General features: G+C 28.6%; 148 protein-coding genes, 4 pseudogenes, 1 riboswitch and 1 other annotated feature (1 of these 154 cut by a window edge). Of the genes and pseudogenes, 37 read left to right on the forward strand and 115 right to left on the reverse strand.

Annotated features, from left to right (window positions below; genetic code table 11):
- Both GXK56_RS03720 and GXK56_RS03725 read left to right on the forward strand, forming a co-directional pair.
- Nucleotides 1-476, forward strand: partial view of a branched-chain amino acid aminotransferase gene (locus GXK56_RS03720; RefSeq protein ID WP_160685204.1) — the 3' end only. 556 nt of this gene lie to the left of the window's left edge; 476 of the gene's 1032 nt are visible here — the last part of the coding sequence; its start codon lies off the left edge, out of view; its stop codon occupies nt 474-476.
- A gap of 390 nt (nt 477-866) precedes the next feature.
- Nucleotides 867-1298 (forward strand): hypothetical protein, encoded by a 432-nt coding sequence (locus GXK56_RS03725; protein WP_160685207.1) that lies wholly within the window; start codon nt 867-869, stop codon nt 1296-1298.
- 92 nt (nt 1299-1390) lie between these two features.
- On the opposite strand, the gene GXK56_RS03730 is transcribed toward GXK56_RS03725, so the two are convergent.
- Nucleotides 1391-3097: an ABC transporter ATP-binding protein gene (locus GXK56_RS03730; RefSeq protein WP_160685210.1), complete on the reverse strand. Its 1707-nt coding sequence runs from the start codon at nt 3095-3097 to the stop codon at nt 1391-1393.
- Nucleotides 3098-3247: 150 nt separating this feature from the next.
- Here GXK56_RS03730 and GXK56_RS03735 point away from each other — a divergent pair, with 150 nt between their 5' ends.
- Nucleotides 3248-3499, forward strand: coding sequence for a hypothetical protein (locus GXK56_RS03735; protein WP_243156004.1), 252 nt, complete (start codon nt 3248-3250; stop codon nt 3497-3499).
- On the opposite strand, the gene GXK56_RS03740 is transcribed toward GXK56_RS03735, so the two are convergent.
- From GXK56_RS03740 to GXK56_RS03760, 5 genes are all read right to left on the reverse strand, one after another.
- Complete coding sequence (locus tag GXK56_RS03740; RefSeq protein ID WP_160685213.1) at nt 3500-4168, reverse strand: ABC transporter ATP-binding protein; 669 nt, start codon at nt 4166-4168, stop codon at nt 3500-3502.
- Nucleotides 4165-4920 carry an ABC transporter permease subunit gene (locus GXK56_RS03745; protein ID WP_160685216.1) on the reverse strand — a complete coding sequence of 252 codons (756 nt, stop codon included), beginning with the start codon at nt 4918-4920 and terminating at the stop codon, nt 4165-4167. The genes GXK56_RS03740 and GXK56_RS03745 overlap by 4 nt, the downstream gene beginning before the upstream one ends.
- Complete coding sequence (locus tag GXK56_RS03750) at nt 4895-5896, reverse strand: ABC transporter substrate-binding protein (protein ID WP_160685219.1); 1002 nt, start codon at nt 5894-5896, stop codon at nt 4895-4897. The genes GXK56_RS03745 and GXK56_RS03750 overlap by 26 nt, the downstream gene beginning before the upstream one ends.
- Nucleotides 5897-6110: 214 nt before the next feature.
- Nucleotides 6111-6509: a zinc-ribbon domain-containing protein gene (locus GXK56_RS03755; protein WP_160685223.1), complete on the reverse strand. Its 399-nt coding sequence runs from the start codon at nt 6507-6509 to the stop codon at nt 6111-6113.
- 17 nt (nt 6510-6526) lie between these two features.
- Nucleotides 6527-6946 (reverse strand): YaaR family protein, encoded by a 420-nt coding sequence (locus GXK56_RS03760; protein ID WP_160685226.1) that lies wholly within the window; start codon nt 6944-6946, stop codon nt 6527-6529.
- 319 nt (nt 6947-7265) lie between these two features.
- Between GXK56_RS03760 and GXK56_RS03765 the strand changes: the two genes are divergently transcribed.
- Nucleotides 7266-7568, forward strand: a complete 303-nt coding sequence (locus GXK56_RS03765; RefSeq protein WP_160685229.1) for a hypothetical protein — start codon at nt 7266-7268, stop codon at nt 7566-7568.
- Between the two features lie 50 nt (nt 7569-7618).
- Here GXK56_RS03765 and asnB read toward each other — a convergent pair whose 3' ends face one another.
- Entirely contained in the window at nt 7619-9466 is a 1848-nt protein-coding gene (asnB, locus tag GXK56_RS03770) for an asparagine synthase (glutamine-hydrolyzing) (RefSeq protein ID WP_160685232.1), read from the reverse strand.
- A 617-nt stretch (nt 9467-10083) separates the two neighbouring features.
- Here asnB and GXK56_RS03775 point away from each other — a divergent pair.
- Entirely contained in the window at nt 10084-11499 is a 1416-nt protein-coding gene (locus tag GXK56_RS03775; protein WP_160685235.1) for a spore germination protein, read from the forward strand.
- 178 nt (nt 11500-11677) lie between these two features.
- Here the strand turns inward: GXK56_RS03775 and GXK56_RS03780 are convergent, their stop codons facing one another.
- Together GXK56_RS03780 and GXK56_RS03785 are read right to left on the reverse strand one after the other, a co-directional pair.
- The gene (locus GXK56_RS03780; protein WP_160685238.1) at nt 11678-12514 is read right to left on the reverse strand and encodes a S1-like domain-containing RNA-binding protein; all 837 of its coding nucleotides are present in this window, start codon (nt 12512-12514) and stop codon (nt 11678-11680) included.
- A gap of 20 nt (nt 12515-12534) precedes the next feature.
- Complete coding sequence (locus tag GXK56_RS03785; RefSeq protein WP_160685241.1) at nt 12535-13059, reverse strand: gamma carbonic anhydrase family protein; 525 nt, start codon at nt 13057-13059, stop codon at nt 12535-12537.
- Between the two features lie 115 nt (nt 13060-13174).
- On the opposite strand from GXK56_RS03785, the gene GXK56_RS03790 reads away from it, so the two are divergent.
- Nucleotides 13175-14188 carry a histidinol phosphatase gene (locus tag GXK56_RS03790; protein ID WP_160685244.1) on the forward strand — a complete coding sequence of 338 codons (1014 nt, stop codon included), beginning with the start codon at nt 13175-13177 and terminating at the stop codon, nt 14186-14188.
- A 76-nt stretch (nt 14189-14264) separates the two neighbouring features.
- On the opposite strand, the gene GXK56_RS03795 is transcribed toward GXK56_RS03790, so the two are convergent.
- A complete protein-coding gene (locus GXK56_RS03795) occupies nt 14265-14603 on the reverse strand; it encodes a hypothetical protein (protein ID WP_160685247.1) in 339 nt (112 codons plus the stop codon).
- A 252-nt stretch (nt 14604-14855) separates the two neighbouring features.
- Here GXK56_RS03795 and GXK56_RS03800 point away from each other — a divergent pair, with 252 nt between their 5' ends.
- Both GXK56_RS03800 and GXK56_RS03805 read left to right on the forward strand, forming a co-directional pair.
- Nucleotides 14856-15323: an Lrp/AsnC ligand binding domain-containing protein gene (locus GXK56_RS03800; protein WP_160685250.1), complete on the forward strand. Its 468-nt coding sequence runs from the start codon at nt 14856-14858 to the stop codon at nt 15321-15323.
- A 122-nt stretch (nt 15324-15445) separates the two neighbouring features.
- Nucleotides 15446-16198 (forward strand): putative ABC transporter permease, encoded by a 753-nt coding sequence (locus tag GXK56_RS03805; RefSeq protein ID WP_160685253.1) that lies wholly within the window; start codon nt 15446-15448, stop codon nt 16196-16198.
- A 38-nt stretch (nt 16199-16236) separates the two neighbouring features.
- Here GXK56_RS03805 and GXK56_RS03810 read toward each other — a convergent pair whose 3' ends face one another.
- Nucleotides 16237-17988 carry a phosphoenolpyruvate carboxykinase gene (locus GXK56_RS03810; RefSeq protein ID WP_160685256.1) on the reverse strand — a complete coding sequence of 584 codons (1752 nt, stop codon included), beginning with the start codon at nt 17986-17988 and terminating at the stop codon, nt 16237-16239.
- 402 nt (nt 17989-18390) lie between these two features.
- On the opposite strand from GXK56_RS03810, the gene GXK56_RS03815 reads away from it, so the two are divergent.
- Nucleotides 18391-19251, forward strand: coding sequence for a ComEC/Rec2 family competence protein (locus GXK56_RS03815; RefSeq protein WP_160685578.1), 861 nt, complete (start codon nt 18391-18393; stop codon nt 19249-19251).
- Nucleotides 19252-19318: 67 nt separating this feature from the next.
- On the opposite strand, the gene GXK56_RS03820 is transcribed toward GXK56_RS03815, so the two are convergent.
- From GXK56_RS03820 to argS, 7 genes are all read right to left on the reverse strand, one after another.
- Entirely contained in the window at nt 19319-19498 is a 180-nt protein-coding gene (locus tag GXK56_RS03820) for a YjfB family protein (RefSeq protein WP_160685259.1), read from the reverse strand.
- Between the two features lie 162 nt (nt 19499-19660).
- Complete coding sequence (locus GXK56_RS03825) at nt 19661-20389, reverse strand: ribonuclease H-like domain-containing protein (RefSeq protein ID WP_160685262.1); 729 nt, start codon at nt 20387-20389, stop codon at nt 19661-19663.
- A gap of 14 nt (nt 20390-20403) precedes the next feature.
- Nucleotides 20404-21132 (reverse strand): HAD-IB family hydrolase, encoded by a 729-nt coding sequence (locus GXK56_RS03830; RefSeq protein ID WP_160685265.1) that lies wholly within the window; start codon nt 21130-21132, stop codon nt 20404-20406.
- 67 nt (nt 21133-21199) lie between these two features.
- Nucleotides 21200-21736, reverse strand: coding sequence for a nitroreductase family protein (locus tag GXK56_RS03835; protein WP_160685268.1), 537 nt, complete (start codon nt 21734-21736; stop codon nt 21200-21202).
- 6 nt (nt 21737-21742) lie between these two features.
- On the reverse strand, nt 21743-22837 hold the full coding sequence (locus GXK56_RS03840) for an acyltransferase family protein (protein WP_160685271.1): 1095 nt from the start codon (nt 22835-22837) through the stop codon (nt 21743-21745).
- 85 nt (nt 22838-22922) lie between these two features.
- Nucleotides 22923-24053: an AI-2E family transporter gene (locus GXK56_RS03845; protein WP_160685273.1), complete on the reverse strand. Its 1131-nt coding sequence runs from the start codon at nt 24051-24053 to the stop codon at nt 22923-22925.
- Between the two features lie 392 nt (nt 24054-24445).
- Nucleotides 24446-26137, reverse strand: coding sequence for an arginine--tRNA ligase (gene argS, locus GXK56_RS03850; protein ID WP_160685276.1), 1692 nt, complete (start codon nt 26135-26137; stop codon nt 24446-24448).
- A gap of 93 nt (nt 26138-26230) precedes the next feature.
- Nucleotides 26231-26489 (reverse strand) — a binding site (T-box leader).
- A 245-nt stretch (nt 26490-26734) separates the two neighbouring features.
- Here argS and GXK56_RS03855 point away from each other — a divergent pair.
- Nucleotides 26735-28240, forward strand: a complete 1506-nt coding sequence (locus tag GXK56_RS03855) for a Ppx/GppA phosphatase family protein (protein ID WP_160685279.1) — start codon at nt 26735-26737, stop codon at nt 28238-28240.
- Between the two features lie 69 nt (nt 28241-28309).
- On the opposite strand, the gene GXK56_RS03860 is transcribed toward GXK56_RS03855, so the two are convergent.
- The 3 genes from GXK56_RS03860 to GXK56_RS03870 all read right to left on the reverse strand — a co-directional run bounded on the left by GXK56_RS03860 (nt 28310) and on the right by GXK56_RS03870 (nt 31287).
- A complete protein-coding gene (locus GXK56_RS03860) occupies nt 28310-28960 on the reverse strand; it encodes a site-2 protease family protein (protein WP_160685283.1) in 651 nt (216 codons plus the stop codon).
- 228 nt (nt 28961-29188) lie between these two features.
- On the reverse strand, nt 29189-30223 hold the full coding sequence (locus GXK56_RS03865) for a dipeptidyl-peptidase IV (RefSeq protein ID WP_160685286.1): 1035 nt from the start codon (nt 30221-30223) through the stop codon (nt 29189-29191).
- 20 nt (nt 30224-30243) lie between these two features.
- A complete protein-coding gene (locus GXK56_RS03870) occupies nt 30244-31287 on the reverse strand; it encodes a phosphodiester glycosidase family protein (protein ID WP_160685288.1) in 1044 nt (347 codons plus the stop codon).
- A gap of 412 nt (nt 31288-31699) precedes the next feature.
- Here GXK56_RS03870 and GXK56_RS03875 point away from each other — a divergent pair, with 412 nt between their 5' ends.
- Nucleotides 31700-32674 carry a biotin--[acetyl-CoA-carboxylase] ligase gene (locus GXK56_RS03875; RefSeq protein ID WP_160685291.1) on the forward strand — a complete coding sequence of 325 codons (975 nt, stop codon included), beginning with the start codon at nt 31700-31702 and terminating at the stop codon, nt 32672-32674.
- A gap of 74 nt (nt 32675-32748) precedes the next feature.
- On the opposite strand, the gene asnA is transcribed toward GXK56_RS03875, so the two are convergent.
- Nucleotides 32749-33762 (reverse strand): aspartate--ammonia ligase, encoded by a 1014-nt coding sequence (gene asnA / locus GXK56_RS03880; RefSeq protein WP_160685294.1) that lies wholly within the window; start codon nt 33760-33762, stop codon nt 32749-32751.
- 91 nt (nt 33763-33853) lie between these two features.
- Nucleotides 33854-34807, reverse strand: coding sequence for an L-lactate dehydrogenase (locus tag GXK56_RS03885; protein ID WP_160685297.1), 954 nt, complete (start codon nt 34805-34807; stop codon nt 33854-33856).
- A gap of 272 nt (nt 34808-35079) precedes the next feature.
- Between GXK56_RS03885 and GXK56_RS03890 the strand changes: the two genes are divergently transcribed.
- Nucleotides 35080-35697, forward strand: coding sequence for a 3'-5' exonuclease (locus GXK56_RS03890; protein ID WP_160685300.1), 618 nt, complete (start codon nt 35080-35082; stop codon nt 35695-35697).
- Between the two features lie 132 nt (nt 35698-35829).
- A complete protein-coding gene (locus tag GXK56_RS03895) occupies nt 35830-35991 on the forward strand; it encodes a rubredoxin (RefSeq protein WP_160685303.1) in 162 nt (53 codons plus the stop codon).
- An 82-nt stretch (nt 35992-36073) separates the two neighbouring features.
- On the opposite strand, the gene pflA is transcribed toward GXK56_RS03895, so the two are convergent.
- The 4 genes from pflA to GXK56_RS03915 all read right to left on the reverse strand — a co-directional run bounded on the left by pflA (nt 36074) and on the right by GXK56_RS03915 (nt 43098).
- Entirely contained in the window at nt 36074-36796 is a 723-nt protein-coding gene (gene pflA, locus GXK56_RS03900) for a pyruvate formate-lyase-activating protein (RefSeq protein ID WP_160685306.1), read from the reverse strand.
- Between the two features lie 185 nt (nt 36797-36981).
- The gene (pflB, locus tag GXK56_RS03905) at nt 36982-39213 is read right to left on the reverse strand and encodes a formate C-acetyltransferase (RefSeq protein ID WP_160685309.1); all 2232 of its coding nucleotides are present in this window, start codon (nt 39211-39213) and stop codon (nt 36982-36984) included.
- Nucleotides 39214-39402: 189 nt separating this feature from the next.
- Nucleotides 39403-39482: riboswitch (ZMP/ZTP riboswitch) on the reverse strand.
- A gap of 216 nt (nt 39483-39698) precedes the next feature.
- Entirely contained in the window at nt 39699-41132 is a 1434-nt protein-coding gene (locus GXK56_RS03910; RefSeq protein ID WP_160685311.1) for a 6-phospho-beta-glucosidase, read from the reverse strand.
- Nucleotides 41133-41199: 67 nt separating this feature from the next.
- Nucleotides 41200-43098 (reverse strand): beta-glucoside-specific PTS transporter subunit IIABC, encoded by a 1899-nt coding sequence (locus tag GXK56_RS03915; RefSeq protein ID WP_160685314.1) that lies wholly within the window; start codon nt 43096-43098, stop codon nt 41200-41202.
- A gap of 139 nt (nt 43099-43237) precedes the next feature.
- Between GXK56_RS03915 and GXK56_RS03920 the strand changes: the two genes are divergently transcribed.
- Nucleotides 43238-44125 (forward strand): LysR family transcriptional regulator, encoded by an 888-nt coding sequence (locus tag GXK56_RS03920; RefSeq protein WP_160685317.1) that lies wholly within the window; start codon nt 43238-43240, stop codon nt 44123-44125.
- Nucleotides 44126-44229: 104 nt separating this feature from the next.
- On the opposite strand, the gene GXK56_RS03925 is transcribed toward GXK56_RS03920, so the two are convergent.
- Nucleotides 44230-46230 (reverse strand): methyl-accepting chemotaxis protein, encoded by a 2001-nt coding sequence (locus tag GXK56_RS03925; RefSeq protein WP_243156005.1) that lies wholly within the window; start codon nt 46228-46230, stop codon nt 44230-44232.
- A gap of 480 nt (nt 46231-46710) precedes the next feature.
- Nucleotides 46711-48990, reverse strand: a complete 2280-nt coding sequence (locus GXK56_RS03930; RefSeq protein WP_160685320.1) for a glycoside hydrolase family 127 protein — start codon at nt 48988-48990, stop codon at nt 46711-46713.
- 140 nt (nt 48991-49130) lie between these two features.
- Here GXK56_RS03930 and GXK56_RS03935 point away from each other — a divergent pair, with 140 nt between their 5' ends.
- Nucleotides 49131-50024 (forward strand): AraC family transcriptional regulator, encoded by an 894-nt coding sequence (locus GXK56_RS03935; RefSeq protein ID WP_160685323.1) that lies wholly within the window; start codon nt 49131-49133, stop codon nt 50022-50024.
- 123 nt (nt 50025-50147) lie between these two features.
- Here GXK56_RS03935 and GXK56_RS03940 read toward each other — a convergent pair whose 3' ends face one another.
- The 20 genes from GXK56_RS03940 to ychF all read right to left on the reverse strand — a co-directional run bounded on the left by GXK56_RS03940 (nt 50148) and on the right by ychF (nt 76089).
- Nucleotides 50148-51194 carry an SH3 domain-containing protein gene (locus GXK56_RS03940; RefSeq protein WP_160685326.1) on the reverse strand — a complete coding sequence of 349 codons (1047 nt, stop codon included), beginning with the start codon at nt 51192-51194 and terminating at the stop codon, nt 50148-50150.
- 235 nt (nt 51195-51429) lie between these two features.
- Nucleotides 51430-52368, reverse strand: a complete 939-nt coding sequence (locus tag GXK56_RS03945; RefSeq protein WP_160685329.1) for a polysaccharide deacetylase family protein — start codon at nt 52366-52368, stop codon at nt 51430-51432.
- A gap of 57 nt (nt 52369-52425) precedes the next feature.
- Nucleotides 52426-54165, reverse strand: a complete 1740-nt coding sequence (locus GXK56_RS03950; protein ID WP_160685332.1) for an ABC transporter ATP-binding protein — start codon at nt 54163-54165, stop codon at nt 52426-52428.
- The gene (locus tag GXK56_RS03955) at nt 54166-55899 is read right to left on the reverse strand and encodes an ABC transporter ATP-binding protein (RefSeq protein ID WP_160685335.1); all 1734 of its coding nucleotides are present in this window, start codon (nt 55897-55899) and stop codon (nt 54166-54168) included.
- Between the two features lie 292 nt (nt 55900-56191).
- Nucleotides 56192-58369 (reverse strand): PAS domain S-box protein, encoded by a 2178-nt coding sequence (locus tag GXK56_RS03960; RefSeq protein WP_160685338.1) that lies wholly within the window; start codon nt 58367-58369, stop codon nt 56192-56194.
- 255 nt (nt 58370-58624) lie between these two features.
- On the reverse strand, nt 58625-59299 hold the full coding sequence (pyrE, locus tag GXK56_RS03965; protein WP_160685341.1) for an orotate phosphoribosyltransferase: 675 nt from the start codon (nt 59297-59299) through the stop codon (nt 58625-58627).
- A 109-nt stretch (nt 59300-59408) separates the two neighbouring features.
- On the reverse strand, nt 59409-60305 hold the full coding sequence (locus GXK56_RS03970; protein WP_160685344.1) for a dihydroorotate dehydrogenase: 897 nt from the start codon (nt 60303-60305) through the stop codon (nt 59409-59411).
- A 21-nt stretch (nt 60306-60326) separates the two neighbouring features.
- Nucleotides 60327-61070: a dihydroorotate dehydrogenase electron transfer subunit gene (locus GXK56_RS03975; protein WP_160685347.1), complete on the reverse strand. Its 744-nt coding sequence runs from the start codon at nt 61068-61070 to the stop codon at nt 60327-60329.
- A 135-nt stretch (nt 61071-61205) separates the two neighbouring features.
- The gene (gene pyrF, locus GXK56_RS03980; RefSeq protein WP_160685349.1) at nt 61206-62075 is read right to left on the reverse strand and encodes an orotidine-5'-phosphate decarboxylase; all 870 of its coding nucleotides are present in this window, start codon (nt 62073-62075) and stop codon (nt 61206-61208) included.
- Nucleotides 62076-62149: 74 nt separating this feature from the next.
- Nucleotides 62150-63346, reverse strand: coding sequence for a dihydroorotase (locus GXK56_RS03985; RefSeq protein ID WP_160685352.1), 1197 nt, complete (start codon nt 63344-63346; stop codon nt 62150-62152).
- A gap of 51 nt (nt 63347-63397) precedes the next feature.
- A complete protein-coding gene (locus GXK56_RS03990; protein WP_160685354.1) occupies nt 63398-63829 on the reverse strand; it encodes an aspartate carbamoyltransferase regulatory subunit in 432 nt (143 codons plus the stop codon).
- The gene (gene pyrB, locus GXK56_RS03995; RefSeq protein WP_160685357.1) at nt 63830-64756 is read right to left on the reverse strand and encodes an aspartate carbamoyltransferase; all 927 of its coding nucleotides are present in this window, start codon (nt 64754-64756) and stop codon (nt 63830-63832) included.
- Between the two features lie 360 nt (nt 64757-65116).
- Complete coding sequence (gene helD, locus GXK56_RS04000; RefSeq protein ID WP_160685582.1) at nt 65117-67381, reverse strand: RNA polymerase recycling motor HelD; 2265 nt, start codon at nt 67379-67381, stop codon at nt 65117-65119.
- Nucleotides 67382-67857: 476 nt separating this feature from the next.
- Nucleotides 67858-68634: a serine hydrolase gene (locus GXK56_RS04005; RefSeq protein ID WP_160685360.1), complete on the reverse strand. Its 777-nt coding sequence runs from the start codon at nt 68632-68634 to the stop codon at nt 67858-67860.
- Nucleotides 68635-68723: 89 nt separating this feature from the next.
- Nucleotides 68724-69821: a 6-phosphofructokinase gene (locus GXK56_RS04010; RefSeq protein WP_160685363.1), complete on the reverse strand. Its 1098-nt coding sequence runs from the start codon at nt 69819-69821 to the stop codon at nt 68724-68726.
- Between the two features lie 351 nt (nt 69822-70172).
- On the reverse strand, nt 70173-71027 hold the full coding sequence (locus tag GXK56_RS04015) for an undecaprenyl-diphosphate phosphatase (protein ID WP_160685366.1): 855 nt from the start codon (nt 71025-71027) through the stop codon (nt 70173-70175).
- Between the two features lie 272 nt (nt 71028-71299).
- Nucleotides 71300-72277: a type I phosphomannose isomerase catalytic subunit gene (locus GXK56_RS04020; protein WP_160685369.1), complete on the reverse strand. Its 978-nt coding sequence runs from the start codon at nt 72275-72277 to the stop codon at nt 71300-71302.
- Nucleotides 72278-72301: 24 nt separating this feature from the next.
- A complete protein-coding gene (locus tag GXK56_RS04025; protein ID WP_160685372.1) occupies nt 72302-74128 on the reverse strand; it encodes a tetratricopeptide repeat protein in 1827 nt (608 codons plus the stop codon).
- A 260-nt stretch (nt 74129-74388) separates the two neighbouring features.
- Nucleotides 74389-74844, reverse strand: a complete 456-nt coding sequence (locus GXK56_RS04030; RefSeq protein ID WP_160685375.1) for a YdeI/OmpD-associated family protein — start codon at nt 74842-74844, stop codon at nt 74389-74391.
- A gap of 147 nt (nt 74845-74991) precedes the next feature.
- A complete protein-coding gene (ychF, locus tag GXK56_RS04035; RefSeq protein WP_160685378.1) occupies nt 74992-76089 on the reverse strand; it encodes a redox-regulated ATPase YchF in 1098 nt (365 codons plus the stop codon).
- A gap of 330 nt (nt 76090-76419) precedes the next feature.
- Here ychF and pdaA point away from each other — a divergent pair, with 330 nt between their 5' ends.
- Nucleotides 76420-77307 (forward strand): delta-lactam-biosynthetic de-N-acetylase, encoded by an 888-nt coding sequence (pdaA, locus tag GXK56_RS04040; RefSeq protein WP_160685380.1) that lies wholly within the window; start codon nt 76420-76422, stop codon nt 77305-77307.
- A gap of 82 nt (nt 77308-77389) precedes the next feature.
- On the opposite strand, the gene GXK56_RS04045 is transcribed toward pdaA, so the two are convergent.
- Nucleotides 77390-77899 carry a hypothetical protein gene (locus GXK56_RS04045; protein WP_160685383.1) on the reverse strand — a complete coding sequence of 170 codons (510 nt, stop codon included), beginning with the start codon at nt 77897-77899 and terminating at the stop codon, nt 77390-77392.
- A 353-nt stretch (nt 77900-78252) separates the two neighbouring features.
- Between GXK56_RS04045 and GXK56_RS27680 the strand changes: the two genes are divergently transcribed.
- Nucleotides 78253-78405 carry a clostri-philic family protein gene (locus GXK56_RS27680; RefSeq protein WP_202127821.1) on the forward strand — a complete coding sequence of 51 codons (153 nt, stop codon included), beginning with the start codon at nt 78253-78255 and terminating at the stop codon, nt 78403-78405.
- A 132-nt stretch (nt 78406-78537) separates the two neighbouring features.
- On the opposite strand, the gene GXK56_RS04050 is transcribed toward GXK56_RS27680, so the two are convergent.
- From GXK56_RS04050 to GXK56_RS04115, 14 genes are all read right to left on the reverse strand, one after another.
- A complete protein-coding gene (locus tag GXK56_RS04050; RefSeq protein WP_160685386.1) occupies nt 78538-79188 on the reverse strand; it encodes a cyclodeaminase/cyclohydrolase family protein in 651 nt (216 codons plus the stop codon).
- Between the two features lie 125 nt (nt 79189-79313).
- The gene (locus GXK56_RS04055; RefSeq protein ID WP_160685389.1) at nt 79314-80537 is read right to left on the reverse strand and encodes an O-antigen ligase family protein; all 1224 of its coding nucleotides are present in this window, start codon (nt 80535-80537) and stop codon (nt 79314-79316) included.
- Nucleotides 80521-81687 (reverse strand): glycosyltransferase, encoded by a 1167-nt coding sequence (locus GXK56_RS04060; RefSeq protein ID WP_160685391.1) that lies wholly within the window; start codon nt 81685-81687, stop codon nt 80521-80523. Before GXK56_RS04060 ends, GXK56_RS04055 begins: the two co-directional genes overlap by 17 nt.
- Nucleotides 81688-82992, reverse strand: a complete 1305-nt coding sequence (locus tag GXK56_RS04065) for a glycosyltransferase family 4 protein (protein WP_160685394.1) — start codon at nt 82990-82992, stop codon at nt 81688-81690. It abuts the gene before it with no gap.
- An 8-nt stretch (nt 82993-83000) separates the two neighbouring features.
- Nucleotides 83001-84545, reverse strand: coding sequence for a murein biosynthesis integral membrane protein MurJ (murJ, locus tag GXK56_RS04070; RefSeq protein WP_160685397.1), 1545 nt, complete (start codon nt 84543-84545; stop codon nt 83001-83003).
- A 65-nt stretch (nt 84546-84610) separates the two neighbouring features.
- Complete coding sequence (locus GXK56_RS04075) at nt 84611-85327, reverse strand: WecB/TagA/CpsF family glycosyltransferase (protein WP_160685400.1); 717 nt, start codon at nt 85325-85327, stop codon at nt 84611-84613.
- Nucleotides 85328-85340: 13 nt separating this feature from the next.
- On the reverse strand, nt 85341-86441 hold the full coding sequence (locus tag GXK56_RS04080) for a tetratricopeptide repeat protein (protein ID WP_160685403.1): 1101 nt from the start codon (nt 86439-86441) through the stop codon (nt 85341-85343).
- A 371-nt stretch (nt 86442-86812) separates the two neighbouring features.
- Nucleotides 86813-88540, reverse strand: coding sequence for a phospho-sugar mutase (locus tag GXK56_RS04085; RefSeq protein ID WP_160685405.1), 1728 nt, complete (start codon nt 88538-88540; stop codon nt 86813-86815).
- A 396-nt stretch (nt 88541-88936) separates the two neighbouring features.
- Nucleotides 88937-89509, reverse strand: coding sequence for a 50S ribosomal protein L25 (locus GXK56_RS04090; protein WP_160685408.1), 573 nt, complete (start codon nt 89507-89509; stop codon nt 88937-88939).
- Nucleotides 89510-89719: 210 nt separating this feature from the next.
- Nucleotides 89720-90301 (reverse strand): 50S ribosomal protein L25, encoded by a 582-nt coding sequence (locus GXK56_RS04095; RefSeq protein ID WP_160685411.1) that lies wholly within the window; start codon nt 90299-90301, stop codon nt 89720-89722.
- Between the two features lie 291 nt (nt 90302-90592).
- Nucleotides 90593-94081 (reverse strand): AAA family ATPase, encoded by a 3489-nt coding sequence (locus tag GXK56_RS04100; protein WP_160685414.1) that lies wholly within the window; start codon nt 94079-94081, stop codon nt 90593-90595.
- Nucleotides 94068-95285, reverse strand: coding sequence for an exonuclease SbcCD subunit D (locus GXK56_RS04105; protein ID WP_160685416.1), 1218 nt, complete (start codon nt 95283-95285; stop codon nt 94068-94070). Before GXK56_RS04105 ends, GXK56_RS04100 begins: the two co-directional genes overlap by 14 nt.
- 99 nt (nt 95286-95384) lie before the next feature.
- Nucleotides 95385-96212, reverse strand: coding sequence for an NAD(+) diphosphatase (gene nudC, locus GXK56_RS04110; RefSeq protein WP_160685419.1), 828 nt, complete (start codon nt 96210-96212; stop codon nt 95385-95387).
- 293 nt (nt 96213-96505) lie between these two features.
- Nucleotides 96506-96844 carry a zinc ribbon domain-containing protein YjdM gene (locus GXK56_RS04115; protein WP_160685421.1) on the reverse strand — a complete coding sequence of 113 codons (339 nt, stop codon included), beginning with the start codon at nt 96842-96844 and terminating at the stop codon, nt 96506-96508.
- A gap of 410 nt (nt 96845-97254) precedes the next feature.
- Here GXK56_RS04115 and GXK56_RS04120 point away from each other — a divergent pair, with 410 nt between their 5' ends.
- The 3 genes from GXK56_RS04120 (at nt 97255) to GXK56_RS04130 (ending at nt 99609) form a co-directional block, all read left to right on the forward strand.
- Nucleotides 97255-97866: a PsbP-related protein gene (locus GXK56_RS04120; protein WP_160685424.1), complete on the forward strand. Its 612-nt coding sequence runs from the start codon at nt 97255-97257 to the stop codon at nt 97864-97866.
- A gap of 171 nt (nt 97867-98037) precedes the next feature.
- Nucleotides 98038-98598 carry an NUDIX hydrolase gene (locus GXK56_RS04125; protein ID WP_160685427.1) on the forward strand — a complete coding sequence of 187 codons (561 nt, stop codon included), beginning with the start codon at nt 98038-98040 and terminating at the stop codon, nt 98596-98598.
- Nucleotides 98599-98841: 243 nt separating this feature from the next.
- The gene (locus GXK56_RS04130) at nt 98842-99609 is read left to right on the forward strand and encodes a DUF975 family protein (RefSeq protein WP_160685430.1); all 768 of its coding nucleotides are present in this window, start codon (nt 98842-98844) and stop codon (nt 99607-99609) included.
- A gap of 132 nt (nt 99610-99741) precedes the next feature.
- Here GXK56_RS04130 and GXK56_RS04135 read toward each other — a convergent pair whose 3' ends face one another.
- Both GXK56_RS04135 and GXK56_RS04140 read right to left on the reverse strand, forming a co-directional pair.
- Nucleotides 99742-100698 (reverse strand): tRNA-dihydrouridine synthase family protein, encoded by a 957-nt coding sequence (locus tag GXK56_RS04135; protein ID WP_160685433.1) that lies wholly within the window; start codon nt 100696-100698, stop codon nt 99742-99744.
- Nucleotides 100699-100903: 205 nt separating this feature from the next.
- Nucleotides 100904-101815, reverse strand: a complete 912-nt coding sequence (locus GXK56_RS04140) for a PhzF family isomerase (protein WP_160685435.1) — start codon at nt 101813-101815, stop codon at nt 100904-100906.
- A 303-nt stretch (nt 101816-102118) separates the two neighbouring features.
- On the opposite strand from GXK56_RS04140, the gene putP reads away from it, so the two are divergent.
- Complete coding sequence (gene putP / locus GXK56_RS04145) at nt 102119-103594, forward strand: sodium/proline symporter PutP (protein ID WP_160685438.1); 1476 nt, start codon at nt 102119-102121, stop codon at nt 103592-103594.
- Nucleotides 103595-103690: 96 nt separating this feature from the next.
- Here the strand turns inward: putP and GXK56_RS04150 are convergent, their stop codons facing one another.
- The 11 genes from GXK56_RS04150 to zapA all read right to left on the reverse strand — a co-directional run bounded on the left by GXK56_RS04150 (nt 103691) and on the right by zapA (nt 118610).
- Nucleotides 103691-104083, reverse strand: a complete 393-nt coding sequence (locus tag GXK56_RS04150) for a DUF3887 domain-containing protein (RefSeq protein ID WP_160685441.1) — start codon at nt 104081-104083, stop codon at nt 103691-103693.
- A 1-nt stretch (nt 104084) separates the two neighbouring features.
- Nucleotides 104085-104870 carry a YhfC family glutamic-type intramembrane protease gene (locus GXK56_RS04155; protein ID WP_160685443.1) on the reverse strand — a complete coding sequence of 262 codons (786 nt, stop codon included), beginning with the start codon at nt 104868-104870 and terminating at the stop codon, nt 104085-104087.
- A gap of 35 nt (nt 104871-104905) precedes the next feature.
- A complete protein-coding gene (locus tag GXK56_RS28050; RefSeq protein ID WP_243156006.1) occupies nt 104906-105646 on the reverse strand; it encodes an ATP-binding protein in 741 nt (246 codons plus the stop codon).
- A gap of 587 nt (nt 105647-106233) precedes the next feature.
- A complete protein-coding gene (locus GXK56_RS04165) occupies nt 106234-106935 on the reverse strand; it encodes a LytTR family DNA-binding domain-containing protein (RefSeq protein ID WP_160685446.1) in 702 nt (233 codons plus the stop codon).
- 293 nt (nt 106936-107228) lie between these two features.
- Nucleotides 107229-108926: an ABC transporter ATP-binding protein gene (locus GXK56_RS04170; protein ID WP_160685449.1), complete on the reverse strand. Its 1698-nt coding sequence runs from the start codon at nt 108924-108926 to the stop codon at nt 107229-107231.
- Between the two features lie 255 nt (nt 108927-109181).
- Nucleotides 109182-109715, reverse strand: a complete 534-nt coding sequence (locus tag GXK56_RS04175) for a GNAT family N-acetyltransferase (protein WP_160685451.1) — start codon at nt 109713-109715, stop codon at nt 109182-109184.
- A 162-nt stretch (nt 109716-109877) separates the two neighbouring features.
- On the reverse strand, nt 109878-110144 hold the full coding sequence (locus GXK56_RS04180) for a hypothetical protein (RefSeq protein ID WP_160685454.1): 267 nt from the start codon (nt 110142-110144) through the stop codon (nt 109878-109880).
- 16 nt (nt 110145-110160) lie between these two features.
- Nucleotides 110161-110898 (reverse strand): DUF523 domain-containing protein, encoded by a 738-nt coding sequence (locus tag GXK56_RS04185; RefSeq protein ID WP_160685457.1) that lies wholly within the window; start codon nt 110896-110898, stop codon nt 110161-110163.
- A 231-nt stretch (nt 110899-111129) separates the two neighbouring features.
- Entirely contained in the window at nt 111130-113490 is a 2361-nt protein-coding gene (locus GXK56_RS04190; RefSeq protein WP_160685459.1) for an endonuclease MutS2, read from the reverse strand.
- Between the two features lie 149 nt (nt 113491-113639).
- On the reverse strand, nt 113640-116000 hold the full coding sequence (locus GXK56_RS04195) for a U32 family peptidase (RefSeq protein WP_160685462.1): 2361 nt from the start codon (nt 115998-116000) through the stop codon (nt 113640-113642).
- A 96-nt stretch (nt 116001-116096) separates the two neighbouring features.
- Entirely contained in the window at nt 116097-118610 is a 2514-nt protein-coding gene (gene zapA, locus GXK56_RS04200) for a cell division protein ZapA (RefSeq protein WP_160685465.1), read from the reverse strand.
- Between the two features lie 261 nt (nt 118611-118871).
- On the opposite strand from zapA, the gene GXK56_RS04205 reads away from it, so the two are divergent.
- The 5 genes from GXK56_RS04205 to GXK56_RS04225 all read left to right on the forward strand — a co-directional run bounded on the left by GXK56_RS04205 (nt 118872) and on the right by GXK56_RS04225 (nt 123746).
- The gene (locus GXK56_RS04205) at nt 118872-120230 is read left to right on the forward strand and encodes a Mur ligase family protein (protein ID WP_160685467.1); all 1359 of its coding nucleotides are present in this window, start codon (nt 118872-118874) and stop codon (nt 120228-120230) included.
- 13 nt (nt 120231-120243) lie between these two features.
- On the forward strand, nt 120244-120969 hold the full coding sequence (locus tag GXK56_RS04210) for a type 1 glutamine amidotransferase (protein WP_160685470.1): 726 nt from the start codon (nt 120244-120246) through the stop codon (nt 120967-120969).
- A gap of 87 nt (nt 120970-121056) precedes the next feature.
- A complete protein-coding gene (locus GXK56_RS04215) occupies nt 121057-122370 on the forward strand; it encodes a D-alanyl-D-alanine carboxypeptidase (protein ID WP_160685473.1) in 1314 nt (437 codons plus the stop codon).
- Nucleotides 122371-122381: 11 nt separating this feature from the next.
- Entirely contained in the window at nt 122382-122999 is a 618-nt protein-coding gene (locus GXK56_RS04220; RefSeq protein WP_160685476.1) for a flavin reductase family protein, read from the forward strand.
- A 123-nt stretch (nt 123000-123122) separates the two neighbouring features.
- Nucleotides 123123-123746, forward strand: a complete 624-nt coding sequence (locus GXK56_RS04225; RefSeq protein WP_160685479.1) for a cytidylate kinase-like family protein — start codon at nt 123123-123125, stop codon at nt 123744-123746.
- 115 nt (nt 123747-123861) lie between these two features.
- Here GXK56_RS04225 and GXK56_RS04230 read toward each other — a convergent pair whose 3' ends face one another.
- The 7 genes and pseudogenes from GXK56_RS04230 to GXK56_RS04260 form a co-directional block, all read right to left on the reverse strand.
- Nucleotides 123862-125004 (reverse strand): hypothetical protein, encoded by a 1143-nt coding sequence (locus GXK56_RS04230; RefSeq protein WP_160685482.1) that lies wholly within the window; start codon nt 125002-125004, stop codon nt 123862-123864.
- Nucleotides 125005-125176: 172 nt separating this feature from the next.
- The gene (locus tag GXK56_RS04235; RefSeq protein WP_160685484.1) at nt 125177-126022 is read right to left on the reverse strand and encodes a YitT family protein; all 846 of its coding nucleotides are present in this window, start codon (nt 126020-126022) and stop codon (nt 125177-125179) included.
- Between the two features lie 225 nt (nt 126023-126247).
- Nucleotides 126248-126961, reverse strand: coding sequence for an LrgB family protein (locus GXK56_RS04240; protein ID WP_160685487.1), 714 nt, complete (start codon nt 126959-126961; stop codon nt 126248-126250).
- Between the two features lie 38 nt (nt 126962-126999).
- Complete coding sequence (locus GXK56_RS04245; RefSeq protein ID WP_160685490.1) at nt 127000-127356, reverse strand: CidA/LrgA family protein; 357 nt, start codon at nt 127354-127356, stop codon at nt 127000-127002.
- A 167-nt stretch (nt 127357-127523) separates the two neighbouring features.
- Complete coding sequence (locus tag GXK56_RS04250; protein WP_160685493.1) at nt 127524-128369, reverse strand: ABC transporter permease; 846 nt, start codon at nt 128367-128369, stop codon at nt 127524-127526.
- Nucleotides 128362-129129, reverse strand: a complete 768-nt coding sequence (locus GXK56_RS04255) for an ABC transporter ATP-binding protein (RefSeq protein WP_160685496.1) — start codon at nt 129127-129129, stop codon at nt 128362-128364. The genes GXK56_RS04250 and GXK56_RS04255 overlap by 8 nt, the downstream gene beginning before the upstream one ends.
- A gap of 33 nt (nt 129130-129162) precedes the next feature.
- A pseudogene (locus GXK56_RS04260) lies at nt 129163-129630 on the reverse strand (ABC transporter substrate-binding protein); the annotation flags it as partial.
- Nucleotides 129631-129666: 36 nt separating this feature from the next.
- On the opposite strand from GXK56_RS04260, the gene GXK56_RS04265 reads away from it, so the two are divergent.
- Entirely contained in the window at nt 129667-130101 is a 435-nt protein-coding gene (locus tag GXK56_RS04265) for a helix-turn-helix transcriptional regulator (protein WP_160685502.1), read from the forward strand.
- A 62-nt stretch (nt 130102-130163) separates the two neighbouring features.
- Here the strand turns inward: GXK56_RS04265 and GXK56_RS27685 are convergent, their stop codons facing one another.
- The 9 genes and pseudogenes from GXK56_RS27685 to GXK56_RS04305 form a co-directional block, all read right to left on the reverse strand.
- Nucleotides 130164-130334, reverse strand: coding sequence for a hypothetical protein (locus GXK56_RS27685; RefSeq protein ID WP_202127822.1), 171 nt, complete (start codon nt 130332-130334; stop codon nt 130164-130166).
- 248 nt (nt 130335-130582) lie between these two features.
- Nucleotides 130583-130876, reverse strand: a complete 294-nt coding sequence (locus GXK56_RS04270; RefSeq protein ID WP_243156007.1) for a zinc ribbon domain-containing protein — start codon at nt 130874-130876, stop codon at nt 130583-130585.
- 158 nt (nt 130877-131034) lie between these two features.
- Nucleotides 131035-131442, reverse strand: coding sequence for a bacteriohemerythrin (locus GXK56_RS04275; protein WP_160685586.1), 408 nt, complete (start codon nt 131440-131442; stop codon nt 131035-131037).
- A gap of 335 nt (nt 131443-131777) precedes the next feature.
- Nucleotides 131778-132146, reverse strand: a pseudogene (locus tag GXK56_RS28700) (hypothetical protein); the annotation flags it as partial.
- Nucleotides 132147-132400: 254 nt separating this feature from the next.
- Nucleotides 132401-134080, reverse strand: coding sequence for an AAA family ATPase (locus GXK56_RS04285; protein ID WP_160685505.1), 1680 nt, complete (start codon nt 134078-134080; stop codon nt 132401-132403).
- 321 nt (nt 134081-134401) lie between these two features.
- Nucleotides 134402-135343: pseudogene (locus tag GXK56_RS04290) on the reverse strand (IS982 family transposase).
- Between the two features lie 465 nt (nt 135344-135808).
- Nucleotides 135809-135973 (reverse strand): hypothetical protein, encoded by a 165-nt coding sequence (locus GXK56_RS27690; RefSeq protein ID WP_202127824.1) that lies wholly within the window; start codon nt 135971-135973, stop codon nt 135809-135811.
- 971 nt (nt 135974-136944) lie between these two features.
- Nucleotides 136945-138834 (reverse strand): ATP-binding protein, encoded by a 1890-nt coding sequence (locus tag GXK56_RS04300; RefSeq protein WP_160685510.1) that lies wholly within the window; start codon nt 138832-138834, stop codon nt 136945-136947.
- Nucleotides 138824-140479, reverse strand: coding sequence for an ATP-binding protein (locus tag GXK56_RS04305; RefSeq protein ID WP_160685513.1), 1656 nt, complete (start codon nt 140477-140479; stop codon nt 138824-138826). Before GXK56_RS04305 ends, GXK56_RS04300 begins: the two co-directional genes overlap by 11 nt.
- Before the next feature lie 380 nt (nt 140480-140859).
- Here GXK56_RS04305 and GXK56_RS04310 point away from each other — a divergent pair, with 380 nt between their 5' ends.
- The gene (locus GXK56_RS04310) at nt 140860-142461 is read left to right on the forward strand and encodes a recombinase family protein (RefSeq protein WP_160685516.1); all 1602 of its coding nucleotides are present in this window, start codon (nt 140860-140862) and stop codon (nt 142459-142461) included.
- Nucleotides 142462-142483: 22 nt separating this feature from the next.
- Here GXK56_RS04310 and GXK56_RS04315 read toward each other — a convergent pair.
- Nucleotides 142484-142822 (reverse strand): annotated as a pseudogene (locus tag GXK56_RS04315) (ABC transporter substrate-binding protein); the annotation flags it as partial.
- 360 nt (nt 142823-143182) lie between these two features.
- On the opposite strand from GXK56_RS04315, the gene GXK56_RS04320 reads away from it, so the two are divergent.
- Both GXK56_RS04320 and GXK56_RS04325 read left to right on the forward strand, forming a co-directional pair.
- The gene (locus GXK56_RS04320; RefSeq protein ID WP_160685518.1) at nt 143183-143911 is read left to right on the forward strand and encodes a DUF421 domain-containing protein; all 729 of its coding nucleotides are present in this window, start codon (nt 143183-143185) and stop codon (nt 143909-143911) included.
- Between the two features lie 13 nt (nt 143912-143924).
- The gene (locus GXK56_RS04325) at nt 143925-144290 is read left to right on the forward strand and encodes a DUF4363 family protein (protein WP_160685520.1); all 366 of its coding nucleotides are present in this window, start codon (nt 143925-143927) and stop codon (nt 144288-144290) included.
- A 246-nt stretch (nt 144291-144536) separates the two neighbouring features.
- On the opposite strand, the gene GXK56_RS04330 is transcribed toward GXK56_RS04325, so the two are convergent.
- Complete coding sequence (locus GXK56_RS04330) at nt 144537-144740, reverse strand: DUF1657 domain-containing protein (RefSeq protein ID WP_160685522.1); 204 nt, start codon at nt 144738-144740, stop codon at nt 144537-144539.
- A gap of 247 nt (nt 144741-144987) precedes the next feature.
- Between GXK56_RS04330 and GXK56_RS04335 the strand changes: the two genes are divergently transcribed.
- The 5 genes from GXK56_RS04335 to spoVAE are packed head-to-tail and all read left to right on the forward strand — an operon-like array spanning nt 144988 to nt 147936.
- Nucleotides 144988-145194 (forward strand): DUF1657 domain-containing protein, encoded by a 207-nt coding sequence (locus GXK56_RS04335; protein ID WP_160685524.1) that lies wholly within the window; start codon nt 144988-144990, stop codon nt 145192-145194.
- A 12-nt stretch (nt 145195-145206) separates the two neighbouring features.
- Complete coding sequence (locus GXK56_RS04340) at nt 145207-146067, forward strand: DUF421 domain-containing protein (RefSeq protein ID WP_160685526.1); 861 nt, start codon at nt 145207-145209, stop codon at nt 146065-146067.
- A 12-nt stretch (nt 146068-146079) separates the two neighbouring features.
- Nucleotides 146080-146559: a stage V sporulation protein AC gene (gene spoVAC, locus GXK56_RS04345; protein ID WP_160685587.1), complete on the forward strand. Its 480-nt coding sequence runs from the start codon at nt 146080-146082 to the stop codon at nt 146557-146559.
- Nucleotides 146560-147561: a stage V sporulation protein AD gene (spoVAD, locus tag GXK56_RS04350; protein WP_160685528.1), complete on the forward strand. Its 1002-nt coding sequence runs from the start codon at nt 146560-146562 to the stop codon at nt 147559-147561.
- 21 nt (nt 147562-147582) lie between these two features.
- Nucleotides 147583-147936: a stage V sporulation protein AE gene (gene spoVAE / locus GXK56_RS04355; protein WP_160685530.1), complete on the forward strand. Its 354-nt coding sequence runs from the start codon at nt 147583-147585 to the stop codon at nt 147934-147936.
- A gap of 228 nt (nt 147937-148164) precedes the next feature.
- Here spoVAE and GXK56_RS04360 read toward each other — a convergent pair whose 3' ends face one another.
- Nucleotides 148165-148326, reverse strand: a complete 162-nt coding sequence (locus GXK56_RS04360) for a hypothetical protein (protein WP_160685532.1) — start codon at nt 148324-148326, stop codon at nt 148165-148167.
- A 184-nt stretch (nt 148327-148510) separates the two neighbouring features.
- Here GXK56_RS04360 and GXK56_RS04365 point away from each other — a divergent pair, with 184 nt between their 5' ends.
- On the forward strand, nt 148511-150133 hold the full coding sequence (locus GXK56_RS04365) for a recombinase family protein (RefSeq protein ID WP_160685534.1): 1623 nt from the start codon (nt 148511-148513) through the stop codon (nt 150131-150133).
- Between the two features lie 61 nt (nt 150134-150194).
- Here GXK56_RS04365 and GXK56_RS04370 read toward each other — a convergent pair whose 3' ends face one another.
- The 8 genes from GXK56_RS04370 to glnA all read right to left on the reverse strand — a co-directional run bounded on the left by GXK56_RS04370 (nt 150195) and on the right by glnA (nt 162972).
- On the reverse strand, nt 150195-150422 hold the full coding sequence (locus GXK56_RS04370; RefSeq protein ID WP_160685536.1) for an ABC transporter substrate-binding protein: 228 nt from the start codon (nt 150420-150422) through the stop codon (nt 150195-150197).
- 201 nt (nt 150423-150623) lie between these two features.
- Complete coding sequence (locus GXK56_RS04375) at nt 150624-152633, reverse strand: methyl-accepting chemotaxis protein (protein WP_160685538.1); 2010 nt, start codon at nt 152631-152633, stop codon at nt 150624-150626.
- Between the two features lie 496 nt (nt 152634-153129).
- Entirely contained in the window at nt 153130-153423 is a 294-nt protein-coding gene (locus GXK56_RS04380) for a hypothetical protein (protein ID WP_243156008.1), read from the reverse strand.
- A gap of 144 nt (nt 153424-153567) precedes the next feature.
- Nucleotides 153568-154503: a type II CAAX endopeptidase family protein gene (locus GXK56_RS04385; protein ID WP_160685540.1), complete on the reverse strand. Its 936-nt coding sequence runs from the start codon at nt 154501-154503 to the stop codon at nt 153568-153570.
- Between the two features lie 301 nt (nt 154504-154804).
- Nucleotides 154805-156277, reverse strand: coding sequence for a glutamate synthase subunit beta (locus GXK56_RS04390; RefSeq protein ID WP_160685542.1), 1473 nt, complete (start codon nt 156275-156277; stop codon nt 154805-154807).
- A 13-nt stretch (nt 156278-156290) separates the two neighbouring features.
- Entirely contained in the window at nt 156291-160868 is a 4578-nt protein-coding gene (gltB, locus tag GXK56_RS04395) for a glutamate synthase large subunit (RefSeq protein WP_160685544.1), read from the reverse strand.
- A gap of 170 nt (nt 160869-161038) precedes the next feature.
- Nucleotides 161039-161599, reverse strand: coding sequence for an ANTAR domain-containing protein (locus GXK56_RS04400; protein ID WP_160685546.1), 561 nt, complete (start codon nt 161597-161599; stop codon nt 161039-161041).
- A 41-nt stretch (nt 161600-161640) separates the two neighbouring features.
- A complete protein-coding gene (gene glnA, locus GXK56_RS04405; protein ID WP_160685548.1) occupies nt 161641-162972 on the reverse strand; it encodes a type I glutamate--ammonia ligase in 1332 nt (443 codons plus the stop codon).
- A 623-nt stretch (nt 162973-163595) separates the two neighbouring features.
- Here glnA and GXK56_RS04410 point away from each other — a divergent pair.
- A complete protein-coding gene (locus GXK56_RS04410; RefSeq protein WP_160685550.1) occupies nt 163596-164909 on the forward strand; it encodes an aspartate kinase in 1314 nt (437 codons plus the stop codon).
- A gap of 69 nt (nt 164910-164978) precedes the next feature.
- On the opposite strand, the gene GXK56_RS04415 is transcribed toward GXK56_RS04410, so the two are convergent.
- From GXK56_RS04415 to GXK56_RS28500, 11 genes are all read right to left on the reverse strand, one after another.
- A complete protein-coding gene (locus GXK56_RS04415; RefSeq protein WP_160685552.1) occupies nt 164979-165632 on the reverse strand; it encodes a DedA family protein in 654 nt (217 codons plus the stop codon).
- 428 nt (nt 165633-166060) lie between these two features.
- Nucleotides 166061-166555 (reverse strand): cell wall-binding protein, encoded by a 495-nt coding sequence (locus tag GXK56_RS04420; RefSeq protein ID WP_160685554.1) that lies wholly within the window; start codon nt 166553-166555, stop codon nt 166061-166063.
- 89 nt (nt 166556-166644) lie between these two features.
- A complete protein-coding gene (locus GXK56_RS04425; protein WP_160685556.1) occupies nt 166645-166884 on the reverse strand; it encodes a hypothetical protein in 240 nt (79 codons plus the stop codon).
- Entirely contained in the window at nt 166881-167258 is a 378-nt protein-coding gene (locus GXK56_RS04430; protein WP_160685558.1) for a sigma factor-like helix-turn-helix DNA-binding protein, read from the reverse strand. Before GXK56_RS04430 ends, GXK56_RS04425 begins: the two co-directional genes overlap by 4 nt.
- Before the next feature lie 43 nt (nt 167259-167301).
- Entirely contained in the window at nt 167302-168003 is a 702-nt protein-coding gene (locus GXK56_RS04435) for a sigma-70 family RNA polymerase sigma factor (protein ID WP_160685560.1), read from the reverse strand.
- A 413-nt stretch (nt 168004-168416) separates the two neighbouring features.
- On the reverse strand, nt 168417-169433 hold the full coding sequence (locus GXK56_RS28060; protein WP_243156009.1) for a hypothetical protein: 1017 nt from the start codon (nt 169431-169433) through the stop codon (nt 168417-168419).
- A complete protein-coding gene (locus tag GXK56_RS28065; RefSeq protein ID WP_243156010.1) occupies nt 169430-170509 on the reverse strand; it encodes a hypothetical protein in 1080 nt (359 codons plus the stop codon). Before GXK56_RS28065 ends, GXK56_RS28060 begins: the two co-directional genes overlap by 4 nt.
- A 4-nt stretch (nt 170510-170513) precedes the next feature.
- Nucleotides 170514-170837, reverse strand: coding sequence for a hypothetical protein (locus GXK56_RS04445; protein WP_160685562.1), 324 nt, complete (start codon nt 170835-170837; stop codon nt 170514-170516).
- A 70-nt stretch (nt 170838-170907) separates the two neighbouring features.
- Complete coding sequence (locus GXK56_RS04450) at nt 170908-171744, reverse strand: hypothetical protein (protein ID WP_160685564.1); 837 nt, start codon at nt 171742-171744, stop codon at nt 170908-170910.
- Between the two features lie 17 nt (nt 171745-171761).
- Nucleotides 171762-172370: a DUF4355 domain-containing protein gene (locus GXK56_RS04455; RefSeq protein ID WP_160685566.1), complete on the reverse strand. Its 609-nt coding sequence runs from the start codon at nt 172368-172370 to the stop codon at nt 171762-171764.
- Between the two features lie 369 nt (nt 172371-172739).
- Nucleotides 172740-172865 carry a hypothetical protein gene (locus GXK56_RS28500; protein ID WP_279283049.1) on the reverse strand — a complete coding sequence of 42 codons (126 nt, stop codon included), beginning with the start codon at nt 172863-172865 and terminating at the stop codon, nt 172740-172742.
- Between the last annotated feature and the right edge of the window lie 76 nt (nt 172866-172941).

Here is a 172941-nt window from a genome sequence, read left to right on the forward strand (position 1 = left end):
AAGTTGGTGGAAATTATGCTGCATCGTTACAAGCTCATGCAGTAGCTGCAAAAAAAGGTTTTGCTGATTGTATTTACCTAGATCCTGCTACTCATACTAAAATTGAAGAAATAGGAGCGGCAAACTTCTTTGGTATAACTAAAAATGATGAATTTGTTACACCTAAATCTCCATCTATTTTACCAAGTATAACTAAGCGTTCTCTTCTTCATATAGCAGAACATTACTTAAAAATGCCTGTTTATGAAAGAGAAGTACCAATTGATACTATAGATGAATTTAAAGAAGCTGGCGCTTGTGGAACAGCAGCTGTAATCACTCCTATTGGCGGAATTCACTACAATGGGAAATTACATGTATTCCATAGTGAAACTGAAGTTGGTCCTATAACTCAAAAATTATACGATTTACTTTTAGGAATTCAACTTGGTGATGTTGAAGCTCCTGAAGGTTGGATATACGAAGTTGAAATATAACTATCCACATGGAAAAAGCAGGTAGAGGTATTACTAAAATACCCTACCTGCTTTTTTATCCCAAAATCATTAACCAGCTTTTATTCATCTAAATCTACAAAATCATAATTTGCTATCATATTGTAAATTAATTTCTAATATAAATATATTATGCTCAAACTATATTTCTATCTTCTAAACTTTTCTATTTACACTCCGAATATATAAATAACAAATGAAATATAAGGATTTATGATTTTGAATATAGTTAACTCATATTTAGATTTAACTAATTTTCAATAATCATATACTTCTATAAACAAATGAACGAAATGCATAATATGATTAAGTTTAAGTAACCAAATTATAAATTGGTAACTTTGCTTATATACTTAAAAAGGAGGAATGTATATGTTTGATAATCGAGTAATTTCTAGAAGTAAATATGTTGTAAATGGTGTAACTCGTATCACTGCTGAAAATAGCATAACTAAAAGACCTTATAGTAAAACTGATGTTTCTTCAGATAAAAAGCATGATGATTCACATTCCTTTAATGAAACCTTACATTCAAAAGCTAAAAGGAAAGGTGAAAATGAAGATTTAAATAGTTTTGAAAATGAATTAGATAATATGTCAAGATTAAGAAGTGAAGAAAATTCTAGGCTAGTTCAAGCTAGATTTAACCATAATAACATTGATAAATATAAACCTATAAATAATCCTGCTGAAACTCAATTGCATAATAAAATAGGTCAAGCTATGTCAGAGGGAAAAATTGATGTTTCCGAGTTAGCTAGAAAAGTTGAACTTCTCAATGCATTAAAAAATGAATCAAAATAGTATAATCTTATCTTGTTCTAATAGAAATTAAAAGGAGTTTTAATTAGATATATTTTTCTATCTAATTAAACTCCTTTTACATATTTACTTTATTATACTGCAGCTAATTTATGAAGTCTGCTGTATTCACCTTCTCTTCTCATCAATTCTTCATGAGATCCTTGTTCTATTATCCCCGTATTACCTAATACAATAATTTCATCTGCATTTTTAATTGTTGATAATCTATGAGCTACCACTATTGTTGTCCTTCCAACACATAGCTTTTCCAAAGATTCCTGTATTATACGTTCAGTTGCATTATCTAAAGCAGATGTTGCTTCGTCTAATATCAATATTGGCGGGTTTTTAAGAAAAACTCTAGCAATAGATATACGCTGTTTTTGACCGCCTGATAATTTTACGCCTCTTTCACCAATATAAGTATCATAACCTTCAGGCAAAGTATTTATAAATTCATGTATATTAGCCATTTTTGCTGCTCTAAGCAATTCTTCTTCTGTTGCATCTGCCTTTCCATATAAGATATTATCTCTTATGGTTCCAGTAAATAAAAATACTTCTTGCTGTACTATTCCAATATTTTCTCTAAGCGAATCTAATTTCACATTATATATACTTTTATTATCAATTAAAATATCTCCGCTTTCTGGCTCATAAAATCTCGGAATAAGATTACAGAAGGTAGTTTTTCCTCCACCTGAAGCTCCAACTAAAGCTAACATTTTTCCTTTATTAATCTTTGCTGAAACATCTTTTAAGACTTCTTTTCCTTCGTAACTAAAGCTGACATTTTTAAATTCAATTTCACCTTCTACATTTTCTAGTTCAATTGCATCTTTTTTATCCTTTTCTCTATCTTCATCCATGATTTCCATGTACCTTTGAAATCCAGTAATTCCATTTTGGAACTGTTCCATAAAGTTTATAAGCTTCTTTATTGGTTCTGTAAATAACTTTATAAACAACATATAAGCCATAAAATCACCTATAGTTATGTAACCTGTTAATGTAAATATGCCTCCGCCTATTAGCCCTACATAATTTAATATATCTATACCAAAACTTGAACCTGAAGAATACTCAGCCATTACTTTATAGGCTTTTTCTCTAGCTTTTATAAATTTTTTATTGCCCTTTTCAAATTTTTCTTCTTCAGATTTATGACTTACAAAAGCTTTTGATATTTTTATCCCTGAAATACTATTTTCAAGGCTTGCATTTACAGCTCCTGTTTCAACTTTAGTTTCAAGAAATGCTTTGTTCATCTTTTTTCTTTGAAAAAGAGTAAACCATACTATAAAAGGAATGAATGCAAATATTAATATTGTCAGAGGTACATTTATTGTACATAATAATATAAATGAACCTATAAGCATGACAATTGATATGAATAAATCTTCTGGCCCATGATGAGCAAGCTCAGATATATCCATTAAGTCATTAATAATTCTAGACATTATGTCACCTGTCTTATTGTTATCAAAAAAGCTATTAGGCAATTTTTGAAGATGCCTAAAAATATGTCTTCTCATATCTCCCTGCATTCTTACACCTACAACATGTCCCCAATACTGCATAAAGTATCCACAGCCAGCTTTAATGATAAAAATTATTAATAAAGCTGCTGCAAATACAAAAATCAATCTTAAATCTCTATTAGGAATTGATTCATTAACAAGCTGTCTTGTCATCATAGGATATACCAAATCACATAATGATGCTATGAATGCTACAACTAAATCTAATGTAAATAATAATTTATATGGTTTGTAAAAGGAAATAAATTTTTTAATCACTTACCTTCCACCATCCTTTCTATTCTAATTTTATATATTTTAAATAGGGTTAACCAAAGTAATTCAAATATTTATGAATATTATTCAAAAAGCTTGTATATAATCAAATATAAACATAATTTTCCAATTGTAAGGTGGTGAACAATTATTATGAAAAAATTATTTTATGTCATTAATTTTAGTTTAGTGATATTTCTGCCTATACTTTCAATAAACATAATAATTAACAAGTCAGATCCAAACAAATTATTTCCATTGATTTTTGCCTGCTTAGGCTTTTGTGATACTTTGCTTGGAATTAATTTATTAAATGCTCAGAAAAAATTTCTTAGCATTTCTAGTTTTATACTTGCAGGTTTCTTATTTATTTTAGTTGGAAGTAAAATTTTACTTTATAGTTAATTATATTTGACTTAAAATTTCATTTTTACATTTATCTAAATTTTTATTAAATACACCTTTAATTTCAACTGGTTTATTACTGAATACAATTATATTTCCTTGGAAATATATCGCCTCATCTAAATCATGTGTAACTAAGATAACCATTCTCTTTTCTTTACTTAATAAAGCTTTAAATTCATCTATTATTGTGTATTTCAATTTGTAGTCTAAGGATTTAAAAGGCTCATCCATCAATATTACCTTTGATGGCTTTCCAAAGGCTCTTGCTATATTTACTCTTTGCTTCATTCCACCACTTAAAGATTTTGGATATTTATCTTTAATATCATTAATTCCAACTAATTTTAAAAGTTCATTAATCTTTTCGTCTATAACAGAATTATCATAATATTTTTTTAATGCAAGTTCTAGATTTTCCTTAACTGTAAGCCATTCTATTAACCTGTCTTCTTGGAATATGTAACTTATATCTTTAAGTGAAACTCCTTGAATATCTCCACCCTGAATTTCTATTAATCCTGCTACGATATTTAAAAAAGTACTTTTTCCACAACCAGACTTTCCTATTATGCAATTCACTTTATCATCATATAAATCTAAATTAAAATTTTTAAATATGTCTTCATCTCCATAAGCTTTATTTAAATTTTTAACACTTATATTCATTTATTCCACCTATATATTTTTTTATTTAATAACTTATTTATTACTTCTAAAATTATCGATATAAATAATATAATAACAATCCATGCAAATATTCCCGACACATTAAAATTCACTTTTTCTAATTGTATTTGAGAACCAATTCCAAACTTAGGCTGCCCATATACTTCTCCCGTGATTACAACCTTAAAAGCAAGGGAAAAAGTAGAAACAAAAATGCTCATAAAATAAAATTTCATAACTGGAATATATATTTTCTTAATTTTATCTCCTAGACTTACTTCATATATTTTAGTCATATCAATTAATTTTTTATCTATCTGCATAAGACTATTTCTTACACCTTCATATAGAACTGGAAATATTATTGCAAAGCCAACTGCAAAAGGTGTTATATCCTTATCAAACCATACTAATAAAAGAACAACTAGTACCATAGTCGGAACCGTCTTAGCAAAAGAATTTAAAGGCTGCATTAAATATCTGAAAAAGGGATACACAGCTCCGAGTATCCCTAAAATCATAGAAAAAGTTAAAGCTAAAACATAGCTAATTATAGTTCTATAAAAACTACTAAAAATAGCCTTCCAAAAATTTTGTTCCATGTATATACTCTTAAAAGCTTCACCCACCTGTTGAAGCTTTGGAATATATATATCATTATTTGTTATTATAGCAACTACCTGCCATAATATTATGAAAAATAAACATGATATTAAAGTATAGCTTTTACTTTTCCATGAATATTTCATCATTTGGTATGCTTCCCCCTATTGTCTTTGGATCAAATTGATTTAATTTTTCAAAATAAGTTTTATATTCTTTAGACGAATCTTTAATATCTACATATTTAATATTTGATTTATCCAAAGCTTTTACTATTATTGGTTTCTTAGCTGAAATACCTATTTCTTCGCAATAGGTACCTAAAGTTTCTTTATCTGTATATGCCCATTCAATCCCAGCTTTTACTTTGTCTAAGAAAGCTTTTACAAATTCTTTATTGTTTTCATATAAATCCTTTTTAACTATGATAGTCGATTGAGGATATCCGAACTTGGAATTATTTATCTTTTTCCATTCTTCATTTAAATCTAACATTATCTTAAATTTATCATTTTTCATTTGCACAGTAGATAATGCTGGCTCTGGTATTACTGCATATTGAGTTTTCCCAGATAAAATTATAGGTGCAAGTTCATTTACTCCATCTACATAACTAAAATTAATATCTTTATCTACATCAATCCCTTTATCCTTAAGAATTGTTCTTGTAATTATATCAGGCGTTAATCCCTTACCTATGTTATATACTTCTTTTCCTTTTAAGTTATCAATAGTTTGATTTTCATTAGTTGATCCTATATAAAAAGACCCAAATCCTACAGTTCCTGCTATCTTATATTGTTTGTTCTTATTAAATGCAATTGCTGCTAAGTTTGAAGGCACTACTGCTATGTCAGGTTCTCCCTTCATAACACTTGTGCTTAAGCTTTCAGAATTTTTCTCAACAGTATAATTAACGTTATATCCAGCTTTAATTTCAGGCTTTTCTTTTATAAGCTTTGCCACTGCAATTGATGGAAGTCCATCTGGAGCTACAAAATTAATTTCTTTAACTTCTATAGTTTCCTTCTTTGTTTCATTTTGAGCTACATTATTATTTCCACATCCTATAAATGTTAACATAGATAATATCATAGCCAAAAATAATGATACTTTCTTTTTCATTTTTTTATTCCCCCTTTAAGTTAGCTAACGACCTAAAGAGTTAGCTTCCTTTAAAAATACCTTAATAATACTATTAATTAATATTCACTCTTAATTATAATATCATATTAAAATAAAAATACCAAATTTAACTCAATCCTTTTTAAAACAAAGCAAAAAACACTGATATAATTTTTTAAATCACCAGTGTTTTTTACAAACAAATTTATTTTACTCAAATTTCTTTTCCACAATATGGGCAATACTTAAAATCACGCTTGACTTGCTCACCACAACTTGAACATCTTTTCATATCATAACTATTGTTATTAAAATTAATATTATTATCAGAATACACCTCTTGTAAATCCCAATAAGTAATATTAATATCCTCTCCACTTTCGATTGCTTTTCCTTTTTCCTTGGTGATACTATATAAGCATTTACATCTATTACATACTACATAATATTTTTCATTCCACTTAAAAAGAGGAATAAAAAAGAAATGAAAAAAATCGAAATTTTTAATTAATTTACCTTGAATTGTATTATTACATTTTTTACAATTCAAATTATTCAATTCTCTAATTTCTTTATCCTTATTTTCTATACCAAATATACCTATAAAAAACATATATCTTTAACCTCATATTATCTGTATATATCGACAATCATTCCTTGTATTTCATCTATAGTTGCTGCAATATTTATATTATCCTTTTCATCGGTCAACAATGCTTGTGTCAATTCTTCTAACTTAAGATCAACTGTATCAACTGTTATGAAATATTGAGTTTGCCAAAAGCTTATATCTTTTTTTGTTTCATACATAAACTTCAATATTGATTCTAAATATTCTTTTATCATCTTTTTATACATTATTACATCAACATAGGTCTTTGTGGTTATAAGCCTTGTTCCTCTTTTTTTAATATCCTCTATCATTTTATTAAGCTGTTCTTCAGATTGCTTATGTCTTTCTCTGCTAAAACTTTGAGAAAAGTCCTTTTTTTCAGAAACAACTTTTCTCTCAGCCGATACTGTTCCCCTTCTAACTCTTCCTATTTCCATATATAATCAATCCTTTCTTACCTTAAGAAAACACTTTAACCGTTAACAGTTAAATGATAACAATTAAGAGTTTATGGTAAAAGCCAATAATATCTTTACAATATACTACTTCTAAATTAATTATATCAAAGTTCTGCTTTCTTCTCTACTTATATTTTTATTAAACCTTTTCATTGGCTTGTTATAACATTTCCCTATTTTATTTCTTCTTTTTTATGAATATTGACAAAGTTTTATTATATTGTCAAATCGTAGTTGAAACAAAGAAATATCTATACTAAAATCTATCTTATAAAAGGGATTTAGGAGGGAAAAAAATATGATAATAAAATGTATAGATAATAATCTTTGTTCAACATTAACTTTAAATAAGGAATATATAGTTATAGAAGAAGCAGCTGAATATTATGTAATTCTTGATGACAAGAATGAAGAAACAACTTGCAGAAAATCAAGATTTGAAATTGTTGAAGATGGTGGCTTAACTAAAAAAGCTAAAGCTACAATTACAGAATTAAATTATCAATTAGAAAATGACTGTAAGGATGTTAAACAATTTACAATTAGAAAAAATTCTAAAGGTGAAATTAAAGAAATATCTGTTAAATTCAAATATAACTAGAATAACTTAAATGAATGATGAAGGTGCCACTTTCATCATTCATTTTTTTATTAATTGTCAATTATATTAACCTTATATTCCTCAAGCCATATATTCATTTGAATCAAATACGCAATCAACTGTGGTCCTGTCATCAATTGTCCATACCATGGAGTTTTATAGGATTCGCCCTTACTTTCTATAATTTCTCTAACTGCCTTTCCATCAATAATTTCATGAATTGGCGAGGATTTATCATCTAATATCTTCATCATAGTACTGCATACTATGTCTGTATACACTGGGTTATGTGTCTTTGGATAAGGACTCTTTTTTCTATATATAATTTCTTTAGGAAGTATTCCTTCAAGTGCCACCCTCAGCAATCCTTTTTCCCTGCCTTTATATAATTTTATATCTGCTGGCATATTAAAAGCATATTCAACAAGTCTAATATCTGCAAAAGGTACTCTCACCTCTAAACTATTATACATACTTGTCCTATCCTTCCTGTTAAGGAGGTTTACCATGAACCATTTTAAGTTCAAATAAGATATTTCCTTCATTCTATAATCTCTTTTACTTTCATTCTCTAAATGTGGTACTTTCCTTAAAGATTTCTCATATTGAGCTTTTACCATTTCCTCAATTGGCATATCCTTCAGCTTATCATTAACTATAATCTTTCTGCTATTAACAAATCTTGCCCATGGGAAAGTATCCAAATAAAACATCTCGTCTCTTGTAAACCAAGGATATCCTCCAAAGATTTCATCAGCACATTCTCCTGAAAGTCCAACTACAAAATCTTTGCGAATTTCTTTGCAAAATAGAAGTAATGATGAATCAATATCAGCCATTCCTGGCAAATCACGTGCAATTACTGCTTCTTTTAAAGCTGCTGCTAAACTTGGATGATCTAAAACCACTTTCTTATGATTACTTTTAATGAATTTTGACATCATTTCAGCAAAATACTCATCAGAAGTAGGTTGAAATAATGATGCTTGAAAATATTTTTCATTATCTTCATATTCAATAGAATATGTGGTAAGCTTCTTTCCCTTATTTTTAAAATTTTCGGCAGCAATAGCTGAAATAGCTGAAGAATCAAGACCTCCTGATAAAAATGTGCATAGTGGTACATCTCCTACTAACTGTCTGTTTATGGCATCTATTAGCAGTTCTCTTGTATGAACTATTGCTTCTTTTGCTGTATCCTTAAATTCTGTTGCCTTTACTGTCCAATATTCCCATTTCTTTATTGTATTATCTCTAGAAATTAAAAGACAATTTCCTGGTGCAATTTCTTTTATATCTTTAAAAATTGCACTTCCTGGGGATACAGCTGGTCCAAGACCAAATAATTCTGTTAATCCTTCTCTATTAACTTCTCTTTTAATTTTAGGGTTAGCAAAAATAGTTTTTATTTCAGAGCCAAAAACAAGAGTATCATTCATTATAGTATAAAATAAAGGTTTAACGCCCATTTGATCTCTAACCAAAAATACTTCCTTTTCATGTTCATCATATACTGCAAATGCAAAAATTCCTATTAATTTATTAACACATTCTTTTCCCCAGCAAATATATGCTGTAAGTAGTACTTCTGTATCTGAATAGGATTCAAAAGTAAATCCTTCTTTTATTAATTCTTTTCTTAAATCTTCTGTATTATAAAGTTCTCCATTATAAACCAAAGTGTATTTTTTTCCTTCGATTATTTTAGTCATTGGTTGTATTCCACCTTTAGGATCAACAACAATAAGTCTTCTATGACCTAATAAAACGTTAGGTGAAATATAACACCCTTTAGCATCTGGACCTCTTCTCTCCAAAGTCTTAATCATTTTTTCCAATATATCTTTTTCTTTTACTATATTTTCTTTAAAATTCACCAAACCTGCAATACCACACATTTTTCCACCTTCTTATAGTATTTAAGCATATAAAAAACATAAATTCATTATAACTTTCATCTTTCTAATATGCCTTTAATATTAAAATATGCACATAAAAAAAAAGTGCGACAGCACAATCAAGATCTTTTCACATAAAAAAAGTGCGACAGAACAATTAAGATCTATTTCACATAAAAAAAGTGCGATAATACAATCAAGATCTTGTCACTTTTTAAAAACTGCCATAGTGCAACTAAAATCTTTTCACCTCTAGGAAAAGTGAGACATAACAACCAATATCTTTTTCATCTATAAAAAATACGCACCTAAAAAATGAGCAGCTATGCACTTCTGAAGAGCGTAGCTATGCCACAATTCGGAACTTCTCTGCAATACGAAACTTATTATGCACAGTTAATATCTTTACGCCAGCAAAATGTAAAACTATTATTTTTTATTCACCTTCATACTAATGGTTTAACTCATGAATTTCTATTCAATTTAATTTTAAAAGTATTTAAAGTCAACCTAAATACATATATAGGCATAATATTAATATTAAAAATGAATACATTATTAATATCTATCACATACTACTCATATGATATTAAACTATAGAAAGAAGGTTGCATAATTTGGATGTCACAACTAATATTCAAGAAAATATAAATTTGATTCACTCACATTTAGCTATAGATAAAAGTTATGATATTGTAGAAAGAAAAATAGTAGTCGCTAATCGCAATGCAGTCATATACTTTTTAAACGGATTTATTAAAGATGCTATTATGGAGGATATAATAAACACTTGTTTTCATATAGATGTAGTAACCATGAATTCATATGCTACAGCAGAAGACTTTGCTAACCATAAAATTCACCATGTATCTGTAGAAACACAGAAGGACTTAGATAAAATTATTTCAGGTTTGCTAAAAGGTCAAACCATAATGTATGTTGATGGTTATGATTCTTTTATAATTTTAGATTTACGTACCTACCCTGGCTCAGATTCTTCAAAGCCTGAAAAGGAAAAGACACTAAGAGGTGGAAGAGATGGCTTTATAGAAAAATTAGTATTTAATTCTGCTTTTATTAGACGAAGAATAAGAGATCCTAGACTTGTCTTTGAAATTCATCCTGTTGGTGATGTTTCAAAGACAGATGTCTGTCTAGCATATTTAGATGGAGTTGCTGATAGTAAAGTACATGATTTAATAGTTGATAGTTTATCAAAATTAGATATAAAAGCATTAACACTTGGAGATCAAAGTTTAATCGATATTATGTGCAAAAAAAATTGGCTCAACCCGTTTCCAAAGGTGAGATATACTGAAAGACCTGACGTAGCAGCTGCTCATATAGTTGAAGGAAAAATAATAGTAATTGTTGACAATTCTCCAAATGTCATGATCCTTCCAACTGGTATCTTTGACTTTTCTCAAGATGTAAATGATTATTACTTCCCTCTATTTACAGGTAATTATTTAAGAATTATTAGGAATTTAGTAATGCTTGCAACTATACTAATAACTCCACTTTACTTACTTTTTATTAATGGCAACATATTTCTTCCACCTTTTTTTGATTTTTTAAAACCCAAAGAGTATTTTGCTATTCCTATGTTGTTTCAATTTATCCTCTTAGAATTTGCTGTGGATGTATTAAAACTCGCTGGTTTAAATACGCCAAGTCCACTTGGAAGCGCAATGTCTTTGATCGGAGGTTTAATTCTTGGTGAATATGCTATAAAAACCGGATGGTTTACTCCTCAAGCTATATTATATATGTCAATAGTAACAATAGGTGATTTTACACAGCCGAGTATAGAAATGAACTTTGCTTTAAAATTTGTAAGAATGACTTTACTGATACTTTGTGGAATTTTTGGATTTTGGGGCTTTGTTGGAGGAATTATATTTACACTTATAGTCATGGGCTCAACAAAAACAATTGCAGGAGATAAATACTTCTATCCATTAATCCCATTCAATTGGAAAGCCCTTAAAAACTTATTATTTAGAACAAGAATATCAAATGATGTCCAATAATCCTTTTGCTGTTCTAATAAACGCCTTTAAATAAATTAATAACTGACTTAATAAAAACCATGCATATAAGAGAATCCCTATCTCTATTTATGCATGGTTTTTTAATTAACATATTACTGTACTTCCTTTTTGAAGAACCTCTATTTATTTCAAGCTACAAATTATAAAAGAAATATTTTTATAAAAGTCTTGTTCCCTCTTTATCTTGTGTAATTAATTTTTCTTTCATTAATCCTCCAAGAGTCATCTTAAAGTAATTTTTGCTTGTATTAAATTCTCTCTTGATATCTTCTGGTGAAGACTTATCATTAAATGGCATAAAACCACCATTTTCTTTTAAATATTTTAGTATTTTTTCTGCTAATACTTCTCTTTCATCTAATCTTTTCTTTCTTGTTGATACTCCAATTGTACCATCTTCGTAAACTATTTTAACTCTTGCCTTTATTTCTTCACCTGGGTGGATATACTCAAAATGTTCATTAGCTAATATTAAGCCTCTATATTTTCCATCTATCATCACATTTAAAGTACCATTTTCACAGGTATCATAAACTATTGCATTAACTTCGTCAGAAGTTTTATAAACTCCTTCTTCTGCAACATCAATATATGAATCTATTCTTGTTGTTCCAGCTAATCTATCAGTTTTATCTACATACATGTAAAACAAATATTTTTTTCCATCTTTAAGCTTAAATCTTTGTTCTTTTAATGGAATGAATAAATCTCTTTCAAGTCCAATATTTACAAAAGCACCAATTTTATTTTGGCTTACAACTTCCAGGTATGCTATTTGTCCTACTGTTATAAGAGGCTTCTTTAAAGTTGAAATCAATCTATCCTTAGAATCTCTGTAAATAAATACTTCAAGTATATCCCCTTCCTTTATTTCATGACCTTTTGCAGCACTATTTGGTAATAAGACTTCATCTCCAAAATTATCTTCTAAATAATATCCGAACTCTACCTTTTTACTTACTTTTAATTTATTATATTCACCTATTAACATCATAATTTTTATTCCTCCATTAACTACTTAATATCAAGTAATTTGCTACGCTTTATTTCTTTGCTTAGTTTTATATATTCTAAGCTAGATCTTTTATTATTTTCAATTTCTTCCTCTGTTAAATTCCTCACTACTTTTGCAGGATTTCCGATGATCAAAACTCCATCTTCAAATTTTTTATTTTGAGTTACTAAACTTCCTGCGCCCACAATAGAATTATTACCTATTTCTACTCCATTTAGTATTATTGCGCCCATTCCTATTAATGTATTATTCCCAATTTTGCAACCATGAATTATAGCTCCGTGTCCAATTGTACATCCATTCCCAACTTTCACACATTTATTTTCGTCTACATGTACAACTGTATTTTCTTGAATATTTGTATTCTCACCTATGACTATACTGTCTGCATCACCTCTCAGAACAGCACCAAACCATATATTTGCGTTCTTTTTCAATGTAACCTCTCCAATAATTACGGAAGTTTCCGAAATATATATATCTTCTTCAAAAACAGGCTTCTTATTCATAAAACTCATTATCATATTTTATCACCTCGTTGAATACTAAGGTTATTTTAACATTACATTGAGTTATTGTCATTATTTTACCCATCTTAATAATAATATATATTATAAATAATTTTTAAGAGGTCTAATTTTGGGTAAAAAGAAATCTATGAAGCCTGACTTTAATATAGATAATTTAAATTTTTATTATGGTATTCCTCATTCTCATTGTAACTTCTCAACAGGCTCTGGATCTCCTATTGAAGCTTTTGATTATGCAAGACATTCAGGACTTGATTTCTTAATTCTAACAGATCATAATAATTACCTTATGAAAAATATTCAAATAAAGGGAAATGAAATAAGCAGGTGGGATGCATCTCAGCATTTAGCTTTACGCTATAACAAAAAACATGAAAACTTTTTAGCTGTAATAGGTTTTGAAAGCAAGACTGAACCTTTTGGTGATATTAATATAATAAATCCAAATAGGTTTTTCACTGGAACAGTAAATAATTTTCAGCTATTAATACTTTGGATGCTTAACAATCCAAATGCTTTCATTTCAATAAATCATCCACATAATATCATAAAACAATTAGAATATAATCCTTTATTAAACAAATTAATAACTTCAATAGAAGTTGGTAATGGATCTTATCCTAATAAATATACAAGATATGAAAAATATTATTATTACTTATTAGACTTAGGCTGGAAATTAGGAGCTATAAACGGACAAGACAATCATAGAATGAACTTTGGCGACACTGAAAATTTAACTTGTATGATTGCTTCAGAACTTAACACTCTAACTCTTGTTGAAGCATTTAGAAAGCGTCATACTTATTCAACAGAATCCCGATCACTAATTATGTACTTCACAATAAATGATAATTTCATGGGTGATATAATCCCTCTAAATAATAACAGACTACAATTTTCAATCTTTGCTCACGATCCACTCAATAAAATAATAGAAATTGATATTATTTCTGCTTCTGGAACCATAATAAAAAAAATATCTGATCTTAATCTCCATAAAATCAAATATTTGTATAATCATGAACCTCTTCATAATGAACTTTGGTATATAATTAAAGTTACTTTAGAAAATAATAAAATTGCTATAAGTTCTCCAATATTTAGATCAATTAATATATAAAAGAAGTAGAATGTATAATTGCACATTCTTAAAACATAAATTATACATTCCATTTCTATTATATTCTTGCTGTTGATTAATCTTTTTTCTTTACTCTGTTTGGCTTAGCCTTTGATTTAATTACTATTTGCTTTTCTTTCTTCTTTGGCCCTCCAGTTTGCATAATATCCATAAACCATAAGAAAAAAATAACTGCAAATATTGATATTACTATAGTGGCATACTTATTTATTGATTGTAGAGCTTCTATAGATCCTAAAAATATTTGAATTACAAATAATACTATTGCTATTGCTAATGGAATCCATTTATTTATACGCACTCTACTAAATACATATTTTTTGCATAATACATATACTACCATTATAACAGCAAACATTAATACAAATGAAAGAATTGTCATAAAAAAACCCATTGGTCATGTATCCTCCTAAAAAAGTCTATATCTACATTTAATAATAGTTTATCTTGACATTATTATCAAGGTTTACTGTAAATTTAATTTAATATATCTATTATTCATTTTTAACATTATAGAGTCATATTATTATTAAAATATCAATATTCTAAAATTTATTTTTACAATCTTGTAGTTTTCTCTTTAATTTCACCTATTTATTTGATAAAATAAAAAAAGTATATTAGATGAATAATATGAGGTGAGATTATGAATTTAAACGCAAATAATAATTTAGATGAATTAGATTTACAAATACTTGACTTACTTATAAAAGATTGCAGAACTCCTTATTTGGAAATTGCAAGAATATGCCATGTAAGTGGTGGTACTATCCATGTAAGAATGAAAAAAATGGAGGACATGGGTATAATAAAAGGTTCTAGAATAATATTAAATTTACCTAAATTAGGTTATGATGTATGTTGTTTTGTTGGAATATACGTTGATAAAACATCTTCCTTCAGCTCTGTATTTGAACAAATGTCAACAATAAAAGAAGTTACAGAGTTACATTTAACTACTGGTAACTACTCTATGTTTGCTAAAATAGTGTGTACAAACATCTTAGATTTACAAGATGTATTACTTAATAAAATAAATAATATTGCTGGTATTCAAAGAACAGATACTTTTGTATCCTTATCTCAACCTATAGATAGAAATATATCTTTATAAATTCTTTCTAAAATAATAAGAAAATTTTAATGTTAAATTAATGTTATTTGACAGTTTGTTGGTATATAATATAATAAAAATTATGAACAATAGAATAGTTTAGCTGGGGGGGAATTATATATTTGCGTGCAATATTAAATTTTAATTATTATAATTTAATATATTTCTTTGCAATTTATTCTTTTGCTGGTTGGTGCGTTGAAGTTTTATATTATTTCAAAAATCAACGCAGATTTGTCAACAGAGGATTTTTATTTGGTCCATTTTGCCCAATATATGGTTTTGGAGCTGTTTCTCTTGTAGTTTTTCTAGACAGCTATAAAAATAATATATTTATACTATTTTTCTTAGCAGTTATTTTGACTTCTGTCTTAGAATATATTACAGGATATGTATTAGAAAAAACATTTAAAACTAAATGGTGGGATTATACTGAAGATCCATTTAACATTCACGGAAGAGTTTGTTTACTATATTCTTTAATGTGGGGCGTTGGTGAAGTAGTTATAATCAGAATAATTCATCCTATTCTTAATGATTTAGTTATGAGTATTCCTGGAACTTTAGGAGATATAATTTTATCGGTAATCATAGTTTATTTTATTGCTGATTTCTGCTTCACGTTAATTTCATTAATGCAATTCGATAAATTATCTTATTCTCTTCAATTTGTACCAGTTAATTTCTTACTTGAAAAGCCTAGTAATTTATTAACTTTTACAAGAGGGAAAACTATAGATAAGTTAAGAACTTTTGAAACCATCTTTGGTAAGTTTAAATTAAATTTAAACATTAAAAATTCAAAACATTATTTTTCATATAACCAATTAAACCATATATTTAAATCTTTGAAAGATAAGTTAAAAAAGGATTAAGGTAATTTACTAATTTACCTTAATCCTTTTTAGTTTATCTATTTCATTTTCTTTATTTCATCAAACAATTCTATAGCTGCATTTTTCGGACCTTCTTTTTCCTGTCCTGCTACCCCTAAACAAGTTCTGATCTGACCAACTTTAACTTGTCCTTTTTCAAACATATTTTTAAAATATTTATCAATCAAAATATTTGTTTCATCTTGTTTTTGAGCTGGCCCAAATGGATTTGCAAAGAAAGATTCTACTAATCCTTTTTCAGTAGTTGTTCCTTTTGCCATTCTCGCTCCTGATTTAAACACTTTTATTGCTTCTTCTGGGTTTTTAAAGTAATTAAGATATTTTCCACCCTCTTCAACTCCTTCGTAATTATTAGCATAAAAGAAAAAGTCTATTGGATGTCCCTTTGTTATATCCTTATATGAAGCTACTGGAACTACTAGTCTTGCATTAATTTTATCTGGATTCATGAATATGCTTCTGTCCATTTCCTTAAACGCATATCCTTGATCTAAGTCATCTAATCTTACAAAAGCACCAATTTCTGTTCCATATCCTTTAATAACATCTTCTTCTATTTTAAAAGTTCCCATATCATCAAAGATAATTGTCATATCAGAAATATAGTCTTCACTCAAGCTTCTAAAAGCTTCTAAACTTTCCGATTTACCAGCGCCACTATCTCCCATAATTACAACATTTGCTTCATCCCCGCTCTTAAGAACAATATTTACCATTGATCCATGTATTGGTAAGAAGCCTCTTTTTATCATTATTAAATTATATAAAGTTAATGTCATTTTCTTAAGATATCCAAAATAATCAATCTTCTCAGAATGGCTCACATATCCTAGCATTATATCATTTTGAGAATCATCATAAAATACAGTTCTTAATTCCTCTCCATCATCTTTAGCTCCATAAACATAAATTATATCTGGTTTTCTGCCTCTTGTTTCTTCACTTCTCGCCATTTCAAACAGGTTGCATAAGCTTATTCCATGTTCCATAAAGTCTCTATGAAAATAAATAAATGTAAGTAGACCTCCTATTTTAGCTGGATAGCAAAACCAATGTTCTTTATTTATTTGAGCATATTTTAGTGGATTATAATCTATTTCTGTAAACATTCCATCTCTCGTATTCTTTTTAGGATAAGTGATAAATGGTGTTTCTAAAAGAATATGGTCTATAAAAGGAACTTCTTCTAAAGCTTCATACCCATCTGGTCTTACCCACTCCATTTCATGAATCATTATACATGCATTTCCGCCAGCAGGTATTTGTCTATAAACTTTGGGTTTAAAGCCAGCTACATGGTGCTCAATTTTTCTATATAAAGTCAAAATTAAATTAGAAAATTTAGCATTAGCTTCTGTAAAACTTACAGCTGCAAGTCCCTCTTGCACTTTATATCTATGGACTATAGTATATCTTTCAAGTCTTCTCCAAAATAAATACAAATCTTCTATAAATGCTATAAACTTGTCCCTATCCTCTAATAATTTTGAATAAGCTATATTGATTTCCACAACTTCATCTGCGCTCATGACAGTTAGATATTTTAATACTAATGTTAAATCTCTTCTAATATCTAATAAACTATCTGTTTCTAAAGCTTGATTTAAATATCTATATGCAATAGATTTTCTCTTTTTTGCTTTTTTCAAATAAACCTCTAAAATTCGTCTAAATCCATCACTTTCTAATATAGATTCAAAATTATTACAGTATTTTGCTGTAAAATTTATCATTACTTTGTCGTTGCTAATGGAAAATTCTTTTTTCATTTCTTTGCCCCCTACATGAAATTTTATCTAATATAATATTGCATTTTTTCTTCAATTTCCACACATTAAATTAATTATATCACACTTTTTGCAATATTCAACCTAGGTTTTTTGCATTTCTTTCATTTTTATAAAATAAAAAGCGAAATGATCTTTCAAAATTATTTCCATAAAAAACACCATATTTATTTTAATCCTAATTATATTAATATATTCCCTTTTATATATTTTATGAATATTAAATTAATTTTTTATTAGTTTGTTCGCACTTTTTTTAGTTTGTTTGTATATATTTTTTTTAAAAGGACTATATTTTAATTAAAGCGAATTATATTAATCGTACAATTAAATATATATGTAAAATTGAGAGGAAAATCTTAACATATGAAAAATACTTATTATATGAAAAAATATCTATGTATCATTCTTTTTAGTATTACCATTTTATTTACAATCTATATTTTTAAATTAGTAAACAAAAATTCCAATATAATTTATAGACCTGAAACAGGTAAAATGATTGTTTATTATTTAGATGTAGGGCAAGGTGACTGTATCCTTATCCAAGTAAATAAAAAAAATCTTCTAATTGACTCTGGTCCTAAATCAGATAAGAAGAAATTACTTGATTCTTTATCAAAAATAGCTATAGACAAATTAGATTATGTTATCGCAACTCATCCTCATGAAGACCATATTGGCAATATGTCTAAGATAATAGATAACTATAAGGTTTTAAACTTTTATTCACCAAAAGTTCAAACAACAACTAAAACCTTTGAAGAAATGATAGACTCTTTAAAATCTAAAAGTTTAAAAATAAATATCATAAAAAAAGGGATTGATTCTATTGATTTAGGCGAAAACACAAAAGTTACTGTATTTTCTCCAACTAAAGAATTCTATGAAGATTTAAACAATTATTCACCAGTAATAAAAATTCAATATGGAAAAACTTCTTTTCTATTTACAGGAGATGCTCAAAAGGAGGTTGAAAAAGAATTAATAACTTCCCATGAAGACATAGGTGCCGATGTTCTTAAGATTGGACATCATGGATCTTCGACTTCTTCTACAAAAGAATTTCTAAATAAAGTTAATCCCTCTCTAAGTGTTATTTCTGTCGGTTCTGATAATAGTTATAATCATCCAAACACTGATACAATTAAACGCTTAAAAGAAAATGAAATAAGAGTATATAGAACAGATATAGACAGTACTGTAATAATAACATCTGATGGTTCAAATATATCAAAAAAATAAAAATCAGCATTATTAAAATCCCTGTTTAATAATGCTGATTCTAGAATTCCTATTTTATTTATCTACGCTAAACACTAATATCTATGTGTTTTCCCAAATTAGGATCTACTGCTAAATTGCTTATCATTTCTGTCATCTGAGTAGCATTTTGTTTGCCAGCATCCATTGCCATTCCCATTACTGCTATACTTGCCGACTCTTGAACCCTTGTTTGGCTCATTGCCATTGATAATGATGCTATATCCATATTCATACCTCCTTAATTATATTTTTTTTCCGTCATTTATAGTTCTTATTTATTATCGTAAAATTAAACAATATATTAAACTCAAAATCAATATATTTTATACAATGTAAACTCCATTACTGTCCATAAACATAAAGTAGAGTACATAAAAACAATATATATTTATTTTGAAATACTTTCTTTACAATCTTCTTCTATATTTACAGAATTCTCATCTAAATCAATATCTTCATGAACTTCTACCTCATCAAAGATATACTTTTTCCAATTTACATATATATAATATAAATTTATAACATCTTGTTCATTATAAAGTAGGATTTTTTCTATTTTTTCTTCTGGCATTCTTTTAAAATAGCTCTTGTCCTTCATTACTTTATTAAAGGTTTTAGCTAAATTGGAACCACTTATAACTTCACCTTCCCTAATAATATCAAATATTTTTTCTAAGTTTTTTAAACCTATAGAAACCTTCTTATCTTTTTCATATTCCTTTTGTATATCTATAGAATCAAATTCTTCATCAAAGTTATAATATATGCTGTTTTCTTTAAAAAGATAGTTGATAACTGTAAAATCATTATTACCTGAAAAAGTGATTATAGCTTTCTTGCCATTTTTCTTCATTTTCATAAAATATTTTTTTGCAAGATAAAGTATATTTGTTGCTTCTTCTCTATCTTCAATCATATATTGTGTAACTACAAGATTACTTGTTTTTTTATCATATTCACAAGCTCCAAATACACCAATACACTTTGGTTTTTTATAAACATAATGTTCAAGATCAAAAAATATTACCTCTTCTGGACTATATTCTTTATTAGCAGACTTCATAATAAATTCATCACTATATTCTTCTATCTTCACTTTATTTTCACGAATAATCACAGTATCACTCTTTTCTATAAGAATTGTATATCTTCAATAGCTAAGTTATATATTACATCCTTTCTTTCTACTACAACATTAACCTTTTTAATTAATTCCCTGTCTTTTAAAACTTTTTGCAAGAGTTCCTTTGTTGGGTTCATGCAATAAGGATGTTTTACGTTTTTAAACATTGTATAATCCCCCGCTGTATCTCCATAGGCATAGCTTTTTTCTAAATCTATGTCATACTTCTTCACGAATTCTCCAATTGCTTTAGCCTTGCTTTTACTATCCCACATTGGAATCACATCACCAGTATAAGTTCCATAATCATCTGTTGTATATTTTGCACCTATATAATCTGTAAATCCATATTTTTTAGCCATTTCACTAACAAGTTCTGAAGGTGAACCTGATATTATTACTAATTTATGATTATTAGTTTGATGCCATTTTATTCTATCTCTCGTAAAAGTATAGACTCTATCACCTTTTTGTTGTACTACCTTTTGAGCTATATATTCCATTTGATGCTTTTTCAGTCCCTTAATAGATTCTATATATATATCTATCATCTTTAATAAATAATTATCATAATCGCCTTGTCTCTTATCCCATTTCATAAAATAGGGTCTTACATCATTATACCATCTTTCTGATCCTATAATTTCATATTTGACCATTTTTTTAAATACTTCTGTTATTAATCCTTCTCTATATAAAGTTCCATCCAAATCAAAAAACGCACCTATATTTGACATTTTCTCACATCCTTTAATTATGTATATAAATAAAATAATTCTTCGTAATCATTTTATTTATAATATTCTATTCCATGAAAGTAGAAATTTCCTCTATATTCTTTCTAACTTTCTTTCTTACCTCATTGGTTTCTGGATATCCTACAGCAACCACTAGCCTAATCCTTTTAATCTTACTTATATTTAAAAGTTTCTTAAGTTCTTTTTCATCAAACCAACCTAAGATACAAGTTCCTAAATCTTGTTCTGTTGCTTCTAAACATAAATGCTCTGTCGCAATTCCAAGATCAATGGATCTATAATCCTGCTGTTTCATCAAAGCACCTGCACGAGACGTAAGATTTCCACTTTCTTCTACCACAACTATAAAAGCTTGACACTCGTTGGTAAACTTATTCATAATTTTATCTTGAGTACACAAAGCAACCTTTTGTGCTAATTCTTTATTGTTAATAACTATAAAGTGCCAAGGCTGGCTATTGCATGCAGATGGTGCAAGCCTTGCGGCTTCAATACACTTAATTAATTTTTCTTTCTCAACTGGTTTATCTAAATATTTTCTACAGCTTTGACGCTTACTTAATAAATCAAAAAAATCCTTCATGAATATTTATTTACCTCCAATTAAATACCTAGTAATTTTTATCCTCTTAAATAATTCATATAATGCAAAGGTTGCAACAACTGAACTTGCTAAAATAATTAAAATTGATACATGTATTGGTAATTTATAATATTTAAGCAAATAGTATGAAATAACAACAACTATAGGCTGATGTAATATATATATTGGAAAGCATGCTTTATTTAAATATGTAAGCACCTTTCCTCCTTTAGTTAAATATTTTCTACCATATCCTATTATGGCTGTAATGATAGTTATCATAATACAATTTCTCATTATGGACAAAATAATCTCTAAACCTTTATTTTGTTCTGAAGTGTAATGATGTATAATCAAAAAAATATATAATGTAAATAAAATTAAAGCTATCATTAAACTTTTCATTTTATTTTTATCAATATATTCTAAATATTCTTCATCTCCATATGCAATATAACCCATTAAAAACACTATTAAAAATATTAATATATTTTTTTCTGCAATAGCAAGAGGAGTCATATCTGCTATTAATAATATCATCGTAGAAAAAATTAAAGAATACCTACTAGTCATCTTATCTTTAAACTTTAACAGAAACTTTTTCATAGCTTCTCTCTTAAAACTTCTAATAATAAAAATACTTATTATTGAAATAATAAATAAATATAAAATGAACCATAAATGAGCTGGCCCTAATCCTCCATCATAGGGTATGCTAGAAATAGTTGTCCAGAAGTGCTTATATTGCTGAAAAAAAGTTCCTACTTCCTTTCCTCTGCTTACACGTGCAAAATATCCCTGTGGTGGAACTAAAATCAACATTCCTAGTATAAATGGCACCAAAAGTCTTTCTACTCTTTCTAGTATATATTTTTTTTCACTTCTTGTATCTAAAGAAAATCTTGTAGATGCTCCAGCTAAAAAGAATAATACAGGCATATGCCATGGAATGCAGAAAATAAATATTATTGTTGCCGCCCAGCTTTTACTATAATACCAAATATACCAAGGTTCATAATATGTAAATACTGATGCAGTATGAAACACAAACAATAATAATACACCAATATTCCTAATCCAATCAATTTCATTTCTTCTCATTGTTCCTCCATACCATCCACTGATAATCACATTTTCATTTTCCCAAATCTCCTTTTAGGCAATTAATTTGCCTTGCTCATTTCTACTAATCATTTTCATCAAGATTTTCTCGTTTTACAAGCTTAGGATTACTTTCCTTAAACCTGCCCAAAAACTTTTCGTAATATATTCTAATAGTTGCTATTGTAGGAGATCCTAATAACATTCCAACAGGTCCTAGGAAACCGCCACCAATTGCTACCCCTAAAATAATGCCAAAGGGACTTACCCCTACTTTCTTTCCAATAAGCTTAGGGTCTAAATACCAAGCATCGAATAGATGGATTGACAGCAACACTAAAAACACTATTAATGCTTTCATTGGTGAAACAAAAACTGCTACTAAAGCACCAACTAGTTCCCCAATAAATGGTCCAAAATAAGGTATCATATTGGTTACTCCACTAATTAAAGCAATTAATGGCGCATACGGTTCTCCAACAATTATCATTGCAAAAAGAACTATTATTCCAATTATTGCAGAATCAATTGCTTTAATTCCAATATATACACCTATCATCTTATGATAAGTTCTTATTAGATTTATTAATTTAGTTCCGTTTTCCTCCTTAAGTATCATAAAGGTAACAGTTCTAGCACTTCTAACAAATTTTTCTTTATCTGCTAAAACGTAAATTGAAATCAAAAATCCTAAAATTACATTTAATAAATTTGATGTAAATGATAATAAATACATGGCAAGATTTTGTAACAAATCTATTGTAACGCTACCTACTTGACTCGATATTTCCTGAAATTTGCTCAAAAGCCCAGCTTGTATTATTAGCCCTTTTAATCTTTCATTTTGCAAAATAGCATTTATCCATTTTTGAACTATTTCAACATAAGTTGGCATCTCATTAGTTATATTTAATATACTATCAATGATGCTTGGTATAGTAAAAAACAATACTATAAATATTAATGCAATTATTATTGAATATGTAACTGTTATTGCAATTGGTTTTTTCAGTTTCAAACGACTTTCAAAAAAACTTACTATTGGATTTAATATATAAGCGCAAATTAAAGCATATATAAATGGAGTCATAATTGATATTATCTTTTTTACAATATCAAAAAAATATTCATAATTATCAATAAGCTTATAACCAATCACTCCTATTAAAGCAAATATTAATATATCCCTATATTTAATATTTCTATTTATAAACAATCTATACCAAATCCTTTCTTCCTATTTATCAAACGAACAAATCACTTAGAAAATAATAATTTAGCATATAGTTTATTTGTGCTATACCAAGTTATAATATATTATCCACTTCAAAATATACATACTAATATTTAATGATTTATCATTTTATTGTGAATATAATTATATCATATATTTATTTCCTAATATTGATTCTTTTAAAATATTCTAAAAGAATCCTTCAATAAAATTCAGCTTGTATGAAAAGTTATTTAATTATTGTACTCTTTAAACAAAAATATACTTCATTCATAATGACATTTATTTTTTAACGTCTATTATAAATGAAGTATATTAAATTCATAATTTAGTGTTTAGTAGCCTTTTTATTTATAAGTGAATTCTGTTATATGCTACATTTTTTCTACTACATCAATTCCAAGTAGCTCTAATCCATTTTTGATCACTTGTAAACTTGCTTTTACTAAATTTAGTCTAGTAGCTTTTAAATCTTCATCTTCTAAATTTAGCACTGAATGAGCATTATAGAATTTATTAAATCCTTTTGCAACTTCAATTACATATCTTGTTAAGATTGATGGTTCTAATTTATCTAATGCTAAAGTTATTATGTTATTAAAGTTAGCTATACTCTTAACTAATTCAAATTCTTCTTTTGAAGCTAATCTGCTATAATCAACAGTTCCATTACAATCCATTCCTTTATTCAATATACTGTTTCCTCTAGCATATGAATATTGTACATATGGTCCTGTTTCTCCATCAAAGGATAAGATTTCCTTCCAGTCAAAGACAATATCTTTTTCTCTAGAGTTTTTAAGGTAAGTGAACACTACTGCTCCAATACCTATTTTCTTTGCAACTTCTTCCTTATTTTCAAGTTCAGGATTCTTTTCATTTATAACTTCCATAGTTTTTTCAACTGCTTCTCTAAATAAATCATCAAGTAAAATGACAGTACCTTCTCTAGTTGAAAGCTTTCTATCTGCAAATTTAACTAATCCAAAACCTACGTGAACACAATCTTTTGACCATTCATGACCTGCAAGCTCTAAAACCTTAAATACTTGTTTAAAATGTAAAGCTTGAGGAGTTCCAACTACATAAACACATTTATGGAAGTCGTATGTTTTTTTTCTGTACATAGCTGCTGCTAAATCTCTTGTTGCATATATAGATGCTCCATCCCCCTTAAGAACTATACACGGAGGCATATTATATTCTTCAAGCATTACAACTTGAGCTCCGTTACTTTCTACTAGAAGTCCTTTTTCTTTTAATTCATTAACAACAACATCCATCTTGTCATTGTAAAAAGCTTCTCCAGCTAAGGAATCAAATTTAACACCTAAAAGATCATAAACTCTTTCAAATTCCTTTAAACTTAAATTTCTAAATCTAGTCCAAAGCGCTGTAGCTCTTTCATCACCAGTTTCTAATGCTTTGAAATTAGCTCTTGCTTCATCTTCTAAACTCGGATCATTTTTTGCTTCCTCATGGAATTTAACGTATATTCTAAGTAATTCATCAATAGGGGCTTTTTCTAAAGCTTCTTCATCTATCCATCTGTCATATGCTGATATAAGCTTACCAAATTGAGTTCCCCAGTCTCCTAAGTGATTTAATCCAACTGTATTATAACCTTCTTTTTTAAACATCTTATATAAAGCATTTCCTATAGCAGTTGTAAACAAATGCCCAATGTGGAATGGTTTTGCTATATTAGGTGATGAATATTCAACACATACAGTTTTACCTTCCCCAACATTTGAAGCTCCATAATTATCTCCAGCTTCTAAAACACTCTTAATTGTATTTTCAGCAAACACACCTTTATCAACAAAGAAATTTAAGTATGGTCCAAGATTTTCAATCCTTTCAAATCCATCTGTAGACATATTGCTTTTTAATTCTTCAGCTATCATATTTGGTGCTTTTCTCATAGTTTTTGATAATTGAAAACATGGGAATGCATAATCCCCCATTTCTGGCTTTGGCGGTATTTCAATTAACCCTTCTATAGTTTCTACATCTAATTCCACATGAGCTTTAATAAGTTCTGCTACTTTGTTTTTATAATTCATAAATATCCTCCTCATTTTTGTATAATATCTTCTAGTAATAAGTTCTATTCAAAATTTATAACTTAACTAAAATAAAAAATCGCCTCTTTTAAACAAAGAGACGAATTATCCGCGGTACCACTCTAATTGTATTTTATATAAATAAAATACCCCTTAACTTTTAACGCAACTTTACTTGCGATCCTCCTTACTTATAAGTCTTCATAGTTAATCTCCGTAAACATTAGCTAACTATCTTAATTTCAGGGGACTTCTCCAAGGCTCTCTTCATCATAATTTATCCACAAGGCTTACACCATCCCCTGCTCGCTAAAGGAATCAATTAAATTACTTTCCTTATCACTGAATTTTTTCAATATTAATGATAATAAATTATACAAATTCTATGAAATTTTGTCAACTTATTTTTAATCTTTCAAGTATAAAATTCCATCTTATACTTCCATTGGATAATAAATACTACTTTTATTTGCATTTCTATTTAAATAATTAATTAAAAAAGGTATAATTTTCTTATGTTTAAATGCTATTAATGGTATTTAAACATGTTAATTTATATGAATATAAAACAAAAAATCATTAATGAGGAGTTTTAAAATGAATAAAACAGGTGTTATTTATATTGGTGCTAATTCAGTTAAATTTACCTTAATGAATGTTCTTGATTCTGGCTACTACAAGATCATTGATGAAGCCAGCAGTGATATAAAGCTTGCACAAGACTTAATTCATAGTGATGAAATATCTGAGAAAAAAATTAAAGAAACCTTATCAAATTTTCGTTCCTTTAAATCATTATGCAAAATTTCTGGTGTTGAAGATATAATTGCAGTTGGTACTAGCACCTTAAATAAGGCTAATAACTATGAATATTTCCTTCACTTAATAAAAGAAGAGTTTGATATAGATGTAACTTTATTATCAGATGAAGATGAAATTAATTGCACATATTTAGGTGTAACAAAAAGTATTCCTACTTTAAATGCTTTAATAATAGATATTTGCGGTGCTTGTACTCATTTAACTTCAGTAATAAACGGACAAATTAATAATAGTATTACTATTCCTTTTGGAAGTCTAAGTCATACTTATAAATACAATTTAAACGATAGAATTCTTTATGAAGATTTAAAAAATTCGATTTCTGTTGTGCAGGATTCACTTGATAATATTGAATGGCTCAATAAAAATCAATATGATTCAATAATATGTGTTGGCGGAACCGCAAGAGCTGTATGCAAAATTGATAGAGCTAAAAAAAGATATCCTTTTGGTATACTTCATAATTACACATTAACAACTCAAGACGTACATCAAATTTATAATTCTTTAAAGTGCAACGATTACAATCAAAGATTACAAGTCCCTGGCTTATCTTCTGAAAAAGCTGATTTAATTATGGGAGGCCTAACCATCTTTGATACAATACTAAAAAACGTTAATTGTGAAGATATAATAATTTCTGGTAGAGGTCTTAGAGAAGGGTTTATATTTTCTTATATAGAAGATAATTATGGTCCTATTAAAAGCATATTAGATTACAACTTAGATGGTATAATTGATTATCTCCACATTAATAAAGAGCGTGCTTATCGTTTATACAATTTAACTTATAAACTTTTTGATGAATTAAAATCACTACATAGACTTGGTAATTCATACGACAATACTTTAAAGACAGCTGCATTATTAAATGATTCTGGTATATCTATTGATTATTATCATCATAATATACATTCTTTTTATGTAATACTTCACTCAAATATTAATGGACTTTCCCATAAAGAATTGGTAATAAGTGCAGCAATTGCAGCTACTCATAAAAATAAAACAGCAGTATCTCTACCACCTTTTTTCTCTATAATAAGCAAGCTTGACCTTAAAGCAATTGAAGCTATTGGAGTTCTTTTATCAATTTCTGAAACACTTGATAAAACACTTGAAAATCCAATTGAATCAATAAATGTGGATTTTACTGAAGATTTTGTGTTAATAACAGTATCTTGTGATGCAGATATATGCTTCGAAATCAAACAAGCTCTTAAGATGAAGGATAGGTTTAAGGAAATATATCATAGAGAACTTAAAATTGAACAAATTTAATATTATACATAAAACTTCAAAAGACGTATATCTTATTTTTATAGATATACGCCTTATTGTAATTTAATTTTAAAATAAATTAACAACTTGAGATGCAAGATTTAATAATCCTCTTAGTATAAAATTTGCAGGTATTTGGATTATTCTTCCACCAACAAATATTAAGCCTATCATTATAAGCATTTGATATTGATAAAATTTTTCTTCATATCTATGGAAAAAATTTGGTTTTAAATCTCTTAAGAGGCTAAACCCATCAAGACCTGGTATAGGAATCAAATTAAATAAACCTATATTTACATTTACGACAATAGCAAAAAATATCATTGAATATAAAACTTTTGATAGCACCTCTGGTAAAACTCCCTGAGCATATTTAGCAAAAAAGCCTAATATTATAGCCATTATTATAGCAACCAAAAAATTAGCAATTGGTCCTGCAAGACTAACTTTTAAATCATCTTTATAATAATTTTTATATGCAGAAGGATTAGTTTGTACTGGTTTTGCCCAGCCAAATCTAAATAATAACACTGCAACAAATCCTATTGGATCAATATGTGAAATTGGATTTAATGTTAATCTTCCTTGAAATCTCGGTGTTTTATCTCCTAATCTATCTGCAACCAATGCATGGGCATATTCATGAAAAGTAAATGCAAGAAGCATTCCTGGAATTATTAATATTATCTCAAGTAATGTATCGCGTATTGAATTCATATTATCCTCCTTTTTTATGTGTATGTTTTGTATTATATCATATTTGTAAGCTGTCATGCATACTTTTATATTAAAATTTTAATATACCAAATTGTTAATTTGTCGTTAATAATGCATAATTAAATTTAATTTTTCTTCCTTCTTAATTGTTTATCTTATTGCTATTTCTTATCTAAAAAAATAAGAAGTATTCAACCAGATTTGAAGATTGAATACTTCTCATTTTATTTATTTTTCTTTTAAGCTTTTATAAATCAATTTTCCCTCTGAATCCTTTAATGCAATAAAATCTTCTTTAATTTGAACTAGTTTACCTTCGTATGCAAGTTCTTTACCAGTAGTTAAGTTTTTTACACTACCTTTAAGATTATCGTTGATTAATATTTCACTTGCATTGCTGAAATATAAATTATCAACATTTACAACAGAATCAAGATTTACCTTTTTCCAGCTAGCAGTATCCTCATCAACCTTACCATAAGTTACACTTGAAATTTTATCTCCATTAAGTTCCCCCATATATATAATGTCATTCTTATCAATTCCAAGAAGCGTTAATTTCTTATTAGAATTGAATGCAAGAGACTTGTTAGGATTGGTTACATAAAATTTTCCATTTATCTTATCTTCGTATATTAATCTATCTGCATGAGGAATAACCTGAATATTTCCTAAAATTAAAGTTTTTAGCTGAACTTCTTTCATATCATTATTTCTGTCTATTCTATAAACCATATTCTTTGAACCACCAGTATCTATATCAACATAGAATACTCCTGTTAAAGTAGATGCTGTTATTTTCTTAACTTTTATATTATCTTTGTAATTACATATTTCTTTAACAACATTTTCTGATGCATTTTTAGGGTCATATGTTGCAAGTACAATTTTATTTTTCCCATCTTTTTTAACTTTTTCAGCTATTACCAATACATCTCTATCCTGAAGCCAATCATAATAAAGAATAGTTCCTTCATTATCCATAACAACTTCTTTACTTGTTCCAGTTTTCGCTTCCTGCAAGAATAAAGCATCATTTTCTTTGTAGCTTAAATATTTTCCGTTATATGATATATTTACATCTTTAGCAGTATTGGAAATAGTTGCCTTAATATCCTTAGTTGTTTCCTTTTTAACTTGCATGTCTTCGCTTTTAAACTCTGATGTTTGTTTAAATACAATATTAGTTAAAGCATATAAAACACCAATTTGCAGTATTATAGATAACATTGCCCATGCAATTATCTTTTTAAACATCTTCATAATCTGACCTCACCTTCTGTTTATTTAACAATAATTGCTGTTGCAATAGTTCTTTCTCCCATACTATTGGATGGTTTATTAATAATATCGCCTTCATAATACATAGTAGTTGATTTTCCGCCATCTAAATTAATTGCATTAAGAGCTCCCAATTGATACATGATTTCTTGTACTTCTTTCACTGTTGCTCCTAAACTTGTTATATCTCTTCCATCTATGACTAACAAGATTATTGCTCCATCTTTTCTTTGTCCTATTGCAGTTTTAGGTGCTATACCAAATCCACCATCTCCGCTTATTTGTGTCTTATTTCCACTTATAATCAATGCTGGATAAAAACTTACTGCCTCTTGAACTCCTTTTTCCTTAAGATCAGCTACAGAATAATTTCCTACAACCATAATACCATCTTTAGTGATTCCAAGAGAAGTTGTTTTTCCTCCACCTAAGTCATCATATACAACTTTACCTTCATTCATAATAACTCCAGTTGGTAAGCCTCCATTTCCAGTCCATTCAGCTGAAGATGATTGATCTACGAATCCTCCTCCGTTGATAGCTGCAACTGCACCATTTTTTTCGGCTATTTGAGATGTAGTTTCTCCTTCAACCTTTAATTTAGAAGTATAACCAATTTTAACTCTTGTTGGATCTTTAATTACCATATAATATCCATTATATTTAGAATTACCATCTATTCTCTTTATTTCTATAGTATTATCTTTAATCTTTGGAACAACAATTTGTGATAAATCTGTTGTTTCATTGCTTGTTTCAACTGTATTTTGTCCTTGAATCTTTGCTATTTTTTCATCAGACAAGAACCATTTAGCCAAATATTGATGGCTTGCTGAAGTCATTGCTGCTCCAACATATGTAGCTTTTGCCTCTTCAAAAGGTCCATATAACAGTATGAACGGAAACGTACACGCTGTGAATACAAATTCAAAAACTAAGAAGGCCAAAATTGTTTTAAAAGAAATTTTTCTTGATTTTTTCTTAGCTTTTTTAACTTTTGTTCTATTTTTTTGATTAATATTTTTACTATTCTTATTTTCTTTCATTTCTTTATCCTCTCCGGAATGTCTTAAATCGACTTGTGTTTTGGTTACACCAAATTTTATTATATAACATTTTTTTTCAAAACGCTAGAATAATTTAAATTAACTTAAGATTTGATTATTTACATTTTTTTACACCATGTTATTTAAAATTAGGAAATCTCTTCTGCCTGATTAACTGCTAATTTACATTGCCATTTTATTATTTTTAGACATATAAACTAATTATTATTCAATTAGTTTTACATATTATTCCTTAAGGCTTATTATTTTTAATATATTTTAAAATACTACTTATGATATAATACACTTTGATGATATTAAAGTAAGTTCTGAAAATAAACTTAAAATATAATACATATATTTTAGAAAAATATTTAATTATACAATTTGTTATTATAGAAGGGATATTTTTATGGAAGATAAAATATTAACAGAATTAAAAAATGCTGACGATTATATTTCTGGAGAAGCCTTGAGTTCAATCTTAAATGTTTCAAGAGCAGCCATATGGAAACATATAAAAAACTTAAAAGCAAAAGGCCACATAATAGAAGGAGTTTCAAACAAAGGTTATAAATTAATTTCTTCTCCTGATTTAATAGACAAAAATGAACTTTCATCATTGCTAAAAACCTCTATAATAGGTAGAAATATAATATATTTTGATGATATAGATTCTACAAACATAAAAGGAAAAGAGCTTGCTCAAAATGGTATTGAAGATGGAAGCTTGATAATTTCTGAAAAACAAACACTTGGAACTGGTCGATTTAATAGAAAGTGGGTTTCTCCCAAAGGTGGACTTTGGTTTTCTTTAGTTTTAAGACCAAATCTCCCTCCAACAGAAGCACCTAAAATCACTCAAATTGCAGCCGCTTCAGTATATAAAACCTTAAGGGAGTTTAATATAGAAACCACAATTAAATGGCCTAATGATATACATATAAATGATAAAAAACTTTGCGGTATCTTAGCTGAAATGAAATGCGACATGGATCAAGTTCACCATTTGATTTTAGGTATAGGCATAAATGTTAATATTGATGAAACAGATTTTGATGAGAACATAAAAACTATTGCTACTTCACTGAAAATACAATTTAACAAGCAATTTAATAGAAATGAAATACTTTCAAAGTTTTTAAGTCACTTTGAAACTTTATACAATAGTTTCTTAACAGATCTTGACTTGTCTGAAACTATTTCAATCTGTAGAAAACACTCTAACCTCTTTGGAAAAAAGGCCAAACTTATCACTTATAATAAAGAAGAAATTGTTACCTGTATTTCTTTATCTGATGCAGGAGACCTTATTGTTAAAGATAGCTTCGGAAATGAAAAAGCTGTTTTAACTGGTGAAATAAGTTTCAATGGTGTTAATAACTGATTGACAACCAGAAGCATAAAAAGGTGTTATCTAAAAGCTTAAAAACAGCTTTTAGATAACACCTTTAATTATTTTTATAATAATGTAATTCCATTTTCTTCACAAATCTTTGTATTTTTATCATCCCATACTGAGGATTGAACTTCTCCAATATGCGCTTTTCTCAAGAAATACATACAAATTCTTGATTGACCTATTCCTCCACCAATAGTATAAGGAAGTTCGCCATTTAATAACATCTTGTGGAAGGTGAAGCTTCTTCTATCATCACAGCCCGCAATAGTTAATTGCTTATCTAACGCTTCTTCATCGACTCTAACACCCATAGAAGATACTTCAAATGCTCTTTCTAAAAGTGGATAATAGAATATTATATCTCCATTTAATGACCAATCATCGTAATCTGGAGAACGTCCATCATGCTTTTCGCCTGATTTTAAAGCGCCTCCAATTTGCATTATAAATACTGCACCTTTTTCTTTTGCTATAATATCTTCTCTTTCCTTTGGAGTCTTATCTGGATATTTATCCTCTAACTCTTGTGTTGTTACAAAGAAGATTTCGTCTGGCAAGAATTTCTCTTCTTTAATTAATTCATTACATGCAAAAGCTTCCGTTTCTTTAAACGCTTCATATATCTTTGTCACAGTATTCTTTAGTGTTTCTATATTTCTTTCATTTTTATCAATTATTTTTTCCCAATCCCATTGATCTACATATATGGAATGGAGATTATCTAATTCTTCATCCCTTCTTATAGCATTCATATCAGTATATAGTCCATCACCATGCCTAAAACCATATCTGTAAAGACTATATCTCTTCCATTTAGCTAATGAATGCACTATTTGCACATCTTTCTTTGCTTCTAACAAATCGAAACTAACAGGTCTTTCCACTCCATTTAAATTATCATTAATTCCTGTATCTGGTTCAACAAATAATGGTGCCGAAACTCTAGTTAAATTTAATTTTTCAGCTAAAACTCTCTCAAAAAAGTCTTTGATTTTTTTTATATGAATTTCTGTTTCAATTAATGAATATTTTCCTTTGTAATGCTTTGGAATAATTACACCTTGAATATCCATAAGTGCCCCCTTAAATTTATATAATAAATAAGTTTATTATATAAATTATTTTTTCTTTTGTCTATTTATATGAAAAAAATTTTTCATATATTTATTTGTTTATAACCTTTTGAATATGCTCTTTTAACACACTTGCAGATTCTTGTAATTTTCTTAATTCTTCTTCATCTTTTAATTCTGGATTAACTATTCTTACAACACCTGTGCTGTTAATAATCGTCGGAACTGCCAAATAAACATCATTAATTCCATATTGGCCTTCCATCAGGCAAGATACTGTTAAAATAGTATTTTCATCTCTTAATATAGCTTCTACTATTCTAGTAACTGCTAATGCTACTGCAAAATAAGTTGCATTTTTTCTGCTGATTATTTCATATGCAGCATTTTTAACATCACTTTCTATTACAGCTTTAACTTCCTCATCCCACTCTAAATTAAACTTCTTAGCATATTCTTCAAAGCTTTCTCCTGCAATACTTGCATTGCTCCAGCTTACAACTTCACTATCTCCATGCTCTCCTAATACATATGCATGAATATTATTGTTATTTACATTAAGATATTTACCAATAACATATTTTAATCTTGAAGTATCTAAAACTGTTCCAGATGCAATAACTCTTTCCTTAGGAAATCCTGATAACTTATAAGTTATATATGCTAAAATATCACATGGATTTGATACAACTAGCAAAATTGCATTTGGACTTGCAGCTGCAATTTGTGGTACAAAACCCTTAAATATATTATAATTTTTTTCAATTAAATCTAACCTAGTTTCTCCTTCCTTTTGAGCTGCTCCTGCTGTAATAATGACAATATCTGAATCTTTAGTTTCTTCTATATTCCCAGCATATATAGTAACTGGTTTTACAAAAGAAGTACCATGAACTAAATCCATTACTTCGCCCATTGCTTTATCCATATTTATATCAAATAAGCATATTTCAGTTGCCACACCACTATTCATTAATGCATATGCAGTTGTTGCACCTACAAAGCCAGCACCTATTATAGATATTTTACGCTTTCTTTCCATCATTTTTTATTCCTCCTCTATTTCACATTACAATTATTCTTACCAAATGTTAAATCTATTATTAATTGTTAAATTTTTATCACACCTTAATTATACTCTATTTTTTATTTCATGTAAATATTATTAATTAATAATTGTTATTAATAATTATTAATTTGAAATTTTCATCAAATACTATATAATTAGATTTAGCTACATACTCGTCATTTCTCATAATATTTAAATATATTAAAAGCTAGGCTTTTATGTTTATATACAAATTGGAGGTACACTTAATGAAATTATTATTTTTTGATACAGAAACTACTAGCATAAAACCAGGAAGCATATGTCAATTAAGTTATATAACCGTCGATGCTAGTGTAAAACCTCAAATAACAACAGGTAAAAACTTTTTCTTTACTGTTGATGAAATGGACCCTTCTGCAGAAGAAATCCATGGTTTTTCTTTAGAAAAATTATATGAATTATCTAAAGGACAATATTTTGAAGACTTAGTCACTGATTTCTTTGATGACTTTGTTAATGCTGATTTTATAATTGGACATAATGTTAACTTTGATGTTAGATTTTTAAAGCATGAATTATTATCTTTAGGAGAAGACTTCAATCCTAAAAATGTTTTTTGTACAATGGCGTATTACAGAGATATTTGCAAAATAAAAAAAGCTAATGGAGAAATCAAAAATCCTAAGTTATCTGAAGTAATTGATTGGCTTAACATTTCTACTGAAAAAATAGCTGAAACATCAGAAAAACTATTTGAAGGCAGCGGAGATTATCATGATGCAAGATTTGATACAGCTGCAACCTATTTAACAGTTATTGAAGGCTTAAAAAAGGGGTATTTTCCTAAAGGATATTTTTCAAACATACTTAATTCTAAAAAATAAATTTTTATATATAGTTACACCCCAAAGAAATCAAGCATATAATATACTATGATTGAAAATTTTACAAATTAAAGTTTCATATGAATCTTTAACTTGTAATTTTCTTTCTTATTTTTTAAATGGGGTGGTAACATGAAAAAATATATTTGTGAGGTTTGTGGATATATTTATGATCCTGAAGTTGGAGATGCTGACGGAGGCATTGCCCCTGGGGTAGATTTTGATGATCTCCCAGATTATTGGGTTTGCCCTATATGCTCTTTTAATAAGGATAATTTTTCAATTGAAGAATAGTTGTACTTATAAATAATGAAATTATCTCCTTATTCAATTTTCAAATGAATAAGGAGATAATTTTTAGATATATTTTTTAATATTATTGTTCTTCTATATCTCCAAATATTTCTTTTTGATACTTCTTAGCAAGTTCTTTATCCATTGGTTCTACACCTTCGAGTGGATAATTAATGCCTAAAACTCTATATTTATTTGCTCCTAGAACATGATATGGTAGGAGTTCTACTTTTTCTACATTGGGGATTGTATCAACAAATTCCTTAAGTTTTTTCAAATGTTCTTCTCCATCAGTTAAGCCTGGTACTACAACATGTCTTATCCATATTTTAGTATTATTTTTCTTCATTGCTTCTAAAAATCTTAAGGATTCGTCAATTTCCATTGCTGTAATATTTTTATAGCCTTCTTTAGTAAAATGTTTTACATCAAACAATACTAAATCTGTATATTTCAATATTTCATCATAATTACCAAAACCATATCCTGCAGTATCAAGACAAGTGTGTATTCCCTTGTTTTTACATAATTTCAATGTTTCTAGAAGAAATTCTGGCTGCCTTAATGGGTCCCCACCTGAAAACGTTACTCCACCACCACTGCTAGCAAAATAAGTTTTAAATCTTTCTATCTTCTTAACCAATTCTTCTGGTGTATATTCTTCTCCTCCATTAGGACTCCAGGTATCTGGATTATGACAATACTTACATCTTAATGCACAACCTTGAAGAAATACCACCACTCTTATTCCAGGTCCATCTACAAGCCCCATAGTTTCAATTGAATGAACTCTACCTTTTACCATATAATCAACCACCTTTGATTCATTTAACAGTTACGAATTAACAAATGAATATAATTTTCTTTTTTATTATTCTACATTCTAATCTTTGAAATATAAACAGACGGAACCTTAGATTTGTAAGTAAATTTTACTATTTATCCAAGGTTCCGTCTATAATTTTATTATCCTAATAATCCAATATTTAATTAAATACTTTCATGGAAAGTTCTGCTTATAACTTCTAATTGTTGTTCTTTAGATAATCTGCTGAAGTTAACTGCATATCCTGAAACTCTAATTGTTAATGTTGGATATTTATCTGGATTTTCCATTGCATCAATTAATGTTTGTCTGTTAAGAACATTAACATTTAAGTGATGAGCACCTTGAACAAAATATCCGTCTAAAATCGCAACTAAGTTAGTGATTTTTTGGTTTTCATCTTTTCCTAGCGCATCTGGAACAATTGAGAATGTGTTAGAAACACCATCTTGGCATATTCCGTTGTAAGGAATCTTAGCTACTGAGTTAAGTGATGCTAATGCTCCATTTACATCTCTACCATGCATTGGGTTAGCCCCTGGTGCTAATGGTTCACCTTTCTTTCTTCCATCTGGAGTTGTTCCTGTCTTCTTACCATACATAACATTAGATGTAATTGTAAGTGCTGATAATGTATGAACAGCATCTCTGTATAATGGATGTTTCTTAAGTTCTCCAGAGAATTTAGTTACTAATTCTACACCTAAATCATCTGCTCTATCATCATCATTTCCGTATTTAGGGAAGTCACCCTCTACTTCAAAATCTATTGCAATTCCTTCTTCATTTCTGATTGGTCTAACTTTAGCAAATTTAATAGCTGATAATGAATCTATAGCTACTGAAAGTCCAGCAATACCAAATGCCATTAATCTTTCTACTTTTGTATCATGAAGTGCCATTTGACTTGCTTCATAAGCATATTTGTCATGCATGCAGTGAATTATATTCATTGTATCTACATAGATTTTAGCAACATATTCTAGAACTTTATCATAGTTTGCTTTAACTTTCTTGTAATCAAGAACTTCCTCATCTGTAAGTTTTGGAATTCCTGGTACTACTTTTATACCTTTTAATTCATCAACTCCACCATTTATAGCATATAAAAGTGATTTAGCAATATTAGCTCTAGCTCCAAAGAATTGCATTTGTTTTCCAACCTTCATAGCAGATACACAACAAGCTATTGCATAATCATCACCATAAATAGGTCTCATAACTTCATCACTTTCATATTGAATTGAATCTGTCTTAATTGATATATCTGCACAGTATTTCTTAAAGTTTTCTGGTAATTTATCTGACCATAAAACTGTTAAGTTAGGTTCTGCTGATGTTCCTAAATTTATTAATGTGTGAAGATATCTATAAGAATTCTTTGTAACAAGAGGCTTACCATTGATGCTCATACCACCAATTGATTCTGTTACCCAAGTTGGGTCTCCACCAAATAATTCATTATATTCTGGAGTTCTTAAATGTCTAACTAATCTTAATTTGATTATTAATTGATCTACAATTTCTTGAGCTTCTTTTTCAGTAATTAATCCTGCTTCTAAATCTCTTTCAATATAAATATCTAAGAATGTAGAAGTTCTTCCGAATGAAGTTGCTGCTCCATTATTTTCTTTAATTCCTGCTAAATAAGCAAAGTATAAATGTTGCGCTGCTTCTTTTGCATTTTCTGCTGGGTTAGATATGTCAATTCCATATTTTGCTGCCATTGACTTAACTTCACCTAAAGCTCTAATTTGCATAGAAACTTCTTCTCTTTTTCTTATCAATTCATCAAGCATATCTCCTTGAAGATTATCAAGATCTTTTTTCTTTTCTGCTATTAAGTAGTCAATACCATAAAGAGCAACTCTTCTATAGTCACCTATTATTCTTCCTCTTCCATAAGCATCTGGAAGACCTGTTAAAAGTCCAGCACTTCTAGCTGCTCTAATTTCCTTTGTATAAGCATCGAATACACCTTCATTGTGAGTTTTTCTATATTTAGAAAAATAATTTTCAATATTTTCATCTAATTTATATCCATATTCCTCTAATGAACTTTGAACCATTCTCATTCCACCAAATGGATTTACAATTCTCTTTAGTGGTGCATCTGTTTGAAGTCCAACTATAACTTCATTATCTTTGTCTATATAACCAGCGTCATAATTATCAATTCCAGATACTCTATCTGTAGCAACATCAATGATGCCCTTTTTAACTTCTTCAACTATTAATTCATATGCTTTCTTCCATACTTTATCTGTCTTCTCAGATTTACTTTCCAAAAAGCTTGAATCACCTTCATATAACTTGTAATTTTTTTGTATAAAGTTTCTTACGTCTATGCTATCCTGCCAAGTACCTTCTTTAAAACCTTCCCATTGTTTAAACATTTGTTATCCTCCTTAATACTTAACGATAGAATTTATTGTTATTTTTTTATCAATAATTCATACCTTTATTGTATACTTTAATTTCATTTTTGTCAATGATATCTTTTCTCATTTAAAATTATTTATCACTTTTTCCAAGTTCTTCCTCCTTTTAATTAATTTAACAAATAAAAAAGCCGACTTTCTGGGCTTTTTTGCCCAGACGGTCGGCTTTTTATAGTCATACTTCATGTGGTTTATCTCCACTTCCGTCAGTCATATGACTAATCTCTTATTTCATCCTACTATCTCATAATAAATTTGTCAACACTAACTTAGATATCAATAATATAATCTTATTTAGAATTTTATTGATATTAATCATTATTTTATTTCATATACCCACCCTTCATAGGAGAAACTGCATTATCAGAAAAGATTTTTAGTACACCAGATTCATATTTCTATATATAATTTCTACTTTTGTAATTTGAAAATATATTTTATTATAGAAGTTTCTCTCCATTAGTTGCAATTACTTCTTTATACCATTTAAAACTCTTTTTCTTACTTCTTTTTAAGGTTCCATTTCCTTCATTGTCTTTATCTACATATATAAACCCATAACGCTTTTTCATTTCACCTGTAGAAGCACTTACTAGATCTATACATCCCCAAGGAGTATATCCCATAACTTCAACACCATCAACATTTATTGCATCTCTCATTGCTTTAATATGCTCTCTTAAATATTCAATACGATAATCATCTTCTATATTCCCATTTTCATCAGGTGTATCTACTGCACCTAGCCCATTTTCAACTATAAATAACGGTTTTTGATAACGGTCGTATAGAGCATTTAATGTAATTCTAAGTCCTAGCGGGTCAATTTGCCATCCCCATTCACTTGCTTTTAAATAAGGATTTCTTAATGTAGGAAATACATTTCCTGAAGTTTTTGTATTTACTTCTGGATCCGCACTAGCTAACCTTGAAGCATAATAACTAAATGATACAAAATCTACAGTATTATTTTTTAAAAGTTCTTCATCACCTTGTTCAATTTTAAGGTCTATATTCATTCTCTCGAACATTTTCTTTGCATAATTAGGATATTCTCCACGAGATTGTACATCAATGAAGAAGTAATTATCTCTATCCCTAGTCATGGCTTTCCATACATCTTCTGGCGCACATGTATTTGCATAAGTACTTGCCCCTGCTAACATACATCCAATTTTAAAGTCTGGATTTATTTCACGTGCAATTTTAGTAGCTTTTGCACTTGCTACCAGTTGATGATGTGCTGCTTGATACTTTATAGCTTCTTCATTTTCTCCTTCTTCAAAAACTAAACCAGCTCCTACAAAAGGTAAATGTAATAACATATTAATTTCATTAAAAGTCAACCAATATTTTACTTTATTTTTATAGCGATTAAAAATAACTTCACATAATCTTTCATAGTAATCCACCATCTTACGGCTTCTCCACGAACCAATTGTTTCTACAAGATGCATAGGAACATCAAAATGAGTGATAGTTACTAATGGTTCAATGCCATGCTTAAGGCATTCATCAAATACATTATCATAAAACTTTAAGCCTTCTTCATTTGGCTTTGTATCATCCCCATTTGGAAAAATACGTGTCCATGATAGAGATAAACGAAAAGTCTTAAATCCCATTTCTGCAAATAATGCTATATCTTCTTTATAATTATGATAAAAATCAATTGCTTCATGGCTTGGATAATAATGCTCTTCATCACACTTCATCATTTTCATTTTTCCATGCATAACTGGAAAACGATCCTTACCTGCTGGAATCACATCAACTGTTGATAACCCTTTATTACCTTCTAAATATGCACCTTCACATTGATTAGCTGCAGTAGCTCCTCCCCAAAGAAATCCTTCTGGAAAATTTGTATTCATATTATTTTCTCCTCCCTTTATTTATAATTATTATTTCAACTATAATTTAAATCTACAAAGATAATATTTATCTTATTAAATTCATTAATTGCACTTTTTCTTTTACCTCTGAATTATCATTAATTGCAAAGTTAATTTCACTATATTCTGAGGTATTAGTTATTATTATCGGTGTAATAACATCATATCCTGCTTTTTTTATTTCTTCTAAATCAAATTCAACGAGTAAATCTCCTGCTTTTATTGAGTCTCCAGCTTTTACTTTTGCATTAAAGAATTTCCCACCTAATTTTACTGTATCTAAACCTATATGAATTAAAATTTCTGCACCTTCTTCTGAAATAATTCCTATAGCATGCTTTGTTTCAAATACTGCATTAACAGTTCCATTTACAGGAGAAATTACTCTTCCTTCTTTTGGCATAATGGCAATTCCATTTCCCATCATTCCTTCTGCAAACATTGGATCATTTACTTTAGTTAAAGAAACAACTTTACCTTCCATTGGCGAATAAATAAGACAATCTTTTACTCTATCAGCTTCATTTGCTGCTATTTCACCTAAATTTAATTGTTCTGTTTTACAATCTTCTTTGTTAGACTCTGGAATATCTTCAAAGCCAATAAAATATGTAACTATAAACGAAACAACAAAGGCTATTGCTGCACCAATACATGCAAACATAATATTTCTAAATCCATCAGTTCCAATATATCCTGGAAGTGCTAGAAGTCCTGGTGAACCTGAAGTATATCTTCCAACTCCAGTAAGACCTAAGAACAATCCTGAAATACCTCCACCAAGCATTACTCCTATTAATGGACGCTTTAATTTTAATGTAACACCATACATTGCTGGTTCAGTAATACCACAAACTGCAGTAATACCTGCTGAAGAAGCTAATTGTTTTAATTCACTGTTTTTTGTCTTTACTGCTACTGCAAGAGAAGCTCCACCTTGAGCAATATTTGAGCCTAACATCCCAGGACCAACTACTGTATCAAAACCAGCTGTTGCTAAATTGTTAATACCAATTGGAATTAATCCATAATGCATACCTGTCATTACTAGTAATGGCGAGAATGTACCTACAATAAGTGGAACTAACCATCTAGCATATGTATTTAAGAAAGCTATTGCTGCTGAAATTCCATTACCACAGATTATACCTATAGGTCCTAATACTATTAGTGTTACTAACCCAGTTACTAATAGAGTTAAAAGTGGTTTAGTAAAGAACTTAACTGGCTTAGGTGATACTTTATCTGCTATTGGTTCAACAAAGGACATAAACCAAACACCCAAAATAATTGGAATAACAGAAGATGAATAACTTGCTAAAGTAATAGGTAATCCAACAAAGTAAATTCCTTCTCCACTCTTTTTAGCTGCATTAACCATATTTATAAAGTTTGGATGTAAAATAACTGCAGCAATTGACATTGCCATATAAGCATTACACTTAAATTTCTTTGCTGCTGAATTTGCAATTAAGAATGGTAAAAAGTAAAAGGCTGCATCTGCCATAAAGTTCAAGATTGAATATACTTGACTATCAGTTCCGATTACTTTAAATGTAACTAATAAAGCCATAACAGCTTTTAGCATACCAGCACCCGTGATCGCTGGTATAATTGGTGTGAAGATACCTGCAATTGTATCAAGAACTTTTACTACAGGTCCTTTGTCATCCTTAACATCGTTTGAAGAATCATTATCAAAGCTTGCAATTTTATTAATTTCTGCATATACATTAGCAACATCGCTTCCAATTATTACTTGATATTGGCCTCCTTTATTTACAACTCCCATAACTCCTTTTGTATTTTTCAGAGTTTCAGTAGAAGCTTTATTATCATCTTTAAGATTAAATCTTAATCTTGTAGCACAATGTGTTAATCCTAAAACATTTTCCGCCCCACCGACATTTTTTATAATATCTGTGGATAATTGTTTATAATCCATAGTATTTTCCTCCTTAGATTGTTTTTCTTTATTGATATCATTTACAAATTCATTATATTGTCTTATGATTTATCTATCAATACTATATTTAATATGATGACCATAGTTTATATCTATGTATAGGAGGATGTATAATATTATGTTGGAAATACGCTTATTGAATTATTTCTTAGTTCTTGCTGAAGAACTTCATTATACAAAAGCTGCTGAAAGATTAAATATTTCTCAACCAACTCTAAGTAATCAAATCAAAATTTTAGAAAGCATGCTAAACGTAAAACTTTTTGATTATGTTCAAAAAAAGACTGTTTTAACGGAACCAGGTAAAATACTAAAAGAACATGCTTATAAAATATTTTTTGATATAGAACAGGCTGAAAGCGATATAAAAAATTTTACTGGAAAATCAAGAGAGCAAATTCATGTAGGTGCCTCTGGCTCCCACTTACTCCTTATTCCCTGTTCAAGATTTAATAACATTCATAATGATGTTCTAATAACAATGGAAGAGCATAGAGGCTCTACAATAGTTGAAAATGTTAAAAACGGTAAACTGGATTTAGGTGTAATTCACTACTCAGCAGAAGACTCCTTTATACATTCTGAACTTTTAAACATTGAATCTTATCTTGCTGTTGTACCATTAAGTTCTAGACTTGCAGAATATTCTTCTGTATCTTTAAAAGATTTGACAACAGAAAATATGGTTCTATTAACAAAAACCTCAAATTCAAGAATAAATATTGATAAGGCCTTTAGTATGATTAATCATATTTGCAAACCAAAAATCGAAACAATCAACTTAGATTCCTGCATTAGATTTATAGAAAATTCAAATAATATTACAATATTGCCAGATTCCTATATACGATCAGTAAAGCAAATTGGTTTTAAAGCAATTCCTATTTCTGATTATCCACCTAAGCAGACAGTTAATTTAATTTATAGAAAAGATTTATTTATTGATAATATTTTAAAATCATTTTTAAATATTATTAAGGATTTTCATCAAAATACCCATAAATAATTTTTTGTTTAATAACAAAAATATGCTACTAAAAAATAAAACTTTTATTTTTTAGTAGCATATTTATATATTTTAAGGATTTATAATTATCAAAAAATTATTAATTAATTATTTATTTTAAAATTATTTAATTCTGTTGCTAATTTTTCTGCCAATACTTGCAGTTCATCTGCATGTTTTGTAAATCTGGCCATAACAGCAGTTATCTCTTCTGTAGATGCAGTTACTTCTTCTGATACAGACGCTGTTTCCTGAGATATAGAAGAAATATTTTCAATTTCCGATACTACTACCATTTTCTTTTGATTCATATCCTTAGTAGATTCTTTTACTTCTTCAACCTTCTTTATCATTGATTCTATAGCTTTAAGAATTTCGTTAAAAATCTCTTGTGTTTTTCCTACTGCTGCTTCTTGCTCTATTACTATTTCTTCTGTTTGTTTAATAGCATTTACAGCCGTATCAGATTTTGTTTGAATATTAGCTATAATAAGCTTTATTTCCTCTGTGGAGTTTTTAGATTGTTCTGCAAGCTTTCGTATTTCTTCAGCAACCACTGCAAACCCTTTACCAGCCTCTCCAGCACGTGCAGATTCAATACTTGCGTTTAAAGCTAATAAATTTGTTTGTTCTGTAATTTCAACTATTGTTTCTGATATATTATTTATCTTTTTAGTGCTATCATTCATATCTTTCACTATATCATTAACTTCTGACGTGGATATTTTTGTTTTATTAGATTTTTCTATCAGTGCATCTATCATAGACAATCCTTTATCCCCTAAATTTTTAGCATTAACCGATAGATTGTCCATTTCACTAGAATTTTCACTGATTTTATCTAAACTATTTGATAAATCATTCATTTCTGCTGCACCATTTTGGGCATTTTGTGCTTGATTGGTTGCTCCTTCCGCAACTTCCTGTATAGCTTTTGCAACCTCACCTATAGAAGCTGTCACTTCTTCTGACATACTTGCAAGATTGGCTGATGTTTCTAATACTGTCTTAGACGAACTAAAAGAATTACTCATAAGGTTTGATATATTACCTATCATTTCATTAAAAGAATTTGCTAAATCCATAAATTCATCTTTAGTTGATGCTTTTATTTTTACAGTTAAATCGCCTTTAGCCGCTTTTTCAAATACCTCTTTAAGATTTTTAATATTATTTGAAATACCCTTACTTAGAAATAAAGATAAAATTACAGAAACTATAACTATAGCTAATATAATGATTAATGTTGTTGTTAATATTGATTTTGTATCATTTGATATTTCTTTTTCATCTAATGTAGCTACTAATTTCCATCCAGTTAATTGATTTGTTTCATATACACCAAATTTTTGCGCATTATTATATGTATATGTTAAAAAACCTTTTTCTGATGTTTTTACTTCATTCCAAAAATTTTGTTTTGATGCAACATCTGTATCAATTAAGTCTTTATTAGGATGAGCTATCATGTTTTTACCTTCTACATCAGCAGCAAATATATAACCTGAAATACCTATTTTCTTTGAGCTTATTTTCTCTGTAAGTGTATTTAAAGATACATTCATAGAACAAACGCCAACAATTTTTCCGTCTCGCTCTATAGCCTTAGCAATTGCTACAACGCTTTTTCCTGTTTGAGCATCTTTAAAAGGTAATGTTACGATTACCTTTCCCTTATTCTCAATAGCTTGTTTATACCAAGGTCTTTCCATATGATTAAATCCATCTGGCATTTTTTGATTAGGGTATATTAGAAATTTTCCATCTGCAGTACCTAAATATGTGCTAAAAATATCATTATTACTATCTTTTACGTTTTTTAATAATGATGGAATAAACGAAGATGGTTCATCTTTGTCCGCATTAACAAAGTTATAATTATTTGATAACATTGTAACTATAGTATTAAAACCTTCAAAATAATTATCAATTCCAGAATTCACTTCTGATAGCGTCTGTTGACTTGTTACCTTTAATTTTTCATTAAGAATTGATTTAGCCTGCCAATTTGCACCATAGCCTAAAATTAACAAAGGAATAATACATATTCCCATCAGGCTTAGTACCAATTTACTTCTAATGTTATTAACCTTCATTTTCTTCATACTCTTCTCCTTTTACTTTACACTTCATAATTTAAAATAAATATTTCATTTTTTTAAGCATTACATATTTTCGACTTTTTATGATATCTTCTATAAAATATCGACTTTTCTAAAAAACACTTTACAGTCTGAATATATTTAAACTTGTAATTTAATACAAATAGCTTTAGGACAAACTTAATTTTCTTAACTTTTTGATATATAATACTTAATTAAATTAAATCATACATAGATTAAAAGTAAAAATTCATAAGAGTTAGTTAATAAATAAACAAAATAACCTTTTCTATTTCAACTCTAATCACTAAATAGACCGATTTTCTATAAATTTTTTTCCACAGATTTCGCCCCTCCCCTTTATACCACTCAAAAAAGATTGTTATTATTTCTAAATAATTATGTAGAAATAATAACAATCTATTAAGTTTGGATTATGTTGAATATATACCTTGAAAATATATAAGTTCAAAGGTAATAATTCTAAATTTCATTTTTTGTTGTAGTTCTTACTCCAAATATTCTTCCAGCAATTTTTTCTTTAGCTGAAGCAAATTTAACTGTAACTTTAGATTTACCTTTAGTTATATCTTCAGGAATAGCATAAAATTTATCAAATAATGCATATGGCTTACTTTCATTTAATGACTCTTCAGCTATTAAATTGTCATCTACATAAATATTAAATTCTCTTGTATATCTTTTCCCTTCAATAAAGCATTCTTTGTCGCTCCCCCAATAAGTTACAGCTAAATATACATCCTTATTAGGCTCAATCTTCATTTCATAACTGAAATAACCTTCATCTATAACTTCACGCCAGCCTTTTCCTGCTTCACTAGAATAATCTGAATGTGAATTTTCAGATTTCATCTTATGCTCAATTTCAGGCTGTTGTTCATTTGTATTAACTAAATCTAGTGTTATTTTATCTAACTTTTCTTGGTAGTCCATACTGCTTAATTCATTTTGCTTATATTCTTCTTTTGTCATCTTAGTCCAGTAAATTGTATATCGTTGATGGTGAAGTATATAGAAAGGTATTAACGTTAATTTTACACTTCCAGGTTCACCAATAGCTTCAGTTTCAAAAGTTAATGTTGAATTTTCAACTTTCTTAATACATTGTTCAATATTCTTTTCATCTGTTACTAAAGTTGGAACTATAATTCCTGGATAATGATTTAATTTTAAATGATCCTCTAAAATATCTGTTTCCGGGAAATTTTCTCTTCCAAGAGCACCTGCTAAAACTAGAGGTCCATACATAAATGCTATTTTATGTGAATCCTCTTTTGAAGTGTAAACATGAATATTCATTGGAAGTGCTACATCAATAACATCACCTTTTTTCCACTTTCCTTCAATAGAGATATATCCTCCATCTGCCTTTGAATATTCTTCTTTTCCATTTACAACAACCTTAACTCCACCATTTGCCCAATATGGAACTCTTATATTTATAGTCATAAATTTTTCTTCTGCTTCTTCAAATACTAGTTTAGTTTTATCTTCTTCTGGAAATTTTGTCACTTGATTTAAGACTATTCCTTTGTCTTCTAATTTAATTTGTGAAGCTATAAAAAGATTAACAAATAAATTTTCTTCATCTCTATAATAAATATTTCTCACATATCTTCCTGGGTTCTCCATTCCAGTTCCTGTACAACACCAAAAAGAATTATCAGGTGAACAATAAATTTTAAAGTGACCTGGCTGAGTTGAAACAAAATAAGTTTTCATTCCTGACTCTGGATCTTGTGAAGCCAAAATATGATTATACAGTGCATTTTCATAGTAATCCATATAATCTGAATTATGTTCCCATGAATATAAATGTTCTGTAAGCTTTAGCATATTATAGGTATTACAGGTTTCTGCTGTAGTAACACCTAATTTTTCAGTATTCATCTTGCCAAAATGCTCATCTCTACTATTACCACCAATTGCATAAGAACGACTCTTAGTAACTACATTCCAGAAAAATTTAGCCGCTTCCTCATATTCCTTATTTCCTATAATCTCATAAAGTCTTGCTGCTCCAATAACCTTTGGTATTTGAGTATTGGCGTGCTTTCCTTCTAAATCATCCTCTAGTTTTGTTAATGGAATTAAAGTTTCTTTATGATAAAATCTTTTAGATAGCTCTAGGTAATCATTGTTTTTAGTTATTTCATAAAGATTTGCCATAGCTTCGCACATTCCACCATGTTCGCAATAAAGCATTTTGTCAAATTGTTCTTCTGTCAAATTATCTGTTCCTTTTTTTGCCCAATCTGAAAGCTTAATAACCACTTGAAGTGCTTGTTCATTTCCAGTAAGCACGTATGCATCTATAAGACCAGCAAAAATCTTATGAATACTATACCAAGGAACCCAGCTATCTCCAAGTTCAAATCTTGAAACATTAAACTCTCCACTAAAGACTTTATCAAAGCACTCTCTAGGGAATCCACTTACATATCCTTTATCATCTAAGCTTTGAAGATATGCAAGTTCAGCTACTGTGTAATCTAACTTTTCCTTCAGTTTTTCATCCTTTTCAGCAATATACATTGAAGCTAAAGCTGATAAAAAATGTCCAAGTGAGTGTCCACTTATTTTCATTGCTTCCCAACCGCCATAACGTGGTTTTTTAGGCGTTTTTCCTATTGCTTCATAGCAAGGTGCTAAAAGCCTGTCAGCATCTAAATACTCTAGATATTCTTTTCCTTTGTCTTGTGAAGTCTTAAATAACCCATTTAATAATTCTACTTTTTCCATACTCTAATGTATTCCTTTCCATTAAAAAGTGTAATATATTGAATTTACATATTCTCGATTACTTTGTACAATATAACTATAAAACAAATTATTATAATTGTCGGTAGACTATATTAACAAAAGGTGGCGAATATTGACCAATGCAATATATTAAAGCTAATATCAATACTCCCCTATTATTTTCTATTTGTGGTAACTTTATTTCCGATAGTAAATGGAAACATATGGAGAGAATAATAGATAATTATGAGATTATTATTATGAATAAAGGTACAATGTATATTCAACAGGAAGAGGAAAAACTTGAAATAAATGAAGGGGATATTTTGCTACTAGAACCAGGTTGTAGGCATAAAGGATATGAATATTCCCCAAAAGGCACCTCTTTTTACTGGGTTCATTTTTATTGTAATGAAGCTTCTTCAATTAATAATGTTGAAGCTTCTTCTGAAATATTAATAGCTCAAAATAATCCTTACTTTAATGGTTTAAACTCAAGTATATTAATTCCAACCTTATCCAGCAATCTGAATTTAGATAGAATTAATGTATTGTTCCGCCAGTTGCTCCACTTATCCCAATCTGCTTATTATACAAATCAAAGTGTAAATTATATTTTAACCTCTCTATTAATAGAAATTACTGAGCAGGTTATATCAAATTTTAAAACTACAATTAAGAAAAATACTCAAGATGAAGATATTCTGCCCCAAATTTTACAATGGATAAAAATTCATTTAAATAAAAATATTTCACTAAAAAATGTAGCTTATGAATTTAATTTTTCAAAAGAATATTTGGCACGTTATTTTAAAAAAAGAATGGGAATGAGTATGCAGGAATATATAAATTATCTAAGAATTTCTGACGCAAAACAGCTTTTATGTAATTCCAATTTAAATATAAAGGAAATAGCAAATGAATTAGGTTTTGTAGATGAAAAATATTTTCTTAAGTTATTTAAGAAATATGAAAATCTAACTCCTAAAAAATTTAGGAATGCTTATAATATGACCTTTTTAAATAATGTGTAAATATAACAAAAGATATTCAAATTAAAATCTGCTTTGATTTTAATTTGAATATCTTTTTACTTATAAATAACTTCTTAAATTTATAATAATTCTTTTGCTTGAATTAAAAAAATGATTTATAGATTATCTCCAGTAATTATCGCTTATCCCATAATTGGCATCTAGATTAAGTGCAATTCCATGAACGGTTCCATTTCCATTAACTATAGCCATTTTTCTTATTCTAATATCATCAGCATTACTAGTTGAAGTATCCGCTACTGCATTAGCAATAACTTTAAGACGATCTTTTTCACTCATAGAAGGTTTTTGTGCAATAGCTGCATCTATAACCTTGGCAGCCTCTGGACTTATACTTCCATTTTGTACAGCTACATCAAAAGCAAGAGCAAATCCTCTTATTGTTTTTAAATTATATTTATCACATATAAGCATAGCTTGTACAACCCTATATGCTTCAGCATCTGCTTCTATAGTCTTAAAGTGTTCATTGTTAGTTAATGCTACAAATTGAGAATACCAAGGTTCAGCAATTGTATTTGATGAATTATTAATAGACTTAGCCCATAAAAGCTGATTTTGAGGAGTATCTAATAATATATTATGAATACTGTCATAGTTACTTCCAAAAACACTTCTCATTTCAGCATTATATTGTCTATCCATTCTATTAAGTAATGGCTGTAATGTACCTTGCCCTATGCACCATTGAAGATATCCTAAAGACAAACCTTGTCCATCAAAATTTCCTGCAATTTGCTTAGAATTTGCAACTTCAAATTGTTTTGTAATATTTCTTGATATGCTAACTACATTATCTCCTGGAGAAATATAATGTTTAAGATATGCATCACTTACATATGATATTTTATTGTTGTACATTATTTTATCCCAAACAGTACCATTGGATTGTATGCTATCTATAACTTTCACATCTTCAAAATTGTATAAATACCCATCAACCTGTCCATTTAAATCTGCAGTAGTTCTAACTTTTAAGTCAATTTGAAGCTCTGGATTATATACATATGCTTTATTATTAACAATATATTGTCCACTTTTGCCTTGTTCTATAGTTGCAGCACTTGCACTAACTCCTACCACCGAAACACTACTTATACCAATGAGTGCACTTAGTACCATTGGAAATATTTTCTTCTTAGTCTTCATTTTAAATTCCACCTCATATAATTATTTAGTTATCACACATTATTTCCCTTAATTTTACTGTCGATAAAATATTGGATTGCTTTATACTAAATTTATTTAGTATTCAAAAAATAGTTGATATTACCCAAAATCATTTATGGATTCTATCAACTATATTATATAATCACTTCAAATTTAATCTTTTATTATTTTAACCAAGATCCTGACTAAGGTAAAACTCTTACTGAATTAAGTTTCAATTGATAATTTTAAAAACATAACCTTGTTTTTTTAAATATTCTATTATTCCTCGTAAAGCTTTTGCTGTTTCTTCTTTACCATAGGTATCATGCATTAATATCACAGCTTTTTCTCTATTACCTATAGTTCTTATAGCCTCTTCTGTTAATACAGTTGCATTTTTGTGTCCAGCTTCTGCATCACCAGATAATGCATTCCAATCAATTTGATGCCAATCTTTTTCATGTAATGCTTTGTCAACTGCTTCTGCACCCTGAGGATCTTTTTTAGCCCAAGTTATTTGTCCTCCAGGAAATCTAATAGCTCTTGTTGAAAAATCCTGTCCTAAAACATTTTTTAAAGCTTTATCTGTTTTTTCAAAATCAGACATACAATTTTCCAAATTTATTTTTCCATTTGGAAATAAATAATTATAATCATGAGAGTATGAGTGAATACCAATTGCATTTCCTTCTGCTAATTCTCTCTTTACCAAGTTTTTACTTGCATCATTTTTGTCTACATATTTTCCTATAAGAAAAAAGGTTGCATGTACATCTTCAGATTTAAGTATATCTAATATCTGAGGTGTAACTGTTTCTGATGGACCATCATCAAAGGTTAAATATGCAACTTTTTTACCATCAGCTCCAGCAGGTTTTTCTCCTTTAACTTGTTGTTCAATATATTTTTCTAAGTATGCAGCATTTTCAACACTCGTATTACTTTCTTCATCTACAGAACTATTAGCTTTCTCTTTATCTTTAGTATTTTCTTTATAATCTTTATTTTGTGATGAATCAACAGCTTCCATTGTTTTAACACTTAAAGAAAATCTATATGCAGCAACTACACTTCCTAAAATTATAACTAATATAACGGAAATAAATAATATATTCCTTTTCTTCTTAGCATTTATCATTTTATATTTGTTTTTCATATGCCATAATTTCATTTTTCTACCTCTTATATATTTCAACTTCCTAAAAGAGAGCTTTAGTTGTATTTGCTATTATATTTGATGCTTAAACTGGCTATTGTATAAATCCGTATAAATTCCACCTTTATTTACAAGGTTATCATGATTTCCTCTTTCAACAATTTTGCCGTTTTTCATAACAAGGATTAAATCTGCATCACGTATGGTTGAGAGTCTATGAGCTATAACAAAGCTAGTACGTCCTTTCATCATCGAAAGGAAAGCATTTTGTATTTTTAGTTCAGTTCTTGTATCTACATTACTTGTAGCTTCATCTAATATAAGCATTGGCGGGTCTATAAGCATTACTCTAGCTATAGTTAAAAGTTGCTTTTGACCTTCTGAAAGATTCCCTCCTGATTCTGTTATCATAGTATCATAGCCATCTGGAAGTCTTTTTATAAAACTGTGTATAAATGCTGCTTTAGCTGCATTTTCTACTTCTTCTAAAGAAGCATTTGGTTTACCATAGGCTATATTATCCCTTATAGTACCTTCAAAGAGCCAGGTATCTTGAAGCACCATCCCAAACTGACTTCTAAGATTGTTTCTTGTTAGGTCCTGAACACTCTTACCATCTATAGTAATTCTACCTTTGTCCAAATCATAAAATCTCATAAGCAGGTTTACCATAGTAGTTTTTCCTGCACCAGTTGGTCCTACTATTGCTATTGTGCTTCCTTTTTCTATATCTACACTAAACTCCTCTATAAGCGGCACTTTTTTATCATAAGAAAACGAAACATTTTCAAATTTTACATTTCCTTCACAGCTTTCTATATTTTCCACATCTTTAGAATCTGCTTTTTCTGGCACTTCATCTATAACAGAAAATATTCTCTCACAAGATGCTAACGCTGCTTGAAGCTGAGTAGCTACACTTGTAATATTGTTTATTGGTTGTGAAAATTGAGTTGAATAAGTTAAAAAACTTGAAATAACACCAACACTTAACCCACTTAAAATTGAAAGTATTCCTCCAACAAGACCAACTAAAATATATGTAATATTATTTACAAATCTTGTTGCAGGATTTGTAAGGGATGAATAAAATTGAGCAAGCTGACCACACTTATAAAGTCTAGTATTAATTCCAGAAAAGTTTTTTTCCGCTCTTTCTTCATATCCAAATAGTCTCACTACCTTTTGATTACCTACTATTTCTTCTATATATCCATTTAATTCTCCCAAAGTTTTTTGCTGTTCTTTAAACATTTTGTTTGATCTTCTAGAAATAAAAGAAGCTATCCGAAAACATAATGGTGTCATTAATACTATTACTATGGTTAATTTAAAACTTAAGCTTAATATTAAAATAAGTGAACTTATTATTGTTATAATACCTGGATAAAATTGTGTTATTCCTTGAAATAACCCATCCGAAACATTATCCATATCATTTGTAAGTCTACTTATAATATCTCCATGTGGATTTTTATCAAAATACTTTAAAGGAAGATTACTTATCTTTCCTAATGCCTCATTTCTAAGATCCTTTACTGTATTATATGCTACAATGTTAGCAACTATAGTAAATAACCATGTAAATAGTGCACTTATTATATATATCACGCCAAGTGTTATAATTGTTTTTATTAATCCATCAAAATCAACTTCGCCTTTAGCTACTATATGATCAATAGCTTTTCCAACTATTAATGGCATAAATGCAATAAGTATATTACTTATTAAAGCAAATATTAGTGATACAAACATATACCCTTTATATTTTGAAACGTAACCTATCAGTCTAGAAAATGTACTCTTCTTCATTTATATAGCCTCCTTTGTAATTTGAGAACTACATATCTCTTTATATACTTCTGATTCTTTAAGCAATTCTTCATGTGTTCCAACACCTGCTAAATTTCCATCATCTAAAACTATTATCAAATCTGCATCTTTTATAGTACTAATTCTTTGAGTAACCATAATGACAGTCATGTCTTCTGTATTTTCTTTAAGAGCCTTTCTAAGTGCTGCATCAGTAGCATAATCCAGAGCACTTAAACTGTCATCCATTATTAATATCTCAGGCCTCTTCACTAAAGCTCTTGCAATAGTAAGTCTTTGTTTTTGACCTCCAGAAAAATTAACTCCACCTTGAGAAATATATGTTTCATATTTCTCAGGCATGTTCTCCACAAACTCTGCAGCCAGTCCAATTTCAGCAGCCCTTTTCACTTCATTCATATCTGCAGTTTCATTTCCCCATCTTATGTTTTCTGCTACAGTACCTGAAAACAAAATTGCTTTTTGTGGAACTAGTCCAATATTTTGATCTAGCTCTTTTTTATAATACTCTCTTACATTGGTACCATTAATTAAAATTTCACCCTTTGTAGTATCATATAATCTAGGGATCAAATTAACTAAAGTAGTTTTTCCAGAACCTGTACCTCCTATTATTCCAACGGTTTGACCTTTTTTTATTTCAAAAGAAATATTACTTATAGCATCTTCTTTAGAGCCTTTGTATGAAAAGGATACATTATCAAACTTAATCACTGGAATAGTCTCATCAGTACATTTATTAAATTTGCTGCGTCCTTCATATTTAATGCTGGAATCCGTATTAAATATTTCATTGACACGAGCTGCACTAGCTGCTGCCTTAGTAAAGGTAACTATAAGGTTTGCCAAAACTATAAGTGCAGATAAAACCATGTTTATGTAATTTATATAAGCTATAACTTTTCCTGTTGTCATTCCGCCTATGTTTACCCTTATTCCTCCAAACCAAATTACAGCCATAAGCGCAAAATTCATTATTATACTTGTAACTGGATTCATAAGTGCAGATATTTTTCCCACTTCAATTGCAGTATTAACAAGTTCTTCATTGGATTCCTTAAATCTTACTTTTTCACCTTCTACTCTAGAAAAGGCTCTTATAACTCTTACTCCAGTTAAATTTTCCCTTAATATAAGTGCTAATTTATCTAGTTTCTTTTGAACCACTTTATATAGTGGAAGAGATTTGCTCATAATAAGATATATTGCAAAAGCAAAAAACGGTATTGATAAATACATTATTAGTGATAATTTAATATCAAGATACATAGCCATTACAATTCCACCAATACAAAGAAAAGGAACTCTTATGGCAAGTCTTATAACCATAGCAAGTCCAAGTTGAAGTTGATTTACATCATTTGTAACACGATTAACAAGTGATGGTGTTCCCAAATCATCAATCTCATTGTAGGAAAAAGTTCCTATCTTTTTAAACATCTCATTTCTAAGCACTGTTCCAAAGCCTTGTGATGCAATGGACGCAAAATATTGACATGTAAAAGAAGATAATACTCCTAAGATTGCCATCAAAAGCATTATTAATCCTATTTCAAATATGTAGTTGATATTTTTTGTTTCTATACCTTTGTCAGTTATAAGAATCATTATTGTAGGTATAGATATTTCAAAAACAGCCTCAAGCAGTTTAAATATTGGTCCTAAGATAACTTGCTTTTTGTAAGGCCTTGCGAATTTCAATAAATTTTCCAAAGTTTCCCCTCCTGTGTCTAATATATTATTCTAATTTCCTATGTAATTATAGCAGAAAGAAAAATATATAAAAAATACATAATACATATAAGTTCCATACTTTTTTTATATACAAGAAAAAGCTAAAATACCTTAAATTTTAACTTGCTATATATTTTTATTTTAAAAATTAACCCTACAAAATAAATATAATTTTGTAGGGTTATAACTTTATATAAATTTTCTAATGTTTCTCAAATAAAGTCACAAATATGGCTACATTTTAACTAAAAGCCGTCATATTTGTTTTTAGTTAAGATTTTATTAATTGTTTTATTGGTAATTTTATTATAAAACAAGCTCCCCCATCTTCATTATTTTTGCACTCTATACTTCCTTTATGGACATTTACAATAATATCATATGATATATTAAGCCCAAGACCAGTACCTTTTCCAATCGGCTTTGTTGTAAAAAAAGGTTCAAATACTTTATTAATGAATTCTTCTTTTATTCCTGTTCCATTATCTTTTATCTCACAAAATACAAATTCATCATTTCTATATGTCTTTATATTTATGACTCCAAACTTATCGCTTTCTTTTTCTTTAATTGCATACACAGAATTTACAATAATGTTTAATAAAACTTGATTAATTTTTTGTCCACTCGCTTCAATTAGTGGAAGTTCTTCATCATATTCTTCAATAACATCAGCTATATATTTTGTTTCATTCTTTGTAACAATTAGAGTATTTTTTATTCCTAAATTCAAATCATACATATTAAATTCATTTGATTGACCTTCATGAGCAAACCATTTAAGTCCTCTCACAATACTGATTACTCTACCTATTCCTTCTTCAGATTCATTGAATAAGTCATCTAAATCAGTTACAATATATTCAATTTCTTTATTTTTATCTAATTCTTTAAATTTTTTTAATTCACTTTCAATTAAATTTATATCCTTTATTTGGATTTTATCTATTGCTCCTCTATAATCATTTATTGAAGCCTTTAGTTTCTCTGTATATTTTTTAAGTGTTGAAAAATTACTAGATATAAATCCTAACGGATTATTAATTTCATGAGCAACTCCTGCAGCCAATTGTCCTATTCCAGCTAATTTTTCTTGTTGAATCAATTGAGATTGAGTTATTTTAAGTTTATTTATTGTATCTTTTAATTCTTCATTACTTTTTCTTAATTCTTCTTCCATGCATTTCCTTTGAGTAATATCTTCTCTTACTGAAATAAAATTTATTATATCTCCTTTGTCATTTTTCAAAGGAGCTATGCTTGTATATTCCCAGTATTTACTTCCATCTTTGCGCTTATTATAAAATTCTCCTCTCCACTCATTTCCTAAAAGAATATTCCTCCAAAGTTCTCTATAATATTCATCTTCATGATAACCTGATTTTATTACATTAACATTTTTTCCCTTTATTTCTTCTAAAGAATACCCTGTTAACTCAGAAAACTTTGGATTGGCATATTCTATTTTTCCTTTTATGTCTGTAATGAGAACACTACTTGGACTATTTTCAATAGCTAGGGATAATTGTTTAATTTTTTCATTTGCTACTTTTCTATCTGTAATTGGAGTACATGTTATACACACCAATTTTTCATCTTGAGTTTTATATGAAATAGAATTATAATACACTTCTAACCAAAGTTCTTCATCTTTATTATCAGTTAATTTTTGTTCTGATTTTATCTCATCTCCATTTAATGCTTTATTAAGATTTTTTTTCAACTTTTCATATAAATCATAATTTAAAAATTTAGATACATAATCACCTTCTTTTAATGAAATGTTATATATCTCTTTAGCTAATTTAGCAGCATTTTTATTAAAAGTCTGTATTTTAAATTCTGAATTTAAAATTACAATACATTGCGGTCCACTTTCTAATAATGCTTCCATTTTTAATTGAGTTGATTTTAATTCTTCCTCTATTTTTTTTTGTTCAGTAATATCTGTAACTATTCCTAATATGCCTAAAGCTTCATTTTTAGCCTCCAATTGAGCCTCTTTTGCTTTTATATCGACACCTTTTAGCTTATCAAAATACTTTTTTAAATTTATACATGAATTCAATAGAGTATTTTGATATTCTCTCATTTTTATAGCCGCTTTTAATCTAGATGTAAATTCAATAGGTTCAATTGGCATGTTAATATAGTCATTTGCACCCAATTCAAAACTTTTCTCCATATACTTCTTATCAGTTAATGATGTGAACATTAAAATCATTATATTTTTATTTTTTTCTCTTATTATTTCTAAAGTGTCAATACCTGAAAGTTTAGGCATAATAATATTTAGCAATAAAATATCTATTTCCTTGGAATTTATGATTTCAATTGCTTCCTCACCTGATCCAGCCTTCATAATAAAACATTCAATACCACTACTCTTAATTAGTTCTTCTACAATTGCGATGTCAAATCTTGAATCATCAGCAATTAATATATTCATGCTTCTCACCTCATAATCTATCTTATATACCAGTATTAATTTATTTATGCGCTTTTGTAAAACAATACTTATTGGAGTGCTCATTTTAATTACTATCATATCTTTCTATAATTATATCATTTCTACATTTATTTGTATCACTTTACAAAATATATTAATTTACAACTTTAAAAATTTTATTCTTTCGATTACAAAAAAATACTTGCATTAACCCAGAATTTTAAGGTTACGCAAGTATTTCTTCATATAAAACTTCTATTTTGCTCCATATTGTTTGTAATATTCATCAATTCTAACTTTTATTTCATCTGTTATAAGTATAGTTCCATTAATTTCTCTATTATATAAGTATTCTATAACTTCAGCCATAGTAACTATTGCACAAGTTTTGAATCCAAATTTTTCTCTGATTTCAACTAAGGCTGATTGTTCTCCTTGACCTCTTTCCATTCTATCTACTGATATTATAAGTCCTTTAACATTAACATCTGCTTGGCTTTTTAAGATAGGCATAGTTTCATAAATTGATGTTCCTGCTGTTGTAACATCTTCAACTATTAATACTTTATCGCCATCTTTAAGCTTACTGCCTAGTAAAATTCCTGTATCTCCATGATCTTTTACTTCTTTTCTATTTGAACAGTATTTAACATCAATATCAAACGAATTCGAAAGGGCTATTGCTGTTGTAACACCTAATGGAATTCCTTTATATGCAGGTCCAAATAACACATCATAATCATCACCAAAGTTTTCTTTTATAGCTTCTGCATAAAATTCCCCAAGTCTCTTTAATTGACTTCCAGTTTGATAATTACCTGTATTTACGAAGAAAGGAGTTTTTCTTCCGCTCTTAGTAACAAAATCACCAAATGTTAAGACTCCACATTCTATCATAAAATCAATAAACTCTTTTTTGTAAGCTTTCATATTAATTCCTCACTCTCATTTCTATTATAAAGAAATCTTCCAATAGAAGATCTCCTCTTAAACTCTAACTCATAATTATCCATATGATATCCTAAAGACCATTAAATAATTAAATTATTCCTACTATTTCATTAATGTCTTTAATGCCTTGCTCTTTTAAGAAACTTTCCATTTCTTCAATAATTTCTTTTCCTGCCATTGGATTTACAAAGTTAACAGTTCCTATTTGAATTGCACTAGCTCCTGCCATCATAAATTCAATAGCATCTTTTCCACTACAAATTCCGCCAAGACCAACTACAGGTATCTCAACAGCCTTAGCTACTTGATGAACCATTCTAATAGCTATTGGTTTTACTGCAGGGCCTGAAAGACCTGCAGTTATATTGTTGAATACCGCTTTTCTCTTATATATATCAATAGCCATTGCATTTAAAGTATTTATAAGAGAAAGTGAATCAGCTCCTGCCTCTTCACATTTTACAGCCATTTCAACTATATTTTCTGCATTTGGTGATAATTTAACCATTAATGGCTTTTTGCTTATAGCTTTTATTCTTTTCACCACATCGTATGCAACCTCTGACTTTATTCCAAAAGCCATACCTCCATGCTTAACATTAGGGCATGATATATTAAGTTCTATAATGTCAACATCTGTATAATTAATTTTATTCACAGCTGCTTCATAATCTTCAAAGCATCCTCCACCAACGTTAGCTATAACATTAGTTCCAAGCTTCCTCATCTTAGGAAGTTCATATTCTATAAATGCATCTATTCCTGGATTATTTAATCCTACAGAATTCATCATTCCAGATGGCGTTTCATATACTCTTAGTCCATCATTTCCTTCTTTAGGATTTATGGTAAGACCTTTTGAAGATATTCCTCCAAGAATTCCAACATCATAAAAATTGTTATATTCAGCTCCGAAACCAAAGGTTCCTGATGCAGCAATTACAGGATTTTTAAATTCTACTCCATTTATATTTACTTTCATCATTTTGTTATTCCCCCTCTGGTTTTATAATTCAACATAGTATCCATCAAATATTGGACCATCTTTACAAGTTCTTTTATTTCCATCCTTTGTCTTACAAGTACACACTAAACAGGCACCTACTCCACATGCCATGTGTTTTTCCATTGATACATATATATTAACTTCTTTTTCTTTGCACATTTCTACAACTTTTTTCATCATAACTTCTGGACCACAGCATAATACTGTATCATAATTTTCTGGTTTTAAGATTTCAGTGACAAAACCTTTGTGACCATACTTTCCTGTATTTGTAGATACACAAGCTTCATTTACGTATTCTTTTAATTCATCAATTAAGTAAACTTCATTTCTAAAACCTGCATATAAATCTATGATTTGATTTGGATTCTTTTCTCGTAGCTTCTTCGCAAGTTCAAGCATTGGTGCAGTTCCTATTCCTCCTGAAACTAATGCAACTCTTCCATAATCCTTTTGCAAGTCAAAGCCATTTCCAAGAGGACCTGTTAATTTTATCTCATCATTTACCTTAAGCTTTGTAAATTCTTTTGTTCCATCACCAACTACTGCATATAAAAATGTTAAAGTATTATCTTTCTTTTCACATATACTTATAGGTCTTGGAAGAAATGTTGTTCCATCAAGTTTAAGCATATAAAATTGCCCTGCTATTATTTCACTTTTGTCCTCTACTACTAATTTATATATATTCTTTGAAATTTCTTCATTTGAAATTACTTTTGCTTCTCTATAAGTTATAGCCATGCTCTTCCTCCCTATATTCAGTTAACAGTTATGAATTAACAGTTAACAATTTTGGATGAAATTCCTACAGAATTTCTTTATTTTATATTTTGATTTCAAAAAGTTTCGTAGAAACTTTTCCTTAACTTTGAACTCTTAACTCTGAACTGCTTTAGCTATTGCGTCTCTCATCTTTATTGCTTCTTCTCTAGCACATGCTGCAAATTCTTCTGGTTTGTTTTCCTTCTTATATGCAAGTAATATTCCTCTTGAAGAATTAACAACTCCGCCATTTCCATTATTTAAATATAATGCAACATCTTCTGCTTTTCCGCCTTGTGCTCCGTAACCTGGAATTAAGAAGAACATATTGCTATAGTTCGCTCTTATCTTCTTTCCTTCTTCAACATGAGTACAACCCATAACTCCACCTATTGCAGTATATCCGCATTCTCCTGTGAAGTTTTTCCCCATTTCGCTTATTTTATCAGCTACTACTTCATAAACCTTTTTGCTTTCATTAGTATCTAAATATTCAATATCTTCAGCACCTGGATTTGAAGTTCTAACTAAGCTGAATACACCTTTATTTCCTTTTTCTAAATATGGTAAATATGGTTCTATACTATCCATTCCCATATATGGACTTAAAGTGATGAAATCAGCTTCAAAATCTCCTTCAAAATGTGCTTTTGCATACATTGTTGCAGTAGCTGCAATATCTCCCCTTTTAATATCTGCTATTATTATTTCATCTTTTTCTCTTAAATAATCTAAGGTCCTCTTATAGGCAGTTAAGCCTTCAAGACCTAAGGCTTCATAATATGCAATTTGAACCTTAAAACACCCAGATACATCATAAGTAGCGTCTATTATTTGCTTATTAAATTCAAATATTGCTTCTCCTGGAGTTCTATTCTTCTTTATATGATCAGGTACATAGTCTAGTGCTGTATCTAAACCAACACAAACAACTCCTCTTTCTTCAACTCTTTTATATAATTTATCTATTATGTAGCTTGCCATATCAAATCTCCTTCCGACTAATTAACTATGCCTTTGTTTCGTTCATAGTTTTAATTAAGAATTATCTAGGTTAACTATAAACCGTACTTAACTTCTCCACCTTTTATAGTAGCAATCACTTCTCCATAAAACTCCATTCCGCTAAATGGGGTGTTTCTTCCTTTTGATGCAAACTCTTCTGGATTTATTTTTACCTTTTTATTTATGTCTACTATAGCAAAATCTCCATCTGCACCTATGCTAATTTTACCTTTGTTCATTTCTAAAAGTTTAGCTGGATTGTAAGACATAAGTTCACTTAATTTATTTAAAGAAATGCCATTTTCTTTTACTAGCTTTGTATAACAAATTGAAAATGCTGTTTCTAATCCAACCATTCCTGGTGATCCATTTTTCTTTTCTTCTGCTGTATGTGGCGCATGGTCTGTTCCTATTGTATCTACCATTCCTAATTTTATAGCCTCTATTATTGCTTCTACATCTTCTTTTTCTCTAATTGGAGGATTTACTCTATAATCATTTATGTCTCTTGTAAGTCCAATATGATGAGGTGTAATTTCCATTGTAATATTGGCTCCGCTCATTTTCCCATCAATAATGCATTTTACAGCTTCCTTTGTACTTACATGGCACATATGAAGTCTAGCTCCACTTAACTTAGCTAGCTCAACATCTCTCACTGTCATCATATTTTCAGCAATTCTCATATCAACCTTTGAAAACTCTGGACTTTCTGCATGAGACATGATAACCCAATTGTTTCTCTTTGCAACTTTCATTGCTTCAAGCATTGTGTTTGAATTAGCTACACCAACTCCATCATCCGAAATAGCTTTAATTTCCTTATCTGCTGAAAGTTCTTCCAAATGGCTTAAAGTCACTCCATCAAAGTCTTTTGTTATTGATAAACATTGGTGAATATCTATCAAATTAAGTTCTTTTGATTTATTTCTTACATATTCTAAAGTTTCTTTTGAAGAGCATATAGGCTTAGTATTTGCCATTAAGCAAACCCCTGTATACCCACCTCTAAGTGCTGCTTTAGATCCTGTTTCTATATCTTCTTTCCAAGTTAGACCTGGATCTCTGAAGTGAGCGTGTGTATCTATAAAGGCTGGCATTAATACCTTACCCATGCAATCAAGTACTTCTATGTTATCTTTGTCTATCTCTTTTCCTATTTCTTCTATTAATCCATCTTTAATATATATATCGCCTACAAAATCTTGAGTTATATCTATTATTCTCGCATTTTTAATTAATAGTTCCATACAGCACCCCTTTTAATCCGTTAACAGTTAGTAGCTAACAGTTTACGTTTTTTATAGCTCTGAAAGCTTTGTTATTTCATCACAGTATTCACATCTATATCTTCCAGTTTCTTTTTCTACTAATACGAAAGAATGTGGCACATATTCCTCTACACTTGTTATGCAGCTTGGATTTTTACACTTAATTATATTTTCTACCTTTTCAGGAAGAGTTGGTTGTACTTTATTAACAATATTTTCATCTTTAACTTCACATATTGTTATAGTTGGTGAAAGTAATCCCAGCACAGTATAATCAATATCATCACAATTTTCTATCTTTATTATATCCTTTTTCCCTAGTTTTTTACTATCTGCATTTATAATAAGTGCAACACTACAATCTTTATTATCTAATCCTAAGTAATTAAATATTTTAACGCCTACTCCAGCTTGAATATGATCTATTACTATTCCATTTTTAATACTTGTTATTTCTAGCATTTACATCACCCCTAAAAGTTTAATCATTAAGGCCATTCTTACATACATTCCGTACTCGGCTTGCTTGAAATACGAAGCTCTGCTGTCTTCATCTACTTCATATGCTATTTCATTTACCCTTGGAAGTGGATGCATTACTATCATATCTTTCTTAGCCATATCCATTTTTGCTTTGTCTAGAATATAGCTATCTCTAAGTCTTAAATACTCTTCTTCATTAAAGAATCTTTCTTTTTGAACTCTTGTCATATATAAAATGTCTAAAGTTTCAATTACATCTTCTAACTTTTCAACTTCTTTATATTCAATATTATTTCTTTGCAAAATTTCTTCTCTAATATATTGTGGCACAGCAAGTTCTTTTGGTGATATTAAAACAAACTTATTCCCTTTATATCTTGACATTGCTTTTATAAGGGAATGTACTGTTCTACCAAACTTTAAATCTCCACAAATTCCTATTGTATGATTGTTTAATCCATTTTTTAGACTTGTTATTGTAAGTAAATCTGCTAAAGTTTGTGTTGGGTGTTGATGTCCTCCATCACCTGCATTAATTATTGGAACATTTGAATAAAGACTTGCAACCTTTGCAGCACCTTCTTTGGGATGTCTCATGGTAATAATATCTGAATATATTGATACCATTTTAATTGTATCTGCTACAGTTTCACCTTTTGAAATTGATGTTGAATTTGGTTCTGAGAAACCGAGAATTTTTCCTCCAAGTCTCATCATTGCTGCTTCAAAACTTAATCTAGTCCTAGTACTTGGTTCGTAAAATAAAGTTGCTAAAATCTTTCCATCACATATGTGTGAAAATTCTTCTGGACGTGCCATTATTTGATGTGCTAATTTGAATATTTCATCTAATTCCTCTGTTGTAAAATCCATAGGTTCTATTAGATGTCTAAGATCTTTTTTCATTTTATCATCACTCCTTGTTAACCTCTCTGTGTTAATTTAAAGGGAGAACATTATATAAATAATTATATAATAAAAAAGCTTCCTTTAAATAAAGGAAGGCATAATAATCCTAAGTATAATGAGTATTATAAACTTCCTTATTGACTTCTCTGAATCAAATTAAAGGTTATTCTTTTTGTAAGGATAACATTTCTTTGATGTTGTGTCAATAAAAATAATTTACTCTCGTTCTTATTTTTTATGTATATAATTTATGTTAGTTGAACCTCTTAATATTCAGTCAGTCTATTAAATAACTTTTCCTTATAATTTGCAAAAGTCTCAACAGCAAATTATACTATTGAGACTTCTGTTTAATAATTAAATCAAACTAGTAACCTTATCCTTTTGAATTATATATTCTAAATGAAGCGCTCTTGTTAAGGAAACATATAATAATCTTTCATCCAAAGTATTTTCCCTATAACTTTCATCACTTGGATTTAATATTATAGTACAATCAAATTCCAATCCCTTAGTCAAATATGATGGAATTATTATTAACTCTTCTTTTAATTCCTTTTCTTTACCTTCAACTAATTCAAAAGTATATTTACTCTTCTTTAAAAGATTATATATTTTTCCTGCTTCTGAACTATCCTTTGTTATTACAGCTATAGTTCGTTTTCCTTCTCCCTTTACTTTAGATATAATTTCTTCTATCGAATTCTTATACTCTTCCTCTTTTGAGACCTTTATTATTTGAGGCTTTTTGCCATGTCTTAAAACTGGTTTTGCATCCTTAAGTCCTAAATTTTGAGCATTTAAGGTTTTTTGAGCAAAATCAATTATTTCAACAGTAGAACGATAACTTTGAGTTAATTGAACATAGGTAGCATTGCCTTCAAAAACCTTTTCTGTTATGTCCTCCCAAGTTTTCAAACCTTTATAATAGTAAATCCCTTGAGCTAAGTCTCCAACTAAGGTCAAAGCATTTCCCCTCGCAAATCTATTAACAAGATAAACCTGAAAAGGGCTATAATCCTGAGCTTCATCCACTACAATATACTCAAACTTCTCTTTTTCCTCAATTCCTTCAAGAAGAATTCTTAAATATGCAAGTGCTGCTAAATCATCTTCATCTACTATCTTTTTTTCATAATTACTATTAAATTCTTGTTTCATATAATCCGCTAAAACTTTAGGTATCTTATTACCAGTAGCTTCTTCAAATAAATCATCATTATAAAAATTATAATAAACATCTTTTGAATTTACATCTTTCCATTCTTTAAAGTAATTATTAAATTCTTTTTTACTATTATTCTTTACTTGAGCTTTTATATTGTCTCTTTCCTCATATAACTTTATGAGTTTTGCTCTTCTATCTTCTGAATCTTTTTCATTTCTTCTTATTTCACGTATTTTAATTTCCCATTCATTATCTATTTCAGTTAATAGATCTTCAATTCTTGTCTTTATTTTAAGATTTAAATACTTCTTTATTTCATTTTTTCTCTTATTTATCGGATATGATTTTAGATCTTTTGAGTATAATCTTTTTACTTCCTTATTATCAAACAATACCTTTCCATAAACTTTTATATCTTCTATATTTAACGTATTTCTCTCTATGAGTCCAATATATCTATCAAGCATTGTTTTAAATAACAAAGTTCCCTTAACCTTGCTAGCGTTTATAATGAGCTTTTTCTTTTGCTCATCCTTTTCTTCTATTATTTTCATTATTTTTTCGTCTTTGTTGTACACTTTTTCTTTTAATTTGAGCTTTGATAAGACAAGTTCTTCAAAAGTACTTTGATTTACTTCATCAGCGCCAAGGCTAGGTAAGATATCTGAAATGTAATTTAAAAATAATTTATTAGGAGCTAAAACTAAAATTTCATCTCCTTTCATGTTTTCTTTGTATCTGTAAATAAGATATGCTAATCTATGTAATGCTATTGTAGTTTTTCCTGATCCAGCTGAGCCTTGTACTATTATAGGTAAATTTTTAGGCCATCTGATTATTTCATTTTGTTCTTTTTGAATTGTAGCAACTACTTCCTTTAATTTTTTCCCTCTGTTTTCTTCAAGGTTAATCTTTAAAAATTCATCAACTAAATTTTGTCCTTCGCCGCCGTTTATGATAATCTCATTTAGCCCCTCATCAAACAACTGCTCTATGTTTCTATCTTTATATAAGAACTTTCTCTTTAGTTCTAAAGTACCGTCTACAATTCCTTTTGGTGCAGTATAATAAGCCTCTCCACCAGTACCACTATAATAAAGATCTGCGACTGGAGCTCTCCAATCAACAACAACTTCTTCTCCATCTTTACTATTGCTGATACCTTTTTTCCCAATGTAAATACTTTCTGTAAAGCTTCTATTTTCCCTAAAATCAACTCTTCCAAAATAAGGTTCATTTAAGGCTTCCTCATATTTTTCAATATCCTTGCTTAATCGGTTAAAAATCAATTCATTTGCGATCTTTTCTTCACTAAAAGTTGATACCTGTTTTTTGAGTCTGCTAAGTGTTTCACCTACTTCTTGAAATTTTAATTTCTTTTCCTTTAATTCCTCCTGTATGACATTCTTCTTTTCAATTAATACTTTTCGTTCTTCTGCTAAATTTACATTCATATTAATACCTTTGTGTATAATGAACATTTAAGCATATAAAAGAAAATAATAATCTAAAGCAGCAACGTATACTCATTATTATTTTTTCAATTATGCCTTAGGCACATGAAAGAAAATCTGCTCTGCAAATAATTCAGCTGGAAATTTTAAAAATTCCGAAGTTTTCACACACCAAGAAAACAATAAATTATGCATGCAAGACTCTCATATGTCTTGTAAAGTCATTATAGACCCTTTCATAAAAATTATTTACTGGAGATTTTATTATATCATAATAGAATTTTTTGTAAACATTTTTTTCCACAAATAAAGCACATAAAAATAAATAATAAATCCAATGTTACTATGAAATATTTACATATGCAGGCAAACTCCTGATTACAGTAAAGTTTCGAATTGTAGCATAGCTGCTCTTTTCTAAGGTATATATTTGTCACATAAAAATAACTCCTGGTTTCCCAGAAGTTATTGGTAAATTAGAAATTATTCATAATGCTATCCCACATCATTTTACCACATTTTGCAAGTGTTACGGTTCCATAAACACTGTTTGGAATTCCCATTGAAAGAACGGTAAATGTGAAAGATCCCTTTTGTAGATGAATTAACGCTGTATCATTTTCAACACCATTTTTATCTCCAGTTTTACTTGAGATTTCATATTTTAAATCATCTGGTATATAAAGGGCTAATTTATTTTTCATTTGCTGTCTTTGTAATATATCAATAAGCATTGTACTATTTTTTTCATTTAAAAAGCTTGAATTATATAAGTTTTTCCATATCTTTGCCAAATCTAAAGAACTAGTAATATTTTCAATTCCATTGCTAGCAGCTCTTTCATCTGAAGTCTTTCTATTTAATTTTGTATTCTTCAAACCTTGAGCTTCTATATCCTTATTTATATTATCAATTCCAACTATATCTATAAGCTTATTAGCTGCTGTATTATCACTTTGGATAAGCATTGCTACTAATAATTCAAATAAGGTATATTCTCTATTATCAAATTCATGGAGTATTCCTGTTCCATAAACTTTATCTTCTTCTTCAATCTTTATCTTATCTAGGAATGAACCTTTACCATCTTCAACATACTTTATAACTGATACTGCTATTAGGAGCTTCATGCACCCTGCAGCTGTCATCTGCACATTTTCATTGTACCCAAATGTAAAACCACTTTCTAAATCTTCAAAGAAAAATGCATATGTTCCAATTCTAGATTCTAAATACTTTTTAATTTCTTTCATAATACCCACCACTTTCTAAATTACTCTTAATGTCATTAGGTATTGTATGAGTACTTGAATATACTTATTCAGTACTCATATTAAATTAGCTAATCAGCAAATGATATACCTATTTTCTTTGCCATAGTTACTAATTCTCCGTTTGGATCTACCTGCTTATTGTTTCCAATTACATTTTCTAAACTGTCATAAGTAATTTCGTTACCTTTTAAACATACCATACTGCCAAACTTACCTTCATTTATAAGCTCTACTGCAGCAACACCATATCTTGTAGATAATATTCTATCAAATGTACATGTAGTTCCACCTCTTTGAATATGACCTAATACTGTACATCTAACTTCTCTTTCTTTAATTAATCTTTCTAAATCACTAGCTAATTTATTTCCAATTCCACCAAGTCTGATTGGATCAGGACTATCTGCTACTATTTTGGCTACAGAAACTTCACCATCTTTAGGTTTTGCTCCTTCTGCAACAACAATTATAGTAAATAATTTACCAAACTTCTTTCTCTCTTCAATTTTTTCTACTATTTTATTTATATCATAAGGAATTTCTGGTAATAAAATAACACTTGCTGAACCAGCTATTCCTGATTCAAGAGCTATAAAGCCTGCATTTCTTCCCATAACTTCAAGAATCATTATTCTGTGATGAGATTCTGCAGTTGTGTGTAATCTATCTAAAGCTTCTGTTGCTACTTCAATTGATGTATTAAATCCAAATGTTATGTCTGTTGATCCTAAGTCATTATCTATTGTCTTAGGAACACCTATTACTTTAACTCCTTTTCTAGCAAAGTCTCTTGCTGATGTTAGTGTACCATCTCCTCCAATTACTATTAAAACGTCTACACCTTCTTTTTTAAGATTCTCAACTGCTACATCTGATACATCCTTTTTAACAGTCACACCATTTTCCTCTACAGTATAATCAAATAAATTATCTTTATTTGAACTGTAAAGTATTGTTCCTCCTCTTGATAAAAGACCTGATACAGTTGATAAATTTAATGGAATAAAATCATTATTATATAAACCTCTATATCCAAATTTATATCCAATAACTTCATACCCATAGTTTAATATTGCTGATTTTGTTACAGCTCTTATAACTGCATTTAACCCTGGACAATCTCCTCCTCCAGTTAATAGCGCTATTTTTTTTATACCGTTGGTCATTTCTAAGTCCCCCTATACCATAATCTTCTTGTGAAAATAGTACGAAAGTAAATTATCATTATTTTCTGACTATTTACTTACATAATATCACAAACTTTAATTTATGAAAAGTATTTATTTACAATATATTCTTTTTCTTGATGAATAATTGAATTTATTTCCTTTGAATTTTATCCCATTTATGCATTTTTTATTCTTTATTTTCATTCTTAATTTTTTATATAATTTAACGTAAAAAATAATGGAACCTTTAAAAATATTAATCTTAATTTTAGATTACGTTTTTAAAGGTTCCATTATATAAATATGCTATCTAAAATAAACATACCTTTTTAAATTTGAAAAATTATTTTAAACTTTTAATACTCCAAATGACATTAGTATTGCAAATATTATACCTGCACCTATTCTATATACTGCAAATACTCTCATAGGTCTCTTTTTTAAATATGAAACAAACTTTTCCATAACAACTACTGATACAATGAATGCAACAATAAATCCCAATATTAATGCAATCCAAAGTGTTATATCCATAGTCTTTAAATTAAATTCAAATAAATCCTTCGCTGATGCTGCTACCATTGCAGGAATAGCTAAGAAAAATGAAAATTCAGCTGCTACTGGTGTTGAAAGCCCTGCAATCCAGCCTCCCATAATAGTAGAAGCACTTCTTGACATTCCTGGCCATGCTGAAAGTACTTGAAAAGCACCTACTTTTAATGCTTGAATTGGAGTTATACTATCTAAATTTTTTGTAGCATGCTTTTTATTTTTCCTAAACATATTTTCTACTACTATAAGTAAAACTCCTCCAACAATAAATCCTATAACAACTGCATAAGGATTAAATAAACTCTTTATTTGCTTATAAAACAGTACACCTATAATCCCCATTGGTATGCATCCAACCAAAACATTTATACCAAAATCGAATCCTTGTTTTCCTTCCTTGCCTTTTGTAAATATATATTTAAAAAATTCTATAACACTGTCTTTTATTTTCTTCCAATACAAATATACTACAGCAAGTATTGCTCCAAGTTGAATTACAACTTCGAACATTTTAGTGAAGTCACCTTCAAATTTAATTATACTTGAGGCTAATATCATATGTCCTGTAGAAGAAACTGGTATAAATTCTGTAAGCCCTTCAACTATAGCTATTATAATAGCTTTAATTATAAACAAAATGTCAATTCCCATTAAAATCCACTCTCTTTCCTTGTTGTATTTAATTTTAAAATCAAATAATTATTAAATCCCATTATTTATTTTAAACTAATTTTATATTTTTCATATTTAAATATCTTTCAACTTCCTTACAAGTTTGAAAGATTCCATTATTTTCAGTATTAATTTTATCCATAAAACTAAATTTATAAGCACTTTATATATGTTTGTCCATACTTAAAATTTTAATTTTTAAATATTATATAGCACATGATAGATTAAGGAGAAACTTTTTAGTTTCTCCTTTATTTTTCTATTATGCTAAGGACATCTTTTTCTTCATTTCCAAAATTCGGCACGTAACTCTTCAGTAGTGTAAAATCTCCTACTAGTTCATATTCTCCAAGAGTTGCAGGAATAAAAATACTGTCTCCCATAAGTATTTCTTCTTCACCACCATTGTATTTTATAACACCATTACCTTCAACGCAGGTAAACAAGTAAAATCTTTCAACATCACTTTTTTCTTTTGCTGCTGTTTTAATTTTATATTTTTGTATTGTAAAATATTCTCCTAAACAAAGATATGTTTTATCATATCCATCTTTTTGAACTAATAATCCCGTTGAATTTTCTCCTTTTAAAGAAAAATCTATTACCTCTAAAGCTTTTTCAACGTGTATTTCTCTACCTCTATTATAGTCATAAACTCTATATGTAGTATCACTGCTTTGTTGAATTTCAGCAATTAAAACGCCTTCACATATAGCGTGAACAAGCCCACTTTGAACGTAGAAAAAATCACCTTTTTTAACTGGAATCTTATTCAAAAACGGATCTAGATTTCCTTCATTGATTGCTTTCTTAAAGGTTTCTCTATCACAATCTTTTGTTCCAACTATTAGTGATGCCCCATCTTCAGCATCAACTACATACCAAGCTTCTGTTTTCCCAGAATCATTTTCAACCTTATTGGCATATTCATCATTTGGATGAACTTGAACAGAAAGTTTATCTTGTGCCGTTATTAATTTGATTAAAAGAGGAAACTCTTTAGTATCTATCTCTGTTCCTAAAAGTTCTTTACCATAAAGCTTTATTATTTCATCAAAGGATCTCTCCTTTAAATCACCATTTACAACTTTCCCAGTTCCATTTTTATGGCAGGCAATATCCCAACTTTCACCTATTATTCCTTTTGGAACATTACTTCTAAACTTCTCTAAATCTTTTCCTCCCCATATTCTTTCATAATATAGGTTTTCAAATTTAATTGGATACATATTTCTCCCCCTTAATAACATTTACTAATAGAATAATTTAAGATCAGGTACCTTTAGTGTTGCTCCATTTCTCTTGTTGTATTCTTTAGACAAATCCTTAATTCTATTATAATTTTCAGTTATTATTTCTCTATCCTCTTGGCTTGTCTCTTTATTCATTCCATCATATGCCGCTTTAAAGTTTGTCAAACCTCTGCTCAAATCACCTTCAACAGATACATAATAACAGCCTGCATTATTTAAAGTTAAAATATCATTCTTATCTATAGCATATGCTACCCTTATTTCTTTTAATGCATCTTCATTCTTTTCTTTATTTAAATAAACTGTTCCAAGTGCTCTATGATATTTAGATGATTTTCCATCAATAGAAATACTTTTATTTAATAATTTTATTGCATCATCTGGTCTTTGATTATTAATATTTATTAATGCCATATTATAATATATTTCTGCATCGTTTGGCTTCATCTTTGCTGCTAAATCATAATAATATAAAGCCTTAGACGTATCTTTTGTAGCATTTCCATAATATTCAGCTACCTTAACCATAATGTTATAGTTGAAAGGCTCTTTATATAATGCAGTTCTAAAATATGGTTCAGCACCTTCACCTTTATTCTGTTTGATTAATATTTCAGGAATCAAGAAACCATAATTATCAGGATAATTCTTATTCATAATTATGCTTTTAATACAATCCTTAAAGGCTTCATCATAACTTTTGTTATTATAAGCCTGCCATGCAGCTGCATGATATCCTATGCATGATTTAGGTTCCTCTTTTATTACCTCATCTAAAACTTCTTTTGCTTTTTCTTCTTCTTCCATATTTTGATACATGTTAGCTTTTATAAGCATTAAATTTATATTTCCAACATCCTCATTCTCTAATTTTTCAATTAAATTATCAGCTTTTTCTGCTGACTCTTTACTCATAGAATATATTTTAGCAAGCCACATCTTATAAGCTAGTTCATTTGGTTCCTTCTTTTCAAGCTTAGAAATTCTATCTAAAACATCTGTTTTATTATAATCTGTAATCTGAGCTATAACATCAAATACTTTTACTTCGTTTTTATCCTTATACCAAGCATCTTTTAACAAAGTAAAACCTTCATCAAAATCATCAACCAGCATATTAATTCTAGCTGAAATTGCTAAATCACTTGCTGATTCAGTATCCACTGGATAAAGCTCAACCATTTCTTTTGCCTTATCTTTATTTCCATTTACTAAATAAACAGTAACCATTGTTCTCAGTAAATTCTTATCTGTTGGATATTTTCTTAAGAAAACTTCTCCATATTCTAAAGCTTTTTTATATTCACCATTCATAAGTGATGTAAATGCTATATAATTCATTAATTCTCTATCTTTTGCTTCGAAATTTTCAATTGTTTCCTTATCCTTATTTTTACTATCTGCTATTTTATTTCTAGCTTCATATACTTTTTCAATTAGCTGATTTGATTTTACAAATTCACCTTGCACAGAATATATTTCAGCAATTTTCATATTCCAAATAGGCCAATTTTTTTCATTTTCCTGCATTTTAGTATATTCTGCAATTGCTATATCATACTTTTTATTATAAAAAGCTGCTTCTGCCGAATTAGATGCTAAAGATGTTTCTTCTTGTTTTTTTACAACCATAACTGATTTAATACCTGCAGTAATTCCAACTGATACACTTAAACAAAGGATAATGGATACAGATGGAACAAAATATTTATTCTTTCTTATAGGTAATATGTATTTCTTAAATTTTTCATTTTCAAAAACCTTACGAAGCAGATTATCTTTTATATCTCTTATTTTTTTTATATATTCTTTAAATGGTTCTTCCACGAATCAATCACACCTTACTCTTCTTTTGGCTTAAATACCAAACTCTATTCTAACAAAGTTTCATATAAAAATCTACATTTTACACCATATTCATCGAATTGTAATTGTATATTAATAAAATCTTAAATTAATATTTACACCCATTTTATATTTTTATAATTATAATATAAAATGGGCATTATAATTTATTGGTTAAATATTTCATCTTGCTATCTTTGGCTGAACCTCATTTATTTTTTATTATCAAATCATCTTTATCTTTACAATTTTATATTTGCTTCTAACTTTTCTATAGCTTCAATAATTCTTTTTTGTCTCGTTTCCTCTTTTTTAGCACTAATTATCCATTGACAATACTTTTTCTTTATTGAATAAGATAAACCATTATAAAACTTCAAAGCTACTTTATTCTTCTCTAACTCAATTTTAAAATCTACTGGAAGCTCAACTTCACGAACTTCTTCATCCTTTTCTAATTCAACAAATATGTTATCCCCAGCATCCTTACCCATCTCTTTTCTTATATCTTTTGTAATACCAATAACATAACATCCACCCATGCTCACAATGGATCCTCGATAATCAACATTATCAAATTTCACTTTCACCTTAACTCTTTTTGCTCCAAATTCTTTTTCAATATCGAAAGGAACTTCAATAAATGTACCATCTTTGTCTGGAACCTTTTGTATTTTTGCTTCAAATTTATAACTCATATTACCTCTCCTTTATATTTTTCTTTGTATTTCTTAAATTATTTTTAAGCACTCTTAATATAAAGCTAGTAAAATAACCTAGAGAATTAAACTACCTCTAGGTTATTATAAAATCTTACTATAATTTATAAAAGCAAAATAGTTTAATTAAACATTAAATCTAAAATTAACTACGTCTCCATCTTGCATTATATATTCTTTTCCTTCAAGTCTGAATTTACCTTTTTCCTTAGCTGCTGCTTCTGAACCGCATTCAACTAAATCATCGTATCCAACTACTTCTGCTCTGATAAACCCTCTTTCAATATCTGTATGAATCTTACCTGCTGCTGCTGGTGCTTTAGTTCCTCTTTTTATTGTCCAAGCTCTTACTTCTTGAACACCTGCTGTTAAGAAGCTCATAAGACCAAGTAGCTTATAACTAGCTTCAATTAATTTATCTAATCCAGATTCCTCTAAACCATATTCACCAAGCATTTCAGCCTTTTCTTCATCATCAAGACCTGATAATTCTTCTTCAATTTTTGCACTTACAACCATAACTTCTGAATTTTCAGCTGCTGCATATTCTTTAACGCTCTTAACATAATCATTATCGAAGTTTCCTTCCATAACATCATCTTCTGAGATGTTACAAGCATATAATACTGGTTTAGAAGTTATTAAAAATAATCCTTTTATGAATACTTCTTCTTCCTCAGCTACTTCTAAAGTTCTAACTGGTTTATTTGCTTCCAAGTGTTCTTTAATTCTTTCCATAACACCATATTCAAATTTAGCAGTTTTATCTCCTGATCTTGCTAGCTTAACTGATTTTTCCATTCTTCTTTCTAAAACTTCTAAATCAGAAAAAATCAATTCTAAATTTATAGTTTCTATGTCTCTAATAGGATCAACAGAACCTTCTACGTGAACAACATTACCATCATCAAAGCATCTAACAACATGTACTATTGCTGCAACTTCTCTAATATGTGATAAAAACTTATTTCCTAAACCTTCACCTTTTGAAGCTCCTTTAACTAATCCAGCTATGTCATAAAACTCTATTGCTGTATAAACTTTCTTCTTAGTATTATACATTTTTTCTAAAACATCTAATCTCTTATCTGGAACACTTACAACACCAACATTTGGCTCAATTGTACAGAATGGATAATTAGCTGATTCCGCTCCTGCCTTTGTTATAGCATTAAACAGTGTACTCTTTCCTACATTCGGTAAACCTACCATACCTAATTTCATCTATGTACATTCCTTTCTCACTTCGAACTTTTAATATACCTTTAAAAATTATACTCTAGAACCTTTTTTATTTCAACTTTATATTAGAATACAAAAATTCTTTTTCTCCATTATCCTGTTACTTTCTAATATATAATTTAAAAAATATCTTGGACAAAAGGTCCAAATCAAAAATTAAAGCTGGAAATGTGAATCGTATTTGGTTATAGATTAATTTTAATAAATAATTTCCCATGAGTATTATTTATTCATCTTCAAATACTATAAGTGATTAAGCCTAACATTATTGTGTCTCAAAATAAACTATTTTTAAGATTGAAGGTGAAAAAAATGAATAAGTCCATTAGATCTATTATTTCCCTTTCTTTAATTTTAAGTCTAAACATAGCTTTTCCTTCAAGGAAACCAAATGCAATAATCAATAATGAAGAAGCTGCAGATGAATGCTTTCAAGAAGATGGCGTCTTTGGAGATATTTTAGATATTGATAATATAAGAGATATTTTTTCTTCTTTCAGTGATGAAGATGAGCTAAATTGGTATTATGTAGGAAAAGGTAAAGATAATATAGCCGAAGGGCCAAAGGAATCCACTGCTTTTCTCAAAGAAAATTCAGCTTATTATTTAGGTGATACTTCTAAAAAAGTACTATATTTAACCTTTGATGAGGGATATGAAAATGGCCATACTGGGAAAATACTTGATATATTAAAAGAAAATCAAGTACCTGCTGCATTTTTTGTTGTCAAACCATACATTGTTCAACAGCCAGAATTAATCAAAAGAATGGTTAATGAGGGACATATAGTAGGCAACCACAGTGTTCATCATCCATCTATGGCCCAAATACATGATAACGAAAAATATACAGCTGAATTAAAAGGTGTAGAGGATGCCTATAAAGAAATTGTTGGTGAGGAAATGCCTAAGTTCTTCAGACCTCCTATGGGCAAATATTCAAAGGATTCTCTACAAAAAACAAAAAATTTAGGTTACAAAACTATATTTTGGAGTTTCGCTTATAAGGATTGGTTAGTTAATAGTCAACCATCAGAAAATTATGCTGTTGAAAAAATTAACAAAGGCGCACATCCTGGTTCTATAATGCTTTTACATGCTGTTTCTGAAACAAATACCAAAGTACTTGATTCTGTTATCAAAAAACTAAAAGAAGAAGGCTATGAATTTAAATCTCTAAATGATTTGCCATCTGAATAAAAATACCTAATTAATTTTAATGTTATAAACAAAGCCCCCAAAATAAAGTTGATTTTGAGGGCTTTACCTAATATAAGTTTTATTATTTTATTTTAAAGAACTCTTTAAATTCACTTGTTATATTTACGTTGGAATTCCTAGATATAATTATATCCTTCATTTTAATAAAATCACTAGCTCCATAGCTTGATGGATTCACTAAGTATTTTTCAATTTTATAATCATTATTTTTTTTATTTTTGCCTTCAATCTTTCCTATACTTATTGTGACAAAATCTTTTTTCTTAGTTTTAGGTTCATTTCCTCTATCAATAGTAATGGTTTTTATATCACTATACTTTATTGTCTTAATTAAATCTGTATTTTTGTAGAATTCCATCTTATTTTCCTTTAATATTATATCCCTGCTATATTCAACCCAAACTGATAATGCAGTTATTATTCCTGTAAATACAAATATCCATAGAAGAGGACTTGCAAATCCACCTTGAGTAATTCCAAAAACTACTCCAATCAATACTTCAGTTATTGATGCTGCTATCATTCCTCCATTTCTCTTTTTTATAGTAATAGGAAATGTTGTATTCTCCATTGTCTATTCCCCCTCTAGATTTTTAATTATATGGCTTTATTCTTAACTATTCACTATTACACCTTACTAAAATTTATTTTCCTAATTATCCAAAAGTTCAGTATTACAGATAAGTTCTGTATTGGATCGAAGTTCCGAATTGTGTCATAGCCACTCTTTTCAGAAGTGCATAGTGCTCTTTTTAAAAGTGCATATCATTATAAGTAATATTATATATCATATATGCAAACTTTTTCAATATACTAATATATTATTATTTCCAAATTTAACTATGTTACCTTAAAAAAATCAAATGCATCAAAATCCTTTATGGTGGCAAACTATATATGATTTTATTAAAGGTGGTGTTTTATATGTCAACTAAAAACGGAATACATAAACCAGGCTCAGAGAATCCAGTTCAAAAAGGAAAAAGAAGACAAAAACTTCACGACAACCAAAATAATGTTGGTAATTCTAAAAATCCCCCAGAATATGAAAACTTTAATGGTCAGCCAATTCAATAAAACTTAAGAGATACTTAAATCGTATTAACGGTAATAAGTATCTCTTATAAATAAAAGTATAACATTTTTTAACAAGCTTAATATTATAGTTATAGAAACTCATTCTGTAGTATTAATAGTATAAATCACTAATTACGAATTAGGAAAAATTACTTTATTTATTTCTTCAGTAATATATTTTTTTTCCTTAAGTGACCTTTCTATAATCTCATTTAACTCTTTACTAATTCTATAAAAAAATTCTTCACTTCTAAGACCATTTAAATTAACTTTAACATTTACTATAGAGCTTTCTATAGTTGAATGAAGTAAGATTGCTGAAATAGATAAATCTGACAGCAGCATCTTATTGCCATACTTAGCCATAACTTTTAAGTTTTCATAAAAACCTAAACTTTCTCTAGCTAATAATAAAGGCGCTTCCATAGATTTTATTGTATTTTCTTTAATAGCTGTTATTCTTTTTTGCTTATCTTCTTCCTTATCCTTAGGTAACTTATAACACTCCATAAGCTTTAAGAAATTTTCTCTATCTTCCTCCATTAGTTCCAAACATCTTGCTGTAAATTCTTTAGATTCCTTTTGAAATTTATTAATAACTTCCTTTTCTTTATGATGTAGACTTAAGTAACTTTTTTTATCTACAGTTAAAGAATAAACCATAGAATTTAAAGCTCCTGCTAAAGCTCCAACAAGACCAGCAGCACTTCCGCCTCCTGGTGCCGATAAATCTGAACCTAATTCATCTACGAACTGCTTAATACTTTCATCACAAAATTTCATAAATTATCCCCTATCTAAAATTCAAAATTTAATTTATATAAAATGCTTTTATAACTTTTTATTTTAATTATTATGCCCCAAAATTGTTGCTTACATTTAATTTTTTATCAATCATTTCTGTTTTCTTAATCAATATTTTTATTATCTAAAATCGATACTATATAACCTAGATATGTCCAAAAAACTAAAGACATGAAACTTATCATATATACAAGTGTACTTTCAAATAAGTTAACCGCTAAAAGTCCTACTATTATTGAAATTAATATTATTATTTGAATTCTTTCTTTTCTTATTAATTTATCAATATGTTGTATTATAAATACTAATATCATTGCTAAAAAAATTAAAAATAAGAATAATGCTATAACACCATTTACGGCCCCTATTTGCACATATATGTTATGCATACCTCCATATTGTATTCCTGGTACATACCATCCTATACGTGCATTTTTCACTGAATCTACAAGAGCACTATTACCTACTCCTGTCATAATGTTATTTTTAATTACTACAAGTGCCGAATCCCAAATATTGTTTCTTTCAGTTGTAAATTTTTCTAAATTGAATTTACCAAATTCCCAAAGTCCTCCACAAACTAATGTTGGGACTAATACTAAGCTAGTTCTAATATATTTATTTTTATTCCAAATAAAAATAAATGTATACACTACTGCAATTATAATTAAATATGCACTTCTTCCATTAGAACCTATCATTGTAATAGCTTGCAACAGGATATTTCCAATCCAAAACATCTTAAGTTTATGATTTTTTTCAATATAATTCAAATAAACACACATAACTATTGAAATTGAAGCTGCTATACCAAGCGCATTTTCGTTTTCAAATATGCCTCTCGAATAACCAAAAGCAATTTCATTCAGAGTTATAGTTATTCCTGTAAATCTCATAATTAGAGACGCTGTAGATGCTAATAGCATAAAAATCACATAAAAATATGTTATTATATTCATTTCTTTAATTAAAGTTTTTTTATCTCTGAAAACCTCAACTGAAAAGACTATAAGAAATAAAATCAAATTAATCAACCATATTTTAATATTTTCAGTATTTCTATATACAACTACATTAAAAATTAATGTTACAATCATAAAAATTACTAGAGGAATATCAAATTTATAGATCTTTCTTCTCTTATAATCCTCAATTATCATGAGTAAAATTAAAATTACAGCCCAAAACTGAACTACTTTAGCCAATATACTAATTCCTGGCACGTATTTTAAAATAGTTACAAATGTAAAGCTTACAAATAAATATAGCAGCTTAAAATAAAACTTGTTGTCTACAAATTCATATATATTTTTAATTTTTTCCTTCATATACTTTTTTATACACTCCTTTTAGCTTTTCAACTAATACTTTTTCAGAATAGCTAAAAATTGTTTTTTCTCTTATTTTATATTTATCATATATTTCATAATTGTCTTTTATTTTAATTAATGCTTTAGAGAGCTCCTCCACATCCTTCTTTTTAGCTATTATGCCATTGTCTTCTTTTATTATATCCTCAGCGCCGCCATTATCAGCCCCTATAATTGGCTTTCCGCATGCAAGAGCTTCAATATATACAACTCCAAAAGTTTCGTGCTCTGAAGCTAAAGCAAAAACATCACAAGCTTTCATTTCTTTTGCCACTTCTTCCCTTGATAATGCGCCTAAAAGCTTTATCTGATCATTAATACCTAACTCGTCAATGAGATTTTGTAATGATTGTTTTAGAGAGCCATCAGCTCCTATTCTTAGTGTGGCCTTCTCTCCTCTAAAAGCTTTTGTAAAAGCTTTTATTAAGCAGTCCATTCCTTTTCCTTCTTCTAAAAAACCACATGAAAAAAATTTAAATAGTTCAGTATCTCTTGATTTTTCTTTGCCACTATTTTCTTCAATGTTGAACAATCCTAAATCCACCATATTAAAAATAACTTCAATTGGCCTTTTAACATATTCCTGTAATTCCTTTTTTAATCCATTTCCAACAGCAATTAAAGCATCTGCCTTTTCATATGCTTCAAAAATATATTTCTTATAGCTTTCCTTGCAGTATTTCGCATATTTTAGAGAGGAATGTTCTGTTATTACAAGTGGAATATTATACTTTTTACTTATAAAAGCTGCTGCAATTCCTCCCCAAAAGGCTGAATGAGCATGAATAATATCAACTTTGCCTTCCTTTTTAACTATTTCTTGATATAATTTATCCATCCTTTTATTAAAGCTTCTAAACATTAAAGGATTTTTAGGAAAATAATTATAATCTTTATATCTATAAGTCCTTAATTCATCTTCTATATTAAAACTAATTCCTCGATTTTCATGAGTTTTACCAATCATTGTTATAGGCCAAATTTCATTATAAGCAACTGTAATTTTATCTCCATCACTAGCTAGAGCCTTAAATTGCTCTTTAAAGAAACTTCCGTGAACCTTATTTCTTGGTGATGAATACCAAGATGGAATGACCATTATATGCATCTAATCACTCCCTTCTAAAATATGATTTAATCTTTCAACTATGGAATTCCATTCATAATTCAAGTCTGGTGCACAGTCTATATCATTATTTTTATACATTTCAACTAATTTATAAATTCCCTTTTTTATATCCTTGACATTATTTTCAGCTGTAATACATTTTTCATTGTCTTTTACAACATTTTTAATAGGGTCGTTTCTATCTCCATAAATTACAAAAACTCTTCCCTTTGCTCCAAAATAATCATATATTTTAGCTGGAATTTGAGTTGAATTTTTATTTCCAAACAAAAGTAATCCATTCCCATTAAGCATATATTTAAGTGCTTCATCAAAAGGTATTCTAGGCGAAACAGTAGCTGCTTCTAAACTTTCTAATTTCTTTTTTCCTTCTATATCATCGATATTTCCAAAAAACAAAATATTTAATAGACCATATGCTTCTTTATCTTCTCTTCTTATTTCTTCAACAGCTTTAATAAATGGCTTTATATCTCTAAGTTTAGAAAATATCTCACCAGTATAAACCATATTAAGCTTATCTTTTTTTATTAATGTTGGTGGTTCTTCATTAAATAATCTATCATATAATTTTTTATCAAATCCTCTATTTAATACAAAAGTTTTTTTACAACCCTTTCTTAAAGCCTCATAATCTTTTAAGTATTCATTTTTATTGGCTTCTGTAACAAAAATAAATTTATCTGATAAATTAACAATCTTTCTTTCCATCTTCTGCTCAATCAGCTTCTTAATTACAAAAGATTTTTCTCTTGTAGAATCCTTAAGCCATGGGTCACTCCAATAAGTAATCCATGGTACACTTTTATATTGTTTTTTTATAAAATAAGCGCATAAATGAGATGATGGAGGCTCATGCATTGAAAATATAACATCAAATTTCTCTTTTTCCATTAACGATGTCCCATAAATTGCTGCTTTTTTTGCCCATCCATAGTACATATCTGGTATAACTAATGTATTTTTTATTTTTCTTAAAACTTTTTTTCCTTTACCACTTGTATTTTTTGTTTGTGTATTAGAATTAATATTTGATTTTTCTATCTTCTTAGGCATTAATTTTTTAAAAATAATTCCACCATCAACAACATGCACTTTTATATCAGTATCCATCATAGAGCGCAAGACTTCATCATAATATATGGAGTCCTTCGGAAAATTTACCGTCAAAAGATGAACCTCATTATTATTAATTTCATTTAATTTATTTAAATACTGCAAAGTTTCTATAGCTGCAGAATTATTTATTAACGGGGAATAGCAGGCAATAAATAATATTTTCATATTTCCTCCTATCTTTTAATCTTCTTCAAAATTAAACTTTTTATTTCAACTACCTCTTCAATTTTTAATAAGTAACATAATATAAAATATATAATAGCTCCAACACCTGTTCCAAATATTATAAGAACTAAAGAAGGAACTTTACTTCTTAAATACATAGCCATTATTTCAATAGCCACTCCCATTATTACAGAGCTTATTATTATTACAAATATTTTTCTAAGAATATCCTTTACTTCGAACTTCTTTTCCAATTTTAAAATGCTTATAAACAATAGAGTTGAAGTAACCATCATAGCTATTGCAGACGCTATAGCTATACCAATTATACCCATGTATTTTGATAAAACTATGCAAAAAATTATATTAATAGTAACACCTATTATTCCATTTATGGTTGTTGTCTTTGTCTTTCCCATTGAAAATAAGGTAGAATTTAAAATATCTCTTAATCCTGTAAAGAACACTCCAAATCCATAACCAAGCAGCGCTAAAGTTGTAAGATTTACTGCATATTCTTTAAATTCTCCTCTTTCATAAACTATTTTTACTATCTCCTTATCAAATACTACTATTCCAGCAGTAATAGGAATTAGTAAAATAGCTAAATATATTATTGACTTTTTTAATATTTCTACAAATCCCTCTTTATCATTATTGCTTCTCATATTTGCCATTAGAGGATATACTACACTTGTCACAGATGTAGTAATAATACTATTAATAAAAAATATAAGTTTTTGTGCAAAATCAAGTGCTGACACTGAGCCTACTTCTAAAGAAGATGCTATATTTTTATCCACCACCATATTTAAAGAATTAGCTCCAGCTCCAATTATTACAGGAATTATTAATATAATAATAGCCTTTAATCTTTTGTCTTTTAAGTTTATAGTAAATTCATATTTATATCCATGCTTTAATAAAGATGGTACTTGTACTGCTACCCTTAGAAAATTACCAATGACATTTGCAATTGTTAAACCAATAGTTAATCCAACAACATCATGATTTCTAAATACTAATAAATATATTATCATAGGCAGGTTAAAAAACAACCCTAAAATGCCTGGAATAACAAAATCTTCATTTACTTGTAATAAAGCTGTGAAACATGCATTAATTGACAAGAACAAGAGATTTATTAATGTTATTCTAGTAAGCTTAATTGCAAGAAATGCAGCTTCCTGTGAAAATCCATTTGCAAGTATAAAAACAATTTCCTTTGCAAAAATGCTTGTTAATATAAATAGTGCCAGTGAAATTACAAACAATATGTTAATTACATTATTTGCAAATTTATACATTTCTTTATTTCCATCTTTAGCTTTTATTTTACTTAAAGTAGGAAGAAAAGCAGTTGATATTGCAAGCCCAACTAAAGTAAAAATGGTCTCTGGCACTGATACTGCTATATTGTAAGCATCAGTGTACATTCCTGCTCCAAAGTTTTTCCCAATGAGCATATCACGGATTAACCCTAAAGCCCTGCTAATTATAGACACTATCATTATTACAAATGTAGATTTAATTAAATTACTTCCCTTTTTCATTTTAATACCATTTCTCCCTGCTCTCATCGCCTTGCTATCTTTATTATTTTTTTATACACGCTTTATTAACCTTTATTTCTATTCTTAAAAACTAGTAATAAGAACTTAGGTATTACCATTAATCTTTTTATTCTAAAAGGCTCCTGTATTACTCTATGCAGCCATTCCAATCCTAAAGCTAACATCCATTTCGGAGCTCTTGTAAGTTCTCCAGCAAAAATGTCAAAGACACCTCCGACTCCCATAAATATATGAGTATTTACTTTATCCATAATTTTATTTATAAATATTTCTTGTCTTGGAGAACCCATTGCTACAAAAATAGCCCATGGTTCATTTTTTATAATATCCTCTATTACATCTTGGCAATTATTTAAATCAAAAAATCCATTATGAAAGCCTGAAACTTTTAAATTAGGAAATTCTCTTTTTATATTTTCTACACATCTTTCAAGAATTTCTTGTTTCGCACCTAATAAATAAACAGATTTTCCTTCTGAATTTGCCTTAATTATTACTTCTCTAACAACATCAATTCCAGCTATTTTTTCTTTAACTGGAGCTTTTACAATTTTTGATGCAATAACAGTTCCAACTCCATCTGGTATAATAACTGAGGTTTCTGCATTAAAATTTTCGTTAAGCATAGTATCACCTAATCCATTATATATAATTTCTGGATTTCCTGATATTATATTTACTTTGTTAAAACCTTCTATATAATCCATTAAAGCTGCTTTATCTTTATTAAAGACATTAAATCCAAGTATTTTTGTAAACATATTATCTCCTAATCTATTTTGCAGTTCTATTTAACATTTGATCTATCTCTATTACTATTTCATCTTCAGGTGCTAATTTCTTTGCAATTTCTAAATTTAATCTAGCTTGTTCTTTATCTCCTAAATTAATATAACACATTACAATATTAGTACATATATCAACTTCCTTAGATGCTTCAAAAGCCTTTCTAAAATATTTTAACGCTTCCTCAAAATCTCCAATTGAGGCATAGTTAAGGCCTAACTCATTAACAGCTTCAAGACTTCCCGATTCAATTTTAATACTTTCTTTTAAGTAATGTATAGCTGTTTCATAATTTTCAAGTTTTCTATATCCAACCCCTAAATAATAATAAATCAATGGATTTGTACTAAATTCTTCACTTAATGGAAGTAATAATTCAATTGCTTTTCTTGGATCTTCTTTTAAGGCTTCAACTGCTTTTTCAAATCCGCTTACATTTTGTATATCGCTCATTATTTGCTCAATTTCCTTTGATTTATTTCCACCTTTATTTATATATTCATTAATTTCCACTTCAGCCCCTTTATAATCACCTTTATCTTTAAGTATTAAAGCATTATAAAGATATGGCTCTGGAGATTTTTCAAATTTTTCTTTACATTCATCAATATCTTCTAATAAAATTTCTGCAAAGCTTGAATCTTTCTCTCTTATTGTCTCCCCAACAGCTAATAGCTTAGTTAAAATTTCTTCTTCATTGGTATACCTATAAAGACCTTTTAATAATACATAAGCATCTTCTAATCTATCCTTTTTAATTCTATCTGCAATTAAACTTTTTACACATTCCTCTGAATCCGGAATATATGACAAAATCATTCCGTAATCTTCATTGTATCTAATATTTTTATCTGCTCCAAAAGCAATAAACATGCCTTCAACAAAATAATATATAGGTAAATTATTTAATTTTATTTCATTATTAGCATTTGCTGCAACATATTCAGCACTTATTGGCATATATAAATCATCATTTTTAAACTTTACACTATCAGGAATATTAATACTTCTCTTAAAGCCTTCCTTTTTAATTTCTAGAAATAATAATTTGCTTAATTTATCTTTATACATTGTTTTGTAATTACTCATTTGACACCTCGTTAATTCAGTTAAGAGTTATGAGTTAAGAGTTGTGAGTTGTGGTGTAAGATAACTTTTAAAGTTCAAATAACCAAATTAGAGCTTTGGATTATTGATTTTCACCTTAACTATTCACTTTTAGCTATTACTCATTAACATTTTTTATTTGATGATAATTTATTAAATTTTTTTGAAAAGCTACAGGATTTTCTTCCTTAATTATTAACTATTAGTTATTAATCCCTATATACTTACTCTTATAAGATTTTATACTTTTCTTTGAATATAATCAAGAAAATCAATTTGTAATTCTTCTTTATTCATTAATTATAGCGAAAAAATGCTATCACCTTAATGATGATAGCATTTTCTATGGAATCTTAATTTAATTTTCCGTTAATGATTTCCATTACTTTTTCTTTGAATTCAGCAATATCTTTATCTGCATTTTCTAGGCTGCTACTCTTTACTGCTAAATAAACCTTCATCTTTGGCTCTGTTCCTGATGGTCTTACAACAAAATATGAACCATCTTCTAAAATGTATTTTAATACATTTGATTTAGGTAATTCAATAGTAGTCTTAGTGCTTTTTACTGTGTTTTCTTCAACACTTAATTTATAGTCTAATCTAGTAACTATTTTAACGCCAGCAACTTCATTTAATGGATCATTTCTTAATCCCTCAATACAGCTTGCTATTTTTTCTTGTCCTTCTTTACCCTTTAACTCTAATGATACAAGTGTTTCTTTAAAGTATCCATACTTTTCATATAATTCTATTAATGCTTCGTATAGACTCTTACCTTGTTCTTTATAATAAAGACACATTTCACATACTAACATTGAAGCTATTACGGCATCTTTATCACGTACAAAGTTTCCTGCAAGATATCCATAACTTTCTTCAAATCCAAATAAATAAGTTTTATTTCCTGCATCTTCAAATTCTCTTATTTTCTCACCAATGTATTTAAATCCAGTTAATACATCCATAAGTTCAATATCAAAATCTTCAGCTATACTTCTAGCACCTTCTGTTGTTACTATTGTTTTTATAACAACTCCATTTTGTGGTAACTTATTAGTTTCTTTTAGTGAACTTAATACATAATGAGTTAAAAGTAACCCTGTTTGATTACCTGTTAAAACTTTATATTCTCCAGTACTGTCTTTAACTACAAGACCTATTCTATCGCAGTCTGGATCTGTTCCAAAGATTATATCTGCATCTTCAGTTTGAGCCATCTTTACAGCTAATTCAAATACATCTGGATTTTCTGGATTAGGATAAGATGCTGTTGGGAAGTTTCCATCTGGAGCTTCTTGTTCCTTAACAACTTTAACATTGCTATATCCCAATTGTTCTAATACACTTCTTACTGGAACATTTCCTGAACCATGAATTGGAGTATATATAACATTTAAGTTTTTAGCTTTTTCTTTAACTAAATCTGTTCTTATAGTTAAGCCTTTAACTTTTTCATAGTAAAGCTTATCTACATCTTCGCCAATATAAGTTAATAAACCTTTTTCTAAAGCAACTTCTTCATCCATACTTTTAATTTTTGAAAAATCATCTACTGCATTAACACAATCAATTATGATATTTGCTTTTTCATCAGTTACTTGACCACCAAATTCATCATATACCTTATAACCATTATAGATTTTTGGATTATGAGATGCTGTAACTACTATACCACCCTTACATTTTAATTCTCTTACAGTGTAAGATAATACTGGTGTTGGTCTTAAGCTCTCATATAAAAATACCTTAACATTATTTGCGCATAAAGTTAAAGCAGCTGACTTAGCAAATTCCTTAGACATATTTCTAGAATCATATGCAATTGCAACTGAAGGATCTTTAAAGTTATCGTTTAAATAATTAGCAAATCCTTGGGTAGCTTTAGCAACAGTATATATGTTCATTCTATTACTTCCAGCACCTATTACTCCTCGAAGTCCACCAGTACCAAAGTCTAAGTCTTGATAGAATCTATCTTCAATTTCCTTTTCATCAGATATACTTCTTAACTCATTTTTTGTTTCCTCGTCAATAATATTAGAATTAATCCATGTGTTGTATTTTTCTTTGTAATTCATTTATGTTCCCCTCCCCATTTTTTCTCTATTACATTATACATTATTTACTTATATTTAAAAATAGTTTTATATGGTTTACTAAACAAGTTTTAAACAATTAACAAAAAGAGTAATATCATTTTTATTAAATTCGCCAAAATATAAGTATTTATCTAGCCTCATCGTAGAAATATTCTGAATCTTTTAATCTTAAGATGCTTCTTTCTTATATTTTATTATATCAAGACTGTATAAACCACATTGTAAAAATTATTAAATGTTTTATGCTGCCCTAAAAAATTTATATATAATAAAAATACAAGCGCTCACCTTCTTATAATACGCTTGTATTTTCTATTTCACATGTTATTTAATTCTTAAAATTTTTCCTTATTATGACTATAATTATAAAATCTTTTACTTTTCATCAACTTCCTCTGCCGAATAATTTTTAGTTACAACAGATGCAAATACACTTGATAGATTATCTAAAATTGAAATTTCACTTCCAACTTCTAAATCACTCAATTTGTAAACACTTCCAATCTTAGCCTCTGCTACATTTATTCCTATAGATTTAGGTACATCTTCTGCTTTACACGATATTTTTACAGATTCTCTTTGATTTTGTATTACTATACCTTTTTTGCTTAAAAACTCTTTCCCTTCAAGCCTGATTGGAACTTCCGTTTGCAATATCTTATTTCCATTTACCTCTTCTAGATCTATATGAATCACCTTATGAGATACTGGATCTTTTTGAACCTCTTTAACTATAGCAGTTCCATTATAACCTTCTAAATCAAATTTAAAAGCACCATGCTCTCCAACCTTAGATAGTTCCTCTACTAACTCCATTTCACCTATTTCAAACATTAAACCACCTAATTTTTTACCATAAACAACACCAGGAACCTTACCTTCTCTTCTCTTTTGTTTAGCCTCATTGGCAGTTTTCTTTAATCTTCTATTTAAAATTAATTCATCCATTATAAAATCCTCCTTAAATTCGACACTATGAAATAATAATTTATAATGATTATTTTTCAAAGTATCTTTTTAATAAAATAGCTAATAATTTTAACTAACTATTTTATAATTTTTTCCCATTTAAAGAGGTTTTATACATATATTTAAATAAAATCCTTCTGAGAATAATGTTTTATAAAAATTATTCTTAGAAGGATTTGCCTGATTAAATTATTTTATTTCTTCAGTTTCCGAATCATCTTCTTTTTTATCTTCGCTTATAGATCCTATTACTGTTGATAAATCCTCCATAACTGAAACCTCTTGACCAAGGTTCAAATCTTTAAAGGTATAGACTCTTCCTGCTTCACCATTGGAAATATCCAACTCGACGTCCTTTGGTAAATTTTCTGCCGTACATACTACCTTAATTAATTCTCTTTGAGTTTGAAAGATTAATCCCTTGCTTTCTAAAACGCCCTTACCAGTAACTTTGATTAAAAGTTCAGTATGCATTTTTGCATTTGCTGCAACTTCCTCTAAATCAATATGAATAACTTTGTTTCCTAGTGAATTTTTTTGAACTTCTTTAATTACAGCGGTTCCTTTCTTTTTGCCTTCAAAATTAAAAGTTAATACTCCATGTTCTCCACTAACTGAAAGCTCCTTTGATAATGCTAGTGAATCAACATAAAAAAGTTCATTTCCTATTTTTTCACCATAAATTACTCCTGGAATTTTACCAAATTTTCTTTCTTGTCTGGCATTGTGACCAACTGTATTTATTCTTTTATTTAAATTTAATTCCTCCATTGTGAACATCTCCTCAAAATTTAATTATTTAACATACTTTTTAGAATATTTAAGAGTATATTATTCACGTCGGAAGGAAATAAGCAGGCCTATTACAATCATAAGGTCTAATGATTTCTCTAATATTAATTTTATCTGAAGAATTATGAAAAGATAAAACCAACTTAGACTTTCAATTAAACATTTATATCGCCTCAAATATATTGAATTTTTATCTACCACTATATTATAGCACTTTCAATATATTTTACCCAAATATATTTACTTCTTCTAAACTAGACCTTTAATTCTTTAACTTCTCTCAATCTTAACCTTACTTCCACCCATTCCCGCTTCTGCTGGCGTAATCATAAGCTTTACTGGCACTCTATTTTTTATTGCTTCTACATGACTTATAATTCCAACCTTAAGCTTATCATTATGAATTTTTTCTAAGGAACTCATAACAACTTCTAGTAAGTCATCATCTAATGTCCCAAAGCCTTCATCTAAGAAGAATAATTCTAATGGTGCTGTTCCTTTTAATTGAATTTGAGCAGATAAAGCTAGTGCTAAAGATAATGAAGCTAGGAAGGTTTCCCCTCCAGAAAGAGTTGATGCATCTCTTTGAGCTCCTCCATTTTTGTAATCTCTAATAATAAATCTTCCATTTTCATCTACTTCTAAACCATAATTACCACCTGTAATTTCTTTTAGTCTTTTAGAGGCTTCAATTGAAACATACTTCAATTTGTTTGCTGCTACAAATTCAACAAACTTTTTACCTTTGAATAATTTTTCTAAATCACCTAGCAAAGCTAATTTATGTTCTAACTCTTTCTTCTTTTCTAATAGATCTTTTTGCTCTTTTAGCTTTTCCCTTATATTTTTTAGTTCTTCATCTACTTTTATCTTATTTTCAGTAAATTCATCGACTTCTTTTTCTTTTTCAGTTTTTAAGCTTTTTACTTTCCCATAAGTTTCTTCTGTTAATTCTCTACCTTTTATTTTACTGCTTAAGTTTTCAATTGCTCCAATGAGCTTTGATAACTCTTCCTTATAGCTGCTTACTATTTCTTTATATTCACTAAGTTGTTTTTTCTCAATTAAATTTTTCTTAACCTCTTCTAAAGAATTAAAACCTTCGCTAGTAATTGCTGCTTCTAGCCTAGCTTCTTGATCCTTTCTTCTTTTACTTAAGTCTTTATCTTTACTAATTGCACCTATTAGTGATTCATTATAATCTGCAAATTCTTTTTCTACTTTATTTTTACTTTCTTCAAGCTTTTCGAATTCTTCATTAATAATCTTAATTTCTCTTTGAACCTTCCCAAGTAAAAATTCTAAATCTTCTTCATCCTTAACTTTATTCTTAATTGCTTGAATTTTCTCTGCCCTATTTTTTTCATATGAACTTAAATCTGCATTATACTTTGCTAATTTTTCTTTTATAGTGGTTAATTCATCCTTCAATATTTTTCTTCGGTTTTCTAACCTTTCTAATAATTGTCTATCATTTTTAATGAGTTTAGCAAGTCTTTCTCTTTCTTTTTCAGTGATTTTAATTTCTTCATTCTTTTTATTAAAATCATCAATTTCTGTTTCTGATCTTAATAATCTAAGTTTATTTTCCAAATCAGCTGCTTCTTTTATATTGGTCTTAAGACTTTCTTCTAAGTCCCCAAGCTGTTTTTGATTTGTTCTTACAATTGCCCTAAGCTCATTAATTTCACCATTTTTTATATTTATTTGATTTTTTAAATCATTAATATTTTTTTCTAATTGTTCTTTAGCTTTGCTGTAATTATCTAAAGCTGTTTTTAAATTGTTAAATTCTTCTTTTAAAATATCTAAAGGTTTTTCTTTAAATTTAGTTCCTAACTTATTTATTTCCTCTTTATTTGTTTTAATCTTTTCAGTAAAATTAGCTGCTTTTGTTTCACCTTCTATTATTTTATTATTAATTTCTTTGATTATAATTTCCTTGTTTTTTATATCATCTTCTACTTTATTTAAATCAACTGTTTCTATTATTTTGATATTTTCCTTAATATGATGAGTAGAACCGCATACAGGACATATTTCTCCATCTTCAAGTTCTTCCCTAAGAGAATGCGCTAAATTTTCCTTCATAATTTCTTTTTCTTCAAATTTTAATTTTTCTAATTCTTCCTCATATTTTTGAATTTCTTCTTTTCCTTTTATAACTTCATTATTTAAAATTTGTATTTCATTTTTAGATTTAATTATTTCTTCACTCAATCTATTAAAGATATTATACTTTTGCTCATTTTCAGCTAATAATTGACTAAAATTCACCAAATCTTCCTGATCCCCAGGAGAATTTTTTAAAAGCTCCTCATATTGCTTTTCCTTTTCTTCTAAATCCTTATACAATTTTTCTATTACTTCTTTCAACGCTTTTCCATTGGTTATAGTATCCTCATTTTCCTTTTGAAGAAGTTCTTTTTTATTTTTATCCTTAATAATAAGTGAATTCAAATTTTTATATTTTTCTTCTGCTATTATCCCTTGTTGAACCTTTTCCTTAATGATTTCATCAATTTTTATTTCTTCATATTTTTGTTCACTTTCCTTAATAGCTTCAGTTTTATTTTTTATTTCTCCATCTATATTAACAAGTTCATTTTGATTATTTTGACTATTTACTTCAAAATTATTAATTTCTAGCTTTAAACTTTTTATCTTATCATCTATTGCTTCTATTAATTTTTTTTCTTCAATTGCGTCCTTAATTTTTTGTTCATTTATCATTAACTCTGGAAGCTTATTTTCTTTTTTGTCCTTTGCAGCTTGCCACAGCTTTTCTATTTTTTCTTTTTCTACTTTAATCTTTTCTATTGCTCCTTTTAGTCTTTCTAAATCAATCTCATTTTTATTAAATTCTTTTATTGTATCTTCAAATTCATTTATGTAAGGAACAACTTTTTCTCCTGCCTCACCTAATTTTATTTTTTCTTCATAGGCTTTTATTTCTTCTTCTTTTTCTTTGAGTGTTTTTTCTTTATATCTGGATTCTACAAGCTCTAGCTGAAGCTTCCATATTTCTTCATTTTGCTTATATTCTTTTTCTATTTCTTCCAATTCATTTTTTAACACAGTTAATTTATTATTTAATTCTGAAAGGGCTAATTCTTTTTCTTTTAACTTTTCTTCACTTATATCGTTATATCCACTCAACTGCCCAATTAAAACACTATTTTCAGTTCTTTCCCTTGCAATTTTTGAGCTTAATTTTCTTGATAAATTATCTCCATATTGCTCTAAATTAAATAATCTTTCAAGCATATCTCGTCTATCTTTACCTTCAAGCTTAAGAAATTCACTAAATTTTCCTTGAGGAAGTACAACAGTTCTTGTAAAGTCTTCTAAGTTAAGGCCTATTATCTCCTCAACCTTTTTGTTTATAGTCTTAACTCCATCAGCTAATACTTCTTCTCCATTTGTTATGTCAACTATTTTACACTTACCAGAATTTATGCTTCCGTCATTTTTTCTTCTAAATTCTCTATCTACAACATATCTTTTAACTTCAGCACCTGAGATTTGAAATTCAAAATTCACATTTAATCTATCACAATTTGTATTTATATAATTAGAACTCTTTCTTGATACATTTCCATATAAGGCTAAAGTTATTCCATCTAATATTGTTGACTTTCCACTTCCTGTAGGCCCAAATATTCCAAAAAAGCCTCTATCCGTCAATTTTTCAAAATCTATAGTCTGCTCTTCTATAAAACTGTTTAAACCTTTAATCTTAAGCTTAATTGGCTTCATCTGTTTCACCTTCTTCACTAATAATTGAAAGTAGTAATTCTACAACCGCTCCATCAGGCGGTACTTCTCTTTCCTTCATATAAAAATCCTTAAAAATTTCTTCAAAAGACTTTTCTTTTAAATCTAAAGCAATTTCATCTTCAACCCCTTTAACTTTAGGCATTATTTCTAAAATATCCTTTTTTAAATCCTTCATTTGCTTTATTTCATCTTCTCTTATATATCTATCTGTGCTTATTTCTAAGTAAACCCAACATTCTCTATCCTTATTTTCTTCACACTTATTAATTGCTTCTTCAATACTTCCACATTTCCAAATCTCTATAGGTTTGTATACTTTCAAATCAATTTCTTCGATAGTACATTCTTCACCTGCTTTAACATCAACTATAAAACATTTTTTATTAAAATTAATTTCCTTTTTATTATAGTGAATAGGTGATCCACAATATCGTGCTCTCTTATTTGTTCCTGGTACAATTTGTGGTTTGTGAACATGCCCTAATGCTACATATTGAGCCTCACTCGGAAAACAACTTCCATCAACAATAAAACTGCCCCCTAATTGTATACTTCTTTCAGATCCACTTTCTTCACTTCCCATTGCAAATAAATGAGATGTTGCTAAATTAATAGTATCTTTTCTATAATGGCTTTTTAAAGTATCAAATAAAGAAAATATTCTATCACTATAGGATTTTGCCTTATCTTCTTCATCCTCCATTCCATTGTAAATAACCTCATTTAGTCTTTTTTCACTTGGATATGGTACAGCTAATATAACTGCCTTTTCACCTTTCATTTCAATTTCTATAAAACCCTCTCCAGAATCCAAAACTTTGTGTTTTCCATATTCTCCACAAGGAACAATAGTCTTTGGAGTTCCAACCATAACAATTCCATGTTCACGAGCTAATGGGCCTGCTGCAATCAGTCTATCTGGATTGTCATGATTCCCTGATATCACCAATGTAAGTCTCTCTCCGCTTCCTGATAATCTTTTTAATGTATCATAAAACATCTTCTCAGCTCTTGCAGGAGGATTAGAACTATCATAAACATCTCCTGCAATCATGATTAAATCTATATTATTATCTTCAACGATCTTAACAAAATCATCTAAAAATTGTTCCTGCTCATCCATTCTGCTTTGTCCTTCTAAATTCTTACCTAAATGCCAATCTGCTGTATGCAATATCCTCAAAATTCATGCCTCCCTTTATGTTTATTTATAAAAATAATTATAGCCAACTTTAGAATAATATCTACCTACTTAAATTGGTGACTATCACCACATAATTTCTTAATAGCTATTTGTTTTTTCTATATATTTATCTATTAACTTTCTTGCAAGAGTAAACTTCTTAGGTATGTTAGGAAAATTATCCTTTGTGAACCAGTCAGCATGTACAATTTCATCCCCATCAACTTTTATTTCACCAGATTCATACTCTGCAAAAAATCCTATCATTAACGAATTAGGAAATGACCAAGGAGAACTCTTATAATATGTAATATTTTTCACCTTAATTCCAACTTCCTCAAAAACCTCTCTTTTTACAGTACTCTTTAGGTCTTCACCTGCTTCTACAAAACCTGCAATTAAGCTATACATATTATTTTTAAAACCTTTATTATGGGCAAGAAGTATTTCTTTCCCTTTTGTAACTGCAACTATTATAGCTGGACAAATTACAGGATACATTACATGATTACAATTAGGACAAACTTTAGCTAGTTCATCTTTTTTATTTTCTGTTTTAGAACCGCACTTACCACAAAATTTATTGGTGTTGTCCCAATTTAATATTTGATTTGCTCTCCCTGCTATTAAAAATAGTTCTTCATCTAGCAATGGACCAATTTCATATAAAGGAATTAATTCATAATCCTCTGGAAGTATAATTTCTTCCAACGTTTCAATAGCAAAACATGATTTTTTTCCTAGTTGCCCTATGAAAAATTCATTTTCATATTTAATATTTAACTTTTTAATTTCATCAGAAATAGGTATCTTTAATTTATCATTTTCTTTTCTTAAAAGTAGCCCTCCTTTAAAAATTACAAAATACAAATCATCAGATTTACTTGTCTTTGCTATATTCGATAAAATTTTAAATTTATTACTCATACTAATATTCCTCCAATGTTATTTCTCTCAATAATTATTTTCTATAGTTCAAAATGAAACGAATTAAATTTCTTCAATTCTGTTGTGTGATATTTTCTCTTTATAATTAAAATTCATAATTTCATTATACAACATTTATATTTAACTTCTAATAAACAAAATACATAAACTTGTTAAATTCATTTCTTAAATGCATTTGCTTACCACAAGCTACTTTATCGTTAAAAAATAAGAGCTAAGCTTAATGCCTAACTCTTATTTTTATTATATTTGATTTTATTTAAAAAACTATATTATACTTTCTTAACAAACTCAGATTTTAATTTCATAGCTCCAAATCCGTCAATTTTACAATCAATATTATGATCCCCTTCAACTAAACGTATATTTTTTACTTTTGTTCCTATTTTTATTGATGACGAACTTCCTTTTACTTTAAGATCTTTAATTATTGTTACAGAATCACCATCACTTAAAATATTTCCATTTGAATCTTTAACAATCAATCCATCTTCACTATTATTTTCTGATTCTGCAGTCCACTCATAAGCACATTCTGGACAAATGAAAAGACCTCCATCTTCATAAGTGTATTCAGAATTACATTTTGGGCATTTTGGTAAATCCAACATATTTCATGTCCTCCATTCATATTATTAAACAATTATTTCAAATTTCTTTTTTAATTCATAATAATATGAATAGCAAACTTGAAATTTATAAACATATAAAATATTCTTTATATGCGTTAATATACTATCATAATCCTCTCAGATTGGCAAATATGACTTTAAATCGCCTTTGACATTTTGCTTCCATTTAATAATTTATTTTCTTGATAGTTACAATATAAATGTTCAAAATGATTAATTTATAATATCTTTGTATTCTTAGTAAATTATAACTAGCTTAAATGTGATTTTACTAACATGCTTACAATTTTTTATGTATTTATATTAATAAAGGAAGATATACTACAAACATTCCATATATGTTAAAATATAAAAGATTCAAAAAAATACAACCTTAGGAGATATTAAAAATGAAAAAACGTTTATTAAGCATTATTTTATGCGGGGTAATTATTGGAACAACTCTTGTTGGGTGTAATTCTTCAAAAACTAAAGAAGTAGCAGCCAATCCAAATGAAACATCACAACAAGCAGACAAAAATAGTTCTGAAACTAAGCAACAGGAAGAAATCAAACCAGATTTCGAAACAAAAGAATATTCAAAAAATGGAGTTAAATTCTCATACCCAGCTGATTGGACAATCGATGATAGTAAAGCTCCAGTAGTTTTACTTATTCCATCTGGAGATAATCCATACAACATGAATATTAATTTTATGCTTCAAGATGCAGGTGAAAAAATACCTTCATATTCAAAATATGTTGAAGCTATTAAACCCACTATAGAAAAAAAATTCACAAACGGAAATGTTACTGCGGAAGAATATAAAGAAGGTAAAAATAAGGGTGCAAAGTTTATTGTTGAAGGCCTAATGAATGGGCAAAGCTTAAAAATGATGCAAGTTCACATCTTTGGAGACAAACAAGTAGCTTTATTCACATATGGTGGTAAGCGCGGAGGATTTGATTCATTTACTAAACAAGCAAATTATATTATTTCTACATTTAAATTAGAAAAATAATTTAACAAGTTCCCCAAATAGAAATAGCTCTCTATTTGGAGGCTTTTTTTAATTCCGAAAATAAAACATCCAATTGATGACAGACTTCATAAAAATTTCTCATATAATTATGCTATAGTAATAATATAATAAATTATTAAGTTAATCATTTTATGAAAGTGAGGTACAGATATGAACTGGATCGATTCAATAATAAATTACATCCCTTATGATGACCAAGAGAAAAATGACAAGAAAATAATATTAAATTCTATAGAAACCTTCAATAATATTCTAACGCGTAATAATGAAGTTATTCATATGACCTGTTCTGCATTTATAGTAAACAAAAATAGAGATAAAACCCTAATGGTTCATCATAATATATATAATTCTTGGTGCTGGACAGGTGGCCATGCAGATGGAGATGACAATCTATTGGAGGTTGCACTTAGAGAAGCTAAAGAAGAAACTGGAATCAAAAATATTTTCCCTATTAGTAATAATATTTTTGCATTGGATATTATACCTGTATTTAGCCATATAAAAAATGGGCAATTTATTTCTTCACATTTACACATAACTATAACTTATTTACTGGAAGCTTGCGACACTGATCAACTTATTGTTAAAGCTGATGAAAACAGTGGGGTTAAATGGATTCCTATTGATGAAATTGATGTTTATTCTAACGAAGAACATATGAAAAAAATATATGCTAAAATATTAAAGAAAATAAATTTAAACAATTAATATTTATAATCAATTTTTTAATTAAACTATTTAAATATATTTTATATAAGATATTTAGAAATATTAAGCAAATAAAAGCAATTTATAGCTTAGAAGTAGTAATGCTAAAAAATGAAGCATTATATGCAATCCTAAGCTTTTCTCTAGTTTGTTATAAGTTATCAAATACCATATAATATTTTCATCAGCAACACTTATATAAATCATATAATTTACTATAAATATATAAATGGGGGAATAATTATGTGGACTAGAAAAGAATTAAAAGATAGAGCAAAAGCTGTATTAAAGAAAATTTATTGGAAAGCCTTTTTAGTTAGTATTGTTATAGCAATTGCAGGAGGTAATAACGGTTGGGGGGGCGGTGGCGGCAGTAGCTCCTCTAACTCTGGTGGACATTCAACCATAAGTAATAGTCAATCTTTTGATTTAACTGTTGTATTAATTTCAATATTAGTCTTTTTAGTAGTTATATTAATAATAGCAGCTCTTCGTATTTTCCTTGGATATCCTTTAGAAGTAGGTGGTAGAAAATATTTCGTTCAATCTGCTCAATATAAAGACAATAAGAAATGTTTTAGATTTGGATTTGATGGTCCAAATTATGGTGGAATAATAAAAACTATGTTGCTAAAAGATGTTTATCTTTTCCTTTGGACTCTGCTACTAATAATCCCAGGTATCGTAAAAGGTTATTCTTATAGCATGGTTCCATATATACTTGCAGATAATCCAAACATTGGTGTAAAAAAAGCAATTGCGTTGAGTAATGAAATGACTATGGGTCACAAATTTGATATGTTTGTGTTAGATTTATCTTTCATTGGTTGGTATTTGTTGGGTGTAATAGCTTTAGTAATAGGAGTGTTATTTGTTTTTCCATATGAAAATGCTACAAAGGCAGAATTATACTTAGTATTAAGAGAAAGTGCACTTGAATCTAATTTATGTAGTTATGAAGATTTATTATTAACCAAACCAAACCCAGAAGATAATAATTATGTCTGGTAGAAATAGCTTCTTTTAAATTACATTACAAAAAAACTGCTTAGAATTTAATTCTAAGCAGTTTTTTTTGCATATAGCTTTCACTCTACCATATGTATCTATAGAAATACTTAATTAATACCATTCATAATTAAGTTAAAATCCATTTATAGAAGCTTCTTCGATTTCAAGTTCACTAAAAATTTTTGCTACAATACTTTCATATTCCTGAAGTCTATCTGTTTTTCTTATTACTTTAGCATATTTATCACTTTCAGCAAATAAGTGTTTCATATAAAACCAAACTTCCTTCATTTTAAACAGTACATTTCTATCCCCAGAAAGAATTTGCTGATAGCCTTTATATAATTCATCATGAAATCCCTTAACCTTTTTTCTATCTACAATATCGTTATTCTTTATTTGTAGTATCAATGCTGGATTTGCAATAATTCCTCGTCCTAACATCACAGCTTGTAATTCTGGATAACTTTGTATTAGCTCTTTATAATTATTTACATTGAAAATATCACCATTATAGCACACAGGATTTTTACTTAAAGCTAACCCTTCTTTAAATACTTCCATGTTAGGCTTATTCTTATAATAATCAGTTTGTATTCTTGGATGAATAATAAGCTCTTCTAAAGGATATTTATTAAAAATTTCAATAAGCTCATAAAATTCCTCTGGAGAATCCTTTCCTATTCTCGTTTTTATAGAAATTTTAGTTGAGGTCTTAGAAAATACTTCTTCCAAAAATTCATCTAGCTCTTTTCTTTTCGCAAGAAACCCTGAACCTTTGCACTTGGCAACAACAGTTCCGGAGGGACATCCTAAATTTAAATTAATTTCATCATAGCCAAACTTAGCTATTTCATTTACAGTACCAATAAAATATTCAGAATTATTGGTTAGTATTTGAGGAACTGCATTAATTCCTTCATTATGTTCAGGTAATATGTCATTTAATTCTCTTGATGTAAATCCCTTATTTTTAGTTGGCGAAATAAAGGGTAAAAAGTATTTATCAATTTCTCCAAAAAATCTTTCATATGCATTTCTATATATGTATCCTGTAACACCCTCCAATGGGGCCAAATAATATTTCATCTTATAAAACTCCTCATTATATATGTAATTTCACATCTATTGTATCTGACAAATATATTTTTGTATAGTCATGTACTTTCTATTTATAATTACATATATAACTATTAAAATACTATTGTACATACTTTCAACTAGAAAACATTTAATTTCCTCTTTAAAAATAACTTATAATTAAAGATACTTAAATAATTTATTCTAAATCATTTTACTCACTTAATACTAATTGTGATTTAAATACTATCACAGCATCACCACAAATTTTAACTTCAACTGGTTCCCCTTCTTCAATCTTCACTTCCACTTCAATTATACCTGCTCTATTTATGGCTTCTCCTTGTTTAATTTTAAATTTAAATAAGGAATTATTATGTTTAACATGATTATAATGAACAAGATATGCACCTAAAGGACCATTTGCATTACCTGTAACAGGATCCTCATTAATACCTACTGCTGGTGCAAACATTCTTCCATTAATTAAAATATCTGCTTCTTGTTGATTAACTGTAAAAACATAATATCCGTTACATTTAATAATTTTGCTCAATTTAGAAAGTGCATCATAATCTGGCTTTAAACTATTTAAAGTTTCAATATCTTTTATTCCAATCATAACCTTAGAATGACCTGTAGATACAATTTGAATTTTATAATTATCTAACAAATCACTTTCTTTTATATTAAGAGCTATCAATAATTTCTTTTTACTTTCATCTTCAATGATATTTCCAAACTCAATTTTACCTTGAGTCATAACAATTTTATAATCATTATTTTCCTTTATTATATCAACAGGCAAAATACCAGCACCTGTTTTTTGATAAGTCCTAGAACTATTAAGTTCATTTTCAATAGCCCTTGCATAATGAGCAGCAATAGTAGCATGGCCACAGATTGGCACTTCACTTGTAGGTGTAAAAAAACGTACATGTGTATCATAGTCACTGCTATCTGAAGAAAAAATAAAAGCTGTTTCAGAGTTATTTAATTCCCTTGCTATTTTCTGCATTTCATAATCTGTTAATCCATCTGCATTTGTTATTACTCCTGCAGGATTTCCTGTGAATTTTTCTTTTGTGAATGAATCAATTTGATATAAATTATACTTTCTAATCATATTTAACCTCTTATATATTAATTATTTTGAATTTATTTCTTTTTAGTTTAATAGAAAACATAAACTCCAATATTATAATTAATTATAAAACTCATAAAATGCACAAGCAAGTATGGACTTTTCACTTATAGCCAAACTTAATTCACAAAACCAACTTATTTCCATATTAAACATTTATTCAATTTGTTGTTTTGCGAATAATGTGTTAATATATTCATGTAATTTTTATAAAAAAGTCATTATATTTATCTAATATTTGTAAATTTATAAAAATAAGCAATATTTTATAAGGGGGCAATTTATATGCAATTTTGGTCTATTTCTGCAATTGGAGTATACCTAGCCATTTTACTTGGAATAGGTTATTATTCTTACAGAAAAACTTCTAATCTTCAAGATTACATGATAGGAGGAAGAGGTCTTGGCCCTATGGTTACAGCACTATCAGCTGGTGCAAGTGATATGAGCGGATGGATGCTTATGGGACTTCCTGGGGCAGTTTATTTAACTGGAATTTCAAGCATTTGGATAGGTATAGGCTTAACATTAGGAGCATATTTAAATTATCTTTTACTAGCTCCAAGATTTCGAGTTTATACGGAATTAGCAAATGACTCATTAACAGTACCTGATTACTTAGAAAACCGTTTTAAAGATACATCAAATATGCTTAGACTTGTATCAGGCATTGTAATTCTTGTTTTCTTTGTTCTTTATATTTCATCAGGTATTGTGGCTGGTGGAAAGCTATTTGTTGACACTTTTAAACTAACTTATACTATGGGTGTTGTTGTTACCTTATCTGTTGTTGTTCTTTATACATATTTTGGAGGATTTTTAGCAGTAAGTCTTACAGATTTCTTTCAAGGAACCTTGATGTTTATATGTTTAGTTGTAGTTCCTGTTGTAGCTTACATGAATATAGGCTTAGCACCTGGAGAATTTGTAAAACAAATTCAAAGTATTGACCCTGCACTATTTGATATGTTTAGAGGTACTAGTATTTCTACGATAATTGGTCTTTTAGCCTGGGGTCTTGGCTATTTTGGCCAGCCACATATAATTGTCCGTTTTATGGCTATAAATTCTGCTAAGGAATTAAAATCAGCAAGAAGAATTGGTATCGGCTGGATGGCTATTGGACTTTTAGGTGCTGTTGCCAGTGGACTAATCGGTCTTGTATTTTTCACTCAACGTCAAAGCCCATTAAGTGATCCTGAAACAGTATTTCTTCGACTTGGAGACATATTATTCCATCCATTTATTACAGGAATAATATTATCTGCAGTACTTGCTGCTATTATGAGTACACTTTCTTCTCAGCTTTTGGTTTGCTCAAGTTCAGTTACAAAAGACTTTTATCTAACTTTCTTTAACAAAAAAGCAACTGAAAAACAACAGATGGTAATAGGAAGATTAGCTGTAGTTGCAATTGCTGCACTCGCAACAATACTCGCATACCTTCCAAATAAGACTATACTAAGTATAGTTGGGCAGGCTTGGGCTGGTTTTGGTTCAGCTTTTGGCCCAGTACTTTTATTAAGCCTTTACTGGAAGAGGATGAATAAATGGGGAGCTCTTTCAGGTATGATTGTTGGTGGTTTGACAGTTATCTTATGGATTACAACTGGTTTATCTGCTTACCTATACGAAATGATTCCAGGCTTTGCACTTTCTCTTATTTCAGTTGTTGTAGTAAGTCTTTTAACAGAAGAAGTTCATGAAGATGTTCACGATGAATTTGATAAAATGCAAAATATATTAGCTGATATTGAATAATAAATGTAAAAAAGCTGATTTTAGATAATCAACAAATTATCTAAAATCAGCTTTATTAAATAATATATTAGTATTTACATTTTATTTAAGTTCATATTATTTCATATATATACCTATCATCTCCATCTTATCATTATATGATATGGTAAATTGAACATTTCCTTTTTCATATTTTGCATTTACTATTACTACAGCCGAATCATCTTTTCCAACAAAAGCTTCTTTATTTATAGACTCAAACTTTCCAAGCTTGTTCTTCATCATTTCCCAAGACTCTTTTAACTTTTCTGCTGTTAACTTTGATTTTAAGTCTTGACTGCCTGTTGCAATAACTTCGTCATATTTTTCATTGTTTAAATTGTCTATCACAGTTTCCACTGATGTTTTTAATTTATCTTCACTAAAAGCATCACTCAATTTTGTAGCTCCACAACCTGTAAACATCATACACAATATTATTATACTAACTATTCTTATAAATGGTCTCATTTTAAATCTCCTCTTCTAACTTATTAAATAATCCTTTTGATTTAATAATAAATATCATAGCTACAATAGCTGATATTCCAACAAAAACTTCTAATCCTAGCATTCCCATACCAAAAACTTTTGGAAATATTATTACTGGTGAATCAATAATAGTATGCATTAATATAGCCATTCCTAGATATATTAGTTTTCTCTTTCTAATTCCATATAAAACTAACAAAGTTAGTGCAATTTGAATTGTAATTGCAAAAATTCTTTCAATACCTCCAAGTAATATAATCATACTACCTGTGCTATTGAATAAGGCTCTTAGGCTTTCTTCACTCATGCCTAATTTACTTGCATCAAAAGTTCCATTATTCATTCCTATTAAAATCACTAAATTACTTATAGATGAAGTGCCCGTAAGCACCATTGCCTCTATGCCCCCATGACCAAATCCAAAAGCAATTCCATCAATCCAACTTCTATTATTTTTCAATCCTATTTTAAAACCTAAAAATCTTCCTACTTCTTCAAATATCCCTGCTGTTATTCCTAAAAATAATCCATATAATATAGGATTAGATATAGACATTACATTGTACCAAGCCATTTTAGGTAAAACGAGTTGTATTATAGGAATTCTTGTGAACACTTGAAAAAATAAAAACACTCCCATTCCAATGAAAAATGATTTCACCACTTTCTTTTTAGTTACTATAAAATAAGTAAGTGCCCCTATAGGAATTCCAAAACATATAATAATATTAATTATAAAACAAACAATTAACGATGTATCTTTCATCTAGTCACATCCTTTTATAAATATTAAATAATAATTTAAACTATTGGAATTACAATATTGACTTTAAATAGCTTTTGATCATAATATATTCTCATATTACCTTCATATTTTTCTAAAGCTTTTTTAACATTAACCAATCCAATACCTTCATGATTTTTCTTTTTAGATATAATTCCATTTTTATTTTCCTTAGGTATTTCATTAATTGTATTACTTAAATTAATAACAATAAATTCATTAAACTTATCAACCTTAAAATTAATTAACTTGTCATCTTTAACTTCTATACAAGCTTCTCTTGCATTATCAAATAAATTAGCAAAAATCGTTGTTAAATCAATATCCTTTATAAAATCTAAATTTATATCTCCTATCTGGCATTTTAATTTAATATCTAAAAGTTCTGCCTTTTGAGCCTGGTCATTTACAATAATATTTAAAACCTTATTATTCGTATAGTATTTTTGACCTAACTCTTCTAGCATTTCATACATATCTTTTGCATACTCACTGGCAATATGATTTTCCTTTAAGTTATACAGCTGCTCAATTGATTGGAGATGATTCTTCATATCATGAATCACCTTCCGTGAATTCTTATACTTCTTTTCCAAATTATTATAGTATTCATATTGCATCTTAGACTTCTGTTCATAAAGTGCTATTTCATTTTTTAATATATTATTTTTTGATATTGATTCAAAAATATTAGTAATATACAAATTTAAAACAATAATAAATATTAAGTTTACTATAAGCAAAATAATTTCTTCCATTGAAGCATAAATTTGAACATATATTATTAAAGTCATAATATAAAAAATACTGAAGGCTGGAAGAATTAAAAAGATTAAATATTGCACTGGAGTAATCTTTTCAATTTTCCTATTCTTAAACCAAATAATAAACAATCTAGAGACACTTAAATTTGCAAACTGGGTAACAATTGAACCTGTAATTATATAAAAATCTAAATTAGCAAAATTAATGTTAAATACTTTATAAACTAATTGTAATAAAATACTTATTACAATTTGAAAACAACACAAAAACAAAATAAATATACTATAATATAAAATATGTATTTTATTATTATTATACAAAAAGTGTCCAATAATTATTGTTCCCCCAAGACTTGCTATTATATTTATTAAGGAATTACCATATATATTAATTCCAAAAAGAACTAAGGTGAATGCAATATAAGCTAATATATATGTATTTTTTGTAATATATAGTTCTACCTAACTTACTCATAAAATCAAAAATAATATAAGTTGATAGGAAACCAAGCAGAACTGAAATTATCTGACTAAATACTGAAATTGGATTATCAAACATAGCTGCCTCCTGATTTTTATATTTAAATATGATTTTCTAAAAATATATTAAGCTGTTCCCTAAATTCTGCTGATTTCTTTTGAGAAAGAGGAATAATACTTCCATCCATCATATAAATATCATAACCTTTTATAGATTTTACATAGAATAAATTGACTGTAAAACTCTTATGAGGCATTAAAAAGCCATATCTACTCATAAAATCTGCAACAGTTGTTATTTTTTCTTTTAAAATATAGGTCTTATTTAATGCTTTTAGTTTAACCTTGCGATTTAAATATTCAAAGAAATAAATGTCTTTTGGTGATAATCTCATTATTCCCTCTTCAGTTATAAATTCAATTAAAGTTTCTTCCTTTTCGTTTGTTCCATATGAAATAACTTCATCTAACTGCTTATATATTTCTTCTTTTTTAACTGGCTTATTTAAATATCCAAAAGCATGAACTGAAAAAGCTAAGTTAATATAATCAGTAAAATTAGTCACATAAATTATTTTTACATTCTTATCATAATTTCTTATTTCTCTTGCTGTTTCAATCCCATTAATTCCAGACATATCAATATCTAAAAATATAACATCAAACTTATTTTTTATTTTTAATAATTCTTCTCCGCTATTATATATACTAATTGTAAATTTTACTTTTTCATATGCTTCCAGTAAGTTTTTCATTTGCTTTACAATATTAAGATCGTCATCACATATTGCTATATTCAACATAACACTTCTCCATATTATTCTAAACTTATTTAATTTTGCAGATTTCCTAGGACATGCTAATTATATAATTGGCAAAAAATATTTACAATATAACTTTCATAAGATACAGTTTTTTTGCTCAAAATACATATAAAGTATTAGTGAAATTATTTTTCTATCTACTTTTTAATTTGTATTTTATTCATAATAAAAACACCTACGATTGATTCGTAGGTGCTATCAATTAATTTCTTATTTCGTTGTACTTAATTCCTATATTTATTAAAAAACTCAAAATTTTATGTCTGACATTATTAACAATTTTCTATTGAAGTACTCCACAATTGTTGAAAATATTGATTACTTTCTAACAATCCCTCAAAATTACCTTCCCCAACAATTTTTCCTTTTTTGAATACGTAAATTTTTTCATACTCTTTTATTGTATTTAAACGATGCGCTATTGTTATAATTGTTTTATTCTTTAATTGCGTCATAACATTTTTCATTACTAATTCTTCTGTAACATTGTCCATAGCTGAAGTAGCTTCATCTAATATAATAATTTTTGCTTCTCCAAAAAAGACTCTAGCCAAGGCCAGTCTTTGGCGTTCTCCTCCAGAAAGCATGATACCTTTTTCTCCAACTTCTGTATCAAGTCCTTTAGGTAGTGAAGAATAAAAAGATGATAGACCAACACTTTTTAATGCGGCTACAACTTCATTATCAGAAATATCTTTGTCAAAAACAATGTTTTCTCGCAAGTTTCCATCAAAAATAGGAGCTTCTTGTGAAGTATAAGAAACATACTCATAAAAGTCATTCAAATTAACTTCTGCTAAATTATTTGTGTCTACATAAATATTGCCTTTATCAGCTTTAAGTAAACCTATTATTTGCTTAACAATAGTCGATTTTCCAGAGCCGCTTTCTCCTACAAACGCCACTGAACTTCCTGCTTTGATTTTAAATGATAACTCCTCGAAAACCTTCTTACCGTCATAAGAAAAACAAACTTTATCAAAAGATATATTTCCTTGAACTTCCATAGAATTTATTTTTTTGCCTGAATGTAATTTAACATCATCTGGCATATCTAATAAATCTGTATATCTCTTGAAAGCACTTCTATCTAATTTATATTGAACAAACAACACATTGAATATTGCAACAGGTGAATAAGCCTTATCAATTAAAGTAATTAATGCAACTACAGCTCCTGCTGACAATGTATTCCCCTTCCAGCTTATAAATATTATGATTACTTTGATAATTGTAATAAATAATGCAAAAATAGCAAAAAATGCTTCATGAATCATCTTCATTTTCGTTTTTGAATTTACAATGTTCCTTGATGTATCTTCTGCTTTTTCTATCTCAGAATGAAATCTTTTGTTAGTTCTAAAAACAACTAATTCCATAAATCCACGGACTACATACTTATTAAAAATTTCTTCATTATTTAAAATATGAGCTTTAATATTATACAAATATTTAAGTAACATATTTGTTATTATAAAAACAAATATATAACCAATTCCAATATAAATCATAATGTTTTTATCAATGTTTGCTATAAATATTAAGCTAAAAAATATGCTTGGAATCAATTCCCTAAGTGATTTAAAATAAAAATCAAACAATATACTCTTACCTGCATTGGCTCCTGATTCAATTTTTTGAACAAGATTTCCTGTTCCCAAAGCTTGATAATATTTATAATCTATTGTGCTCATTTTTTTTAGTGCTTTAAGTTTAAAACCTAAAAATATGCTTTCAGATAATTTACAACCTGGATATTCATCAATATAATTTAATCCACAAATTATCAATAAAACAAAACCATAAATCAATAGTGTTGTTATTGATAATTTGTTGGAACTAAAATCATCTAAAACCTTTTGAAAATAGCTGGCACTAAAAGAATTCAATAAAGCCAAAGCTATTCCGAGTAATATATAAATTGTAGTTAATACTTTTTTATTTTTTAAAATTTCTAAATTGTGTTTCATAACTGCACTCCTCTAATTTTTAATATATAATTAAAAATCAGTACAGTTGATACTGTAAGCACATTCTTTTAATCTCAGTACAATCTGCTCACAGATTATTCAACTGTACTGAGCAGTTATCTCGTTTAAATCTCACCACTTAATTCACGTCCCTTCACAAGCACCTTTGTAAAAGCCTTGCCCTTTTAAGTATAATAATCATTACATCCATAATCAAGTTTTTTTATACTGCCTTTACCATTATATAATCAGCATCTATGTATTAACCTTATATACTTTATCATAAACAATATTTTTAAACTTTATAAATTCTGAATTATCAACTGTTCTTGGATAACTCATAACCTTAAGAGGCAAAAAATCATGTTGCTTTTGCATAGGAGGTTGTAAATAATGAAAGTCATTTAAATAAAATCCAAGTCTCTCGTAAAATTTAATTCTTCTCATGGATATTTTATCTTGCGGAAGCTCTACTTCTAAAAATATCAACTTATTAGATTTATTTAAGTAATCTTTTAACATTAAACTTCCTATTCCATGTCCTCTTAACTCGTTTGCTACCGCAAAATGTTCAATAAAGTTAAACTCATTAAATTTCCAATTTGCTAAAAAAGCATTTATGCTTTTTTCTTCATTTTTATTCACTATTATTTCATATTCTAATTTATGAAGAAGTTCCTTTTGATCCTCATAATTTCGCCTTTCTATACTTGGAAAAGCTTCCTTCATTAACTCAAAAAAATTATTAAAATCAGAATAATTGAACTTCTTTAAACTTAACTTGTCCATTTTTTTCACTCCAATTAATTTATTAAATATTTTCTTCTTACAACTGTATTTAAATCAAGCATTCATATTTCAAGATTATTAACATATAAAATAAAGGATTCCCTGCGCAAACACAAAGGTACCCTTTATTAAGAATATTAATTTATTTGTATACTTAACTTTTTAATCTTCTTCATTAAAATCGTGAGCAAATACCTCATCCATATTTTTAAAACTTAAACCACCTGCTTCATAGCAGTCTAATATTGCAGTTTCCATTTCTTCTAGTGGAATATCATCAAATGTTTCACAAAGAAAACCTTCATCTATATATGATTGACAAATAGCTTCTTTTAATTCCTCTATTGAAACACCATTTTCTTGAAATAACTTTAAAAATAACTCTTTAGTTTTAATTTCTTTTTCTTGTATACTTAATTCCATATTCAATCTAAAAAATCCCCTTTTATTCTTCATCATCGTCATCTGCTAATATTTCTTTTACTTCTTCAATACTCAAGCCCGTTGCCTCTGCAATTTCATCTAATTCTTCAAATCCCATTAGATCATGAGCTAATGAAATCATAAGCTTCTTAACATTTTCCTCAACCTTTGGTGGAAGGTCTGACATCTCTGATAGATTTTCGGTTAAATCAAAGTATTCATCTCCTTCTTCCATTTCCTCTTCAAGCTCAAACTGTTTTCTCTTTTTTGCCCTTTCCCTATCGAATTCATTTAGGTATACAAGCTTATTATTATTTACTTCCAAGTCTTCATCTGAAAATACAGTTATCCCCTCTTTTTCTAAAAGATAAGCTGTTATTCCTTTTCCTTTAATCTTATTGCCAGAAAAAGTTCCGTCATAAATCTGATTACAACCACATGAAGGACTACCTTCTTTTAATATAGCTTTTGTTGCTCCAAGTTCCCTTGCTATATTTAATGTTTCATAAGCTCCTTTTACGAACTGATTAGTTACATCTTCACCTTTTGAATTAATGGCTTTTGCATCTCCATTTATTACCGCCTCCGCTAATCCACTTAGCTCCACTGGATTTCTTGGTGTAGGTAATCCACCTAATTGTTCTGGACAGACTAATACTGCCCTTCCTTCTCTAAATAATTTTAAACAGCGTTCATTTGCACCATTTTTTCCATCATATCTACAATTAACGCCACACAAACATGCACTTATTATGTACATAAAATCACCCCGATTATTTCAGTTTACAGTTAACAATTAACAGTTGTTAGAACATGTTTTATATAATTTAAGAATGTACGTGGTAAAAAGTAAAAACCCAAAAATGAGAGTCTAAATCTTGTATTTGGTTTCTCGAACTTTCCCTATGGGCATCTTTGATTTGGTTATTCTAACTATCAAAGTGAGCTTCATCCTTAACTGCTAACTGTGCACTGTTAACTGCTAACTGGTTTACGCTTTTAGTTCTACCATGGTAACTCCATCTCCACCTTCACCATATGCACCTAATCTATATGATTTAACATGAGGATGTCTCTTAAGCATATCATTTATTGCCTTTCTAAGCACTCCTGTTCCTTTACCATGGACTATAGTTACTTCTCCTAGGTTAGCTCTATAAGCATCATCTAAATATTTATCTGCTTTATAACATGCATCTTCTGCATCTAAGCCTCTTAAATCAACTCTTGATTCTATTGAACTTAAATTAAGCTTTACTTCTCTCTTTCGTCTTACCTTTTCTTCTTTTGTCTGCTGAGTTTTTCTTAAATCTTTTAATTTAACGCTGATTTTCATTATTCCGGCTTCAACTTGAACTTCACCCTTGCTGTCTGGCATTGATACTACTATTACCTTTTGATTTAGAGATGGTAAGAAAGCTTCCATTCCTAGAGTTACTTTAGTTAAAACTTCTCCATCATTTTCCTTCATATTATGTAAGCCTCTTTCTTTACTTTCAAGGCTTTCTCTAAGTTTTTTTCGTTCTTCTTCAAGTCTTTGCCTTCCACCGCTTTCTATTCCCAGCTTTTCAAGCTCCCTCATGGCTTTTAAAATATCATCAGCTTCATCTTTTGCATTAGCAATAATTTCTTTTGCTTCTTTTCTTGCATCCATATATGCTTTTTCTCTTGTCTTTTCAAGCCTTTCAAGCTTTTCCTCAAAGCTCTTCTTAAGTTCTTCTGCTTCCTGCTTTATCTTTTTAGCTTCTCTAGCTTCTTGCTTTGCTATAATGCTTTTTTCTTGAAGTTCACGAATTAAATTTTCAAACTGAAGATTTTCTTCTGACATATATTCTTTAGCTCTCTTTATTACACCTTCAACAAGACCTAATCTCTTTGAAATTTCAAAGGCATTAGATTTTCCTGGAACACCAATTAAAAGTCTATAAGTTGGTCTTAAAGTTTCTATATCAAATTCAACAGAAGCATTTTCAACCCCCTCTGTTTTTAATGCATAAGCTTTAAGTTCACTATAGTGAGTTGTTGCAATTAATTTTGCACCTCTATTTCTTAAAGTCTCTAAAATAGATACGGCAAGTGCAGCACCTTCTGCTGGATCTGTCCCTGCTCCTAGTTCATCAAAAAGAACTAATGACTTATCATCTACATATCTCATAATATTAACTATATTAGTCATATGAGATGAAAATGTAGATAAACTTTGTTCAATACTTTGTTCATCACCTATATCTGCAAATATTTCAGTGAAAAAGGCTATAGATGAATTATCACGAGCAGGAATTAAAAGTCCACTTAACCCCATAATATGAAGAAGCCCTACTGTTTTAATAGTAACAGTCTTACCACCTGTATTAGGACCTGTAATCATTAAAGTTTGAAATTCTTCTCCTAGATAAATATCTGATGGAACAACCTTATCTGCTTCTATTAAAGGATGTCTCCCTGATAGTATACTAAATATACCATCTTCTCTAAGGATAGGTTTTACTGCATTTAGTGAAGATGCATATTTTCCTTTAGCAAATATAAAATCAAGTTCAACAAGTATTTTTATATTACTTGAGCATTGTTCCCCATTTATTTTAACCTTTCCTGAAAGTTCTGATAATATTCTATCTATTTCAGCTTTTTCTTTTAAGTATAATTCTCTTATTTCGTTATTTAAATTTACTAAGCTCATAGGCTCAATAAAAAATGTAGCCCCTGTTGAACTTTGATCATGTACAAGACCAGGTACCTGACTCTTGTATTCTGATTTTACAGGAATTACATATCTATCGCCTCTCATAGTATATAAATCATCTTGTAAATACTTTGAATTACTTCTAACTATAGAACTTATTTTTTCTCTTATGGAAGAGTTTTTTTCTTTAAGGCTTCTTCTTATATTGTGTAAAGTTGAACTTGCTTTATCGCTAATTTCATCTTCTGATATTATAGCCCTTTCTATTTCTTCTTCTAAAGATTTTATTGGAACCAATATATATGCTAAATCTTCAAGTCTTGGAAACGCTCTTTCAACTTCCTCTCTCTTGAAGAATTCCTTCATTGTTCTAGTTGCTCTAAGCATTCCTCCAACCTTTAACAATTGTGCTGGAGTTAAAGTCCCACCTTTTTTTGCTCTTTCTATACATTCTTCTGCATCAGATAAGCCTTCAAAAGGAGGATTACCTTTGGTAATCAAAATTTCAAGCGCTTCATTTGTTTCTTCAAGCTTATTATTTATTTCATATACATTATCATAAGGTTCCAAAGCATCAATCATTGCTTTTCCTGCATTGGTTCTAGCATATTTCTTAATTCTTTCTTTAATTTTATTAAACTCTAATACTCTTAGAGAACGTTCATTCATTTTAACACACCCTTCAAGATCAGTTAACAGTGCACAATTTACAGTTAACAGTTGAGAATTAAATCCTTGTAAGATTTAATATATTAATTTTCCAGGAAATTATAATTTTTCTTCCAAACTGTTAACTGTTAACTTTTAACTGCTAACTGTTATTCAACTCCTCGTCTATAATGACCTTGAGTATATTTCTTATTTTCATTTTTTCTGCCATAAGATATTTGTTCTAAAATATCTTTAACATCTTCATAGCTTTCATCTTTAAAGTCTACTCTAAAATTACTAATGTTAAAAGACTTTAATTCCTCCAACTGTTCAATTAAATTTGTAGGTATTGAATTTAATATATAACTTCTACAATTGTTATCGGTTATAACTTTAAAGATTTCATTCATTCTATCTACAAGCTCAAAACTATCCTTCATGCATATTCCATTACATTCCTTTTTAGAAGATTTTCCTCCAAAAGTACTTCCCACAGGACAATATTCACTTACCATAAGTTCAGTACTTCCATAAATATTCATACCCACATTACAGTTAATGTCCTTGATCATTTCCTTTATTTCTTTTCTATTTAATTCTAAACTTATTGATGGAAGATCTATATCTTCTGCATAAAATTCTGCTGCTTCTTTATTGTAAATATTTAATTTATAATCGCCTATTATGAATAGTTTATCTTTATAAATTCTAATTATTCCAACATTTGCAGTTATTATTCCCTTAATATAAGGCATCAATTCATCTATAAGTTTAACAGTATTATTAAATTCTCCTTTAACTATACCAGGAATCTTTAAGTATATATTTATATCCTTTAAATCGCTATAAAGTTTCTTTAAATCATCTTTATTTAATCTATGCTTATGTCTGCTATATGATATATCTAAAGCTATATTTTTAACCTTCTTCTCTTCAACTAATGCTTTAAGCTGATCTTTTGAAGTACAACTATAAATATACCCTAAATCTTCTTTCGACTTTATCTTTTTAGTTTTAAGTTCCTCTTCAATTCTTTTTCTTCTTTTAGAACTAGTTTCTTCTTTTAGAATTTTCTCAAATAATTCTCTTCTTAAATTATTTATTGCTGCTATTCTTATAAACCCATCTTCAAAGTCATCAAAAAGTATGGTATTAAATTTATAAGGAATTTCTCCTGATTTCTTTAAAGCTTCTTCTACTCGCTGTCTTGTTAAAGGCGTATTAGTAGCAGCTTCAACAGTATCTCCAAAAACCTTATATTCTTTACCATTAAATTTAGTTTTGATTACAAGTGGCGCATTTACTTTAAACTCAACTTCTCCTGTTAAATCAAGCTTTCTTTTATAAGGTTTCACATCTTCTTTTAACTCATCATATAAAATTTTGTCAGACATTTTATATAATTTATATCCTTTTTTATATCCACCTGTAGGAAATAATTTAACAGTATCCCCTTTAAAAGCTTCCTTAACTTCTTTGTTGTTTTTTAAAATCTTACTTAAAGTAAATCCATCATCAAGAAATCTAATACCATCACCTAAAGCAACTTTTTCCTCTAATTTAACTTCTCCGTTATTTGTTACCTGACCTATGAAAACCCCTGTATTTTTAGGATAATTATAGCTCATCATATCTTTCCCTACATTTTTATATAAATAGGCTTTTGCAAAACCTTCCCTATTAAATAATTGAGCTAATTCATTTCTTCCTTTATTTAAATCAAATTTTCCAACCTTCAAAGCCTTATCAATAGCTTTTCTATAATTTCTCGTAACACCAGCTACATATTCAGGTTTTTTCATTCTACCTTCGACTTTCAATGACGAAGTTCCACTTTTTATAATTCCCTCAACGTCATCAATTAAGCAAGTATCCTTAGGGCTTAAAAGATATCCTTTCTTTTCTCCAGAAATTTCTCCTTTAATTGTGTACTGCATTCTACAAGGTTGTGCACAACGCCCTCTATTTCCACTTCTGCCACCAATCATTGAACTCATTAAGCATTGTCCTGAATAGCAAACACATAAAGCACCATGCACAAAGATTTCTGTTTCAATACCTAAATCTTTAGATATATATTTAATTTCTTCTAATGTTAATTCCCTTGATAATACTATTCTTTGAAGGCCTTTTTCTCTAAAATATAAAGCCCCTTCTCCATTATGTATTGTCATTTGAGTTGATGCATGAAGTTCAAAATCTGGATATACATCTCTAATTAAATTTATTAATCCGACATCCTGAATTATTAATGCATCTACTCCAATTTCATAAAGATACCCTGCATATTTTAATGCTTCCTTTATTTCACTTTGTTTTAATGCAGTATTTATAGTAACATATACCTTCACCTTATAACTATGTGCATAATCTACAGCCTTCATCATAGTTTCATTATCAAAATTTGAAGCATAAGCTCTTGCTGAAAACTTATTTCCTCCTAAATATATTGCATCTGCTCCATTATTAATAGCTGCAATAAGACTATCCATGCTTCCTGCTGGAGCTAATAATTCAATTTTATTCATTTTTCCTCCTAAGTGAGAATAAAAATACTACATTTTATTCTTCAAAATTTTTAATCTCACATATGAAATAAATATAAACTATTTCATATTCTTTTTCTACATTTGTTTCTTTTTAACTATTGGACCAACTTGTTGCTTTTTTATCTTTGCAATTTCTATTTCTGTATCTATTATTTTAGCTTGTAATTCAAATACTTTATGTTGAAAAGTTCTGCTTTCCTGATTAAGTTTATCATTTTCTTTTTCTATTTCTTGTTTTTCACTAGAAATATTTGAAATCTTTTCTTTTAATTCATCAATTACTGTTTTATTGCTGTTTAATTCTTCTTTTAACTCAAACAACTCATTATTTCTATTTTCTATTTCTTGATTTATAGATTTTAAGCTGCCTTCCTTAGCTTCAATTTGTCGTTTTAGATTTAAGAAAATTCCTTCCTTATCATCTAATTCTTTTTCCAATCTTGCTACTGCACGTTCTCTGCTGTTTAGCTCTTCCCTTGTTCTTTTCAACTCAATCTCTAAAGCTTCTATAGATTTATTTAATTTTTCTATTTCTTGAGCCTTAAAATTAATTTGTTCCTCTTTATCTTTCTTAGTCTTAGCCAATTCTTCCTTTAAGCTTTCATTACCGCTTCTTGTAATATCCAATTCTTCCCTAAGTACTTCTTTTTCTCTATCTGCTTTTTCAATTTCCTTTAATAACTCAGCATTATTAACTTTCATATTATTAATCTCATGATTTAAAGTCTCTTGATCAGTATTTAATTTAAAGATATCGTCTTCAAGAGCTTCTTTTTCTAAAGCATATTCTTCTAATTCCTTTGATAATTTTTGATTTAATTCTTTGAAATTATTAATATCATTATTTAAAATATTCTTTTCTTCCTTCAATCCATTTATTACTTTTTCTAGTTCTTCTTTTTCCATAAGGAATATTTCTATTTCACTTGATAATTCATCATTAATTACTTTCAAACTATTAATTTGATTATTTGAATTTACCAATTCTGAATTCAATCTATTAATTTCACCCTGCAATGCTTCTATTTCTAAAGCATACTTTTCAATATCAGCTGACAACCCTTCGTTGGCAGTCTTAATATCTTTATTCTCATTCTTTAGATTAAATTGTTCTGCCTTTAACTGATTGAATTCTTCTTCTAAAACAGCTTTATCTTTTTCACATTTATCTATTTCAGCTGATAATTGATCGTTAATATCACTTATGCTATTTATTTCAATATTTAATTCCTCTTGTGCAGTTATGAATTTTTTGATTTCAGTCTCTAAATTTTCTTTTTCCTCATTTAATAAATTAATTTGATTTGTTAAGCTTTCATGTTCTTTATTTAAAATAGTTATTTTTTCTTTATATGATGAAATTTCCTTATCTGATTCTTCAAATAAATCATTTAGTTGTTTATTAAGCTCAGCTTTTTCTAAATCACTTACTTCTAACTTCTTGGTTAATTCATCTACCTTTTGTTTTTCATCTTCTAAATTACCATTTAATTCATTGATTTTATTATTGAACTCTTCCTTACTTAATAATAAAGTTTCAATTTTTTTATTTAATTCTTCTTTTTCTAAATTTAATTTAGCCGCATTTTCATTATTTTCACTTATTTCAGCCTCTAATTTTCTCTTATAATCTTCAAGTTCATCATTACACTTATTATAAGCTTCTTTTAACTCTTCTAAGTTTTTCTTACATAACTCATATTCCTTATTAATATTTTCTTTATTAATATTTTCAGCTTCCAATTGTAATTTTACTCTATTTAATTCTTTATGGACATTTGAATAGTTTTCCTCAACTGATAAACTCTTTTCTTTCAATGCCATACTTTCATTATCTAACGTTGTTTTCACCTGGATAAGTTTTTCAATTTCATTATTTAAATCTAAATTCTTAGTATTTACTTCATTTAATTGTAATGATAAATTTTCCTTTTCTTTATTAGCCTTTGCCGCTTCATTAGTTAGTAGAGTTATATTTTCATTAGCTTTTTGAAGCTGATTGCTTAATCTATGCTCCCTACTTTTAGCTTCATCAATTTTTTTATAAAGGATTTTATTTTTTTCTCTAATCTCAATAATTTCTTTATTAATAGTATCATTAAAATTTTTACTCTTCTTAATTTCATCAGTAATTGATTTATTTTCTGACTTTAACTTTTCATTTTCAGACTTAAGATTATTTATTTGATTCATTAATGATTTAAAAGTACCTTCTGAATCTTCATATCTTTGATTTAATTCCAATTCTCTTTTATGAAACTCTTCTTTAATAATCTCTTTTTCTTTTATAGTACCTTCTAATTTTATATTAATTTCTTCTATTGTTTTCTTTAAATCATTTTTTTCATCTTCAATACTATTTTTTTCCTTAATAACCCTATCTAAATCTAAATCACATTCATAAAGTTCATCTGCAATATTTACTGCTGCTAAAACAGTCGCTGCTGTTGTACTTAATCCTGATTTCTTAGAAATTATTTCCTTAATTCTTCCATCAACAAAATTTGCTACCCCTTGCAAATATTTTTCATCTTTATCTCCTTTTAAATTATAACTCATGCCATTTATATTAACTGTTACCTTAAACATAATTAATAACACCTCTTAAAATTCTTTATTTCTTTAATTATATGGTATATTGACTAATAAAACAATTATGTAAACCCAACTAGAAGCCATTTTTATTCAATTTTTCAATTAAAATAAGTACGATAATTTATATTTTCCATAAAAAATTTTTCGTAGTTTTCAAATTTTGTGCTATACTTATTGTGATTATTTTATTGATTAATAAATAATTTGTGATTAACATTTCTTTATTATGTTAATCCTTCTAAAAAACACTAGGCGGTGAGTATCATAAATATTAAATCTATTTTAAGTATTTTATCATCAAGATTCACAGCATTTCTTGCAAAACATATTGTTAAGGGTGGAAGCAATTTTCCTGGTAAAATAGCATTAAAAATTGATAAGTCAATCTTAAAAACTGTAAGTAAAGGATATAAGGTAATTCTAGTAACTGGTACTAATGGAAAAACCACAACTACTAGCATGATTTATAATATATTAAAAGAAAATAAATTTAATGTTATTACCAATAGCACAGGGGCTAATTTATATGCTGGAATTGTAGCTTGCTTTATTTCAAATTATTCTTTTTTTAAAAGAAAAGAAAATCAATATGCTGTAATTGAAGTTGATGAAGCTAACGTTAAATTTATTACTGAATATTTGACTCCTGAAATAATAACTGTAACTAATTTATTTAGAGATCAGTTAGATAGATATGGAGAAGTTTATACTACTTTAGTAAAAATCCTAGAGGGAATAAATAAAGTTCCTGAATCTAAATTAGTACTTAATGGAGATGAATCTTTACTTGGAAGATTAGACTTAAAAAATCCAGTGGTCTATTATGGTTTTAATACTCCTATAAAAGAAAATGCTTCTTTAGATTTAAATGCTGATGCAAAGTTCTGTAAATTTTGTAAAGCGCCTTATTCTTATGACTTAGTAACTTATAATCATTTAGGCTCTTTTTATTGTCCTGAATGTGGATATAAACGCGCTGAGCTTAATTATGCTGTAAATAAAATCTTTGACTTAACAGCTGAAAATTCTTCTGTTTTAATCAATGATACAGAAGTTTTTATAAGCCAATCAGGCGCTTATAACATTTATAATGGTTTATGTGCTTTCTCCATTGCAAAGGAATTAGGCATAGAGGATTCTGTAATTAAAGCATCGCTTCAAAATCAAAGTTCAAGCTTTGGACGCCAAGAGCAAATAACCATTGATAATAAAGATGTACAAATTATATTAGTAAAAAATCCTGCTGGATATAACCAAGCTTTAGATACACTTGCACTTAACAAAAATGAATTTTCAGCTGCATTTATGTTAAATGATAATTATGCTGATGGGCGAGATGTATCATGGATATGGGATGTTGATTTTGAAAAGATATCAGCTCTTAACATTGAAGATATTTTCGTATCCGGAATAAGAATGTATGATATGGCAGTAAGATTAAAAGTTGCAGGTTTAGATGTAAATAAATTTATCTTAGAGGAAGATTATGAACAACTTACAAATAAGATAAAAAATTCAGTTTCAAAAAAAGTTTATATATTAGCAACTTATACTGCAATGATTAATTATAGAAAATATCTTCATTCAAAGGGATATATCCATAAATTGTGGTAAGGAGGATTAATTAATGGAATTAACTATTTGTCACCTATATCCTGATCTATTAAATGTATATGGAGATGTAGGAAATGTACTTATTTTAAAACATAGAGCAGCTCTAAGAGACATTGATGTAAATATAATCAACTGCTCTATAGGAGAAACTATAGATAAAGACAATGTGGATATAATTTTCTTTGGGGGCGGTCAGGATTATGAACAATCAATTGTTTCCAATGACTTAAAAGAAATAAAAGGCGAAGCTATGAAGAGCTATATTGAAGAAGGAAAAGTTCTTCTTGCTATATGTGGTGGATATCAATTGCTAGGAAAATATTATACTGCTCCAAATGGAGAAAGAATAGATGGCCTTGGTATTTTGGATCTATACACTGAAGGTGGAGATAATAGATTTATTGGAAACACTGAAATCTTCAACGAAACCTTCAATGAAACTTATGTAGGCTTTGAAAATCATTCAGGAAGAACTTATATAAACAACCATACTCCACTTGGAAAGTGCATCCATGGATTTGGTAATAATGGTGAAGACGGACTTGAAGGTTGTATATACAAAAATACCTTTGGTTCTTATTTTCATGGTTCCTTTCTTTCTAAGAATCCTGAATTTGCAGATAGGCTTTTAACTCTTGCTCTTCAAAAAAAATATGGAGAAGATTTTAAATTAGCTTCCTTAAATGATAAATTTGAATTAAATGCGAAAAATTCTATAATTGACAGATTAAAAAAATAATTTAATTAATACCAATTATAAGATAATTTAATTAATGAAAGAATTTGAATTAATAGAAATGAAATAATAGAATTGGAGAGATTTCACTTGAAAAGAAATATAATTTTAAAAGCACTAGTATTAACACTTTCTCTATCTTTATTCAGTCCATTAAATTTAGCAAGCCAGGCAGTAAATTATACTTCAAAAGCGATTGCCGCTGAAAGCTTACCTGAAATAACTGCTGAAGCAGCTATTACTATGGATTTAAAAACTGGAGAGGTAATATATTGTAAAGAAGCTGATAGTAAAAGATACCCTGCTAGTACTACTAAGCTTTTAACAGGTTTATTATTAGCTGAAAATAAATCTAAAAATGATATGCTGGAATTTACTAAATCCGCTAAAATGCAGCCAGAATATTCTTTAAATATTAATTATATGAAAAACAGTTTGAAGGTTGGAGATAAAATTTCGGCTGATGATATAATGAAAGGCTTATTACTATTCTCAGGTAATGATACGGCATATGTAATTGCAGATAATATTGCTGGTGATTCTAAGGCCTTTGCTGATTTAATGAATAAAAAAGCAAAAGATCTTGGAGCTAATAGCAGTAATTTTGTAACGCCTAATGGATTACATGATGATAATCACTATACTACAGCATATGACCTTTCTTTAATAACAAAAGCAGCTTTTGCAAATGATTGGGAACGAGAAACTATGCAGCTTGAAAAAGCTCCTATAACGTTAAATAATTCTAGAATAATTTTGGAAAACAGAAATTTAGGTCTGAATAAAAATGGTAATATAGCTGGAAAAACTGGTATAACAAATCAAGCTGGAGGCTGTTTAGCAGCAGTATACGAAAGAAGCGGCAGACAGCTAATAGGTGTAGTTCTTAAAGATAAACAACGTGATAATGCGGATACTACAAAATTTAAAGATATGGATGCTATTATGGATTACAGTTATGCTGCCACTAAGTCAAAGTACAAATCAAATGGAGAAAGTGTTGGGAATGCTGATGTTCAATATAAGGCTTTTATGGCATTCGGGCCAACAAAAACAATATCATTGCCAGTTAAATTGAGTCAAGATGTATCTTATTATAAAAATACAATTAATGATGAAGACTCAAAGTTAAACTTTAAAGGCACAGATTTAGATGCTTGGGATTTACTTTTTAAGAAAGATGTAAAATTGACTTATTCTACAAGAAATTATTCTGAAGAAGTTAGTGGAGTTGTAGAAGTTTCAGTTGGTGACTTACTTAAAGCAAATATATTAGTATATATTTCTACTATTGTAGTTTTAGCTATCATAATTACTTTAATTGCTTTAATTAAAAATATGGCTTCAAACGCAAAACGTAAAAAAAGTCGTTATAGTAACCGTGGAAAAAGAAGAAGATACTAGGAGAAACAAAAATGAATAAAGTTGATTTTAAAGGAAGTGTAATTTTAAATCCAGTACCTGTGGTTTTAATTACTTCAAAAAACAATGAAGGTAAAACCAATGTTTTTACAGTTGGTTGGACAGGAACTATCAATACCAAACCACCTATGCTTTATATTTCCATAAGACCTGAAAGATTATCTTATGAATATATAAAAGAATCTATGGAATTTGTAGTAAATTTACCTAGTTCAGATATGGTAAAAAAAGTAGACTATTGTGGTGTTAGATCTGGTAAAAAGAATGATAAAATAACTGAAATGGGATTTACTTTAAAAGATAGCCTTAACATTTCAACCCCTTACATTGAAGAGTGTCCTGTAAATATTGAATGTAAAGTAACAAATATAGTTCCTCTTGGAACTCATGATATGTTCATAGCTGAAGTTGTAGGTTCTCATGTTGATGAAACTATAATAGATGAAAAAGGTAAAATCCGTTTTGATAAAGCAAATATGATGGCTTATTGCCATGGAGAATATTTTCCTTTAGCAAAAAATCCTATTGGTTCCTTTGGTTTTTCAGTTATGAAGAAAAAAACTAAAAAACGTCGTAGGGAAAAAATTAAGGAAGGTAAAAAGAAAGACTAATTTTTTTAATAAGTATCTTCATATAATAAATGCAGTAAATAATTAATATTTACTGCATTATTTTATATATAATAATGTATAGTAATTTGTGATATAATTTTACTATATGGAGGAGGGATATTTATGGACAAATTTGTAATTGCAATAACAAGAACTTGTGGGAGTGGTGGGACAACCATCGGAAAAATGCTTTCTAATGATTTTGGAATAAATATGTATGATAAAGAGTTATTACGTTTAGCTTCAGATGATAGCGGTATAAATGAAGCCTTATTTGCTAATGCGGACGAAGATGTAAAAAACAGTTTATTATATAAAGTTTCAAAGCATGTCTATAATGGTGAATTAATTCCACCTGAAAGTGGAGATTTTATTTCAGACATTAATTTATTTAATTACCAAGCTAAGATATTACGTGAACTTTCCGATCGTGAATCTTATGTTGTAATCGGTCGTTGTGCTGACTACATTTTAAGAGATAAACCAAATGTTTTTAAAATCTTTATCCATGCATCAGATGAATATTGTATCCAACATGAAATGGACATTCTTGGTGTTTCAGAAAAAGAAGCTATTAAACAAATTAAGAAATTAGACAAATATAGAAGTGATTATTACAACTACCATACAGGAAGAAAATGGGAAGATGTTAAAAATTACGATTTATCACTTGATACTAGTAAATTAGGTTTTGATAAATGTGTTAAATACATTAAGGAATATATTAAACTTCGAATGGAGTCATAAATAACTCTGTATTTATAAATAAGAGCGTACTTAAATAAAAATGCCTTTTATTAATTATTCTCGTAGCATTTTAGTTTTAAGTACGCTTTTCTATTATATAAATTCTAACTAATTATTAATTCGCAAAAAAATATTTATTTAATATTTCAAACATAGTATGACTTATATCTTCAAACATGTCTATAACTTCTATTTTTTCACTTTTTTCATCATATCCAACTAGATAAATATAAACTTCATCTTTTTCATATGAAAGAAGATATCCTATTTCCTTATCATATTCTAAATCAATTTTTTCATATTTTTTTGAAGTAATCTCATATAAATTATTTTCTTTCTTTTTTAAACTTCTCATCATTAGTTTAGTATATGTATCTATATTTATTTTATCATCATTAATATACATCTTATCATCTAAGGTTATAAATATATTTTCTCCATTGTATTTACCAAAAGGAAAATATAAGTATTTCTTTTCTTTTAGAAAAGGAATTACAAAATCCTTTAATTCAGACTTTATTTCTTTATATCTATTTCCTTTTCTATCGATTGAATACATTAAGCTTGTATAATCTTCATTCCAAGCAAAATATTTTTTTTGCCATTCTTCGATAAATAATATAAAATTCAAAAAATCAAGTTCATCATATTTCCTTTTAACTAAGAAATTATTTTTTACGTGGTTTTTCAATTTTTCTTCTTCTAATTTTTCATCATTTATTTTATTTATAGCTTGTCCTTGCTTAGCAATAAAATAACTCAAATCATTTCCAAAGTTTGTTGTTAAAATTATTTTCAAGATTAATTTATTATATTTTAAATTAATCTTACTTTCTATTCCCTTTTCTAAGTTGTTCATACACTTATCTAAATATTGTTTTACTATATTAGAATCTTTTTTCACATATCCTTCTTTTTCTAACCTAACCTGACTTAAATCTCTTTTTGCATATTCCTCCATAAGGTAAACTTGATTATCCATATTTTTAGTTTTTATTGATGTTATCATAGGAATAGTTCTAAATAATTTTTCCCCTAAAGCCTCTTCTATATTTGACACATAATTTTGGGGAAATTTCAAAGCACATTTAGCCTTAAATTCTTCATAAAATTTATTAATAGTACTTATCTCTTCCATAATATTTATTTCATATTTTAGTACTATTTTTTCCTCTATTTCCGATACAATTAACAATTTACTTTTTTCAAAAACATATCCTAATCCATAGGTTATAAGTAGCTCATCATCACAAACCATTTTTACACGTCCCCTACATCCATTATAAAATTCATTACTATCTTACTGTTTACAATACACATTCTACATAATTATAATTGGCAAACATAGATGCAATCAACAAGTAAATATTGCTAAACTCCTTTATTTATGGGGCTTGGGGAAATTTATTATATAAGTTATTCTTTTTATTTTATTCACTTAAGCTTTTGAAACCTTTTCCTAACACTTCACTAGTTTCATTAACTGTTATAAAAGCTTCAGAGTCCTTATCTTTAATAAATTTTTTTAATTTTATAAATTGACTTCTATTTAATATGGTTAAAATCATACAGCTATGCTTCCCAGTATATCCACCTTTGCCATAAAACACAGTGCAACCTCTGTCTATATCATTAATTATATAATCAGAAATAAGCTTCTCTTGTTCTGTAAATATCATAACTTGTTTTGACATATTTAATCCATCTATGAATTTATCAATTAAATTTCCTGTTAAATAAATACTTAACAAGCCAAATAAAGCTAATTCGGTTCCAAAGGTATACATTGCAAGCATTATTACTATAGAATCAGATATTAACAATCCTTTTCCAAAGTCAATATGAGCATATTTATTCAATATTTTTGCTGTTATACTTGTTCCACCTGTTGTTGCATCCTGAGTCAGCATAATTGCTGATCCTAAAGCTAGAAGAACACTTCCAAATATAGATGCAAGCATTAAATTGTTAGTGACTGCAGAGATTGTATAATTTTTTTCTATAATTGATAAAGCAAAGGATAATCCAAAAGCTGCATACATGCTTTTAATTCCGAAATTTCCTCCAATTAGTACAAATGCTAATATAAATAAAATAGCATTACATACAATCATTACAATTCCTGTATCAAAACCTAAAATATTATTAATTACAAGTGCTAACCCAGAAACACCTCCTGATGCTATCTTATTGGGAAAGAAAAAGAATTCAAATGATATAAGTACTAATATTAATCCTATTGTTATAATTCCGTATTCCTTTAATATTTTTTTCATGTTATCCTCCTTTTTTGACTTCTCAATATATAAATTTTCTACCAAAACAAACAATTTATACACTATCATATAAAATCAAAAACTGCAATCCATATTTAGGTGCATTAAAAAACAATTCCCACATGATTGTTGTAGAAATTGCTTGAATCAAACTTTTACTAGTTTTTAATAATAAAATAAGTAACACAATGTTTAATTAATAATTAAACATTGTGTTACTATTAGTTATTTTATCATATGATACAAAAATGTAGCAAAATTATATGCTGCTGGTGCAATTATTACTGTCATAATACCTGCAATACCAATTGAAAGACTGCTCATAGCACCTTCAATTTCACCAAGCTCCAAGGCTTTGCTGGTTCCAACAGCATGAGCTGCAGTCCCTATTGAAATTCCAACAGCTACCTTATCCTTTATTCTAAACACTTTACAAATAGTAGGGCCAAATACAGCTCCCATTATCCCTGTAACAATGATTGCTAATACTGTTATTGGTACCAAACCTCCTAATTGACTGCTTATAGATATTCCTATAGGGGTTGTCACTGACTTTGGAACTAATGATTTTATTATACTTGAATCTAATCCAACTAAATACGATATTCCTATTATAGAAAATGCCCCTATAACACTTCCTACAAATATTCCTGTTAAAATTGCCTTTGCATTTTCCTTAAGTAGATCAAGCTGCTTATATAAAGGTACTGCAAGAACTACCGTAGATGGTCCAAGGAACATATTTATAAATTGACCACCTTTATTATATGTATCAAAATCAATGTTAAATGCAAATAAAAAACATATTATAAGTGCTATTGCAATAAGCAATGGATTCAAAATAGGTATTCTTGTATTCCTGTTAATAAATATTCCAACTTCAAAAGCAGCTAATGAAAGCACTACTCCAAATAAAACATTGTTAATCAATATATTCAACTACTTCATCGTCCTTTCTCATGTGTTTATAAATTTTATTAATTCTTTTCTTTTGCTCTTTTAGAAATTGCCTGAACAATAATTCCAGTAGCTCCTATTATTATTACAGTTGTAGATAAACACACAACTAATAACTGCCACCATGTTGATTTTATTATTCCCATTGAAGCCATTAAGCCAACTCCTGCTGGAATAAAGAAAAAAGCTAAATGATCCAATAAAAAACTTGTTATATTTGAAATATTATCAACCTTAACCACCTTAGTATATAATAAAACAAACAATATTATCATACCTAAAATATTTCCCGGTATGGGCAAATGAAGTGAGGTCGACAAAAATTCTCCAACTAAATAAATTCCAAGTATAATTAATGCTTCTCTAAATAATTTCAATTTTATCATCCTCCAATTACTTAGACAAAAATTTAAATAGCCCTTTAGCTATTATTTTAGATGTCTCTTATAATTAAATTTACCACTATTAAAAGAATAAGTAAAACGGCTTTTTACCTTAAGTAAAGGTTACCTTTTTCAAGATAACCTTTATAACTGCCTTATTTTTAACTTTTATCTCTCACAATCTTTTTTTCGACAAAGGCAACTATTTCATACATTATAAATGCAATTACCGAAAGAATAACTATGCTCATCATTACCATATCTAGCTGGGCAACTTGTCCGCCATAAACTATTAAAAATCCCAAGCCATTTCTTGCAACTAAGAATTCCCCCATTATTACACCTACCCAGGATAACCCAACATTTATCTTTAGAGCTGAAATGAATATTGGAATAGAATATGGGAAAATTAAATACCGTAATATCTGTATTTTTGATGCCCTAAAGGTATTCATAAGCATAATTTTTTCTTTATCTATTTCATTAAAACCTGTTAATACACTTATAATTGTTGTTATAACTGAAATTAGCAAAGCAATAACAATTATTGCAGGCATTCCATTTCCAATCCAAAATATTATAATTGGTGCTAAAGCCACCTTAGGAAGTGCATTTAAAACAACTAAATATGGATCTAATATTTTGGATACAAAAGGGCATGCCCACAAAATAACTGCAATTAATGCCCCGAAAATTGTTCCTAGAGAAAAGCCTAAAATCGTTTCATAACAAGTAATTCCTATATGCTTAAATAAACTTCCATCTTCATATAAAGAAACAAAAGACTTTATAACTCTAGCTGGACTGGAAGTTAAAAAAGGATCAATCCATTTCAAATTTGCACCTATCTGCCATAAACTTATAAAAATAACTAGTATAAGAACTCTTATAATTACAACTTTTCTTTTAGTTGAAACTACTTTCTTTAAATATATTTCATGTTCCTTACTAACTTTATTTTCATCCTTCATTTTTAGAATTTTATTATTTTCCCGTTTATTACTCATTTCCTTCATTCAACTCCTTCCACAATCTATTAAAATATTCGGTAAACTGCGGACTTCTTCTCTTTTGAAAAGGAGTTAAATCACTGTTTTCAAAATTTATTGATATTTCTACTTTTACATTGGCAGGTCTCTTGGTTAAGACTATCACTTTTTCAGATACGGAAATAGCTTCGGCAATATCATGTGTTACCATAATAGCTGTCTTTTTTTCTGTTTTTATTATCTTATAAACATCATCGCAAACTAAAAGTCTTGATTGATAATCTAAAGCTGAAAAGGGTTCATCTAAAAAGAGTACATCTGGCTTTAAAGCTAATGTTCTTATAAGTGCTACTCTTTGTCTCATTCCACCTGAAAGTTCACTTGGATAATGATTCTTAAATCTTAATAAGCCATAAACATCTAATAACTCATTTGCTCTTTCCTTTGTTTCTTCATTTAACTGTTTTTTTATCTTTAATCCTAAGATTACATTTTCCCAAACTGTATTCCACTCAAAAAGATGATCCTTTTGAAACATATATCCGATTTTATCTAAATTATTTTTTATATCTTCATCTTTATATAATACTGTTCCATTTGAAGGTTCTAGTAATCCACTCATTATATTAAGCAATGTAGACTTACCACATCCTGATGGACCTAAAATCGATACAAATTCACCCTCATTTACTTCAAAGTTAACATTATTTAAAGCAGTTGTTTCTCCTTTTATGGAATGGTAATTTAAAGATACCTTTGATACTTTAACCAAACTCAAATTTAATCCACCACCTTCTTATCTTAATTCAGTTTATTTTACTGCCTTTTCTACATATGAATTATCAACTATCTTTGTAAATTCTGGTCTTTGTGGCATTAAATTTGAATCATAATCTGAAATTATAGTCATAAGCCTGTTTAAGTTTTCTTCTTTTATTTCTGGAGTATGAGCTATAGCATCAATCTTCTTGTAATTATCAATAACTGTCTTAATTGTCTCTTTATCAGTTCCTGGAAAATACTGAATTATACTATCAGCTGTTTCCTCTGTACTATGACTAAAGAACCATACTTGTCCCTTATAAATTGCCTTTGTAAAATTCTCTATAACCTTTGGATTCTTATCCATATAAGATTTTGTAGCAAAATAGCAAGTATACGGAATAAGACCTGATTCTTCACCAACTGATGCAAGAATTGTACCTGTTCCTTCTTTTGCAAGAACTGAAGCTGTTGGCTCAAAGAGTGCTACGTAATCGCCAGTACCACCTTTAAATGCTCGGTACATGAAAAAACGATTTTAGATAAGTGTGTTTTGAAAGTTGATTTAAAAGATGAGTTTAAAGATATGCCAGCTAATACAATAGCTGAAAATTTAGTTAGACTTAGAAATATAAATAATTTAACTCAAAAAGAATTGTCACATATTACTGGAATTAATAAATCACATATATCTAAATATGAACGTGGTAAATTATTTCCCACTAAGAAAAATTCAATTATATTATCTAACTTTTTTAACCTTAATACAAAATATTTTTATGATGATTATTTAGAAAAAATGGATAGTTTTCATGAGGATCTTACTCAGTTATTAAATAATACTGAATTCAGTAAAAATAAAATTTGTAAAATTTTAAACATATCAAAGAGAAGTTTATATAGATTTTATTATGGATATGATATACCATCTAGAGATATATTTTCTAGAATAAATAATAAAATAAAGCTTCTTAATATTTTAATTTAAAATACTGCAAAAAAATAGGGTTGCAAACATTCCTTCTAATGTTTACCACCCTTTAAAAATAATTATTGAACTCGTAAAAATTCCTCATAATTTTCTATTTTATCCTCTCTATTGGTTTGTTTTAACCAACTGTTATAAGATTTGATAATTTTTTCTACCGTTTTTAGATTTAATTTATTTTTCTTTTTATCGTTATTTTTTACATACAAATTAATTTTCATTATATTACCCATGCATATTTCACCTCACTTTATACTAATATAATACCATTTGTTTTTGTCAGTTTAATGTCAATAATATTAATCTTTTCTTAAAATAAATTGAGGGCATATGATTACCCATATCCCCTCAACCTAATGGCTATTGTGCAATTTAGCCAAATGAATTATACCATATTTAAAATATAAATTTAAACAAAAAACTCCAAAATAACAAATTAATTTATCTACTGGTACAATGTAAACATCTTTTTATTAAATACTTATCTCCAACGTTTAAGTTTTGGTAACAAAGAAGTCAATTCTTTTCTTGCTTCTTCTTCTCCTATCGCTGCTCCTAAAACAGGCATAATTATCTCAATCATTTCTTCCATTGATATATTGGGCTGTATGAATTTTTCGTCTTTGTAGCAATTGGTACAATAAATACTTTTACTTCCGTCTAGCTCTGTTGCTATGAAATGCGAATGTTCTTCATTAAAGGGTAAACCACAACTTTGACACATTGTTACTTCTTCCATTTTTATCATTCCTTTCAAAATATGAAACTTACTCAATAGTTTTTCTTATCTAATTATATCTTTATTATAACATATTGCCTAAAAAATATTTCTGAACCTAAAACAAGCAGTAGTCCACTCTTGGCTACTGCTTTCATTTAATGTTAAACTTTATTTTAAATGTTATTCACAACATAACTTTCTATAAAATACTTTTATTTATTATTTGTCATTAAAAATTGACCTAAATCCTTGTCCATTCCAGTTATATGGCTTCTCCACCAATTTGACATTTCTTTTTGAACATTTAAAACTAATAATGCAGATGTTCCTTTTGAATCAAAGGTTTCTCTTAATTTTTTCAATTCACTTTTAAATTGTTCATGTTGTTCGTGTTGCATATTATATTTAGGATAGTTATTCTTCCTTTGAATCATTTCTTCTTCTGTAAAGTGTTTAATAACATATTCCTCAAGAAAATCTAATGTTTTCATGATTTCATCTTTAGCTTTTCCTTCTTTCATTGCAGATAACAATTGATTAATACGATCAAACAATTCTTTGTGTTGATTGTCAATACTATTAATTCCTGTTGATAAATTATTGTCCCAGTTCATACCCATGCCCATACAAAACACACCTCTCATAAATTATATTATTGTCTTTTAAAACCATATATAATTATTTCTACAATTTTGTAAAAATACCTCTTTTTATGTTTACTTTTATTTACTTTTATTTCCACAAAAAATAGCAGAATTTTTAATTATTCTTCTTATTTATTTATATTTTTTTGTTATTAGTTAGTATTCTATAATTATTTTTGTCATTATATAACATTAATTGTCACATGATTATTTTAATAATATATTCTTGTAATTTGGACAAAAAAAGACTATAATATCCATTTTAATTTAGCTTTCTAGTCTTTATTTCCTTAATATAGTTTTAATCGATACTATTTTTCAGGAGCTCTATATCCAGCAGCTTCTGCTTCTTCTACAGTCTTAAACCATTGTACAACGTTTGTTGTTTTATCATAATATTTTCCATCTGGAACATGATATATCTTATTTTTGCTTCCTTTTATAAGTCCATTTCCACTAATATCTACATATGCATTACTACTTGAATAATTTGCACTAGTGTTATTTGTTTGATTAGAAATCCAAATTCCATTACTATTTAAATAATATCCTTCAACAGTTGTATCATGAGCCATATATCCATCTGAATAGAAATAATACCAAGCTCCATTAATTTGCTTCCACCCAGTTGCCCAAGAGTTTCCTTCTGTATACCACCATCCATTTGAGTCTGACTTCCATTCAGCATTTGCAACCATTGGTGTTACTGCAAAAAATGTCATTAACGTAATAAAACCAGCAATTAGTCTTTTTTATTTGTTCATTATTTCGCATCTCCTTTATAATTTTCTGTTTATAAAATTATTTCTACATTATTATAGAAATTCCTTCACCATAATACAAAAAATAGAAATACAAAAATAAATGGTAATATTTCAAATTTATTTTCATTAAAAATATTACCATTTTTTAAACTATATTTGATTTTTATATTTTATCCTTGAGTAACTGTAATTTCTTTTCCTTTAAACACAATAGCAAGCTTTATTATGTTCTTTACACCTTTTTGTACTAGCTCCGTTTCATACTTCTTTTCTTCAATTTGGTTTAAAGCCTCTTTTGTTGCCTCTTCTATAGTATCATCTAGAAAATAATCAATTTTCTTAAATTCAATAATAATTCCTATTTTAGAGTTATCCTTAGGAATTATCATAACATCATACCTCCCATAACCACTTTCTTTATTTGATTTAACCTCATAATCATTTGAAAGTGATACAAGCATCCCAAGAACAAAGGCATGATAAACTCTTTCTGGTTCTCTTCCTGATATATCGAAGTAACTTAAATTATTAATTACAAATTCTTTAAAGATACCTGCAAAAATTTTTATATTTCCATTTATCAATGTGTCTAACATTGTTTGATAATACTCATTGGTCACCGTTTCCTTGAACCATTTTTCAATTAAATTCTTATAGAAAATCAATACTTCTTTATTAGGTATTTTTAATTCACAATTTAATAAGCCTTCTATATTTTCAGTTTTAACAGCCTTCAAATATCCGCTCATTAATAGAAAACTCCAAATATTCTCATTAGAATCTTCCACCTCTGACATTACTATATTATCATCAATTACTTTGTTTATTGATTTCCCTTCTATAAGTTCTTCAAGTTCAAGCTTTAACTTATTGTCACCTTTAAGCAGTAATTTTTTTATCAAATCATTGCTGCTGCTATTAATCCAATATGGCATGAAACCACTTGTGTTATTATCAATATAATTTAAAACTGACCATGGGTTATATATTACTTCTCCACCAAAAATATATCCGTTGTACCATTTCTTTATATCTTCACTTTTATCGTCTAAATCATAATATATTAAAAGTTCTTTTAATTCTTTTTCAGTAAATCCAAATTTCTCGTTAAATTTAAAACCTAAAACAGTATTTACTTGAATATTATTTAATCCAGAAAAAATACTTTCTTTTGCAACTCTGAGTATTCCTGTTATTAAAGATTTTTCAATACATAAGTTATCCTTTAATGCTGCTGTTAGTAAATTTCTTATTAATACTATCATTTTGTCATAATAGCCTTGTATATATCCTTCTTGGATTGGCACATCATATTCATCTATAAATAGCATTACTTTTCTTCCATAATATTTATTCATGTAACGCATAAGAGCACTTATAGCTTCTGAGTTCTCAGCTATTGTAGCCTTTTTCAAAATCACATTTTTAAAATCTTCTTTATCAAATTCACTCAGCTTATCACTATCTAATAGATAAATATGTTCTTTATATAAATCTGATAATAGAACTCTAATTCCATCCTCAAAATTTTCATATGATATATGCTTTTGATTTTTAAATGTAATAAAAATTACAGGATATTCTCCTTGAAGCTTCATTATTTCTTCTTCGTTTTCTATATTTAAGCCTTTGAATAAATCTTTTGTTTCTTCTTTAGTTCTTATATCAAAAAAATATTTCAACATACTTAAATTTAAAGTTTTCCCAAACCTTCTTGGTCTTGGTGTTAATATAATATCAGCACCATTTTCTATAAATTCTTTTATTAACAAACTTTTATCTACGAAATAATTTTTTCCTTCTATTAGCTTCTTAAAATCAGATATTCCTATTTTTATTTTTTTTTTCATTTACTACACCTTCTTTCCTGCACGGTTCTTTATCTTATGTATTATTATAGACATTTTTTATAACATTTAAAATAATTATTTATATACACTTATTATTTAACTAATTTGTATTCATATTTGTGTATTAATGTAACATTAAATCAACTTACTTATTTTTGCTTTGTTCTTTTAATAGATCTCTTATTTCAGCGAGAATTTTAGTATTTTCTTTTAATAATTTAACTCGTTGTGCTAACAGATAATTTTTCATTAATAGTATTATTATACCATTAGATATGACTATACTATTCCTAGAGTTCTGGAACAGGATTTCAAGAAAATTTATCCAAAAATCAAGTCCTTAACTCTTAATATGTCTGGTTTGGTATTTAAGGTTTTATTGATAAAGCAACAAATATTGTGAGCTAGTATTTTATTATTTATTCGACTGATAAGTCCCCACATAGATTTAGCTAAAACCCTTTGTATATTTAATTGTTCTGAGAGCTGAGAAAATTAGGTTTCAACTCTTCTTCTAGCTTTAAATATCATTTATCTAAATCTTTTTGGGATTAAACTCTTACTATTTTTTCTTTTAAGCGAAATAAGATTTATAGAATTTTCAGATTTTAAATCCAATTCTAGCTTATCATCTACATAACCTTTATCACCTATAACCGTTGAAAACTGCAAGTTTTCAGTTAACTCCCATACTGCGATTCTATCATCTATATTACCTGGAGTTAATGTAAAGTCAGTCAAATACCCATCTAATGCTATTAATGCATGAAGCTTAAATCCATAATATGTTTCCTTTTTGGAAACACATTTTCCGTAAGCAGCTTTATGCTTAAATGTTTTATTAAAATGTGCTCTTCCAAACTTGCAAACAGGAATAGGCATGCTATCCATAATTCTGTATTCATCATAATTATAATTAAGAAACTTAGTTATTTCTTTACGGATTTCATCGACGACTTTAAACAAAGATTTTCTTGTTCTATGAAATCTAGTTCTTGTACAGAATTTTGGGAATAAATCTCTTAGGTTTTTAGTACAAAAACCTAACCAAGCTTTTTCAGAGTCGATAGTAAGTAGTTCTCCAACAATCGATAATGTAATTATTTCACTATCACTCATTATAGCTTTATCAACGTTTCTACGATTTTTAATATGCGTTGGTGTAACCTTTTGGTAAAAATCATCAATTATTACAAAAGTAACAGTAACAAAATCTTTTAAATCATTTATTAGTATGTTAGAATTTTTATTAGGCTCTAACATATTGCTACCTCCTATCATTGATTGTTTGTCCTTTTGATGATAGCGTAACAAATTTGTTAGAGCTTTTCTATTTGTAAATAATGCTAGTGAATTTAACTAGCACAAAGAGTTAATTTAGTATTAATAGACCTATCACTAACTGTTTGAATAATAATATAAGAACAAAATAATAATATAATTATTAGTACTATCATTTCATTCATCTCTTCACCCCACAATATATCAAATCAACTATAATTCTATTTGCCTTATAATAAAATCATTATAACATATATTGTAAACATTATATTATTCAATTTTAAGGCTTAATTTAATTAAAATTATTGAACTTAAAAATAGCCTACCACATTTAAAGTCTTGAAATCTTTTTCTTACAAGTTCTTTTTTTATTAACTCAATATATCTATCTTTTAAATATTTATCACTTCACTAACTCCACATTATAAATTTGTTTGAAAATAATAATTAATTCCTCTTTAATATACTAAGCGCATGATCTAAAACCTTCATTCTTAATTCTGGTGGACACATTTTCATAACAATAGATACCTGTAGCTTTGCTAACATTTCATTAAAACTCTTTTCACTTTCTAATCCTATTATCTTTACTTTTAATTCATCACCTTTCATTTCTATTCTCCAAAGAGATTAATAATTTTATAATATGATCTAAACTTTTATTTGTTACTTCATAAATTTAATAGTATAAGTTCTTCCATAATTATTTAAGTTTTTAAGTAATAAAATAACTTAATTCACTTTAAAATATGATTAGAATGTATAATGTTATTAGATTAAATGTTAAGGGCGGTGAATTTATGATAGATAATACTGATATTCTAAGTTTGTTTAGTAAAATGGATTTAGAAATGCAAGAAATAAAATTTGATTTTAAAAACAGATTTGATTACTTAGAAACCCAAATATGAAAAATTATGCAGTTTTTAAGAAAATAGATAATAACATTTAATGGTTAAACGAAAATCTAGGATTATTTACAAAAGGTTCAACACAAATTCAAAAAATAGATTTAACTATCACTGCTAGACTTAAAACTCTATGAATAGCATTATCTCATTCATCAAAGAATGTAAATGATATCAATAAAACTTTTCATTCTAATGATTTACTAAAAAACATTTATAAAAAAGAGTTTTTATTTTAATTGTACTTTAAATACCTATAACATTTAGTTGATAAATACTATAAAATAATCAAATAAAAGTAGTGTCGGAAATATTATTTATAAGTGAGAATATTTAATGATTAAAATATTCTTTTGTTTCACATGAAGCGTGGTATTAGTCAATTCTGAAGTTAAATTATCCAACTCTTATTCCCTTAAAATCATTTATATTTTTGATTGAGGTTAAAATTGTAAAATTTGTTTAAACAAAAATAAATATTCTTATTTAATATATACAAGTAAATTAGCTGCTTGATAAATATGAAAGTCAATCAAGCAGCTAATATCTTTTGATTATCTATATACAAATTTTTTTGCTGTTTGTATATTTTTCTTAATACAATTTATAGTATTAATTTGCCTTTAGTTACATCAAAATAGCTTTTTCTTTATTTTTATAATACTAGTTTAAAAACTATTTTATCAGGAGACTATTAGAACACTTGATTCTTTCTACTAAATTCTCAATTTCACTTTTCAAATTTAATGATTCATTATAATTCTTATCCTCCCAATTCGAAATTACTTCTTTTGCAATTTGAACTTTTCTATCAGTATAATGTTTAGATATCTTTTCCTTTTCTTTTGAACTTAATTCTGAACCATCTTCTAAAAGATACATCTGAGAATAAAAACAATCAAATGAATCAAATTTAGAAATTTTTTTCTTGTTTAAATTCTCTAACTCTATAACTAGTTTCGTATTCCCCTCTTCTTCTTTGAAAGAATGTTTTCTAATCTTATCCATAGATAATACCTTTATTAAAAGGTCCTGTGGTATATAATTCTCAATTTCCCTACCTTCTGTTATCCATAAATAAATGTAATCTTTAAATTTTTGTTCATCTCCAATCTTTTCTATATTTAACGTTTCTAATCTCTCTATAATTGACTGAACACGCTTCTTTAACGTTTTGCTTTCTTCACATTTATCTGAATCACAAACTATTGCACAATATCTACTTGTACTTAAAATATTTATAAACCTTTCATCATCCATTATGCTATAACTTGCCAAGTTAGATCCACCATACATCAAAAAGCTATAATGTTTTCCTTCTATTAAAGTTCTATCTGATAAATCACTTATCCATTTATTTAAATAAATTCTATCACTAGGACCTTCTACCCAAATAATAAAATTACTTTGTAATAACTGAGATGCTCTAATTCCTAACTCATCAAGTAACTCATATTTTTTTATAATATTATTACATTGTTGTATTATTGATGCATTGTTTTCTTTACGAACAATTTTGTGAATGCTCCATGTATTGCTTATTCTATCAATAAGTGCTGAGGAGTGTGTTGATATAAAAAATCTATGATTTTTAAAATTGTTTTCAATAATATCAACAAACTGTATTACTGCTTCTGGATGTAAATTGCACTCTGGCTCTTCTATGAATACATTTAAAGGAATTTCTCGATTCATATACAAATATGAAAGTAACATAAATAATTGTGATACTCCAGTTCCTAATTGATTTAGATATGATGATATCTTTTTATCACCTCGTTGAATATAAAAACGTATATCAGTTGCCGTAGGATCTATCTCAAAATATGGTTCAGAAAGAATATTTCTAAGCCATTTTTGAAGTTCTTCTTTATATATTAGCCACTCTGAATCTTTTTCATTTCTCAAATTGATAATATCTTTGATAATGCTACTTCCATCAAAATCACATTCTTTTTGAGGTGATTCTCCTCTATCAAAATGTCTTATAGGATCAACAAATACTAAGCTTTTTATAAATGCAGTCCAATATTGATACGTATCTAAAATATAATCTAAACTATCTGTTGGGTTTTCATAAAATCCACGCTTTGGATTAAATACCTGAGGTTTGTCTTCCATTGGCATTAACAAATAATTTTCTTTATCATACTTTACCGATAAACAAGTAATCTTATTTTTAGTATCATGCATAGAATATAATTTTAGATTTGATTTATCTTCATGAAATGTAGGTTTATTTTCATCCCATAAAGATTCAACATCTTCTAATTCTATATTACATACTATCTTTCCATTTTCCCAAGCCCAAGTATCTTGTTGTGAAAAAACTTCATTTATTTTATTATATAAATCATAATCTGCAAGCACATTATAACTTTGCTTTTTATCTTTTAAAACTTTCAATGCTAATTCACGTAAATAATAAAAATATCGAAATAAATTAGATTTACCTGAATTATTAGGTCCTATCAATAAATTAATATGCTTCAAATTTGATAATATTATTCCATTTTCTTCTGAAAAGGAACGCCATCCTTTCAAATCTATTTTTTTAATTTTCATTAACGCCACCCTTTGATATTGAACTTTTTTCACGTATTTGCCAATTTCGAATTATCTTTTGTATATCATAGTCTTTCGGTATTCCTTTCGTCCATGCTTTATGAAATCTAACATCATTACTTTTAGGTCTAGGATTTGGTTCCTCAAAATAAACTTTTCCAGGCAATAGCATTGCATCTCCTGTTACTAAAGCTTCTCCGTCACGCAAACTTGGAAGAACATTCGCTTGATCACCTAACGTGTCTGGCAATAACCTTCTTATCTTATTTTGATCTAAATCACTTGTTAATCTTAGTGTTATAAACGTACCACATTGAGATAAAACTGTTGAAGAAACATTTGAAGGACGCTGGCTTACAACAACAAGACTTATACCATACTTACGGCCTTCTTTCGCAATTTTCTCAATTCTCTGTAAGCATAGCGAATATTCAGAAGAATTTTCCTCCGGAATATATGTATGTGCTTCTTCCAATATTAATGATATAGGTAAGTTTTCAGGGTCAATATCCCAATAACAATAATCAAAGCATAGTCGTGCTAAAACTCCAACACATATAGCTCTTACTTCTGTTGGTAATCCACTTAAATCTAAAACTGATATATACTTCTGATTTTCTGGATCAATTCCAAATAAAGATGTAAAATATTCACCTAATGACAGTTGTGATTCCTTATCAGTTTTCAAGAAACTAAACCTTGTATCATCATTTATACTTTTTATTTTTAAGATAATTTTATTAAACGTGTCTTTATCAGCTGCTTTAGTTTTAGAATCTTCTTTTTTTTCTTCTATTTTTTTAATCAATTTATCTATATCAAAAAATATTGGACTATCTACTGAAATTCTTTCTTTCAATGTAACATCTTCAATTTGTTCGCTTTTTAGTTCCTCTATTAGATCTTTTATGTACATTTTTTGTGTTCCACCTGCACTTGGATAATAAATATTAATAAATTCTTCCAAATCAAGAAACCAATATGGAAGTGAAAACTTACTCCACTCTATACAATTAGCTTTTTCCTCCCATTGCTTTGAAAAAGCATTTTGATATTCATTATGCACATCAAAAAATATAAGCCTTGGATATGGATAATCTCTTAAAATTGATTGAGCTATTCTAGCAACTGTGCTGCTCTTTCCACTTCCTGTAGTTCCTAAGATAGCAACATGTCTTCCTAATAGTCTATCCAAATCGAAATATACATCACCAGCTCCTTTCATAGATCTTCTTCCTACATTGAAATATTTTTTCTTATTTTCATCATCCATTTGATCGTCTATTCCCAATAAATAATTTATTTGTTCACCTTTTAATAAATATGAATCGCAACTAATAGGTGGTAACTGATCTACCCCTCTCGTAAATTTAGACTTTCCATCTAAACTACCTACTACAGATAAATTTACAATTTTATTTTCCTTCGTATTTCCATCCCTTTTTTCTACTTCCTCAATTTGTATTCGAGTTACAATACAAATAGTATCTCCATGAAATCCTCCGCAATTAACAAAAGCTCCAACTTCAACATGCAAATAATCCTTTCCATTCTCTACTTTCAATTTTTCTGCTCTAAGAACTATCTCACTCCCATCAACACTACGCACTGTTCCAAAACAATATTCCTTAATTCTTAAATTCATACATAAATCCCCCTTGTATAAATTAGGTTAGTGTAAAGTGTTTACACTAAAACAAATTAAACCATATTTTAAATTTCTATCATAATAGCTAGAAATTTAATCTCATTATAGCATATTTTGTAATTAATGAGATGGAAAATAAATGAACTTTATATGGTCATTTATTTTCCATCCCACTAACTTATACAGTTTGTGTGTTCCATGAAAAAAATTCTGAAAAACTCGTCATATGATAAATATATAATTCATTCCATAAATATATATTAAACTTAGTATAAACTAAGCGATTATATAAGCATTAATGAAAGCTCAATTCTCATATAATAATTATAAAATATACTATTCACAAACCATTTATTAATAATTAAATGGAGCATACTATGAAAGCAGCCATCTATTCAAGAAAATCAAAATTTACAACCAAAGGTGAAAGTGTAGAAAATCAAATAGAGCTCTGCAAATCCTATGCTAAAAATAATGGATACGATGAATATTATATATATGAAGATGAAGGCTTTTCAGGAGGCAACACAAACAGACCTGAATTCAAATCTATGATGAAAGATGCTAAAGCAAAAAAGTTTGATGCAATAATCTGTTACAGGCTTGATAGAATCAGTAGAAATGTTTCTGACTTTTCTAGCCTTATTGATGAATTAAAAGTCCTTGGAATAGATTTCATTTCAATACGTGAACAGTTTGATACTTCTAGTCCTATGGGGACTGCTATGATGTTTATTAGCAGTGTATTTGCTCAATTGGAACGTGAAACTATAGCTGAGCGCATTAAAGATAATATGTATGAGCTTGCTAAGACTGGGCGTTGGCTTGGTGGTACTCCTCCTTTTGGATTTTGTTCTGAACCTGTATATTATTTAGATAATAATTCTAAGCAAAAAAAGCTGATGAAATTATCTCCTATTGATGCTGAAGTCTCTTTAATAAAACTTTTCTTTGAACAATATTTAACTCTTGGAAGCCTTGGAAAACTTCAAAAGTATCTAATTCAAAATAATATTAAAACAAAAAGAAATTCTAATTGGGATATAAAAGCTCTGCAGCTATTACTTAGAAATCCTGTTTATGTTGAGTCTTCTGAGGTTGTAATAAAATATCTTTCTACTAAGGGTGCAACTATCTTTGGTGATCCAAATGGCAATGGAATACTGAGTTATAATAAGAAAGATTCAAAAGACAAATATAAAGATATTAGTGAATGGATTTTTTCTGTTTCAAAACATGAAGGTGTAATTGATGATAATTTATGGCTTAAAGTTCAAAGGCAATTAGATAAAAATAAGGTTCTTGCGCCAAGACTCGTTAGTGGCAGCGAATATGGAATATTTAATTCTGTATTGCAATGTGGAAAATGTGGTGGAAGGATGCTTCAAAAGCAAGGTCACTCCTCTAAAAAGACTGGTGAAATTTTTAGATATTATATATGTGCAAATAAATTTAATTCTAGTGATAGCATTTGTGACTCTAAAAATATAAGGTTTGATATATTAGAAAAATACGTTATGAAAGAACTTTTTGAAACTATTGCTGATAAAGGATCATTAATTAAAGCCATTGAAGAATATAAAAACAGCTTAGTATCTGAATCTCTAGATAAAGATAAGGATAAAGCTTATGAAAAGAAAATTTCTCAGAAAGAGCTTCAAATTAGAAACTTAATTGACAAGCTTTCTTTAAATCCTAATATATATGATTTACTTTCTTCAAAAATTGAAGAATTAAATAACGAACTAAATGAATTAAAATTAATAAAGCTTCAATCAGAAAATACTAACGATAATTTAAGACAAGCTATTAATGAAATAAACTTTTTCACCTCATTACTTATTAATTTTGAAAGCATGTGGAAAAATGCGGACTGTTCTATGAAAAAGCTTTTTATTAATTCCCTAATTTATTATATTTCATATAACTCAGATACTAATGAAATAGTTATTAAACCATTTTCCACTAATAAATCATAAGGCGCTCTTTAATGTAGCGCCCAAATGCTCCTGCAGTAGCAGCAAAGTCAATATTGGTAACCATATTAACATCTGTCTTAGGATCAATTTTATTTTGTTTCATAGCATATTCCAACGCCATTGCTGGCACTCCTCCAGGTCTTCCTCCGATTACATTTTTCCCTTTTATATTTTCCCACTTAAAATTATCCTCCTTAGTTCGTCCAACTAAAAAAGAACCATCCTTTTGAGTTAGTTGGGCAAAAAGCACTGGATAATCTTCTCTTCCTTGATTGTTAATGTAAATTGTCTGCTCTGGACCACAAAAGCCTATGTCTGCAGATTTACTTAGAACAGCCTGCATTGTCTTATCAGCACCTTGTGCTACTTGAACTCAAATGCAATTAAATAAACTATATTTTTATACCACAATCCTTTTAGCTCGCATTTTTAATAAAAGTTCCGTATTGTGCTTCGCACTCTTTTTATATGTGCATATTCTGAAGAATATATATTCTTCTATGGTAATATTCTTCAGAATAAATATGCACCTTTATAAAGAGTGCCATAGCACAATTAGGAACTTTAAATACTACCATACATAGATTTTGCCTAATTTTTAAAAATTCCACCAAGCAACTTTTTATAATCACCTCTAAATTATTTTAACTAAAAAATAGTATAAATTTTTCTATAAATCAAATAATAAATTTATATTATTAGTATTAGGAGGCGCAAAAGTTTGAATGAAGGATTAGTGGTTTTAGTACGTTCTATTATTTCGTTTTTTTCTCTGCTTATTTTTGCAAAAATACTTGGAAAGCAGCAAATAAGTCAGTTAACATTTTTTGATTATACTCTTGGAATTACAATTGGCTCTATTGCTGCAACTCTTACTACGGATTTATCTAGCAGAGCATGGCCACATTTCGTTGGTCTTTTTGTTTGGGCTTTCCTTGGATATTTAATGGAGTTAATCACTGAAAAATGGCGATATGCAGCCAAATACATAGAAGGTGAACCTACAATTATTATAATGAATGGAAAGATAATGGAGGATGCCTTAAAAAAAATGAAATATACTGCAGCTGATATCATGGGATTATTAAGAATTAAAGATGTCTTTGATTTATCTCAGGTTGATTTTGCAATCATTGAGCCAAATGGTCAATTGTCAGTTTTAAAAAAGCCTGAATATGAACCTTTAACTCCAAAAGATATGAGCATTGTAAAAGCACCAAGTGGTATAAGTACTGAGCTAATTTATGATGGCGTTCTTATAGGGCAAAACTTGAAACAGCTTAACAAAAGCGAAAAGTGGCTTATGGATCAATTGAAAATGCATGAAGTTAAAGATATTTCAGATGTATTTTTAGCAACCTTAACTCCTTCAGGTTCTTTATTTATAGACAAATATGATGACCATATGATTAAGATAACTGATATTGGTGATTATAAAGGTCCATACTAAGGAGGAAAATGTTATGAGAAAATTTATAATAATATCTATACCAGTAGTATCATTAGCTTTGTTTGTTTTAATTATGCTTAGTGGGCATTTTCTTAAGAACTCTTTTGGAAAAAATGATAACATTCCCGAAGCTATTCAATCAACCATTCAAGATATACAATCAGAAAATTGGAAAAGCGCTAAGGAAGATGCAGCCAACTTATCAGATACCTGGAAGGTAATAGTAAAAAGAATTCAATTCAGCTCAGAAAGAGATGAAATAAATTCTTTTGATTCAAATTTAGCAAGACTTAATGGAGCCATAATGGCTAAAGATAAATCTTCTTCACTTATGGAATTAAGCGAAGCTTATGAACATTGGGAAGGCTTAGGCAAATAAATATTAATATGAAGGAAAGCTACTTATTATTGTTACATATAAATAGCTTTCTTCTTTATTCTAGAACCAAAAAAAGCTTAAAGCCTTTCCTGTAAAAGCTAACAGGCTTTAAGTTGTAATTGCAGAAAAATTTCATTTTTTGATTCACAAGTTTATAAGTGCAACTCTCTTGATTCTTAACTTTCAAATAATCATTAGATGCTCTTATATCCATAAAATCCAACTGAATATAAGAGCATCTAATGATTATTTATTGTATTGTGGTTCTTCTTGCTTTACAAAATCACATCTTGATTCAAGAGTTTGTGCTACATTATCCATTGTATTTGCTAGTTGGCTAAACATTTGTTTTGCCTCTTGATTATCTGTGTCTAAAGAAAAAGTCATCATATCTGCTGCTAATCCTTTTGCACTTGCTACCGCTGTTTCAAGTTTTGTTCCTGTTGGCATACTAATCCCTCCATTGTTTTTTTATCGACTTTTATATCTTGTTCATAATCAATTTAAATATTCAATTTTTAATTATGAAATATAATCCCTTTATTCATTTATATACACTTAAAAACAAAGTATATAATTTCATCCTTAACTTTCAATTCAATTACTCCAATCTATTATTATAAAAAAATGAATTAAAATTACGCCTATTGGTTAAAGTACATTAGAAGATAATTATATTAATAAAGGAGATTTTTATATGACTGCAATTTCAAAAGTAAAACAAACACTTGCTACATTAAAGGGGGCTGAGGTCACTTTAAAAATGTATTCTATGCAAGAAAGATCAAAAGAGGCTGTAATTGCTTATACTGAAGCATCAGAAGAAATCAATCAAATTAAAATAGATTTAGAAAAACGAATAGGAAATATGGAGTTCCAAGAACCCCAATATAAAGGCAACTAAGGGAGGTTGACTATGAATACTTGGTCAATGCTATTATTTAATTCAATAATACTATTTTTTTTAGCAGTAATTATATCAAAATATTTAAAAAGAAAAACTTTAGCAAGAGCTACTCCATTTGATTTTATTTCTTATGCTGTAATAGCAGCTATAGTTGCTTTAATTTCTTTAAATATGCTTCCTAATATTTATTTTGGATTAACTACTCTTGCAATATGGGTATTAATGCCCATTTTATTAGACTACAGTGCTATGAAAAGTAAATGGATATACAATATAGTACATGGTAAAGAAAGAGTCTTAATAAAAAATGGCAAGGTAATGGAAGATAATCTATCAAAAGAAAGAATTACAGGGCAAGAATTTTTACAGGAAATGCGATCAAAAAAAGCATTTAATTTAGCTGATGTTGAATTTGCGGTTATGGAAACAACTGGCGATATAAATGTAATTTTGAAAGCTGATAAAAAACCTGTTACTGCATCTGATTTAGGAGAAAAAGTTGGAACAAAACGTGAGCCTCAGACGGTTATTTTAGATGGTAATATTTTAAATGAAGGACTTACCAATGCTGGATTAAATCGAACTTGGCTTACAACACAGCTGGAAATTAAGGGAGTGTCACTAGAAAATGTTTTTCTAGGTCAAGTTGATTCTTCTGGCGATTTATATGTAGATCTTTTTGATGATATGATACAAGTTCCTAAAACAGAAATTAAAGATATGCTATATGCCAGTATTGAAAAATGTCAGGCTGATCTAATGTCCTTTTCTTTAGACAGCGACAATGAAGAAGCAAAGAATCTTTATTCACAAGATGCTGATAAATTAGAAAAAATCTTAAAAAAATTAGAACCACATTTATTAAGATAGAAGGTGAACATAATGTCTAATATGAAGAAAAAAAGAATGACCACTGCTCAGCAGCAATATGATGCTCTAGTAAGCAGTATAGAACCTAAAAGGCCTATACTCAAAAATTGTTATAGAGCTTTTTTAGTAGGTGGTACAATATGTGCAATTGGTCAGCTATTACAATGGTTTTTTATTAATTATTTCAATTTTGATGAAAAAAGTTCTGTTGGTCCTACTACCCTGGTTTTAATCTTCCTTGCAGTTTTACTTACTGGTCTCGGAATCTATGACCACCTTAGCCAATGGGCTGGTTCTGGCACTGCTGTTCCTATTACCGGCTTTGCCAATTCCATAGCTTCTGCATCAATTGAACATAAAAGTGAAGGTTTTGTACTTGGCGTAGCTGGAAATATGTTTCAACTTGCTGGTGCAATTATTGTTTATGGTGTTTTTTCTGCTTTTGTAGTTGCTGCTATAAAAATGACAATAATATGGTTGGGGGCGATGTGAATGCTTAAAGGTCATCAATCTTGGATTTTTAATTCTAAACCTACGATATTAGCTTCTGCTGCTGTTGGTGGACCCTTTGAAAGTAATGGAGCTTTAGCTAACGACTTTGATATACTTTATGAAGATTTATGGCTTGGCCAGGATAGTTATGAAAAAGCTGAAAAAGCGCTTCTTGAGCATGCTTGTGAAAGGGCTATATTAAAATCAAAAATACAAAAAGAAGATATTAATTTCTTTTTTAGCGGAGATCTAATGAACCAACTTATTTCTAGCAGTTTTGCTGCTAGAACTTTAGGCATACCTTACTTAGGAATCTTTGGCGCATGCTCCAGTTCTATGGAAGGATTATCCCTAGCTGCTCAATTAATAGACAGTAAAGCTGCTAAATATGTTGTAGCTGCTGCCTGCAGCCATAATGCTGCAGCAGAAAAAACCTTTAGATATCCTACAGATTATGGTGTACAAAGACCGCCTACTGCACAATGGACTGTAACAGGAGCAGGTGCTGTAGTCCTAGGTCAAAATGGAAATGGACCAAAAGTAACTTCTTGTACCATAGGAAAAGTTGTAGATATGGGAGTATCTGATCCATATAATGTTGGTGCAGCCATGGCACCAGCAGCTGTAGACACAATAGAAGCTCATTTTAGGGATCTAAATATTGATGCTTCCTATTATGATCTTATTGCTACTGGAGATTTGGGGAAGGTTGGTCATGAACTTGCAAATGCACTGCTGGAAAAACACGGCATTAACATGCCAAAGGATATATTTACAGATTGTGGGCTTTTAATATATACAAAAGAACAGCCCTCCTTTGCCGGTGGCAGTGGATGCGGCTGTTCTGCTACAGTAACCTATGGGCATTTACTTAATCGTATGCGAAAAGGAGAACTAAAGAAAATTTTAGTTGTTGCTACAGGAGCATTACTATCACCCATATCCTTTCAACAAAAGGAAAGTATTCCTTCCATAGCCCATGCTGTTTCAATAGAAATGTAGAGAAGGAGGTATAATAAAAATATGGAAAAATTATTTTTTGCATTTATAATAGGTGGTTTAATCTGTGTTATAGGTCAGCTTATAATGGATACTTTAAAAATAACCCCAGCACACACAACTTGTACGTTAGTAGTGATTGGTGCCATCTTAGGAGGTTTCGAGCTATATGATCCTTTAGTCAAATTTGCTGGTGCTGGTGCATTTATTCCTATAAGCAGCTTTGGAAATACTCTTGTAACGTCTGCCTTAACTGAAGCTCAGCAAACAGGTCTTATGGGCATCTTTACTGGAGTATTAAAAACTGTCAGTACAGGAGTTTCTGCTGCAATAATTTTTGGCTTTATTTCTGCCATGGTATTTAAGCCAAAAGGTTAAACAAATTATTAATTTTTAGTTTCGTAATTTATATTCTAAAATTTATAGTAAATATTTTCAAAACTATTTATATTTATATTGATATGAATAAAACTTTATATATGCATATATTGTTTTATTTATATCAATTATAAAGATAAAAATTAAAAAATATACCAATTTATACGAAACACTGGCCTCTGAGCATTTACCTTTGTCGTTTTCTATAATACTTTACTCCAATTGTCTTTACAGCCTTATATTCTCTGAATTATCTTGTAACATTTCGATTAATTTCTTAATTTCCTTTACTGAAAATTTTTCAATAATTATTAAAGTTACCAAATCTGTTGCTTTCTTTTCTAATATTTTTATATTATCTGGATAATTTATGTGGACATTTATATTCAATCCAAAAAACTCCTATAATTATTTACTTTATTATATGCATTCCAATTAATTTTGGTGACAGTCATAACTTTACCTACGAAAGATTTTTTCATTCTATGATAATTACTAATAATTTTTCTTACTAGATTCATATTATATAAAATAATATTTATTCATTACTATATTTAAAAATGGGGGCTTATCTGTGAATGTAGCAATTTATAGTAGAAAATCAAAACTTACTGGTAAAGGTGAAAGTATCGAAAATCAAGTTCAAATGTGTAAGGACTATCTGCTAAAAATAAATCGGAATAACGAAATATATAACTTTCTCATATATGAAGATGAAGGTTTTTCAGGAGGTAATATTAATAGGCCAAAATTTCAAATGCTTATGAAAGATATTTCCTTAAAAAAAATCAATCTCCTTATTTGCTATAGATTAGATCGTATATCGAGAAATGTTTCAGACTTTTCTACAACTTTAGAAATTCTTCAAAAATACAATGTTAACTTTATTAGCATTAGAGAACAATTTGATACAAGTTCACCAATAGGACGAGCAATGATATATATTGCTTCAGTATTTGCGCAGCTTGAACGTGAAACAATAGCAGAACGTGTAAGAGACAATATGCTTGAACTAGCTAAATCTGGCAGATGGCTCGGCGGTACACCTCCTTTTGGCTATAACTCTAAACCTGTAAGCTATTATGATGAAAACATGACAGAACATTTAATGGCTAACTTATCTGAAAATCACGAAGAATTAGAAATAGTTAAGCTTATATATAATAAATACTTAGAATTAAAATCTTTAAATGCTCTTGAAGCGTATCTTTTACAGCATTATTTTAAGACAAGAAGTGGTTCAAATTTCAGAAAATCAACTTTAAAATTAATATTAACTAATCCTGTTTATGCACAATCCAGTAAAGAAATATTTACTTATCTCGAAGCAAAAGGCATGCTTTTATGTGGAGAACCTGATAATATTCATGGATTTTTAACCTATAATAAGCTTAAAACAAATTATTCGAAGGATGGTAAGCATTGTCGTGAATTTAGAAATTCCTCTGATTGGATAGTTGCTGTCAGCAGGCATAAAGGAATAATTGAAGCTAATGATTGGCTGAAAGTTCAATATCTCTATTCAAATAATAGTAATAAATTCATAATGTCAACCAGAAGTCACAATGCTTTATTAACTGGAATAATAAGATGTGAGAAATGTGGTTCTCCAATGAGGATAATACATGGTCCTCTCCGTAATAATAATACTAAATTATATTATTACGCATGCACCTTAAAAAAATCCTCTAAAGGAAGCAGATGTAATAATCCAAATGTACGAGTAGACCAAATAGATTCAATTATAATTAACACAATAAAGAAAATAGAAATAAATAATCATATCTTAATAAAAAATCTTATGGAAAAAAATAAGGAAAATAAAAAATCTGTTGTTACAGATACTAAAACAATAGAGAATAACCTATATATACTAATTAAACAAAAAAAAGCTCAGGTTGATAATCTACTAAAAAAGCTATCTTTAAGTCCCGACTTTTTTGATGTAGTTATTCCTAAGATAAAGGAACTTAATCTTGAATTAAATCAATTAAAGAGTGAACTAAATAAATTTAATGATAAAATCCTTCAAAGTAATTATGAAGAATCCTCTCTCCCTTTTACTATATCTCTTCAAGAAGGGTGTTCTTTAATAGATAATTTGACTCAAAATGAAAAAAAATCCTTGATTAAAGGATTAATAAATAAGATTTCTTGGAATGGGGTTACCAAAAATTTAATTATTAATTTTAATTAAAAACGTAGATTGGAATTTATTAATGCTGCTTAAAGCAATTATAAAATATTTGCATATGAGTTCAAGGAGCTTGTCCTGTTTGTAAGTCAATTTCTATTCCATTTTGTTCAAAAAATCCTTGACTCATTGCAACATACATAGGTGCATAAAAAACAGAACGAGTTACTTCATTTAAGCGTACTTTTACTTTACCTTCATTAGCTGTTTTAGAACTGCCACATCCAATGACAAATATTCCAGTTGTAAATGAAAGTAGTAAAGCGGCTAAAACTTTTATTTTCTTTCTCATAAAGAAAACATCTCCTAATAGTATTCATGGTGTATCATATGATATTTTAGTTGAGATTGTTCTAATATATATTGCAACAGGAAATTTGTATAAATCGGAGAATCTCCTATAAGAAAAGCTATTGCCTCATTTATTAAGCAATAGCTATCTATGTACCATCTTACATTATATATGTAAACCCTTAACTGTTTAAAATTTTAACTATATTTCAAATTTATTTATTTCATCATTTAACTTTTTAGAAATCTCTTCTAATTTTATAGCAAACTCAGATACTTCTTCTGAATTAGCTAGCATTTCTTCTGAAGATGCAGCTATTTCCTCAGCTGATGCAGAAGTTTCTTGAGATACTGCTGTTATATTATCCATAGTTTCAATTATTGAATTTTTTGATTCCATAGTAGTTTCCAATGATTTATTGGTTTCTGAAACATAAGGTCCTATATTTGATAATGAATTCAACATTTCATTGAAAGCCTCTCTTGTACTTATTACTGTACTTGATTGATTATCAACTAAATTAGTCACATTATTTGAATTTTCCAATACATCTTTTGTCTCGCTGCTTATTAATTCAATTAGTCTTTGTATTTCTTCAGTGGATTCTTTTGATTGTTCAGCTAATTTTCTTACTTCTTCTGATACAACTGCAAATCCTCTTCCTGCTTCTCCTGCTCTTGCAGCTTCAATAGCTGCATTTAAAGCTAAAAGATTAGTTTGCTCTGAAATACCATTAATAACATTTGTAATATTTCCAACCTTAGAAACACTTTCATTAAGATTATTTATTTTAATAGCTTGTTCATGATAAGAAAGTTTTACTTCTTCTATTGATTTCAGTAAAATATCAATTTGTTTTTTTCCTACTATTGCTTTTTCTTCAGTTAATGAAGAACTTTGTTTTACTTCGTTTATTTTATTGTATATGTTGTCCAATTCATCTGATAATTTTAAAATATGATTTGATATATCAACCAAATCACTAGCTTGATGTGTTGTTCCTTCTGATACACCTTGTATAGAATTTGTAACATCACCAGTAGTTATAGTCATTTGATTAGAATTTAAGCTTAAGCTTGCTGACATATCTCTTACTTCAAAAGAACTGTCCTTTATAGTTTTCATAGTATCCTTTAAGTAATTTGTCATAGTATCAAAGCTTTCATACAAGATTCCAATTTCATCATTACTATTAATTTCAACACTATGTCTTAAATCACCTTGCGCTATCTTTCCAGCTGCAGCTACTAATTTATTTAAAGGATTTGTAATTCCTTTTGATACTTTCAATAATATAAATGCAGCTATTAAAAACATTACTAGTGAAATAGCAATTATAATAACAAGCACATTATTAATCGTATCTTTTACAGTTTTCATTGAAAGACCTATATCAATAGCCCCTAATAGTTTATCACCATCATGTACAGGAATTAATACATCGTATACCTCAACTCCATCTTCAACAAATGTTGATGAATAAGGCTTTCCCTCTACAGCTGCTGTTTTACTACCAATATCATCAACCTTTTCACCTATTTTACTAGTATTACTATTAGCTATTTGAGTTAAATTTGTATCAATAAATACAGCATATACTATGCTTTGATCTTCAGCTAATTTTTCAACTAACGTTTGAATTTCAATTGATTTACTCAAGCTTTGAACCTTATTTGCAATTATACCTATTTGAACCATTCCAATTCCTGGCTTTGATACATAACCATACTTATAATAATCATTTGTTTCTTTACTTTTTCTAATATTTTCAACAAAAAAATTCCTGTCACCTTTTAATACTGGATATGATATATGATTACTGTCAAAAGATGAACCTACACTCGTTGGTAAATTTGAATAAATAATTTTACCATTTGTATCAGTATAATTTATTTCATCAATTTCAAATTGTTTCGCTAAATCAGTTAAATATTCATTATTTACTTTATCAGAATTATTTATAATAAATGAACCTGTAGTCCTAATTTTATCTGAAATAGATTGATTTATAGATTCCATAGACTTATTATTAATTTCTATTTCAGATTGTATTTGCTTTGCTAAGTTAATCCCATCTGTTTTCATTTGATTTATCAAACTATTTTGAATAATCATTATACAACTAATAGTTATAATAGTTATACAAATAAAAATGCTTATTAATGGAATTGCTAGAATCTTAAATTTTATAGAACCTTTCTTTTTTTTCATAATGTAATTCCCCCTAATATAAATGTTTCTTTAATTTAATTAATAGATATAACCTTCATATTCTAATTCATATATTAATGAAATAAGATATTCTTTGGTTAAAGCATTAAAATTCTTCATATGCCTTTCTATTTTACACATAATTACATTATATTTCAAATTTTTTATATTTTTTAACATTTACTTTTTCTTCTTTTTATTTACTTGCATTAATTAAAATAAGATTTAATAACTATATTAGTTTTATATAAAAATAAATTGTCACAAAACTAAATACGTTAGTCTTGTGACAATTCAATTTGCAGTTTCACCCTTAACAATTTGTAATCCCTGTTTGATAATCCCACAATATTTATTAATTGTAACCACCATATTACTTTTTAATCAAGTAATATTAAGTTCTTATTTTTTTCTATTAAAATTTCTATATCTTTAAGACAACTACTATACAATAACAAAAAAATCCCCCACACTTTACATCATGTGAGGAATAACATTATTTGTCTTTGTCAACTTCTTCATAATCAACATCAATAATATCTCCATTTGTGTAACTTTCACTTCCATTTTCAAAAGTATCCTCATTATCATATTGATTCTTAAATTCTGAATTACTTATTGTATCATTTGCCTTTTTACTTCTAATAAAACTAGTAATTTTCACAATTCCATATCCTACAATTCCAGCAAGTATTAGAAATGGAAGGATCTTAACAAAAATTACTCCTGCTAAAACTAATACGCAAATTGTTCCAATAATATATATGTACTTTTTAATTTGTCCATTCATTACAATCAACCTCTACAGTGCTTAAGTTTTAAGCTTTAGGCTATCACATTAAATAATTAACATACAATATATATACTAATGTAATAGCCTCTTTCAGCTTATTTAGTTACAATTATACCTTAAGAAAATAAACTTTACAATGTACTAAAATGTAACATAGCTAGAATCCCTATTAGGTATAAATTTATATGTTAGTAATATTGATACTACTAATAATGCTGTAACTACCAAACCACCCTCTGGTCCAAAACTTCCACCATTTATTATATTGGAACTTAAAACTTTTATTTTATATATTGAATCTGTATTATTTCCACTTACTAAAAACCCAAAAACATCTCCTTGAAAGTAATTCCACGTTATATGATAGCCAATACACATCCATATATTTTTAGTTTTCATAAACAAGTATCCCATAAATATTCCAAATAAAAATAAATTCACATATGCAAGCAAGCTTATTCCACCATTCATAGAATGCATTGCGGAAAAAATTATGGCTGAAACTATAAGAGGTAGCCATGCTTTCTTAGTTTGCTTTAATACTGTCATACAATATCCTCTGCAAAATAATTCTTCGTTAATACCAACAAAAATAAATACAACTAATTCAACAAACAAACTCATTGAAAATTTAGGCATTCCAAGACCATTTACCATTTCTACCGATTTTGTTGCAATTAATATAAATGCAACTATTGTGAAAGATACTGCACCACTCAATAAACCTGCACTTAAATCCTTCCAACTGCTCTTTATATTAGTAAATCCAATTTCTCTAACTTTGCCTTTATCCCACAATTTCCAAAATAATATTACCCAGAATATTAAACTTATACACTGAATTAAATGTAAAAAGGCTCCTGGCAAATTTCCCATTCCTGAAAATTGCTGTTGCATATATGACGCTGCCTTAGCCTTATTTGCTGCAAATTCTGGATGCATTAATACAGTAACCATTCCATATACCATACTGAAAACAGCTGATAAAACAATAGTAGTAATAATAAATAATACAAATAAAAGTCCTATTTTCCACCCAGATCTTGTTTGGTTATCCGCGTTTTTTAAAATCTTCATACTTTCCCTCCATTCATACATATAAAATATATCCATAAATATTATAACTTAATTTCATCATGACTAACTTAAAATATACTTAATTTTAACTGAAATAAATTCTATATTAATAAATATTTATTTAACTAAAAAAATAATACCTCCAAGAAAAATCTCAGAGGTATTATTCATTGACAGGAAAGTTCCTGATTGCAGCATAGCTGCTACTTTTATAAGTGAATTGATCCTTATTGTGGCATAGCCACTCTTTTAATCAGTGAAAAGTTTCGTATTGTAGCATATCTACTCTTTATATAGGTGTTTATTTTCTCAAAAATTCATTTACTGAGATTCCTGCTTGTATTCCTTCACTTATTGCAGTTACAACTAATGATTGACCACGTCTAGCATCACCTGTTGCAAATACTTTAGGAATATTAGTCTTAAAATCTTTATCGTCTGCTTTTACATTAGTTCGTGCATCTGATTCAACACCAAAAGCTTCTTTAATGTAGTTTTGTGAGCCTGTGAAGCCCATTGCAAGCAATACTAATTCAGCCTGATAAGTTTTTTCAGAGCCTTTAACTGGAATTGGACCAAATCTTCCGTTTTCATCCTTCTTCCATTCAACTTTTACAGTATCAACACTTTCAAGATTTCCATCTTTGTCAGCATTAAGAGCTGTAACTGTAGTTAAATATTCTCTAGGATCTTTTCCATATAGGTCTATAAATTCTTCTTGGCCGTAATCAACCTTAAGAACCTTAGGCCATTCTGGCCATGGATTATTATCTGCTCTCTCGTGAGCTGGCTCTCCCATTATTTCGAATTGAACTAAGGATTTACAGCCATGTCTAAGGGAAGTACCAACACAGTCTGTTCCTGTATCTCCACCACCAATGACAATTACATTTTTATCTTTTGCAGATATGTAATTACCATCAGCAAGATTAGAATCTAAAAGACTCTTAGTATTAGCCTTTAAGAAATCTACTGCAAAGTGAACTCCATTAATATTAGCTCTCCCTTCTACTTGAAGATCTCTAGGTTCAGAAGCTCCTGTTGCAAGGATTACTGCATCAAATTCATCTAAAATTTGACTTGCCTCGTAGTTTCCACCTACATTTGCATTGTTTACAAATTTAACGCCCTCTTCTGCCATAAGGTGTATTCTTCTTAAAATAACTTCCTTATCTAACTTCATGTTAGGAATTCCATACATTAATAATCCGCCTGGTCTATCACTTCTTTCAAATACAGTAACCTTATGACCACACTTATTTAATGTATCGGCAGCTGCAAGTCCAGCAGGGCCTGAACCAATTACTGCAACTGTCTTTCCTGTTCTTTTAGCTGGCGGATTTGCCTTAACTTTTCCATTTTCAAAAGCAATATCTATTATAGCTCTTTCTTGTTCTTTTATAGTAACTGCTGGACCATTTAATCCTGCTGTACATGCAGCTTCACAAGGAGCTGGACAAACTCTTCCTGTAAACTCTGGGAATGGATTAGTCTTATTTAATCTTTCATAAGCCAATTCCCATTTATCTCTGTATACTAAATCATTCCATTCAGGAATTAAATTGTGAAGTGGACATCCTGATACCATTCCAGAAAATAATACTCCTGATTGACAGAATGGAACTCCACAATCCATACATCTTGCACCTTGAATACATTGTTTTTCTACTGGAAGTCTGCTATGAAATTCATTATAATCTTTTAATCTTTCTTTCGGCTCTCTATTTTTTCCTACTTCTCTATCATACTCTAAAAATCCTGTTGGTTTACCCATTTGTTTAACCCTCCTAATTTCCTTTAATTTCTTGGAAAGTTTTAATTAATGCTTCATCCTCATCACATCCAAGATTCTTGTACTTTTCAACAGTTTCTAAAACTCTCTTGTAATCCTTTGGAATTATCTTATGGAATTTAGATTTTTCTGTATCAAAGTTGTATAATATTTTGTTTCCTTTAGGAGAACCTGTAACTGCAACATGTTCTTCAATTAATTTCTTTAATTCATCTTCATCTTCTAAACTTAACTCTTCTAATAGTATCATTTCTTCATTTATGTTTATCCTGAAGTTTGGATCTTCTTCATAAATGTAAGCAATTCCGCCACTCATACCAGCTGCAAAGTTAACTCCTGTTTTACCTAAAACAACTACCTTACCGCCTGTCATGTATTCTAATCCATGAGCACCTACTCCTTCAACAACAGCAGTTGCACCTGAATTTCTAACACAGAATCTTTCTCCTGCAATACCATTTATAAATACTTTACCTGAAGTTGCACCATATAAAGCAACATTTCCAATTAATATATTATCTTCAGCAACAAAAGTAGCTTTCTTTGGAGGATATACTATGATCTTACCACCTGATAATCCCTTACCTAAATAGTCATTAGCATCCCCTTCAACTTCAAAAGTTAATCCCTTTGGAATGAAGGAACCAAAACTTTGTCCAGCTGCTCCATTACATTTGATTTTTATAGTATCTTCTGCTAAACCATTTCCACCATTAACTCTAGTTATTTCTGAGCCTAAGATAGTGCCCAGAGTTCTATCAGTATTAGTTATATCTATTTCAAAACTAGTCTTTTGACCACTTTGAATAGCTTCTTTACACTTATCTAAGAATACTGTTTCATCTAACACTTTATTTAACTTAAAGTCATATTTCTTAGTTTCATCAAATTTAACTACTTTACCTTTATATTTATCTGGAGTGTAAAGTATAGAACTTAAATCAATAGTTTTTGATTTCCATCCATGAGCAGTTTCTCTTTGTTTAAGCTTATCTACTCTACCAATCATTTCATCAAGCTTTCTGAATCCAAGCTTAGCCATAATTTCTCTAAGTTCTTCAGCTATAAAGTACATAAAGTTAACAACATATTCTGGCTTTCCTTTAAATCTCTTTCTTAACTCTTCATTTTGAGTAGCAACTCCAACTGGGCAAGTATCTAAGTTACAAACTCTCATCATTACACAGCCTAAAGCTACAAGCGGTGCAGTTGCAAATCCAAATTCTTCTGCTCCAAGCAATGCTCCAATAGCAACGTCACGGCCACTCATAAGCTTACCATCAACTTCTACCCTAACTCTTTCTCTTAAATCGTTAAGTAATAAAGTTTGATGTGCTTCAGCTAGTCCAAGTTCCCATGGAAGTCCTGCATTTTTAATAGAGTTCTTAGGAGATGCTCCAGTTCCTCCATCATATCCTGAAATTAATATTACTTCTGCTCCACCCTTAGCAACACCAGCTGCAACAGTTCCAACACCACATTCAGAAACTAACTTAACCGATACTCTAGAACCAGTATTTGCGTTCTTTAAATCGTAAATTAATTGTGCTAAATCTTCTATTGAATAGATATCATGGTGTGGTGGTGGTGATATAAGTCCAACACCAGTAGTTGAATGTCTAGTTTTAGCAACCCATGGATAAACCTTAGTTCCTGGTAGTTGTCCACCTTCACCTGGTTTTGCTCCTTGTGCGAGTTTTATTTGAAGTTCATCAGCATTAACCAAATATTCAGAAGTTACTCCAAATCTACCTGATGCAATTTGCTTAATTGAAGATCTTTTTGAATCACCATTTTCATCTGTAATCCATCTTTCAGCGTCTTCTCCACCTTCACCAGTGTTAGATCTACCACCTATTCTATTCATTGCAATAGCAAGTGCTTCATGTGCTTCTTTAGAAATTGATCCATAAGACATAGCTCCAGTTTTAAATCTCTTAACTATTTCAGAAACTGGTTCAACTTCTTCTAACGGAATTTCCTTAGAGTTATAGTTGAAATCTAATAAGCCTCTAAGAGTAACTTCAGCATATTCATCATCAATTAAATCTGTACATTCTTTAAATAACTCATAGTTTCCTGTTCTTGTAGCTTCTTGAAGCTTATGAATAGTTAATGGGTTATAAAGATGCTTTTCTTGTTCACCTTCTCCAGATCTAAGCTTTTCATAGCCTGGTGAATCTAATGCAAAGTCACTTGCATATGTCTTATCCTTAAATCCTTTTGTATGATTAATTTCTATTTCCTTTTGTATTTCTTTTAGTGTTATACCTTCTATTCTGCTTATAGTATTAGTAAAGTATCTGTCTATAACTTCCTTACTTATACCAATAGCTTCAAAGATTTGAGCTCCTTGGTAAGATTGTATTGTTGAAATACCCATCTTAGAAAGAATTTTTATTATTCCCTTAAGAACAGCTTTGTTATAGTTATAAACTGCTTTATCATATTCTTTATCTAATAAACCATCTTCAATTAATCCTCTTAAAGCTTCATATGCCATATAAGGATTAACAGCCGATGCTCCAAAGCCAATTAGAGTTGCAAAATGATGAACTTCTCTTGGTTCTCCACTTTCTAATATTAATCCAACTGATGTTCTAGTTCCTTTTTTAACTAAATATTGATGAAGTGCTGAAACTGCTAATAATGAAGGTATTGGCATTTTAGCTTCACAAACATTTCTGTCAGATAATATTAATACAGTATATCCTTTTTCGTATGCATCTTGTGCTTTTTCAAATAATTCATCTAATGCATCTTCTAAAGAACCACCTTTATCAAATACAATATCTATAACCTTTGATTTTAAGTTACCACTGTTAAGTGCTTTTATTTTTGCTAATTCATCATCATTTATTATTGGTGAATCAAGCTTTAATAGTCCACAGTTTTCTGCTTTATCTTCTAATATGTTTCCTTCTGGACCTACATATACGTTAGAAGCTGTAACTATTTCTTCTCTAATAGCATCTATAGGTGGATTAGTTACTTGAGCAAATAATTGCTTAAAGTAATTAAATAGTGGTTGAGCTTCTTTAGATAATACAGCGAGTGGAACATCTATACCCATTGCAGCAAGTGGTTCAGCTGCTGTTTCAGCCATTGGAAGCATTGTTGTTTTAACTTCTTCATAAGTATAACCAAAAGTCTTTTCTAATCTCTTTCTAGTTTCTCTATCATATTCAATTCTGAATTTCTTTCCATCTTTAACTTTATCTAAAGTTACTAGGTTTTCTTTTAGCCATTCTCCATATGGATGTTCAGTTGCATAAGAATGCTTTAATTCTTCGTCATCTATAACTTCTTTTTTAACTGTATCTACAAGTAACATTCTACCTGGCATTAATCTGTCTTTCTTTTCAACATTTTCAGCAGGTATATCTAAAGCCCCAACTTCTGAAGAAAGAACTAATCTTCTGTCCTTAGTTATATAATATCTTGATGGTCTTAAACCATTTCTATCTAAAACTGCACCAACTTTTTCACCATCTGTAAATACGATAGCTGCTGGGCCATCCCATGGTTCCATTAATGTAGCATTATATTCATAGAAAGCTCTTTTTTCTTTGCTCATAGTCTTGCTCTTATACCATGGTTCTGGAATTGCCATCATAACTGCTCTAGTTAAGTCCATACCATTCATATATAAGAATTCTAAGTTATTATCAAAGATTGCAGAGTCTGATCCTTCTTTATTAATGATAGGTAATACTCTGTTTAATTCTTTTCCAAGTACTCTAGATTTTACATTTGTTTCTCTAGAATATACTTTATTTACATTTCCACGTAATGTATTGATTTCTCCATTGTGAATCATAAATCTGTTTGGATGAGCTCTTTCCCAGCTTGGGAAAGTGTTTGTACTATATCTTGAATGAACTAATGCTAAAGAAGTTTCAACTCTTTCATCTTCTAAGTCCTTATAGAACTCTCTTAATTGTGTAGATAAAAGCATACCCTTGTACACAATAGTTTTTGATGAAAAAGATGCTATGTAGAAAGTTTCATTTAAGAATTTGCTTATCCATCCAGCTCTCTTTTCTATGTTTCTTCTAACAATATATAATTTTCTTTCGAAATCTTTTCCTGTTTTTATGCCATTAGGTCTCTTTACAAAAGCTTGCATTATGTAAGGCATAGCTTCTAAAGATGCTTTTCCAAGAATTGAAGGATTTGTTTGAACTGCTCTCCACCCGATTAGTTCAAGATTTTCATCCTTTGCTATATCTTCAAAAAGGCTCATAGCTTCTTTTCTTGCCTTTTCTTCTTGTGGTAAGAACACCATAGCAACTGCATAATCACCCTCATCACCAAGAGTTAATCCCTTTGATTTTAATTCTTCTTCGAAGAATTTATGAGGTATATTGAATAATATTCCAGCTCCATCCCCTGTTCTTTCATCAGCTCCTGTACCACCTCTATGTTCTAATTTTTCTAAGATAGTTAAACAATCTGATAAAATCGCATGAGATTTTTCGCCATCAATGTTTACTATAGTCCCAATTCCACAAGCATCATGTTCAAAACATGGATTGTATAGCCCCTGTGCATTCGGATTATTGTTTTCCATTTAAAATTCCCCCTTGAAATTAATAATATATTTAATTGTACTTTCACCTAAAGGCTTGGCACTATTAATTTTCCTATAACATTATACTAATACATTTATATGTAGCAAAACAACGAGTAAAAATATCCTTTTTTTCGATATGATTACTCGTATGGTTGCTATACTATAAGTTATTCCATCTCGCTTAATATTAAACTAGCAATATCTTTCATTCTTCGCCCAGAATCCATACTTATTTTCTGCATATATCTAAAAGCTTCATTCTCCGTAATTCCTGAAGTTGACATAAGCTTACCTTTAGCCTTTTCAATCAGCTTTCTATCTTCTAAAGTATGCTCTAACTTTTCTACCTTTTCTCTTAACTTTTCAATTCTTTTTTTACTTTGAAAAATTAAATCAATTGCATTAGTCAAAAGTACATTAGAAATTTTAGTGCCAATACAATATATGTCAGTATCTTCTTCTATATATGATTTATATGGCTCATTTACAATAGCTAAAAAACTAGTTGTATCTGCTAAGGTTTCATATATATCAAGTAAACTCATATCCTTGAATTTATATCCAACTAAGACTAGGTCTGGGGAATATTGCATAACCAATCTAATTAATTCATTTCCTGAAGTACATAATGCTATAATTTCATAGCCTTCCTGTATTAGTAAACTCTTTAATTTATTTGCGGTCTCAATATTGCTTAAAGCTATAATAATTTTACCATTTTGAGCCATTGCAATCCCCACCTTAAATAATACTAATTGATACTACTAGATTAATATCTATTAAGATAGTTCTTTATTTCCCAATCATGTACATCAATTCTATACTGATCCCACTCAATAGATTTTGCTTCAATATATTTATTAAAAATATGATCTCCTAATGCTTTTTTAGCAAGTGAACTTTCTTTCATGAAATTGATAGCTTCATATAAATTATTTGGTAAGTTATCAATTCCTTGAGCTAATCTTTCTTCATTAGTCATATCAAAAATATTTGCTTCTACTTGAGCTGGTGGTTGTAAATTTTCTTTAATACCTTCTAATCCTGCTTGTAATAAACAAGCTAATACTAGGTATGGATTAGAACTTGGGTCTGGACATCGAAGTTCTATTCTTGTTCCAGAACCTCTTGATGCAGGTACTCTTATTAATGGAGTTCTGTTTTTGCATGACCAAGCTAAGTAAACTGGTGCTTCGTATCCAGGTACTAATCTCTTATATGAATTAACTAATGGATTAGTTATTGCTGCAATCCCTTTAATATTTTTTAATAATCCAGCAATAAAGTTATAAGCTATAGGACTTAATCCATTTGGATCACTTTCATCAACGAAAGCATTCTTTCCATCTTTAAATAATGACATATTAACATGCATTCCTGACCCATTGATACCAAAGATTGGCTTTGGCATAAATGATGCATATAATCCATGTCTTTGAGCTATTGATTTTACAACTAGCTTAAAGGTCATAATTCTATCTGCTGTTGTTAATGCATCACCATACTTAAAGTCTATTTCATTTTGACCTTCAGCAACTTCATGATGGGAAGCTTCAATTTCAAATCCCATATCTTCTAAAGCTAAAGTCATGTCACGACGTGCATTTTCTCCTAAATCTGTAGGTGCTAAATCGAAATACCCACCCTTGTCTTGAGTTTTTGTTGTTGCATTTCCATTATCATCTGTTTCAAATAGGAAGAATTCACATTCTGGTCCAACGTTCATAGTATATCCAAGCTCAGCAGCTTCGTCTAAAGCTTTCTTTAATATATATCTTGGATCTCCTTCAAATGGTGTTCCATCTGGTCTGTAAACATCGCAGATTAATCTTGCAACCTTACCTTGTTGTGGTCTCCATGGAAATATTACAAAGCTGTCTAAGTTTGGTCTTAAATTCATATCTGATTCTTCAATTCTAACAAATCCATCAATAGAAGAACCATCAAACATACACTCATTATTTAGTGCTTTTTCTAATTGTTTGTCTGTAATAGCTACATTTTTTAATGCTCCAAAAATATCAGTAAATTGAAGCCTTATGAATTTAACGCCATTTTCCTTTACTAAATTAATTATGTCTTCCTTCGAATACTTTGCCATCTTTAACATTCCCCCTTTTAGCTTTAAAAAAAGGCGCACAATAGAAATGTATACCATCTATCGAACGCCTTTGCTCAATTCATATAATAACATCATTATATATACTTTTTTTGAATAAATCAAGGCATTTTATTAAAAAATTAATATTTTTACCGTCAAAACTTTAAATAATAAGAAAAACCATACAACTTTCTTTAAAAAATAAAGTTCGTATATTTTTTGTATATAAAATGATAAAAAAAAACGAAGTCAAAAAGAAGTATTCTTCCCATGACTCCGTTGTCAAAGCATATCGAAATTCATATATATTATACAAATCCCTTCATACTATGTCAATTATTATGGGAAAACTTTTCATTAATAATAGGTTCATTTTTTGTTTTTCACATATAGTATATTATTATTTTAGTACTTTATACTCATATAATTAATTATATCATTCATTGCCAGAAACAACTATTCACAATATTGGCAATCTGTAATCAAATAATTCTATTTTTCCAATATATAAATCAGTTAATTGCGATTAAACACCTAATATTAATAATTCTCTTGAACATTCTTTGATAAATTGCTACAATCTTATATGTAAAATTTAAAAAATACGTATGGGGGCTATAATTATGAGTACAATTGTAACAAAATTCGGTGGAAGTTCATTAGCTGATGCCAACCAATTTAAAAAAGTAAAGGACATAATTTTATCTAACGATGCAAGAAGATATGTAGTACCATCTGCACCAGGTAAAAGAAATTCTAAAGACTCAAAGATAACTGATTTATTATATCTATGCCACGCTCATGTTTCAACAGGAATATCTTTTGATGAAGTATTTAATCATATAAGAGATAGATACATAGGCATTGTTAATGATTTGAATTTAAACTTTGATATTAGCAAGCATTTAGATATAGTAAAACAAGATCTTGAAAATGGGGCTTCAAGTGATTATGCTGCTAGCAGGGGAGAATACTTAAACGGATTAATTCTTGCAGACTACTTAGGTTTTGAATTTATAGATGCTAAAGAGGTTATGATTTTTAATGCTGATGGTTCTTTAGATCCAGATGCAACGGATTCGGCTCTTAAAGCCAAGTTATCAAAAACACTTAAAGCTGTAATACCTGGTTTCTATGGTGCAGATAAAGATGGTAATATAATAACTTTCTCAAGAGGTGGTTCTGATGTTACTGGTGCTTTAGTTGCAGCCGGAATAGATGCTGACCTTTACGAAAATTGGACAGACGTTTCTGGTTTCTTAATGGCAGATCCTAGAATAGTTCCAAATCCAAAGCCAATAAGCAAGATAACTTATTCAGAACTTAGAGAATTATCCTATATGGGTGCATCAGTACTTCATGAAGATGCAATATTCCCAGTAAGAGAAATAGGTATTCCAATAAATATAAAAAATACAAATAAACCTGAGGATGAAGGTACATTTATAGTAAAAGATACAGATGTTTCTTCAAAACCAAATGCTATAACTGGTATTGCTGGAAAAAAAGATTTTACAGTAATTTCAATAGCTAAAGCTTCAATGAATTCTGAGCTTGGTTTCTGTAGAAAGTTATTATCAATTTTAGAACAACATAATATTTCCTTTGAAAATATGCCTTCTGGAATTGATACTGTATGCCTTGTAATTTCAGATTCTCAATTAAAGAAAAAAAAGGATGTTGTAATAGAAGAAATTAAAAGAACTTGCAATCCTGACAGTATAGAAGTTCATCCAAACCTTGCTATGATTGCAACTGTTGGACGTGGAATGGCTAAACAAAGAGGAACTGCTGCTAAAATATTTACAGCTCTTTCAAATGCTGAAATTAACATTAGAATGATCGACCAAGGTTCTAGTGAAATGAACATCTTAGTTGGTATAGAAAGTGATAATTTTGAAAAAGGAATTGCTGCAATATATAATGCTTTTAATTAATCAATAGTTAATGATGATATAACAATAAAGAGGTGTAGTGACTGAAAAAACTACACCTCTTTATTGTTCCTATACTACTTCATTAGTTTTTTTTAATTTATTTCTTATAATTTCAATAACTGCTGGCATTATTGAAATTAACACTATTATTATTACAGCTATTGAAAAGTTATCCTTTATTATTGGGATAGTTCCAAAAAAATATCCACAAGCAGAAACACTAATCACCCACAAAGCTCCACCCATTGCATTAAATGTAATAAAATTTTTGTATGTCATCTTACCTATTCCAGCTACAAATGGTGCTAGTGTACGTACTATGGGAACAAACCTGGCAATAATTATAGTTTTTCCACCATACTTTTCATAAAATCCATTGGTTTTATCAAGATGTTCTTGTTTTATAAGTTTTCCTCCACCAATTTTTATAAGCTTATCACCAAAGTATCTACCGATTTCATAATTTGCTGTATCTCCTAAAATTGCCGCAACCATTAAAATTCCAACTAATGCATATATATTAAGCATTCCCATAGCAGCGAAGGTAGCTGCTGCAAAAATCAAAGAATCTCCTGGTAAAAACGGAGTTACAACCAAACCTGTTTCTAAAAATATTATAGCAAACAATATTAAATATGTTTCAAATCCATAATTATTTATAACTGCTCCCAAATGCTTATCAAGATGCAGAAACATATCTATTAAATACGAAAATGTACTCAAGCTTCTTCCTCCTAAATGTTATTTTTCTTTATTATATAACATTTTTCCTGATATGTTTATGAATTTGCTGAAATTTAATTTTATTTTAATTTTATCCATATCAAATTATTTAAAACATTAACAACAAAAACACTTTTAATATGAATAACCATGTGTATCCATATTAAAAGTGTTTTTATTCTAATAGTTATACCATCATAAAATGACTTTTATGCTTTTTGACCACTAATTCAACGTACTATTTATTCGTCCCAACCTTCAGGGACGGGAAATCTTACTTTATATGTCGTTATGCTTATTTAAAAATGGCTTAATTACTACATTTATATTTTATAACACATTATTAAATTTTAAATCGTTTTATTCTATAAGGGGCAAAAAAGAGGGTAACGCAATTGCCCTCTTTTTAATTTTTTAACACTAATTATTTACTTTTTATCATTAGCGATATCATGGTAATATACTACATCTTCATTTCCCATTTTGCTAGAAACAATAACATATCTTCCAAGGTTCTCATCATATTTTATTGAATAACCATAAAGCCCATTTGTTGAACTACTAGGAATATACCCTACTTGTTGATTTGGACCAAGCTTTCCTGCATTTGCATCTATAGACCATGCTCCACTGCTATTCAGATAATAATTCCCAATATAGCAATCGCGGGCCATACTCCCATAATTATTTAAGTAATAATAACTATCACCACTAATTAACCATCCTGTTTGCATTCTCCCATTTGAGTCGAAAGAATACCACTTTCCATCAATATATTGCCATCCAACTAGATAAGAATTTCCTTGTGCATACTTCCACCCACCTGCTACCTGTTTCCATTCTGCATTAACTCCTATCGGATTTAGTGCTACTATGCTTACAAATACAATTAATGCTGAAAATAATCTTTTTATGTTTTTCACTATTAATCTCCCCCCTTTATATCTTACTTACATATCCCTCATTTTAATTTATTATACAACAAAAAACACCTATATTTCTATAGATGTTCTTAATCTCTCTTATTCAATTCCTTTATTCTATATAATACGTTATTCTTTTTCTGCTGCAACATAATCTTTTTATCAATTAAATATTCCAGGCTATAGTTAGAATTGCCTATATCCTTTATATAAGTACCATAACCACGTGATGCACTATCTTCTATTTTATCATCTAATAAAGCAATCTCTAAATCTATATTGTATAATTCACTCTGTAATAAGGTTAGTTTAGTTCTGCAGGTACTCATGATATCACCTTAAATTCTTTCATCTTATTAGTAACAAAGGCTACAGCTCTATCAATTAATTGTTCTTCTGTTTCTTCGGTATCATTTAAAGCGTTCCAGGACTCTTCTACTATTTCTAAAAATTCATCTTCAAAACCATAAACTATACGCCCTATGTCCAGAGCTACTTTATTAAGTTTTCTTGTAACTGTTCTAACATCTATATGTAACAATGCTGCTATTTCTGTATGTTTCTTTTTTTCAAAATATTTATACGCAACTAAATTTTGCTCTTGTGCTGAAAGATTATTCAAAGCTTTGATTACAGCATTTATTTTCACTTTTTGCTGTTTAGTTATATTGGTAGATTCTCTTAAGGCTTGTATATTTTCCAATAGAGTTTTTGTTTTTTTTAATCAATTCATCTTTCCTCATGATCTATATCACATCCTTAAAATATTTACTGGCAAAATCGATTTTTTCAGTAACATTATTGTAGTTATATCTGATAGATTTGAAGTACTCTTCATATTCATTCTTTAGCCATATAGATTGTCTTATACTTCTCAAGGCCCTACTTTCTATTTGTTGCACTCTTGACTTAGAAACGCCTAATATACCACTTATATAAGTAAATGAGCATTCTTTACAATCCCAACCGTAATGGAGCTTTAATACTTCTCTTTCTTTAAGTGTAGTATGCTCTTCCATTACTTCCTCTAAATCATTTCTTAGCTGCTTTAAATATAACTTTTCTTCTATATTCTCAAAACCTTCCTCAATGCATTCAATAAGATCCTGCCTTTCTGCTTCTTCATCTTCTTTTAGTGGAGTGTTCAAGCTTGTTTCGTCATTGATGTTCTTCTGACTTACAAATCTGTGTATTTTACTATATATCCAGTAAGTAGCATAAGTTATAAAAGAAGCTGGGTTATCAATGTCAAACTTATATCTTTCAGCTGCAGTAATTAATCCCATGAAACCCTCTTGCTCCAAATCTTCAAGATCTATGGAATTAGTTTTACCAGTATAAAACTTATTAGCTATCTTAAATACTCTGCCTTTGTTATTCTCAATTAAGCTTTCTAAGGCTTGCTTATCTCCTTGTTGATATAATAAAACTAATTCCTCATTTGACATTGCTCTCAGCTCCTTATATAAATAATTCTAATGCCGATATTTACCCACCTTATTTATAATTCATTCCTACATTTTCCTACAATAATATAACTCAACACCAACATTTTCCTACCTTATTTATAATTACAATCCCTATATTTCCCTACCTATATTATAATGTAATACCGATATTTACCGACCTTATAAAGGTTACATTTCTTCTCATAACTAACCCTAAACAAGATATACTCTTATTCATAACATTAGTATTTTTTATGTCAAAAATGATACTCTTTTGAGCAGTTTTAGGTATTTTTCAGACTATTTTTATATCATTGGGGTAAGAAAAAGGTTGATTTTATATATAATAATGAAGAAGTTACCTCATTATTAAACAACCTTTTTCAGTAATTAATTTTTATACCAACCTTTTATTATGCATATAATCCTTCGGCACTATTTTGTAATTCATCTTCCATATAATTCTCTATATGAGATATAATTTTATTTATATCAGCTTCTTCTTTTACGTGGGTGTCTCCAAATGTTATAGTTGGTGTTAGAGTTGTAAAATTTTGAATACTCTTCTCTTCTGCCGAATCTCTTAACATTTCAAGATGTTCGTTCGAAACATCTATTTTGTCATTTATATTTTTAAGATTTTGCTTATCAGCATTTCCAAAAGCTAATTCGCCAGGGCCTTGTGCTTTATTCCATGAAGTAAAATCTGTATTTGAACCATTATTACTATTCTCAGTCGGTACTGATCCAAATCCATTGAACATATTTCCCACCTTCGATTCAACACCTTGTCCAACTGAATATCCACCATTCCATGCATTCCCATAGTCTAACCTATTAAGATGCATAGAGCTAGGATCTATTCTTTCTACTTTTATTTTTGCTTCGCCTGCAACTTTATCAGTCCACCCCTGCAAACTATCATTCCATCCACTTACTGCACTAGCTAAATTTGAACCAAACAAAGTATCAAGTGCACTAGCTATTCCAGCTATAATTTGAAGGACTGTACTTGCCATACCTGAAAATAATCGAATTATGGAACCAATAGGATCATTAAATACATTAGCAAAGAATTCAGCAAAATTTGCTATATAGTTCCAAATCAAAGCAAATGCATCAATTATAAGATTAATGGCTGCAATAATTATATTCCCAATAAATGCACCTGCTACTGCAAAAGCACCTACAATAATACCTGTTGCACTGTAGCTTGTACCTGCAAAATGATTTACTGCTGCAACAGCTGCATAAAATACACCTATGACTATTATTATTAATCCTATAATCCAAACTAAAGGACATGCATACATTGCTGAATTTAATCCTACCTGTGCCATAGTAGCGCCACCAGTAACTATTGCATAAGCTGCTTGTGCAAAATTAACTATTCCCTGCCATATAGCTACTGCCATTAACGAACCTTTCATACTAACAATGCGCCTACCAATCCAAATACTATAGGTGCTATAATTCCCCAGTTACTTTGAATGCCATTTCCTAACCATTGAACACCATTTCCGAATGCTAATAATAAATTAACTACTATTACCAAACCATTTGATAATCCATTAAAAAATCCTTGAAAACCACCACTATTAAAGGTTTCATTCAACTTTGTAAATACGGGTGCTAGCTTTTCCAAAGCCCCATTACCTGCTTGAGCAAGTGATGTTTCTATATTAGATTTTAAATTATCAAATTGGGCCGCTGCTGATTTATTATATTGCTGAAGCATACTCTCAGTGAATCCCTTTTTATTCAACAAATTATCAAATTTTGATATGAAAGAATCCATATCCTTACTTGCTTTTAATATTTCAATATCAGCTTTACCAAATCCAAATCTCTCTTTAAGAGACATTCCATCACCACTCATCATTTCTTTAAGTGCAAATCCTGCACCTTCAAATCCTTGTGTCGGGTCAATTAAAGCCAACCTTTCATTTAAATTTAAAAGTTTATCTAAACTGTTTGTATTCTTAGTAAATTGCATAAACTTTCTTGCACTACCTGCAAAGTCATTTAAAGAAAATACACTTTTATTAGCCATATCATTTATGTGATTGAAATAGGCTGTTGCAACATCTTTATCCCCCATTATTCCTTGAATTGTAAACAGTTGTTGCTGCATCTTCATGGCCCCACCAATGGTTGCCTCCACTCCTTGCCTTGCAGCCTGAATTCCAACATAAGCCCCTATTAACCCTTTTACTTTTCCTAATAATCCATCTGTTGCAGAAGCTCCATTTCTAAAAGAATTATTTAGATTATTTTGTGAATTCGCAACTCTATTCTGTTCTTCTGCTAATTGATTTAATCCTGCTTCTGCTTGTCTTATAATATTTCTTGTTGCATTTAAACTATTGGTTATTCCTAGATCTCTATTACCTGCATTATTCATATGCTCCATTGATGTAACTGTCATATTTATAGCTTGAGTTATGTTCTGTAAAGGTCTTGACATCATATCAAACATTCTTAAACTTGTACTTATTGTAGCCATGAACTCACCTCAACTTTCTACTTACCATTAATACATGTATAGCGGCATGCATAAGTAGCTCCATAGGTTCTAACTTCTTTTTACTATTTAGCTTTTTCAATTTACTTTTCAACATTAAGTTTGATTTATTGAATAGCTTTAAAATTGCATCTTTTATATTAACGTATAGTTTAGCTTCTTGATTTAAAACAATGATCCCATTACTGGATACAAAAAAAGAATTTTCTTCTGTTAGATCCTCACAATAATCAATTTCAGCTATAAAAGGTATTAAACTAAATCTTACTGACCATAAATATTCATTAACTACCTCAATATTCTGATTCATATTAAGCCTCCTTACTTGAATATCAGATTTTATATACAAAAAGGGCTTTAAATAAGCCCTTTTAATTATTTTATGTTTCTGAAACTGGTTGAAAATATACTGCTGCCTTTTTATTCTCAGGAATAAAGCAATCATAATATACTCTTCCCTCAACTAGATCTCCTGAATATCCAGGTGGATTTTCATGTATTTTATATTCTGCTAATTTCATTGGTGAAGTTATTGCAATGTTATGTCCCACAATAAATCCTGTATTAACTGGTAATCTGCTAGCAGGTACTTTTATAATATACATACCATCTAACATAGCTATTACACCTTTTAACCTCATATCTTGCCCTACATCTGTTTCAAGAACAACATCTGGTGAAGCTTTTAAAAATTTATATGTAGTAGGCGTAACTACAATAAATCTTCCAGTTTGAGGTACTTCTAAATCATCAAGAATCTCTGTTGCACTAGTAACTAAATCATATACATTAGTTTTAGTTATTTTTACTGCTGTAGCTAATGTTCCTGCAAGTTCTGCCATCTTAGAAAATCTATAAGTATCTATTTCTGGAACTATAACCTCTCTTATTTGTCTATCAAGAGCTTTCCCACTTTCTAATGCTTGAGCCGTCTCATCTTTATCCATTTTATCTATTACAAAAGTAAATGATCTATCTTTAGATAAAACCAACTCCTGAGTAGTTGCATTAAGATTTTCAACCGAACCATATCTACTTGATCCATCTGTTTTTGTTCTGTTATAATCATTCATTTTTGCGGTAGAAACATTATATATTTTTACTGATTTCCCTCCGGTAAAGTCAAAATCATCATTTACGCATAATGAAGTTTTACTGACCTCTTTGAATCTTTCATCTACTGCTCCAGAATATTTAGCTGCAAATTCAATTGCCATTGTTTAATCCACTCCTTTTATTTAGAGCTTTTTAGACCTTGAAGAAAAGGATCAACAGCGCTAGGACTTTCTCCATTTCGGGCTTCATATATCACAGAACTTCTAAGTCCTTTAAGTTTAGTAATATCTTCACCTTTCAACTTATCACTAACTATCTTATCTATTGATTTTTTTATTACTTCAATACTACTATCAACCGTATCTGTATTTGAATAATCCAATATTTCCGATAGTTCCTTAGGTAGTCCTTTTTCCTGTAACTTATCTATAGCATCCAACTTCAATTCTCTTATTTGAAGTTGCTTTTCTTTTTCACTTAACTTCTGATCTAATTTGCTTTTTTCATATTCTTGTTTTTGTTCTGGTGTCATATTAGACATTTTTAATTCTTCAAATCTTGATTGAGCATCTTGTTCCCATTTCTTTTGTGCCTTATCAAGTCTTTTAGATATTATTTTGTCTAAATCTTCTTGGGTAAAAGTTTTTTGGTTATTATCTTGTTGTGTTCCATTGTTTGAAGTTGTTTCTTCTGTTACACCTATAACTGATTCTTTTTGAGCATTATCTGCCCCAAAACCTAAACCACTATCAGCTTGTAACTTCTTTTGACTTAATTTAAAATACATCTTCATACCTCCAATTTAACGCCTGTCGGCTTAATATTACGCTTATAATTGACCCTATAAGCTATGGGTGTAAATCGGTAATTACGCCTTACCTGGGCTTATTTAAATAAAAATAAAAAAGCCATGAGAATAAATAAGCTTCCCCAATAAAATTGGTTTACCTAAATATTTCCCATGGCTTTAAAAATAGCCTTCCCACTGAATAAGTGAGGGTACTAAAGTATTCATTTTTATTTCTATTTTTATTATATCATAGTTTTTGCCTGAAAACAGTATAATTATATAGTTATTTTAGAGGTTCGACATTATGTAGAACCCCTTCTTGTTATTTCAAGTACCCTACATCAAATTTGAGGTACCTTTTATAATTTATTTTATTTCTCCATTTCGAACTAATTCAGCTACTAGCATAGTAAATCGCTTATTTATTTCCTTAAGATCTTTATCATTATTTAAACAAATAACTTTTATATTTGATTTTTTTCTAGACTTCATTACATCCTCCTTGATTCCTATATGCGAATCAATATTTAAATAAATTTAATATTCTGAAAATACTAAATAAGTTTGT

Origin of the sequence: Clostridium sp. C2-6-12, from assembly GCF_009928485.1 — a bacterium.
GTDB lineage: Bacteria > Bacillota > Clostridia > Clostridiales > Clostridiaceae > Clostridium.

Bases quoted from the DNA above. Each gene is read 5' to 3' on its own strand.
- GXK56_RS03725 (WP_160685207.1), top strand. From the start codon at position 867: ATGTTTGATAATCGAGTAATTTCTAGAAGTAAATATGTTGTAAATGGT.
- GXK56_RS03735 (WP_243156004.1), top strand. From the start codon at position 3,248: ATGAAAAAATTATTTTATGTCATTAATTTTAGTTTAGTGATATTTCTG.
- GXK56_RS03740 (WP_160685213.1), bottom strand. From the start codon at position 4,168: ATGAATATAAGTGTTAAAAATTTAAATAAAGCTTATGGAGATGAAGAC.
- GXK56_RS03745 (WP_160685216.1), bottom strand. From the start codon at position 4,920: ATGATGAAATATTCATGGAAAAGTAAAAGCTATACTTTAATATCATGT.
- GXK56_RS03750 (WP_160685219.1), bottom strand. From the start codon at position 5,896: ATGAAAAAGAAAGTATCATTATTTTTGGCTATGATATTATCTATGTTA.
- GXK56_RS03755 (WP_160685223.1), bottom strand. From the start codon at position 6,509: ATGTTTTTTATAGGTATATTTGGTATAGAAAATAAGGATAAAGAAATT.
- GXK56_RS03760 (WP_160685226.1), bottom strand. From the start codon at position 6,946: ATGGAAATAGGAAGAGTTAGAAGGGGAACAGTATCGGCTGAGAGAAAA.
- GXK56_RS03765 (WP_160685229.1), top strand. From the start codon at position 7,266: ATGATAATAAAATGTATAGATAATAATCTTTGTTCAACATTAACTTTA.
- asnB (WP_160685232.1), bottom strand. From the start codon at position 9,466: ATGTGTGGTATTGCAGGTTTGGTGAATTTTAAAGAAAATATAGTAAAA.
- GXK56_RS03780 (WP_160685238.1), bottom strand. From the start codon at position 12,514: ATGATGTTAATAGGTGAATATAATAAATTAAAAGTAAGTAAAAAGGTA.
- GXK56_RS03785 (WP_160685241.1), bottom strand. From the start codon at position 13,059: ATGATAATGAGTTTTATGAATAAGAAGCCTGTTTTTGAAGAAGATATA.
- GXK56_RS03795 (WP_160685247.1), bottom strand. From the start codon at position 14,603: ATGGGTTTTTTTATGACAATTCTTTCATTTGTATTAATGTTTGCTGTT.
- GXK56_RS03800 (WP_160685250.1), top strand. From the start codon at position 14,856: ATGAATTTAAACGCAAATAATAATTTAGATGAATTAGATTTACAAATA.
- GXK56_RS03810 (WP_160685256.1), bottom strand. From the start codon at position 17,988: ATGAAAAAAGAATTTTCCATTAGCAACGACAAAGTAATGATAAATTTT.
- GXK56_RS03815 (WP_160685578.1), top strand. From the start codon at position 18,391: ATGAAAAAATATCTATGTATCATTCTTTTTAGTATTACCATTTTATTT.
- GXK56_RS03820 (WP_160685259.1), bottom strand. From the start codon at position 19,498: ATGGATATAGCATCATTATCAATGGCAATGAGCCAAACAAGGGTTCAA.
- GXK56_RS03830 (WP_160685265.1), bottom strand. From the start codon at position 21,132: ATGTCAAATATAGGTGCGTTTTTTGATTTGGATGGAACTTTATATAGA.
- GXK56_RS03835 (WP_160685268.1), bottom strand. From the start codon at position 21,736: ATGAAGGATTTTTTTGATTTATTAAGTAAGCGTCAAAGCTGTAGAAAA.
- GXK56_RS03840 (WP_160685271.1), bottom strand. From the start codon at position 22,837: ATGAGAAGAAATGAAATTGATTGGATTAGGAATATTGGTGTATTATTA.
- argS (WP_160685276.1), bottom strand. From the start codon at position 26,137: ATGAATTATAAAAACAAAGTAGCAGAACTTATTAAAGCTCATGTGGAA.
- GXK56_RS03855 (WP_160685279.1), top strand. From the start codon at position 26,735: ATGAATAAAACAGGTGTTATTTATATTGGTGCTAATTCAGTTAAATTT.
- GXK56_RS03860 (WP_160685283.1), bottom strand. From the start codon at position 28,960: ATGAATTCAATACGCGATACATTACTTGAGATAATATTAATAATTCCA.
- GXK56_RS03865 (WP_160685286.1), bottom strand. From the start codon at position 30,223: ATGAAGATGTTTAAAAAGATAATTGCATGGGCAATGTTATCTATAATA.
- GXK56_RS03870 (WP_160685288.1), bottom strand. From the start codon at position 31,287: ATGAAAGAAAATAAGAATAGTAAAAATATTAATCAAAAAAATAGAACA.
- GXK56_RS03875 (WP_160685291.1), top strand. From the start codon at position 31,700: ATGGAAGATAAAATATTAACAGAATTAAAAAATGCTGACGATTATATT.
- asnA (WP_160685294.1), bottom strand. From the start codon at position 33,762: ATGGATATTCAAGGTGTAATTATTCCAAAGCATTACAAAGGAAAATAT.
- GXK56_RS03885 (WP_160685297.1), bottom strand. From the start codon at position 34,807: ATGATGGAAAGAAAGCGTAAAATATCTATAATAGGTGCTGGCTTTGTA.
- GXK56_RS03890 (WP_160685300.1), top strand. From the start codon at position 35,080: ATGAAATTATTATTTTTTGATACAGAAACTACTAGCATAAAACCAGGA.
- GXK56_RS03895 (WP_160685303.1), top strand. From the start codon at position 35,830: ATGAAAAAATATATTTGTGAGGTTTGTGGATATATTTATGATCCTGAA.
- pflA (WP_160685306.1), bottom strand. From the start codon at position 36,796: ATGGTAAAAGGTAGAGTTCATTCAATTGAAACTATGGGGCTTGTAGAT.
- pflB (WP_160685309.1), bottom strand. From the start codon at position 39,213: ATGTTTAAACAATGGGAAGGTTTTAAAGAAGGTACTTGGCAGGATAGC.
- GXK56_RS03910 (WP_160685311.1), bottom strand. From the start codon at position 41,132: ATGAATACAAATTTTCCAGAAGGATTTCTTTGGGGAGGAGCTACTGCA.
- GXK56_RS03915 (WP_160685314.1), bottom strand. From the start codon at position 43,098: ATGGATTATAAACAATTATCCACAGATATTATAAAAAATGTCGGTGGG.
- GXK56_RS03920 (WP_160685317.1), top strand. From the start codon at position 43,238: ATGTTGGAAATACGCTTATTGAATTATTTCTTAGTTCTTGCTGAAGAA.
- GXK56_RS03925 (WP_243156005.1), bottom strand. From the start codon at position 46,230: ATGAAGAAAATGAAGGTTAATAACATTAGAAGTAAATTGGTACTAAGC.
- GXK56_RS03930 (WP_160685320.1), bottom strand. From the start codon at position 48,990: ATGGAAAAAGTAGAATTATTAAATGGGTTATTTAAGACTTCACAAGAC.
- GXK56_RS03935 (WP_160685323.1), top strand. From the start codon at position 49,131: ATGCAATATATTAAAGCTAATATCAATACTCCCCTATTATTTTCTATT.
- GXK56_RS03940 (WP_160685326.1), bottom strand. From the start codon at position 51,194: ATGAAGACTAAGAAGAAAATATTTCCAATGGTACTAAGTGCACTCATT.
- GXK56_RS03945 (WP_160685329.1), bottom strand. From the start codon at position 52,368: ATGAAATTATGGCATATGAAAAACAAATATAAAATGATAAATGCTAAG.
- GXK56_RS03950 (WP_160685332.1), bottom strand. From the start codon at position 54,165: ATGAAGAAGAGTACATTTTCTAGACTGATAGGTTACGTTTCAAAATAT.
- GXK56_RS03960 (WP_160685338.1), bottom strand. From the start codon at position 58,369: ATGAATATATTAATTGCTGATGATTCAAGATTTGACATCGCAATTGTA.
- pyrE (WP_160685341.1), bottom strand. From the start codon at position 59,299: ATGAAAGCTTACAAAAAAGAGTTTATTGATTTTATGATAGAATGTGGA.
- GXK56_RS03970 (WP_160685344.1), bottom strand. From the start codon at position 60,305: ATGATGAAAGTAAATATAAATGGAGTAGAATTTAAAAATCCTGTAATT.
- GXK56_RS03975 (WP_160685347.1), bottom strand. From the start codon at position 61,070: ATGGCTATAACTTATAGAGAAGCAAAAGTAATTTCAAATGAAGAAATT.
- pyrF (WP_160685349.1), bottom strand. From the start codon at position 62,075: ATGGCAAGCTACATAATAGATAAATTATATAAAAGAGTTGAAGAAAGA.
- GXK56_RS03985 (WP_160685352.1), bottom strand. From the start codon at position 63,346: ATGGAACTATTAATTAAAAATGCGAGAATAATAGATATAACTCAAGAT.
- GXK56_RS03990 (WP_160685354.1), bottom strand. From the start codon at position 63,829: ATGCTAGAAATAACAAGTATTAAAAATGGAATAGTAATAGATCATATT.
- pyrB (WP_160685357.1), bottom strand. From the start codon at position 64,756: ATGAAAAAAGATCTTAGACATCTAATAGAACCTATGGATTTTACAACA.
- helD (WP_160685582.1), bottom strand. From the start codon at position 67,381: ATGAATGTAAATTTAGCAGAAGAACGAAAAGTATTAATTGAAAAGAAG.
- GXK56_RS04005 (WP_160685360.1), bottom strand. From the start codon at position 68,634: ATGAAAGAAATTAAAAAGTATTTAGAATCTAGAATTGGAACATATGCA.
- GXK56_RS04010 (WP_160685363.1), bottom strand. From the start codon at position 69,821: ATGACCAACGGTATAAAAAAAATAGCGCTATTAACTGGAGGAGGAGAT.
- GXK56_RS04015 (WP_160685366.1), bottom strand. From the start codon at position 71,027: ATGGGAATTGACATTTTGTTTATAATTAAAGCTATTATAATAGCTATA.
- GXK56_RS04020 (WP_160685369.1), bottom strand. From the start codon at position 72,277: ATGTATCCAATTAAATTTGAAAACCTATATTATGAAAGAATATGGGGA.
- GXK56_RS04030 (WP_160685375.1), bottom strand. From the start codon at position 74,844: ATGAGTTATAAATTTGAAGCAAAAATACAAAAGGTTCCAGACAAAGAT.
- ychF (WP_160685378.1), bottom strand. From the start codon at position 76,089: ATGAAATTAGGTATGGTAGGTTTACCGAATGTAGGAAAGAGTACACTG.
- pdaA (WP_160685380.1), top strand. From the start codon at position 76,420: ATGAATAAGTCCATTAGATCTATTATTTCCCTTTCTTTAATTTTAAGT.
- GXK56_RS04045 (WP_160685383.1), bottom strand. From the start codon at position 77,899: ATGGAGAATACAACATTTCCTATTACTATAAAAAAGAGAAATGGAGGA.
- GXK56_RS27680 (WP_202127821.1), top strand. From the start codon at position 78,253: ATGTCAACTAAAAACGGAATACATAAACCAGGCTCAGAGAATCCAGTT.
- GXK56_RS04050 (WP_160685386.1), bottom strand. From the start codon at position 79,188: ATGAAATTTTGTGATGAAAGTATTAAGCAGTTCGTAGATGAATTAGGT.
- GXK56_RS04055 (WP_160685389.1), bottom strand. From the start codon at position 80,537: ATGAAGGAAAAAATTAAAAATATATATGAATTTGTAGACAACAAGTTT.
- GXK56_RS04060 (WP_160685391.1), bottom strand. From the start codon at position 81,687: ATGCATATAATGGTCATTCCATCTTGGTATTCATCACCAAGAAATAAG.
- GXK56_RS04065 (WP_160685394.1), bottom strand. From the start codon at position 82,992: ATGAAAATATTATTTATTGCCTGCTATTCCCCGTTAATAAATAATTCT.
- murJ (WP_160685397.1), bottom strand. From the start codon at position 84,545: ATGAAAAAGGGAAGTAATTTAATTAAATCTACATTTGTAATAATGATA.
- GXK56_RS04075 (WP_160685400.1), bottom strand. From the start codon at position 85,327: ATGTTTACAAAAATACTTGGATTTAATGTCTTTAATAAAGATAAAGCA.
- GXK56_RS04080 (WP_160685403.1), bottom strand. From the start codon at position 86,441: ATGAGTAATTACAAAACAATGTATAAAGATAAATTAAGCAAATTATTA.
- GXK56_RS04085 (WP_160685405.1), bottom strand. From the start codon at position 88,540: ATGAATTACAAAGAAAAATACAACACATGGATTAATTCTAATATTATT.
- GXK56_RS04090 (WP_160685408.1), bottom strand. From the start codon at position 89,509: ATGGATGAATTAATTTTAAATAGAAGATTAAAGAAAACTGCCAATGAG.
- GXK56_RS04095 (WP_160685411.1), bottom strand. From the start codon at position 90,301: ATGGAGGAATTAAATTTAAATAAAAGAATAAATACAGTTGGTCACAAT.
- GXK56_RS04100 (WP_160685414.1), bottom strand. From the start codon at position 94,081: ATGAAGCCAATTAAGCTTAAGATTAAAGGTTTAAACAGTTTTATAGAA.
- nudC (WP_160685419.1), bottom strand. From the start codon at position 96,212: ATGAGTAATAAATTTAAAATTTTATCGAATATAGCAAAGACAAGTAAA.
- GXK56_RS04115 (WP_160685421.1), bottom strand. From the start codon at position 96,844: ATGTTGGATTTACCAAAATGCCCAAAATGTAATTCTGAATACACTTAT.
- GXK56_RS04120 (WP_160685424.1), top strand. From the start codon at position 97,255: ATGAAAAAACGTTTATTAAGCATTATTTTATGCGGGGTAATTATTGGA.
- GXK56_RS04125 (WP_160685427.1), top strand. From the start codon at position 98,038: ATGAACTGGATCGATTCAATAATAAATTACATCCCTTATGATGACCAA.
- GXK56_RS04130 (WP_160685430.1), top strand. From the start codon at position 98,842: ATGTGGACTAGAAAAGAATTAAAAGATAGAGCAAAAGCTGTATTAAAG.
- GXK56_RS04135 (WP_160685433.1), bottom strand. From the start codon at position 100,698: ATGAAATATTATTTGGCCCCATTGGAGGGTGTTACAGGATACATATAT.
- GXK56_RS04140 (WP_160685435.1), bottom strand. From the start codon at position 101,815: ATGATTAGAAAGTATAATTTATATCAAATTGATTCATTCACAAAAGAA.
- putP (WP_160685438.1), top strand. From the start codon at position 102,119: ATGCAATTTTGGTCTATTTCTGCAATTGGAGTATACCTAGCCATTTTA.
- GXK56_RS04150 (WP_160685441.1), bottom strand. From the start codon at position 104,083: ATGAGACCATTTATAAGAATAGTTAGTATAATAATATTGTGTATGATG.
- GXK56_RS04155 (WP_160685443.1), bottom strand. From the start codon at position 104,870: ATGAAAGATACATCGTTAATTGTTTGTTTTATAATTAATATTATTATA.
- GXK56_RS28050 (WP_243156006.1), bottom strand. From the start codon at position 105,646: ATGGAAGAAATTATTTTGCTTATAGTAAACTTAATATTTATTATTGTT.
- GXK56_RS04165 (WP_160685446.1), bottom strand. From the start codon at position 106,935: ATGTTGAATATAGCAATATGTGATGACGATCTTAATATTGTAAAGCAA.
- GXK56_RS04170 (WP_160685449.1), bottom strand. From the start codon at position 108,926: ATGAAACACAATTTAGAAATTTTAAAAAATAAAAAAGTATTAACTACA.
- GXK56_RS04175 (WP_160685451.1), bottom strand. From the start codon at position 109,715: ATGGACAAGTTAAGTTTAAAGAAGTTCAATTATTCTGATTTTAATAAT.
- GXK56_RS04185 (WP_160685457.1), bottom strand. From the start codon at position 110,898: ATGTACATAATAAGTGCATGTTTGTGTGGCGTTAATTGTAGATATGAT.
- GXK56_RS04190 (WP_160685459.1), bottom strand. From the start codon at position 113,490: ATGAATGAACGTTCTCTAAGAGTATTAGAGTTTAATAAAATTAAAGAA.
- GXK56_RS04195 (WP_160685462.1), bottom strand. From the start codon at position 116,000: ATGAATAAAATTGAATTATTAGCTCCAGCAGGAAGCATGGATAGTCTT.
- zapA (WP_160685465.1), bottom strand. From the start codon at position 118,610: ATGTTTAAGGTAACAGTTAATATAAATGGCATGAGTTATAATTTAAAA.
- GXK56_RS04210 (WP_160685470.1), top strand. From the start codon at position 120,244: ATGGAATTAACTATTTGTCACCTATATCCTGATCTATTAAATGTATAT.
- GXK56_RS04220 (WP_160685476.1), top strand. From the start codon at position 122,382: ATGAATAAAGTTGATTTTAAAGGAAGTGTAATTTTAAATCCAGTACCT.
- GXK56_RS04225 (WP_160685479.1), top strand. From the start codon at position 123,123: ATGGACAAATTTGTAATTGCAATAACAAGAACTTGTGGGAGTGGTGGG.
- GXK56_RS04230 (WP_160685482.1), bottom strand. From the start codon at position 125,004: ATGGTTTGTGATGATGAGCTACTTATAACCTATGGATTAGGATATGTT.
- GXK56_RS04235 (WP_160685484.1), bottom strand. From the start codon at position 126,022: ATGAAAAAAATATTAAAGGAATACGGAATTATAACAATAGGATTAATA.
- GXK56_RS04250 (WP_160685493.1), bottom strand. From the start codon at position 128,369: ATGAGTAATAAACGGGAAAATAATAAAATTCTAAAAATGAAGGATGAA.
- GXK56_RS27685 (WP_202127822.1), bottom strand. From the start codon at position 130,334: ATGGGTAATATAATGAAAATTAATTTGTATGTAAAAAATAACGATAAA.
- GXK56_RS04275 (WP_160685586.1), bottom strand. From the start codon at position 131,442: ATGGGTATGAACTGGGACAATAATTTATCAACAGGAATTAATAGTATT.
- GXK56_RS04285 (WP_160685505.1), bottom strand. From the start codon at position 134,080: ATGAAAAAAAAAATAAAAATAGGAATATCTGATTTTAAGAAGCTAATA.
- GXK56_RS27690 (WP_202127824.1), bottom strand. From the start codon at position 135,973: ATGAAAGGTGATGAATTAAAAGTAAAGATAATAGGATTAGAAAGTGAA.
- GXK56_RS04300 (WP_160685510.1), bottom strand. From the start codon at position 138,834: ATGAAAATTAAAAAAATAGATTTGAAAGGATGGCGTTCCTTTTCAGAA.
- GXK56_RS04305 (WP_160685513.1), bottom strand. From the start codon at position 140,479: ATGAATTTAAGAATTAAGGAATATTGTTTTGGAACAGTGCGTAGTGTT.
- GXK56_RS04310 (WP_160685516.1), top strand. From the start codon at position 140,860: ATGAAAGCAGCCATCTATTCAAGAAAATCAAAATTTACAACCAAAGGT.
- GXK56_RS04325 (WP_160685520.1), top strand. From the start codon at position 143,925: ATGAGAAAATTTATAATAATATCTATACCAGTAGTATCATTAGCTTTG.
- GXK56_RS04330 (WP_160685522.1), bottom strand. From the start codon at position 144,740: ATGCCAACAGGAACAAAACTTGAAACAGCGGTAGCAAGTGCAAAAGGA.
- GXK56_RS04335 (WP_160685524.1), top strand. From the start codon at position 144,988: ATGACTGCAATTTCAAAAGTAAAACAAACACTTGCTACATTAAAGGGG.
- GXK56_RS04340 (WP_160685526.1), top strand. From the start codon at position 145,207: ATGAATACTTGGTCAATGCTATTATTTAATTCAATAATACTATTTTTT.
- spoVAC (WP_160685587.1), top strand. From the start codon at position 146,080: ATGTCTAATATGAAGAAAAAAAGAATGACCACTGCTCAGCAGCAATAT.
- spoVAD (WP_160685528.1), top strand. From the start codon at position 146,560: ATGCTTAAAGGTCATCAATCTTGGATTTTTAATTCTAAACCTACGATA.
- spoVAE (WP_160685530.1), top strand. From the start codon at position 147,583: ATGGAAAAATTATTTTTTGCATTTATAATAGGTGGTTTAATCTGTGTT.
- GXK56_RS04370 (WP_160685536.1), bottom strand. From the start codon at position 150,422: ATGAGAAAGAAAATAAAAGTTTTAGCCGCTTTACTACTTTCATTTACA.
- GXK56_RS04375 (WP_160685538.1), bottom strand. From the start codon at position 152,633: ATGAAAAAAAAGAAAGGTTCTATAAAATTTAAGATTCTAGCAATTCCA.
- GXK56_RS04380 (WP_243156008.1), bottom strand. From the start codon at position 153,423: ATGAATGGACAAATTAAAAAGTACATATATATTATTGGAACAATTTGC.
- GXK56_RS04385 (WP_160685540.1), bottom strand. From the start codon at position 154,503: ATGAAGATTTTAAAAAACGCGGATAACCAAACAAGATCTGGGTGGAAA.
- GXK56_RS04390 (WP_160685542.1), bottom strand. From the start codon at position 156,277: ATGGGTAAACCAACAGGATTTTTAGAGTATGATAGAGAAGTAGGAAAA.
- gltB (WP_160685544.1), bottom strand. From the start codon at position 160,868: ATGGAAAACAATAATCCGAATGCACAGGGGCTATACAATCCATGTTTT.
- GXK56_RS04400 (WP_160685546.1), bottom strand. From the start codon at position 161,599: ATGGCTCAAAATGGTAAAATTATTATAGCTTTAAGCAATATTGAGACC.
- glnA (WP_160685548.1), bottom strand. From the start codon at position 162,972: ATGGCAAAGTATTCGAAGGAAGACATAATTAATTTAGTAAAGGAAAAT.
- GXK56_RS04410 (WP_160685550.1), top strand. From the start codon at position 163,596: ATGAGTACAATTGTAACAAAATTCGGTGGAAGTTCATTAGCTGATGCC.
- GXK56_RS04425 (WP_160685556.1), bottom strand. From the start codon at position 166,884: ATGAGTACCTGCAGAACTAAACTAACCTTATTACAGAGTGAATTATAC.
- GXK56_RS04435 (WP_160685560.1), bottom strand. From the start codon at position 168,003: ATGTCAAATGAGGAATTAGTTTTATTATATCAACAAGGAGATAAGCAA.
- GXK56_RS28060 (WP_243156009.1), bottom strand. From the start codon at position 169,433: ATGAAAGGTTCGTTAATGGCAGTAGCTATATGGCAGGGAATAGTTAAT.
- GXK56_RS28065 (WP_243156010.1), bottom strand. From the start codon at position 170,509: ATGGCTACAATAAGTACAAGTTTAAGAATGTTTGATATGATGTCAAGA.
- GXK56_RS04445 (WP_160685562.1), bottom strand. From the start codon at position 170,837: ATGAATCAGAATATTGAGGTAGTTAATGAATATTTATGGTCAGTAAGA.
- GXK56_RS04450 (WP_160685564.1), bottom strand. From the start codon at position 171,744: ATGGCAATTGAATTTGCAGCTAAATATTCTGGAGCAGTAGATGAAAGA.
- GXK56_RS04455 (WP_160685566.1), bottom strand. From the start codon at position 172,370: ATGTATTTTAAATTAAGTCAAAAGAAGTTACAAGCTGATAGTGGTTTA.
- GXK56_RS28500 (WP_279283049.1), bottom strand. From the start codon at position 172,865: ATGAAGTCTAGAAAAAAATCAAATATAAAAGTTATTTGTTTAAATAAT.